Below are 218,881 nucleotides of genomic sequence, written 5' to 3'. Positions count from 1 at the left end.
CGGGCGGTCGTGCACCGTGAGCAATGGCCTGTCCGCCGGGCGGTTCCGGATAGGGGTCTACTTCGTTGGAGGGTGCGTGGCCGGGCCGCCCGGGAAACCACCCTTCGTCAGGTGCGACTGGCGTCTTTCGGGGTCGTCTGCGAAGCTGCGCCGACGAGGAGACCGACATGAAGCCGGAAGACGTGTACATCCATCGGCAGGAGCCCGGCTTCGTTGTGCGGGTCACCGAAGTGCGCGGCGACGAGGTGGCGTTCGCCCCCGAGGGCGGCGGCTTCGTAAGGTCGGCCTCCACGAGCGTCTTCGAATCCGATTTCCGGGCGGAGACGCCGGAGGACCGCTCGAAACGGCTGACCTACGCCAAGGATGCGGTCCAGCTCGAGTGGGCGGATCCCGAGGCGAAGATCCCCGCATGGCTCAACGGCCGCTACTGGAACGGCTGGGCCATGCCGTCCTTCGAGAAGGACGACCTGCTGCAGGCGGTCTCGTCGGGGCTGCTCTCCGACGTCGAATTTCACGAGCCCGCCGACATGTTCGTCAGCATCATGCCGACGGACGGGGCCAACGTCATGCCGACGATCGATCGGGAACGGCTCTTCCCGGAACTCGCGAAGCGCGCGGCCGCCGGCGAACTGCTGATCGAAATGCCCGTCGGCGGGGTCGACCTCACCATCGAACTCTATCCTGGCGAAGACCTGCCCACGGCCGACGGCTCGACCGTCCACGCCTATCCCGTCGGTGCCGGGAGCTGGTGCTGGGAGACGTACCGGGCTCCCGAGCCGTCCTCGACCCCGACCCCATGACGTCCCGCGTGCCCGCCCGCCGCCTCACCCATGCGCAAGCCATCGCCGGAGCCGCGAGATGATGAACGGTGACACCTACGTCCGTCGCGACGATCCCGAAACGCAGTACAGGGTGAGCGGCGTCGAAGACGGTCTCGTCGTCTTCTCCCCCGAGGGCGGTGGCTTCCAGAGCCGGCTCGACGAGGCGACCTTCAGGAGCAGGTTCCGCGCCGCGACGCCGGACGACCACGCCCTCCACCGGACCTACCGCAAGGATGCGGTGATCGGCGACTGGGCCGAGGAGGCGACCCCGATCCCGGCCTGGCTCAACTCGCAGGCCTGGAACGGCTTCGCGATGCCCGCCTTCGAGAGGGACGACGCCATCGCGGCGATCGCGGGCGGGAGGATCCTGGACACGCACTACCACGCGGCGTCCGACGCCTTCATCTTCCTGGATCTCTGCGGCGAACCCATTCCGAGCTTCGATCCCGAGGATCTGTTCCCCAGGATCGTCGAAGCCGCAGTTTCGGGATACTGCGAAATCGAGGTCGGCGGAGAGACGCTTCAGGCCACGATCTTCCCAGGGCGCGATCTCACGACGCAGGACGGGACCGTGGTGCGGGTCTACGACATCGGTGCGGGCTCCTGGACATGGGCGCGGGCCGAGGAACCCGAGCCGGCAGCGGCCCCCTCCCCCTGAAGACCGCTGGTGCGGAACCCGGCATAGACCAACCGCCGATGCCACAGGCCCCGACGGTTGCGAAGGAATGGAATTCGGGCGAATGTCACCGCGTCCCCGATTCCTTGCGAGAGCGAATGAAGAGCACGCGCCCAATCGGTCCCGATGCGCGGGTCCTCCTCGTCGATGCGAGCTCCTTCGTCTTCCGTGCGTACCATCAGTCGCTGAACCAGGACGCGCGTTACAACGCGCGTCCTTCCGACGGCCTGCCGACGGGCGCCGTCCGCCTGTTCTTCGGCAAGCTCCTCCAGTTCGTCCGCGAAGGAGCCGCCGGCGTCGTGCCGACCCATCTCGGGATCGTCTTCGACAAGGGCTCGCGCGATTCCCACCGCAAGCAGCTCTTCGCGGAGTACAAGGCCAACCGCGACGCGACCCCGGAGGATCTGAAGCCTCAGATGCCGCTGGTCCGAGCCGCCGTCCGGGCCTTCGGCCTGCCGGTGGTCGAGCTCGACCGCACCGAAGCCGACGATCTCATCGCCTCGTACGCGAGGGCGGCAGAGGCGGCCGGCGCGGAGGTGCTGATCTTGTCGGCCGACAAGGATCTGCAGCAGCTCGTCGGGCCCCGCATCCGCTTCTACGACGCCGAGAGCGGAACGAAGGGCAAGCCCGGCTACCGGCCCGAGCGCAACCTCGACGTCGAGGCCGTGACCGCCAAGTGGGAAGGCGTCCCGCCGTCGGGCATCGGCGACGTCCTGGCGCTGATGGGCGACACATCCGACAACGTGCCGGGCGTGCCCGGCATAGGGCTGAAGACCGCCGCCCAACTGATCCTCGAATACGGTGACCTGGAGAGGCTCCTGGCGGCGGCAGGCACGATCAAACAGCCGAAGCGGCGGGAGAACCTGCTGGCGCATGCCGATCAGGCACGACTGTCGCGTCGCCTCGTCGAACTCGACTGCCGCCTGACTCTTCCGGTCGACCCCGCCGAGCTCGCCCTCGACCGTCCGGACGGACGGCGCCTCGTGGCCTACCTCAAGGCGCTCGAACTTCATGCGCTGGTGAAGCGCGTGGCCAAGGCCTGGGATCTCGATCCTGACGCCGTGAAGCCGGATTCGGAACTCGCCGCGCCGTCTGCCGGCGGGACCCGCGAGGCGGAGGCCGGCGGCACCGGAGCCACGCCGCCCGCGCCTCCGGCGGCCCCGTTCGACCGTTCCGGGTACGTGGTCGTCGCGGACGAGGCGTGCTTGGCGGAATGGATCGAGAAGGCGCGGAAGGCGGGATCCTGCGGCTTCCACGTCCACCTGGGCGAGAAGGGCATCGCGGGCGTCGCTCTGGCTCCTTCGCCCGGCGTGGCGGCCTACGTGCCCCTTGAGCATCGCGTGGACGGTTCGGGCCTGTTCGGGGGTCTCGCCGCCGGTCAGGTGCCGGCCGGCCGGGCTTGGCCCCTGCTCGGAGCCCTCGTCGAGGACGAGGCCATTGTGAAGATCGGACACGATCTGAAGCCCGGCCTCAAGGCGCTCGCCGCCGCGGGCATGAGTCTGCGCGGCTTCGACGACGTCATGCTGATGTCCTACGTCCTCGAGTCCGGGCTCGGGCGGCACGCTCTCGCCGACGTGTCGGAGCGCCATCTCGGCCACCGCACGTCGGATCCCGCGCTCCTGTGCGGGACCGGCCGGAGCAGGGTCGTCCCCGAGACGGTCTCCCCGGGCGAGACCGGACCGGTCGCTGCGGAGCAGGCCGATGCGGCGTTGCGGCTCCGCGCCGTCCTCGAACCTCGTCTCCGGGAGCGGGATCTGCTCGGCGTCTACGAGGACCTCGAGAAGCCGATGGTGCCCGTGCTCGCGCGGATGGAGGCGGCCGGCATCAAGGTCGACCGCGCGGCTCTCGACCGGCTGTCGAAGGATTTCGGGGCCTCGCTGGTGCAACTCGAGGGCGTCGTCCACGGTCTCGCCGGCGAAGCCTTCCAGATCGGATCGCCCAAGCAGATCGGCGACATCCTCTTCGGCAGGCTCGGACTGCCGGGCGGGAAGAAGACGCCCGGCGGGCAGTGGGCGACGGGGGCCACCGCGCTTGAGGAACTCGCGGGGGCCGGCCACGACCTGCCGGCCCGCATCCTCGACTGGCGACGGACCACGAAGCTCAAGACGACCTACGCCGACGCGCTGCTGGTCGCGGCGGACCGGGGTACGGACCGGATCCACACGACCTTCTCGCTGGCCGCGACGACGACCGGCCGTCTCTCTTCCAGCGAGCCGAACCTCCAGAACATCCCGGTCCGGACGGAGGAGGGGCGCCGCATCCGTGCCGCCTTCGTCGCCGCCGACGGCCATAGGATCCTGTCGGCCGACTACTCCCAGGTCGAGCTGCGCATCCTGGCCCACGTCGCCGACATACCGGAACTCCGGCAGGCGTTCCTCGACGGCCTCGACATCCACGCCGCCACGGCCTCGGAGATGTTCGGCGTGCCGCTCGGAGAGGTCGGCGGCGAGCTCCGCCGGCGGGCGAAGACCATCAACTTCGGCATCATCTACGGCATCTCCGCCTTCGGGCTGGCGGACCGCCTCGGCATCTCCAGACAGGAGGCGTCCGAATTCATCGGCCGCTACTTCGAGCGCTTTCCCGGCATCCGCGACTACATGGAGACGACGAAGGCCTTCTGCCGCGAACACGGCTTCGTCCGCACCCTGTTCGGCCGCGTGTGCCACTATCCCGGGATCACCTCCAGGAACGTCTCCGAGCGGATGGGCGTCGAGCGGCAGGCGGTGAACGCGCCGATCCAGGGCACGGCCGCCGACATCATCCGCCGCGCCATGATCCGGATGCAGCGCGAACTCGATGCGGCCGGGCTGAAGTCCCGGATGCTGCTCCAGGTCCACGACGAACTCGTGTTCGAGGTTCCGGATGCGGAGGTCGAGACGGCCGCTCCGCTGATCTCCGGGGTGATGGCGGCCGCGGCCGCGCCCCTGGTGGACCTTGCGGTCCCGCTGGTCGTCGAGGCGAAGACCGCTGAGAATTGGGAAGGTGCACACTGATGGACGCGGAAAGCGGAATGTCCGGCCCGCAGCTCGGAGACGAGCCTTCGGCACGCCCGCCGGGGTCGCCCGCCGCGGCGGCGCCCGCCGGTGCGGTATCGCCCTCCCCCCTGTTCCACTTCGCGCTGCAGGGCATCCTAATGCTCGCCGCCGCCAAGCTGCCGGCTGCGACGGCGCTGCTCTTCCCGGGCCTCGCGCCTACCGGGTGGCTCTGCCTGAAGGCGGTCCTGTTGACCGACGTCGGCGCGTACGGCTGCTTCCTGCTGGCCGTGCTGAAGATCTGGGCGTCGTCGCCGGAGGTCGCCGGGGATGGAGCAGGCGATGGCGCGTGAACTGCCGCCTTCGCTGACGGAACCGGGCTTGGCCATCGACCTAATCCGGCTCGTCGACGCGATCGGCAACCGCTACACCGCCCTACAGCTGGACGACGAGATGGGCCCGCTCATCCGGGCCGCCTGGGACCGGTACGACGAATTGAAGGACAAGGGCATCGACTTCACGCAGTGCGACCTCGCCTCCCGTGTGGAGGCGGTCGAGGCGCTGTGCCGAGCGCGCGGGCTCGTCCTGCCGCGATGGCCTCGGCCATGAATCCCGTCGATGCCGAAGCTTGGGTCCAGGAGCGGCTCCGCCGTTCCGATCTGATCCGGCACTACTTCGACCTGCGGGAGCTGGGGCTCGATCCGGCGGAGGGAGCCGAAGCGGTCGGCGCCCTTGCGGAGGTGTACGTGCTCGGCCGCTGCCTTGCGCTGTCTACGGTGGCCGCGCGGACGGTCGGGCGCGATCGGCTGGTCAGCTTCCTCTGGCCCGACGGCCGGCTGATGCACAGCGTCGTCGCCTGCGCTCCGCAGTATGCCGGAGAGCCCCTCAAAGGGGACTGCGTCGATGTCCTGGGTCGCTGTCGTCTGTCCGATGTCGAGGCGGACCTGCGAGCCGCGATCGCTCCCGTGACCATCGAGATCGGGGTCGGCGCCCAGGACCGCGATCTGCTGGATGGCGAGGTCGAAGCTCTGGAACTCGTGATCCGGCAGCTCCCCTGGCTGCGCCGGACCCTCCTGGCGGCCGAGCCGGACGACGTGGGCCCCCGGGCCTTTCTCGACGCGGCAGTCTGGGCGCGCGACGTCCGGGCGGGTGCCGTGGAGGATGCGCCCCACGCTTCTTGTCCGGGCTGAAGACGGGACGGCCTGCCTCTCGACGACGCCCTCCACATCGGACGTCGAATCCGGACTCGACGATGCCGGATGCGTCCCCCTAGGACCGGATCATGGACGCGAAGCGGTCGAAACTGCTCGAACGGATCAGGCAGCTCTGCGGCCGGACGGTCGACAGAGGGTTCACGGAAGCCGAGGCTCTCGCTGCCGCCGAGAAGGTGTCCGCGCTCCTCGACGAAAACGACCTCACCCTCGACGAGGTCGAGATCCGGTCATCGCCCGTCGGCCGCAAGGACGCCCAGTTCGAAAGCGATCTCGGAGAACGCATCTGGAAGGTGGCCTCGGCGATCGCCCAGCTCACAGGGACGCGGTACTGGACGAGCGCGGCCGGCGTCGCACCGGTGCGCATCACCTTCTTCGGCCTGCTGCACGAGGCGCAGATCGCCGGCTACCTTCTCGACATCTGCGCCAGGGCGATGCGGTACGAAGCGGCTGCGGCCGGCGCAGCCTGGGCGCTGTACCGGTTGCCGGTCCGGAACAGGCGTCGCGCCGCCTTCCTCGACGGAATGGCGGATGCGCTCGGTCGGCGGATCTCGGAGATGAGGAAGCCGCAGCCGACAGGGCGAGGTCTGGTGGTCGTACGGGAGCGGATCGTCGACGAGGAGCTGTCCAGACTGGGCGTGAGGATCAGGGATGCGCGCTCGCGGTCGTCGGACGATTTCGACCCGGCCTACGGCGACGGCATGACTGCGGCGGGTCGCGTGGCGCTGGATCCGGGGCTGACGCCCCCTCAGGGTACGAGTGCGCTCATCGGACGTGCGGTCGGGTAGGTTTTCTCGGCGCCGCTCGGATGCGTCCGTCCCGATCCGCACCTCCACGCCCGTCGTCAGGCTGTCCGCGTGATATAAATACCGCTCGCCGATATTGGTCTCATGACGGGCGTCATCTGTTTTCGCCAGCGGATTTGACACACCATTCCGGGGTCTATTTTGTTATGAAGCCATTAGCCCATCAGGCTGTACTGCATGGTTCAAATACTATCCATAAGCTATAGAAGAGTGTATATCCAGCTCGCGAACAGGTTTCACGAGCCAACGATCTACGCGCGATCTTCGAAGCTCCCCTGCTCGCAGGAATTGCACGCAACAAGTGGCGAGACCTCAGAGGAAATATAACGTAAGTGCCTTGAGTGATTATCGCTCAGTCAAAAACATGACAATCGGCGATCACTTGCATTGTGAGCGGAATAAGTCTGAAACCGTTTCCGGGTGTAACTTTGCGGGTGTCAATGGGGTGACAGTCCCTTAGCGTATCCCTAGTAGGTTGGGCACGGTTTCGAGGGAGGGGCAGGTGGTCCGCATCCTACTCGCCGCAGCAGGTGCCGTCGTCGGCCTGGTGTTGGGCGCTATGCTCAGGCCCTCGATGTTCGGGCGGCCGGTGCCCCTCGACGTGCTCGTCTCCTCCCACCCGATGGATGCCCCCTTCCGAGCCCAGATTCTCCAGACCTTCGCCTTGACGATCCTGGGCGGCGTGACCGTCGCCCTGTTCCTGGGACACCTGCTGCGTCGTCACGCTTCCGGGGTGCGCGTACCGCGGCGCTAGCGTCCGAACGTCGGCATCGGGAGGACCACGACGTCCTCGTCCGGCACGCCCCATCCCTCTTCGAGCATGGCCGCGAGCGGCGAGAGCCGTCTGGTCTCGACGGTGGCGTCGAGCAGCCGGAATCCGTCGCGGGGGCGGTCGTCGGGATACCGCCCGGCGCTAACGGTCGCGGCCTGCACCGATCCCCGGCCGGCCGCCTCCGCCTGCAGAAGAGCTTCGATGCGACCCACATGGGCGGCGCTCAGGTATCCGCGGTCGGTTTCGGCGCAGATGCCGTCGACGAAGAGCGCGTTGCCCGGACGCGCGCGGCGATTGTACGTCAGCCACGATTCGAGGCCCGCCTCGTCACGGATGGCCTCCTTGGCGTCGCCGCTCGCGTAGACCCGCACGCAGATGTGGATGGCCATCGAGATCACTCCGTCGCTCGGATGCCGCGCTGTCAGCGGCGGACGCCCGGGCACATCTTGTTCTGGACGAAGGAGGCGAGAGAGGCGTTGCAGCCCTTGAACCGTACGGTCAGGTTGCGGGCCTGGGCCACGTACCGCTCGCCGCGATACACGATGACGGCCTCGCCCTCCCCGTCCCGATAGCTCACCACCTCCACCGGGGTCTCCGCGTCGTCCGGCGTGCTGATGCAGCGGTGGTCGCGGACGGCGCATATCTCCACGCCCCCGGAGACCGTGCCGGGCAGGTTGACCATCAAGGCCGACGCCGGTCCGGATGCGACGACCGCGATCAGGCTCGCGAGGCACACGGCGGGTTTTGGAAGCACGGAACACTCCGGAGGTGTCGGATAGGTCGTACCCTCGGCAGACTAGCCGAGGGCCGGACCCGCGGCCAGATCCGTACGGCACCCCATTGCGGACATCCCGTGCGGAACGCGGAAAGAGGCGCCATCACTCTCGCGACCTATGAAGGAACGACGCGGCTTGCTCCTTTCGGGCGCCGATCCGACACTGGGGGGATCGGGAGGAGCGACATGGGCACCTGGGCGACGCCATTCACGGACGGGGACGTTTCGCGCCTGGAGGCGCTGATGGCCGAGCCCCTCCCCGCCTCGCGAGCGGCCGATGCGCTCTACGATCTGGTCGGGGACGACACGCTCTTCGACGCGATCGCGACCGCGGTCGATCATGATCCGGACGGCGACGTCCGACCTCTCGTAGCTATGACGCTCGACGAGTGGACGAACTGGATGCACCCCGAGAGCTTCGCGCGCGCCGCCGAGGCTTCGCCGGCCATCCGCGTCGTTCCCTTCGACGACGGCTGCTGGGAGCGGCTGAAGACCATCGCCGGCGGCTACGAAGGCATCGACCTCGCATCGATCGTCGGGGCACCCATGGTCCCGGACACGATCGATGGAGCCAAGTCCACGTTCTCCGCCCTGTGGGCGGACGAGCGGGATGTTCCCGAGCTGGAAGTCGCGAAGACGAAGGTGCCGGGCGTCTACGCCGTCAGGGTAGCCGACGGCGAGATCTCGCGGGTCGAGATCCTGTACGGGGTCATCGCCGGCGCGGATCCGCGCGTGTCGGACGAGTTGGTAGCCTCGCTGTTCCCTGCCGGGCCCCCTGCTCCCGCCGTCGTCCGGTAGCGGTCAGCCGATCGCGATGACGGGAGGTTCGACGGTCTCGAAGCCCAAGCCGGCCATGATCGGCCGGGCCTTGATGGCTCCGGGCCGATAGGAGACGGGCCCCCCGAAGGCATCGACCTGAAGCACACCCTTGTTGCAGGCGAGCCAGAGCAGGCTGTCAACGGTCGCGATCCTGTCGTTCGTGGCCTGGGCCAGGGGCAGACACAGGGCCCGGCAGGCCGCGAACCGCTCCTGGACCCGCCCGCCGGGCCGATCCGGAATGCCAGCGAGGCGGCAGAGCCAGATGTCGGGCTTCGGCAGATCCCGTCCGAGGTTCTTAGCCAGTTGGAAGCACGTCACGGCTCCTACGCCTGGCATGGCGCGGCACCATGCGAGCAGCTCCTCGTCGGTGGCCGCCTTCAGAGATGCGAACTCGTCGTACAGGTCCTTGCGTCGGGCCCAGGCTGTCTCGATCGCGGCGGCCCGCATGCGATGTCCGAACGCGGAGAGCACGGGGCTGCCGCCGTGGATCGCATCCCAAACACGACGCTCTACCGTGCGCGCGGCCTGTGCCGTCCGTCCTGCACACAGAATAATCCAGACGATCTCGCCGGCGAGCTTCTCGGGGTCGGCCGGCTCGGCGAGCGCCGTCGACCAGTTCAGCATGGGGGGCGCGTCGGGATCGTTTGCCAGCAGCCAGGAGCGGAGCTCGATCCAGACTGGCGTCGGGATACGAACTGCAGACGAATAAGATGACTCGCCTATCAACGAAAAAGACATAGTCCGCTCATCGTGAGACAAGATGATTGGTTGACTTCGAAATCCAAATCAATGAATGACATATCGATAAAACAGAAAAGCACCAATCTTGCAGCCTGTGTCGATCAATCCATCAATGCGCAGGAACATAAAAGATGTGAACATCGTACCAACTATAAAGGACATAAAGGCTCGTATGTAGAAAGATTTGCATTCTTCGTATTGACGTCGCGACCTGATCCTGGATGTTGCTGCTTTGCGCGCTGCCCTAGTCAAAGCCTTGTCATTATTGAGAACTCCGCGGTCCGAGTTCAAAATATCAACCCTTGTCCGCAGATAGTCCGATACCCTTACTATAGAACTTTGCATGTACGTAACGTACTTCTGTACAGCTACCCAACACAAGCCGCAATAGTATACGCCAATGAGATATGAAGCAGCAGCGACTATCGCCAAGATCGTAAAATAAGGAAAAATGATAGGCTTTTCATCATAAAGCCTTACTATCGATCCAGCGTTCGACGCCGCAAGTATACCTCCGACATTTAGCGTCGCAAAGTACTTGATCATCTCATAAGCGATATTCAGCCTCGCCGTTTCCAGCGCCTTGCGCGACTCTGGAATTTGAGCGAGTTCGCCTTCAATACGCTTTAGCTCAACGCTTGTAGCCGACATTTGAGCCGCTCAACTGTTGCGCAAGTAGCTAGGTGCAAACGCCGCCGCCAGCCCGTCGAAGGAATGAAACCTTGTGGATGCGTCAAACGTCAAGCATCATGTTCGAAAGGTCGCACAAATCCGCCCCTGCCCATGGCCGAGCCCAAAACCATCACCACACGCCGTCACCGGCAATACGGTACGGTTGCGTACCGACTGAGCCCTGCCGGTCCCCTCGTTTTGCTGGTAACCTCGCGGGAAACCCGTCGTTGGGTCATACCGAAAGGCTGGCCGATGAAGGGACGAAAGCCACACAAGGCCGCAGCTATTGAAGCATTCGAAGAGGCCGGCGTTGTCGGACGGGTGCGGAACAAGCCGCTCGGGACGTTCTCCTATGCGAAGGTGAAGCCGCAGGGCATTATGCCTTGCTCTGTGAAGGTCTTCCCGCTGAAGGTCCGGGAGGTTCATGACGAATGGCCGGAATCCGGGGAACGAGAGCGCTGTTGGTTCTCGCCGGAAGATGCAGCGACTCTAGTCAGCGAACCCGGCTTGGCAGAGCTGCTGCGTTCCTTCAATCCGACGAGGGCGGCGAAGGCCCGATGACAGAGATGCCTGCGCACGATAGCGGCCCTGCCGGCGGGGCCGGCCCATCCCTCTGCGACCGTTGCTGGGCGCCGGGGGCATGCTGCCGCAACATGATGCTCTACCACGTAGATGGCGTGGACCTGTTTCAGCGTGCAGGCGAGGATGCCGCGACGCTCCTGCCAGTCCGCCTAAGAGAGGCCCGACTTCCCTTCGATCCTCTCAAGCCAGGGATGCTCCATCGCAGTCCCGAGGGCGACCCGGTCCTCATCTGGATGTTCGCATGTCGCGAACTGACGCCGGGCGGCAGATGCGGGATCTACGCGTCGCGGCCAGCCATCTGTCGGACCTACGCACCGGCCAGTGATGGCCTATGCGTCCACCACGGTGGATCGGAGGCCGGAGACGCGAGCGGATGCCCGACCTTCGCACTTCCTCAGCGCGCAATCTGAAGGACGAAGACCCGTATGAACGACCCCGTCGGAGCGATCCTACTTGGCCGAGTTCAGGCCTCATCCATGGCGGACGTCCTGGAGCAGCGAGCCGGCCTCTTCATGAATCCGGAGATGGTCGAGGACACCACCGTCAAGATCGCGTTCGTCGAGAACGGTGAAGGGCGCCAGTTCGGCACGATCAGCATCTTCAGCGAAGAGGTCTCGCATCGGGAATACGCCGGTGTCTTCGATGGCGAGCGCACGCTCGTGGGCGCCGCGTTCGGGCTGGCCGATGCCGCGCGGATCCTCGTCGAAGAGTTCGGCGGCTATCTGCGCAAGCCGGGTGCCAGTGGATTCGTCCTCATGGAAGGGCGTCGAGATCCCCCGCTCACGCCCGCGGACGCCCTGCTTGTCCGGCTCCAGAAGGCGGTCTCCTTCACGGCGGCGAAGGCCGTGCGCGACGCGATCGTGGCGGACTCGGAGCTTGCGGCCGATCTCGTCGCCGGCATCGAAAGGCTGCCGACGCCGGCGAACGCGCCCTCCCCCAGGTAAATCGACAGCCTCAGGGGTGTGGCGCCACTCCTGAAGCCTCGAGCGAGACGCGCCACGCGTTCACGGAGGCCCGCACCGAAGGCGATCGGAGGACCAGATCGGCTTCGATGGCCTCGGCGGCCCTCAGGAGGGTTCCAGGGTCCGAGACGGCGGCCTGGACGGCGGGCAAGGTGGCTTCGCAGAGCCTCACCAGCCGGATGTCGCAACTGGTCCCGGTTCCATGCTCGAAAGCCACCGCAGCCCGGAACGCGTCCTCCTGCTCCAGCGACGTCGCGAGAACCCGTTCGGTCCTCCGCAGCTGCGCAGCCGCCTCCTCGGGGTCGTTGTCGTGCCAAGGCCAGAGCGTCGCGCGGAGGACCTCCTCGACGTAGAAGTCGAACAGGGGAGCATCCCGGGTCGCGATCTCGGCCGCTGCGATCGAGCGGGCCTCAAGCAGGTGCCTTCGGCGGCCTGCGTCCGGGGCCTCGTCGGAACCGTTCCGCATCACGCCGACCACGGCCGATCCGGCTTCGCCGCGAAAGACCACGAGGCGATACGGCGATCCGGGCTCGACCGCGTACGGGGTGTCGGCGTCCAAGGAGGGCATCTCGAACTCAGCTGAAGCAGGGAATGGCCGCCCGGGCCGGCAGCGTCTCCAGGACGGCGCGCGAGATCTCCTCGGGATCGCCCGTCGCGTCCACCCGACAGTAAGGGACGCCGGCGTCGGAAAGGAGGGCGTGCGCCGGCCGGGTCTCGATCTCGAATGCCAGGATGCGCCTCGGGAGCGTCGAAGGGTCATCGTCGGCACGGCCCTGGGATGCGCGGTACCGCAGGCGCTCGAAGAGGACATCCGCTGGCGCCTCCAGCACGAAGAGAGCGTCGACGACATGGTGGTCCAGGAGTGCCTCGGCCTCGGGAAGCCTGCGGGGGAAGCCGTCGAGCACGAAGCCCTCGCGGCAGTCCGGCTCGGCGAGCCGTGCCAGGACGAGCCGCGCGATCGCGTCGCTCGGAGCGAGCGTTCCGTCGGAGACGAGGCCGAGCAGTCGCATCGCAGCCGGGTCGCCCGTGGCGGCGGCTTCCCGGATCAACCCTCCGGACGAGACGTGGGGCACGCCGAGCGCCTCGGCGAGATTGCCGCCCTGACGCGTCTTGCCGGCAAGCGGGGGGCCTGAGACGAGGATGCGCATGCCTGCAGGACGGTCCGGGGCCTCGATACGCGCCGACGTTACGGACCGCCCGTGAAAGCCGCAACTTCGAAGGAATGGCGCGTTGCGATGGTCTGTGCGAACTTCCCGGCATGAAGGAACCCGATGGTTCCGAGGGACCGGGATCGGCGGGAAGCGATGCAGCCTGACGTGGATATCGAGGCCGGGCGACATTCCGCCGGCCGGAAGCTGCGGCCCGTCGGCATCAAGCGCATCCCGATGAAGCGGGTGTTCGCCGGCGCCTACCTCGACCAGGATCGTCGCCCGCGGAAGAAGCTGCGCAACAACTCCGACGTTACCCGATACCTTCTGCAGCAGAGCCTGCTCGATCTGGGGGAGCCCATCCGCGAGCCCTCCCCCGAAGGAGACGAGAAGATCGCGAAGATGATGGCGGCCGAGGTCGTCGCAGCGATCGCGCGACCGGGCAGCTCGTCCGTCAACTGGTACTCCCACGCCATCGAGCGGGCGATCGCGATCGCGTCGGTGATGCATCCCGAGATCGCCTCGGACGAGGCCGCACGGGCGGTGCCGGGCGGTTGGTTCAAGTCGGCCGACGACGCCCGCATCGTCTTCCTGGCGGCGACCGCGATCACCTCGCAGAACGTCGTCGTGCGGGACAACATCCGGTACGCTCTGGAGCAGTACAGGCACTTCCTGGCGCACGGCACCTTCCAGGTGAAGGGCTATGGCGCCAAGGCGCAATCGGTGAAGAGCAATCTCGCCCGCTTCAATCAGATGCTCGACATCTTCGATCGCGACATCCACGCGCTCGGCAGGTTTCTGGACGCCGAGTTCACGATGACGGAGCTGCGCGACGTCGGCCGTAAGTACGGCGTGATCATCGGCGGCAAGGAACTCGCCGACGAAGTAGTTCATGGATCAATGTTGTTCGGCCCAAAGATCGGGAACGGGTTTTATCAAAATCTTCGTGGCAACCTCCGGCCAGTAACAATTGACCTCTGGTTTGCCAGAACTTGGGGACGCTACACTGCTACTCTTATTAAAGGAGAAGTGACCGAAAAGCAAGTGCAGAGACTTGCCAACAGCCTGCGTGATCTTCCCGAGGCCTTCATGCTGAAGATGCGGGAGGATGGCATCGAGATCGAGCCGGACGGCGTGCCGCAGCTGGACCAGATGGAGCTCCTCGACCTCGGCCGTGCGCTGACCCGCTTCTGGGAACGCATGCGCAAGGCCATGGCGCGGGAAGGCGAGACCAACGAGCAGCTTTCGCTCTACAAGGCACGCCTCGACTGGCCCGGCGCCGCCGAGGCCGTCGTTCAGGGCTTGGCCGAATCCGTCGACGCACCCACGAGCGGCGGAATGCGGCGATGGATCCGCAGCGTCGTCGACAGGTCGTTGCATATACTGGAGAGCAACGGCATAGAAATGAACGCTGCGGATCTGCAGGCGACGCTATGGTACCCCGAGAAGGACCTCTACCAAGTACTCCTTGGCCGAAACACATCCGTAAGGAATGACAGCTACGATGACGCCCTCTACGCCACCGCCAGACGCGAAGGACACGACCATGCAGCCATCGAAGCCGCACTTCGCTCCTTGGGAGCGCACGGATTCGTCGGACGATGGAATCCAGAAGCCTTTGGACCAAGCGAGCCCGGACCAGCTGAAAGGAATGGTCCAGGATCTGAGGAAGATCGCGGAGAGCCGGCGGAGCCCGAGCTCGGACAAGAAGTCGGACTGAGCGAAGGAGTCTACGAGGAGCCGTTCGCAGAGCCCGCTCCCGAAATCCCCTCTTTCGCCTCCTTTTCGCCTGCCTAGTGTTGCCGATCGGCCATTGCTTCGGCTCCTTCGAGCTGCAAGCTGGCCGGACTGGTGATCGGCCATCCGGCCGAGCCAAGAGACCGGTGATGGCGATGCAGGTGGTGGGTGGTCTTCGGCGGCGTCGGCCGAGACCGGTACTCGTGGCGAAGATCAGCGGCTGCGTGGCCGCGGTCTCGATCTCTGCCCTGGCCGTCGTCCTGTCGATGGGCTTCCGCGGGCACGAGCTGGCTTCGGCGACCCGCGAAATCGCGGCTCTCGACGTCGTGCTGGCGGAGACGACCTCCCAGGCCTTCTCGACGGTGTCGATGGTTCTCGACCGGATCGTCGAGGATGTCGGAACGGACCAGATCGCCACGCCTGCGGACTTCCGCCCCCGCCTCTCGGACTTCGACGTCCACGACTGTCTCAAGATGCGGGGAGCCGGCATCGCGCGCTTCGCGACGCTCCTGCTGTTCGATGCGAAAGGCGACCTCGTCAGCCACTCGAAGCTTTGGCCGACGCCCGTCGTCAACATCGCCGACCGCGACTACTACCGCCACGCACGCGACGTGCCCGGATCCGACCCCTACGTCAGCGAGCCGATCCGCAACAAGGTGACCGGCCGCTGGGTGGTCCAGGTCGCGAAGCGCTACGACGCCAAGGACGGCAGCTTCGCCGGCGTGCTCGTCGGCGCCATCGAGCTCGAGTACTTTCAGGATCTCTACGCCAACATGCGCCTTCCGGAGGGCTACGCGGCGGCCCTGTGGCGCCGGGACGGGACGCTGCTAGCGCGCAGCCCCGCCGACGTGGAGGTCGGCAACCGGTACGTCACGCCGGCCCTCGGCATCATCCAGTCCGGCGCGACCCAAGGCACCTACCACACCGAACACGCCAGCGACGGCAAGGCCCGCATCACGGCGGTCCATGCGGCCAGGGACTTTCCGGTCTTCGTCACGTCCTCCATGACACGCTCCGCCGCCCTGGCGGACTGGCGGAGCATGGTGGCGATCGTGGCCGTCGCCGCCGGGATGGCTTTGATCGCCACCCTGGCGATCTCCGTCGCCGCCGTCCGAAGGCTGGCCCTCGTCGAGAGGCTCCAGGCCGCTCTGCGCGCCCAGGAGGAATCCGAGGCGCAGGTTCGCCAGCTCCAGAAGATGGACGCCCTCGGCCAGCTGACCGGCGGGATCGCGCACGACTTCAACAACATGCTGGCGGTCGTGAAGGGCAACATCGACCTTCTCCGTCGGCGGCTCGACCAAGGCCGCAGGGATGTCGGCAGCTACCTGGACGCGGCCGACGACGGCGTCGTGCGGGCCGCCGACCTGACGCGCCGGCTCCTGGCGTTCTCGCGACGCGAGCCGCTTAGGGCTGAGGTCGTCGAGCCGAACGCCTTCGTCGAGAACCTCGCGGAACTCTTCCGCAGGACCTTCGGTCACGATCTGACCCTGGAGACGCGGCTCGGATCCGACCTGCCCTTCGTCAAGGTCGATCCGGGACAGTTCGAGAACGCCGTCCTCAACCTCGCCATCAATGCCCGCGACGCCACGCCCGAGGGCGGCACCGTATCCATCCGGACCAGGCCCGCACTGGGGGCCGACACCGGGATCCCCGGTGTCGCGCCCGATGCCCGCTTCGCGGTCGTGGAGGTCGCCGACACGGGATCCGGCATGTCGCCCGACGTCCTGGCCCGGATCTTCGAGCCGTTCTTCACCACCAAGCCCGTCGGAAAGGGAACGGGCCTGGGTCTGCCTCAGGTGTTCGCCTTCGCTGACGCCGCGAGCGGACGCGTGGAGGTCGAATCGGAGGTCGGACGCGGAACGAAGGTCAGGATCTACATCCCGTCCACCGAAGAGCGTCCGGCCGGGCTCGTCGAGGAGGACTCCGCTCCGGTCGCGACCCACGGTCAGACGATCCTCGTCGTCGACGACGAGGAGGCCATGCGCAGGCTTTCCCGCGAGATGCTGTCCAACCTCGGCTACGAGGTCCTGACCGCGGCCGACGGCGAGGAGGCGCTGGCCATCCTCGGTCGGACCCGGGGAGTCGAGCTCGTCATCACCGACCTGGGCATGCCCGGCATGGGCGGCGTGCGGTTCGCCCAGGAGGCGGTCAAGCTCCGTCCGGGCATGCGGATCATCTTCGCGACGGGATCCGGCCACGAAGGGCCGGCAGCGGACAACGACGTCGGGCCGACGGTCCTGGCGAAGCCGTATTCGACCGGCGAACTCGCCCGCATGGTCCAGGCGGCGCTCGCCGCCTAGCGTGGTCCGAGGGGCGCCTCGCTGCACGTCTCGGCGTGAGGCATGCCCGTTGGGAAGCGGGCCCGACTACGAGCCGAACAGGATCTTCATTGAGGTCGGCGAGATCGTCTCCAGATCGGCGGCGTCGGCTGTGAAGTTCTTGCCGCCCTTCCTGTCGGCGCTGTAGGCCGTGCACCAGACGGGCTTCTCCCCTGTCTTGATCTTGTCGATGTACTGAGGGTTGTAGCTGTAGCAGATGGCGAACCCGATGTTCTTCACCTCCGCGGCCGGCAACCAGTTCAACGACATGTTCTCGATGAACTTGGCATCCGGATTAGAGATCCGGACCCAGACTTCGCCGAGGTATTTGGTCGGTTGGCGCCACTGCTCGTTGGCCGGCTTCCGGCCTTCCAGCAAGACGTCCGGCGAGCAGTTCCAGAATTCGAAGAAGCGGATCGACCTCCCCGAGACGAAGTGCTTCGTCCCGTCCGGAAGCTCCACGCTGGCCACTCCGGGGCCACCCTCCTGCGACCGGTAGGAAACGATCTTCACCGGCTGCGCGTAGGGCAGCCGGGTCTTCGTCTGAGTGTACTTCGAAGGACCGGTCTGCTCGAAGGTGTCGATCGTCGCCCATTGGGTCGGATCGGACTCGAACATCCGGTGCCGAGGCTCGAAGAGCCATGCGTTGCGGCCGGCCCACTCCTCCGGCTTCACCGAAGCGCTGTCGATCCCTTTGCATTCGCCGGCCGAGGCCGGAACGGCGAACGCCGATGTGGCGGCCGAAAGAATGCAGACCGCCAGCGTCGATGCCTTCGATAGCATTGGTATTCTCGTCGGGTTCGTCCGTGATGTCGGAATGAGAGTAGAGGCGATAATTAAAAACCGCCTCTCCCCGATCGAGACAATTGCGGTGAACGGCCCTTCGTCCGGTCTCCCTCCGGCAAATGGCAAACGAAGCCTTCAGGCGCCTTCGGCCGAACCGATCAGATCGAACCATCCGGCCTCGTCGATCACGCGGATTCCAAGCGCGTTCGCCTTGGTCAGCTTGTCCCCGGCACCAGGTCCGGCCACCACGAGATCGGTCTTCTTCGACACGCTGCCGGAGGATTTCGCGCCCAGGCGCTCGGCCATCGCCTTCGCCTCGTCGCGGGACATCCTCTCGAGGCTGCCGGTGAACACGACGGTCATGCCGGTCACCGGGCTCTGGGTCGGAGCCGCCGGCGCGGTGGTCTCGATCTCCGCGAGTAGCCGATCGACCTCCTGGAGGTTGTGCTCCTCCCGGAAGAACTCGACGACGGCGGCGGAGACGATCGGTCCGATGCCGTTGATCGCCGCCACGATCGCATCCGTGCCGCCCGGGGCCAGCGCGGCCTCCCGGACGGCCGGCAGGCTGCGGAAGTGCTTGGCGAGAAGCTTGGCGTTCGTCTCGCCCACATGGCGGATGCCGAGCCCGTGTATCAGCTTCTCCAGCGGGACGGTCCGACGATCGTCGATCGCGGCGAACAGGTTGGCGACGCTCGTCTTGCCCATGCCCTCGCGGGCCGTCAGATCGATCTCGCGGCTCTCCTGGCGCCGGCGCAGGGTGTAGACGTCGGAAGGCGTCCGGATCAGGCCGTCCCGGTGGAAATCCTCGATGCGCTCGTCGCCGAGCCCCTCGATGTCCATGGCGGCGCGGGAGGCGAAATGCTTGATGCGCTCCACGGCCTGGGCTTGGCAGATCAGGCCGCCGGTGCACCGGCGGACGGCGTCCTCCTTGCCGCTCTTGGGATTGACCTCGCGTACGGCGTGGCTGCCGCAGACCGGGCAGGTCTTCGGGAACGCGTACGGTGACGATCCCACCTCCCGCCGCACGATGTCGACGTCGACGATCTGGGGGATGACGTCGCCGGCCCGCTGGATCGTGACGTGGTCGCCCACCCGCAGATCCTTGCCCTCGCGGATGGGGAGCCCCTCGTTGTCCAGGCCCGCGATGTAGGCCTCGTTGTGCAGGGTGGAGCTGGAAACGACGACGCCGCCGACGGTCACCGGACGCAGCTTCGCGACGGGCGTGAGGGAGCCGGTGCGGCCGACCTGGATCTCGATGTCCTCCAGGACCGTCGTCGCGCGTTCCGCCGGGAACTTGTGGGCGGTGGCCCACCGGGGCGACCGCGATACGAAGCCGAGCCGCCGCTGCAGGGACAGGTCGTCGACCTTGTAGACGACGCCGTCGATGTCGTACTCGAGATCGGCCCGCAACTCGCCCACCCGCCGGTAGGCCTCGATCATCTCGGCGACCGAGACGCAGACCTTCGTCAGCGGGTTCACGTGGAAGCCCCAGTCGTCGAAGCGTGCCAGTGCCTCGTGCTGGGTCCCCGCGATCGGCGCGGAGGTCTCGCCCCAGGAGTAGGCGAAGAACTTCAACGGCCGGCCCGCGGTGATCTTCGGATCGAGCTGCCGCAGGCTGCCGGCGGCCGCGTTGCGCGGGTTGGCGAACAGCGGCTTGCCCGCAGCGGCCTGCCGCTCGTTGATCGCGGCGAACGCCTCCTTGCTCAGGTAGACCTCGCCCCGGATCTCGACGACGTCCGGCGCATCGCGCGGCAGATCGTCGGGGATGTCCTGGATCGTGAGGGCGTTGGCCGTCACGTTCTCGCCTTCGGCCCCGTCTCCCCGCGTGGCCGCATGGACGAGCCTCCGGTTCTCGTAGCGGATCGAAAGCGACAGGCCGTCGATCTTCGGCTCGGCCGTGAAGGCGAGCTGCACGTCGGCGCGGAGATCCACGAAGCGGCGGACCCTGGCGACGAACTCCTCGACGTCGGCGTCCGTGAACGCGTTGTCGAGCGACAGCATCGGCACCGCGTGGACGATCTTCTTGAACTTGGACGAGGGCTTGGCGCCGACCTTCCTCGCGAGCGTGCTCTCGGCCGCGAGCGAGGGGTACTGCGCCTCGATCTCGACCGCGCGACGTCGGAGGGCGTCGTACTCCGCATCCGTGATCGTGGGCGCGTCCTCGTCGTGGTAGCGGACGTCGTGCTCCGCGATCTCGGACGCCAGCGAGGCGTGTTCGATGCGCGCGTCCTCGGCCGACAGTTCGGCGACCGGAACGGCGCGCAGAGTGGCGGCTTCGGACATCGATCCTCATCTCCGTTCGGGAGCGTCGCGCAGGCCTTCGGCATCGCGCTTCGAACGCTCGTGGTTCCGGCGCGGGTTCGGGCCGGACTATGCGGGCAGGCCGTTGATCCGGCCGCGGCGCGCACGACGCAACCGGTCCGGGCTCGACCTCGAGGTGCCGGCTCGTGCGGCCTCAGTGTCGCTTGGGCTCGCCGGCGCTCATGCGCTGCATGAACGTCAGCAGCCGCAGGGCCGCGACGTCGTCCTGGCTCTCGAACACGGACCGCGCATCGCGCGGCGAGCGGGCCAGCATCGGATGGATGCTTGTGATGATCCCGTCCTCGCCCTGGTCGGCCGGGCGGGCGCGGATGATGAAGTAGCGGCATCCCTTCAGCTTCGAGATGCCGGCCAGAAAGGCCCCGCTGTCGCTGTTCCGGCCGAACTGGAGGGCGTCCGCAACGCCGGAGGCGAGCGCGTTGGCGAGTACGTCGGGGTTCTCCGGGTCCATGCCCAGGCCCCGCAGGCTCCGCGAGATCACGTCGAAGACCCTGTCCGTCCGGTCGAAGTCGGACTGTCGGATGAACATGCCCTGCCAGATCGCCATCGGGGCCGCGAGCACCACGCCCGCGTAGCCGACGACATCGGGATCGTCGATGAGCTTGTCGGGGTCGGTCGAGTTCATGCGCCTGACGTTCGTTGGGACGGTCGCCCAGCAGTAGTTCCAATTGGCGCCCATGTCACGGTTCGAACCCCCTGGCCGAGGCGGCTCCTTCCATGTGGGTAAACCGTTCATGATGGGCCGAACGCAGGTTTGTACCTTTCGTGGGGGCGCTGTAGAGGTCGGCGACATTTCCGATACCTTCACGACGGAGCAGTCCGATGTTGAACGAAGCAGTGGCCGCTGCGCCGCGCCCGCGCCGGTCGACGATTTCCAGCTTGGCCTCGACGTTCCTGGCCAAGGAACTCGCGGGACGGATCCCGGAATATGCCTCCTATGTCGAAACCGACGGGCTCGAAGCGCTCGCCCACCACGTCCGGGAGGCGGTGAAGGGCTATCACCCGTCCAGCATCGACTTCGACACGGCCGCACGGCAGATCGAACTCGCCACGATGGTCGGGGCTCCGGCCCGGACCAAGGCCCTGCTCATGGGCTTCGAGAAGCACCATGCCGAGGCATCCGTTCTTCTGGAGGGGGGCTGGATCCGTGAGAGCGGCATCGCCGCGCCGTTCGAAGGCAACTTCGCCCGCGTCGCCCTGGCCAGCGACGGCAGGGCTCCGCGCGTGGGCTATGCGTTCCGTCATCCGGATCTGGACGTGCGCGGCGTCTTCATGTTCGTCGACGCCAAGATGGGGGCCGTCGCCGGAGGGAGAGGCGAACTCGTCCACTACGAGAAGGTGTGGGGCGTCGAACCGGTGAAGGAATGCGATCTGGAGCAGGTCGAGGCGCGCCATCGCTGGTTGACCCGTCTGGCCGAGCAGAACGTAGCCACCGGTACCGAGAAGCTCGGGCACCTCGAGAAGGCCTTCGCGCAGGCGGAGTTCGTCGAGATGGCGCCGTTCGACCGCGGGCAGATCCTGAAATCCATGGCCGACGAGCTGAACAGGGCTCTCCTCGTCGGAGACGAAGGGAGACTCAAGAACGTCCTGACGCGGTTTGCCGGTGTGGCCGCGGCCGTAGCCGCCATTCCCGATTCTGCTGATCTCGTCGACGGCGCGCCGGAACTTCGCCAGCTGCCGGCGCCGCGCGTCTAGGCGCGAGCGCACCATTGCCGCCGGGTGCCGACGACCTTCGTTCGTTGACGCTTTCGTCGTTGCGGACGATGGTGTCGGAAGGAACGGCTTCCGCCTTCCGGAAGGAGCCACGCCGTGACGCCCTCGATCCGCGACGTCTCCGCGGCGGATGCCGCCGAAGTCTCCATCCGCCCCACGAGCCTAGCCGACTTCAACGGCCAGAAGGCCGCGCGGGGCCAGCTCCAGCTCTGGATCGATGCCGCCAAGCGGACCGGCCAGGCGCTGGACCACGTCCTGTTCGTCGGCCCGCCGGGCCTCGGCAAGACGACACTGGCCCAGATCGTGGCGCGCGAGCTCGGGGTGAACTTCAGGTCGACGTCCGGGCCGGTGATCGGAAAGGCCGGCGATCTGGCCGCGCTCCTCGCGCAGATGGAGGACAACGACGTCCTCTTCATCGACGAGATCCACCGCCTCAACCCGGCGGTGGAGGAGATCCTCTACCCGGCCATGGAGGACTTCCAGCTCGACCTGATCGTCGGCGAGGGCGCGTCCGCCCGGTCGGTTAAGCTCGATCTGCCGAAGTTCACGCTGGTCGGCGCCACCACGCGATCCGGGCTTCTGAGCACGCCGCTGCGCGACCGCTTCGGCATACCGATCCGGCTCGAATTCTACTCCATCGACGAACTCGAGCTGGTCGTGACGCGCGCCGCCCGCGTGTTCGGCGTCGGCATCTCCCCCGAAGGCGCGAACGAGATCGCACGCCGGGCGCGCGGGACGCCCCGCATCGCCGGCCGGCTGCTGCGCAGGGTCCGGGATCTCGCGGTGGTCGAAGGCGCGACCGTGATCGACCGCGACGTCGCGGACCGGGCGCTCGTCATGCTGGACGTCGACGGGACCGGGCTCGACCGCCTGGACCGCCGCTATCTCTCGATGGTCGCCGAGGCCTTCGGCGGGGGGCCGGTCGGGATCGAGACCATCGCGGCCGCGCTCTCCGAGCCCCGGGACACCATCGAGGATACGATGGAACCCTACCTCATCCAGTCGGGCTTCCTGCAGCGCACGCCCCGCGGCCGCGTGATCACGCCACGCGCCTGGGAGCATCTCGGGTTGAACTCGCCGGCGCCGACCCCGGTCTTCCGCAACGATCTCTTCGCAGATCAGGCGGCCTGATCCGTGACGACGCTCCCGCACGACTCGCTCGCGGTGACCGGACAAGCCGTCCGTCGCGTCGCCGCCGGCATCCTGGCCCGGGGGCAGGTCGCCGAGCCGACGTCGGCGCACGTCGCCCGGCTCGCGCTCGCCTCGGTGTTCCTGCCGGTCTGGATCGGGCTGGCTGCCGCCGCGGCGAGGATGCTGGGCGGCCTCGGCTGCGACGGGCCGGCGGCCGCCGCGACGGTCCTGAGGATCTTCGTGCTCCAGTCCATCGCCCTCGCGCCGATCCTGGCTTCGATGCGGAGCCTGAGGACGCTCGGTGCGCTCGGCGGAAACGGCGCCCTGCCCGACTTCGCACTGGTGCTGCATCTCACGGCCGGCATCGCCCTCGGCCTCGAGGCCGGCAACGTCGGCGCCGGGGCGGCGGCCTTCGCCCTCCAGCAGACGGTGGTCTACGTCACCAGCGTCGCCATGGCGATCGCCGCCGCCGGGCGCGGGGTCGTCGCGGCCTCGCCCGTGCTGGTCGCCGCGGGTATCCTGAGCGCCCTGATGCCGCCCTGCATCGTCCTGATCTCACGGGCCGCCACCGCTCTCGCGATGCTGATCGCCGGGTTTCCGGTCTCGGTCCTGTCCGCGATGCGCTGGGTTAACGGACTCTTCTGAGGGCTCTGCCGATACTCCCGAACCTCGGCCGCACGACGCACGTTGTACGGCTGCTGGACGCGGGAGCTCCCGATGTTGTTCAAGGCCATGAGGGCAGCCGCGGTCGTCGGCGCCCTCTACTACATGTCGCCGGAACGGGCCCGCATGCCCGATCTCCCGCCGGCCGCGCTGGGCCTGCCGGTTCAGATGGGCCTTCCGGTCGCATCGAGCGCCCCGCTCCCGAACCTGTCCGAGATCCCGCCGTCGATCCTGCCGGCGATGCTCTCGCGCATCCAGGACGCGGCATCGAATTCCGGCGTTCCGGATCTCGGGCCGTTCACCCCCGGCCGCGCGGGGGTCGAGGCTCCGCAGCCTCCCGCCGTCGACGTCAGGAGACAGCAGACCTTCGCGGACCGCTGGGCACAGGCGCCGGATTCCGTGCGCCGGCAGATCGCCTCGCTGGTGGCGCACCGGGGCACGAGGATGCTCGCTGCCGGGCGGGACTGATCCCGTTCCGCCGCATCTCGTCGGGCTCGGTTTTGCCCTCCGGGAAGGGTCACGAACCCTCGACATGCGCGCGGATCCGATGGATCGTTCCTTCGAGCGAAGGAGCACTCATGTACGCCGGGAAGGATCCCGCGGAAGCAGGCGTGGCAGGTGGCCCGTACACGCGGCCTGCGATGCCGGCTGAGGAGCAGTACCGGCTCCTGGAACGGCCGGAGATCGTCGTCGGTCCGACGGTGAAGCGCGCCGCGCTGCGCGTGTTCGGGCCCGGCGGCATCTTCCTGCTGGTCGTCGACCGCCTGTCCGGGACCGGGGTGGCGTTCCGTGACGCGGAAGCGCTACTGGGCTCGGGCAATCTCGAGTCCCGACACCCTTTTCTCCTGTTCCGCCATGCCGGTGCGGGATGCACCTCGGTCTTTCTCTGGAACACGGTCGGCGGTCTGGTTGCCGAGACGCACGAGGACGGCAGCGAGGGCGCGGTGGCGCTTGTGGAGGTCATGTCCTGCGCGCTGCGCCGTCATGGTGCGCCGCTGGCCGGGCCCGCCGGCCAGACGGCGGTGCGCACCGACAGCCTGCACCCGAGGGCCTCCGAGGCCGCCGAGGCGGTCCAGGCGATCTTCTCCGACATCCAGATCGCCATGCTGGAGGCGGACAGGATCGTGCCCGGGCCCGAGCCGGACGGCGGCTGCTATCTTCCGGATGAGGACGACGGGCTCCACCATCTCTGCCTCGCCGCATGGCGTCGCCTGGGCGGCCGGGCGGGCGGATCCGCCGCCGTGGTGCCGGTCGTCGTCGGTCCTCGCGTGCTGACGATGCCGCGGGAGGACTTCCTCCGCATGGTGCTGGACGCGGCCGCCTTCGCGGCGGCCACCGCGGTGGGCGAGCCTGCGGCCGCCCTGATCGATTTCGCACCCGGGCCGCCCCTCGGCCGCGGACCGGCCTTCGCGGTCGTCTGCGCCCTGACCCGCGGCTTCCACGGGGACGGCGTCTGCGACGGGCTCGGCCGGCTCTACGATCTGCCGGCCGACGCCCCGGAGCTGGTGTGGTGGCAGGCCGCGTTGCCGGGCGTGCATCTTGCCGCGTTGCAGGACGAGATCGACGCCGCCTGCGCCGAGGAGGCCGACTGCCTGAGATTCCCGGTCGGCAACGCCGAGCTCGCCGTGGCCGTCGGGCGCGCCTCCGTCAGGGTTCTCGAGGAGGTGCTGCGGCCAAGGGCGCGCAGCATCGGCTCCCGACAGGGCGAGACCGGCGGCTCCACGTCCGGCCTCAAGCACTGAACCCTGCCCGAACGCGTCGCGCCGCCACGACTTCGTCGGGATCCCCGTGGATGTCGCGGCGGATGACCTACGACGAACTCATGCGGCTCCTAATCGAGCGCCGCGCGCTCATCGTCCACTGCTCGCGGCCGGGCAAGAGCGGCGACGAGCAGCGGTACGGGGAGCTGAGCGGGGACGATCTCCTCTTCCCGGGCGATCTCCGCAACGCGATCGACGCGGCGGTCGGCACCGGCGAGCTGTCGTGCTCGGTGATCTGGCCCGGCCATCTGAAGACCTACGGAGCGGTGGGCATCGTGCTGCGGCCCCGTTCGACGGATTCGGTCCGGTCGATCAGCCCGATCGACGCCGGCTCGAACTGGGACGAGACGACCGGGAAGCGGACGGGCAGCGGCGTGCCCTTTACCGCCGAGGCCGTGCACGAGACCTTCGCCAACGCCACCGACTACAACGAATGGGTGATCGGCGATGCCGAGTGCATCGGCATCTTCGTGCACCCGACCGAGCCGATGGAGGTCGCCGCACGCGTTCCGATGACGGAGGTCGAGGGCTTCGATCCGTCCACGATGATGGATCTCGGCTCGACGGTCGGCGCCGTGACCATCGACCTGGGCATGATCGGGAGCGCATTCCCGGATCTGCCGATCTTCACCTATCAAGACGGCCGCCTCTGGCGGTTGTCCGACGGGCCGGCGTCGCCCTACGCCGAGCCCGGATAGGGGCGACGCCCGACTTCCGGACGGTCATGCGGCGGCGATCGCCGACGCCTCGGAGACGTGGTCGCGCGTGGGACCGTTGGAGACCATCGACCCACCTGCCTCGACCCGGCGCGCAGCGGCCTGGACCAGCGCCTCCGGACTAGCGGAGGAGATCGCCCCGCCGTCCGTCCACCGCGCCGGCCCGTCGAGCTGATCCAGGCAGGTCACGAGGAGGCCATGGCTCACGACAACGTCTACGGCATCCTGCAGGTCGGCACCGACCGCCGCGCCCAGGACGTCGAGGTCGAGGAGCGCGAACCGTAGCGTGCCCTGCCAAGGGTTCGGGACGTTCGTCCGATCCGCGATGCCGGGCCAGGGCTTTTCCGGCAGCTCGCCGGCGAGCGGACCCGCGCCGTGCCGAGTGACGTAGGCCCGCGTCGCGTAGAGGACTTCGATCCTGTCCACATCGAGTTCCCGGGACATCTCCACCACGTTCTTCAGGCCGGTGTTCGACCGGGTCACGTGAGGGAAGACTCCGCGGTCCTGGTCCAGGAGCAGGCCCTGGGCATTCTCGAAGATCAGCGGCGCGTCGACAGGCAGGGCCCGAGGGCCGTCCACGAGATCCACGGCCGCGAGGAAGGCGGCCGCGTCGTCGAGATAGTTCCGCAGCACGGCGTCGGACCCGATCAGCTCGAGCCGCTCCGCATCGAGCGGAACGCCCAGCCGGGCGGCGCGCGCCGGCACCCATTCGCGCCTGATCCGGTCGAGCACCACGGCCAGAGCCGCCGGATCCCGGAGTGCGCCGAGGCCGAACGCGAACTCCGGTTTCAGATTCCGCTCGATGGTCTCGCCGAAGCCGATGCCGCAGCTCCCATGCCGGCCGCCGGCGCGATCCTGCTCGACGAACTGGTTGAGCATGACGTCGTAGGGCGTCGTGGCCAACCCGCGGGCGTCGGCCACGACGCGGGGCAGCACGTCCTTGAGAGCAAGTTCCGCCAGTTCGCCGCCGAGGAGCATCGGGTTCGAGACGAAACGGCGGCCGAGGAAGGTCGACGCGCCGGCGAAGCTGCCAGAGCCGACGTGGTGGAACACGTGGCGCCGACCGTCCGGCGCGACGACGGTGTGCCCGGCCTGGGCCCCGCTGTTGGCCCTCACCACGACGGCCGCCTCGCCGTAGCGCGATGCCAGGGCGTCGGTCGCGAGACCCTTGCCCTCGTCGCCGTAGCCGGCCCCGATCACGGCATGGACCGGGGCCTTCCTGCTGGCCGTCATGACGGGCATCCTTCTCAGAAGCGGGCGAGACCACCGGCGGTCGGTCTGCCCTGGATGGTCGGGAGGTTGCGGATCGCCGAGCCGATCGTCTTCGACGCGCCCCTCCCCCAGGAGGCGGCGACCGCCGCCTTGTCGGCACCGCCGATGACCTGCAGCGTCGAGACCACGACCTCGGGCATCAGAGCGTGATCCTCGAGCTCGATCACGCGCTCGGGCAGGAGCGGCTTCCAGGAGGCCAGCACCCTGTCGAGGCCACCGAAGCCCCTGATGTACGAACCGTCCTTCACGACGATGTGGAAGACGTCCCAGTTGCGGGCGGCGAGGGCGTAGATCTCGGCCGCGGTCATCTGCGGCCGCTCGATGCGGATGCCGACGACCCGCTCGATCTCGGCGCGCGTGTAGACCTGGTGCACCGGCTCGTCGCCGACGGTGAAGATCACGCCGCGGCGGCCCTGGCGCTCGATGGCGTCGCAGGACGTCCGCAAGGCCATCGCGAGGACGAACAGGGCGTAGCTCTCGCCGTCGTTGCCCTGCCCGTTGCCCTCGAGCCAGAGCTTCTTCACGCCTTCGACCAGCCGGACATCCGCCTCGAACTGCGTCATCTGCAGAGGAGCCGAGTCACCCTTGCTGTCGCCGATGGCGCCGATCAGAAGGTGCGGGTCGGTGATCGGTCGACGGGCGTAGATCTCCGTCATGGTCCGATCCATGCCGCCGCCCATCATCAGGTGGGCGAGCTCGCCCATCGACCCCGTGCAATCGAGGCCCAGGCCCACCGGGGTCGGCCGCGGATTGGCTGCGCTGATCCTGCTCTCGCGGACCTTGAACTTCGCCGGGTCGTTCGCCGGGTCGGCGCCGGCGGAGAAGCGGCGGGCCTTCGGCACCGGGTCGACGTGTGCGGTCCGGTAGTTCGTCCAGGCGCCCGAGTCCCATCTACTGTTGCCCATCGCTTGCCTCCTGTGCGCGGGTGAGGGCGTCGACGTCGACGTCCATCTCGACGAAGCGGCGTTCGCCGAAGCTCGCCTCTCGGGCGCCTTCCCAGGAGCGGTAGTCCCGGATGGCGTCGTCGGGGGAAGGGAGGACCAGCCACTCGGCCATGGGCCGCGGGATGGTCGCGTCGTTCAGAAGCCGAGTTCCGTTCGGATCGCCGAGAGCCGCGCGGCCGACGGCCCGGACCAGCTCGAGATCGAGCCGCGGGTTCGCGCGCTTGTCGGGACCGACCGCAGCCCTCCCGTGACGCACCGCGAATTCCGGCGAAGGAAGCAACGCGGCGCCGAAAGGAACGGAATGGAACCAGCCGCCGGCCGGCACTACGGAGTGGTATCTGGGCGAGACCATCACCGTGTCCGGCTGGATGGCCCCGTGCGCGCGCCCGGACCATCCGAGCCACGCCACGACGTTGAGGAGCGACGAGACCATCCAGGCCGCATGCCTGGGATCGACGGCACCTCCGAAGTGCGCGACCAGATCGTCCAGGAAGACGAGGTCGTCCGTGCTGGAGGTCACCATGACGAGCCTGTCGGAAGTCTCGAAGGTCTTCGCCACGCAGGGGACGTGGCGCGAGAACTCGGCCTCCATCTCGCGGTCCGCATATCGAAGGCCCGTCAGGGTCCGCCGCGCGTTCTCGAACAGGTCCGCGTGGTCCCGCTCGACGGAGAAAGTCAGGTTGCTCGACCCCGCGTGGACGTCGCCGATCTCGATCCGGCGGTGGCGCCGGTACCGCATCCGGTACGTCGCTCCCTCGAGCGAGGTGAACCTGACCTCCCCCGGCGTGCGCCAGATCCCGGACTTCGCCCGACGTCCGGCTTCGCGGTGCAGCGCGCCGATGTGGCTGAAGACCGCTGCGGCCTCCACTGCGCCCCGGTTCGCGTCCGGGTGCCAGCGCTTCGCCAGGAGGCGGTACTCCGCCTCGACGGCCTCCGCGCCGGTGAACAGCCGCTCGGGCCATTCGGCGGGTATCGCCAGGATCTCGTCCGCCCTGCGGGCGGTTCCGGTCGCGTCCATGTCGCGTCCTCCGATGCCGCATACCTAGGCTTGTTATTTGTTCATTGCAAGTATCAAATAACGCTTGCCGCGAGGCTCGGGACCGGTAGTGTCGGTCGGGCGTGAAGCGGAGCGGTGCGTGACGGTGCAGGAATACGAAAAGCCCGACGCAAGCATCGATTGCGTGCTGTTCACGCTGGCCGAGGAGGGTCTGCGCGTGCTCCTCCTGCCGCGTGATCGACAGCCCCATCTTGGGCGACGAACCCTGGTCGGAGGCTACGTCCGGACGGACGTCGACAGGACGTTGGAGGACACCGTCCGTCGCGTCCTGCGCGACAAGGCTGGCCTGGAGGGCGTGTATCTCGAACAGCTCGGAACGTTCGGAAGCGCCGATCGCGACGAGCGCGGCTGGTCCATCGCGGTCGCCTACTTCGCCATGGTTCCGGACGCGCTCGTGGCCGAGGCCGAGAGCCGGACCGGGACGAGATTCGAGGCCGTGCCGCTGGATGCGCTGCCGGACCTACCCTTCGATCATGCGCGGATCGTAGCCGCGGCGGCGGAACGTCTCCGGGCGAAGGTCGCCTACTCCACGCTTCCGGCCTTCCTCCTGGAACCCACCTTCACGTTCGCCGAGTACAAGTCGGTGTTCGAGAAGGTCCTCGGGAGGACGGTCGATCAATCGAGCCTGCGCAAGAAGCTGATGGACGCGGACGTCCTTGAGGAGGTCGGCAAGCGCAGCGTGCCTTCCGGCCCCGGCGTGCGCGCCAACCGGCCCGGAAGGCTGTACCGCTTGAGGAATCCGGAGCCCGTCCTGTTCGACAGGAGCCTGTGAGGCCGCCGCTCCCGAGGAGGCTCAGCCCGGCTGGGCGGTCGCGGCTGGACGGACGGGGCCGCCGGGGACGGAGGACACCAGCTTGCGGATGTCGTCCGGTCGCGCGTCTAGACCGCTCGCCTCGATGATCTCCTGGGCGATGCGGAGATCGCTCCATCCGGCCGCCCGCGCCCAGGCTATGCCCTCGAGGGCCTGGACCTTGACGATGTCGATCCTGGAGCCGGGCTTGGGAGCCCGCGCCATGCCGAGGAGGATGGTGGCGATCGGATCGGGATCGTCTCGGCCGGCCGCGGGTTCGAGCTTCGGCGGGGTGGTCGCGGGCGGAGCGCTCCGGACCGGAGACGGGGCTGCGATCGGTGCATGGGCGACGTCGCGGACTGCGAGGCCGGCTTGGCCGCCGTCCGTCAACGGCTTGTTCTTGACGCGGAACCGATCGGAGCGACCGCTCCTACCCGCCTTGCAGAGATCGCCCTTGCCAACGAGAGCGTTGATCGCGGGTCTCGCGTAGGCGGAGCCGCTGATCGGGGGGTCGGCCGCCAGCAGGTCGGGGCGGACGGCGAAGAAGATCTCGTTGGCCGTCATCGGGTCCGGCCACTTCCGCCTGACCACCGGCAGCACCTCATCCTCGGTCAGCATGGCGATGCGGCCACGTTTGCTGCCCTGCGGCTCCATGGATCTGCCCTCAGCGTTCATAGGCGTAAACCCGACGGATCAGGACGACCGCCATCTCGGCAGGTATCTGCATCCCGCCTTCGGTGGTGAAGCGCTCCGCGATCTCCTCCGGGGTCGCCCCGGCATCCATCGCGAGCCGGATCATCGGCGCGTACCGGGACAGGATCCGGTCGACGGGACTTCCGGGTTCGAAGTCCGCGAGCGCCTTGGCCTTGAGTATCTCCGAGAGGCCGGCGCGCGAGGGCAGCGGCGGCGCACTCGCCTTCTTCTGCCGCCTGTACTGGGCGATGGTGCGTATCCGGCGCGCCGGCTTTATCGCCTGAGGCTCCCCCTGAGGCGGGTCGGCAACCGGCGGGGAGCGGAGCTGGGCGAACGCATCGGCCATCCAGGCACGAGCGAAGGTCCTGGGGCCCTCGGTGTCGGGGCCGTCGGACCCGGACAGGGCCTCGAGAACGAGCCGCAACGCCAAGCCGTAGTCCGTCGGGCCGAGCGCGTATCCTTGTACGACCTCGTTGAACGCCGTCTCCGCTGCGACGGGATCGAGGCCGGCGAACCGGCTGGCGCGAAGCGTCCGTGAGGAGGCGTACGCCATGTCCGCGAGATCGGAACGCCAACCGGCGGCCAATGCGGTATCCGGCAGCGGAGCATGCGGATCGTCGAAGATGCCGGCCACCAGCGCCTCGGCGGCCTCGGTGTCGACGAGCGGGATCTTGATCGAGCCCTGGACGACGTCCTCGACGAAGATGCGGGCGGCGGTGCGCACCTGAGCGGCATCGCCAGGGGGGCACGCCGATGTCGGTTCGGGGTTCGACACCGGCTCCCCGGCATGTGCGAACAGACCGGCCGGCGGAAGATCCGCGCCGCCGGTTTCGGCCAGACGGTACACCTCCGATCGCCCATCCGAACCGGTCGACAGGATCCGCAGATCGCGCTCGAGCGCCTTGATCGCCTTGTGCGCGTAGCCGCTCGGATTGCCGCAAGCGGCCAGATGCTCCGGGCCGAAGACGTGCTCGAACATCTGGCTGCGAGTCGAGGGCCCGCACTTCCGAAGGCTGTCGAGGACGTCCGCCCGGGTCAACGTCCGGAAGGTGGGCGGATAGATGCGTTGCTTCGGATTCTCCGGCGGCGGTTCGCTCGCAGGCCTTGGCGGGGTCTGGCGCGCGACCCGTTCCGGAGCGGCATCTTCGGCTTCCGAGGCGACTGGCCCGGCCGAGACGTCGAGGTTGTCCAACATCCTGGCCTCACGGGGAAGGAATGGAGGCCCAATGTAACGACATCGGGGGTGCCGTCAAGAAACCGACCTCGTTCCTTCGCCATTCCGCCCGCCGGGCTGCAGTCTTCACCCTCAAAGCCCCTTTCGAGTCCTCGCGGCAGCCTCACATCCGCAGCCCGGCCGGCTCGGTAGCCTCGATCCGCGGAGAGATGCGGTCGAGGGTGTCCAGGGCTCTGCGGATCTCGGGCCGCCAGGAGCGGTCCTGGTCCAGTTCGTCCGTGACGATCCCGCGGAGCCTGGCGCAGGCACCGTCGAAGTCGCCCGCGTGCATCTCGGCCACTGCGTCCGCCATGGCGCCCGACCGGTCCTCGGGCCCTGACTGCATGCCGAGCGCATCCACGACCTCCCAGAAGGACCAGAGATCGCGCTGAAGTTGCTCGCGACGTACGGAGGTCTGCCCGCCGACGACCAGATCGAAGACGACGCCGGGACCGGCCACGTCCAGGCCGGCGGCGATCGACAAGGCGTCGTCGAGCCGGTGCCTGAACGAGAGGTCTTCCCGGTAGGCGACCGTCCGCTTCTTCTGGGCGATCACCCAGGTCGCGAGATTGCCGGTGCCGGCGGGCGCGCTGTCGGCCACCTTCTCGCAGAAGGATTCGCGCGAGGCCGTGCGGGGGTGCCACTGCCCCTTGTCACTGCCCATCGGGTAGTAGGAGCAGAGCGGACAGGGCTGCTGGAAGGACGGGCCCCCGCAGCCACCGCAGGCGGCCAGATGCAGCGGGCTCCGCGTCAGCATGGAGCGCTCGTAGAGCCGGGCGATGCTCTCCACGGCTTCGGAAACGGCGGTACGGGGATCCATGGGCCTGCCTCTCGCACGCAGGGAGGCTATCGGGGTCCGCCGAAAAGCAGAAGGCCCGGCATGTGCCGGGCCTTCGCCGTTCCTTCACCGATGTCGCTTACCGTTCCATCCAGACAACGTGCCTTCGCACGACTGGTTCCACTCCATCGTGAAGCGCCGGCGATTGGCGGCTTTCGTCGCCTGCGGCTACTGTGCCGGCAAGGGATCACGAAGGACCGGGCATGACATCGAAGCGGCCGTTCCGCATCTTCGTCGGAGAGTCGAGCGCCACGTCGGACGGCGCGCGCTGCCGCGCCACCGCGTACGAATACGCCTTCGCGGAGGATGGTGCCGGCCGGGTCGTTCCGGTGCAGCTCTCCGGACAGATCGCGAGCCGCTTCTTCGTGGAAGGCCATCGCGCGTGGGCCGAGATGCAGGGGCGGGTCCGGCGTCTGTGCGAGGCCAGCGGCGCGGACAGCCGGGTCTTCTGGAATCCGTCCGCCCTCGTGACCTACTTCAACGCGCTCGATGCGAGCGGTCGCGATCTGCTCCGGATCTCCGCGAGCGTCGACACGCCGGCCGCGACCGGGCGCGTCTGGACGACACCCTCCTCATGGGGGGAAGCCCATTTCTGCGGAGAGGCCGCCCTCGATGCGCTTCAGAGGCGCCGCGCCGGCGAGGACGCGGAACGCGTCTACGTGCTCAAGGACGAGCGCGGCGGCAACGTGCTGGTGGTCGGCGCCCGCGGCGCCGATATGGCCTGGGCCAGCCCCGACGGCTACGACGCTTGGTACCGGCAGGACCTCAAGGGCCTGTCGGCGGCTCTCCGAAGCATCGAACCCGACCCCGTCGTCGAGGCGTCCATCCCGCGGGCCCTATCCCCGTATTGACGGTGCAGGGGCGGCGGATCGCCGTCGACCTGCCGGCTCGGAAGCCCTATCGTCCCGGCCTCTCACGTCGAGGTTTCGATCGGGACGCATGCTCTGCGACGACATCCTGGCCAGTATGGGCCCTACGGCGGTCGAGGCGATCCTTCGGACCGGCCTGTCCGGACGCGCGGCGCGCGACCTGCAGGAGATCTCGGCATCCCTGACGGAAGGCGTCGCCAAGGCCCAGAGGTTCGTCCTGTCGCCGCTGATCAAGGCGACCGCCGACGATCTCGCGTCCCCCAAGGTCCTCGACGCCAGCCGCGACCACCTTTTCCTCCCGGCCGAGCGCGTCTGGATCGAGTGGCACCAGGACACGACGATCATGCCCGGCGCCGGCCGCATGGGCGTGCTGCTCGAGGCCGCCCACACGTTTCGGCCCGACCTCGACTACACCCTGACCATGGGGCGGGCCTCGATCTTCCTGCCGGCGGCGCGCGGCGCGGCGGTGCCCTTCCGGAATCTGATGGGGATGTTCGACTTCCCCGGCCAGGGATCCGCCCTGCGCTTCAGGGACATCGTCGGCATCGAGGGGCTGGACGAGGAGGTCGCGGGCGCCTGGGTATGCGCCGTGCTGTGCCTGATCAACACGCCCAGGATCGCGCAGGTCCGTCCGCACGACCACACGAAGCTCAACAAGGCGCGGGTGCGCGCCCGGAAGCCCCCGGTGCTCGACTGGGGCGAGGTCCATCTCACCGTCGACCTGGGGGCACCCGGCCGCGGCGACCAGACGTCGCCGACGGATCTGCGGGCCCTTCACCACGTGAGGGCCCACCTGCGGATCCGATTGGGGCAGGTCGAGCTCGTCCGGCCGCATTATCGAGGGGACCCGTCCGCAGGCATCAGGCTTCACCGGCACGTGGTCTCGAGGGCGGAGGACGAGCCCGGGGAATGGAAGGGCGGCCCGCTGCCGGCCCCGCGCATCCTGCATGAGCTCGACGACCCCGACGAGCCGCCGCCCGAGCCGCCCCCCTCCCCCAGGTTCGGCTGACGACGGGGGGCGTGACGCCCAGCGGGACTTCTGTCATCAAAGGAGTGGTCGTTCCTTCCCGTCCGCCCGACGGGACGAGGCCAAGCCCCCGGCCCTCCTCGGATCGCTCCATGCGCCTCGTCTTCGTCGTAGCAACGGCCGCGCTCTGCGCCCTGCCCTTCGCGCTGGCCGGTACGGCGAGCCGGGTCTTCGTGCGCGGCCCGAGCTGCGAGGATCTCGCCGGCACGCCTCAGGTCGATCTCGTGTTGGGCATGCCGGAGGTCGAGATAGACGACACGCGGCCCCGCGAGGCGATCGCCGCGCTCGACATGAAATCGCGGACGCTGGCCGGCTACGCCCGATCCGGCTGGGTCACGAACGGCCTGACGCTCTCGAACCTCCGCAGCGGCGTCCGCTTCACGACCCACCAGGTGTCCTTCCCGAACGGCTCCGGATGCGCCGCGGTGACGAAGGCCGAGATCCACGTCGGGTTCGACAAGCCCGTGAAGATCCTGCTGCCCGACCGGTATCCGAAGAACGGCTGCCCCTACACGGCCCTCCTGTCCCACGAGACCCAGCATGTGGACATAAACCGGAGCGCGCTGGCGTCGGGAGAGCCGCGGTTCAGACGTGCGGTCGAGGATCTGGCTGCGATCTTCCCCATCCGCTCGGACGACGTCGAGGAGGCTCGTGCCCAGGCCGAGGCGGTCGCCGCCGAGGCGGTGGAGCGCGTCCGGCAGTCCGTGCTCGACGAGATCGGCGCGCGGAACGCGGCCATCGACACCGAGGCGTCCTACAGGGCTCTGCAGGCCCTGTGCGACGACTGGTGAGGCCGTAGGGCTTCAACTCGCCCGCGAGGTGCCGGCGGGCGGACCGGCGGCCCGTCAGGGACGCGGGGACCAGTCCGGCTCCGGGACGTTCGCGATCGCGGTGTCGACGCGGGCGGCCAGGGCCTCCAGGGAGGTCCTGATCGCGGCCCGGACGACCTCGGGGGTGTCGTCGGGAAGGCGCCGCGCCTGGACCGCCTCGAGCGCGAGAGCCGAAGGTGGAAGCCATCCGGCCGCGACGTAGGCCGTGCACACGGCGACCGCCCGCGCTCCGCCTTCGTCCAGGCCGCCGAACGTCACGAAGCCGAAGCGGTCGGGTGGATTGAAGACCTCCCCGATGGCGACCGCACCCACCGGCCCGGCATGGTCGCGCAGCAGTAGCGCCAGCGCGCCGGCGATGCCGGGCAGCTGCTCCTCCGCGACGTCCGCGCCCCACGGACATGGATGGTAGATGCCGGTCTCCTCAGCCGGGCCCATGTCGAATCGGCAGTCTGCGTCCCGGAAGCGGCCCGCCGCCTCGATCAGGCCGGCGGACGACCCGTCGCCGAAACGGCGGCGCACGAGATCGGCATCCGAGGGAGGTATCCAGACCTCGACGTTCTTGCGACTGGGCACTGCCTCGGGGCCCCGTACATCGAGGCAGGCGTCGGACAGGACATCGAGCCTGGGGAGCGCGAGACCGAAGGGCACGTGAACCTCCTGCATCCGTTCAGGGCCGCGGCGCGGGTGCGACCGCGGCTTCGACGTCGTCGGCCATGTCGCCGCGGTCGGGGTCGTGCCGCGCGACGAAATCCGTCAGGCGGACCTCCTCCGAGATCCAGATCGCCGAGGCCGGAAGCTCGGTCGCGGTCCACGGGCGGGCGGGATCTATCAGATACTCGCCGTCGGTGCCCAGGACGATCCGCTCGACGCCGCGTCGGGTGGCGACGACGGGAGACCCGTCGATCCGGAGGATCGTGAACCTGCTCTGCGGCATGACGGCGAGCAGATGGTCCTCCGGGGACGACACGTCGTAGATCGCCTTCCGGAAGTCCGGTTCGACGAGGACGTAGGCATCCGGAACGTCGGAGTGGCGGTAGGCCCTGAACACGCTCATTCCCGGCTCACGGACCTTGTTGCCCGTCGCCGCCCGCCACGGATCGGGACCGTCCTCCGTGTCCGCCCCCGCCAGTCCGAAGCGCGAGTACCCGCCGGCCGGGACGTCGCCGAGCCGGATGTAGATGTGCCGCTCGCTCTCGGGATCGTAGTGGTGCGTGCGTCCGAAGCCGCCGGCGTCCTCGATGCGGGCGATCCGCTCGGCCTCGGCGTCCGCCTTCCACCGTTCGATCTCCAGCCGCTCCTCCTCCTCCGGATCCGCCGCCGCGGCCCAGGCGGCGCGCAGCGCCCTGCCCCGCCTGGCGAGTTCGTCGAAGGGCAGATCCGGCAGAGCGAACCATGTGGTCAGATCGCCGGACCGCGCCGCTGCGTTGTCGGCGAGCTCGCGGGTCGCATAGCAGCCGGCGTCCCTCAATCGATCCCGGAACGCCGGCAGGTCGCGGTCGCCCGACCGCCATGCGGCCAGCGCGACGTCCGCGAGGGCGCGTCCGACCTCGCCTCTCGGGAAGGCCTCCCGGAGTTCCAGTGCGAATCGCCGGTCGTCTCCCGCGTCGTCGGTCATGCCCGGAGGGTAGGCTGCGGCATCGCAAATCGCACGCTTCTCCGACCGTCGCTCTCCGAACCCGCCGAACGAAGCAATCGCCCGCGCAGTACGAAGGAACGAAAAGCATCCGCCGACGCACCTGCAGTTTTTAGCTTCCGCAACGGCCTGCGATGTGGATAGGAAGACGTGAAACCCCGCTACCTTGACCGCGTTGTCGAAGCTGAACCCTTTCCGGAGGACCATCGATGAGAGTTGGCATACTCGGCGCGCTCGCAGGCCTCGCTGCCCTAACGTCCGTCCCGGCATCCGCCGGCTATTTCCCGTCGATCTACGAGTCGCGCTACGACTACGGCTCGACCTACGTCGACACCTTCGTCGACGGCGTGGGTGCGGGTGTGGTCGTCCACGAGCGCTCCTACGTGGGTCTCAACAACCCCGATCCTTCGATCCGGTACAAGACCGCGCTCGACGGCTGCCTGTACGGCCTTCCCCGCGGTTGCGACCGCACGGGACTGACCATCGACGACCGCGTCAGGGTGGCGGCCGCCCGCGGACCGGCGCCGCTGAGCTGGACGCCCACGACCTACGTGCCCTACGCCGTCGTGAACGAACCGGTGCGGACGGTCACGGTGGCGCCACGCCCTCGCCCTCGCGGCTACGTCTACCGCCGGACGGTGGAGCACGCGACGCGGATCTCGCGGTCCACCAGCGTGACGGTCGAGCGGACGGGCGTCCCGTTCCGCCGGTACGTTACGCGGTCGGCATGGCGCGAGTATCGCTGATCGCGACCGCTCCGGTCGGGGATGCGGCGGCCGCAGTCGGCCGCGTTCCCGGCTCGATCCACCGGCGCATCGCGTCGCGCGCGGGCCGCTCCAGGAACCGGTAGGTCGCAGCCGAGCTCAGCAGGACGATCCCGACGAAGCCCGTCGCGACGAGGAAGGTCGCCGGCGTCGAGCCGAAGAACTCGAGCTGCCCCGGCCGTGTCTCGGAGAAACCCAGGAAGGCGTATCTCTCGTCCAGAGCGCGGACGATCCTCATGCCGACCGCCCACAGGCCGGCGTGCAGCATGTAGACCGAGTAGCTCAGGGTCCCCAGGCCGACCAGCCACCGCAGCCGCAGCAGGCTCGAGACGAGGCCGCGCCCCCAGGCCAGCACGCACAGGAAGGCGGGGAACAGGATCGGCACCGCCACCGCATAGGGGGAGTCCCCGAAGATCGTGATCGTCGCGAACAGGGCGGCCACGCAGGCGATCTCGACGCAGGTCGCCGCAGCGACGGGCATGTGCCGGTCCTGCAGGCCGAGCGCCTCGAACGCGACGTAGCCCAGCGCGCCGAGCGAGAAGGCGTAGATGCAGCGGGCCAGCGTCGCGGGTCCGGTGAAGTCGAAGATCCCGTCCGGCATGGCGAGCGCGAGGACCAGGAAGGCCGCGAGCGCCGCGGCGGCGAACACCGCGGCGAGGGTCCGGCGGCGGGATGCGGTCGCCACCAGGACCCCTCCGAACGCGACATAGGTCCAGGCCTCGACCGCGACGCTCCAGCTGGGGATGTTCCAGGGGAGGTCGGAGCCGAACACCGCATGGAGCAGGAAGACGCGCTTCAGGAAGTCGGGCGAGGCGACGAGGTCGACGGGCGACGTGTCCGTGGCGGCGAGTTCGTGGACGCCGCAGGCGAGCCAGACTCCGAGGACCGCGAGATGAAGCGGCAGGATGCGGGCGGCACGCAGCCACATGAACCGGAGCCAGTCGCCCGCGTCGGCGATGCGGTCCAGGTAGCGGTGCGCCATGACGAACGAGCTCAGCGCGAAGAAGAGCTCGACGAGCAGCGAGGCGTTCGCGACGACGCCGAGGTCGCCGATCCAATGCGACCATTTCAGATGGTGATACACGATCGTCACGGCGCACAGACCGCGGACGGATTCGAGCGGCAGAAAGACGGCGGATCGGTTGCGGGACAACGCGTTCGTTCCTTCGTTGGAAGGTGTACGCGCTCCGATTGATCGCCAATTCGTTGGCACGTCAACCCCGTCCGAGGCGGAGCGGCGTCCCGTTTCTTCGCGCTTCAGGCCGCCCGCAGGACCAGCGCCAGCCCCAGGGCCTGGGCGTGTCTGGCGATGCGCTGGACGTGGATTGGCATCAGCCCGCGTTCGACCTCCTGCACCGACCGCTCGCTGGCACCGCAGGCATCGGCGAGATCGGCGATCCCCCGCCCGCCGTCGGCGCGTCGCCGTCGGACCGCCTCGAGCACGTCCTTCTCCTGGAGGCGGGCGGCGTACCGTGCCCCGGACTGGGACAGCCCGGGCGGAGCTCCGGGGGAGCTCAGGGATGTGCCGAGGGCGATCAACGCGGGGTCGCGCTCGCTCCGGTCGACCGCCGTCAACCGGAAGCCCAGCCCGGCGGCGAGACTGGCGGTGGTCTTGAAGGGGCCGAGCAGGCGGCAGGATGTGGGATCGCGGCTCACCGCCTCCGGCATGTGGACGCGGCGCGCCAGGGCGACGGCGTCCAGCCGCGTATGGTCCATGGCCTCCTCCATCGCCCGGCGGATCCAGTCGACGTCGGCATCCGCATCGTCGCGGTCCAGGGGGCCGGCCGGAGGAGCGGGCGAAGTGGCGCTTCGGGCCGCCGCCAAAGCTTCCTCCACGTCGGATCCGGCCACGATGCGCAGCCCGAAGCCCAGGTTCGCCGCGAACGCGCAGACTCCGCCGAGCGTCGCGTTCGCCGGATCGGTCTCGACAGCCGTGTGCGCGAGCGGCAATCCGCAGGCGAGGGCGTAGGCGGGCAGCGAGAGACCCGTCTCGCTCCGCAGGCGCCGCATAGTCGCCTGGAGCGCGGCCACGTCGCCGACCGCGGGTTCGATCGGGCCGGCGGCTCCCGGGACGGCCGGCGTAGCCTCGTGTCCGGCGGGAACGGCGACCAGAGCCGCGCCCGCGCGCCGCGCGAGCCGGGCGGCGACGGTCAGCGGCGGGTCGACCGTACCCTGGAGCGTCCGGTCGACCGTCGCCGGGTCCGCCGAGACGGCGGACGCGATGTCCTCGAGCCGCGAGGTGTCCAGTGCCCGGTTCACGTATGTCCCGGTCAGACGCCTGATCTCGGCGACGGCACGACGCCACTCTCGGGCGGCCTGGTCCATGCGATCTCCTTGGCGGCCAAGACGCTCGGCCGCACGCAGGATCATTGAACATCGGCGGACCTTGCAGCCAAGTTGATGCCGCCGGCGACCTCAGACGGTGCTTGACGCTGGGTAAACGCGTTGCGACGCCTTCGAACGAAGCAATGGTGAAGGTTGCGCCTTTCGCGGTATGCGCCGAAGCTCCGTGCGATCAACAACGAGGCGCCGCCGGGCATGCATCCCTACCGCATCGATTTCGGTGTTCCCGCCGAGGAAGTGGTCGTGATGGGCAGGGACGTGCCGCTCCGTGCCGCATACGCGGTCGGCGAGCACGCCGAAGGGGCGGAATTCGGGGTCGCCGTCCGGTCGCCGCGGTTCGACGCGATCGCCGTCGAGGCACCTTCGGGGCGCACGATGGCGCTGGAGGTGATCGTCGCGACCGACGGCTCGGCGCTGCACGGCACCGTCTACCTCAGGACGGGCTTCTTCGACGCCCAGTCGACGCCGGACGGGCTCGAGCCGACCGAGTGCGCGGCCTGGGAGGTCGGCGGACGGCCCGTCGCGTTCCAGATCGCGTTCGGCCTGCCCGGGTCGCCGTTCGACCGGCCCGTGCCGTTCGGCTGCGACGTCGCCCTGGACGATGCCGAACATTTCCGACGGCATGGCGCCCTCGAACTCGGGCCCGAGGCTCTCGACCCGATACTGCAGGAGGCGCAGGCGGTCTTCGACCGCTTCCTGACGGAGACGCCCGACCTCGCTTCCGACGCGGACCGCGCGCTCGGGAGGATCCGCATCGACATCCTGCGCCGCCAGGCCGAACTCGTCGTCGAGCAGGCCTCGGTCAGGGCCGAGCAGCTTCGCAGGGAGGCGGACGAGCTCGAGGCCTGCATCCCGCAGCATCCGGCGCCGCGGGGGTGATCTCAGGGCTTGGGAGCGGCGTCGTCCTCGACGGCTTCCAGCCGTCCCACCGTCATGCCGTCGCCGGGCTCGAGCGCATCGACCACGACGTCCTGGATGGCGCCGGACAGAGCGGCCTCCTCTTCGGAATCGATCTCCCTCGACGTCTCGACGTGCAGGGCGACCTTGCGGCTGGTGACGAGTTCGGCGACGACCTCGGCGTCGTCCTCCAGGACGCCCCGCGCGGCCGTCTCGATGCCGCCCCGCAGCTTCTCGGCCTCGGACCCCGTGGGCTCGGCCGCGGCCGCGATGGAGATCGCGACGTCGTATCGATGCGTTTCGGTCATCCGACGCTCCAGAATGGGCCGTACCCGAACGGTCCCGCCGAAAAGGTGGTCGCCTCCCCCTATTCATTCCTTCGTCCGGGAATGCGGCCCTTATAGGGTGACATATAATAGACCGATGAGCGTTTAAGAATGTTGCAGGGCTTCCGCATCTTCACGCCGAGCACGGTCGGGGCATCGGTCGCCCTCGCGGTGCTCATCGCCGGGGCCGCCAGGGCCGAGGCGGGCTGCTCCGATCTCGCACGGGCGGCGTCGGTCTCCGTGACCGGCGAGCCGGCCCGGGTCGTCGTCCGCGAGGGAGCCGGGTCCGAAGGGGCCTCGACACTCGGCGGAGTCGTCCTCGGGGCGACGGACGGGGCCGCCCGGGTCGAGATGCGGTTCACGATCCGGCAGCAATCCGTCGAGGGCGGCCGGATCTGCACGGTGATCGACAGGGCCGCGCTGACCGTGGGCTTCGACGGACCCGTCCGCGTCGACGTCTCTCCCCGCTACAGGCCCGGCAGCTGCGAGCACGAGGCGACGAGATCCCACGAGATGCGCCACGTCGCTTTGATGGAGGCGGCGGTGCGCGACGCAGCCTCCGCGGCGCGTGCGCCCCTCGGAAGCGTCGTGGGCGGCTGGTGGCGCGAGGGACCGGTCTCGCGGGATGAGGCGACGGACGAAGTCGACAGGATCCTGCGAAGCGCGGCCTCGCGCATCAAGGCGGACGTCGACCGGCAGATCCGGGAACGCAACCTGCAGCTCGACACCCCTGCGGAATACCGTTCGGTCCTGGATCGCTGCCGCAACTGGTGAAGGAGGCCGCCGTTCGAAGCACGGCCTTCGATCCTTGCGGCCGCGGCAGCCCGCCTGTCATTGCCGTTTTCGAAGTCGGGGGCGAACATGCGGCGACGAAGGAGCGACCGATGACAGCCGTTGTCGACAAGAAGGAAATCGAACGCCAGGCGATGGTCGACTACCTGCAGGTCGCAGGCAAGGTCGTCCTGGCGAGTACGATCGAGTGCTACGACGAGGGGGACAACAGCGTGACCGCCGTCTGCGACCCGCCGGCCGTCGTGCGGATCTCCCCGTACGGCAGCAGGCAGATCTTCGAGGACGTGCTCCGCTGGACCGATGGCATGCATCTCGATCCCTACTACGACATCGAGGTCCTGGAGCCTCATCCGGCCCTCGCCGGGCTCAGGCCGTCCTGGACGTTCGGACCCGGCCGCGGAAGGGACGGAACCGTCGACGCGCCCTCCTTCGCGCTCGGCGACGATGCGTGCCAGGAGAGATACAGGGACGCGACGGGGCTGTCCGACGCCGAGGCGGGCGGCCCTTCGGCGAGCGCCGCGCCGCGTTCGTGAGAGATCGGATCGGATGCCGCGGCCGAGCCACTTGACGTCGATGCGCGAATGCCGGCCAATGGCCCCATGAACGCAAGACCGCCCCTCGCGAACTGGTGGACGCCCGCATCATAGCGGGTGCTTCCGTGCGTCTTCGTTCGACAACCCAACCGAACCACGATCGCGGACCTCCCGGCGGGAGATCCACGGCGCACGTCTCCCGACCGTCCGGTCCCAGGAGACTTCCATGTTCGACCTCCGCATGCCCGAGCCCGCGACCGGGCTCTCTCCCGACGACGTCGTCCTGACCGGCGACAGGCCGACCGGTCCGCTCCACCTGGGGCATCTGGCGGGTTCGCTGGCGGCGCGGGTCGCCGGCCAGGACATCTGCCCGCACACGGTCCTGGTGGCCGACCTGCAGGCGCTCACCGACCACGCCCACGACGTCGACCGCGTCCGCGAGGCCGTGGAGGAGGTGATGGTCGACTACGCCGCCGTGGGCCTCGATCCCGCGAAGGTGCGCTTCTGTCTCCAGTCGGAGGTCCCGGAACTCGCCGAGATAACGGTGCTGCTCCTCAATCTGGTCTCGCTCGAGCGGATCCTCAGGAATCCCACGGTGAAGGCCGAGGTCGGGCAGAAGGGCGACCGCGCCCGCAACGCCGGCTTCGCCGTCTATCCGGCCTCGCAGGCTGCGGACATCCTGGGCTTCGCCGCCACCGCCGTGCCGGTCGGCCGCGACCAGGCACCGATGCTCGAACTCGCATCGCATCTGGCGGACCAGCTCGCGATCCGCGGCTGCCGGCTTCCCATTCCGAGGGCGGTGTTTCCCGAGGGAGGCTCCGGTCGGCTGCCGGGTTTCGATTCGAGAAAGGCATCGAAGACGCTGAACAATGCGATCGCACTCGGCGCGTCGGATGCGGACATCGCGGCGGGCGTCCGGCGCATGGTGTCCGATCCGTCGCGCTTGTCCTCCTCCGATCCGGGCGATCCCGAGAAGCCCATCGCGTTCGCCTATCTGCGCGCGTTCGACACCGACCGCGCCGGCTTGGCCGATCTCGAAGCGGCCTACAGGCGCGGCGGCGTGCGCGACGGCGACGTGAAGGCCCGCGCCGAACGCGTCATACGCGATCTCGTGGGTCCGATCCGGGAACGGCGGGTGGCCGCCGCCGGCGACAGGGCCGCTCTGCGGGACGTGCTGCGGGAAGGGACCGCGTCGGCCCGGGTCACCGCGCGCCAAGCCCTGGACGAGATCCGCGCCTGCTTCGGACTCTCGCGACGGTCGGGCTGAGACCCTGGTGCGCGCGGAAGCCGCGCGCACCGTCCACAGATCCCGGCGGCACCCGGCGTCATCCGCCCTTCCGATCCGAAGGATTGGAACATAACAGGAACATGAGGCGTCGACGTCGTGCCGCGCCTACGACCGGAGGAACCGATGGCCTCGATCGAACAGATTTGCGACCGGCGATCTCTGATCCTCCATCGCTTCCTCGCGAGACGTCTCAAGAAGGACCCCATGCTGGCCGAGCGGGCAAGGGCCGTGCTCGGATACCTCAGCGGCGTGGGAGGCGCGGGCGAGGATCTGTGGAACGTCGTCTACGACGAATGGGACGCCCTCCTGCGTGGGGGCGTCGCGCATCTGCGCGAGATGCTGCCGTTGCGGACGCCGGAGATGGACAGGCTGCGCACCTTCAGCCCGTTCCTTCTCGTAGACGACCCGATCACCCGCGAGATCGTCGAGAGCTCGCGCCTCTGGCATCTCGCGCGGCGCGGGTTGCGTCCGGCCGGGCGACCAGGGTCTCGGCCGGAGCGGATCGCGGAACCGGCCGGGCTGGAAGCCGGGGCCGGCGTGCACAACCACTACCATTTCCACTTCCAGGGACCGCCGCCGGCCGGCTTCGATCCGGCGCGCTGTACGGTGGGGAACGGTTAAAAAACGGTTAAGCTTCGCACTCCGACGGTTGATTCACGCGGAGGCGTCGGCCAGTTTCGCCACACCTTCCTAACCGGTGGAACGAATGAACGCGCACGTGCAGGTCGACGGCGTATCGGTGCTTCCCGTTCCTTCGCCCGATCGTGACGCCGGGCTCCCACGGAATGCGGTGGGATCGGCCCGGGCGAGGCTGGAGGCCCTTCGCGAGATCAGGGTCGAGTACGAGGACGGGATCGCATGGTCCTGGATGCACCCGGTCGGGCGCCCCGCCGTCACCGCGACCATGATCGCGGAATGCGCCGTCTGGGTTCGGGAACTCGCGATCCTGGGCGAAGCGGACGAGGTGCGGTTCGCCGTGCTCGGGTCGAAATTCCCCGGGATCTACAACCTCGGCGGCGACCTCAAGCTGTTCGCCGAGCTCATACGTGCCCGCTCGCTCGATCGGCTGGCCCGCTACGGGCTGGAATGCGTCGCCTGGACGTCGGGCCTGCGTCACGCGACCGACGCCGGCGTGGTCACCGTCGCGCTGGTCCAGGGGACCGCGATGGGCGGCGGATTTGAAGCGTCGCTCTACACGGACCTGCTCGTCGCGGAACGGCAGGCCAAGTTCGCCCTGCCCGAGGCGCTGTTCAACCTGTTTCCCGGGATGGGGGCGGTCTCGCATCTCGCGCGCCGCGTGGGCCGCCGCCGAGCCCGCGAGATGCTTCTGGACGGTCTCGACTTCGATGCCGGCACGCTCCACGCCGAGGGCGTCGTCGACATCCTGGCCGACGAGGGACGTGGACAGGACGCAGTCCGAGACTACGCCCGAAAATACCGCCGGCGCCACAACGCGCTCAGATCCGTCTGCGGAGCCATGCGGGAGACCGGTCCGGCCGATGCGGAACTCGAAACCATCGTGCGTCTCTGGGCCGAAGCGGCCCTGCGGATCGGCGAGACTGATCTGCGGATGATGGAGAAGCTGGTCGCCCGCCAGGAGAGGCTGCTCGGAACGGCGGCGACCGCCTGAACTCAGGCGGTCGCCTTCGCCGAAGGCCGGCGGAGGAAAGGAACAGCGTCGGCGGGCAGCGGCCGACCGAAGGCGTAGCCCTGCATCTCGGTGCAGCCCTCGACGATGAGCCGTCGGATCTGCTCCTCGGTCTCCACCCCTTCGATCGTGACCCGCGATCCGAGGGCGCGTCCGAGCGCCACCACGGATCGGACGACGGCCGCGGCACCCTCGTCCTGGCGGAGTTCGCCGACGATCGCGCCCGCGACCTTGATCCGGTCGAACGGGAAGCCCCGCAGATCGGCGAGACGCGAACAGCCGGAGCCGAAGTCGTCGAGGACGATGCGGACGCCCCGCTCGCGCAGGCGCAGAAGAGGCTCGACCGCGCTGCGGCCGTCGTGCGGGTCGAACAGCGTCTCCGAGATCTCGATCTCCAGCCTGTCCGGACGCAGTCCGGAGAGCTTCAGGACGCCGAGGACCTCCTCGGCGAAGCCCGGCTGGCGAACCTGCCTGGGAGACGCGTTCACGGCGACGCGCATGTCGTCGTCCCAGGCGGTGGCCTCGCGGCACGCGCTCTCCAGGACCCAGCGTCCGATCTGGACGATCAGCCCGGTCTCCTCGGCGACCTGGAGGAATTCCGGCACGGGCACGCTCTCCATGTCCGGCGAGGTCCAGCGCAGGAACGCCTCCATCACCGTCGGCCGGTTCGACACGACGTCGATCACGGGCTGGTAGTGGAGTTCGAACTCATTGCGGCGCAACGCCCGGCGGAGCCCGGCTTCCAGCCGATGCCTGCGCCCGGCCTTCTCGTCCATGGCGGCATCGAAGCCGCGCCACGTCCCCCTGCCCTCCGCCTTCGCCTGGTACAGCGCGAGATCGGCCTTCCTGTGCAGTTCCCTGCGTGCCGAGCCGTCGGCAGGCGCCCGCGCGATGCCCACGCTGGCTCCGATGTCGATCCTGTGGCCCTCGACCGAAAAGGGTTTGCCGAGAGCATCGACGACGCGGGAGGCGAGATCCGCGCTCGCACGCGTGTCCTGCGCATTCCGCTGCAGCAGCACGAACTCGTCGCCGCCCAGGCGCGCCAGGACGTCGTCGGCGCGGAGGATGCCCCTCATGCGGCCCGCCACCTCGCGCAGAAGGGCGTCGCCGATCGGATGTCCGAGGTTGTCGTTGACCTTCTTGAAGCCGTCGAGATCGACGCAGAGCATGGCGAACGGCAGGCCGCGGGCGAGTTCCGCGTCGATCTCGTCCATGAATGCCGTGCGGTTCGGCAGCTCGGTCAACGGATCGGTGCGGGCGAGCCTCCGCATCGCGGTCTCGATGGCCATGCGTTCGGTCGCGTCCTCGGCGACGAGGAGGAAGCCGCCTCGTGCGGTCGAGGTCCGGGTGATCCGGACGTGGCGCCCGTTGGCCAGGGCGACGTCCCGCCCGGCCGTGTCGGATCCGGGCTGCGGCGGATCGGGGAGGAGATCGGCGATCCCTTTCGAGGACGCCGTGGCCATCGCAGATGCCGGGATGCCGGTGACTTCGTGGAACCGGGGATTGGCGACGAGCAGCCTGCCTTCCCCGTCGAAGGCTGCGGCCCCGTGGGGCAGCCGGACGAAGGCGGCGGCCGACTGGTCGGCCCGGATGGTGGCGATCTTGGCGGCGGCCTTCCAGCTGCGCGCCTTGCGTCTCGACCTCTGGGTGGCGCGCCTCAGACCCAACCCGAGCCCGACGGTGCCGGCACCCCCGAGGGCGGCCGCGCACGCCAGCGCGTAGGGCAGCGGCGAGACGGCGATCGCCAAGCCGCACGCCGCCCCGACCGCCGCGCCGCCCACGGCGAGGCTCGCGGCCGTGCCGAGCCCGACGACCCGCGGGTATCGGGAGCCCTTCGCATTCGGCACGGACACCCGCAGGGTGCGACGAGGCATGGGTGGAGCACTCCCTGTCGAAGGAACGGATTAGGATGCACCGACCCTGATGCCCCACGCGTCAACGAAGCCTTAAAGCGATTGCATGGATCCGATGCCATCGCCGCCTGGTTGCGGAAAAGGCGAAGGGGCCGCCGTGGCGACCCCTTCGGACGTGAGCGATGGAACGGGCGGGAAGGCCGGACGTCAGGCCGCCACACGTGCCGCGGCCTGGAAGCTGAACCCCACGCGCATCCGCATCTCGCGGAACGGATCGGCCTCCGCCGGCGCCCTAGGGACGTGGGGTGCCGGCTGGGGCGCGGCGGATCGTGCGGGCTCGATCAGGCGACCCAGCGCCGAGACGAGTTCGTAGGCGACCGCGGGGCGGGCTGTCCTGTTGTCCTTCACGAACTGCCGGATGCCGCCCGCGAAGCCGGCCTGGATGATGTCGGCGCCGTCCACGCCCGGCAGCATCGTCCAGTTCTGGATGGCCGAGCGCAGGCGCGTCAGGCCGTACATGATGTGGCCCTCGGCCTCCTGGGGGATGTAGCTCGGAAGGACCGGGCGCATGCCGTCGCCGGTGTGGAGGTCGACAGGCACGTCGTCCCTCAGCAGATCAAGGATCGCGATCGCGAAGATCAGACCGTTCTCGCTCTCCTGCGCACCCCCGTCGGCGGTGGTCGGGTTCCGGCCGGCGAGACCGGTCAGCAGCAGCGTCACGCATGCGGCGGTGGCGGCCGCCCCCGAGCGGTCCGTTCCATTGTTCGTGACGAGACTTTCGAGGATGTCGATCGTCTCCCGGGCTATTGTCTTGGCTACCCGGATCCGGACGTCGGTCATCGGGGCTCTTTCCTATGCGTTACGTTGCGGAACGTCGTCGAGACGCGGGGCGCCATGCTCGTTCCGGCACGGCTTCCCCCGAATCGCGGTCACGTTCGCAAGGAATGAAACCAATGTCTACGGCCTCCTTGCAACGCCGATCGCAAATTGGTTCCTTCGTTAGCGGCGTCTTCAGGGTCGCGGCCCGTAGGAATGGACCGCCTCCGCCATCGGGCGTTCGCGATCCGCTTCCCCGGCCGACGCATCCGGCTGCGCCGGCATGGCCATTCCGGTACGGACGACGGCGCCGCTGAAGCGGTCGTGTATCGAGAACGACTGCTGCGAGGCGTCGAAGTTCACCGTCTGCGTCATGGAATCGAAGCCGATCGTCTCGTCGACGAGCGGAGAGGGCCGGTAGCTGAACGGCAGCGGGATGCCGGGGCCGACCATGTACTCGGGCGGTGCGTGGATCGGGCGCATCCGACGGCCCATCAGTTTCAGCAGGTTCTTCGCCGTGGGATCACCGCGCTCCGACAGGTGCGAGAGAGCGGTGCGAAGCCGCTGGGGGTCGAACCGGGCCCCCTGCACCTTGCCGTCGCCGCCGGTCAGCTTCCTCGATAGGGCCACGAGGCGGTCGATCTCGGGGATGCTCGAGTTGGCGACGAGCCAGCCTTTGAAGTCGGTAGGCCTGAGGCCGTGCGGTTCGACGGCGTAGTGCGTCTTGGCGGCCGCGACGCCGTTCAATGCCGCGCGGAAGGTGCGGATGCTCCGGATCTCGTCAGGCATCGATGCGAACCTGTCGCCGATCGTGTCCGCGACGGAGGCGATCTCCCCCATGTCCATCGCCATGAACCTCGGGTTCGCCCGCAGCTGATCCGCCATCTCGGCCACCCGCCAGAGCGCCGCCGAGATGAAGTGGTCGTCGTTGGGATCCTGGCTGGTGAACTCCGAGAGTTCGCGGAAGGTCGCGAGCGCCGTGATCGCACTCGTCGGCATGTCCGAGTGCCGCAGCATCATCAGGGCCGCGAAGGTGTCGGCCTTCGCCTCGGAGCCGCCCAGGAGGCAGTGTCCGACCTCGTGGAAGATGCCGTGGCGCTGGAACTGGTCTTCGTTCATCCCGCCGGTGAAGGCATCCGGCAGGCCGAGCGGCGACCCCAGGACTTCGGCAGGGGTGTCGCCCGGCTTCCAGCCGACGACGATGCAGGAGACGGACTTGGCGGAGGCGCGGTAGGCGGTCGCGTTCGGACCGGTGTCCTTGGATTCGCTGAAATTGCGGGCGAAGCCGTGCAGGGTCCGGTCGACCTTCCGGGCCTCGGCCATGGGATCCGCGACCGCCCGGTCGAAGATCTCGATCCGGTAGCCGTCCTTCCGGGACACCGCATCGGACGCGAGCTGGCGCCGGATGTCTTCGACGATCCGATGATAGTGCTCGGGCGTGACGCCGCGGCTCTCGTCGAGCCGGAGGTCCAGTCCTGCGGCCGCGTTCATCTGCGCGGCCGTCGCGAGCGGAGCGTTCGCGGCCGGGCTCTCGATGACGTAGGGAACTTCGGAGAAGCGCTGAAGAGCGGAGACGTCGGCGTCCATCATCGCCTCCCCTTCAGCACCGGCACGACGGCCGATCGGATCTCGCGGCCGTCGCTCTCCAGCTCGCCGACGACGGCTGACGAGCGCCTGCCGATCGCCTCCAGAACCCGGTCCGTATATTCGGCCTCGCCCAGCACCCGTTCGCCGGCGAGCACCCGGACGAGGCGACCGTCCACGACGAGCGCCGTCGGCACCTCGGGCTGCCTGGACAGGTAGATGGCGACCTCGCCGCGGAGGTTGACGGCGCCGGTTCCGGCGGACGGGGGAGGATGCGCGTCCATGTCTGTTCCTTCTCGATCCGTCAGCATGGGGTCTGCGGTCGAAAAGGGCCAATGTTTCCCATTGCTTCCCGAGACGGATCACCGGGCGGCGAGAAGGAACGAGGCCGTCTCGCCTGCCAGCCTGCCCACGTCGTTGGTCCGGGCCCACCACGCCGCCCGGAAGGCCGGATCGAGCGTTCCGTCGAACTTCCCCTCCGGCACCGCTCCGCGGCTGGCCATCCAGTCCGCCAGACGTTCGGCCGAACGGGCGGCGACCGTGCGCAGCACCTCACGGACCGCGGCCGGGCCGCAGTTCCCGACGTGGACGGCGTACGACGAGGCAGACGCCTCCAGCCCCTCCCCCTGGAGGCCGAGGGCGAGGGCCTTCAGGCGCAGGGTGCCAGCGAACGGAAGCAGGACGACGTCGCCGCCGTCGGTCTGGATCGGGTTCCGGTCCATTCCCCTGGTCGCGTAGGCGCGCCTCGCATGGTGGACGACCCCGCGCGCGGCATGGTCGAACCAGGACGGGTAGACGCCGCTCTCGTAGACCTGGCGCATGGCCCGCGGCAGCGCATCGTGGAGCGGCGCGCCCTCCCCGCCTTCGAAGCGGATCGACGACCCCTTCGGGGCCGGCACGACGTGGGCGACCTTCTCGGCGAACTCGATCCGCTCGATCGTCCACCGGCGCCCCTGGAACACGACGCCGTCGCCGGCGGCCAGCGGCGAGCCGCCGGCTATGGGGACGGAGCCGAGCCGGGCCCCCTCGAAGACGAGGGCGAGTTCCACCGGCGTCGCAAACACAGAGAAGACGTCCGCGCTCTCGAGGATGGCGCGCCCGACGGGCCCTGGCCGCACGAGACCGCCGCCCAGACGTTCGAGGAGCCCGGATTCCCGCGCCGACAGACGGATCAGCAGATCGCGCAGCACCTGCGGTCCGAAGCGCCGGAAAGGGGCGGCCCTTCCCAGGGTCGCGGCGATGCGTTGCGCGTCCACCGGCGCCTCGCAGGCGGCGATGCACAGGATCTGGTGGCAGAGGACCGACAGGGATGCGGGGGCGTCGCCGGGCGGCTCCACGAAGCCCGCCTGGAGGAGGTGGATCGCGGCCGCGGCGCACACGACGTCCGGTTGGATCGCCTCGAGCGGTCCGCAGTCGGGTGCCGGCGCCCGGGTGACGACCGCGACGTCGAGCATCGGGACCGTCCCGGGTCTGCGTCCGGAGCGGCCGGCCCGCTGCCGGAGAGCGGCGAGGGAACGTGGAGGTCCCACGTTCACCACCCGCTCCACCGGACCGATGTCGATGCCGAGCTCGAGCGTGGTGGTCGCGACCGCCGTCGCGGGGGTCCCCGGCTTCCGGAGCGCGTCCTCCACGGCCTGCCGGTAGGCCTTGGCGAGCGAGCCGTGGTGCGGGTGGAAGCCGTTCTCGAAGCCGGAGCTCTCCGCCTGACGCCGCAGGGCGTCCGCGAGGGTCTCCACGGCCTTGCGCGAGGGGGCGAAGATCAGGTTCTTCCCTTCGGACAGCCGCGGCCCGAGCCGGTCGGCCAGCTGCGCGGTGCCGGTCCTGTAGCCCATCTCCTCGGCGGCGATCTCGTCCTCGATCCAATCCGGTCGGTTCTGCTCGACGACGCATTCCAGGCGGACCTCGATCGGCCGCCGTGCGCCGAGATCCTCCTCGACGAGCGCGACGCGGTCCGGTGCGGAGGGCCTCAGCCAAGTCGCCGCGATGCGCGGGTCTCCGAGCGTGGCCGAAAGGCCGATGCGCCTCACGCGCCGACCGACGGCCGCGTCCAGACGAACCAGGAGGGCCGCGAGATGGGCGCCCCGCTCGCCGGCGAGAAACGCGTGCAGCTCGTCGATCACGACGAAGCGGAGGTGGCCGAACATCCGTTCGACGTCGCCTCGCCGCTTGAGGAGCAGCGCCTCCAACGATTCCGGCGTGATGATCACGATGCCCCGGGGCGTCCTGCGCAGCGCCCGCTTCTCGTCGGCCGGCGTCTCGCCGTGCCACCGCGTGACCGGCAGGCCGACCGCCTCCCCCAGGGAGGAGAGGCGACCGTGCTGGTCGTTGATCAGCGAACGGAGGGGCGAGACCGACAGGATGCCGACCGTGCCGACCGGCGAGGCCGCCAGCATCGAGACCGTCGGCAGGAAGGCGGCCTCCGTCTTGCCGGAGGCCGTTCCCGAAGCGACGATGACGTCCTCGTCGCTCCGCATGATGGCGGCCGCCGCCCGCTCCTGAATGGGACGCAGCCCGGCCCATCCCTTGCCGGCCATCCAACTTCGCACGCCTTCGTGGAGCGTCGCCCCGGGAGCGGGCCGGACCGGGGCGTAAGCCGCCGTTGCGGCCGCGGTCACGGTGCGGGAGCCGATGCGGACGGGTGGAGACCCGCAGCGACGATGGAGGCGTCCGCGATCGCAAGGACCAGCATCGCGGGCTCGACCTCGGGCGGCTCCCCGATGGCGAGGACTTCCGCCTCCGTCATGTCGACGAGGAACGGCTCCCAATGCTCGTAATCGGCAAGAAGGTCGAACGGATCGCGGACCCCGGACGCATCGACCGCGTCCTCGCCGTGCACCACGAAGGCGTGGACGAGAACGGGGACGCCGAGGTCGGGGTCGTCTTGGAGCCACGCCCTGATCGGGAGGCCCGTGACGCGATGGAGCGCGGCGGCGAACAGCGCGCACCGACCGTGGAGCCACCGGTCGAGCCGGTCCTCGTCGATCGCCGTCGGTGTGCGCTCCAGGTCCATCCGGCGATGGGACACTGGGGCTCCGCAAGCCGCAAGGCGGCGCGGGCCTCGGGCGTTCAGAGGAGCGTGGGCTGCGGATCGCCGTCGAAGGCGGTGCCGATGCTCTTCGAGGCCCTGCCGACCAGCTGCGAGAAGGCCACGGCGGCGGCCGATGCCTGGACCTCGCTCGGGAAGTCCTGCTGCGACGAGGCCAGTGTCTCGCCGGCCAGCCCGAGGAGGCTCCAGCCCCATCGGTTCTCGTTGGTTCTGCTCACCAGAAACCGCATCGCTGCGACCCTCCGACGACACATCATGAGTTAAGTTCGACGGACAACAGACGAGCCACCCGTATGGTCGATCACCACCACAGGAAATCGGCCTCCGAGGTCTGCCTGTCCCCGTTATCCCCGTTATTCCAGCCCGTTGTCCCGACCCCCACGGCACCATGCTGGGCGGGATCGATGACGGACGTGCGACTGCCGGCGCGGGTTGGCTGCCCCCGCACAGCTTTCCCGGTTCCGGCGGGCCGCGGAGCCCGATGGACGGGCTCCGGGCCGCTTTGAGGCCGTCCCGACGAGCGCTTGCGGCTTTCGCCCCGCGGAGCTCAGATGTGCCCGGACAGCAGGAGGTCGGCATGATCGGACGCTATAAGGACGAGTTCCCGGATTTCGGGGAGCTGGACGTGGCGCTGCCCGACCACTTCGATGACGTGTCCTGGTCGAACGAGGCGAGCCCGTGCTTCCATTCGTCGGCGGCCCGGGTGTTCCTGTTCGTCGACTACGCGGATCCGGCCAGACGGGAGTTCCCGGAGGCGCAACGGTTCGGGCTGATGGAGGCGACCGAGGACGGCCAGCACAGGTCGGACGAGGGCGGCGAGATCCTGCACACGGACGACTTCTCCAGGATCCTGGAGACGGTCGAGGCGCGCCGAGCCGAGTTCGCCGCCGGCCCCCGTCCCTGACCGGTCGATCTCAGCGGGTGGCCTGACGGATCATGTCGGCGGCCAGGGCGAACGCGGCCCCGACCGCTCCGCCGAGTCCGAGCGCGGCGAGGAACCGCTCCAGGGACCGCGCGGCCATCCATGACGTCGGATCGAACCCGATCCACAGGCCCATCGCGAGAAGCAGCAGACCCGAGAGGGTCAGGGCGGCCAAGGCGCCGATGCCGAGGCCGGTGATGCGACGTTCGTCGACGATCTTGACGTTCGTAACCGGTTGCATCGTCTGGTCCGTTGGGAAAGGAACGCCGTCGAGAAAGCTCGACGACCGTTCCGCAGGTTCCCCGACTTGATGGGCCTGTCAACGTGCATTCCTTCGATGACGGCCTCTGCCGTTCCTCACTCTACGAAACGCGCCCGGAGCGATCGGCCGTTCGGCAACGGTGAACGCGACCTTGCCGGTATTCCGGCCAATTCGATCCCGAATGTTGATCGGCGGTTGGCCATCGTCGTTGAGTTCCCTTTAGCTCGGCGGCGCTACGAATTGCCCGAGCGACATCCGTCGCGGCGGGGACCTCGATGACCGATTGGAAGCAGGAGAAAAGGTCCCGGGCGGTGACGCAGATCGCGGGTCTCAAGATTCAGCATCCCGTCAGCAGGTGGAATGCGCGGGATGTCGGCGACGCGGGGGAGAAGGTCGCCATGTTCTTCTTCGACGCGCACCGGATACCCTGGATCAGGCTCGATCAGACACCGCTGAACTTCTGCGACGCGATCCCGCGGGCGGAGGGCAAGAGACCCGACTTCCTCGTCAGCCTGGACGGAGAGCCGTTCTTCGTGGAGGTGAAGCACGTCGGGATGTACAAGTGGTCAGACAAATCCCGCACCGCCTACATCGACAAGGACGATCTGCCCCAGGCCGACAGGAATGCCCAGCTGTTCGGCTGCGTGACGCTCTATCTTCTGGTCGACCGGAACACGGACGCGAACCGGAAGGACGTGCGGTTCGTGGGCATCGCCGACAGGAGCATGTTCACGGAACGCCACCCTCACAAGCAGAGCATGATCGGCGCCCGCTTCCACGAGGAGGCCATCGGCACCGTGAGCGTGGCGGCGAACGCGGCCTAGGGCCCGATCCCGGCGGCCTGAGGTCGCCGGGCAGGCTTCGACGCTGCCGGGCGGGGTCAGACGGCCGCCGGCGCCGGGCTGCGGGAGGGATGGACCCAATCCTCGAGGCCGAGCTTCCGGGCGGCCCTCTCGGCGACCTCGGGGTCGGCCCATTTCTCCTCCTGGCTTTCGCGCAGGAAGGCCACGTTGTCGGCGAAGATGCGCTCGGGCTGGATGTCCTTGTCGAAGCACACGACCGCGCCGTAGAGCGCCGCGAGGTCGTTCGGCTCCATGGCGAGGAGCATGTCCACGAACTCGTCGTGCGAGCCGAAGCCCATCCTCATGCCCCGCCATTCGGTCAGGACCAGGTAGCCGCTCTGCCTCCCGCGGGTCTGGAAGGTGAAGTCGCCCTGGTCGCTCCCGGGGTAGGTCGACGCTTCGCCGCCGACGTACTCGCGCAGCCCCTCGTTGCACGCGGCCCAGAAGACGTCGCTCCAGTTCTCCTCGGCATGCGCGGCCCAGAGTTCGTCGAAGGCGGGGTCGATGGCAGCCTCGCCGTTCTCCACCTTGCCGCTCGTGTCGGCCTCGTGGACCTTGATGTTCCAGGCGAGGTGGGCGTCGCGCCGGCGCTCCGCATAGGTCGCGTGGCCCGCGATGAAGGCGGCCATGTCCAGGCGGGTCCGGAGCGGGAATTCGTAGCCGTTCTCCGGCGCGTCGTGCCCCCTGCGCAACTCCTCCGGCAGGATGTCCTCGCCCGGCAGGCCCGGAACCGTCCGGTCGCGCGCGGCCTTGAGGACGATCGCGTTCAGGGACGGCCGCGTCGGCTCCGTCTGGTCGATGTCGGGCACGCCGCCCTTGAAGCCCGGAACGCTCTTCAGCCAGGCGGCGAAGTCGCGCCACTCGGTCATGTTCGAGAGGCGGTCGAACTCGGCCCTCTGGCTCCGGGTCGGACCCTGCGAGCCGCTGCCCTCGCGCATATGCTGCTCGAGCACGATGCTGTTGTTGTCGGAATCGATGACGAGGAGGCCGTTGTACTCGGGCCCGATCATGCCACCGGCATCGTAGGCCGATGCGGCGACGAGGATCATGCTGCGGCCGCCGTCGAAGACGAGGTCCTTCCGGAAGCCGTCAGGGTAGCGGTAGCCCGCGATCTTGTTCGCCAGAGGATTCATCGCTGCGTTCCCGGTTCCTTTCCGGGAAGGATCGCGGCGTCCGACGAAAGGCGCAATGCGCGCTCACGCGGCGCGGAGCGAACTGGCGTCGACGAGCAGGGCGCGGCGCGCGGCGACGAGTTCGGCCGCGAGCGCGTCGCGCATGCGCCGCCGGGACCCGTCCGAGGAACCGCGGAGGTCGGCGTCGAGCTGCACGAGGCGCCGCGACATGGTCTCGACCCGTGCGAGAGCAAGAAGGCGCGGCTGGTCGTCCACGAGAACAGCCAGCGCATCCTGGATCGCGTCGACCGCCGCGAAGGCGATGTCGATGTGGGCGAGCCGTCCGGGCGCCGTCCAGCAGATCGGCTCGCTCGTGAAGGCGATCACGAAGGAGTCCGAAGCCTCGCTGTAGACGAAGGGCGCGCGCACGCCGACCGGCACCCCGCCGACGAGGAAGGAACCGGCCGCGAGATCGACCTCGACCACGATGGACGAGGGATCGGGTTGCCGGAACGACGCGGGGCCGGGCGAAGCGGCGAGGACCGCGGAAGCGGCCGGAACGGCGGCGGACGGAGGAGCCGGGCGCGGGAAGGCGACGACGTGCCCGGTCTTTCGGTTCGGCACCCGCGCGTCGCGGGTCTGTGGGCGGGCTTTCGCCATGGGATCGGCATCCGGAACGGGATTCGGTCTTTGTCCAAGCCTACTCCGGCCGCCCGACCCTGTGAAGGAATGGATTGCGCCGATAGGGACCTGCCGCGAAGGTGGGTTAAGCCGATACTGCCGGGTTGTTCCTTTCGCGCAACAGGAGCAACCTTGTTCCTTAAGGAGGGAGGGGGACGATGACGGTGAAACGCTACATGAGGCCGGGCTTAGTCCTGTTCGCCTCCCCCGGGGCGCGGATCGCCGCGACGCTGGCCGTGGCGGTCCTGGGTACGGCGGGTGCCGCAGCCGCTCTGCGATACCCGGACGGCATCCCGGGCATGGACCGACCCGCGGTCGAACATGCCGCCTCCGCGCCCGACGTCCTTCCCACGGTCCTGGCCCGGGTGGTGCCGGTCGGCGGCGAGCTTGCGGCCATGGCCGCCTATGCCGGCCGCTTTCCCGATCTCGTCCGGAACGACGTCTACGGTCTGGGACGGGTCCGCATCGCCCAGATCCTGGCGCGTGAACCGCAGTCGGGCCTGCGCGAAACGACCTTGGACGAGACCCTTGCCGAAACATACGACCTCGCCGACCCCGCGGTCGCGCGGTACGTGGACCGCCTGCGCGGGGACCCGGTGGCCTCGTCGCGCCTCATGGCTTCGGAGGCGTCGTTCCAGAAGCGGGTGCTCGCGGAGCGCCTGGGCGTGCCGGCCGCGGAACTCGACCCGACCATCGTGCACGTCGCCGTCAGGTTCGGGACGAAGGCTGGATCGATCATGTACCTCGTGGCCACGGGTGCCGGGCAGGCCCAGCTGCCGTCCGCGTATGCGGTCGACGACGCGGTCCTGCGCGCGATCGGAGCGAGGTCGGGCATCGAGGCCCTTCAGGCGTTCTCGGGCGATCTCGCCGTCGCCTCCGCGGACGTCGTCCCGCGACCGACGTACCGCTGACCGACGGCTCGCCCGCAACCCGATTTGCATCTTGCGCCGCCTTGCACAAATCTCATCCCGATCTTGAGGCCTGACCATGCGTCGGCGGCGGGATCGTCTGTCGAGACTCCCTGACCTGCGGGTTCGCCCGCGGGTCTTTTTCTTGCCTGAAGGCCTCGTCTCAGTTCCGGGAGAGCAGTGCCGCCAGAAGTCCGCGGCCGCGCGAAGCCAGCTCGGCCAGCTGCTCCGGGTCAGACGGTTTGCCCGACCACCTGAGAACGCCATGCGCGACGAGCTTGGCGACCGTGCCCCGGCCGGCGGCCTTGTCCACCGCATGCTCCCCGCCGTGCGCGTCGTAGAAGTGCCTCGTATGCCGACATCTCGCCAGGACCCGATCGCCGTCGCCCAGCAGCCGCACGACGCGCCGCTGCGGCTCGCTCAGGGAATGCCAGAGCATCGCCATCGCGTACCGACCCGACTCGACGTGCTCCATGCCGGCATCGAATTCCGCCAGGGCTTCGGCACCGTGCTCGCCGATGATCTCGCGCACGCGCCGGCGGGTGCGCTCCCGATCCGCGGCGATGCGCTCCAGAACGTCCGTCATCGCGCTCCTCCGATCGGCCCGGACGGTGTCGGGCGGTGCTCGGGGGACGAACATACGGCAAGCCGGGCGGAGGCACCAAGGTAGGGGCTGCGCCCGGCACGGGCGGGACGACCTCCTCCCGTCATCGGACGCCGCCGGTCGCCGCGGTCCCGGCATGGTCCCGAGCCGGGAGAGACCCGTCACCCGCGTACTCCGAGGCGATCGCCGACGCAGGTAGATCGCCCTCGATCTTCCTGCCGCGGACGAACAGCGTGGGCGTGCCCCTCACGCCGAGACGCCTCGCCTGCTCCTTGATGGCGCTCAGACCCTCGTAAAGCGGTCGGTCGACCATGGTGGCGTCGTAGGCCTCCCGGTCTACGCCCACCTGGGCGGCCAGGCGACGGAAGATCGGACCTGGGTCTCCGGACGCGACCCAGGTGGCCTGTTCCGCGAACAGGAGGTCGAGGGCGTCGAAATACCTGTCGCCGGACTTCCGGACGATCATGGCGGCCGCGAAGGCGCGGACGTCGAGCGGGAATTCCCGGTAGACGATGCGCAGTCCGCCCTCCCCGACCAGGGATCGCCGGAGCTCCGGCAGCGTGGACGCGTGGAACCGCGCGCAGCTCGGGCACCCGAGGGAGAGATAGACGTAAAGGGTCCGGCCGCCGTCGCCGATGAACTTGTCCGGCAGCGTTCCCGCGACGACGTCGAGCGAAGATCGGGCAGCGGTTTCGGCCGTCTCGCCAGCACCCGCGGATGACGGTCCCAGAACGGAGGCTGCACCGAGGGCAATCAAGGAACGGCGGTCGATCGTCATCGGGCGGCCTGAAGGAATGAAGGACCCTATGATTCGAGTAGCCCTCTCGGACCGTCCCGGCAAGGCGACCGGTTCGGGACTGGGCGGTTGCGATGCGGCCCCGCCGGTATATCGTCGCCGACGGGAGGATCCGATGAAGAAGACCATCATCGTCTGTGCGTTCATCGCCGCATGGTCGGGCGCTTCGCACGCCAAACCGGCCGGAGCGGGGCCGAGACTGGTCTGCGAGGGTGTCCTCGAGACCGGATCCGGCATGGCGGGGTCGATCCTCGGGGACTGCGCGTTCCAGGCCGACAGCGAACCGGAGCGTCTCGTCCAGTCGGTCTGCGAGCAGGGATCCACCTGCCGCGCCGAGGCCATCGGGCGGCCGGGACGCCGCGGCGTGGTCTCGAAGGTTCTCGCGGTCCGCCAGCTGGCGATGCCGAAGTCGAACAAGGCTTCGTATCTGGAGGACGTCGCCGGGCGCCTTGATGGCATTCTGGCGCCGGCGACCGCGGGCTGCGACAATCCGCAGGACACGTCCGCGGACCGCGTCTCCGTCCTGCTCGACGGCCTCGGGGGCTCCGCGATCCAGATCCACGGCCGCTACTGCGCGATCACGAGCGGGAGCGGAGATCCCGTCAGGGACAGCGGGTTCCAGGCCCTCCTGCGCGGCAACTGTGCGGCCGTGGGCGCGCCCGACGCCGAGCTTCGCACCGGACGCGCCGGCGAGAAGAACGAAATCGTCGTGGCGGTCCAGCCCAACGCTCCCGTGAAGATCGACGGCGAGGCGCTGGTCCGGTGCCCGATCAGGCAGCGGTACGTCGCCAAGTGGTGGATCGACGGCAATCACACGTTCCGGGGGCGGTACCCTCAGTAGCTCGACTTTACATTGGTTGCGGTTCTATCCGCACCGGGATGTCGAAGCCGAGCAGCCCAAAATCGTTTGGGCGACTTCGCGATCTTGGCGTGTTGCGTAGGCAGTGGATCGGACGGCGGAGGCGCCTGACGTCTGACTGCCCGGGGGCCTTATTCCACGCCCAATCACGGGACCCGGATTCGTCGGTCTCGCCCGGCCGCTTTTTGGGTACCCGAACCGAAGGGACGTTTATGTAGAAAAGGGATCGGAGCTGCATCTCCGATCCCTTCGTGCAACTTCGTAGGGTTGTGTCGCGAGGCCGAAGCTTCAGATTGGCAGCCCGGGCGCTTGGCAGTTGGGCTCGCCGGCGTGCTTGCGGATCTCGGTGGTCCGCATTGCTTCGACGAGGCTCCGGCCGGTGCTCTGCGGCAGGAACACGAAGACCGCCTGCGGCTTCGGCATGCACGTCTTGAAGGTCGCGACGACGTTCCCGGTCGGATCCTCGACGACGGTCGCGTTCACGACGTCGGAGAACCGGATCGTGCGGATGTACCGGTTGCCGGCGATGTCCCGTTGCATGGCGACGAGCCGGTCCTGCTTCAGGACCACCGCGCCGTCCACCATCGAGGGGCGAAGGGCGACCACGTAGGTCAGGGCCGGGAGCGACAGACCGATGGAGAGCAAGCCCATGGCGGCCCTCGAACGCTTCCCGATCCGGGTCCACGCCGACAGCAGCGCCAGGGTCAGGCCGGCGACGAGCATGATGGCGACGAGAAAGCTGTCGAACCAGATGGAGTGCGCGCTCATCGGCCAATAGGCCGTCCAGAGCGGGTCGCCCTGCCCGCCGGCGGCGACTTCGGCGAGCGCGTTCGCGCGCAGCATGGGCAAACCGTTCATTCCCGCCTCCGTGAGGACCTCAGCCGCCAAGCATGGCGGTGGATGAACGTGCTACGGCACCATAGGTTTCGTCTCGGTTAACGAAGTCTTTCGAACCCTTCCTGGCAAGGAACGGCGGCCATCAAGTCAGCACGCGACTTTCCATTCCTTCCCACGATTGAAGGTTATGCGGTCGCGCCCGGCCCTCTTGGACGCGTACAACGCCTCGTCCGCGCGATCCACCAGCGCCGTCCAGCCCTCGCCCGGCATCCGTTCGGCACCGCCGATCGACACGGTGACCTTGCCCAGGGGCTGGCTGGTGGCTCGTTTGACGAACTGGCGGGCTGCGACCGTCACCCGTATGCGGCTGGCGATGATCTCCGCGGCGGAGGGCAGGAGGCCGGGCAGGATCACGGCGAACTCCTCGCCGCCGTAGCGGGCCACCAGATCGCATTCGCGGACGCACTGCCTGATGATGGCGCCGACCGATTTGATCACGCCGTCCCCGGAGGGATGACCGTGGAAGTCGTTGATCTTCTTGAAGTGGTCGATGTCCAGCATGAGCAGGGTGCAGGCGCCGCCGGCGAGGCCCTGCAGGCCCGCCTCGAGCCCGCGTCGATTGAGCAGGCCGGTCAGCTTGTCGTGATTGCTCTCCGTCCGCAGATCATCGATCTCCCGCCGAAGGGCGGCGACCTTGTCCTGCTCTGCACGGATAGCCCGCCCGAACTCCGCCAGTGCCGCGCGTTGCGCCGCCAGTCGGCCCCGCTGCAGGGCCGCGATGGAGCGCAGGGCTTCGGTTACGGGCGCGGAGTCACCCGCGTCGCCGATTCCTGCATGGAGTGCCGTCAGCGAGCGCTCGACCCTGTCCAGGACGGCATCGTCCTCCTCGAGCGACCTCGCGTGATCTCCGAGGCGGGCGGTGACCGCCGTCAGGGTATCGGCGACGCCGTTCTGGACGGTGCGCGTCCTGCGTCGTCCGTCCTGGTCCGAGAGTCGCCGGGCTATGTCGCGCAGCGCGTCCTCCGTGACCCCGTCGCCATCGACCAGTCGAGCGACCTCGACGCCGATCGCGCCCTGCGGATCGGCCATGTAGCCGTGAAGAGCCGCGAACACCTCGGGATCCAACGGCAGCGCGTGCCGGTGGGCGAAGGCGATGATGTCCGAGGCGATCAGCAGGCTGGCGCTGACGGCAGTGGCATCGTTGGTTGGCTTATGCAGGTCGGCACTCACGGAGCTTCTCCCTTCGTCCATGAGCCTACCGTTCCTTCGTTCACGATGGTTTTCTGAGATGCTGAAAGTTGTAAGCATCGAAGGAATGGCGTGGACGGCCGGACGGCGTCGTCGATGCCTTCGTGCGGGATGGGCACCCGGAACCGGTTGCCAGTTTCCAATGTTTGTGCGCATCTCACGCGATGTCGGCTCGTCTAGGCGAGCACGGCCGGAACGGAACGATGACCAAAGGCAGAACAAGCGGCGTGCAAGGCGGCAACTCGACCATATCGTGGTCGGGCGAAGCCTACGCGCGCTTGTCGCTCGTGCGGGAGATGGTCTCGCACGCGTCGTTTCCGCAGGTCGGATCCCCCGTCCTGCATAAGCTCCGGACCGACTGATCTCCCACGGGAGAAGCGAGACCGGAGCCCACGAGGTTCCGGTCCGATAGGCTGACAGGGCGCGACGCCCGGCCCTCGACGGAACCAGATTCCGCCGAGGAGTTGAACGATGTTCCCGACCTGGACCCCCGAGCTCGACGCGCATCTGCGCCGTCTCGTCGTGGACGAAGGCCTGTCCCCGCGCCAGGCGGCTCCGGTTCTCGGCCGGCCCTCCGGTGCCGTGGAACTGCGCGCCAAGCTCCTGCGGATCGTCGCTCCCGTCCGTCAGGACTGGGACGAGATCGCGGTCGCGCGCCTGCGCACGCTCTTCGACGACGGCGCGACGCACGAGGCCATGGCGGCGGACCTCGGGAAGCCGATCGGCAGCATCCGGTGGAAGCTTGAGGATCTCGAGCTGAAGCGCGGCCGCGGCTTCCAGGGGAGCGCACCCCGCGCACCCGCTCCGCGACTGCGGATCCCGGCCGTGACGCCGGCGGCCGCTCGGATCGAGACCGGCCGGACGGCCGTGCCCCGGGCGCCTCCCGTCCGGGCCGAGCCGAAGGTCGCTGCCGTTCTTCGCGATCGCGAGGCGGTCCGCATCGCAGCCGAAGCCTCCCGTGCCCGGGCGAGGACCGCGGCCGCGAAGGCCAAGCTGGATGCCGACGCCATCCTGGCGGAGGCGGCTCGGGCGGATCGCGCGGCCAAGGCGCAGGCGGCTGCGTGCGCCAAGGCCGAGAAGGCCGAGGCCGAGCGCGTCCGTCGGGCCGAAGCCGCCGAGGCGAAGCGCCTGGAACGCGAGCGGACCAAGCTTGCACGCGAGGCCGCTGCGGCCGAGGAGCGGCGCCGGCGTACCGCCGAACGCGCCGAGGCCAAGCGGCTCGCGGCTTCCGTGGCGACCGCCGAAAAGCGGGAGCGCGAGGAGTCGGAGGCCCGCAAGGCCCGCGCCCTCGCGGTGGCCGAGGGGCGGGGCGGGAACGTCGCCGGCGGCGTCGTCCGCCGCGTCCTCCCGGCCGCGAAGCCGAGGAAGGTTGCGACCCGCGAGGACGCGCTGTCGGTCCGCAGCTCCGCGGCGGACGCGATCGCGCGCTTCATGGCCGAGCGCGGGGTCACCCGCCTGCAGCTCGACCCGACGGAGGCCGCCGTCACCGGCCTCCGTCGCAAGGGCTACTCGGTGGTCCGCGACGGCGACGCCTTCGTGGTCGACGGACGCCACAGGCTGGCGACTTGCGACGAGCTGAAGGACTTTGCCGAGCGACGGGCGGTCGAGATCCCCTCGTTCCTTCAGGCGGCGGAATGACAGCGGCCGGGACCTTCGGGCCCCGGCCGGCATGCCGAGAGAGACCCATGACCGATCTGACAGGCTACCCCGCTCTCGTCCTCAACGCCGACGCCCGGCCGTTGAGCTCGCATCCGCTTTCCACCTGGGGGTGGAAGGACGCGATGACGGCCGTCTTCTTCGGGCGCGTCGACGTCCTCGCGCGGTACGAGCGTTCCGTGCGGACCGCGGGCGGTCGGGAGATCGCGCTGCCTTCGGTGGTGCTGCTGAAGAAGTATGTCGCGCCGGTCCGTCGGGTTTCCGTCACCCGGTTCGGCATCTTCACGCGCGACGGCCACCGGTGCTCCTACTGCCTCGAGCGGAAGCCGACCTCGGAGCTGACGTTCGATCACGTCGTCCCGCGGTCGCGGGGCGGCGAGAGCTCCTGGACGAACCTCGCCGCCGCGTGCATGCCGTGCAACTTCCGGAAGGCCAACCGGACCCCGCGGGAGGCCGGGATGCCGCTGCTCCAGCCGGCATACGAGCCGACCCAGGCCGACCTCTACGCCAAGGGCATGGAGCTCGGAGTGCTCGATCCGATCCCGATCTCGTGGCGGGATTTCGTCTATTGGAGATTGCCTCTCCAAACCTAACGGACGCCTCCGCTCGGCGGAGGCGTCCCCTGACCGATCCGGCCTCAGGCCGCCTCGGCTCTCGGCCGGATCGAGGCGTAGGCGAGACCGGTCGCCACCGAGGTGGCCGCAGCCTCCACGAGCGCCTCGTACATGTCCACGGCTTCGGCCCGGAACTCGACGAGCGGATCGCGGCCGCCGTAGGCCCGGAGCGACACCACGTTCCGAAGATGCTCGAGGGCGGCCACGTGATTGCGCCATGCGAGATCGAGCGAGCTGACGACGACGTAGCGTTCGGCCTCGGCGTAGGCATCCTCGCCGGCGCGCCCGATCTTGACGCCCCGCTTGTCCGCGAACGCCGCGAGGATGGCGTCGGCCACGACCGCGGGTGTCTCGCGCAGCATCGCGCCGTCCAGGGCGACGCCCATGTTCCGGCGGAGATCGGCCGCCATCGCCTCGACGTCACGGTCGTCCGGCAGCAGGTCGGGCGGGGCGTGCCGGGCGACGATGGCGTCTACGGCCATGCCCACCATGTCGCGGGCTATCTCGGAGGCCTCGCCGCCGATCGCGCGCCTGCGGAGCGCGTAGAAGGCCCCGCGCTGGGCGTCGAGCACGTCGTCGTACTTCTTCACCTCCCGGCGCTGCTCCCCGTTCCGGGAGTCCACCTTCAGCTGGGCCTTGGCGATCAGTTTCGCGACGAAGCGGTGCGAGATCGCGTCGTCTTCCGAGATGCCGGCGCGCGCGAGCAGGCGGTCGAGCTTCGGAGAGCCGAACTGGCGCAGCAGATCGTCCTCCAGGGAGAGCATGAAGCGGCTCCGGCCGGGGTTGCCCTGCCGCCCGGAGCGCCCCCGGAGCTGGTCGTCGACGCGACGGGATTCGTGCCGCTCCGTCCCCAGCACGTAGAGGCCGCCGGCCTCGGCCGCGGCGGCAGCCCGCGCGGGATCCTCGTCCCGGCCGCCCAGGCGGATGTCGACGCCGCGGCCCGCCATGTTGGTGGCGATGGTCACGGCACCCGGGAGGCCGGCATCGGCCAGGATGCGGGCCTCGTGCTCGTGGTGACGGGCGTTCAGGACGGCGACGAGACGGAGCGAGGGATCCCGACGCAGCGGCTCGAAGGCGGCCTCGTCCTCGAGATCGATCTGGACGAACCCCTCGGACACCAGAAGAGCGGCGATCTCCTCCGATTTCGCGATGCTCGTCGTCCCCACCAGGATCGGCTGGCCGCGCTCCTTGGCGGCTTTGATCTCCGCCACGACGGCCGAGAGCTTGCCCTTGCGCCTCCGGTAGATCTCGTCGGGCTCGTCGATCCGAATGCAGGGCCTGTTCGGCGGCACGACCGAGACCGGCATGCCATACGTGCGCCCGAACTCGCCGGCCTCCGCGGAGGCCGTCCCGGTCATGCCGGCCCGACCGCGGTACAGCAGAACGAGGTTCTGGAAGCTGATCCCGGCGTAGCTCTGGCTCTCCGGGTGGATGGTGACGCCCTCCTTGGCCTCGACGGCCTGGTGCAGGCCGTCGGACCAGCGTCTGCCGGCGACGAAGCGTCCGGTCGTCTCGTCGACCACGACGATGTCCTGCCCAGCGACCACGTAGTCGCGGTCGACCTCGAGGAGGCGGTGGGCCTTCAGGGACATGAGAGCATGGTGGACGACCCGCACGTTGGCGGCGTCGTAGAGCCCTTCCCCCTGGACGAGTCCCTGCCCGCGGAGGATCTCCTCCAGGCGCTCGTCGCCGGCGTCCGTCAGGACGGCCGTGCGTGTCAGGTGGTCCACGACGACGTCCGCGTCGCCGAGCTGCGCCACGGCCGCGTCGACCTTGGCGTAGAGATCGAGCGGGACGTCGGACGGGCCCGACAGGACGAGGGGTACGCGCGCATCGTCGACCAGGATCGAGTCCGCCTCGTCGATGATCGCGAAGCCGAAGCCTCGCAGGACCTGATCCTCGGGGCGAAGGCGCATGTTGTCGCGAAGGTGGTCGAACCCGACCGCGGGGACCGTGGCATAGGTGACGTCGCGCCCGTACATCTCCCGGCGGAGCGCGTCCTCGTCCGCGCCCAGGCCGGCGGAGCATCCGACGGACACGCCGAGCAGATCGAACACCGGAGCCATCCACTCGGCGTCGCGCTTGGCGAGATAGTCGTTCGCCGTGAGGACGTGGACCGGCATGCCGTCGAGCGAGGCCAGGACGGCGGCGAAGCATGCTGACAGCGTCTTGCCTTCGCCCGTGGCCATCTCGACCACGTTGCCGTGCGCCAGGGCGTAGGCGGCCGCGATCTGGACGTCGTACGCGCGCAGCCCCAGCGCGATCCGGGCCGCCTCCCGGCATGCCGCGAAGACGAGATCCGCCTCGTCCGCAGGCTTCGCTCCGGCCTCGATGCGGGTGCGGACCGCGTGCATCGCGGCCGATACGGCAAGCGTCCCGACCATTTCACCGCCGAGATGGGCGACCCGCGCCACGCCCTCGGCGTAGGGCAGGCTTTGACCGGATTCGAACCGGAAGATGCCGGCGAGGCGGCGAAGCATGTGACGACTCCGGAGGAGGTGGCGTTGCCGAGAAGGAACAGCGAGCGGCAAGTAAGGAACGAAACCGCCACGGGATCAAGCTTGAGATGCGGAGCGCGTTGAACCTTTCGGATCCCCGGACGATCATCCCTCGAAGGCATGGACGGATCGTCATGGACGCACCAGAGATCATCAGAAACAACGGCGAGGCCGTGGCCGACCTGCTCGCGATGCCGCGGCAGCATCGCTTTCACGAGCTCGCCAAGGCGTTCGCGCGGGAGCGGGGGCATGTCGCCGCCGCCGACGGCAGCATCGCGGCGGACGGTCGGACGGTCGCGCAGGGGTGGGTGGGCTACGCCAGGAAGCATCGCGCCGACATCCTGGACTGGATCGTCGACCAAGTGTCGCCCTCGACCAACTTCGAGGCCCTGCTGCAGGCCGAGAACGGCTACTACCCGACGATGCGGATCGATCTGGATTGGCGCATGCTCCCGCTGGCGGATGCCTACGACGCGGCCCAGGAGAACCGAGGCGACAGGAGACGCGCCTTCAGGGCGATGCCGGAAGTGGTCGCCGCCGACCAAGCGGATGCGGGGGAGGTGCCGGCATCCCCGAGGCCATGAGGAACCTGGGCGGGAGCGTCGTCGCTTGACGTCCATTCCTTCGCGGGTTAGCTCGAAACCGCTGCGGACGCGGCTTGGAGAGGTGGCAGAGCGGTTGATCGCGTTGCACTCGAAATGCAAAGTGCTTTTTACAGAGTACCGGGGGTTCGAATCCCTCCCTCTCCGCCAAGAAACGCAGCACACGACGACACGTTGAGGGATAGTAGAACGGGGCACTCTGACTGCCTTAGTCTTGGTTCGAATCCAGGTCCCTCAGCCAAATACAATCGCATACGCCGGTTCTGCCTAGGGCGGGCTGCGAACCCAAGGGTCACCGACCCACTCCTGCAGCCGGCTCGATCCCTTCGCCCCCCGGGTACGCCGAGCATCCGCACCCGGAGACGCGATCCCAAGCCTCGCAGATCTTCCGCACGGGGATCCGGCACCTCGCACGGATGCCGCCGCGCCGGTATCGGAGCAGCTTGGAACGTCTCGACCGTCTTCGGCTCGACGGAAGGAACGCGTTGTCGCGAATGCCCCACCTCGATTTCACACTCCGTTAAAGTCCGGTCGACTAGCCTGCAGCGAAGGAACGAACCGGCCGCGGATACTCGGCTAGACCGAGACGAACTCGCCGGAATGTTCCGAGGTGCAGTCGGGGTTGCAGGTTCGCGGGATGGGCGAGGTTCTACTGATCACCGACGATCCGACCGGGAGCGTCCTGTTCGGACGATCGCTCGGTCCGGACGTGTCGTTCTCGATCCACGACCTGTCCTCGAGCCTCGTCCCGACCGGCAGGGCAGATGCGGTGATCGCGGACGTCGGGGATCTCAGTCCGCGGATGGTCGAACGCATGCGCAGCCTCCTTGCGCAGGTCCGCCGCAACGCGCCGCTCGTCGTGCTTCTCCGCCATGAGAGCGCCCGGGCCCGGCTCCAGGCCGTCGCGCTCGGAGCGACGCTCACGTTGAGTGCGCCCTTCGACCCGAGGTTGATCCACGCGGCTCTCGTCCGGTCCGGCATGCCGTCCCGCGGCCCCAGCCTGAAGGCCGTGCGCAAGGCGGAGACGGCACGGGAGTTCTACCAGTCGGTGTTCACGCCGGAGCGTCCCATCACGCCCACTGTGATCGACAACGGCACCGAGTTCGTAGGTCAGGCGATCCAGGAGACCGGCATCCGCGACTGGATCGCGGCCGTGCGCCAGTTCGACGATGCGACCCACCAGCATTGTCTTCTGGTCGCGGGCTTGGCGGCGGCCTTCGCCTCGAACCTGGGCCTGGGATCCTCCGAGCGCCAGCGCCTCACCCGGGCCGCGCTCCTGCACGACGTCGGCAAGATCCACATCCCCGCGTCGATCCTCAACAAGCCGGGCAAGCTGGACGACGACGAGATGGCGCTCGTCCGCCTTCATCCCGAGCAGGGGTACAGGATCCTGGCCGACCAGGGCTTCGAGCAGGAGATGCTGGGGGTCGTGCGGTCCCACCATGAGATGCTCGACGGCTCGGGGTATCCGGACAGGATCAGGGAGCATCAGATACCGGATCTCGTCCGGGTCGTGACCATCTGCGACATCTACGCGGCCCTGATCGAGCGGCGCCCCTACAAGGCGCCTATGCCGGGCGAAAAGGCCTTCGGGATCCTGAAGGACATGACCGGGCGTCTGGATCAGGTTCTCGTGGACGCCTTCCGTCCCGTGGTCGCCTCCCTGTCGACCGACCTCCCCCAGGCAGCGTGAGGGTAGACCGTCATGCATGTCGCACTCGTCGATCCCAGCCGCGTCGTCCGTAGGTCCGTGTCCGAGATGCTCGTGGCCGGCGGCCATAGCGTCGTGGCGTTCGAGGATTCGGCCGCGGCTCTCGCACACGTCTCCGCCGATCCGACCGTGGACTGTCTTCTGACGAGCCTCGAGGTCCACCCCCTCAACGGCCTCGAACTGTGCTGGTCGCTCCGGGCGCAGGCCGACGAACGGCGGCCGCTCACGATCCTGGTGATGTCGGCCTCGCGGGACACGCGGCCCCTCGACGAGGTGCTCGACAGCGGTGCGGACGACTTCCTCGCGAAGCCGCCCAGCGCGCAGGAGCTGTACGGCCGGCTGCGGAGCGCGGAGCGGGTGCTCAAGCTTCAGACGGCCCTGATCCGGCAGGCCGATACGGACCATCTGACCCAGCTCCTGAACCGGGGAGCCCTGATGCGCGGCGCGCGGACGGCGATCGATGCCGCGTCCGCGGACAATCCTCTGGCCGTGCTGCAGATCGACATCGACCACTTCAAATCGATCAACGACCGGTTCGGCCACGACGTCGGGGATCTCGTCATCCGTTGCGTGTCCGGGGTTCTGCGGGAGAGCGCAGCCCTGGCCGGCCGATTGGGCGGGGAGGAGTTCGCGCTGCTGCTGCCCGGTCAGAACCTGGGCGGCGCGGCCGTGCTCGCCCATCGCATCCGGAGCCGTTGCGCCGAAACCGCCGTGCCGGGCCAAATGGAAGATCTCCGCTTCACGGTGAGCGTCGGCCTGAGCGAATGGTCGGAGGGCGACGACATCGACACCCTGCTCAAGCGAGCGGATCTCGCCCTGTACGCGGCCAAGAAGGCTGGCCGGAACCGTGTCGCGGCCACGACCACCGCCTTGCGGACGGAATTCGTAGCCTGAGATCCCACCGGGAACGGCCGGCGGGATCCCAGGCGTCTTCCGCTACGCCACGGCGGCCGACGTCTTCGTCCGGCGGCCCTTCGCCGGCTTTTCGGCAGGCTCCGATGCCTTCGGGGCCGGCGCCTTTTGGGTCGGTGCCTTCGTCGCCGGTGCCTCGGCGGCCTTCGCGCGGCCGCGCGCCTTGGCCGGCTTCTCGACGGGCTTCTCGGCCGGCGCCGCGGCGGGCTCGACCGGAGCCGCGGGAGCCGACACCTTGCGGTTCTGTCCCAGGCCGAGATTCTTGGCCATCGCCGAACGCTGCTCGGAGTAGCTGGCCGCCACGGAGGGATAGTCCCGCGGGAGGCCGTAGCGCTCCCGGTACTCCGCGATCGTGAGGCCGTTGCCGCTCAGGTGCCGCTTCAGCGTCTTGTAGGGCTTGCCGTCGATGAAGCTGATCAGCGCGTCGGGCTTGATCGACTTCCTGATCTGCGCGGCCGTCGGCTTCCCGACCTCCGGTTCGGCGGAAGCTGAACCGCCTCTAAGGCCGTCGATGGCGGCGTAGATTCCGGACAGTAGGGCCGGCAGTTCCGACGTGGGCACGGAGTTGTTTGATACGTACGCCGAAACGATGTCGGCTGCGTAGCCGATCATGTCGCCGCGATCCTGCGCGGCGAGGGATGTGTTGTCGTCCATGAGAACCTCTTCGGAAAGCGCTCTCGACGGACGTAAGGTTTTCTTTCGCTAGTCAAGGGCTTTAGAGCGGAATTGGTGGCGGATTACACTCTTATCTACCGCTGAAGCCGAAAATCTGGTCCGTACCGCGAGATGTTCGTTCCTGGGAGGAAACTTGCGCAGCCTTGGCGGAAGGGCAGCCGTCTCCGCCCCGGCCCGATGCACGGCTCGTTCACCATCGCCGACGCCGCACGATTGACGTGTCCGGTCCCGCACGCCATTCCTTCACCCGGGTTGGGACAGGTGGCCGAGCGGTTGAAGGCGCACGCCTGGAAAGTGTGTAAACCGGAAACGGTTTCCCGAGTTCGAATCTCGGTCTGTCCGCCATCCCCTACTTTCCAGCGACGGCAGGAACCGTGATCAGGACGCTCGCTTCGGCATTCGCTCTCGTTCTTTCCTTCCAGAACGCGATGGCCATGGGTCCCTCCACCCGGATGGAGCGGGACGGCTTCGTCATCGACATCGCATCCAACGGCGGCAACTGCACCGGCTGCGAATGGCTCGTGGTCGACGGCAGGATCCCGGCCGACGCCGGCACCCTGCTCGAGACGTGGATCAAGAAGAACGACTACGTCGGCGTCCCCCTCACGGTCGTCATGAATTCGAACGGGGGCAGCCTCCTGGGCGGCATACGCCTGGGCCAGACGATCCGCAGGCTCGGGCTGAAGACCGAGGTCGGGAAGACCGTTCCGGAACCCGACATGCCGAACTTCCAGAAGCAGGACAGGGGCGGCTGCTACTCGTCGTGCGCCTACGCCTTTCTAGGCGGCGTGCACCGCATGGCGCAGCCCGGCACCTACGGCGTGCATCAGTTCTACTCGGACGCGTTCTTCGACGCGCCCGCGCAGAAGGCCTTCTCGGCGATGGACCTCTCCTCGCAGCAGGCACTCACGGGCGTGATCCTGGCCTACGTCGTCGAGATGGGTGCCGATCCGCAGGTCGTCGTGGCGGCGAACGGGATGCGCCCGGACGAGATCTTCAAGCCTTCGGAGCAGCAGCTGAAGGACTGGAAGGTGATCTTTGATCCGGACGCCTACGGCGGCTGGAAGATCGAGTCCTTCAAGGACGGGATCGTGCTGTTCACCCGGTCCCAGAGCGGCAGGAGCCAGCTGAGCCTGACCTGCAGCCGCGGCGGTGCGGAACTCCTGGTGACGCGCAAGGGCCTGACCCCGAAGTACGTCGCCGACGTCGCCCAGTCCTACGGGTCGATGGAGAGCTTCTCGTTCTTCGACCGGGTCGTGCCGCGGCAGGCCACGAAGTTCGCGAAGACCCCGGACGGCTTCGCCCTGCGCGTTCCCCTCGCGAAGGTCGATCTCGACACGATGCAGGGCTACCGCAAACCGCAGGGCGGCCTGGAGGAGGGCCCCAACGAGCCGCACGCGAACATGGGCGTGTTCTTCGAAAGCTTCCCGATCGACGGCCTCGAGCGGCACGTCCGCCTGCTCCGTCGCAACTGCGCCTCCTGAGGGTGAGGACATCCATGGCCGCACCGGACGCCGACGAGGTCCGACGCCTCCGGGATCTCACGGGATCCAGCCTGATGGACTGCAGGCGGGCCTACGAGATGGCGGAGGAGTTCGGCGGCGACGTCGTGGTAGCGTTGGCCGTCCTGCACCGGGCCGGCATCGCCATCCACCACAAGGGCGACCGGGATGCGTGGAACCGGAAGGGAGCCCCGGCACAGGCCGAATGCTGGCGGGCTTCGATACCCGGTCTGGCCGAGTCCTTTCCTCCCCGCGCCGCCGGCGCGTCGAGCTGCAGCGAGCGCTGAAGCCGAACCGATCGGTTGCCCGACCGAGGTGGAACCCCGCCATCGATCCGGTCGTCCCGCCGGGCGGGCGGAAGGGCCTCAGCCGCGCGGGGGCGTCGATGCGCCGGTCGGAGCGGTCGTGCGGAAGCTCTCGGCCACCGCCTCCGCCTCCGGCCGTCCCATTCCGGCCGCCTCGAGCGTCGCCGCGTCCAGCGACGGTTCGCCGTGCTCCCAGGGTATGTTCAGATCGATCCGGGAGGCGCCGCCATCCCGATTGAGCAGCACCCGGCCGGTGGTCCGGACACTGCGGCTCCGCTCGACGAACGCGTCGGACACGGCCCAGTAGCGCATTCCCGCGTCGTCCAGCGCCCGCGCGAGATCCCAGATGGGCGACAACGGATCGTCCGGCTCGTCGAAATCGATCTCGACGGTCCTTCCGGCCGCCTCCGACAGGTGGGCGACGAGATCGTCGAACTCGGGATTCTCGCGACCGTCGACCTCGCAGTTCAGATCGGCGAGGATGTCGGCGATCGCCGATGCGTCCGCGGGGACGACGAACAGGATGCGTGCGCTCGGCATGACGATGGCTCGGGTGACGATGCCCGCACCAGAGCGCTTCGGTCCGCAAAAGGCAACGCGGGCTTCATGGGCGCCTCGCTGCGGGATGACGTCCGGCGTCCCCTTCCCTATCTTCCTCGCAGGCCGAAGCCCGGAGACGACACCTGAAACGAGCGCCGGAACCCGTCAGAACCGCCTCCGAAGCGGCCATCGAAGCCGCGTGCGCGGAGGTCGCGGGCGAATGCGTCGCCGGCCCGAGCCCCGCAGATCTCGACGCGGCGCCTTTCCTGCAGGACTGGTCCCTGTGCCGACATCCCGACGTCGGCGGCTGCGTTCTCACGGGCCGCGTGTTCGGTCACCCCGCGATCGTCGACGGCACGCGCATCCACACGTCCCACGTCGCCGTGCTCGACGAGGAGGGCGGCCGCTGGGCCAGGACGATATCGCGCTACTACCTTCTGGGTCGCCCGGAGGGTGAGACGATCCACTAGAGCGCAGGACGGGTCGAGGTTCGCGGGTCGCGGCCACGATGGGCAATGGACCCGTGGGCTTGCGGCGGACCAAGCCTTCGGGTGATGCTGCGGGCATGGTTCGCCGAGACGTCCGGTGAGGTCGATGTCGCAACCCGGATCCTTCGCAACGCTCATCCTCGAAGGCGCGCCGGCGATCGAAGATGGCCGCCCGGGTTCCTTCGATGGGATCCGCGTCATGGCGGAGGCCCTGAAGTCGCTGTTCCGGAACGACGGAGCAGGCGGCGGCGACCCGTCGGCGGAGCTCGGCGTGCATTCGATCGGGTTCGTTCCGTCGCTGCGGATCGAGATCCTCGTGCCCTCCACGGCGGTAGGCTTCGTCGGCTCGGCGATCGATGCGGTCGGCAGCTGCCTCGACGCCGCCTTCGACGGGAACGAGCCCGAACAGACCGAGGCCGACATCCGGATGGCCGGCGTGCTCGGGGCCATGCTCGGGGCGGGCGGATGGAACGGCGTGCGCATCGCCCTACGGGAGGACGGCTGGGAAACCCGGGTGGTCGTCGTTCCCGCCGGGATCGCACCGGCGCTCGCGCGTCTGGCCGCACGTCGGTCTCCGGGCGATTGAACGGCGACGCTTGGCGCGCGTTGTTCGGGCTGTTCGGAGGTTGGAAGATGCGGTTCGGATCGGTCTTTGCCGTCGCGGCGGTCCTTCTCGTCACGGGCGGAGCCGTGAGCGCCCGCGCGGAAGGCGATCTCGACCGGTTCGGGAAGTGGGTCGATTCCAAGCGCTACGGCGAGGTCTGGGTCCCGAAGGTCGGCCTCGGCTGGAGCCCGACCAACAACGGCACCTACCGCCAGGCGGATTCGGGCGAGTGGTTCTGGGTCTCGGCCGATCCCTTCTGGAGCATCACGTCGCGGGACGGGCGCTGGCTGAAGGACCGGGGCGAGAAGTGGGTCTGGAAGCCCGGACTGCCGCCTCAGCCGACGGGAGAGGGCCTCGGGGGCGGCATCGTGCCGATCGTCGGGTCCGCCGGCCCCGCCCTACCTCCTCACGTGGCCCGCGCCCGCGAGGCCCGATACGAGAGGACGGTGCGCGATCTGCCGCTCGTCGCGGCGCCCATGGCGTTGCCGCCCCTGCCCCCACGGAACCGCGGGGGCTACTGAGGCACCTGCTTCAGCGGTAGCTGGGGCCCGACCAGGATTCGCCGCCGTAGGCCTGGATCCTGATGACGTCGAGGGCCTGGGAGCCGTCGATCTGCGCGACGTTCGAGCGGCCGAACGCCGAGGACAGGTCCGGACCGTGCCCCGACACCACGGTGAAGCCGATGCCGGTGGCGAGCGCCAGCAGCGCGGCCGTGCGCAGGATCTTCGACTGCTCGGGGCGGACGCCCTCCGGAACGAACGTGGTGACCGGGGTGCGGGCGTATCTGGCTGCGGTCGCGGTGTCTTTCACGGATGCCTCCTGCGTTCCTTCGCAGGCTTGCAGCGGGCCCCGAAAATCGCAACGGCCGCCGCCTCGACACCTTTCATTCCTTCGGCTACCTCGGAGTGGCACCGGGGAATTCAGCTTTGCGCATCCTGTTCCTTCTGGCCGCGCTCCTGACCGCCGCTCCGGCCACGGCGCAGACGCCCGTGCGGATCTGGCATGCCCTGTCCGGTCCGCAGAAGACGGCGCTCGAGACCATGGCGGCGGCCTTCAACAACGCCAATCCCGACTACGCGGTGAAGCCGGTCGCACTGACCCAGACCTCGACGCTGCTCGCGCGCGTCGCGGACGAGCAGCGTCGGGCGCGCCCGGAGGGCCCTCCGCTCGTCATCGTGTCCGAGGCGGCCGCCGGCGACATGGTCGCGGCCGGCGGCCTCGCCTATCCGGTATCGCAGCTGCTGACCGACATGGCGGAGCCCTACGATCCGGAAGCCTTCCTGCCCGCCGTTCGGGCGAGCTTCTCGGACGCCGCAGGCGCCCTTCTGGCGCTGCCGTTCCTCCTCACCACCCCGGTCCTCTACGTCGATGCCAAGGCCGTGCGGGACGCCGGCTTCGATCCCGCCAAGGATCTGAAGACCTGGGCCGGCTTCGAGGGCGTGGCGGCCCGGATATCGGCCGCAGGCGGCGGTTCGTGCGCGGCGGCGATGCAGGCCCCGCCCTGGATCGCGGTCGAGAACCTGCTGGCCATGCACGACCGCCCGTTCGCGTCCTTCGACAACGGGCGCGGGACGGACCCGCGGATCTCCGCCGACGTCGACTTCCTCGCGCGGCACCTCACCCGCCTCGTCGACATGGCCCGGGGCGGTGCGCTCCGGCCGAGGACGTCGGGCGTCGAGCCGGTCGGCGCATTCGTCGGCCGGGCCTGTCCGATGCTGCTGGGCACCTCCGGGCTGCTCGGTCATATCCGGTCGCGGGCCGCCTTCGACCTCGCCGTTCTGCCGCTCCCGTACCTCGACGACGTGACCAACCCGCCCAAGCCGTCGCTTCCCGGCGGGTTCGCGCTTTGGGCGCTGCGCGGGCGTCCTCCCGCGGAGATGAAGGGCGCGGCGAAGTTCGCGGCGTTCGTGGCCTCTCCCGACGCCCAGGCGTGGCTGGCGCGCGAGCTCCGTTCGATCCCGTCGACGTTCGAAGGCTGGAGACGGGTGCAGACCGACGGGACGACGACGGCGGAGCCCGGCCTCGCCGTGGCCGCATCGGAACTGGCCGGCCAGATGCCGACGGCCGCCTCGAAGAGCCCGCGCCTGCCGGGCAAGGCCGACATCGAGGGCTACTTCGAGGCGGCCTTCGACAACGCGTTCCTGGGAACGAAGCAGCCCAGGCCGGCCGTGGTCGACGCCGTGCAGCGCGCCGACATCCTCCTGCGGGAGAGGCGGGACGGCGAACGCTAGACGGCCTCAGGGCATGCGCGGCGCGTAGGCGCCCTGCGGGGGCTCGAGCTCGACGAACATGGACTGGGAGCGGGCCACCTCCGGATCGCAGCCGGGCACCCACGGGAACAGACCCTCCACGTCGGGCCAGACCACCTGCAGCGCCTGGAACTGCGCCGGATCGCGGTTCGCCGCCTCCAGGGCGAACCGGCCGGCGCGCTCGACGGGAAGGGACCGGAACATGACGCTGCGGTCGGCGACCCGGTCCGAAAGCTCTCCGTCGGTCACGCCCGACCGGTCGAACACGTCCCGGGCGGCGTTCAGAAGGATCGTGCGTCCGAGATCGGGGTCGACGCCGGACACCAGCAGCTCGGGCAGGCCGCGGTCGGTCATGCCTACGGTGTGGGACCAGGGCCCCTCCCCCGAAAGGAAGGAGCGGACGGCTACGTAGTCCGTTCTTTGGGAGCGATGCTCGGCCATGGAAACCTCCCGGGGTCTGGCGGTTTGCGTCGTGCAGGTACAAGCTGCGCAGTTGGCCGCCGTTCCTTCGGATACATAGCAGATGAAGCTTGATTTTTCGAGGCTCCTTTCTCCGGAGCAGCAGGCGCGGCTCGAGCGCAAGGCCGCGACGCTCGCACGGATGCACGCGCTGCCGGATCGCTGGCTCGGGCGCGAGCTCGCGCAGCTCGCCCGCAGGCTCCGCGGTTCCGTGCCGGAACTCGCCTCTCCCGTGCTCGATACCGACGGCTACACCAAGCACCTCCTCTGGGACGTCGTGCCGGAACTCGCGAGACGCCTGGGCGAACCTCTGGAGCACAACGAGTCGAAGGACATCTGGCTGCGCACGGCGGAAGGAGAGGAGTTGCGGCGCGACGTGGCGAACTGCCTGCTCAACACCTCGGCGATCTGGCTGATGCGGATCGTGCCGGAGGAACGCCAGGACGACCTGGCCGTGCTGATGAACGAGGCGGCCAACGGTTCGCCGGTCGCTCTCGCGCTCGACAGGCTCGTGCCGCCCGGGCACGACTCGACGGACCGCCTCGCCGCATCCCTCCGCGAGGTCTCCCGCGCCCGGGGGCACGAGGCGATGCCGGCGTGGCACCCGGGTCTGCAGCTGGACCCTCCGGTGCTGGAGGCGGCCTCTCCACGCATCTGAGCGCCCCGCTCCTTCCGCGGCGGCCGATTGCGGTCTATGTCCGAAGGAGCGGTGCATACCGCCGGAGTAGCCGATGCCCTTCCTGATCGCCCTGCTCGTCGCTCTCGCGCCGGTTCCGGCACTGGCGGCCGCCGGCGCCAGTGCGGGCGAAAGCGCCTCGATGATCCTCCACACGGTCGGCGCCGCGCTGCAGCTTTCGGGCTTCCTGGTCGTCGCCACGACCCTGTGGCGGATCGCGATGCCGTCCTCCGACCCGGATCGGCGGCTCTCGAAGCTGATCGCGCTTCTACTCATCGGCGCCGTCATGGTCGGCGGTCCCGAGTCCGCAGGCATGGGCATGTTCGGCCGCACGGCCGCGGACGTGCCCGAGACGGCGCGGCCCACCGAGGCGACGGCGAGCTCGCCGATAGGAACGGCCGTCGATCCGACGGCTCCGACCATCCTCGACGACGCGGGCTTCTGGGGATCCCTCAACAAGTCGATCGGCGGCGTCCGTGCGGAGGGCGTCGCCAGGATCTCGATCCTTCAGATCATCCTCTCGCTCATGGCGATCGCCGCGCTCCTGATCCTGACGATCGCCTTGCGGGTGCGCGCGGACGATGGAGCGGACGACGGAGTTTCCGAACGCGGGAACCGTTCGTCGGTCCGGGCGGCATCCGCACGTCGGGACGCGGGCCTCCACGTCGGGACCGGTGGATCCCCGGGCGGCGACACGCTCGTCGAACTCGTCCTCAGGATCCGGGAATGGCTCCACCGGTGGTATCACCTGACCCTCGATGCGCTCCTGGAGGCGAAACGGCGCCTCGAGATCTTCGCGCGCAAGGTCGGCCAGATCACACGGACCGAAGGCGGAGCGGCGGCCGTCACGATGGTGATGACCGAGGTGCGCTCCATCGGCGACGACATCTCGGCGCGTTTCGAAGGGCTGATGGACAAGGCATCGGACAGGCGACTGTCCCAGGCGGGCGCCTCCGCGCGGGCGGTCGCGAACGCCGGCTGGATCCTCCGCAGTCACTCGCTGCCGGGCGGGCGTGCCGCCGTCGGCGATCTCGGCGTTCGGGTCGGCGCAGTCCTGGGCGAGAGGGCCGATCCGGAGAAGGTGGCCGAGAGGCTCGCCTACGTGCTCGACGGCGTCGATCTGGGGGCGCCGGAGATCTGGGTCGAACGCATCGAGGACCGGTACTACCTCGCGGAGCCGGCGGCCGTGGCGTCCGGCCTGGCCAGCTTCCGCCGGGTCGACGCCCTCCGGGTCGACTGGATCGAAAGCGCCGCCGCATGGTGCCTGAGGCCGAAGGGGCGTCGCGAGATCCGACCGCGCCGCGCCGAGGCCCCGGTCCCCGTCCAGGAAGGAACGACACCCTCGACAGGCCTGCGGATCCGATCAATGCTCGCTGATCTCAAAGGAAAGATCGCACAGTGACGCAACGGGTGTTCGAGCGCGCCTCGAGGGTGCTTTTGAGCGAGGGCGACGCGGGGACCGCGCGGACCGTGTTCCAGGTCCGCAGCTTCGCGATCCGGTTCCTCGTCATCTTCTGCCTGACGAGCTTCACGTGCGGCTTCGCGGCGTTCCTTCTGCTGCAGGCATTCTCGGCATCCGGTTCGCTTCAGACGGCCAACATCCTGCTCCTGGTCGTCTCTTCGGTCTCGACGGGAATGGTCCTCGGCATCCTGCTCTGCTTCCTGTTCATGGCCTGCTGGCTCGCGGGCCATGCCGACGAGGTCAAGAGCAACGGCGCCGTGGCCGCCGAGCTGTCCTACTGGATCCCGATGATCCTCGCCGCGGCGGCCGCCTTCCCGTCGTCCGCGCTGGGCTTCTGCTACGGTGTCGGGCTCAATCTCCTGTACGCCGTCTACCACGGTGCCGCGTGGCCATCTCTCGGGGACGCGGCCACGCCGGTGATCCTGAACCTGCTCCTGACGCTGCTCCTCTACAAGCTGTGGTCCTCGTTCAAGGAGCGCGTCTGAAGCGCGGCCGCACGACATCGGACCGAGGGTGTCGATCCGGCAGATCCGGGCGATGACGTCCCGGGAACGCGCGATGGTGGCCCGCCGCCTGCGCGTCACCCGCCGACCGCGCCTCGCCGCCCTGCGCGATGTCCTGGGAGCGACGGCCCTCGCCGGGATTGCATGCGTCTACGGCTACAGGTCCTGGCCGTCCCCGCCGGCGGTCGCATCGTGGTCCGGAGAGCAGGCTCTTCCGCCCGCCGTCTTGTTCGCGGCCTCGCTCCACTTGGTCCTCGGCCTGACGGCCGTCCTTCTCCTGCGCCAAGCCTGGGCCCGGATGTCGGCCTCGAGGGGTGAGGTGGGGCGGCTGCGTAGGGATCTGAGGCTCGGCATCGTGGAGGAGACCGAGCACCGGACCGTCCGTGCCCTGCTGATGGAGGCTCCCGACGGCTGGGTGGCGGCGCTGCTGGAGGACGAAAGCGGGACGACGCGGTTCGTCGAGGCGGTCCCGAGCGGGCACGAGGATGCCGACCTGCTCCTCGCCTTCCCTCCCGCGATGCTCCGCTTCGAGAAGGCGCTGCACTCGGGCCTGGATCTCATGGAGACGCGCGAGGGCCGGTTCGACGTGGATCCCGATGCCGTCGTCGTCGGAGACCGGCCGCCGGACCTTCCCGAGCACGGAACGGTGTTCCCGTTCACCCTGGATCAGATCGCCTCCGGATCGGTCGAGATCCGGCACGCCTGAAGCGCGCTTGCCCGTTGCGGCGGCTGCGGCGACACTGCCGCGACAACCCAGGATGCCCGGCATGTCTCCGAACCACCTCCTCGAACGCTGCGGCTTCGTCCACGATCCGGCTCGCGGCGGGATGGGGACCGCCGGGGAAGCGCCCTGGCGACGGATGACGTTCGAGCCGGCATGGGGCCGGGAAGGCGCTTCGATCGACCTCGTGATCGAGCCTCGCGATGGACGGGACTTCCTCGAAGCCATGGTGCACGGCGTGCCCGGCGGGCCGTTCGTCTACGGGACGTTCGATCCTGCCGATCTGGCCGTCCTGGCCGTCGCCCTGCAGAACACGCTCTGCGAAGGGGGCGACTGCCCTTCGGCGGCGCGGATGTCCGGACCCGCCGGCCCGGTGACGAACCCGTTCGCCAAGGACGACGGCTCTTGGAACTCCGAACTGGGAGCGGATCGCAGGCGACATCTCGACCATCCGGCCGGCCGGTGGGGGCTCGCCTATCATCGGTTCAGGGACGAGTTGGCCGCCCGGTTCATGGGGCGGCCGGCGGAGGCGCGTGCGACCGAGTATCTGGCGGCCGCCGGGTTCGCGGAGGCCGAGGGCGGGCTGAAGCTGGTCTCGCAGCCGATGCGGAGCTTCGACCACGAGGATGCGGCGGTCCGGGACGAGGCTTTGACGTTCACCGTCGTCGATGCGGATCTGGGCGGCGTGCCCACCGACGGCACCAGGCGGTTCGAGGTGCGCTCGTCCAGCGGGGCCGAGGGCATCCTGGACATCGTCTACCGGGCCGGCGACGTTCGGGACGTGCTCGCCTTCGTCGACGCCTGCAACAACGCGGTGATCGCGAACCACGGGTATCAGACCCCGGAACGGACGAGCTTCGCGCACGAGTGGTCGGGCATGGCCATCCACAACCCGTTCGGCGAAGCCAGCTACGGCGATTGGAACGTCGTCGAGCAGGGCGACGGCCGGATCGTGGTGGCGGATCCCTGGACCGTGTGGGGCTTCGAATACATCGCGTGGCGGGACGAACGCACCTCGGGCGTTCTGGCGGCGCGCGCGCAGCCCGACCACGGAACCGCCCCCCGCGCCTGAAGCCTCGCCTGTACGCGGCATCGCAGCGATCGACGCCGGATCGAAGGTGCCGGGCCCCCGCCCGTCACCCGAGGCGGCGCAGCCCCGGCCTCGTCCTCCCGGGCATGTCGAAGAGGACGGACCGGGCTTCGATTGCGATTTTCGTGCCCCTTCGACAGCTTTCGAGCGTCGAGGGACGCTCCGATGACACCGAACGATATCCTTCACCTTCTCGGATTCAGACTGACCGGACGTAGAGGCGAAAGCGCCGTCCAGTACGTCTTCAGGCCCCACGGGATGTCCCCGGAAGTCCGCCGCACGGATCTGCGCGTCGACGTCCTGCATAGGACCGGGGCCGAACCCGCCTACCGCGCCGTCGTGTCGATGAAGAACCGGGACCTGGTCTTCGAGACCTTCGACGTCCGCGACGTCGCCGCCCTGGCCGTCGACTACCGCAACTGGCTGGAGGCCCCGCACATCGTCGCGCGGGATCCGTCCCGCGCCATGCCGATCCCGGGCGGCCTCGTCTCGATGCCCTTCCACTCGGGCGACGGATCCTGGGTCGCCGGCGTCGGTGCCGACGGCGTCGAACGTCTGCGCGACCCCGCCCTGCGCTGGGGGCGTCACTACGAGGCGTTCCGAGACGCATGGTTCGCCGCCTGCATCGGCAAGCCGCTCCAGGCGCCGCCGGACGCATACCTCCGGGCCGCGGGCTTCGTCCCGGACGGGGACCGCTACCGGCTCGTCAGCTATCCCTCCCAGCACCGGCCCGGCGCCACCGTAGCGGCGCGTCTGCGGCCGCTCGTGTTCGACCTCTTCGTCGTCGCCGACGACGAGGGTGCACCCTTCCACGTGGTCGAGACGTCGGGCGGTCCGGGCATCCCGGGTCGCGTGCAGCTCGGTTCGGGAGACGTGCGCGACATCCTCGCGTTCGTCGTCGCGGCCGAGAACAGGACGTTCGACGAGGACGGCCCGCAGGTCCTGGCATTCGAGCGGACGATCGACCTGCCCGGCCATGCCTACGAGGTCCGCAATCCGTTCGGCCGACCGGAGGACGAGCGGTCGTGGCGCGGCTGGTCGGACGATGTCACCCTGCAGCTCGCCCACCCGGCCGAAGTTCTGGGGCACACCTACATCCAGTGGCGCGACCGCTGGGCGGCGGACGTTCTCGCCCACGGCGCACCGATCCCATGCTCGCGGGCTGCCGAACACCTCCATACCGACGTTCCCGTGCTGTCCCACGGGAGGGTGCGGCTGGCGGGAGCGACCACTGGCGTGTGCACCTTCGAAGGTGGCGAGCCGCAGCCGGTGGCGGTCTTCGAGACCGGCGACGCGGATTCCCCGATCCTCATGGGACGCGAGGTCCTGCGCGCGCGCATCGAGGCCCTGACCTCGTCCGAGCAGGCGCTCGCCGAAGCCGGGATGCCGCTGCCCGCGGCCCCGGCAGCCGGCCTCGACCTGGAAGGCCTGCAGGCGGTCTCCGAGATCGAGCTGCGCCTGTCGCCGACCCCGCTGTTCGGCTGAGGCCCCCGTGCCGGAAGCCGCCTTCGAGAGCGACGACGTCGACGAGCTCAGGGACAGCTATCTCGGCGGAGGCTGCCATGCGCTCGCCCTCGCGGTCGCCGAGCGGACCGGATGGGATCTGGCGGTCGTCTGGGCCGCCAAGGGCCGCAGGACCGAAATCGCCCACGCCGTGGCGGTCGTGCCGGGCGACGAGGGACTTTATCTCGACGTCGGAGGCATCCGCGGACTTCCCGAGATCCTGGACGATCTCCAGATCGACCCGGACGAGGAGGAGGCGGTCCTCGAAGGGCCGGTGGGCCCGGAACGCATCCACGCGCTGACCCGCGGACGGCACGCGCACCGGCGCTTCTGCGCAATCGGTCCGGAGCTCGCGGAACACGCGGCCGAGACGGCCGACAGGATCGTCGAGGCATTGGTGACCGCGCCAGAACCGGGTCCGCTCCTCGGCCCTGATCCTTCGCCTGGGAGGTCGGACCGGACGAGGCCGGGTCAGGCCTGCCAGGTCTTCGTTCATCATGGCCGCCGGCGCTCGGATCCGTTCCTTCATTCCGGATCGGAAGCGTGGCATGCTGACGACCTCGCGCCGAGCGCCGATGGACGGCTTTGGCGGATCGGCCGGGACCCCAGATGAAGCTCTTCCGCGTAGAGGTCATGATCGAGGCCGCCGGCGGCAGCCGTTGGCACGACGGACGGGCGTTCCTGGCCGTGGGCGAAACGGCGGAGGAGGCGGCGCTCCGGGCCATGGACGCCTACCTGCAGGACAACCCGCGCGATCTGATGCCGGTCGGCGCGATCGCCGAGGAGATCGAGGGCATGGCCCATGCCCTCCCGATGGCCGTCGAGGCCGTTCTCAAGCCCGACCTGAAGAAGCTGGCCAGGAGAGACGGTTGGGTGTCCTACGAGCCGGCCGCTCCGGCCCCTCGGCCATAGGCCACCGGCCGCCTGTCGCGATCGGCGGCTGCGATCAGCCTGAGCAGCGGGTGAAGGGCTGGCCGTAGAGATGCCGGAGGGCCGAACGTGACCGGTCCTGGTAGGTCCCTGGCGCGTTGTTCGCCAGCGAGACGACGCCCGGGCTGCCTTCGGCGTTGATGGTCAGCGCCGTGTCGTCGAACGGGTTCTTGACGGATCCGCGGGCCGCCGGACGGTCCACCAGACTCGCCGAGTACTCCTTCCGCGGATCGGTTGGGGGAGCGATGTCGCAGTTCAGGGCGCAGAAGCTCTCGACGTAGAGGGTCCTGCGGCGCGCGCCCTGCAGGACGTCGACGCGGTCGCCCGCCAGGACCAGCCTGGGGGCCGCAGGAGCGGAGCAGCGGCCGGCCAGAGCGTACGTGCCCGCGTCGCGGGCCGGGATCTCGTGGGGAGCGGCGATGGCTGTCCCGGCCGACGCGCACAGAAGCAGGGCGGCGCGCACTCGCATGGGATGCCTCCTCAATACTTGCCGAGCCTGCAGCCCGGATCGAGCCTGATGTCCTTCGCCGGGTAGGCGCCCATCCGGTAGACGACGTATCCGCGCTCGCCGTCCTGCATCTCCCAGCCCATGAAGTCCTCCCTGGTCCCCTTCTCCCTGGGGTAGCCGCAGATGCCGTCGGCGGCCCCCATCATGCACGACCGGCGGATGTACGTGCCCGAGCAGTCGCGGGCGGAAGCAGCGGAGGACAGCGCCAGCAACGCGGCACCGGAAATCATGACGAGGCGAGCCAGCATTGGGCAACCCTGGATCTGTGTCGGGAGGAGGACGGAGCCGCGGCGGGCGCTGCAGCCGTGGAAGTTGGATCTGGTAGGTGCGGGCACGGGACGCGATCCGCTGCCGAAAGCTTCAGGCGCCGACCTTCGCGGGGGACGGGTACGCGCGAGCCCGCCCCTGCCAGTATCCGAGCAGACGTTCTCCGACGTCGTACCCCGCAGCCTCGGCGAACTCCGGACGGCGCGCGACCACGGCCGCGAAGTCGCGGATGGCCTCCGTCTGCGCTGGGGTAAGATCCCGCGTCCGTGGCGAGAACCTGTCGTCTGGGTACATGCCCGCACTTGCTTCCGGATCGAGCGTGACGAACAACGATGACATGACGTCACCGGCTTCGGTCCCATGTCTCAAGACCATGGTCATCCAGGCCGGGAGATAGCGTCGCCAGAGGTCGGGACCCATCAGAGCGAAAAGCCCACCGATGTCCCTTTCGTTAGACAGTTCCAGCGTCTCCAGACTGACATCCCGCCACGAGTCCAGCGACGCGACCGCATCCGGAAGTTTCTGCGGATAGAACGCACCGGCAAAATCCCCGAACGAAATTGTGCCGGATCTCTCGTCGGGGAACGAGTTCTCAATCTGCAGGATGACGGCCTCGCTCACTGCATCAATCCCGACATTCTCATGCATGTATTGTAGCCGTCCCACATCTGCTTGATGGCCAGCAGGTGACCTTCGTTACCACCTTTGAAGCATGCGTCCTCGCGCTTTCTGCGGGCAGCGGCGCAGCGCCGGTAGACGAGTGCCTTGACCCCAAGCTGGAGCTTGCTGTCCAGCTGCGTGCATTTGCTGACCGTACCGTGCTTGCATGCGTCGTCGACGACACTGTTGAGCTTGTCGTAGAAGTCCTCGTGGCAGAAGCCGGGCGGGTTGATGTCGCCTTCCGCTTCCTCCTTGCGGGCCTTGTTCAGGTCGCGCGCCGGGGTGGCATCCTTGTTCAGGAGCATCCCCGTGCCGATCGCCGCTCCCGTGGCCAGCACCGCTCCGCACAGGAGCTTGTGCTTGAGACAGGTGGTGGCCCCGAGCATCGCACCGGCACCGACCATGGCAGCCGCAGCGGCGGACTCCGCCGCGGCCTTCGATGCCGGAAGACTTGAAGCCGATGCCAGAGCGAACACGGCAGCTATGTGGATGGCCCGCATCGATGTCTTTCAGATCAGATGCGGTACGGTACCGGGGACCTCCGACAATACCCTTGAACGGTTGCGGATAATTTTAACGATCGGTGGCGCGTCTACCTTCTTCCGTCAACGATCGGCGGCTCTCGAGATGACCGTCGGGCATCTGACCGCCGAACTCTGCATGACGTCGATGGATGCGCGATGCGACGGATCGCATCGTTCCTTCCGACCCCGTCGGACGCCTCAAGGGCGCGGCGACGGCGCGTGCGCGGCGACATCTTGCGGCGAGGACCATCCGTGCCCGGGCGCCCACGCGCGCTCCGGTGCGTCCCCGCGCGCCATGGCGGCGATCTCCATGACGAAGGGCCGGATCTCCTCGATCACCTCTCCGAACGGCGACGCGTCCTTGATCTGCTGCTTGCGAAGGAACGAGCTCCAGCCCCGCTGCCCGTCGGACGCCACGAAGGCGGGGTCGAACGCGGCCGGCTCGGCGGTCGGGATCGCCGTGCCGCGGTTGCCGAAGGTGTTGCGGAACGCCTCGGCCGCGACGGCACCTTCGAAGCCGAGCCTGCGCGAGAGCTGGCGCACGTCGTAGAAGTCCTTGAAGCGGGAGATGTGCGTGCCGAGGCTGACGATGGCCTCGAACTTCTCGGCGAGCATCGTCTCCTTGCTGTAGACGAGGATCCTGGGTGCGGACATGCCGCCGAGAACGGTCGGGTAGTCCATCATCACGGCGCCTGGCGTCATGGCCTGCCCGTGGCTGATCTCGATCTTCAGCGGTATCCGCGCGTTGCCGATGCGGGCCTCGCCCATGATGCGGGTCCCGGGTTCGTCGGACGCCTCGTTGATGACCGAAGCCTGGAAACTCGAAGGAACGAACTCGACGGCGTCGTCCGCCGCCGGCACGATCGACGCGATGTGTCGGATCAGGTCGAGAGCCTCCTGGGTCGACAGGGGCTTCACGCCGAGCATGTCCATGTCCTTGGTGGGCCGGTTAAATGTGCCGGTCGCCGCTATCAGCGCCATCGCGCCCTTCAGCACGAGATCGTCCCTGTGTCCGGACGCGGCGAGGCGGTCCAGGAAGCGCTCGAACACGTATCGGCGCATGACGAGCTCGTTGGAGATCCCGAGCTTGTTGGCTTGGTTCTGCAGGAGCGAGCGGCGGCTGGCGGAAAGCGGCGACATGGATCAGGCTCCTGGTGCGGTCGGACGCGGGATGGCTTCGCGGACTTCCTCCGCGAACCTGAGGAAGGGCTCGACCGTCCGTCGGCAGCCCAGTTCGTCGGCGAGATCCCAGAGGCGGTTGATCGGCCCGTGGGCGTCCCGCAGGTAGTCCGTCAGCGCCTTGGTGCCCGGCTCGTCGCCCAGCTTGCCGCGGTACCGGAGGAGGTCGATCACCGTCCGCGCGACGTCGGTCGCCCGGATCTCGACGCCCATGACGGTTCGCACCTCGACGCCGGGCGTCAGCGCCGCTTCCGGCCAGAACACTGTCGTGACCGGGACGGACGGCCCGACCGTGACCTGTCGGCCGACGCGGGCACGATCGACGGCGTACCAGACCGAGGACGGATCCTCGTTCGAGACGTTGTGCAGGTGGGCCGCGCTGCCGAGGCAGACGACGCCGCCCGGGTGGGCCAGGGACACCGCAGCGAGATCGATGTTCTCGACCGCGTCCTCCCAGCCCCTGAAGTAGATGCCGCGGGCGTACTGCACGAGCGCTTCGGCCCGGACCGCCCGCGAAAGCTGCGTCGAGTGGATTCCGGCCGCCGTGAAGTCGGCCGCCGTATGCAGATGCCCGTCAGCGACGACGGCCGCGATCCTGTCGAGCACGCCTTCAGCCATCGGCACCTCCCATGTGTGAAACCGATAGCAGTCTAGCGCATTTGCTATCGTTTTCACACCGAAGCCGACCTGCGTGGTCGCCTGTCGTGTGGAGGTGATAGCAAAATCTAGGATTTGCTATCGCCACGACACAACCCCATCGCCGTCAACGTGCCGCGGAATGCGTCCGGCTCCTTCGCTGCGATCACGAAGAGCGTGCGGGCGAGGCCCGAGGGCTGACCGTCGTCCCGCTCCCACCGCGCGAGGTCGGCCACGCGCACGCCGAAGGCCATCGCGAGGCCACGCCTCGAGAGGCCGAGCGATCGCCTGACCGCCCTCACGTCGAGCTTCGTCCGCTCGGCCAAGGCTCGGCCCGGTACCGGAAGCTTCAGGATGAGAGCTGACATCGGCGGCCATACCGGTTGAGCGTGCGCTCGTTCATCGGCCATCTTCGCGGAAGGAGCCGAAAACGACAATTGCGAGAATGCGGCCGAGCGTCTTCATCGAATTTCCACCGGACGGCCCCATCTTCCGCAGATGTGGAAGAATGCGCTTATCGGCATGGCCGCCGCCACGATCATCACGGCCGCGACCGCGCAGGAACGGTCGTCATCCGATCCCGGACGGTCGAGCGATGCCCGTCCCGATCCTTCGGGGACCGGGCGCACCTGCCCGCCCGCTACGACCTCTTCCGAAGTCGTTCTGCCGGACGGGACGCGCGCGAGGCTGAACACGGCGGACTGCGTCGAGACCCAACCCAGGAAGCAGTGACACGGGGTTCACCTCCTCTCGGATCCATGCGATCTCGAAGGAATGATCCTGCTTCGTCTCCTTCTCGCTGCGGCTCTGGCGGCCTACTGCTCGTCCTGCGCCGGCCGGCGCTTCGAACAGTCCGGGCTCGGCCGGGCTTCGTTCGCCTCGCTGGAGAGCCGCGACAAGCCCGCGCCGGCCGGCAAGGCGGCGCCGACCGACGGATCGGGGGCTGCGAGCCTCGTCCACCGCGTCCGGATCGACGTGCCGTTCGACGGAAACGACGCCAGCCGCATATCGATGCCGGGCTACACGCGCGTCGTAGGACAGGGCAAGATGGTGCTCAACATCGGCACGCTGCATGCCCAGGGCGAGGTCAGGCTCGTGCCCTTCACCGAATACGCGAAGGCCAGATACCGGGTGCTCTTCGCCGGCCTGCGCTGCTTCACCGATCCGGACAAGTTCGTCGAGACGGACCCGCGGTATGGGAACTACCTGCGCAGGGCTACGATCGGCCAGGACGGGAGCTTCGCCTTCGACAAGGTCTACCCCGGGCGCTACTGGGTGGAGGCGACCTTCGAGAACGCCAACGTGCTCGACAAGGAGTACCGGCCGCAGACGTGCATCTCGATCGGGTCCGTCGAGGTGCCGGACGGGGGCGACGCGGTCGTCGACTTCTCGGCCGGACCCGGCATCTGACGCCGAGATCGTTTCCGGCGCGCGCCGACACGAGGATGAAGTCGTGAAATCGCTGCTCAACGACGCGATCGCAGGCACTCTGGCTGAGACGGACTACTTCGGCCCCGAAGGGCCCGTGCCGGCGCGGGTCGAGTACGGACATCCGAAGCTCGCCCTCGTCACCGGCGAGAACGCTTCCGGGAAGAGCTTTCTCGTCCGCGGCCTCGGCCAGAAGATGCGCGGCGCGCACCCGAAGCTTGAGATCCTGGCGGTGACGATGAGCCTGCGCTCCGAGGGAGGCTTCTCCCGCGCGGTCGTATATGGAGATGAACAGCGTGAGTCGTCCGGGCGGATCTCGATCAAGGCTGTCCTGGCGGGCATGTACGCATGCCGGGAGCGGCACCACGATCACGTTCTGATCCTGGACGAGCCCGACATCGGCTTGGCAGAGAGCTACGCCGGGGCGCTCGGCGCCTATCTGGCCGCCTTCGTCGAGGACATGCCGGTCCGGACCCTCGGCGTCGTCGTGGTGACCCACAGCCGCCCGCTGGTGCGCGGCCTGCTCCCAGCCGAGCCGGCGTCAATTCGGGTCGGCGACGATCCCCGTCCCTTGGAGCAGTGGCTCCGCGAGGGGCCTATACCGCGCGGGATCGAGGAGATCGAGGCGCTGGCGGAGCGTGCCGCCGCCACGATGCGCGGGATCACCCGCGTGCGGAACGCTAGATCCGAGGCGAAGCAGGCTTCCGGTCCCAGGCCCTGAACGACGGGTCGGTCAGGCCCTGCGCCGGCGCCTGTCGTCGGAGACGGGGCGGCCGGCGATAGCCTGGACCGCCGAGCAGAAGGCGTTCTTGAGGGCCTCGCGCATCGCGGCGTCCGGCACGTGGCAGACTCTAAGGGCCACGGTCGTCGCCAGCGTCTCCTCGGCGATCGGGATGCCGGCGTCGGATCCCAGCCGGGCGAACACATCCGCACGTTCCATCAGGGCCTTGGCGGCTTCGAGCATTTCGGCGTCGCTGGCGCCGGCGCAGGCCCAGGCGATCGCCCTGAGGTCGGACACGCAGCGCCGACCGCCCCCGAAGCCGGGCACGATGTGCCGAAGCCGAAGAAGGTCGTCGATGCGTGTCGACAGGCGGTTCATGTACGAGACATGACCGAAGGAACGGATGCGCGCAATCCGGGGCAGTGCGCAGGCAGTTTGCGCCTTGCGTCGCTCGCGGCCAGACTTGGTCGAAAGGGGCTGCGCCCGGGAAGCTGGAAGCAAGGAACGGCCATGACGCCCGAGAACATGGATCTTTCTGAAACCATCAGAGTTTTAGTTGATAAAGGCGCACTATTCGTTGCCTGCCACAGTGGAGGCAAGGACAGTCAAGCCCTCCTGGTAGTATTGAAATCAATAGTTCCGGCCGACCAGCTCCTTGTTCTACATGCCGACCTCGCGGAAGTCGAGTGGAAAGGAACGCTCGAACACGCGAAGAAGGATGCGGGCAACCTTCCGTTCCGCGTCTGCAAGAGCGAGACCAAGACCTTCCTGTCGATGGTCGAGAAGCGAGGCATGTTCCCGGATCCGCAACGCCGCCAGTGCACGTCCGACCTCAAGCGCGGCCCCATGGAAAAAGCGATCCGCCATTACCTGAAGGAACCCGGCAACGAACACTTCCGTCGGCGCGGCCTCGTCGTGAACTGCATGGGCATGCGCGCCGAGGAGTCGGCCAGCCGAAAGAAGCTGGCGCCGTTCAAGCTGAACGAGAAGTGCAGCGTGGCAGGCCGCGAATGGTACGATTGGCTCCCGATCCACGACATGAAGCTCGAACAGGTCTGGCGCGTCCTGCGCGAGGCCAATCGCGACCTCCACTTCGCGTACCGCCGAGGAATGTCGCGACTTTCCTGCGCCTTCTGCATCATGTCGTCCGAGCCCGATCTTCGCACGGCCGCCGTCCACAACCCCGAACTCTTCCAGAAGTACGTCGAACTGGAGCGCAGTCAGGGCCGCAGCATGCTGATGCCCAAGAAGGGCCTGCCGCAGTTCCTTGAGGACGTCGTCGGGATGTCGGTCGAGGAGGTCAAGGCCGCCATGCAGCGCCGCGAAACCGGCGAATCCCATCACGTTCGTATCGAGTCGGAGGACGACAGCACCTACATCGACGTGCTCGATCCTTCGTGCGCCCACGAGCTCTTCCATGCGCGCCTTGGCGAACCGAGCAGGGAGAGCTTCCTTTCGGGCGAACCGGCCTACCTTCTGGAGGACGGCGAGGTCCAGGTCTACCTGACCAGGGAGGAGATCATCTCCCTCATGGCCGGCACGATGCCCGTGGACGACATCGACCGCATTGAGATGGCGAAGGGCCCCCTCTTCACAGCGAGCGAGATGCGCATGGCGATGCTGCCGTACAGAATGCCCCCTGCGCCCTCGATGGAGGAGGCGGCGGACTACGCGATGCCGTGCGCGGCATGACGGGCGAGTCGCTCGGGAAGGCTGCGGAGCAGCTCGGACGCGTTCTCATCCTGGTCGAGCGCTGGGGCGAGCACCTTCCCCAGCCCGACGTCGACCTTCTGGCGAACGCCGTCCAGGTCTACTCCAACGATCGGAGCCGGGCCGCCGCCGATGCGGCCCGGCACGGCGATCCGGACGAATGCGACGAGAGGGAGATGCTCCGCGATCGCCTCTTCGCTGCCTTGAGACGGGCGGACGTCCTGGAAGACATCAGCTATCGCCTGGACGAGTTCTTCGAACGCAAGCCCGACGTCGAGGCTTCCGACGAGCTCACGTACCTTCAGAACGAGCTGCAGCTCATGCGGGCGCTCGACCTGGGCATCCGGACCGTCGGTGGATCGGAGTTCGACCGGATCCTCGACGCCTGGGAACGGCTCGATCCGAACGAGATCTTCAACTACGGGATTGACGACAGCCTCGCACGCACACTCGCCCGCATGGTCCCGGTGGCGCAGGCATGGCTTTCGCTGACCGCCGAACTGTCCGACGCGTCCGCATACGTGGCCCCTGCCCTATCCGACGAGAGCACGTCGCCGACCCCACGCGGCTGAAGGCGTCTGGCTTGCCTCGATCGCGCGATCCGGTCATCGTTCCGCTCCCATTCCTTCCGGAAGCCCAGGCATGTCCAAGGTCTCGCTAGCCGTGCTCGCCGCGACGAAGGGCACGATCCACGTGCACGTCGCCGTCGAACCGGGGTCGGCCTTCGGCATCTCGTTTCCCGCTTCCGAGCTCACGGCCAACCTCGCCTCGTTCGAGCGTCTGTTCCAGGTGTCGCCGAGTACCCGACGGGAGCGGAACGGCCACGTCTGGACCATGCGCCGGCTGATGGATGGCTGGAAGGCGGCGCCTTCGGAGGGTCTGAGCCCCGAGGCGCTCGCGATGTTCGAGAAGGCGTTCGCCAACGGCTGCGTCTGGGATGCGGTGAACGATGCCGCCGATCCGGACGGTGCACGCGGCAGGATCCTGAACCGTCTGCGCGCCGGGCTACCGGCGCACATCCGTGCGATCTCGACGCCCCGGGGCACGCTCGTCACCCGCATCCTCGACGGCGACCCCGGCGACGCGGACGACGTCGATTGGACGGCGGCTCACGGTGCCCTTGCCCCCGTGGTCGGGATCGAAGCCGCCGATGCGGCCGGCCCGATGGCTATTCCCTGCTGAAGGCGCTCGAATCCTGCCGGCGGGCGTTTGCCGCATCGGTCGATCAGTTGATCGAGCAGATCACGCTCGACAGCTTGCGGTCGCGGTACTTCGTCGTCAGGCCGGGGGCGAAATAGTCCGCGCTGGTCACGTACAGGAAGGGCTTGCCCTCGACGTACGGCGAGACGGGGATGCCGTTGCGGCGAAGCATCTCCGTGACCTGCTTCTCGTCGCCGACCACGGTGATCCCGACATGGATCGGCGGGGCCGTGCCCGGGCCGCGGCTGAAGAGCCTCCCCCGCTGGTTCCAGCCTTCGACCGTGGTCGCGGTCAGCCCGTGGAAGACGATGGGCGTCCTGGGCTCGAAGCTTGGGATGCCGTCGCCGACCTGGGCGGGCTTGGCGCCGATCGCCCCGGATTTCTGCAGCGCTTCGAGCACGACCTCCGGTTTGAAGCGGCCGTTGCATTCGAGGGCACGCACGAAGCCGTCGACGGCGTCGTCGCCCGACGCGGCGGCCGACGGTGCCGCGGACGACGCTACGGCCCCACCGCTCCATCGGACCGGTTTGGCGTTCGGGTCGCTCCGCCGCTCCTTGCCCCACAACCCGTCGAGGTACGCGGCGTCGGCCAGCACGACCGAGTCCACCTTCGCGACCTCTCCAAGCTTGCGCTTGCCCGACCGGATCCCGTCGATCTCAGACTTGCGGACGAGCGAGATGAAGGTCACGACCGCGCCCGGCACGCCGGCGATCTCGTAGGAGTTGGCGGTGCCGATCCCTTCGGGGGTCTCGAACATCGTCCTGGAGGCGTAGGAGAAGCCGTTGCTTCCCATGATGCGTCGCAGGTCGGACAAGGTGGTCTCGCCGAAGGCAACCCCGGGGAAGTCCGTCGGGCTGCCGGGCACGCGCCCGCCCCAGCTCGACTCCAGGTAGACGATGCGGCCGTCACTCCGGCGGGCCGTCACGGCCAGGTCGTTCCCGTCCGGGAAGGTCCACCGGCGCATGCTGAACGGACCCATCTCCTGCGTGGCCGCAGGCTTGAGGCCGAGCGTCGCCGTCTTCGAGAGGTCGTCCTGCAGCGAGAGGCCCGACATCGATTGGGCCCTCGCCGGCGCCGTGCCGGCGCATAGGACGAAGCACAGCAGCAGCGAGGTTGCGGAGAGGCGCATTCAGGGATTTCCGGTGGTCGGGCGCGTAGCCCTCTCCCGGCAGCATCCCGCAACCATGGGTCGTCGTCCAGACGGACCGCGACCCATGGTATTCCGACGATTAACGAATTCGGCCCTTCGCGTACCCGCTTCAGGCCGAGGGTGCGCCACCCGGCGCAGGCTCCTCGGGAGCGGCCTTCGGAGCCGGAGATAGCCCGGCGGCCGGCACGTTGGCCTCCAGGCGCTTCCGCGATCCCCGTTTGGTCAGGCGCACCCGTGCCTCACCCTTGTCCGGGTCCACCGAGACCACTTCGGCCTTGGAGAACGCGATGGAGTTGACCTTCACCTCCTTGAAGACGGCACCGACGTGGACGCGGCCGCTCTCGATGGCCTCGCGGTTCGACCTCAATCTGTCGGCGGCGTCCACCCTCTGCCGCGCCAGATAGATCTCGTAGCCGAGGACCCGGTCGTAGACCGCCTCGAAGGTCGGAGGCTCACTGAGATTGTCGTGCTTGCTGCCGACAGCTATCTCGCCGAGGCCGTCGCTGAAGGCTACGTTGTAGAAGACGTGTTCCCGGCCGTCGCGCTCATAGCTCCTCCTGAGCGTCGCCCAGGTTCCGCGTGGGGCCGCCTTGACCTCGGCCTCGACGGCTTCCCGGGCCAACCTCTCCTGAGGGAGGCCGTACGGAATCTCGCGGATCCCGAGATGGTTGTCACAGACGGGATCCTGAGCGTCGCATTGACCCCTCACGAACGCCTGGACCTCCTTGTCATAGAAGAGACCCTCCGACTTGGCAGCGCTACAGGCGGACTCGAGGGCATTTTGAAAATTCAGAACGTCGTCCACGGTCGCTGCTCCCGCCAAATCCATTCCTTTGATTGCGGCGACCGTCGAAAACGGCAAGCGTGCGGATGACCGGACGACTTCCACGAAGGCGCACCAAGACAGGGGGGCGCCCGACCGGTCCAGAACTCCCGACCGGATCGCGGACAACCGCCGGAAGGATTCCGCGGCGCCACCGAAGATGGACCGCAGCGGAATGTAGGCCGCCGAGGTCTGCCTTCGTATTTGTACAAGGTCTTCGGCAAGGGCGACAGGATTCGAACCTGCGACATCCGGATTTGGAGTTCGGCGCTCTACCAGCTGAGCTACACCCTTGCGAAAGACCCTGTACCTACTTCGAGTTCTCCATCTGCGTGAGTGTCATCAAGGTCCTTTGCAGGGGCGGCAGGAATCGAACCCGCGACATCCGACTTTGGAGGTCGGCGCTCTACCAATTGAGCTACACCCCTGCAAAGGACCCTGTCTTTGATCGCGTCCTTTCCGACCGCGCAAAGAAAAACCCCCGTGACCGCTAGGTCGCGAGGGCATCATGCAGGCATGAAAAACCCCCGGACCAGAAGATCTCGGGGGCGAAATGAGGAGAAGCTGCTACGACGTGCGTTACAGACCCACCCGGTTGCCACCGAGAGTGAACTTGGGTCGCCAGCGATAAGCCGACACGAACGACACGATAGAAGCTCCTGATTGGGATCGGACCCGCTATAGGGCCGAAGACACGGCGAAGGCCCGCCGTACATGGGCTATGCCAGACGGCTGGAAGGCGTGTCAACGCCTGTCGACGATTTTCCGACCTTCATTTTCGGCAGATCTTGTCGCCATTCGCCAAGCCGCCACTCGTCGAAACACGATGCGACGCCCCCGACGCGCGTGCTGTGCGCTTGCGACGCTGCGCGGTAGCATGCCCTGAACGAAGGAGCCGACATGACGACCCCAACTCTCATCGAGATGCGCCGCGAAGCTGCGGATCGGAAATTCCAGGAATTCGACTTCGGATCGTCCCAGGTCGAGGACGTGGACGGCTGGGAGTACGAGGGCCATGGCGACGAGATGACCCGGACGGTCTATTTCGCGCCGCTCGACGATCCCTCCGCCGACACCCAGCGGGGTCACTTCACCGTCCGCTTCGTTGTTGAATCCGCCGCGATCGAGGAGGCCTACGGTGCGCTCGGCGGGGCTATCTTCGAGGACAAGGTCGAGACCTCGGCACCAAGACCCTGATGGCGTCGGAAGGCTTGCTTTCGAAGGTGCTTGGAAAGGAACGGAATCCGGGTCAGGGTGTGGTGGTCAACGGACAGCGGTCGCCTCATATCCGGGCGCTTCCGCCGAAGGTTCCGTTTCCGACGGAGAGACGGAACCCGCCTCACGGCAACTCCTTCGCCAGGTCCCGGTCGGTACCTTTTTGCATCACGTCGCGGCACAGCTCCTGCGAGCGGCATGGAAGCGGAGGCCGTGCCGATGGTCGTGCGACCGAGACCCGGATTGTTCGAGCTGCTGTTCGCGGTGCGCGGATCGATCCTGCCGAAGGTCTGGCGGAAGATCGCGCTGGTGGCCGCCGTCTCCGCGGCCGCGGTCCTGGTCGAACGCCAGCACCCGTCGTGGTTCCCGTCCGCCATGGGCATTGGGCCCTTCACGCTCATCGGCCTCGCGCTGTCCATCTTCCTCGGATTCCGCAACAGCGCCAGCTACGACCGCTGGTGGGAGGCGCGCAGGAACCTCGGCAGCCTGATCGTCGAAGCGCGAAACCTCTCGCGCGTCCTGCCGGTCGTCATGCCCGACCGGCACAGCAGCCGGCGCTGCACCAGGAGGGTCTGCGCCTTCGCGTACGCCCTCCGAGCGCGGCTGCGCGGCGGCCCGGCCCACATGGCGGCTGCGCCCTGGCTCGTCGTGAGAGAGGCAGTCGCGATCCGTGATGCCCCCAGCCCGGCGGATGCGGTGCTCGTCCTCCTGACCGACGAGATCTCCCACTGGCGCCGAGAGGGCTACATCGGGGACGTCGCGTTCTCGATGCTGGAGCAGAAGATCGGCAACCTCGCGGCGATACAGGCGGCCTGCGAGCGGATCCATTCCACGCCTCTGCCGTACGCCTACACGCTGCTCTTCCAGCGGACGGCCTGGCTCTACTGCCTGTCCCTGCCGTTCGCGCTGGCTCCGTCGGTCGGATGGGCGACGCCCATCGCGGACACGATCATCGCGTACACGTTCTTCGGCCTCGACGCCCTCACATGCGAGATTGAGGAGCCGTTCGGAACGGAGCCGAACGACCTTCCGCTCGACGCCCTGATGGCCGTCGTCGAAGGCGCCGTCCAGGCGGCGACCGGGGAGGCCCTGCCGAGCGCGCCGGCCGCCAGAAACTATCTCCTCACCTGACGGGTGCCGGGGCGAACGCAGGATCCCGTCAGAAGGACCGGGGAGCGGAGGCAGGTGCGACCGCCGGGGCAGCATCGGTCGACGCAGCGAGCGCAGGCGCCTCCAGCCGATCGCATTCCGACAGGTCCGGGTGGTCCCATTTTCCGACGAGCCTCTCGATGACCTCCAGTGGCACCGGATGCTCTCGCTCGCGGTTGCGGCGGAGGAGCTCGCGGAAGGGTGCCTCCAAGGCGACGATCCGGATCGCGAACCCGTAGTCGAAGGCGAGGCCGATCATCTTCTCGCGCAGATCGCGGGTCACGCCGGTCGTATCCCAGACGAAGGAGGTCTTCGCCCTGAGATGCGCCTTCGCAGCCTCCTTGCCGGCTTCGAGCACCGGGCCCTGCGGCTTCTCCGGACCGATTCGGAGCGCACGCCTGATCTCGTCCAGCGAGATCACCGGACGGTCGCCGGCGTTCCGGCCGATCCAGGTCGACTTGCCCGCACCGGGCAGCGCCGACATCAGGACGATCTCGGGGCGGTCTCCGGGGGCGCCGATAGGGAAGCGTGGATCCAAGTCTCCCCGCCGCGACAGGTAGAGGAAGCGCTCGCGCTCGCCGGCGAACGGGAACGGGGCGTCCAGGCATTCGTGCTCGGCGGCGATCGCGCGGTACTCCTCGACCGCGAGTTCCATCATGTCGCGGTCGTCGCAGATCCTGCCGCGCGCGTCAGCCCGGGCCAGGATGGCGAGCAGCCGGTTCCCCGACGAGAGGCTCTGGCCGGCGACGATGCGGCGCGCATCCTCGTAGTCGCGCTCGTGCAGCCAGAATGGCGTCTGGTGGCGCGCGATCAGCGAGCAGACGATCTCCCGGAGCCTGGGCTCGAAGTCCTGCCTCCAGAGGATGCCGCGCGCCATCACCGCGCCCGCCCGGGAGTGGCCGTGATGATGGATCCGCTCGACCCCGTCGACGATCTCGGCGGAGGCCGTCGCGGGCTTGGCGACGTCGTGGAGCAGGGCGGCGGCGAACGAGGCCAGCCGCAGATCCTCCGGCAGGCCGCGCCATTCGGGGTCGGCGACGAGCTCCTCGGTCACCATCCGGACGTGGGTCCAGACGTCGCCCTCCCGATGGTGGATCGGGTCGTGGGAGGCACCCCGGAGCGCACGGATCCAGGGATAGGCCGCGTCGATGCCGTCCCAGTCGAGGGACCAGGCGGACTCGGACGGCAGGAAGTCGGCGATCGCGGTCACGGCCTGGGCCTTTCGGATACGGCAGGGCCGTCGAGCCAGTGCAGCGTCGGCGCGTAGATGTCGGCCCCCGGCACGAGCACGTTCGGCACGATCGGCCGGCTGTGCCAATGCTGGTCCGCGTCGGCGATCTTCTGGATGAAGTCCCGGCGCACGAACTTGAACCGCTCGACGACGCGGCCGTCCTCCTCGATCTTGATGTAAAGCCCCTCGGCCGCGCGGGTCGGCTCGAAATGGTGGACGTTGCGTTCCGGATCGAGCCCCTCGCGACGGATCGATGCCTCGAGCGAGTTCCGCCAGTCCTCGCTCTTGTAGAGCGAGGCTTCCGTCCACTTGAGGTCGCGGCCGGCCTTCGGATCTTCGCGCACGGTCACGGGGGACAGGAGGTGCTCGAGCGAGATCGCCGGCCCGTCGTAGATCACGGGCACGGAGACCACGGGCAGATCCTTCAGGAGCGCGTGGCGCTCGTCGGTGCCGATGAAGGCGTCGATCGACCGATCGAAGATGTCGAATTCGAACCACCAGTGGGGTAGGCGGTCGTAGAAGCTCGAGTGCCCCGCGTAGCACCATTCCCCGAAGGGACGGAACCTGTCGCCCATGACGCCGAGCAGGGTGTCGTTGTGGATCGTCAGCCAGTCCTTGAAGCGGTTCCACTGGCGCTCGCGATGTATGTCGCGACGGGTCAGATCGATCAGGTGACCGCGGGATCCGGCGAATGCGTCCCAGGACTCGTTCCAGCCGAAGCGCGTGTTGCTGCCGTCGACCTTCTCCTCCACCACCATGCGGCGGCCCTTGAAGCGTGCGATGTCGACGACCTCCAGGTCCTCGTCGCCCTTCTGCAGGCCGCTGCCCTTGATGTGCCGCGTCCGGGGATACTTGAGATACTCGTCCATGGCTCGGCATCCTGCCCGGAGACGAACACGCGTCATCCGGCTCGTGTGTTGGGCGGACGGGCAGGAGTTGCGGGACGTCCGGGCATCGCGTCCGCTGAAGGCGCTGCCGAACCGGGATGGAACGGAGACTTCGTGCCGTCGGCCGTGTCGGCCGGGCGAGTCCGTCGGAAGCGGCGTATCTACCGCGCCGTTGCGCGGAAATCCATTCCTTGGGACTGGTGCCTTCGCGGATGGTTGAGAACGGGTTTCACGGGCGCGGCGACTGTGTGCTGGAAGGCTCGAACCCGTCGGTCCGAAGCAGGGCGACCCCCGCGACGAACGCCGGACCGGAATGACCGGCCTCCCGGACCTCCTGCAGAAGCTCCTCGAGTGCGGCGCGCAGTTCGGCGGCCGAGATGGGCCCCGGGTGGGACCGGATGATCTCGACGGCACCCATGGCGTCCAGGAAATCGTCGAAGCACGGCGCGGAGGCTTCTGCGGCGGCCAGAGCCCATCGGGCCTGGAACTCCGCCTCCGCCTGGGTCACGCAGGAGAACCTGCCGACGTAGTCGCTGCCGTCGCCGTGACGGCCGAGCACGGCGTAGCGGTCGACGTCGCCCTCAAGCGACGCGCCCACGATCGAACATTGGGCGGCGAGTTCGTCGACGAGTGTCTGGGTGCGGGTGCCCCCTGCGCCGGGCGACGTCAGTTCGCGGCGGACCGCTTCCCTGCAGGCATGGACGCACGTCTCCCTGACGATCTCGACGAGATCCTCCGCGGTCGCAACCTCGGCTCCGTCGCCGTCGACCAGGACCTCGACCGTGTCCGGCCCGCCCTGCGCAGCGAAGCGCGGGTGCTTTACCTGGAACTTCAGCTTCTGCGTCACGGCTCGCTCCGGGGCTTCGCTCCCCGGAGGCTGGCATGCGCCTCTGCAAGGCGCAAAGGAGCGCAGCCGCTCCCTCAGGCGGCCATCCGCCGATCGTACTCGGCGCGCATCCGTTCCTGCTGGATGCCGGAGACGACCGAGACCGAGGCCTTCTCGAACAGCTGGGCGTAGGCCAGGCGGCGCTCGGTGGGATCCTCGGAGTGCGCCGTCACGGCAGGGTCGACGATATCCGTCATCAGCGCAGCGGTGGAGGCGTGCCTGACCGGTGTGCGCCAGTCCGCTCCGTCGTCCATCCGGTCGAGAAGCTGGCGGGCGATGTCCGCGAAGATCGTCCGGTAGTTGTCGACGTCGTCCGTCGCACGATGGAGCCGCGAGACTATGCCCTCCACAAGTGCCTGACGGGCGAGTTCGTCGTGCTCGAAATCCATGAGGCTGCTCCCTTTGCAGGCCGTAGGTAGCGTGATCCGGATGGTCGGGAAGTCGGGGATGGGCCGCCGGGGTTGGCGTCCGACGGTGGTCGCGCCCGGGGTCGGCCGATCAGCCGTCCTCCGCCTTGATCATCCGGCAATCGGCGTAGTCCGGCCGCTCGCGGGTGTTGAGCCTCGCTTCCCGGTATCCCTTGTCCTGGGATGCGACGCGGAAGATGAAGACGGTCTGTTCGGCAAGCGGCCTGTCCTTCGCATCGAAGGCCACGCATGAAAGCTGCACGGAAACCACCTTGTCGGAGAGGTTGATGGCCCACGCGATGATGGTGGCGCCCCTGTCGTCGACATCGGACCGGATGATCCCGCCTTCGACCTGCGGGTTGTTGGGCGCCTTGAAGTCCTTCGCGGCGGCCGGCGCGACGAGGGCGACCGAGGTCGCCAGCAGTGCTGGGATGATGCGCACGATACCTCGCGGTTGGACGTGGGACGGCTTAGCCGTGATGCCGGTCCTTCGCCAGACGGGACCGGCGGGAAGGAACCTAGTGGCAGGCGAGGATCGACACGGGCCGCCGGATCTCCGGAACCGCGCCCGAGGCCGATGCCGCCTCCATGATCTGCGCGTCGCGTAGGAAGCCGGCGCCGCCTATGCGCTGCGTGCCGCCCAGCGACGAGGTCACGAGCAGGTCGCCGTCGCGAAGGCGCAGCACGTCGACGAGCCCTCCGCGTGCCCAGGATGCAACCACGGCGACGTGCTGGACGACGGAGCGCTTGGCTGCGAGTTCCAGCCCCGACCCCAGCAGCTCGGGGATGCCGACGTCGCTGCCCGGCCCCGCCCAGCTGCGTCGGGCCCGATCGGCCCATTCGATCGACGTGGCGTCGGGCACGGCGTCCAGAAGGATGTTGGTGCCGACGTTGTAGGCGTCGCGCGCGCGGTCGGCCTGGGCCGCGCAGACGACGAAGTTCGGCTCCCACGCGAGCGTCGGTCGGCGTTTCGCGCGCGGCAGGGCGGCCAGGGCCGCCTCGGGGCCGAGTTCGGCGCACCTTCGCGCCAGCGTCAGCCGATCCCTCGGGGTGCGCGGCAGGCCGCCGATCCCCCTGTAGCCGCGGTCGACCGCGAGGGACAGGAGACCGCCGCCCCACGTGGCGGCGATCTGCTCGGCCACCACGTCCGGATCGTAGGGGCCCGGACGGTTGTAGACGGTGACGACGAACACAGCCGCCATCCCGCCTCCCTGAAGGGGAGCGGTGTCGATCCGGCGGGCGAGCAGGTTCCGGAGCGCATGGTCGCCTGCACCCGGGTTGGCCGCCCTGAGACGGTCGATGTCGGAGAAGTCGCCCGCTTCGATCAGGGCGTCAATGAAGGACACGGCCCTGTCGGACTGGTCCGTCTGGAACATGGTGCCGATCTCGGTTGCGAGATCGCGGTCGGCGAAGGCGCTCATCCTTCCTCGCGGTTGTGGCGATTCGATTTCATTGCTTCGCATTGCCGCATGAAGGGATCGTTACCCGCCCGCAATTTGTGCGCAGGTGCGAGATTTTCGGCAGAGCAGTACCTTCCAGGACCTTGCCATGAAGGAATGAAGTAGGTTCTATCGCTAGGATTGATAACGGAGCGTCAACCATGTCGGGAATGCCGGGTTCCTACCGGAAGGGTCTAGGGCTTTCGGTCCTGGGCGGGATCGTGGCCAACATGCTGTTTTCCGGCGTGGCGTCGGCTCATGTGAAGTGGTTCTGCGCCTACGACATGACGGGCAGCCCTCGGGATCTGGACCAGGTCCTCTGTGCCGATTTCGAGAAGCTGGTCGGCCTGTCGCTCGCGGGCCTCCTGCTCGGATGCTTCGCGGAATGGTCCGTCCTCGGCGAGCCGATCACCCGGGCCCTCGACCGCGCGACCTCCTGGGTGCGGGCCAACATCGACGTCCTCTTCCGCGGGACGGCCGCCTTCTTCCTGATCTCGGCCTGGAACGTGGGCGGCGTGATCCTCACGCCGGAGCTGAAGACCGACCTCGGCTTCATCTCCTGGATCCAGCTCGCGATGGCCGCATGCCTGATGTGGCGTATCACGATGCCCCTGACCTCAATCGGCATCGTAGGGCTCTTCATCTACGCGTTGACGAAGTACGGTGCCTTCCATCTCGCGGACTACCCGGTGTTCCTGGGCGTCGCCGCCTACCTCGCGCTCACCGGCCTCGGCCGCAATTTCATGGGCGTCCGCCCGCTGGACATCCTGCGCTGGACGGCCGCGGTCACCCTGATGTGGGCGTCGATCGAGAAGTGGGCCTACCCGGAGTGGTCGTTCCCGCTGCTCGATCAGAAGCCCTCCATGTCGTTCGGCTTCGGCTCGGAGACCTTCATGGTCGCCACAGGCGCCGTCGAGTTCGTGCTGGCCTTCGCACTGGTTTGGACGCCTCTGGTGCGCCGCGCCGCGGCGGCGGTGCTGATCGGCATCTTCGTCTCGGCGGTGTTCGAGTTCGGCAAGATCGACGCGATCGGGCACGCCCTGATCGTGGTGGCGCTCCTCGCCATCCTAGCCGACGACGCGAAGGCGCCGGTGCGGGTCCGGCACATGGCGATGGCTCCCTTCGCCTACGCCTCCGCCCTCGCCTTCTTCCTCTTCATCTACTACGGCGCCCACGATGCCGTGTACGGGGTCGTCGCCTCCCTCGTCGGCAACACCGCCGTGAATTGAAATCCGTCGGGTCCTCCGACGCCGCTCCGGCCGCTCCTTCCGGGAGCGGCCGTTTTCGTTCGAGCCTTCAGCGACGACCCGACCAGCGCGAGCATTCCGCCAGGAAGGCCCTGACGGCCGGCGAGGCCTTCGGCAGCGCCATGGCCACGCCCTCGACGCCGTAGCGGATCGACCCGGCGCCGAGCATGTCCCTGACGGGGCCCAGGTCGGGCGAGACCACCGAAACCTGTGTGACGTCGTCCATCTCGTTGAAGGACCTGCGCCAATTCGGCATCGTGTGACCGGTGTTGTCGGTGATGAAGTTCGCGTCGATGCCGGGCTCGGGATCCTTCGCGCGGAGGTCGACGGGCCACGCGACCATCTCGACGCCGCCGGCCTTGCGGCACGTCATGAAGAACCGCTCGAAGGACATGGATCGCCGCTCCGGGTTGCGCGCCTGGAGACCGAGTTTTGGAGGCTCGCGGCCGTCGGACTGCGAGACCGTCCAGACGTGGGATCTGCGAAGGTCGTCGGCCATGGCCGGAACGGTCGGAACGAGCGAGACGAGCGTAACGGCCAGGGCGACGCGTGCGATGGGCGACATGGTGCGGGGACGATCCGGACGAAGGGTTGCCTGACCACCATGGATCGGATGCCTTGAAGACCGGTTTGCACCGGTACCGACAATTCGATCGTTCAGGCTCCGAACGCGGCATCGATGTCGACGCGCAACCCGGTCGGATCCCAGGTCTGACGGACGCTCGCGTCGAACTGGCGCGCCAGCATCTTCTCCAGCAGCTGGCTGCCGAACCCCCTGTGTATCGGCCTGCCGACCGACGGGCCGCCGCTTTCGGTCCAGTTGAACAGCAGCCGCGCCGCGCCGTCCCTTTCCTCCAGGCGCCAGCGGACGGCGATGCGGCCGTGCGCATCCGACAGTGCGCCGTGCTTGACCGCGTTCGTCGTGAGTTCGTGGACGGTCATGCCGAGGGTCATGCCGAGGCCCGACGGCAGCTGGAGCTCGGCACCGTCCAGGGCGACGCGTCCGCCCTCCTCGTATGCCGCGAGTTCGCCGGCGACGAGCTGCTTGAGGTCGATCCGCTCCCAGGACTGCTCGCGCAGGAGCGTGTGCGTCCGGGACAGCGAGACGATGCGGTCGGAGAAGGCGTCGCTGAACGCCTCGAGGTCCACGGCCGTGTGCGCCGACGTCGAGGCGATCGCCTGCACGGTCGCGAGCGTGTTCTTCACGCGGTGGTGTAGCTCGCGCACCATGATCTCGCGATACTCGGAGGCGCGGCGGCGCTCCGTCACGTCCCGCAGGAACGCCGTGAAGCCGTCGGCCGAAGGCACGACCGTCGTCTCGTACCACCTGCCCTCGTCGGGATGGGCGATTTCGCCCCGCTGCATGGTCGAGCTGGACCGGGCCTTGGCGAACATCCTCAGCAGACCGACGGCATCCCTTGCGGGGAACACCTCGACGGCCCTGCGCCCGACCACGTCGACTCCGCCCGCGAAGGTGCGCTTGGCAAGATCGTTGACGTGGACGATGCGGCCCACGCGATCGACGACGACGACCGACTCTCCGATGCTCTCGAACACGGACAGGATGCGTCGACCCGCCTCGGCCGCGGCCTCCTCCGCCGCGAGACGCCTGCGCACCTCCTGGGCCGCGGCATCGAGGGCCCGCGCGACCTCGTCCACCTCCGCGACCGCGGTCTGAACCTTCTCGACCGTCTCTCCGCGCCCGACCGCATGGGCGCGCGTGACGAGGTTGCCGAGCCATCTGGCGAGACGTCGGCTGGCGACCACGGCGAAGGCGAGCGAAAGGAGGATCGCCGCGCCGGATGCGAGCGCGAAGAACAGCAGGGAGCGGCGGAGCGGCGCCTCGTAGGCCGCCCTGCTCGTCTCGACGGACACTGTCCAGGAACTGCGTCGCGATCGGGCGAAGGCGACGACGCGCTGCGCGCCGTTCGCCTCGCGCAGCACGAGGCCCTCCGGCTCGTGGGCGACGTCCTTCGGCAAGGCCGTCGTCTGGCTGCCGGGCACGGAGGGGTCGCCGGTCCCGAAGATGAGGCGGCCTCTCCCGTCCGCCACCGTCACCGTCCACGTCTCGCCCGTCGCCTGGGGCGCGATGCCGGTGCGTATCCGCTCGACCGGCACGGCGATGCCGAGCAGGTAGGCGGGCGCGTCCTGCTTCCGGACAGCGACCTCCAGGGCGAAGACCGGCGCGCCGGTGGTGGCCTCGTTGAAGAAGCCGGTGACCTGGACCTCGCCGTTCCCGAGCGCCGCCTGGTCGACGTCGAAGATGCGGGGTTCGGGGACGGCTTCGCCGGTCGGGAAGAAGGGATTGATGATGTACCGGCCGTCGGTGCCGCGCAGAAGCGGCACGACGCCGGTGCGCTTCGAGACCCCGGCCACCATCTCGCCGAAGGTGGGCAGGTCCCCGCGCTGCAGGCTGGCGGCAGTGCCCAGGACGTCGAGCGCCGACGTCAGGCCCACGAGTTCGCGGTCCACGGCCGTCGCCACGTCGCGGGCGCGTCCTATGGCGCTGGCCTCGAGCTCGGCCCGTTCGCGGGTGGCGTAGCTCCACTGGGCCCCGCCGATGATGCCGAGCAGCGGGATGGCGATGCCGAGGCACAGGCCGCCGATGTGGAACACGAGACGGCTGCCGGATGCCGCCGGCGCCTCCGTCGCGGCGACGGGTCGGACGTCCGGTCCCGACTTCCGCATGGACGTAGATGTCATGGACAGGGCTGCGCTCACCTGAAGCTCCGCAGGGAATGCGGCTCCCGCATGGGGAAGCCGATCCGCAATCAAGTCGTCTCGGTCCGGAGCAGCGTGTGCTCGCTACGTAGCTCCGATGGCTGGTCGATCCTTCGATGGTCGTGCGCGGCGCCGCCGCTTCCGGACCGCATTGTGCGACCGGATCGTGGCGCCTCCGCGTCAGCCGCAGATCGCGCGCAGCCTGGAGACCGCCGATGCCAGCGGAACGGCGTGGTCGACCATGGTGTCGATCATCGCCGCCGCGGCTGCGGGAACGGGACCTGTTACCGAGATGGCATCCGGCATCGGTGATGTATTCCTTGGACGGTGCGGCTCCTTCGCAAGGGTGTCCCCGGGCGGCGCCCAGGTCAATCCCGTTCCTTGTTCCGGTGGCGCCCCGTGATGCCATGGAAGGAACGGCGAGATCGTTCAAATCCGAACGAATCCTGGAACGTGGATTTAGAGGAAGCCGGGGTATTCGCCTTCCCGAGGGCCGGCCATCGGCCCGTCGGAGCGAACATGCTTTCGGGAAAGACGGTCTACGGCGACGAGGACCAGGACGACCGGACCGGCATCGAGCAGGCGGATTTCGGCCGGACCGGCGTCCTCGCCGGCCCGGCGGCCCCGTTCGGCGTCGGCATCGACACGTCGTTCGCCACGCCCGCGGCTCTCTTCTCTCCGCCGACCGCCTCCTTCGCGCTTCCCGCCGCCCTCTCGACCCCTGCCGTGGGCTCGATGCTCGGCCAGCAGTGGTACCTCTCGAACACGGGGCAGAACGGCGCCAAGGCCGGCATCGACCTGAACGTCGCGCCGATCGCCAAGGAATTCACGGGCAAGGGCGTCCACGTGGGCGTCTACGACGACGGCATCGACACGAGCCACTCCGAATTCGCCGGCCGGATCGACACCGCTCCGGGGCAGACGGGCGCCCAGGGTACCGCTTCGGGTCTTCATGGAACCGCGGTGGGCGGCATCATTGGGGCCGCGGACGACGGCGTCGGAACCGTCGGCGTGGCTCCCGGAGCGCACCTGACCAGCGTCGACGTGCTCTCCGGCGGAGGCGCGCTCTTCCCGGCCATGGCGAACCAGTCGGCATACGACGTCGTCAACCACTCCTGGGGCTTCACCAGTCCGTTCGCCGACAACCCGCTCAACGCCGGGTGGCAGTCGTCCTTCTTCTCCGGAATCAAGGACGGGGCCGACGCGGGCCGCGACGGTCTCGGCACCCTGATCTTCGCCGCGGCCGGCAACGGACGCGCCAGCGGGGACTCCGCCGAGGACCACGGCTTCACCGTCGACCGCCACGTCACGACCGTGGCCGCGGTCACCGACCAGGGCTACGTCGGCTACTACTCCAATCCCGGCGCCAACGTCCTCGTCTCGGGTCTGTCGAACGGCGGAGCCAACGCCGTGGCGACCACCGACAAGACGGGTTCGGACGGCTATTCCGCCGGCGACTACACCACCGGCTTCGGCGGGACCTCGGCAGCGACGCCGGAAGCGTCCGCCGTCGGCGCCCTCATGCTGGAGGCGGCCCCTGACATCGGTTGGCGGGATGCGCAGGCGATCCTCGCATACTCGGCCCGTCAGGTCGGATCCGACGTCGGTTCGGCACCCAAGTACGCCGAGAAGGACACGTGGGCGGAGAACCATGCCGACAACGCGAACGGCGGCGGTCTCCACTTCTCGAACGACTACGGCTTCGGCCTCGTCGACGCGCACGCCGCGGTCCGGCTCGCGGAGACGTGGCTGGTGGCCGGGCCGGCCCAGACCAGCGCCAACGAGGTCTCGGTCTCGGGAAGCCTCGGAGCGGGCAACTACGACATCAAGGACGCGGCGACCACGGAGTACAGGTTCGCCCTCGGCGCCGGCGTCGACGTCGAACACATGGTCCTCGACTTCGCGGGCCTCCAGCATGGGAACGCCGGCCAGCTCTCGATCGAGCTCGTCGCGCCGTCCGGGACGGTATCCCAGCTGCTCCAGAACAACGCCTCCGGCTCCGCAATCTCCGGCGGCTGGGAGCTGATGTCGAACGAGTTCCGCGGCGAGGGCAGCGAGGGCACCTGGACCGTCCGGGTCACCGACAACGCGCCGGATACGCACGGCACATTCCACGATATGACGCTGACCGCGTACGGCGCGCAGCACACCGCCGACGACCTCTACGTCTACACGGACGAGTTCGCGAAGGTCGGCACCGGCGACCGGGCCACCCTGACGGATACGGACGGCGGCACCGACACGATCAACGCGTCTCCGGTGACCTCGGACATCCACTTCGATCTCTCGAAGGGCGGGACCATCGCGGGTCGCGAGGTGTCCATCGCGCCGGGAACGGTCGTCGAGAACTTCGTGGCCGGCGACGGGAACGACCACATCACGGGCAACGAGGCCTCCAACCATCTGCTGGGCGGTCGCGGCGACGACGTCCTGGACGGCAAGGGCGGCGGCGACTGGCTCGAGGGCGGCCAGGGCAACGACATCCTCCATTCCGGAACGGGTGGGAACCGGCTGGACGGCGGCGAAGGCGTCGACACCGTCACGTATGAGCACGCCGCAACCGGGGCCGTCGTCGACATGACGGACCAGACCCGAAACGCCGGCTCGGCGGCGGGCGACAGCCTGACCGGCATCGAGACGATCGTGGGCTCCAGCCACGACGACGAGATCCATGCGGGCGACGGGGTGACCCGCATCGAGGCCGGTGCCGGCAACGACACCCTTCACGGGTCCGGCGTCGAAGGCGCGGTGCTGATGGGCCAGGACGGCGACGACGTCCTCGTCGGCGGTGCGGGCGGGCAGGTGCTCGACGGCGGAGCCGGACACGACACCGCGAGCTACGAGACCGCCTCGAGTGGCGTCGTGGTCGATCTCGGCGATACCGCCAACAACACGGGCGATGCGGCCGGCGACAGCTACAAGGACATCGAGGCGATCCGGGGGTCGGAGCACAACGACGAGATCCGTCTCGACGACGCGACCCATGAAGCGGACGGCCTGGGCGGCCACGACGTGCTGATCGGCGTCTCCGGCGTCAACACGATCACGGGCGGCGACGGCAGCGACTGGATAGACGGCGGGACCGGTCGGGACGTGCTCGACGGCGGGGCCGGCATCGACTGGCTCTCCTACCTGAACTCGTCGGCGGGCGTGAACGTCGACCTCACCACCGGCGTTGTGAGCGGCGGCGACGCCGAGGGCGACACCATCAGGAACTTCGAGAACGTCGCCGGCTCGCGCCACGACGACGTGATCTTCGGCGACGCCGGCTCGAACACAATCGAGGGCAACCAGGGCGACGACGAGCTGCACGGCGGCGCCGGCAACGACATCCTGCGGGGCGGCGACGGGGACGACCGGCTGTTCGGGGACGACGGCAACGACCTGCTGATCGGCGGTCCGGGCACCAACACGCTCACGGGCGGGGCTGGAGCGGACCTCTTCCAGCTGTCCAAGATCGGCATGCAGCTGATCACGGACTTCGTGCGCGGCGAGGACAAGATCCTCCTGCAGGGCTCCGAGTTCGGCGACGCCTTCGCGGGCAAGAAGGTCGACTCGAGCACCTTCGCCTCGGGCGACCACGTGGACTTCTCCGGTCGGCACGCGGGCCTCTTCTTCGAGACCGCGTCCTCGACGCTGTTCTTCGATGCCGACGGAGACGGGGGTCAGGCCGCCCAGGCCATCGCGAAGATCACGAACGGCCAGCATCTGCAGGCGAGCGACATCCTGATCGCGTGACGGGAAGCAATCGACGCGGAAGGAAGGAACGAAAGCGTCGATCGCTTAAAAATCTCACGATCGGGGAAACCCGGATTAAGAGTTTGCCGGGCATTCTGGGTCCACTCAGGAGGCCCGGATGAACGCGCATGCCACGACCCCCTTGGACCGCATGGTCCGGGAAAGCCGCGTCGCCCTGACGCCGCTGGCCGGCACCGGCATCGCGATCAACGTCCTGATGCTCTCGGCGCCGCTGTACTCGATGCAGGTCTTCGACCGGGTCCAGCACTCGGGCAGCTTCGAGACCCTGGTGCTGCTGACCTCCGCCCTCGTCGTGAGCCTCGGCTTCGTGGCGACCCTGGAGCTGGCGCGCGACCGCATGACGTCGCGTGTCGGCGAGTGGGTCGAGGAGAGCCTGCTGCCGCACGCGGCCACACTCTCGACCTCCGGCCGCTTCGACCTCGAGCGCAACCCGGTCTCGGACGTGAAGACGATCCGGGCGTTCGTGTCCTCGAACGGCGTCAAGGCGATCCTGGACCTGCCGTGGTTCCCGCTCTTCCTGCTGGTCTGCTTCCTGCTGCACCCCTACGTCGGCCTGTACGCCCTGACCACGTCGGCGATCCTGTTCGGGATCGCGGTGGTCGGCGAGATCGTCACCCGTCGCGCCTCCGAGGAGGCCGCCCGTCGTCAGGCCGTGGTCGTACAGCGCCTCAACGAGATCTCGCGCAACCGCGACGCGGCCGCGGGCCTCTCGATGTGCGGTCCGATGGTGTCGCGCGAGATCGAGGCGAACGCCGGCGTCCTCGACCGCACCCGCCGCGTCACCGACGTCGCCGCCACGATGGCAACGATCTCGCGCACGGTCCGCCTCGGCTCGCAGTCCCTGATCCTCGCCGTCGGCATGGCGCTCGCCATGACCAACCAAGCCTCCGCCGGCGTGGTGATCGCGTCGTCGATCCTTCTCGGCCGGACCCTGGCCCCCATCGACGGCCTGATCTCGGGCTGGCGCTCTCTGCAGTCGGCGCGGGAATCCTGGGGCCGTCTGCGTCGCGCCTTCGGCGGATGGGACGCGTCCGCCACCACCGAACTGCCCGAGCCGAAGGGCGACCTGCGCATCGTCAACGTCTCCTACCGGGACGCGACCACCGGACGCGAGATCCTGGACGGCATCTCGCTCGACGCCGGAGCCGGCCAGATCGTCGCCGTGATCGGTTCGTCGGGCTCGGGCAAGAGCACCTTCTGCAAGGTCCTGGTCGGCGCCCTGCGCCCGACCGGCGGGGAGGTCCGCCTCGACGGGGCGAGCATCCTCGACTGGACCGAGGCGCAGCGCCGCGACCACGTCGGCTACCTCCCCCAGGATTCCGTGCTCTTCGCCGGGACCGTTAAGGAGAACATCGCCCGCTTCACCGCCGGGTCCGACGCCGACGTCGTCGCGGCCGCCACCCTCGCCGGGTGCCACGAGATGATCCTGCGCCTGCCGGGCGGCTACGACTGCCGGCTCGGCGAGAACGGGGCTCCCCTGTCGGGCGGCCAGCGGCAGCGGGTCGCCCTGGCCCGGGCGCTGTTCGGCCGGCCGCGCTTCCTGGTCCTCGACGAGCCGAACGCGAGCCTCGACACGTCCGGCGACGCGGCGCTGGCCGAGACCCTTTCGGAGCTCAAGGGCCGCGGCGTGACCGTCTTCGTGGTGACCCATCGCTACCAGCTGTTCTCCGTGGCCGACCGCGTGATCGCCCTGGAGGATGGCCGCAAGATCTACGACGACACCGCCCGCCGGGCGCTCGACAACCTCCGCGCGGCGGCCGAGGCGCAGGTGCGCCGCAACGCCTCGCAGTCCCAGGACCGGAAGGCAGCCTGACCATGAGCAGCGATCTCCAGACCAAGCTCCGCGGTCCCCGGACCCTCGCCCTCGCCGCCGCCGTCGGATCGGTCACCATGCTCGGGGCATGGTCGGCGCTGGCGCCTCTGGCGTCCGCCACCCTCGCCCCCGGGATCGTCTCGCCGGATTCGGGTCGGCAGACGGTGCAGCACCTGGAAGGCGGCATCCTGGAGCGCATGATGGTGGCCGAGGGCGACACGGTTGCAGCCGGGCAGCCGATCGCTGTGCTCGTCGACGTCCGCGCCAAGGCCGCCTACGACAACCAGGTCCACCGCCGCGCGGAACTCGCGGCCGCCCGCATCCGGCTGAAGGCGCTCGCCGACGGCGGCCCGGCCGACTTCGGCCCCCTCGCGGCGGACGTGGCCCGCGATCCGTCCCTGGCCGCCGTGACGGCCAACGAGGGCGAGATCCTCCGGACCCGGCGGGCCGGCCACAAGGCGAAGGTCGAGGGCCTGTCCGAGCAGATCCGCAAGTCCGAGGCGATCGTGGCCGCCTACCGCCGGCAGGCCGACGCGACGGAGGCGGAGCGCGGCACCGTCGTCAAGCAGGTCGACGACACCCGCTATCTCCTGGCCAAGGGTCTCACCACCCGGCCGCGGATGCTGGCGCTCGAGGCCCGGATGGCCCAGATCGACGCCCAGCGGGCCTCGCTCGACGGCCAGATCGCCTCGGCCGTCTCCGACATCGAGCATACGCGGACGGCCCTGCAGGGCGAGGAATCCGCGTTCCGCCAGCAGATCGGCGAGGATCTCGCCAAGACGGAGGCGGAGGCCGCGACCGTCGCCAACGAGATCGCCGCGAGCACGGACGCGATCGGGCGCCAGCAGGTCAAGGCGCCGGAGGCCGGCACCGTCGTGTCTCTGAAGGTCCGCACGCCGGGAGCGGTCGTTCCTCAGGGCGGAGCCATCGCCGACATCCTGCCGACCGACGGCTCGCTCGTGCTGGAGGTGCGCGTCCGGCCGGTGGACATCGCCAACGTCGCGGTCGGACAGAAGGCCCGCGTCACCGTGACGGCGTTCTCCCCCAAGGAGGTTCCGGCCCTGCCCGGCCACGTCCGCAAGGTGGGCGCGGACGCGGTCCAGGATCCGGCGACCCGGGAATTCTACTACCGGGCCGAGGTCGCCATCGACCGGGACGAGGTCGCACGCCTCGCGCCTCACGCGAAGCTCATGGCCGGCATGCCGGTCCAGGCCTTCATCGAGGACCACCCGCGCACCCTGCTGACGTGGCTCGCCGAGCCGATGATGCGTGGCTTCTCGAAGGCCGGCCTGGAGCACTGAACGGCTCTCCGTTCCTTCGGATTGACGGCCGTTCCTTCAGACAATCTCAATGGGCGCCCGCTAGCGTGGACGCCGCGTGCTTCCTCCGACGGAACCGACATGAACCGACCGACCAGCCTAACGGACATCCTGCGGCTCGTCTGCCGCCCGGCAGCGCCGGAAGGAGAGATCGCCCGCAACCGGCTCGTCGCGTATCCGATCATCGGTCTCATGCTCTGGAACTGGTACGGCAGCGAGCTCCATGGCATCGGCGCGCTGCTGGCGGCCGTCTACGTGGTGTCGGCGGTTGCCCTGGCCACGAGCGTCGCCCTCGATCCGAAGGAGCGCACGCTCCGCAAGGCCTTCGGCCTCGTCCTGGACATCGCGGGGCCCTCGGGTTGCATGTACCTCGTGGGCGTGGACGCCACGTTCCTGTATCCCGTCTACATCTGGACGCTCCTCGGGAACGGCATCCGCTACGGCGGGCGGTACATGTTCGCGGGAACGGTGCTGGCGGCGATGGGATTCGCGCTCGTGATCCTGCTCAACCGCGAGTTCGCCGAGCAGTGGCGGATGTCGGTCTCGCTGCTCTGCGGTCTGCCGGTCATCCCGATCTACGCCCGCTCGCTGCTCGCCCGCCTGCAGAAGGCGAAGGCCGAGGCGGAGGCCGCGAGCCGCGCCAAGAGCCACTTCATGGCCGGCGTGAGCCACGAACTGCGGACCCCGCCGAACGCCATCATCGGCATGTCGGACCTTCTGGGCGAGACCCGCCTCGACGGCGAGCAGAGCGAGATGAACCGGACGGTCTCCACCGCCGCGCGCTCCCTCCTGGCGCACATCGACACGATCCTGGACTTTTCGCGTCTCGAGGTCGGGCGCATGCCCGCCGAGAAGGCGCCCTTCCCGCTCCGGCATGCCGTCTCGGATGCGGTCGCAATGGTGACCGCGCAGGCCCGCGCCAAGGGTCTCGCCCTCACGGTCGACGTGGCGCCGGATCTGCCGGAGGGGGTGCTCGGCGGCCGACGCCACGTCGAGGAGGTGCTGGTCAACCTCGCCGGGAACGCGGTCAAGTTCACGGCCCTGGGGGGCGTCTCGATCGGGGTCCGGTCCGTCGGGGACGGCGTCGTCAGGTTCGAGGTGAACGACACCGGCATCGGCATCGCGCCCGAGGCGCGTCAGCGGATCTTCGAGCCGTTCTCTCAGGCCGACGACAGCATCCTGGACAGCTTCGGCGGCACCGGTCTCGGTCTGGCGATCTGCCGGCAGCTCGTCGAGCTCCACGGCGGGACGATCGGCCTCAGGAGCGCGGTCGGATCCGGCAGCACGTTCTGGTTCGAGCTGCCGCTGCCTGCGGCCGACCTGCCGGACGAGGCCGAGCCTGCGGTCGGGATCGCGATCGGGCGCAGCCTGCGCATCCTGGTGGCCGACGACAACCGGTCGAATCGGGTCGTGGCCGAGCGCATCCTCGCCAAGGCCGGGCATTCGGTGGTCCTGGCCGAGGACGGACGGCAGGCTCTCGACGCGCTCGTGGACGCGGAGTTCGACGTCGCCCTACTGGACCTGAACATGCCCGTCATGACGGGGGTGGAGGCCGCGCGCCTGTTCTCGTTCGCCTGCGGCGGCACGTCGAGCGTGCCTCTGATCGCCCTCACGGCGGACGGCACGGAGCAGGCCCGGAAGGCGGTGGCCGATGCCGGCATGGTCGGCTTCGTGACCAAGCCCATCGACCGGGCCGTGCTCTTCTCGACCATCGCGCAGGCCGTGGCGGGTCCCGGGGCCGTCGAAGCACCGGCGCGTCCGGAGCAGGACGAGGGGCCGGTGCTCGACGATGCCAAGATCGGCGAGCTCCTGGACCTCGGCGGGGTGGAATTCCTCGAGGACATGGTCTCGATCTTCGAGGAGGACGTGCCGCCGCTCCTGGCCGAGATGCGGGATGCGTACGCCGCCGGCGAGACGGGCCGGTTCCGCGACACGGTCCACGCCGTCCTGAGCAGCGCCTCGAACACGGGCGCCGAACGGATGTATCGCCTCTGCCGTACCGTGCACGATGCTCCGGACCCGATCGCCGCGGCCGGCGACGGCATCCTGGCGAGGGTCGAGACCGAGTTCGGCGAGGCCCTGGATGCGGTCCGCTCCGCGACGGGCGGCCGGAAGCTCGCCGCCTGAGGCCGTTGCCGCTTGCAAGGATGCCCTGCACCCTCGGGGAGAGGAGCGCGGGATGCACAGGCTGCAACGGATAGGACGCGGACGGGTGTCGAACGGCAGCGGCTTCGGCAAGGCCTTCGCCCGGCTGTGCCGATCCGATGCGATGCTCGCGGAGATGCCGGATTTCGGATTCATGGACGGGGGCTGTCTGTCCCTCGCGCTCGCGGTCCGGGAGTGGCTGGGGGCGGACGTCGCGAGGATCCGCTTCGCGGGGCGGCCGGGGCGGCTGGACCATGCGGTCGCCGAGATCGCGATCGACGGCAGACCCTATCTCCTCGACGGCGACGGCCTGGGCACATGGGACGATGTCCGGGAGAAGCTCCGCAGCCTGGAGTCGTGCGACGGGGCGCTCCTCGTCGAAGCGGACCTCGCGACCGCGGCCGAACACGGCATCGGGGACGACGGCCGCCATCGCGCCCTCGCCGGGATCCTGTCTGCGCATTTCGGTGCGGCCACGCCCCAGGCGGCTTGGCTCGACGCGGGGTGGTCCGAGCCCGAGGCGGCACCCGGTCCCGCGCCGTGACGGCCGACGCCGTTGAAGGGCATACGCCCGCCTCCTATCATCGTGGGGCGGCGCGGAGATCTGAAGGCATGCCATTCCAGGCGAGGATCGGGGTGGGCGACACCATCGTCGGGTCCACCGAGGTGTTGGGCGTTCCAAACGTCGTCCTCTACCTCGAGACCGCGGACGGAGATGTCGGGGACGTCGTCGCCGAGTGGCGGGGCGACGAAGTCGCCCATGCCTTCCAGACCGGGGAGCTCTCGCGGGATTCGCTCCATCGGACCGCCTATCTCCAAGCCCGCGCGCGCGGTGCCTTGGAGGGTCTGGAGCGTTCCTTCGCCGAGGCGGCGCTTCGTCTGGAGGGCCTCGTTCTGCGCGAGATGCGCGGAGACCTCGCCTCGCTCCACCGGCCGTGGATGGCCTACGAGGACGAGGAATGGGTGGTCGACGCCGCGGCGGCGGCGGCGCGTCGGCTCCTCCATCACGAAGGGGGCGCGCTGGCCGAAGCCCCGCGCGGCATGCGCCACGACGCCGTGGAGCACCTCGCCGGCGTCGGCGTCGCGGCCGAAGCCGCTTGGCGGGCGGGCCCGACGGGAGCGGAGATCCGCATCGACGGCGTGCCGGCCCATCTCCGCGCGACGTCGACCGGGGACGTCGAGATCCGCGTCGGAGGCGAACTGATTCTGGCGGGTGCCGCCGGCATCGACGACATGGCGATCGCGGACGCCGTCGGCGCCTATCTGGCGGCCCATCCCGAGGACGTCGCCGCAGCGGCCTATGCAGCGACGGTGGCCCGGACCCGGGAGATCGGCCGCATGGCGGCGGAGCTCGAGGCCCGGGCATCGCTCCTGCACGACGAGCGCGACGACGTCGTGCGGCACCTCTCCGCCGTGCTGGGAGCCTCCGTTCCCGCCGCGCGGGACGACGACGAGTTCCTACCGCCACCCGCTCCCTGATCCATGGCCGAGATCCGCGAGTCCGTCGTCGTACGCACGCCTGTCCCGGCGGACATCCCGTCCCCACTCGAGCGCTGGTACCTGGAGGTCCTCTTCAGGGCGCGCGAAGCGGACGGCGTCCTGACCCTGCACGGAGAGGATGGACTTCCGCCGTTCGCGACCGAGCAGCTGGACGTGCTCAGGCGGCTCGTATCGCTATCGTGGCAGATCTGCCCGAAGATCTGCATGCGCTTCTCGGCCATCCTCGACGGTGTCGAGTTCGACGACGGCCCGGTCGACATCGATCTCGGGGAAGGGATCGAGTGGACCGAGGTGCTGAGAGGTCTGTGCGTCAGGGATCCGGTTCGGCTCCCGTTCGTCGAGGTCGAGATCGCCCATCCATCCGTCGCCGGCCGCCCGCCGTTCGGGGGCTCGGCGGTGTTCATCCATCCCGAAGGTGTGGATTGGTTCTCCACCGGGGATTGGCTGCGGCAGCGCATCGCCGCGCGCTCGCTCCCTACCTTGCGGCTGGCGCGGAGCCGTTCCCACCCCGGCTGAGCGATTGTGTCTTGCGACACCTTCGTCGACGTTCCGTGCAGCAACGACGGCTTCTCCGCGAAGCGGTCCGCCGGAACCGATGCGATGTCCGACGAACACCACGACCTGTCCGGGTCCACCGGCCCCGCCTGGGGCGCGCGCGAGTCCGGAGCCATGCTGAAGGCCTTCGACGCCACGGGCCGATTCCTGCTGGTGTTCGAGGCGCGCGACATCGACGGCGCGGGGATCCTGGCTGCCGAGATCGGCCTCAGGGACGCCGGCGTCTTCGACATCCTCCACGACCGCGAGGGCGCGCGCCTGTTTTCGTACGAGATCTCCGACCTGGAGACGTTCATCAAGTCGGGGCCGCTGCGCGGCCTGCGCAGGTACGGCGACGACGTCGGCCCGGCCGCAGCCGACGCGCTCGACCTGTTTCAGGCCTTCCGCGACACCTTTCCTCAGGCCGAGGCGATCGCCGAACGACTTCGCGAGATTCACGTGAAGGCTCTCGCCAAGGCCCGCCGGGATCTCATGGACGGGCCGGCTCCGGGCACCCTCGATGCCGAGGAGACCGGGATGGTCGAGCGGCGCCTGCGGGATTGGGCCGATCAGATCGCACCGGAACGCCTGCCGCCGGGGCTGCGCCGGGACCACGCCGTCCTTACGCTGACGGGCAGATCGCTCGACGAGCGGGCCTCGGCCCTTCTGCGGATCCTGGACCATCTCGTTCCCGCGCACACGCCGAAGGAACGCAGCGGCCCGAGGACCTGACTTCGTTCCTTCGCTGGACAGGCCCGCGGATCTGCATCAAGGTCCCCTTAAGGATGACCTCTTGCGGATCTCTTTGATGGACGGACGACCGGATACGGGACGATCGGAGCGTGCCGCACGCCCGGCCGTGCTCGCCGACGTACCTTCCAGGAAGGTCGTCCGCGAGCCGGGGCGTCGGCAGGATCCCGTCGCCAGACACCGCGAGAGCAACAGCATCTCCCCTGCGCCGGACGATCGCGTCGAGCGTCAGGAGAGGCTGCCCGCGGACGCCCTCGCCGTCTACTCGCGTGAGATCGGGCGCCATCCCGTTCTCAAGCGGGAGGAGGAGCAGGCGCTCGCGCGGCGCATCGAGGTCGCCCGCATCTCGATGTTCGGATCCTTCATCACCCTCGGCCTGATGGAGAGGTTCGCCGGAAAGTGGCGGGACGAACTCGTTCTCGGCACGATGCGTCCCTGGGACCTGTTCGCGGGCGAGGACGAGGACGTCGACGGCCCCGAGGCCGACGGCGAGACGGCAGCCCTGCGGGACAGGGCCGTCGACAGCATCGATCAGATCCTGATCTCGTGCGCCGCCGCGGCGGCGCAGCCCGAGAGGCTGTCGGAGGCGGCCGACCGCGTCCAGGCGGCCAAGCTCTCCACGGACCGGATCGACGAGCTCGCGGCGGTCGTGAATGTCGCCGGCACGGCGCTCATGACGGCGGCCCGCGTTCTGGGACGCATCGTCGAGAATAGAGGCGGCATCGCCGCCGACCTCGTGCCGGTCCTCGACGGGGCGGACCGCGTCGAGGATGCGGTGCTCGCCCGGGTCGGTCCCTTCTCGCGCCCCGCGGGTGCCACGGAGGCGCCGGACGCCGCACAGGCCGCGGCCCGGGCCATCGACGACGTGGTGCTTCCCTTCAGGGTGCCCGTCTCCCGCTTCAGGGCCATCCAGCGGGACCTCAAGGTCGCCCACGCGGATCTCCGCCGAGCCCGGGACAGCCTCGTCACCTCGAATCTGAGGCTCGTCTACTCGGTCGCCAAGAAGTACACAAACCGCTCCCTGCCGATCCTGGACCTCATCCAGGAGGGCAACATCGGGCTGATGCGGGCGATCGAGAAGTTCGACTACCATCGCGGCTGGAAGTTCTCGACCTACGCGATCTGGTGGATCAAGCAGGCGATCTCTCGCTCGATCGCGGACCACGGACGCACGATCCGCCTGCCTGTGCACCTCCACGAGAAGGCCGCCAAGATCGAGCGGACCGCGGTCCGTCTGCGGATCGAGCTCGGGCGGCCGGCCAGCACCTACGAGATCGCGACCGCGCTCGAACTGGAGGTCCGTCAGGTCGAGCGTCTCCTGAACATGTCCCGCGAGACCGTCTCGCTCGACCTGCCCGTCGGCGAGGAGGGGGACGTCCGCTTCGGTGATCTCGTCGAGGACGAGAGGGCGCCCGATCCGATCGGCCTCGCCGATCTGACGAAGCTGAAGGAGGCGGTGCTCGACGTCTGCAGCGAGCTGCCCGAGCGGGAGCGCACCATCGTCATGATGCGCTTCGGCATCGGCTATGCGGACCAGATGACGCTGGAGGAGATCGGCCAGGTCTTCCAGGTCAGCCGCGAGCGCGTCCGTCAGATCGAGGCCCGGGCGCTGCAGAAGCTGCGGGCACCCGAGATGGGGACCTTCCTGCGCAAGTTCCTCGACGAGGAATGACAGGGCGTTTTCCGGTTTTCGACGCCACAGGCTAGGCTGTTTCCGTTCCTTCGATGGTGGGTGGGATGGCTGGCAAGGTCTTCGAGATCAAGTCGATCGACGGCGAGGTCATGCACTCTGGCCGGGCCGAGAGCCGGAGGGCCCTGATAGGCCGACTGGTCTCGGAGGGTGCGTCCTTCGCGCGCGCCGACCTGCAGGATGCCGACCTCACGCAGATCGACCTCCGCGGCGCTTCGTTCGTCGAGGCGCGCCTGGACCGCGCGGACTTCCGCGGCTCGATCCTACACGACGCGGATTTCGGGTTCGCCTCGCTCAAGGAGGCCAAGCTGCAGGGCGCGCAGGCGCGCCGGGCCCGCTTCGAGGCCGCGGACCTGACCCGCGCGCGGCTATCCGGAGCCCACCTGACCTGGTCGTCCTTCCGCCGGGCGATACTGGACGGCGCCCATCTGGACGACGTCGCTGGCGCCAACATGACGTTCGCCCAGGCCAGCATGCGGAAGACGAGCCTGACGGACGCCCGGCTGCGGAATGCGGACTTCGGAGGCGCCCACATGGTCGAGCCGGACTTCTCCCGGTGCGATCTGCGTTCCTCCATCCCGCTTCCGGTCGGGTCGCTCCCCGACCGCACCCTCGGGACCATGATCGTGGGCGGTCGCTACGCGGACGCGGAACTCTGCCCGACCGTCGGCGCCTTCCGTCGGGACCATCGCTGGACGACGGTCCTGAAGCATACGGCATGGACGGTTTCGGCTGTGTCATTGGTCGCCGCCATGACCCACGTGCCATTCATGGAGGAACTCGAGCACGGTGCCGGGCGGATGTCCGAAGGCTCGGTGATCGGGTTCGCCATCGGCGCGGCCTTCCTCATCAAGGAGAAGGTCGCCGACGAGATCAAGGAGCGGCTGGCGCACCATCTGGGCCACGTGCAGGCGCGCGCCCGCATGTTCCTGGATGCCGCACGCAGGGCCGGCGCCGCTGCGGTGGACGTCATGGCGCTCGGCCTCGTCGCCGGCGCCCGCCACATGACTGCAGCCCTCCAGGCGACCGGCGCCGACGCGGCCGGCAAGGGCTACCTCTCGGCCGTCGGGCGCATCGCGGCGGGGGCGACCGAGGTCGTCTTCTGCGATCGGCGGCACCTCGCCCTCGCTCTAGCGACGATCCACGCCAACCGGCAGCGGGACTACGCGCTCGCCACCGACGTCGTGCTGGTGCGCCCCGGCGGACCGGACGACGAAGTGCCCCAGGTCCTGCGCTTCGATCCCACCGGCGCGGTGATCGCAGTCTGGAACCGGCCCGACGGCACCAGGGCCATGGCGGGGTTCGACGGTCAGGGACACCTGTTCTGCCGACAGGGCGACATACCGCCGGGGTGTCTGCACTCCTTCGGCCGGGACTTCGCCGTGCAGGCCTTCGAGCGGGCGGTGCTTCAGGACCACATGCTCGGCCACCTGCGCCTGCCGGACGAGAACGTCGTCAGGGCCGGGGCCGACGGAACGCTCCTCGTCTTCAACGGCACGCGCCGCCTCGACAACGACAAGGGGCCGGCGGTCCTCCACGTCGACTGCCGCGAGGAGACCTGGGTCAACGGACGCCGGCGGGGGCCTGCGGCGGCCGGGCCCGAGACGCAGATCGAGGACTCACCTGCAGCTCCCGCATTCGGGATGTGATCGGCACAACGGAAGGAACGAGCGACATGGGCAAGCGTCAGGACAACATGCACGCGCTGGTCGACTTCTGCCAGGACGGCAGCGAGGTCGAGGAGTTCGCGCTCAACAGGACGACGGGCGAGGACCCCGGGTTCGTGTTCATCGACGCCGCACAGCGTCTGGTCTTCGGGGGTACGCGCCGCGATCCGCGGGAGATCGTCGTGGTCACGCCCAGGGAGGACGGCTTCCACGTCACGATGGTCCGCGCCTCGGATCATGCGGCCCCGTTCCTGGTCGCGATGGAGAGCAACGACGCCCACGAGCTCGTCGTCGGCACCTTCGCGACGCCGTTGGAGGCGTTCCAGGCCGGTCTCGCCGTCGTCGACGGACCGGAGGATGCGGTCGAGGGCCCTTCGCCGCGATGAGAGGCGGACAGCTCTCGAATGAGCGGCATGGATTTCCTTGGAGGGTTGCCAGGGACCGATCATGGGCTATGGTCGTTTCATTCCTTCGATAAGGAACGGAACTCGATGACACCCCTCCGTCGCGCCGTCATTCCGGCCGTCGCTCTCGCGGTATTCGCCCTCGGCGCGTGCCAGACCCGCGATCCTGTCACGGGCCGCGCGGTCCTTCCCGGTTCGCGCGCCCTGGCCGGCGATCCGTATGGCACGACCGTCGTGGCCGATCCGTCCAAGCCCACCACGATCAACGAGCAGATGCTCGCCCTTCGGACGGCGAACCGCCCCTATTTCGGCGGTCTTGCCGGCAGCGAACTCGGAGCGCGCCTCGACGAGCGTTCCCTGGCGGATGCCTTTCAGGCGCAGTTCAGGGCGTTGGAGGATCCCCGCAGCTACGTCCATCACTCCTGGCGCAACGGGATCGACGGCACGGAAGGATCGGTCCTGGCCGGCCCGGCCTACCTCACCGGGTACGGCCAGTGCCGCGAGTACACCCACTCGGTCTACTTCGAGGGCCGCAATCCGACGATCACCGCCACCGCCTGCCGCACGCCCGGCGGCGCATGGCGGACGGTCGCGCCCTGACCGGAGCGGCGTCCGTGTCGCTCCGCTTCGACATCGAGCGCCCCCGCTCCTCCGTCCCTGCGGGGCCGATCCGCGGGATCATGCCTCGCCCGCAGGTGGTCAGGCCTCCGCCTTCCGGCGCCGCTCCAGCGCGCCCGGGCGCCCCCGCCGCCGCCGCCCCGCACGCGATGCGGCAGGCCGGTCGCGCAGCCGTCCCCGAGCGCCGGACAGGGCGTCCGCCGTACGGCGGCCGGGGCGAGCCTCCGGCTGCGGGGTCGGGCTGGGATGCCTTTCTCGACTGGGCGGCCCGCGACGGCTTCGACACCGACGAGGATCGCGCACTGGCGTTCAGAGCCTGGGCCGGACGGCTGCGGCCGGCGGACGAGGCTTGAGCAGGCGCATCCCGCAGCTGGAAGCGCTGCGCGGCCTCGCCGCCCTCTTCGTGCTGCTCGACCATCTGCCGAAGATCCTGCCGCTTCCCGACGGGATCTTCGCGATCCCCGTGTACGTGCCGGCATGGTGGACGGGAGTGGATCTGTTCTTCGCCCTCTCCGGCTTCGTCGTGGTCAGGGGACTCGTCTCGGACGCCTGCGCCGGCGGCCGGCTCCCGGCCGTCGCCTCGTTCGCCGTGCGCCGGGCGTTCCGGCTCTGGCCGGCGGCCCTGGCGGTCGTCGCGGCGGTCTGCGCCTTCGCGTTCGCCGTGGACCGGCATGCGGACGCCTCGTCGGGTCCGCTGGTCCTGAACGAGGCGCGCTGGGCGCTCGCGGGGGCCGCGAACCTGCGCGGCTGGCTCTGCACGGTCCATGCGGCCTCGGACTGCGCCAGGGCCGAGATCCTCGGCCACATGTGGTCCCTGGCGCTCGAGCATCAGTTCTATCTGCTCGCGCCGCTGGTCCTCATCGCGTCCGCCCGCTCCGCAGCGACCGCGCTGCTGCTGCTGCTCGCATGCGTGGTGGCGCTCGACCGCTCGGGCCAGGGCGCGTGGTTCTTCCGGCCGGACGCCCTCGTTCTGGGGTCGGTGTTGGCCCTCGTCGACTTCGACCGCGTCCGGAACCGGATCGTCGGGATCGGTCGGGGCCGGGTCTTCTGGACGGGCCTGTCGGCGATGCTGCTCGCACCGGTCATGGTATCGAGCCACTCGGGTTCGGTCGGCTTCCTTGTCGTCGGTCTAGGGGCGACCGCGGTCGTGGCGGCGACGGCCTGCGCGGAGCCTACCACCCGGGCTTTACCCCGCGCGCTGACCGCGCTCGGAGCCGTGTCGTACTCGTTCTACCTCTGGCATCTGCCGGTCCTGAACGCGTGGCACGAGATCCTCGCCCGCGCGGGCGCCCTGCCGTCAACCCAGACCGGATGGATGCTGGCTGCGGCGGCGACCTTCCCCTTCTGCGTCGCGGCGGCGGTGCTTTCGCATCGTCTCGTCGAGCAGCCGTGCCGGGAACTGGGCGGCCGGTTGGCCGAACGGTTCGCGAACCGGATCCGACGCCACGCCGGCGTCGTCGCCCTCGAGAACGGAGCCTGAAGATGCCGCGCACCGATCGCCCGAAGCTCGCCTACTCGGGAGAGCCCCGTTCCGAATTCCAGGCGGCGTTGGAGCTGACCCCCGGCGCCGACGCCGCCCGCGGGCGCGGCGGCCGGACCGCGAAGACGGCACGGACCGTCCGGGTCGCCGCTTCGGCCTCGTGTCCGGCCGGGCGGATCCGGGCGGACGAACTCAGCGCGGGATGGGAGCGGAGATGGCCGGATCCGCCGCCGGCGCGTCGGCTCCCACCATCCAGGGCACCGGCCTGAGATCGGCGGGAAGACGCAGAGGGTGCTCGGGAAACCCGGAAGCCGTCATCCGCAGTACGTGCAGCGGCAGGCCGAGGGAGAGGATGTGCTCGAAGCGGTCCAGCGCGAGGCGCCGCGTCGAGGCGCGGCCCTTGGGAGCGCCCCACGCGGCCACCATGACGCCGCCGCGCCGCCGCGCGAATTCCGCGGCCGCCTCGAGGGCGTCGTCGGCGAGATGCCCGACGGGATCGTCCATCGCGGCGAGGTCGTCGGGGTCGGTCGCGATGCCGGTGAAGGCGTTCACGAACACGAGGTCGCTCGCCCCGACGGCGTTGGCGAAGCCGATGCCCCGACGCGCGGTGGCGTCGTCGCGCTCGTGGCCGGCCTTGGACGGATTGTAGAGCACGAAGACAAGCGGCACCCCGAACATCGAGAGCCGCCGCCGCAGCCAGACCCTGTGCTGCGGGTCCGGGAAGTGGGCGGCGTCCTCGGTCCAGGCGGGCAGGACCATGCGGTCAGGCGACGTTGAAGACGGCGAGCGGAACGGTGTCGCCGTGGATCGGCTCGCCCGAGGCGTTCTTCACCAGCACGTCGAAGGTCTCGTCGAACTGCGCCGCGACGAGCTCGATGCCGAGGCCCTCGATCGGAATGCTGACCGGTTGGCCGGCGAGATCCCGGCGGAGCACCTCCAGCACGTTCTCGTCGGACATCGCCTCCGGGTCGTAGCCCGAGGCGACTCCGTCGCGGACCAGGAAGGCACCGTGAAGCTTCGACGAAGCTCCGTACATGCTGACGGCCACACCGTCGGAGAAGCGGTCGACCTCGACGCGGCCCTTGCCCACGACGAGAACCGCACGGCGGATGGCCTCCACTGAGAAGGCGGTTTGCATGACGATCTGGCTCCCAGGTTGCCCGGCGCCATCCGCCGACCGGGGCGGAGCCGGAATACGACGCGGCGGGGCCCGGGTGGGTCGGCCGTCGGCGATCGTTCCTTCATCGGCACGACCCTGTCCCCAACGCCGAGTTTGCGCAAGGGGGTGGCAGTCCCGCCCGGTTCCTTCCTTTGCTCAATGTTGCCGTTTTCACGATCCCTCTGCACTCTACGCGGATACGCGGAGAGACTGTCATGAGCCAATCGAGAAAGGCCGCCGAACGCCTCTTCGGCACGCCGACGAAAGCGTTCCTTCCTGCCGCGATCGGCCGCGCCTCGTCGAAGATGCTGGCGGTCGCTCTGGTCGTCGGTGCCGCAGCTTCCGTCGACGTGCGCAACGAGGCGGCCGCGGCACCGCAGGGCTACGCGGCTCCCGGACAGCAGCAGGTGCAGTATCCCGGCGCATCGGATCGGTATCAGCGGTACGACTCCGGATACGCCGGCGGCCGCGAGGACGCACGGGGCTACGACGAGCTGCGATACGACGACAGGATCGGCCAGGCGCGACCGGGTTTCCTCGGCGGCATCAAGGGTGCTCTCGAACGCAGGCTCGACCGGGTGATCGACCACGCCGCCGAGCGGCGCGAGCGGCGCGCCTACGAGGCCTACGGCTACGGCGGTCCCGTGGCCGCCCCCGTGCCGGCCTACGGTGCCGGACGCGGCTACGGCGTTCCGACCTACGGTCCCGTCGAGCCCCCGCCCGCCGCTCCCGTGGCCGTCGTCCTGGACCGTCAGGCCGGTGACTACGTGTTCGGCACCGGGCGCGGGTCGATCCGCGTCGGCAAGGACGTCGTCGAGAACGTGAATGCGGCCGCCCGGACGGTCGGCGCCGATCCCGCCCTGATCATGGCCCTCTCCTGGCGTTCAGGCGCGGCGGCTGAGCAGGGAGCCCTTCCGAACAGCGGGGTGCGGGTGGCCGGGATGTTCGCCTACAGCGAGCAGCGGTTCCTGGAGGAGATGACGCGCTGGGGCGGTTCGCTCGGCGTGGGCGATCTCGTCTCCAGCATCAGGCGCACGCCTCAGGGCGCCCTGGTAGCCGTCGGCGGCGCCCGGGACACGTTCGAGGGAATGCGAAACGACATCCATGCGAGCGCCGTCGTCGGAGCCGCGAACGCAAAGTCGGCGCAGGCCCATCTGGAGCAGGCGGCGCCGGGCCGGCACGATGCGGCCGACCTTCTGGTCGCCGTCCAGTTCGGCAACGACGTGGCGCTGAGCCTGATCACGGCGCGCATGACGAATCCGCGCAAGCCGATGACCGGCCCGCTGGCCGACGTGGTGGCGGGCATGGGTCTGCCCTCCCTCGACGAGGCCGGACATCCGTGGACGATCGGCAGCTTCCATGAGGCGACCGAGGAGCGGCTGCGGTCCGAGATCCATGCCTTTGCCGGCATACGGACCATGCAGCTCGCGGAACAGCATCGACCGGGCATCAAGCAGGATGCGATGCACACAACATCTCTTCGTCCATAAATCGACAATAAGAAGGTAATTGGCACCCAATGAACCTAGACGAATTTGAGGATATAGACGCCACCTCGTTCGAGAAAAGGAGGGAGGCTGTTCTCGACATGACCAGTCTCCCAACTCTACTCGGAACTGGACTTGCGGTAGCAGGTGTTACATCGATCCCAATTGGTGTGTCTGTGTCGGCCCTTGCTACTGCCGTTCAGGGTTTCTTGAAGAAGAAATCAAAGAACAGGCAGTCCAAAGCGCAGGCGGCAATATTGAAAAAATCGACGTACATCTCATCGAGATTGCGTGCCGTCGAAGCTGGCATCTATAATCATTTAGTTAAAACGATCAGCGTAGACGAGTTCAGACTACTCGCCTATCTGTACGTGCGCGCATTAGAAAATCCCAGGGAGGATGCGTTCGAAGATAGGCTGCAACGCGCCAAGACCCACGCCGAACTGCAAATGTTGCAAGTTTCGCTCTACGAACTCATGCTGCTCGGACTTGTTCAGACCATAACGCTATATGAAAGTCGTCATGAAGATCTGAGAAAAAGACGCTGGACGACCTCGCCAGATCTCGATGGTATGAGATCGGATCTAATTCGTAAAATAAATAGCATGGACACAAGTGGAACGAAAACGGATAATGAAAATGCGGTAAACATGCATTCGATACAAGCCTCAGTAAACTCGCGCGTCGTCGTCACTCTCTCTGGTGCACATTGCGTGAAACTGTTCGAGGCTGCCGATGAATTATCGTTCACGAATAATGTTAGGAGATACTACTGAAGATAGTATAAACGAAATGTGGAATGTGTTCGAACTGGCTACACTCCGCCGCCTTAAGTTGCGCCCGTTCGTGCTAGCGACATCGGCATCCGATTGACGTGCGCACGGATCCTGCCATGAAGGAGCGATGATCCGTTCCTTCGCAGCCGCAGCCCTGATCGTCGCGTCCGGCCACGCCTGGGCTCAGCAGGTCGAGCAATCCGTGCCTCGGGAGGCGCCTGCCGCAGCCGTGCCATCCATGCCGTCGGAGCCGCCCTCCTTCGCGATCGCCATCGACGGCCCCGCCGTGGGCGCCCCCGGCGCCGGTGGCCGCTCGCAGGCCGAAGTGGTGCTCATCAGGCAGGAGGACGCCCGCCGGGGCAGGTTCAAGTGGAGGGTGGAGCCTGCCGGCCGTGACGCGGCGGACGCCGACGATTTCGGCGGCAGCTTCCCCGAAGGCACGCTGGACATGAAGCGGGGGCAGACGTCGGCGTCGATCGCGTTCGAGATCCGCGGGCGCGACGACAGGCCCTACCCGCGCGGCTTCCGCGTGAAGGTGCTGGGACCGGTCACGGCCAAGGGCGACGGAGAGGCCGGATCGGTCGACATGTATCTGATCGACGAGGGCGAGCCGTATCGCGGTCGGACGGGCGGCGGAATGTTCGGCGCGAAGCCCTCCTGAGTCCGAACGAAGGAATGGTCGCTTGCGCGTCCGGCGCATGCAGGCCATGGTCGACTCGATTCGTTCCTTCGAGTTCCGGATGTCCCACATGCGCCGCTACGGCTTCATGCTTCTCGCGACCGTCTCGCTGGCCGCGGTGGCCATCGCCGGCGTCTCGACCCCGGGGCGCGGGCTGCTGGCGAACCTCTCCATGGGAACCCAGGCTGTGGCGGCCGGCACCGATCTCGAGGATCTCGTGCGCCGCGAGGTGCAGCGGCAGCTCCCGTCGATCGTCCGCGAGGTGGTCGAGCGATCCACGCCGGTCGCCGTCGAGAAGTGGGTGCGCGAGAACCCTGAGAAGATGGCGGAGGCGCTCTCCGGCATGATCCAGAGGCAGCAGCGGGCCGTGGCGGACGAGGCCGAGGCGCGGGTCCACGCGGTCGAGGACACCCTGTTCCACGCCGAGGTCGTGCCCGTGGCCGGCAACCCGAACGGAAAGATCGAGATCGTCTACTTCTTCGACGTGAACTGCGGCTTCTGCAAGCAGATGGATCCCCGGCTCGCGAAGCTGATCGCCGAGAACCCGGACGTGAAGGTCATCCACCGCGAGGTCGGCATCCTCGGCCCGGGCTCGGAGTATGCGGCGGCGTTCGACGCGGGGATCTGGACCATGGCCAAGGACCGCTACTTCGACGTCCACGCTGCCCTCATGGCAAGGAAGTCTCCGCTCCGGACGAAGGAGGACGTGGACGCGTTCATGGTCGCCCAGCTCGGCAAGGAGAAGGCCGCCGAGATCGAGGCCGCCGTCCTGTCCCAGGAGGGGCCCTCGAACGCCGTCCATCTCGTCAACGCCAACCTCGCGACCGCGGCCGGCCTGACCGGCACGCCGTTCGTCTACGTGCGCAAGGGCGAGATCTTCCGGGGTCTCGTCGACGATGCGGCCCTCGGCGCCGCCGTGGCCAAGGCGCGCGCCGCCCTCTGATCGGCCATGAGCATCAACGGGCTCCTGATCGACGGCTTCAAGAGTTTCGCCGACCGCGTGAAGGTGCCGATCGAGCCCGGGACGACGGGGATCGTCGGCCCGAACGGCTGCGGCAAGTCCAACTTCGTCGAGGCCGTGAAGTGGGCGATGGGCGACCATCGCGTGGCGGAGTTCCGCGGCTCCGGCATGGAGGACGTGATCTTCGGCGGGACCCAGCGCCGGTCGGAACGCAACATCTGCGAGGTCGCCCTCGAGCACGACGCGCCCGAGCGCGAGGGCGGACGCCTGACGGTCCGCAGACGCATCGAGCGGGGCCAGGGATCGTCGTACTGGTTCAACGACCGGAAGGTCAGGCTCGCCGACGTCACGCTCCACTACAAGGACATCGGATCCGGACCGACGTCGGCCGCGCTCGTCAGCCAGAGCCAGATCACCCGGCTCGTCGACAAGGCGACGCCTGCGGACCGCAGACCGCTCCTGGAGGCGGCGGCGGGCATCGCCGGCCTGAAGCCGCGTCGCGACGCGGCGGCGAAGAACCTCCGCGAGTCCCTCGACAACCTGCGCAACAACGAGCGCGATCTCGAACGCCTCAGCGTCGACGTTGAGCGTCTGGCGGCCGAGGCCGAGCAGGCGAGGCGCCGCACCGAGATCGACGGACTGGTGAGGCGTGCGGAGGCGACGGTGCTCCACGTGCGCCACCGGACGGCCGCGGAGCGCCTCTCCACGGCGACGACGCGGCACGACGCGGCGGAGAAGGAGATCGCGGACGCCATGGCGTCCCTCGCCGGCAGCGAGAAGGCCCGGCTCGTTGCGGCGGAGGCGGTGCCGCCGGTCCGGGAGCGGCGGCTGGCGGCCGAATCCGCGCTCGCCAGAGCCAGCGTCCACGCCGAGCAGATCGCCAACGACGCCGAGCGGCGCAAGCGGGAGCGCGAGGAACTCGCCCGGCGCGTCGCCGACGTCGACGCGGACGTCGCCCGGGAGGCCGCCGTCGAGGCGGAGTGCACCGAATCCCTTGAGGGGCTGGCGGAGGAGCGGGCCGTCATCGTCGAGGCCCAGGCGGACGAGAGCGCCGAGATCGAGGAGGCCAGCGAGCGCTTCGAGGTCGCGGGCGAGACGGCGGAGGCGGCCGGCGAGGAGGTCGAGCGCTTGGTCGCGCTGCAGGCCCAGTCGGATGCCCGTCGGGCGGACGCGCGTCGGCGTGTCGAGGAGGCCGGCTCCCGGGCCCGGGCGGCCGCCCAGCGGCTCGCCTCGGTCCGCGACGCGCTGTCGACCCTGACCGCCCGCGCGGAGGAACTCGATCCGGCAGCCGCCGAGGAGAACGCGGCGCTCCGCGCCGAGGATGTCGAGACGGCGGCTGCGGCGCTGGACGCCGCGGCTTTCGAGACGGAACGCCTGCGCGAAGCCGAGGAATCGGCGAGAACCGCGCTCGCCGAAGCGGGCGACGTCCTCGCGCGGATCAGGGGCGAGGCGGAGGGCGTCGCCCTGGCGCTGGCCGCGCTCGGATCCGATCCGGATGCCGTCGCATCGCGTGTCGACGTCGACGGCGGCTACGAGAAGGCCCTCGCCGGTGCGCTCGGGTCCGACCTCGCGATCGGAACCGATCCACACGCGCCCGCGACCTGGACGGGGCATGCGGTGCGCGGCCCGGGGCATCCGGTCGGCACGCGGCCGCTCTCGGACCACGTCAGAGGCGTGCCGCAGCTCTCCGAGCGGCTGGCCGCGGTCGGCGTGGTCGACTCCAGAGAGGAGGCGGACCGCGTCGCGTCCCGGCTGCAGCCCGGTCAGCGCGTGGTCTCTCCGGACGGCTACATGCGCCGCTGGGACGGGTTCCGGGCCGATCTCGGCGACGACGCCTCGGCGCGGCGGCTCTCGCTGGAGGCGCGCCGGCGCGTTCTGGACGTCGAGCTGCAGGCGGCCACCCGGGCGTCGGCCGCGGCCGGCGCGGGTCTCGAGGACGTCCGCTCGCGGGCCGTGCACGCGAAGGCGGCCCTCGAGGCCGCCCGCCGGACCGATGCGGCCGCGCGGAGCGCCCTCGAGGCGGCGCGGCGCGCGGCCCTCGACGTCGTGCGGCTGAGAGGCGAGGTCGACGCCCGGATCGCGGCGGCGCGCGACGAGGCGGTGCGGTTCGAGAAGGAGGACGCGGCATCCCGTTCCGAGCACGAGGAGGCCCTGGCGACGCTCGCGACGTTCCCGCCCGCCGAACTGCTCCGCTCGGATCTGGAGAAGGCCCGGGGTGCCCAGCAGACCGCCCGGCGCACTGCCGACGAGGCCAAGCGGTCGCTCGACAACCTCATGGCCGCCCAGCGGACGCGGCGGGAACGGGGACTCGCGATCGTCCGCGAGGTCGATGCCTTCAACAAGCGCATCCTCGCATCCCGCGAGCGGCGCACCGATCTCTCGGCGCGCAGATCGGCCGCCGTGGAGGCTCTGGCGACCGTCGACCAGGGGCCGGCTCCCGCCGGCGCCATCGAGGAGGCCAGGGAGGCTGTGGAACTCGCCAGGGAGGAGGTGGCGCGGGTGCAGCGCGACCTCGACGAGGTGGAGCGGACGAACGCGGAGGCGGAGCGGCTCGTCCGCGAGACCGCGGCCCTGGTCGACCGGCTGAAGGAGGACCGCTCCGGGCGCATCGCCGAGATCGCCACGGCCGGCCAGCAGTTGAAGGACGCGGTCGAGCGGGTGCAGGAGCGGTTCGAAGGCCGCGTCGACGAGCTCGCCGGCATCGCCGGCCTGGATCCCGCAGCGCCCCTCCCGGCCGTCGGCGCCTCCGAGAGCCGGCTGTCGAAGCTGATCCAGGAGCGCGACGGTCTCGGCGCGGTGAACATGCTTGCAGCCCAGCAACTGGCGGAGGCGGTCGCGGCCAGGGCGACGATCGACAAGAGCCGGGCCGAGGTCTCGCTGTCGGTACAGAAGCTCGAACTCGAGGTCGCGGCCCTCGACCGGGAGGGGCGGACCCGGATGGAGGAGGCCTTCGGGGAGATCGACGGCCGCTTCCGCGATCTGTTCGTCCGGCTCTTCCGCGGCGGCCAGGCCTTCCTCAAGCTCGTCGACAATCCCGACCCCTTCGCGGTCGGCATCGAGGTGTTCGCGGCCCCGCCGGGCAAGAAGATGCAGATGCTCTCGCTGTACTCGGGCGGAGAGAAGTCGCTGATCGCGCTGTGCCTGATCTTCGCGACCTTCCTGGTGAAGCCGGGGCCGATCTGCGTCCTCGACGAGGTCGACGCGGCCATGGACGACGCCAACGTCGACCGCATGTGCGGTCTGATCGAGGAACTGGCGCGCGACCGGAAGACCCGCTTCGTGGTCGTCACGCACAAGGCGATGACGATGTCGCGGATGGACAGGCTCTACGGCGTCACGATGGCCGAGCAGGGGGTGAGCCGGCTCGCCGCCATCGACCTGAACCGGGCGATCGAGTTCGCGAAGACCGAAGAGCCGAAGCGGGCGTGATCCCTTCGGACACGGCACGTCGTGTGGCAGAAATGCCCCACGAGTGGGGTGGCCGCCAAGGAATTGCCGAACCGAACGAAGGAACGCTTGACGGTCCGCGAAGGCAGCAGAATAGTCCTAACAGATCGCCAACGCCCTTTTGTTCCAGTCCTTCGGCGGCAGCCGCAGTCCCGGACCCGGATGTCGTCCGATCGTCTGTCATCGACTTCATAGGGCCGTCTCCGCGAGGGGCGGCCCCTTTTTTTGAGAGCCGATCGTGCGCCGGCTCGGTGGGATTAACCTACGCCGTCGAGATCGGTTCCATTCCTTCCGAAATTTCTTGCGCCTGGCGAAGGAACGAATACAGCCTCGATGCAGCCGACGCCTGGACGATTCGGAGATTGAAGGAATGGGTCCCGTAAGTTTCCGTCTCACGTCGGACGGCAAGTTCGTCGCCACCCGATCCAGGGCCGACGTCGGCATCTCCTGGGAACCCCGCTCCAACCTGCGCTGGAATCTTCTCGTCACCGACGTCGCCACCGGCGCCAGGATCCTCGACAGCTGGCACGCGACGCTGGACCTCGCGTTCGCTGCAGCGGCCACCGCAGTCGGCGCGACGCGGGTCGGGTGGCGTGACCTCATCCGCGTCGATCTCGGCGACGAGGCCTTCCACCGTCCCGGCAACATCGCGGCCGAGACCGTTCTGGACCGCTTCGGCTACGTCTTCGTCGACAGCCTGCAGGTCTTCGCCGTCGATTCCTTCTGCGAAAGCGTCGACGCCCGCGTCGTACGCCGCATCTTCTCCGACCGCTTCTCCTGCGCCGGCGGCCGCATCGGCGGCGTCAAGCTGCTCGGCCGCGAGGACGGCTACGCCCGATGGTGCGTCGACGCCACCCTGCCGGTCTCGGGCTGCTTCCATCGCGACCGTCTGGTCGACACGGCGCGCGACCTGATCGAGGCGGCGGACGCCGGCACCCTCGTCTCCTGCATCCCGGTCTTCGTGTCCAGAACCCGCGTCGAACAGGAATCCGCTTCCGTCCTCCGGTTCGCGCGCGCCAGCTGATCGCGCTTTTCGACGCTCCGGCCTAGCATTGCTTCGTCCGGAGATCCTTCAGCGCGATGCGCACCACCATCGAGATCCCTTTCGCCGCGGCCGCCCGCGGCTCCAGAACGCGCACGGGTCGGCTCGATCCGGTGCTGCTCGTCGACTCGGTGACGATCGCGGTGGACGTCGTCGCGCCCGAACGGGTCTTCCCGGCCGCGACCGTCCGCATCCCGGGCGGGTCCGATCAGACCGTCTGGTCCCTCGACGGCGAACTGGTGCGGCCGGTCGAGATGGATCGGCTCGACAGGGACGCCGCCCCGCGCCGGGTCTCCGCCGGGAACCTGCTGGCGGACGTGCTGCAGGGCGACGGCTGGGAACTCGTCGATTGGCGCCGCGAGGTGCCCGAGGCCATCTTCTCCTCGGCCTGTTTCGACGCCCAGGGGGAATACGACCGCGACTACGCTCTCGCGAGGGCGAAGGCCCTGAAGGCGGTCGAGCAGACCCACGCGGAGGAGGCCTCCGATCGGTTGGAGCGCGTGTCGTCGCGGCTGCTCGTCGTCGGCGGCGAGCTCTGGACGCGCTGCCCGGCTCCGCGTCTCGTCGTCGACAACCCGGCGAGAGGTCCGTACGTCGCTGCATCCAGCGACGTGGACGACCTGTCCCGGATGGATCCGGACCGGAGCGGACGCCAGTTCTTCGCGCTGGAACGGTTGGAGGACGCCCTCGCCTATTGCGCGGCGGCCCCGACCGATTGGCTGGCGGAAGCGGGGCCTGCGCCCGACTTCGAAATTCATGATCCGGCCGCCGTCGCGTTCGACGACCTCCTGGAGACGGCCCGGATGGTCGCCGCGCCGACGCTCTCCGACCTGGGGCGCGATCTGGCGTGGTTCTCGGCCGACGCGATCGACGACTTCGCCACCGCCAGGGCGGCCTCCCTCCGTCTGCGATCGGCTCCGGCCAGGGAGGACGCGATCATCCTGTTCGAGGCGTTCTCGCGGATCGCAGCCGACCGGGGCGATCCCTGCGGCCTGTTCGAAGCACCAGGATCCGGCCTCATGCGGCGCCTCGAGCGGTTCGGCCTGCGGGCGACGGCGTTCGAGGCCGACGCCGTGCCGGACCTCGCCATCGGAGCACCAGCGCCATGATCGCCAAAGCCAGGGTCGAGCTTCCGGTCGGCACCTACGCCGTCGTGAGGCAGAAGGGTTCGCGCAAGGACGTCGACGCCCTGCTGATGCGTACCATGGCCCTCGAGGTCGAGGCCGTGGAGAGCCGGCACCTCCGGCCGGCCGCCGAGGTCTCGGGTTGGTCGCAGCCTGGCGCCGTCGTCCGCGAGGCGCTCTGGTCCATGGACGGGCGGCTGTTCCGGCAGCTCGGCTTCGACTACCGGACGGGAGACGTCGCGCCGCTGGATCCGCGCGGGCCGCTCCGCCGCTACGCGCCGGGCTCGCCGTTCCATCGCGATCTCACCGACGAGATGCCGGATGCGGTGATGTCCGCGCACGCCCGCCGGCGCGACGGCTCATGGTCCTATTTCGACTGGATCCCTGCCGCCGAGGCGGGCCTGCGGCTCCTGTCCGATCCCGACGAGGCGGAGACGAACCAGCGTCTCGTCCGGCTCCAGCGGCGCCTGCTCGTCGTCGACGGCGCCCTCTGGTCGGAATGCCCTCCGCCGCGGCTGTGCTCCGAGAACCGGTACTACGGGGTCGGCGTGATCCTGTCCGCGGGCGTCCGCCGCATGCTCGTCGACTCGAACGACGTCAGGACCATGGGCTTCCAGTTCCCGCTCGACCGGGTCGAGGACGCCATGGCCTGCCAGCTGATCGCGGACGAGGGTCTCGCGCCCGGCCGCGAGGTGCCCATGCCCCCCTTCGAGATCTTCGACCGCGACGTGGTCACGTTCGACGCCGCCGCGGCCTCGGCATTCCAGATGGGGCCGAACATCGTTGCGAAGACGGCGGAGTACCTCGCGAACCTGTCCGACGACGGCATCGAAGCCTTCATGGAGCTGCGGGCCGCCTCGGCGCGCATGACGGACGCGGCCGACGGCCCGCTACCGCTCCGCTTCGGGCCCACCGAGGACGCCGCGATTATCCACGAGGCTTGCGGACGCATCGCGGCCGATCCTGGGTGCGGCGTGGACCTCGCGGGCCCGATGCCCGAATGGCTGCGGACGACCCTGGGCCAGTTCGCGCGCCGGCACGAGGAGCTCGAAGGCGGCGCCGTGCCCGATCTCGTGCCGGGGAGGCCGCAGCCGTGAGCATCGAGCGCATCAGGGTTCCGATCCCTCACGTCGCCCACGTCGTGCCTCGCGGGGCGCGCAACCCTCGGCCGATCTGTTTCAGGACCGAGACGGTCGTCGGGATACGGACCGCCGCCGCATCCGACCTCGTGATCGCGGTCGTCACCGGTGGCGAGACGGGCGGCAACCGGCGCCGCGAGTACCTCGGCTACGACGGCGCTCTCTGGCTGCCGTGCGTTGCCGGCAGCGGCATGCCTGTCGACGGCGCAACGATCCTCGGCGCGATCGGCGAAGGCGTTACGTTCTTCGCCGGGATGCAGAACCCGTTCCTGCTGGTCGGTCCGGACCTGCGGATCCGGGATCTCGCCCAGGCGCGGTCGATCGATTCCATGGCGCTGCGGCAGATCGTGGAGGACGACCGCGAGGACCGGATCGCCCGCGCCGCGCGGGTCGCGGACGATTTCCTGCTGGTCGACGACGGCCGCATACTGCGCCGGTCGGTGGGGCCGTTCTGGAGGTGCGGAGAGGGGATCAACCCCTTCATCGCATCGCCCGAATGGGAGCTGCCGACGATGAACGCCACCTACTTCGCGATCACCAGGGATCTGGAGGTGGCCGAATTCGCCGCGTCCGAGTGGGGTATGAACATCTCGGGCGATTTTCTCGAGCTCCGCGAACCCGGTTTCGTCCCAGACCACGACGGTCAGGTTGCGGCCCGCGCCATCGTGAGCTTTCAGGTCATCCAGTGGCTGACCCAGTTGTCCGGTGGACCGTCGGCGGACGACGAGGACGTGCTGGCGACGCTCAGGGCCGCCGGGAAGCTCTACGGACGCGATCACTCGGTCCTCTCCAAGGGGCTGCGCGACTACCAGACGTGTCCGGGCAAGCCCCCCGTCGCCGCGGAGGATCTGGTGACGGCCGTGGAAGGCGTCCGGGCATTCTTTGGGGGCGGGTTCAAGCATCGGAACTCGGCCCACAGGGACGCCTTCGAGATCGTGCGCAATCTGTTCGAGAAGTCGTACGGTCCGGCCCTGGGACGCTGGGACGTGTACGAGCGCGAACGCCTGGACGTGGCGGAGGCAGCCCCCGATCTCCCCCCGGCCGATCTCGGACTCCGCTCATGAGCAGCTCGGTCAGGATCCGGGTCGCCGTTCCACACCGCGCGACCGTCACGCCGCGGGGCGCCCGCCGCCCGCGCGAGGTCCTCTACGCCACCGAGTTGGCGGTCGACATCCGGGTGGTGGCGGCGCAGGACATCCAGCCGGCGGTCCGGGTGCAGAATGCGAGGGAGCCGCGCGGGGGCCACCGCCGGCTCGACTACTACGGCCACGACGCCGACCTGTGGCTGCCGCTCTGCGCGCCGGGATACACCGACCTGTGCCTCTCGCCGGAACGCGCCGTGGCGTCGCTCGCGCGCGGCTCGGCCCATCTGGGCGGACACCCGAACCCGTTTCTCACGGTGGGGCGCCGTCCGGTCGAGGCCGCCGAATTCGCGGGTGCCGTCGGGATCGAGGATGCTCTTCTCCGCTCGATCGAAGCCGACGACCGGGAGACCTGTCTCGCGCGGGCGTCCCGGCTCGCGGCCGACCTGCTCTTCACCGAGGACGGCATGGTCTTCCGCCGATCAGCCGGCCCGTTCCACTGCATGAGAGCGGACGGGCCGGTCGCGGTGGCTCGCCACTTCGATCCGCCCGAGAGTCACGAGGCGCACGTGCTCTTCGCTCCGGAACGGCTCGCGGAGGCCATCGAGTTCGGCATCCGCCGCAACCCGGACTGGGCCCAAACCGCACGGCACGCCGCTTCCGGCATGGAGATCCTGCACCACGGCTTCGCGAAGGATCGCGACGCGCTCAACGTGGCACGGGCCGTGGCGTCGCAGAAGCTCGCGGGCGTCTTCGGCCTCGCCATCATCGGCCTGGGGGAGGACGGGCGGGACGCCGGCCGCCGCGCCGTCGACGCCATCGCCCGGCTGCACGGCATCGGGGCCGACGACCTGCCGAAGAAGTACTACGATCGGGAGATCCGTCCGCCCGGCGTTCCGGTTCCTTCGGAGTCCGAGATCGTCGAAGCCGTCGAGACCATCCGCTCCTTCGACCACTCGTTCGCGCGGTCGCGGGTCGTCGGGGACGACGTCGAGCATGCCCCGGCGACGCGGCGCTGGGCGGAGTTCGAACTGCCCCGGATCGAGCCCGGTCCCCCGGACCTGGATCCGCCCTGGCCCGCCCTCGTCGCGCAAGGCGCATCCGCATGAAGACCGAACGCATCTCGATCGCCGTCCCGTTTCGCGCGCAGGCGACGCCGAAGGGGGCCCGCGCGCCTCGGGAGATCGTCTGCCGCACCGTGCTACCGACCGACGTCCGCGTCGCGCCTGCCGGCGCCATGGTGCCGGTTGTCGTGAGCCGGGGGTGGAACTACAGGCCCGAGGCCGCCCGCACCTACTATGGATTCGACGGAGATCTCTGGCTCCGGGTCCCCGACACCTCCTCGAACGACGAGGTGCTCAGTGTCGAGAAGGCCGTCGCCGATCTGGCGCGCGGCAAGGGCTACGTCGGCACCATGGCAAACCCGTTCCTTCGGGTCGGCGAGCTGAACATCCCCCTGTACAAGTTCGCGGACGCGAAGCCGCTTGAGGATCTCCGTCTGCGGACTCTGGAGAGCGAGGACAGCGCGCGGGCGCTCGCTAGCGCGGTGAGGCTCGCGGACGACTTCCTGCTTTGCGGCGACGGCTACTGCTACCGGCGGTCGGTCGGACCTCATGTGGAGGTTCTTGGTGCCGAAGGAATGAGGGTCGTCTCGGGCGAGTTCGAACCGCCGCGCGGGGCGGTCTACCAGCCGTTCTGCATCGCCCGTCTTGAGGAGGCGGCGGAGTACGCCGCCGCCGTCACGGACCGGTTCGACGGCACGCTGGACGGAGATGTCTCGATCCTCGACCGGTCGTTCCTTCCGGACCACGACGCGATGTCGGTCGCGCTGTGCGTCGGCGATCCGAGCTACGGCGACTGGATCGCGGGCACCGCCGAAGGGCGCGACGCCGAGGTGCTCCTGTCGTCCGACGCCGCCCTTCGGGGCATGGCGCGACTGCGCGGCGTCGAGGTCGCCACCCTCCTGGCGGGGCACAAGGACCGGACGGAATGGCCGCTGGGCGTCGCGCCTCCGTCCGCGGAGGAGATCGTCGCGACCGTCGACGCCACCTGCCACTACTTCGAGCATCACATGGATGGCTTCGCAGGCGTCCGTGGCGGCCAGACCGGCTCCGGCTACAGGGAACTCTTCCAGCGGCGCATGGAGGCGACCCTGGCCCGCTTCGACATGTGCGAGCGCGGCAGGCTGCTACCGGACGCACCCCATCCCGACCTTGCCATCCCCGAAGGACCGAGACCGTGATGTCCGTCGCGAACGTCGAGCGCACCGTCGTGCGCGTCCCCTATCGGGCCGAGGTGCTCCGCCGCGGGGCCAAGAACCCGAAGGCTCTGGTCTTCCTCGCCGACCTCGCCGTCGGACTGCGAACCGTATCGCCCGAGGAATTCGTCCCGGCGGTCGTGGCCACCGTAGGGACGGAGGCCGGCCCCAGGGTCACGCGCTATGCCGGCTTCGAGGGCGATCTCTGGCTTCCGATCGGCCGGGAAGGGAGCCCGGTCCCGGTGGAGACCGTCCTCCGTCAACTCGCGACGGGCTCCGCCCTGCTCGACAACGGCATCGGCAATCCGTTCCACGACACCGGGACGTCGGCCTACCCCCGGAGCGAGACGAGCCGAGCCGTTCCAATCGAGGAGGCGCTCGTCCGCGAGATTCTCGCCACCGAGCGCGACGAGGTGATGGCGCGGGCCGCGCGCCTTGCCGGCGACTTCCTTCTCGCGACGGACGGGACGGTCTGGCGCAGGTCCGTCGGGCCGTTCCACCTCGCACGGCCCGGACAGGCCGTGACAATGGTGGCCGCGACCCACGATCTGCCGCTCGGCAGGGGAGCGGACTGGTCCATGGGTCCGTCGGCCGCCGCAGCGCGCCCCTCGCTGCAGGGGGCGTTCTTCGGCGCGGCGCGCGCGGAGGAGGCGGTCGAGCACGCGGCGACCGAGTACGGTGCCGGCGACGGGATCGTACTCGGAACGATCGAGATCCTGGAGCCCGGCTTCCTGCCGGACCACGACGCGCTGATCGCGGCCCGGGCCGTGACGGATGCGGAATGCGCCGGCATGATCCGCCGCTCGACGCTCCTGGCTCCGGACCACCTCGTGGCCGCCGGCCGCACGGCCCTGGCGACCGCCGCGCGGATCCACGATCTCCCCGTGCAGGCCTACGGCCAGCGGATCGGAGGCGCCCGCGCCCCCGCCGGATCGCTGAGGCCGGACGCCGAGGCCCTCGTCGCCGCCGTCGATGCCGTGAGGAGCTTCTTCGCAGACGACCTGTCCGCCACCGGCATCCCGTCCCGCCAAGCCATGAACCAGGACTGGCGCGCCTTCTTCGAGGAGAAGCGCGGCGACGAGTGCCGACGCTTCGACGTCTACGAGCGGGATCGTCTCGCCGTCGACGAGGCCGCGCCGGATTTCTGCCTTCACTTGGAAGGCCCGCGGCCGTGAACACGCATCGCCTCTCGATCCGGGTCCCGTACACGGCGATGGTGGTCCCGCACGGGGCCCGCGTCGTGCGGCCCATGGTCTTCCGGACCGACGTCCCCGTCGATCTGCGGGTCGTGCCCGCCGGCGACCTACCGGTCGCCGTGTCCTGCCGGGACATGGTGCCGCTCTATCAGAACGATTCCGACCGGCTGGACTACGTCGGCAACGACGGCCGCCTGTGGCTGCCGATCTTCGACGACGAGGAATGGGACGGAATCCTGCGCGTCGAGACCGCGCTCGATCAGCTCGCCCGCGGCCACGGGACACTGGGCTGGAACGCGAACCCGTTCGCGGCGGTCGGCGCGAAGCCGGTCCGGCCGCAGAAGTTCGCCGCGGCGGTCCCGATCGAGGACGTCGTGCTCCGCGCCCACGAAGGCGACGACCGGAACGAGGTCGCGGCGGCCGTAGGCCGGCTCGCGAACGACCTGATCCTGTGCGAGGACGGACGCGTGCTGCGCGCGAGCCCGGGGCCGTTCTGGGTGGAGCGCAACGGCAGCTGCATCGATCTCATGGCGACGGGCGCGCGGCTGCCGGACGAACATTCCCACCCGTTCGGGGTCGGCCGGCTCGAGACCGCCGCCGAGTTCCTGAAGGTCGAGTTCCCGAAGCGCCCCTGGGAGGTCCGCGGCCGCGCGGTGATCGAGGATCCGGGCTGCCTGCCCGATCTGGACGGGCTTCTGACCGCCCGCTCGATCGTGAGGCAGACCTGGGGACGCTCGATGCAGGGGGTGCTTGACCTGGTCCCGCCGGAGGCGAGGGCCTGCGGCGAGAAGGCGATCGCCGCCGCGGCCGTCCTCCACGCCATGACGCCCGGGACGTTCGTCGGAGAGGCCCGAGGGCCGGCCCGCGAAGGGGCGCCGCCTGCGACGCCCGAGCAGATCGTCGCCGCCGTCGACGAGGTCCGGAGCTTCCTTGAGGATCACGTCTTCCCTGATCCGTCGCCACGGCTGAAGCCGGCCGTGGACGTGTGGCGCCGGCTGTACGAGCAGCAGTCGGAGCCGGCCATCCGCCGGTGGGACGTCTACGAGCGGGACCGGCTGCCCGTAGCCGAGCGCGCGCCCGATCTCGGCGCCCCCGCGCCCGGTGCCGCGCGATGAGCGGCCACGTGCCCTTCTCGGTCCGGGTATACTACCGGGCCGGCGTCGTACCCCGGAACGGCAGGCTCGTGCGCGAGCTCCCGTTCCGGGCCGAGATCCCGCTCGCCATCCGGTCGGTCGCCTCCGCCGAACTCGAGGTCGCGGCGGTCGCCGTCCTGGCCAAGAACCGGGGGCGGTACGAGTACCTCAGGCATGGATCGCGCCTCTACGTGCCGGTGCGGACCAACTGGATGCCCGACGCGCCCCCCATGGACGCCGCGACCGCGATCGCGAACATCGAGGCCGGTCGCGAGCTTCATCGCCAGAACGCCGTCGCCAACCCCTTCTCGCATCTCGGCCCCCGCTGGATGATGTCTGCCGACCGGGAGCGGGCGGTCGAGATCGAGCGGATGGCCCTGCGGTCGGTCGCATGGGACGAACTCGATGCCGTCAGCTCCGAAGCCGCCCGACTGGCGTCGGAATTCCTGGTCGACGATCTCGGCCGCCTGCTCAGGGCGTCGCCCGGGCCTCACTGGACGAGCTTCAACGTCTGGTCGGTCGAGCCCAACGAGTGCCTCTACGAAGCCCCCCGCGGGGTGCCGGCGGCCTTCCATTGGAGCCGGGGCGACGAGGCCTTCGCCTATCTCCGCACCCTCCGGTCGCGCGGACGGCAGGAGGTGCTCGGCGCCATCGAGGTCGCGGACCCGTCCGTTCTGCCGGATCGGGATGCCGCCAACGTCGCCTACGGCCTGCTCAACGGCGATATCCACCGATCGCTCGCGACCGCCGCCCTGAAGTCGGGCTCCTCCGAGCTCGCCGATCTAGGGGAACGCGTCGTCCATTCCCTCTCGGTCCTGTACGGCGCCGATCCGGAGGTGCTCGCGGATCCCAGGTTCAGATGGGCGGTTCCGCACGGCATGGACGCACCGTGCGCCCGCGAGCTGGCCGGCTTCGTCGAGGACGTCAGGCTCCTCGTCGAGGCCATGCGCGGCCGGGCCGCCGGTCTCGACGTCGAGGGATGGAGCGAGGCGTCGAGCGCGCTCCACGACCACTCGATAAGGCGCTGGGACGAATACGAGGCACCACGCCTCCCGACGGATCCGGGTCCCCCGGACCTCTCCTTCGAAGGACCGACCCCGTGACCGCCCATCACCGCATCGCCGTCGCCGTCCCCTACCGCGCCACCGTGGTTCCGAAAGGTGCGCGTCATCCCCGGGTCGAGACCTTCCGCGCCTTCGTCCCGGTCGACATCGAGGTCGTCGCGGATCCCGACGTCGCGGTGGTGTGCAGGAACAGGTTCGACAGGACCTCGACCTATCACGGCCATGCGGGCACGCTCTGGCACGTCGTTCCGACCGGGTGGCAGAACGGCTCCGTGCCGATGCAGGCCGAAGAGGCGTTGCGGCGCATGTCGGCCGGGCTCGATTTCGACATCACCGGAACGGTGGCCAACCCGTTTCTCGATCTCAGCCCGAAACGAACGCATCCCGCGGAATTCCGCATGGTCCGGACCATCGAGGAGACGGCGATCCGTTCCTTCCACGGCGACGATCTCGCTGGGATCTCGGCCGCGGCCCGGCGCCTCGCCGCCGAGATGATCCTGACGCGAGACGGACGCATCATGAGGAGGTCCCCCGGTCCGTTCTGGGGATGTCATGTCGCCGGCCGCCTGGAACCGATGCCGGTCACCTTCGGCCTGCCGTTGGCGAAGCCGGACCATTTCGCCTGCAACCGGCTCGCGGAGGCGAAGGAGTTCCAGAAGGGCGAGCAGCCGGGCTTCGTGTCCGTCCAGGGGGAGATCGAGATCCTCGCTCCGGAGTGCGTGCCCGACCGGGACGCGGAAGTCGCGGCGCGGGCCGTCTGCCAACGAGGCTTCGCACCTTGGTTCGCGCATGTCGGCCCGCTCGCATCCCCTGCGGTTGCGGAGCTCGCCGAGCGGGCCGCCGCGGGCTTCGAGCGGATTCATGGAATGCCCCGGGAGATCCTGGCGGCGGAAGCGAGCCGCCAGTGGCCGACGCCGGCCGGTGCGATGCCACCGACCCCCGTCGAGATCGCGGATGCGGTGGAGTCGCTCCGGCTGTTCGCCTCGGAGATGCCCGGTCCGATCGACGATCCGGAGGTCGAAGCCGTCTGCGCCAACTGGCGCTCGGTGTTCCAGGACCTGGCCGGGCGGGCGCTGCGCAGGTACGACGACTTCGAACGCGACCGGCTTCCGGATCCCGAGGGTGTCCCGGAACTCGGTCCCGCTCCTTCGCCCGCGCTTTGATCTTGCGACGCCTTCGGCAAGACTCGCCGGAAGCAACGAACCGACACCTGGAGCCGATGGCATGAGCGACACCGTCCGCATGATGGTGACCACCCACATGGGCGCGCAGGTTCGCAAGACCGGCGCCCGCAAGGCCATCGACATCTCCCTCCGCATCGACGTGCCGGCCGACATCGCGGCCGCATCCCCCTCCGAGGCGCCGACGGTGCTCCGGACGAAGCACGTCGAGAAGGGCGGTCACGTCGTCCGGGAATATCGCGCGTTCGACGGACGGCTGTTCGAGCCCGTCAGGGACGACGGCGACCGCCCGGTCGGAGTGGAGGCATTCCAGCAGTTCCTCTCCCTCCGGCAGGATGCCTCCAGCTGGCGCAGCCCGTTCGCCACCAGCGACGAGGTCCTGATCTCGCCCAACGCCAAGAAGCCCGTCTCCACGAGGGCGCTCCCGCACGAGCGGGAGGCCGGCTTCAAGGAGGTCCTGAAGGACGACCGGGTGAAGCGGATGGCCGAGGTCGCCCGCGCGGCCGCCGCCTTCGTCGTCGTGGACGGCATCGTCCATCGCGAATGCATGGCCCCGCGGTGGGTGATCCGCGAGACGGACAAGCGCAAGCTCTCCATGGTCGCGGAGACGTCGCCGACGTGGCCGTCGATGGATTCCTTCGCGATCGGCCGGACGGCCGAGGCGTACGCCTATCTCGCCATGAAGGCGAAGCACCTGCGCACCACGTCGGAGGTCAAGCTCGGAGCGAAGGAGGTCGACGGGGCGGGCCTGCCGATCGGCGACGCGCTCGCCCTGTCGGGATGCTCGGTCGAGGGCGACGTCGCGCCGTCCTGCGCCGACGCGGTCGCGGTCGCGGCGGCGTACGGCCGGGCTCTGGCGGTCGAGACGGCTCCGTTCCTCGGCGCCCTCCCCCGTCCCGCCGTCGATCCCTGGATCGAGGCCCGCGACGTGGCCAAGGCGCTCGAACCGTTCGACGAGACGGCCGCCGGCGTGGTCTTCGCCGCGGCCGAGGAGTTCGTCGATCTCATGAGGGAGACGGACCTCAACGCGGCCGACCAGAAGAAGCGGCAGGAGTTCGTCCGGAAGGTCGTCGAGCCCGTGCGTCTCCGGCTTTCGTTCGAGGACGTGCCGCAGCCGTCGGCGGTCCCGGATCTCGGCGACTTCACGCCGTGAGCGGTTCCGTCCCGGTCCCCGGGGACGAAACGACCGCCCGCGTCGTGGTGAAGACGGACGTCGAACTGATCGACCCGTCGGGCCGCCGCCTCCGCTGCGACGCCTACGTCGACGCGCCGATCCCCGCCGATCCGGGTCTGCGCCTCCCGGTCGTCGGAAGCTATGCGCTCTCGGGACAGCCGCGTTCGGACTACCTCAGCGGATCCTCCGGCCTGCTCATGAGGCGCCGCTTCGCCGAGGACGTGGCCGACGCGGAACGGTTCGAGCTGCGTGGCGACCTACCTGCGGACAACAGGATCCTCGAGCACGAGATCGGCTCGCCCGAGGACGAGGTGCCCTCCCTCGGATTCCAGTGGCATCCGGACGGTCTGAAGATCCTGGTGTCCGGCAACGATCCTCCGCGGATCGCCGGCCGCCGGTCGACGAAGGGGTACGACGTTTCCGGGGTCGTGGAGGCGGCCCGGGCCATACGGCTGCGGGCCTGGACCAACCTGATCCAGCGGCCGGACGGCGTCTACCGCGCCGCCCCGGTCCCCAGCATCCGCGTCACGCAGACCGGATACGGCGGCTGGGACGTATCGCACCAGATCGTCGACGCCCCGGTCGACCGCGAGATGGCCTTTTCCATCACCCGGGTGGAGGAGGCGGACGCCTGGATCAGGATCCTGAGGCATTCGGACCTCGGCCGCAGCGTCGGGGGCGTCGAGACCTATGAACCGGACCTGCTCCCGTCCGGCCCTTCCGATCTCGAACTGATCGTCGCGGCCAGGGCCCCTACGGTGGCCGGGGTCAGAGCCCTGGATCCGATCGGCCTGACTTCGGACCTGATCCATTCCTGGCACGACGTGGCCAATGCCGCCGAGATCGTCGCCGGCGAAGGCGTTTCGGGGGCGGTGCGCGTCGGCAGCAGCATGGCTCGTCTGGTCACCTACCTGGGGACGGCGGCGCCGGACTACTCCGGGTTGGTGGACCTGCAGCGGCTGTGCCGTCGCGTGGGCATGGAGATCGGGCTGCTTCACCATCCGGAGCCCGAGGGGCCGGCTCCGTAGAGCCGAACCCCGATCGGCCGGAAGTTCAGCGTCCCGCGCGGATCCGGTTCGACATGGCCTCGCCCTGCGTTCCCTTCACGAACTGCACCTTGCCGTTGCCGACGAGGAGGGCGAAGGCCTTGCGCCCGGTGGGGTTCGAACGCGCGTCGTTCGGTCCGACGACGGTGCCGACGTAGGTGATCCTGCCGGGAAGGAAGCGCACGTCGCGCGGCGAGGTGCCCTGGGTGTTGTCGGCCCGGCCGATGGGCACCCATCGGGTGTCGTCGCGCTTCATGACGAGGGCCATCTGATCCATTCCGTTGCCGGTCGAATCGTATTGATAATCGATGAAGGCAACCGCCATGTCGGGTTCGCCGGCGACTTGGCCGTAGAAGACCTTGATGCTCGACGTGTCGGCGATGGAAGCGATGGTGCAGGTACCCTCCCCCGCGTTGCTGTAGCAGGGGATCCTCGTGCCTGCGACGTAGCGCGAGATGTCCTTCGATGCGGGTCCCGTAGGCGCAGCCATCGACGGAGCTGCCGTCGTTGCAGAGATCGCGGCCGCGAGAAGGATCGGGAGGTAGGCCTTCGGCTTGAACGACATGGACGGTCCTATCACTGGTTAGGGTTCGAAGGGGCGTTGCGGTCGGGCGACCTCGTCACCGCGGGGATCCGCTTCCGGTGCGGGACCACGCGGGACGCTCGGTCCAATCGGTTTCGGAAGGCTCGGCGCGGGTGACGGCGGGTGCGGTCGCGACCAGGGTCTGCGTCTGGGTCGGCGGCTTGGTGTTCCCGCCGATGAGGGCGAGGATGATGAAGACGAACGTGGCGATCGTCATCAGCAGCACGCGCAGGTAGACGAGTAACCAGAAGAGGACGAAGCGCAGGAAGGCGGCGACGAAGACCGCCAGCAGGATCATCTGGGCGCAGGCGTCGGCCAACGAGCCGGCGAAATGAACCACACCCGTGGCGAACTGATACAGCTCCGCCCGGAAATTGAGTACGAAGGCCAGTGCGGCGACGCAGGACCAGCGGACGAAGGATCTTCTCGAGCGGGCCTCGTCCAGTCGCGCCTGCGCCGCGTGATCGGCGGAAGGCCCGACGGAAGAAGGAATCGACGGAGATTGCGTCGGCGCGACCTGCGCCGGCAGAGGTCTGGGTCTGCTCAGCCCGTATCTGCTCATGCCCGCTCCCGGATTGAACGACGGGACCATACGGCCAAGGTGTGAGACCGAAGTTAGATATTGCGCCAGCATTCTATCTATTCCGCGGCCTGCGCATTCAGGAACGTCCACATCGGCAGTCCAGCGGGACGTGGTACCGGCGACCGTCGGCGATCAACGCCCGGCCGATTCCTTTCATGCCTGCGCATGCGCGCTCATCGACGCCGGCCACCGAGGCGCGAAGGAATGAACTGGTGCGGGCCTCTTGCAGGGTTTTATGGTCATCTGGGTTCGGGTGGTCCGTCCGGTGCCGAGGAGCGCAGCCTGCCGCCGCCCCGGGGCAGCTCCGCCGCGCGGGAACGGCAGGTCCGACACGAAACGAAGGCGCCAGATCGATGACCACGCCCCGCCTGCCGATTGCGACCGAGAAGGTCTGCGTGGAGTTCTACGCCGACGTCACGTCGCGCGCGGGCGGAAGAGGATGGCGCGTGCCGATGGCCGTCGAGGCGTCGGCGCCGCGCGATCCAGCCGCCGCCATCCCGACGCTCGCCGTCTGCACGCTCCGCGGTGCGTACGACGAGGCCGAGGAGGATCGGACCACCTACCTGGATTCCGGCGGACGCGTCCTGGTGCAGCTGCGCGACCCGAACGGACACCTCGCGGCCGCACGTTCGAAGCTTCTTCCCGCCGTCCACGCCCTTCCGTACTTCCGAAGGTCCCACCTGGAGCAGGGGCACATTCCGCCCCGCCATCATGCGATCGACGGGGAGGCCGTACGGACCTACCCGCACGTCGCCTACGTGCCGCTGGACGGGCCCCTGCAGATCGAGGGCGGGGCGGAACTCGACGTCGCCCCGATACTTCAGGCCGCCGCCCACGCCCGCGACCTGGCCGTCTCCAGCCTTCTGCTTCGGCCGGAAGGGTGGTTCACGGTCGGCGCCCTGCCGCACTGGAGCGTCTACGTCCACGGGGACCGGAAGGCCCTGATGCTGACCGACAGGGCGCACGCCTCGATCGGAAACACGTTCGCCGTCGACCGGTATCGGGAGGCTGCGGACCACGCCGAGCGCGTCTACGGCGCGGGCTTCGAGACGATCGGCGAGCTCCACGAGATCGCGCCCGGTCGGATCCCGCTCTTCGAGACCGATCTCGTGAAGCTCGCCTGCCGATTGGGTGACAACGCGGCCCGGTTCCTGGCCGACCAGGTGGTCGGCATGGAGGGAGACCTCGTGCAGTCCTGGCACGAGGCGGCCAACGCGCGGGAGCTCGTGGCCGCCGAAGGAATGTCCGCGGCCTACCGCGTGCTGACCGCCTGCGAACGGCTTCTCGGCGATGCCCTCTGGACGAAGACGCAGAGGCACGAGCGCGGCTGGCGGCCCGAGATCGTGCGGGTCCGGACCGAACTCGAAGCCGCCGAGGCACCCCGGCAGATCGCAGGCGCAGCCCCATGAACGTCGACATCCGTGACCTGCCGACGACCTCGGTCAGCCTTCCCCTGTTCGTCGACTGCTTCGACAGGAGAACCGGCGATCCCAGGCGCCAGAAGTTCGCGATCGAGGCCCGCATCGCGGTCGACGGCCATGGCCTGCTGCCCGAGATCTGCCGGGCCGGCGGCCTGTCCTGGGCAGGCGTCCAGGAGGAATGGGACTACGCCGGGGCTGCCGGGCGCACCTACGTGGCCTTCCGAACCCGCTACCGCCGCATCGACGGCGTGCCCGTGCCGCCGTCCCGCTCGCTGTCGGAGGAGACGCAGCGTGCCGCCGGCCTGCTAGCCGGCTCGGGATGGAGCACGACGACCAAGGCCGCGCGGCGGATCTTCGACGACTGGCATGGTCCGCATCGCTCCACCGGTGAGGCGGTCTCCATGGACCGGGGCTCCTCCATGGTCGTCGCTCCCGATCCCGAGCGATGGCGCTTCGACGAACGGGCGCAGGAGTGCATCGACGCGCTCAGGCAATTCGCGTTCGAGAACGCCTTCATCGGTCCGCGAGGGCTCATGATCCAGCAGCCGCTTCCCGTATGGAGGGTCGACCCCGGCCTCTCGGCCGTTTCGGTGACGCTCGGGCATGTCGACGACTGGTTCGAGAGCACGACCCCATGGGCCTTCTCCGCGGGCAGGCTCGACGACGCCCTGAAGTTCCAGGCCGTCCTGGCCCGTCTGACCGGGAGACCGGCCCTCGAACCCGTCGGGACCGTCGAGGGCCTCGCCGACGGTTGGGACCGGCGCAACGACAAGATCGAGATCGCCCTGGCCCTTGTCGGGACGCGCGTCGCCGATCTCGACCGGCACGTGGCGAACCTCCCGCGGGCGGCCGTGGGCCTATGGCACGATCTGAGATCGTCGAGGCCGTCCGTCGAGGCCGAAGGCGAGCCGGCTGCCCGCCGGGTGCTGGCGGACTTCCTGTCCCTCCGGACCGCGGTCAAGTCGGGCTGCCGACCGGGCGGAGCGCTCGCGGAATGGGTCGGCATCACGGCGAGGCACGCAGCGCGGCTCGTCGAGGTGGAGGGCATCGCGCCGCATCCCGTCCTTCAGACCGAGGGTCCCAGACCGTGAAGGCACCCGAATTCGGCCAGCTCCGGTCGCGGCAGGCGCTGCTCCCGATCCCGTTCGACGTCTACGATCCCGCGACCGGCGAAGGCAGCCGGATGAGGATCCTCGTCGACGTGCGCATCGCCGAGGACCGTAACGGCGCGTCGGTCCCCGACGGCCGCTACACCGGCGTCAACCGCGGCCGCGACCGCGAGGTGGTCTACCGCAGGGTCGGAGACGTACGGTTCGCACCGTTCTTCGACGTGTGCAACCGGACCCCGGACATGTACCGGAACGCGGGCATCGCCGAGCAGCTGGCGAGCCTCAGGTCGTATGAGGACTACGCGATGCCCGAGCGCTTCTCGCATGTCTTCGCCCTCGACCTCGCGAGCCTCCATCCGGTCACGGGACGTCGGCCGACGCCCCTGCTCCACGAGGCGCCCAGACGTCTCGGCGATGTCGTGAGATCGGGGCAGGTCGTGATCGGATGGGACGAGCGCGTCGAGGCGATCCGCGAAGCGGCGTCGCGGTGCTTCCTGGTGCACAGGGATGTCGGGCTTTGCGTCGCGGCCGCGCCGCCGGTGTGGGGCGTCCTTGAGATCGGCGGCCACAAGTTGGTCCAGCTGCACATGGTCTCGCCCGGGAGAAACCGCGTGGACCTGTTCGACGTGCGCCGGCGCGAAGCCGCGGTGGCGTTCGCCGCCCAGAGTGGATCGGCGCCACTCGTCCGAGGTGGCGTGGTCGACCTCTCGAGCGATCTACCGCCCGAGACCGATGCGCGCGACGCGTTCGTTGGCCTGCGGGACGGCTTCCGGCGATCCCTCCGCGGATCGCTGTGCGATCTGGATGCGGAAGGCGTGAGGCTGTGGCACGAATGCGCGAGCGGCTCGGACGAGTTGGCGGGGTATGGATCGGCCCGCGAGATGCTCGAACTGCTCGAACGGATCGGGGGCGGTCTCGCCGGTACCGAAGCGTTCGAGCGCTGGGAGGCGACCACACGCCCCCTGAGCCGCCGGCTCTCCTTCGAGGCCGGCTACTCCCCGGCGCCGGAGGCCCTGCCGGGCGCCCGCCCATGAGACCCGAGGACACGCCGAGACGGACCGACCTGCCGACGACCCGCCTGCACGTCAGGGCCTACTTCGACCTCGTGAGGGGCGGCAAGGACGTTCGCATCCGCAGTCTCGTGGCGCTCGACGTGCCCGTGGACGAGGGCGGGGACCTGCAGCCGATAGCGCAGTGCAGCCTTCCTCATGGGGATGCGCTCGTGGACGTGGCGTATGTCGGCTTCGACGGCGGCGGCTACCTCCCTGCCGCAGCGAAGCCGGTGCGCTTCGGGAACGGATCGCGCCTGTTCCAGGGATCGAGGACGAGGCCCAACGAGCAGTTCCTGACCATCTCCGAACTCGCATCGATGCATCCCGAGGAGGAGGCGATCGCCGAGCGGCTGCACCACAGGATCTCGGGGCGGTTGCGAAACCGCTGGCACACCGAGTTCCGCGACGAGCAGGTGATCGGAGATCTGGGGCGCGAGATCGATCTCGAGACTCTGCATCCGACGCTCGCGGAGATCCAGGCGGCGGCCTCGCGGCTGCTGCTCGTCCGGAACGGCGAGATCCATGTCCGCGCCCCGTTGCCGTTCTGGATGGTGCTTCATCGGGACTGCGCTCCGCATGCTCGTCTCGCTCTGCCGCGGACCGGCGACGTTCCGGGCGGGATGGCCGCCTTCGCCCACGACCGTCTGGCAGCCGCCCTCGCCTTCGCAGAGCTCCCATCGGTCAAGGGGTCCCGACGGCCGGGGGCGCCCTTGGGATCGCTGGAGGTCGAGCCCGGATGGGGGCCGGGAGACGATCTCGCCTGGGTGGCCCAGGAGATGGGCCGGTACTGGATCCGGAACCTCGATCCGGCCGTCCAGGATCTGACGGCTGACGGCGTCCGGGCATGGCATCTCGTCTCGAACGCGCCGAGCGCGCTCCGGGACGGAGGCCCTCGGGAGGCCCGGGCCATCCTCGCCGGCGTCCTCGCGCTGCGCGACGAGCTCGTCCGCACGCCGTCGCTCGACGCCTACGGCTTCTGGCTCGACAAGACCCGGACGCTCGCCGACCGACTTATCCACATCGAAGGAATGACGGCCGCGCCGGAACCAGCCTCTCCCGCGTCGTTCGGATGAACTTCTTCATTCCTTCCGGACATGGCAGAACTGTAGGCGGATCGGTCCCATGGCCCGACAGATTCGTTGACATGACGGGCGTTCGGTATCAGCTTCGCCCCGTCGTTCCTTCGGAGAATGGAATGTCGGTCGCCATAACCACGGACGAGATGTTCGACGCGTGCTTCCGGATTGCGACCGGCGGCCCGCGGGACACCCACTGGACCCACATCTCGTCCCTTCAGAAGGCGGTGGCTTCCGTCGGCATCAACGCGCCGCGCAAGCTCCAGATCGCCACGAAGAAGCGCTCCAAGTCGCGCAAGGAGGGCGATCCGGTGGTGATCGCGCTCGAGAACGGCGATCGTCTCGAGGCCAGCGATTCCTTCGAAGGACTGAACCTGACGCTGCAGCGCGGGGACAACCATGTCCGCCTCCGGATCGTGTTCTACCATCACCGGTTCGTCGCGACGATCCGGGAGGTGCAGGGGGACATCGAGACCCTGATGGACGTGGTCCTGCACTTCGGCAGCTCGCGCAAGGAGATCCTCCGCGCCCTCGGCGAGGAGCCTCCGAAGCGCGCCAAGCCGCGTCTCACCGTCGTCTCCAATTCGGCAGCCGCCTGACCATGCGCCCGACCCAGCTCCTGGCCGCCGCCGCGGCCACCGTGCTCCTCGCCGCCGGCCCGGCCGATCTGCCGTCGGTTCCGGATCTCGTCTCGCAGGGCATGCGCTTCCTCAGCGACGAGGACGTGCTGCGCGAATTCCCCGGATCCACCTTCGAGGTCTCGCTCCCGGGTGTCGGGAGCGCCTACGTCGAGACGTTCGGCCGGAACGGGCTTCGCCGCCTCCGTTCCTCGGACGCCAAGCGCATGCCCGACGTGACGCGGCAATGGTGGGTCGAGGAAGGCAAGCTCTGTCTGGCGGTGCCGAACGGAACCGCCGAGTGCGGACGTGCCGTCGGACGGCTCGGCGAGGACTTCTACCGGCTCGGCGACAACCGGGTGATCGCGCGGCTGCGACGCATCGAGACGCCGTCCGCGCTTTCGACGACCGGCGGCCGGATCTGATCCGCATGCCGGGCATCGTCCGCCTCGTCCAGCTGGATGGCACCCTCCCCTCGCTGCCGCTGATGCTGCTGTCGTCCTTCCACAAGGCGCGAGGCGACGAGGTCGTGTTCACCCGGTCCCCGTACCGGCAGATGGACGAGCCCGCGTACGACGCCGTCTACGGCTCCGCGATCTTCGACTACAGCGCCGATCGCGTCGCCCGGCTGGCCGCCGAGTTCCCCGGCGCGATCATCGGTGGGACCGGCAGCGGCAAGGAGAACGGCAAGCGGCAGGTCGAGCACATCGTCGGAGGGCACCGGGATCTCGACTACTCGCTGTATCCCGATTTCGAGGCCAGCATCGGATTCTCCCAGAGGGGGTGTCGCTTCAAATGCGCGTTCTGCGTGGTGCCCGGGAAAGAAGGGGCGCCCGTCGCGACGGGATCGATCGCCGACATTTGGCGAGGCCCCGGCCACAAGAAGTGGATCCATCTTCTCGACAACGACGTGTTCGGCCAGCCGAAGCCTGCGTGGAAGGCGCGCCTCCGGGAACTGCGGGAGGGCGACTTCCGCGTGTGCTTCAACCAGGGCATCAACATCCGGGTGGTCACCGACGAGATCGCCGAGGAGCTCGCCACGGTCCAGTACCGCGACGACGGCTTCAAGGTGCGCCGCCTCTACACGGCCTGGGACAACATCGGCGACGAGGCCCTGTTCTTTCGAGGCGTCGATCGGCTGGAACGGGCCGGGATCCCTGCCCGGCACCTGATGGCATACATGCTCGTCGGCTTCGACCCGGACGAGACCTGGGAGCGCATCCACCACCGGTTCGACCGCATGGTCGAGCGCGGCATCCGTCCCTACCCCATGGTCTACGACCGCAGGCGGCTCGACCTGAAGCAGTTCCAGCGCTGGGCGGCGCGCGGCCTCTACCGCGCCGTGCCCTGGAGCGAATACGACCCGGGCGCGAAGGCCAGGAACAAGCCCGGCCCCGGGCAGCAGGCGTTCGATTTCAGCGGGTCGATGCCGGACGCTGCATGAGAGCAGCGGGCCTCGATCTCCTGGTTGTGCCCAATGGTGAAGTGATGCCGCCATCCAGGGCCGCCGGTGATCCATCGCCAGGGCTAGGCAATCGGCTCCAGATTCGTGCTCCGATTGCGTGAGACGCGCTGGAGAAGGCGCTGGATGAAGTTCGGATTCCGCGGTGTACCAACGGCCGCTTTGCGGTCGGCGGCGTAGAACGGATCGGAGTAGCAGGTCGCTCCGCCAGCCGCGGCAAGAAACTGGACGGCGGCCACCATGTCGGAGGATCCGGCGGTCACAACCGTATCTTCCGCCGTGAGCATCGGTAGATGCAGTGTCGGTCTTCCGGTTCTCGCGTCCGCCGGGACAGGCCCCCCGCTGCAGGTCAGGATCGTGATCGCCCCACGCTCGCGCAGCCAATCCAGCGCCGGGCGCATGTAGAGGTTGTGCGGGTGGCGCGCGCCGGCGACGACCAGCAGTTCGCGTTGCGGCTCGCGCAGGCGGCTCGCCCGCGCCACCGCCCAGGCCGGGGCCCAGCCGACCCCCGACGAGACGATGACGAGCCGCCCGCGCCCGAGCCGGTGAAAGGCATGGCCGAAGGGTCCTTCGACCTTCACCTTGGTTCCGGCCGCGATCCGGTTCCCCAGATGAGGGGAGACGGCACCTCCCGGCTGACGGCGGATCTGGAAGATCAGCTCGTGCAGCTCGCCCGACCCGTCCGAGCGTAGCGTGGGGCTGTAGTCCCGCGGGGGCAGATCGGCGAAGGAGACCCGAACATACTGCCCCGGCAGGTAGGCGAGCCGCTTCCGAAGCGCCACCGTCACTTCGACGATCTCCGGCGTGAGATCGACCACGCTTTCCACGTTGCCGAGGCGCCGGACGACGTCGGGCACCTCGTCGAACTCAATGGCGGCCTCGGCGGTGAGCCTCGCCCGGCAGGCCAGCACGGTGTCGCCGATGCGCGTGCCGGCGTCGTCCACGCTTCCGGAATGAATCCGGACCCGGCAGGTGTCGCACTGCCCGGTCGCGCAATCGTGCGGGATCACGCGACCGCCGGCCAGACCGGCGTCGAGCAGGGTTTGACCGGCCTTGGCGGAAACACGCCGGCCGTTGATCACGAGGGAGACCAGTTCGGCCATGGTCGGCGGCTCCGGTCAGCGCAGCAGAACTTCGACCGGCCGCATATGCCGGGTGTGGCGCGTCTGCGTGTGGTCGAAGGCCGAGACGTACAGGTAGAAGACGTTGCCGGGCAGGAAGTCGACGTCGTACTTGCTGCCGGTCGCTATCTTGCGCGAGGCGACCAGCGTCCAGTGGTCGTCCGCCCAGGTCGCGGCGGCCGAGATGCCGGCGCGCCCCCCGGTGTAGCCGTCGGTGAGCAGAACACCCGGGATCACGGTGCCCACCGGGATCGCCGCGTCGATCTCGGGCGAATAGGCGACCGTCTCGGTCTTCTCGACCATCCACCACGCCGAGCCCTCGTCGACGCTGACGTCCGGGTCGAGGTCGATCGTACCCATCTTGGCCGTGGTCGCCCGCCAGTCCTTCGGCAATCGCTGCGGCTCGATCGGGCCGCGGTAGCCCGGCGTCTGGAAGGCGTAGTTGTAGCGATAGGCGCTGGTGCCGGGATCGCCCCAGTAGCCGGCCTGATAGCGGGCCTTGCCTGCGCGGTCGGCCTCGGTCGGTTCGGTCGGCGGTCCGATGTGCATGTTCTCCATCAGGCCCAGCATGCCGCCGCGCCCGGACTTCCACTGCCACATGTCGATGTAGCTGCCGTCCGTGGTGTAGTGGAAGCCTCGCCGGTTGAGCGGCCCGGGCGTGTCGCCGAGCGGTTGCGGCCCCATATGGGTCGCGCCGCCGGAACCGAACGCGTCCGAGCGCGAGAAGATGACCGCGAGTTTGTCCTCGTAGTATTCGGTCACGTCCATCGTCGTGGCGTTCCGGTCGAGGATGTGCCAGCCGTCGGCCTGCTTGATCAGCGGAACGCGCTTGAGCGAGCGAGAGGGATCCCACCAGCGGAAGGCGAAATAGATGTTGTCCGCGTCGCGCACGGCGCGGATCTCGACGGTGGTCTCGCCTGTGCCGCCGAAATTCGCTCCCTGCATCGTTCGGACCGAAACCGGTCTGGCGGTCTTCCAGACGGGATCGTCGAGGAGCTTCGTGACGTCGGGCCCGGCGGCAACCTTGTCCACGACCAGGGTCGAGCGTCCGCCGATGTCGAGCCAAGCGAGACCGGCGACGACCGGCAGGCCGATCACGCTGGCGACCAGCAGTGGGCGGCGCTGCCGCACCGTCGGGTCTGCCAGCGGGGCTGGGCGGAACAACCGCAGGAGCTGCCACAGGCCGCCGTACATGAAGTGCGCGAGCGTGTGCACGGCGATGTAGGCCAGCGCCACCAGCGCGCAGGTGGCGTGCACCCACACCACCCATCCGCCATAGCCGAGGTAGAGCGCCACACCCGTGCCCGTGAGAACCAGACACACGACGTAGATGAGCCAGTGCAACGCGACGTTGATGCCGCCCCAGCGGGCCTTCCGCGCCGCCCTCGTCCGTCCGCCTATCAGAATGGCGCGCATCCGCGACAGGCCGTTGCGCTCCATGAGCCGCCCGCGCACGAGGTAGATGAGGTAGGCGGTGATGCCGAAGAACAGAGCGAGGCCCGCCACGAAATGGACCGTCCAGATTTCCCCCTGCGGCAGTATCGGCGCCAGCAGCTTCGCGGTCCGGGCGACGGGCGCATCGGCCGAGATGCGTAGGCCCGTGATCAGGCTCGCAATCATGGCGATCGCGACGACCCAATGAATGACGATCGTCCCCAGGTCGGAGCGTGGATGCCGGTCGGCACGCGACGTGGTCGCGGCCTTCCGTTCGGACACGGTTTCGCCGTTGCCGGGCGGGTGGGGCGAGAGTGTCAATAGATCCGACATCAGATCCTCCGGAACGCCATCGTCAATTCAGCGAGAAGGGTCAGTAATAACGCTAGCACGACGCCGGCGGATGGCTACTGCCAAGCTAGTTTGTCCAGACCTTACTTCGGGTGTGTTGCATAGGAGCGACCATCCTGAAGTGGCCGACTTGGCCGGAACGGTGCGCGGGTTGCGGAGAGGGACGCCGCGACGAGCCGGAGTTCGACCCGGCGAGATATGCCGCGCGGCACGCGGCGCCTCGTTCGGAAGGCATTGTGGCCTTCGGGATGACCAAGCCGAGCAGCCGGTTCGGGAAAGGAGCCGCGTTGGGCGTTCCTTCGAGCCCTGACCATGACGAAGCTCGAGCTCCCGCCGTCAGTTGCTGCAGAACCCGAGGGTCAGGCCCTGGCCGCCGAACGTAGTCGTCACGAAGCAGGCGGTCATCTTCATGTTCGCCAGGAAGACGCCGGCGCTCATGAACACCAGGGCGTTGCCGGCCGACGCGTTCGAACCGCGCCGGTCGGTCACCGCCTTGAGGACGAACACGCCGCGGAAGAAGGCCAGAGCGCCGAACAGGGCCAGAATGGTGAAGAGGTAGCCGACCATCTCCTGGTGGGCCTGGAGCCAGGCCGTGTTCGATCCGGTCACCGATCCGCTGAACCTGTAGCTCAGGAAGCTCCGGTCGAGGCCGCCCCTGGTGGTCAACGCGCCCGTCTGGCCGAGGATCGTCGTGCTGATCGCGCCGAGCAGGAAGGGGGAGTTGCACATCAGGAAGCCGACCGCGGCCTTGGCGACCGCCGACTTGCCGTCGCCGCCGCGCCCGCCCACGTCCTCGTGCGCGAACTCGAAGATCGCCTTCGCGACCATGAGCGCGCCGGCGAGGAAGACGACGGCGTAGGTGACGATCAGGCCGATCGGGACGACGTTCTGCGCGATGTTCTTCGAGAAGCAGACGGACGGAGCCGGCGACGCGTAGCAGTTCTCGGGCGGAGTGACGGAGCCGATGGACAGGAGCGACTGCAGGCTGCCGTCGCGGACCCCGAAGTTGGGGGTGTTGCCCATGTCGAGCTGCGCGGCGACGTTCTTGAACTCGGATGCGGACCCGAAGATGTTGAAGGCGTCCCCGAACATCGTCGTCACGCCGATCCCGACGGCATCCGGGAAGGCGATGAGCGTCGCGCCCGATGCGAGGTGCGCCATGCCGCGGCCGGCGCCGTTCTCCTTCGTGGAGCGGGTGGATCCCCAGGCGGCGGAATCCTTCAGCAGATCGAGGCCCTTGGCCAGCATGATGAAGCCGACGAGGTAGCTCACGCCCGTGATCGTCAGGAACAGCGGCCCGTACAGGTCCTTCAGCACGCCCGCGAGGCGGGTGCCCAGGTCGTTGCCGTTGGTCATGCCTGTGGCGTAGGCCGGGGCCGTGGCCACGAAGAAGGCGTAGATCGCCAGAAACCTGAACCAGTTGCGCATCGAGGGGCTCCAGACGTGAAGAGGGCCGGGCGACCTGCGCCGCCCGGCCCTGCGGCCTCCGTCTCCGAGGAGGCGGATCAGAAGTTGGTGGTCTTCTGGCTGATGCTCGGCGCGCCGTAGCCGAAGGTCGAGGTCAGGGTGCCGGTGAAGGCGGGGACCGCGACGAGGCACGCGCCGGCGCCCAGGCGCCAGAGGCCGTCGGTGTACTTCACCTGGCCGTTGCCGCCCTGGTCGGCCGCCTGCTTCAGCTTGTAGAGACCCGCCGCCACCATGCCGGCGCCGCCGAGACCGCAGCCGACCATCAGCAGCTTGCCGACGTCCGCGAGGTCGTCCTTCACCTTGCTTGCGACGCCGCCCACCGACTGGCTGCTGCCGGTCGTGGCCTGCGCCGCGCCGATGTCCAGCACGGTCAGCGTCGCGGCCGCCAGCAGGCTGTAGTAGGCGTTCGAGATCTTGTCCTTGTACCGCATCTGTCAAACCCTCTCTGCGCCAAAGGGAGGGCCCGTGGGAGCCCGTGGCACCGACGGCACCTTCCGTCGGAAGGAACGGCCGCAACCGCTCCTTGAGCGATCCGAAGAAACATGCTCACAATCCACGGGAACGTCAACGGCACGTTCACCATGCCTTTGGGATCGGAAGCAATGACCCGCACCGAGGACGTCGTCCGGGCGATCTGGCTGAAGGATTCGTACGCGATCGACCGGTACTACTGGACGATGCGGGCGGCCTGGGCGGCCAGCCTAACGGCGGCCCTCTCCCTGATCTGCGCCCTGGCGCTGCTCCAGAAGCCGCCCGTCTACAAATACGTGCTGACCCAGTCCGACGGGTCGATCCGGGAGATCGTGCCCCTGGAGCAGCCCAAGCACGACGACGACGCTCTGGTGCGGTGGGCGACCAACGCGGTCATCAAGGCCTACACCTGGGACTTCGCGAACTACAAATCCCAGTTCACCTCGCTGCAGGCGGACATGACCGTGTTCGGGTGGGAGCAGTTCAAGGCGTCGCTAGAAGGGGCCGACAACTTCAAGGCCGTGCTCGAGAACAAGTACGTGCTCACGGCCGTGCCGAACGGGCCCGTCACCATCTCCAAGCAGGGCTACTGGTCCGCGATCGGCCGCTATACGTGGCGCGTGCGGATCCCGGTGCTCGTCAGCTACGCCTCGTCGGTCCAGCGCACCAACCAGGCCCTGATGGTCGAGGCCCTCGTCGTCAGGCAGCCCGAATGGGTGAACGACGCGGGCCTCGGGCTCCGTTCGATCATCGCCGAGTTCTACTGATCTCCCGGGCGGCTGGGAGGCGCCATCCGTTCCTTCGACAGCTTGACCGGCCGCAAGGTCGGGGTCAGCCTCAGCCGAACCGAGGCCCGGCACAACCCGATGGATCCGTCGCACCAGACCACCGATTTCGCCCTGCTCCACGGGGCCGAGATCGAGGCGTTCATCCTGGCCTCTCCGACGCCGGTGACGGAGGCGCAGGTCTCCGCCCGCATTCCGGAGGGCTCGTCCGCGCGCGCGCTTCTCAAGGACCTCGCGGAGCGTTCGAAGGACAGGGCGGTCCGGCTCGTGCACGACGCCGAAGGCTGGCGCTACGCCGTGGATCCGGACGCGCTGCCCGAGGCGATGAAGGCGCCCGCGCGAAAGGCCCGGGAACTGACCGAAGCGGCCCTGGCCACGCTGGCCTTCGTGGCGCTCTACGAACCGGTGACGCTCGCGGAGATCGAGAAGGCGCGCGGCGTGAAGGTGTCGCGCGCGCTGCTCGACAAGCTGATGGAGGCCGGGATGTTGAGGCCGGGCATACGCAGGACGGGGACGGGCCGCGCGGCCACGTTCTCCACCACCGACGCCTTCCTCGACCACTTCCGACTGGACGCGCTGGCCGACATGCCGACGCCCGAGGAGCTTCTGAGCCGGGACATGCCGGTGGACGGCGTCGATTGATGCGGGATGCGCGCAATCCGAGTCTGCGCGTTAACGCGATGTCGAGAGCCGGCCGCTACGTTCCTGCGGATCATCGAAGGAATGGAAGGCATGACTGTCCTCTCGATCCAGCTGCCTCAGGAGCGGATCACGAACCTGCTCGTGGTGTGTCTCCCCACCGAAGGTCTCATCTCCGGCTTCAATGCGGGAGAGTGGACGGTCGTCGAGCGCTTCGCGGAGATGGGCGAGGCCAAGCTCCGCCTTCGTCGTCTCCTGGGTCTGCTGGATCATCTCAAGGCGCGCGCGTTCATCGTCCAGGAGACGGATCCGCGTCAGCCGAACAAGCTCGTCTCGTGGCGCACGGTCGTCCGATACCGGGAGCCCGACCTCTACCTCGATCCGTCCGACGCGGTGGAGCTGTCGGAGGAGGCCGACGCCAGTTGGACCGCGGCCGAGGATATGTTTCAGAACCCGCCCGCTCCGCCGACGAAGATCCCCTTCCCCGCCCGCTCCACGGTCGTGGCGATCGCCTCCTGCGCAGCCGCCGTGGTCGCGTTCATCGGCATGATGGTCGCGATCCAGTCGAGGGTCGAGGTCAAGGACGATACGCTACTCGAGTTCGCGCGCCGGGGCGGAATCTCGATGACCGTACCGGACGAGGGGCGTCCCGGCTGGTACGTCCGCCTGAAGATCCATCCGAACCGGACGATCGAGAAGGTCGGCAGCTTTCCCGCATACGATCTGGAGGCGGCCAAGAGGGTCGGAGACATGAACCCGGAGGACCTGGTCGAGGCCGCCAGTCGGAAGGTGGTGAGCGACCAAGCGTTCACGGGACTGCCGGACCGCGCGGCTGCATTGAAGGGCATCCCTTCCGCCCTGAGGCTGCGATGACGGGAACGAAGGTAGCCGATCGATGACGGCGACGGCGGCGATGCTGGCACGGCTTGCCGCCGTCGGTCTCGCGGCCGGTGTCTTCGTCGCGTCCGCAGCGCGGCGGCCTCCCGGCGTGGATTTCACCGGCGTCAACGACGCCAAGATGGCATGGAGGTCGCCCGAGGCCCGGGCGGCCGTCGTCGAGGCCCTCGGCGAGGCGGGAGCGTCGCACGTCCGCCTGATGGCCGTACGTCCGCTCGAGGCGGTGGCGGACGCCGCGGCCGCCCTGGGCGCCAAGGGCATCGGGGTCCTCGTGATGGTGCCCCTCGGCCAGCCCGACTTCTTCGGTCCGGCCACGGCCGCGAGGCCGGCCGACGGCGTGCACTACGAGCTGAGGCCGACCGCCGAGATGGACCTCCGGCGTTTCGAGACCTTCATGAGCGAGGTCCTGACGATCCTGGACGCCCGCGGGATCCGTCCCGAAGCCGTGGAGCTCGGCAACGAGATCAACATCAGCCCCTTCGAGCCGACGCTGCCGGTCGTCCCCGGCGGCATCATGGCCGATGCCGCCAACTTCGGTCGGCAGTCGTTCGCCGGGCCGTTCGGTCAGGCGCTCGACCGGTACGTCGACGCGCTCCGCCGGACCAGACGCCTTCTGCAGGGCCGCGGCGTTCCGCTGCTGCTGGCAAGCGTCGTCGGACCGGAAGGTGGCTGGGCCGCGGAGCATGGAGTAACCGTCGTCGCGCCCGAGCTCTGCCTGAGGATGCTGCTGGATCGCGGAGCGGCCGACATCGTGGACGGCTTCGCTCTGCACCTCTATCCGCAGGTGACGGCGCGCGAGAAGGATCCCGAGGAGGCCGTGCGCGCCGCGGTGGACGCGGCCTTCGATCCCCTCGCGAGGCTGGTCGGCCCCGGTCGACGGTGGTGGATCACGGAATGGGGGTTTGCCCGGTCCGTCGGTCGGGACTCCGGTATGGAGCTGCCGCGCGGGCCTCGGATGAAGGCGTTCGCGGCCGCGATCAACGGCAGGCCCGAAGCCCGTCTTTCCGGTCCCGCCTTCCTCTACGACTTCGCCGACGACGAGCTCTTCCGCATCCACGGACAGGATGCGCCGTCGGACCCCGATGCCCTGTTGACGATTTCGCGCCGCTGACCCCTTCTTCCGAAGGAACGGTCACGGACCGGGACGAGGACACCTTCGACCATGCTCGCCGTCATCGGAACCGCCGGGCGCGGCACGGACGCCGCCAGGATGTGCCTACCGCTCTACGAGGCCATGTACGCCCGGACGATCGCCGCCATGCGCGACTGGAACGTCCGGGCCCTCGTCTCCGGAGGCGCGGCCTGGGCCGATCATCTGGCCGTGCGGGCGTTCCTCGATGGCGAGGCGGACACGCTACGCCTATTCCTTCCGGCTCGCTTCGATGGCGCCCGGTTCGCCGGACCGCCCGCCGACGCGGCGCGGACCGCCAACCATTACCACGCCGAATTCTCCAGGCTGACCGGCATCGACACGCTCGCCCAGATCCGGGAGGCGGAACGCAAGGGCGCGACGGTCTCGTCGCACGCAGGCTTCAAGACCCGCAACCTGGAGGTCGCCGCGGTCGCATCGCACGTTCTCGCCTTCACCTTCGGCGCCGGTCGCGAGCCGTCGGCCGTCGCGCCCGACGACGAGGCTTTCGGTTCCGCCTTCGAAGCCGGACTGAAGGACGGGGGGACCGCGCACACGTGGTCTCAGACCTGGAAGGCGGACGCGAAGCTGCACGTCGATCTCGGCTGGCTCGCGCTCCAGCCGGAGCTGGTCAGCGGCACCTCCCTCGCGCCCCGGTGAGACGGGCTGGACGAGGCGCAGGGCAGCCGCGGATCCGATGCTAGGCACATGCCGCGGTCCATGCGGACGCGCCCTTGCGTCCGCATGGACCGGGCCCGTTCGCGACCGCGCCGCGGGTACCGGTGCAACGTGCATCGGACATCCGTCTCGCGCAGGCTCCGGAATTATGCATTCAGACTGCGCCAAGGCGACTAATGGACGCCGAATCCGCGTGGACGACCTACTGCGCCGTTGATCGTTAGATCAGGAGGTCGGTCTCGACCTGCGAACACCATGCACGACTTCGAACGCGCAAACCTTTAGTACGTGCCCACCGCGATCGCCGCACCCTAAGGTTGGCAAATAGCCGCGATCACCGCTATTTAACATGGATCTATCTTCAGGCGATTTGCAGTATCCGCCTCCATTGAACTGTATAGAGCATATCTGTTATCGTTGGATCAGGACCAGATTTCAGCCTGCCTAAGGTTATACCATGTTAATTGTGGAGGTCTCTACGTTCGAAAAATGGAATAGCGGGACCTTTCAATGATAAGGGCCATCGCCGCAGCCGCAGGCGGACTCGCAAAGGTCAAATTCGATGCGTCCCACTTCTTCGAGAATGCAATCGATAGGCAGATCGTCGCTCTTGCCGTCGAACAGTGGAGCGGCGAGGACGTAGGCGTCGTCGCCCGGTTCTGCTCCCAGACCGAAGACTTCCCGCAATTGACTGCTGTCGTCGAGGCATCCGAGACGGATGAACCGACTACGCTTGAGGTGGAGATCTATGGTCCGGACGCCTTGGCGTGGCTGAGGCAACATCGTCCCGACATCGTAGCTTTGATCGAGGATATGCTCGGGCGGGGCAGCTGTGATTACGAAGGCCCGTATCCCGCACCGCATTGGGACGACGATCGGGATTGGCCGGGCGCATACGAGCGCAGGCAGGGAAACGCCCCTCGATCGCCGCCCTTCCGCTGACCGCCCCTTGCCTGCGAGGCGGCTTGCGGCAATCCTTCGGCATACCGCTGAAGGAATGGTCCCCGTCATGCACTCCTTCGATGCCGCCGCGCTGTCGAGCGCCCATCCCTGGACCTCCGAGCTCGTCGCCCACTTGTCCGCGGACGCGGCGATGCTCGCGCGATGCGGACGCAAGGGATTCTCGTTCCGACCCCTTCTCGTTCATGGCTGCCGCTCGGACGTTCGTCACCGCGCCTTCTTCGGAGCGCTTGCCGATGCCGTAGGCCTCGGGATTTCCGTCTTCGCTCCGGGCGACGCCCTCAAGCAGGCGTGGCGCGCTCGGCCGGAAGGTCGCGAGATCGGGATCTTCGAGGACGTCGAGCGGTGGCCCCGGGAGGCGCTGGAGGCGATCGAAGCCGATCTCCGGAGCGGGTGGCCGGACGACAGGCTGCCGGTCTTCGTGGCCGGCCGCGAGAACGACGTCCCGGCCCGCATCGCTTCCCTCCTGGCCTCTGCACCGATGGGCGACGCCTACGAGCACCCGTCCGCCTTCCGCCGCCTCGTGGGTGCCGAGGCGGCGGCCGCTCTCGTCCGCGAACTGAGCGTCTCGGACACCCGCCGCCCCCTGGTCGAAGCCGCCCTGCTCGCGCTCTTCGCATCGCCGGGATGTCCCATGGATCCGGTCGAGATGCGCGCCCTCGGTCTTCGCGCGCTGACGGACATCGAGGACTGGACCGACGTCGACGCGTTCCGCGGATACGTCGAGAGGCGCGCGGCTCTCGGCGGCGGGGCCGTCAGGGCCAGCACGATCGTAGTCCGCGAGATCGGCGGCGCCAACGACTCGCGCGGCATCGTCGACATCTACGCGCCGCTGACGAGACCCCTGCCACTCGGGGGCGGTCACCTCGACCCCGGTGCGATCGCCGCCGAACTCATGGACGAGATGCCCTGGTTCCGGCACGCGATCGCGCGCCTGGAGAACGATCTGCGCATCGCGCACTTCGCCGAGCGTCCCTATCTCAAGTTCCGGCCGCTGCTGCTCGTCGGTCCGGCCGGCGTGGGCAAGAGCCGCTTCGCGCGGCGCCTCGCCCAGATCGCGGGCGTCGGCTACCGCTACCTGAACGCCGGCGGCAAGTCGTCGGGCGCGGACTTCGTGGGAAACGGCCGCTCGCACGAGGCGCCGACGCCGTGCGCACCGGCGGAGGCGATCTTCCGGTCGCGCTTCGCCAATCCGATCATGTTCATCGACGAGATCGACAAGGCCGCAAAGAACCTCGCGGCTGGCAAGCTCGAGGACGCTCTTCTGGCCGTGCTCGAGCCGGAGACCGCACGGCGCTACTACGACGAGTGCCTGCAGTCGGACATCGACCTGTTCTACGTGAACTACATGTTGGCCGCCAACGACCGCATGAACATCAACGACATCATGCGCTCCCGCGTGAGCGTCGAGACCGTCGAGAAGCCGCCCTCCGACGCGTTCCCCCAGATCGCCAGGAGCGTCATGAAGGAGGTTGCCATCGACTATGGTCTGGACGCCTCCGCGATGCCCGGCCCGACCGAGTTCAAGACGGCCGAGTACGAGTTCAAGGCCGGCAGAAGCATCAGAGAGATCAAACGCATCATGATCGACCAGCTGCCCAGGATCCTTGGATCCAGGGACGGGGCGGCGTTCGCTGCGCCGGCGCTCGAGGCTGCGGAATAGTCGGGGCAGGCGTCAGGCGGAGAAGAGCTGCCTGTCCCTACTGTGGAGATCGTGCGGGTCGAAGAACTTGGCGACCCAGCCGGCGTCGGTTCCCAGAAACCATCCCGCCTGCACCGCGCCCTGGCGCTCCGAAGCGGTGGCCCTGCCGTCCCTGGGTGCCTTCGGCCCTTTCGCGACCCCGTCGAGGAAGTTGAAGTGGTCCACGAGCGCGAGCGCCTCGATCGCGAAGACCGTCGCGACGTCCCCGTCCCGGATCGCAAGGAGGTTGTCTCCGTTCTGTACCTCCCCGCCTAGGGCAAGGTTCGAGGAGCCGCAGTAGACAACCGGGTCCGTGCCGTTGAAGCCGCAGACGACGAACTTGTGGTGGATCTGGTGCTTCAGGCCCCCGACGTTGGGCACCTGGTTGAACGGAGGCGGCAGCTGCGTGTTCACCGGCTTGCCGGTCACGAGCACCCCCTTGGGGCTACCGACCTTGTACAGCGCGATGCCGTTCGGCTTGTCCGAAATCCCGAAGCTGAAGACGTTCTCGTCCGAGTGGATCTCGTCGAGCGCGTCGTAGACGGGGTTCTCCGTGTCGCCGCCGAGCTCCATCACCGCGAAGAGGACGCTGCCGCGCCCGCCCGGCACCTGGGATTCCTCCGATATCCGCTGGACCAGCCCGTTCAGGATGTCGTGCGCGATGTCCTTGGCGTGGGGGGAGAACGTGATGGTGCCGGCGGGGTCTTCGCCGCCGCCGAACTGGAAAGTCCGGTTGGCCTGTTCCGATTCCCGGAAGGCCGGAGCCAGCACCTTCTGATCCCAGACCTGCCGGAACACCGATCCGTAGAGGCCTGCGACCTGGGCGTTGGCGTCGTCGAAGACCAGGACGTGGTTCGAATTCACGTACAGGCCGGTCACCGAGAAGTTGGTCGACCCCGTGAGGACCTTCACCGGATCGTCGCCGCGGCGGACGACGAAAACCTTGTCGTGGGCGTACCGACCGAAGTGCCCGCGCATGATCCGGTCCGCCCCGGCCTTCCGCGCGAAGAGGTCCGCGAACTCGTCCTCGGGCGCCGGCTTGCTCTCGTCGTGGTGGATCCTGGAGTCGTCGAGGACGATTCGGGCCCGGCCCGCCTCCCCGATCCGCAGGAGCCGATCGACGATGTCGGGTTCGTTGAGATCGTAGGCGAACACCTCGAGAGAGAGTGTCGAGTCCGCGAGAACCTCGTCCAGCAGGGCGAAGATCGTCTCGCGCGCAGTGAACCCCAGCCATTCGTACTGCTGGGCGTAGGTGAACCTTTCGCCCCGGGCGTTCGTCCCAGACAGCTGAGACGTGTCCCATTGAAGCTCGGCGTCGTTGGGACGGATCTTGGCGTCCCGACCGAAGTGGTTCACGAATGCCTGCGACTGCGTGAAGCCACGCGTGAAACCGACGGACAGGCCACCTTTCCTGAAGGGTGCGACCTCGATCTGTACGGCGACGCTTCCGGCAGGGTCGAGCGGCAGCATGGAGCCGCGGTCGTCGAAGTAGCGCGGCGTCACGACGTATTCGTAGATGCCGAACGCGGGCTTCAGACCCTGGTGGATGATGCCGGGGACATGCACCCAGCGGAACTTATGGAACGGCGCATTGATCGAGGAGAACGCCGTCTCCGTCGGATCCTGCGCATGGGCCGCCGGATCTTCGAAGCGCAGGTTGTTCTGGAGAAAGTACGGCTGCAGGCCGGGAGGTTTTGCCGAGATGGTGAACCCCGCGAGTTTCTCCCGTGCAAGCTCGGTCATCAGATCGAAGGCGAGAAGTGTCTTGGCGTCGCCGCGATGCGCGGTCACCTTCAGCTGCCCTCCGGACGCGGATACCTTGGCCATCGCCACCTCCCGTCACGCCCGTATTCGATCGCTCCGCCGCTACTTCGGGCGCATGTCGATTCGTTACGCTACGCTACGTGACGAATTCTGGCAATCGACCTGAATGGAGGCGCTTGAGCGTCTGGAATTGGCGCGGATACTTAATTTGCTCGGCTTTGGATGCTTTGCTGCCTAACCAATGCGTCGCGGAAGTCGCGGAAGTATTTGTCCACGTGGACCCGGTAGCTGCCCTCGTCGGTCTCCTCCTTGTAGACGACGCTCACGCGGGATGGGCCGATCTTTCCGCGCGCCGGCGGGTACGATTCGCCGACGATCGACGTCGAGCCGTCGCGGATCTCGACGCGCCCGCGGCCCCGGACCGGATCGAAGTTCCGCATGTTCGTCGACTGGACGAAGCCGGCGTAGCGCCGCTCCAGCGTCGTCAGCGTCTGCTCGGCCGGGACCGCGAGGTTCTCGCCTTCCAGTTCCAGGCGGACCTCGTCGACCTCGTAGGACATGCGCACGGGAACGACCTCGGGCAGGCCCTCGCAGATCGGGATCTGCTCGGAGCAGGCGTGGTTGATCGCGCTCCCGATCGGCAGCCGGCCCTTCCAGGCCCTGAAGTACAGGCTCGGCCTCTTGCCGGAGGCCTCCATGACGAAGCGCCCGGCGCTGGGACGGAAGTTGACGATGAGGGAGAAGCCGTCCAGCGGAGCCGGCAGCGGCCTGAGGCGGATGGCGAAACGCTCCCAGAGCATGAACTGGCGCGCCCCGGACCAGACGTCGGGGATCTGCAGCTCGGAACCGTCGGGCGTCTGGGGCGCCCGGCCCTGGACGACGTTCTTCAGGACCTTCGGGAACGGCTTGCCGTCGACGGGATCGAACTCCGGCCCCTTCTCGGTCGGAAAGAGCGACTGCAGGAAGGCCGAGAGATGATCGGCGCCGAGGCCGCGCGCGCCATCGAAATCGAACTCCTTCGTCCTGTCCACGTTCGTATCGAGGAACTGGAGATTGACTCGGTAGTGCCCCTTCAGGCTCTGCAGCTTGCAGAACACCTCGGCCGGACCGTCCATCGGCTCGATGCCGAGGAAGAACGGCGTCCGCAGCGGGCGCTCGCCCGTCGACACGTCGCAGGCCGCCTTGGCGGGGATGGTCGCAAGGGCGAGCAGGAGGGCCGCGGCCGCCATTCGCATCGGTACTGTTCCTTCGTTCGCTTCTCGACACCATCGGTCGGAAGGTATGGAAGGGCAAGCCGGCACGACATCCACACCTTCAATTTCGTTGACGGACACCCTCCCGCGGAGGCATGTTGCCCGACATCGAAGGAGTGGATCGTGCCCGAGGAACCGAAGAACCCACGCCGGCCGGGGCGCCCCGCCAAGCCGGCGCCCATCCCCGTCTACGTGGCGGGCGGAGAGGTCTCGACGCTCGCAAGCGCGGATCCCTTCTGGTTCCGGATCCCATCCGTGTTCATGGGCTGCCTGAATCTCTTCATGTTCCCGTTCCGCGCCATCCTGGTCGCCGCGGAGATCGCCCTCGCCTCCGCGCTGCTCGCCTTCGGCACCGCGGGCTGGATGTGGTGGACGAAGCGCATCACCGATCAGGACGTCGCCAACGTGCTGATGGAGGCCGGCGACCGGGTGCTCGGCATCCTCAAGGGAGCGGGCATTTTCTGATGCGCCTCCCGCTGCTCGTCGCACGATCCTGCGCCGCGACCGTCGCCGCCGCCCTCGTGGGCGCCCATGCCTCCGCGGCCGTTCCGACCCTCCTGTTCGGGGCTTCGCTGCGCGACTTCGCGGTGATGTCCGCCTCCACCTACCTGCCCGCCCTTGGCGTCGCCATCTGCGCTGCGCCGTTGGTCGCGAACGGCCTGCGCGAGGACGGCTTCGGGCGTCTCGCGTGGCAATGCGCTCTCGTCGCCACCATGATGATCGCGGGGTCCGAACTGCGGTGGATGTGGATGCTCGACCTCCCGCTCTCGCCGCCGCTCGTATGGAACGTCGTCTTCAAGGCGCTGCTGCGCGGATTCCCCGGCGGTCTCGCGGCGGCGGGCGCCATCGTCCTGGTCCTTCGTCTCCTTCCGTCCGTCCGTCCCGGGGTGCCGGCATGAAGTGCGCGGTCGCAGCCGACAAGGTCGTCCCGACTTCGACGGAGGCGGAGAACCTGCGCTTCCTGGCGCAGGCGGCCATCGCGCGCCTCGAGCCCTCCGCCCTGGGCTACGTCTCCAGGCGCGGGACGGTCGAGGCCGGGGAGGACTGGTTCGCGGCCGGGCGGATAATCGGCAGATGCCGGCGGACCTACGACCTCATCCCGCAGCTGGCCCGGGTGGTCGGTACGAGGAACGCCGCCGCGCTCGTGGTCTATCATCGACAGTACCGCGATGCTCCCTGCGCGGCGGAGGTGCTCGACGGTCGGACCGACGTTCCGCTCGGCACGTCGTCGCACGCGGCCCAGGCGGCGGCCCTCGCCTACGAGGTCGTGGACCGGGCCGCGGGCGATCTACGGGACCTTCGGACCACCCTCGAGCGGTTCGCCTGGAACGTCGAGCACCGCCTGCCGTTCAAGTCCGCCGCGCTCGCCGTCCACGTGGCGCTCTACCTGACGGACCTTGAACCCCTCGTCGTCGACGTTCCGGCCTGGGCCTCCATGGAGGTCAGGATCCGCCGGGATCTCGACTCGTTCCTCGAGCGCCGGGCCGCCTCGATCCGCACCTGACGCCGGTTCGCGATTTTCGACGCGCTGGGTCATCCTCCGGCGAGGAGTGAAGCCATGCCGCGCCGTCCCGACAATCTGCCCGCCCGCCACCGCGGCGGCCCCGTCGCCGCCGCCGGCGCGCGCCCTGGGCTGCCCGCAGACGTGGCCGGGGCGATGCAGGAGAAGCTCCGGCTGCTGATGGCGGGAACCGCCCATCTGAGGGACGAGTACGCGACCGCCGATCTGAACCTTGATCTCGCACGCAACCGCCTGGAGGATGCCGGCCGCCCCGCTCTCGCACTCCCTCCGGGGCGCGCGGGCGGACCCGTCGCCGCACGCCTCGCGGGGCCGGGGCCCGCTGCCGGGCCGGAGCGGGCTGCGGGCCTGCCGGCGGTCCTGGGCGCGGCACGCGTGGCGGCGATCGCCGGCGACGTGCCGCGGGCGCGAGGATGGACCCGCGTCCGCGACATGCCCGGCGCCTATCTGCAGAACGAGGGCATCCGGGCCCTGATGCGACGCCAGCAGCGGCAGTGGCCCTGCTTCGCGCGGCACGAGGCCATCTGGGAGGCCCAGGGCCGCGACCCCCTCGGGATGGTCGTAGGCCTCAACCTCGTCCAGGGCATGCCCGGCGCGGACGCCGACGAGATTCAGCGCGTCGCCGGTTGGATCCGGGAGAACGGCGTCGTCATCGACGCCCAGCGCGTCGACTTCGGTCAGGCGTTCGGCAACTACACCGCCGAGGCCGTTCTCGCGACGACCGAGGACAAGACGTTTCTGCTCGTGCGCGAACCCGCCGAGAACGGCTTCTCGGGCATGCACATCTACGCCTGGGACGGAGGCACCGCCGTTTACCGGGACGGTCCGGGCCGTGCCTTCCTCGCGGAGCGGGCGGAGGCACGGCCCGTCGCGCGGCCGGCCGAACGCATCGCCGCGCCCGCCGGCCTTCTCCCCGGCCCCGCGGAGCCGCGGCCGGTCGCGGTCCAGGAACGCGGCGACGGCGACCGCCGGGCCCTGGTGCGTGCCCTGCCGGCCGCGGCATCACCCTCGGTCGCCGCCGCCACCGACAGGCTGGCGCCACTGCGCGCAGCCGGGTTCCAACCGTGGGGATCCAAGGAGGGGCCCTGCCTCCGTAGGCCGGAGGAGGACGGCACAACCACCGTGCTCCTCGGCGAGCAGGGCCGGCCTCTCGCCAGGAGCGAGACGTTCCGCGTCCGCTCCCTGGACCAGGCCGGCACCGTTCTGGACGAGCGCGCGATCGACGATCCCGAGGATCTGCTGCGCGGGCCGGCCTCCGGCCCGCGGCCGTGACGTAGCCGGGCCGGACCGACATGACCGACGCCCGCAACGGCTTCATCGCCGACGTCGATCCGGCCTTCGCTCCGGACGTGGATGCGGTCTTCCAGGGATGGGAGGCCATCCGAAGGACTTGGGAGCCCTTCGATACCTACGTGCGGAGCATGGCGCAGGACAACCGGAGGCTCGGCGGCCCTGAGATCCGCGCCTTCGTGTCCGAGTTCGAGGAGACGCTCCGGCGCAGCGGCATGAACGTGGTCTCCGCCCGGATCGACGGAACCGTGCCGGGCAACATGGCCGACGGCGCGGCGTACGAGGTCGTGGCGGCGAGACCGGACCACTTCGTGCACACGCATCGGACGTTCTCGCTCTCGAGCATCCACCTGTTCGCATCGCGCGGCCGGGTCTGGCTCAGAACCTACGAGAACCCGCTGCTCTGGCGGGTCGACCACGTCCCCGAGCGCGTCCTGTTGCGCGCCGGCGAAGAACTGGAAGACCCCACGCTGCTGGTCGCGCGTCGGCTCTTCCAGGCGGCTCCCATGATCGCTGCGGCAAGAGAGGTGTGCCGCGGTCTCGGGAACCCGACCTTCTACATTCCTTTCGGGACAGGCATGCTGGCCGGCAACTTCCGGTCCGTGCGAGGCATCGATCCGCGTCAGACCGGTACCGTGATCCTGGACTACGGCCGCAACGGCTCCTTCTTCAACGCCTATTCCAGGGCGTTCCGCGCCGACGAGGCCATGGTCGACGCCGGCGACCCGTACGCCTTCGCCATGGCGCGCACGTTCCTCGGTCAGGAGGAGAAGGACTACTGGTGGGAGCAGATGCGCCGGCGCCTGGACGGCGTCGAGCGCAGCTTCGAAGCCTCGACCAAGGCGGCTCTCGCCAGCATGTTCCGGCCGTTCTCGATGATCGACCCGGTCCCGCGCTTCCGGCCGGATCCCGCGCTGGTCGCGGCGGTCAGAGACGTCTACGCCGATCCGAACTTCCGCCACCACTTCCGGCGGACGTGGCACCGGGACATGCCGGGCGGCTCGGCCGCGGACGACGCGCGGTCTCCGGCCCCCATGCAGCGCACAGGCTGACCTAAGGGACTCCAGGCCCTCGTCGGGGAGCGGTTGCGGATTGCGGCGGATAGCTCGCGAGATAACGCGCGCGCTCCCACAGATCGATGCCGTGCCCGTTCGGCAGTCCGCTGGCCAAGGCCTTCGCCTCGTCGTCCGTGCCGGCGTCGAGGATCCGGGTGCTCTCCACCGACCCGTCGTGGTTCAGGCTGAAGATGCGGTAGACCCGCGGGCCGGGATCGGCCTCGTCTATGCTGGTGGGAGAACCCGACATGTGCTCGTCCGGTCGACGCCGGCTTCGCGTCCCAGGATCCGCCTTTGCACAATCGAACCGCGCCCGCACCACGGAAGAACACGGATACTTTCCCGATGGCGCGATTTTGAACAAGACTCCGTCGATCGTATAAGGATCTCATAAATAGATGCGGCGGAAACGTTGCCGATCATTTCCGGACGCCCGGCGGCGCGCCTGAGATCTCGTTGCGTGTTGCTCTCCGATGCACGGCCGATGACTGCATGAGGACATCGGCCGACTATCCCGGGATGCGGGAGCTGTTCTACGCTAACGGCGTCCTGCGAGACCGGCCGCTTCGAGAGCCGCCTTCAGATCGGCGTCGCCGACGGGAGCCCCGGGGGTGCCTGCGACGGGCGGAATGGACCGATCGCGCGCAGCGGCCGGTTCCGCGATGCTCGGAGATGCGGCGACGCTCGGGGATTCGGGCGGGAGCGGAGCCGGTTCGGGTGGCGGCTTCGGCCGTTCGGCCTCGATGATCTTGCCGAGCCGCGTTTCGGCGTCCAGACGCCGCACGTCCTGCGAGGGGGACGACTTCTTGCCGGCGACGGCGTCCGCGGCGAACTTCGCGAGCCTCGGGGCGGCGTCGACGACCCAGGGCCCCTGGAACAGGAACTCGCCCCGGCCGCCTTCGGCCGCGAAGATGCGGAAGGGATCGCCGCCGGCGGTTACGAAGATGGAGAGCCTCGGATAGTCCTCGACCACCCTGTACGGGCCGAAATCGAAGCAGCGATAGTAGCCGGAGGTCTCCGCCGGCTGCATGTCGAGCCCGCAGCGGACGTAGCGGCCCGAGTCCATCAGGGCCTTGGCGGTCCTCACGATGGCCGAGGCGTCGTCGGCTCGCGCAGGCGTGGCGTGGATCGCGAGTAGCGCGAGCAGCACGAAGGCCGCAGACGGAGAATGGCGACGAAGGCCGGCCCCTTTCCGCCGCATCGCAGGAGCAGCGGCCGCCTGGGCCGGACGGGCGGCGCCCGGAAGATCCGTGGTCGTCACGCGGGTGGCATCCTGTGGCAGGTGGCGCCGGCGAAATCGACGTGGTCGACGACGTCGCCGGTCAGGGCGGAGCCGTTCCAGCAGACGAGATGACGGCAGGCCCGCCATTCGACCCGTCCGCCGCCGAGGAAGATCAGGGTCACCTCCGCATCGGCCGTCCGCCAGATCAGCGTGACGCGGCCGAACTCGTCGCCGCCGACCTCGGTCGGCCTGCGCACCACGCGGCCCGCCGCCGCCGCGAAGCGGAGGGCGTCGGACCTGCTGCTCTCGACGGTGTCGCGGGCGCTCGCGACCGCTCTGGCGAGGCCGCAGGAAACGAAGGGTATGACCGTGGCGGTCATTGAGGGCGACGGCCCTCCAGCAGATCGATCTCGCGCAGGCGCAGAAGCATCTCCATCGCGTGGAGATAGAGGTCCGCCCCGGGGTCGGATGCCTCCTCGGTCCCGGCGTCGCCGGCACCCGCGTTCAGAAGCTGAAGGATTGAGACTTCCTCCACCGACAGCATGCGGCCGAGCACGCGACGAAGCGATTCCCCGAGCTCCTGACCGCCGGCGACGTCCTCCCGGATCTGCCCGACGGCGATGCCGAGAGGCTTGTCCTCCTGATTCTTCCGGAGGCACGCCTGCTCGAAGATCTCGAGCGCGGTGCCGAGCTTGGTCCGGCTGCGGAAGGCGAAGGCGAGGACGGCGTAGATGCGGGTCCGCTTCTCGGGTCCGAGCATGGGGACGAGCGCGCCCCGGTTCGGGACGGACGGAGCGTCGTGGGGCTCCACGACGGGTTCGGGTCCCAGCGACATGTCCCGCCACTCCTTTCAGATGATGCGCGTCGAGCATGCGGCGAGAGCGTTGCCTCGTCAACGTCGTTCCTTCGGACCCATCTCATAGAGTGAAGGAACGGCGAATGGCCGCGCTTCCGTCGCCGGAAAACGGCAGAACATAAGCTCGGCCGTCGAGTTGACATCGTTGCCCTCCGTCGCGACGGTGCGGGCAATACTGGCGTGCCGGCACCGCGGGCCTACATGCCGAAACGCGTATCTCGGAGTGTCTGGATGTTCGGGGATCGGCGTTCGCCGCGGGTCGACGAAATGTGGCTCGAACCCCAGGCCTCGGCACAGAAGGTGCGCGAGGTGGCCGCGAACCTGGCGGCGGTGACCGTGGATCCGCTCTGCGACCGGATGGCCGCCGCGGCCGCCGCCGGCGGCCCGGACGCCGCCCACGCGGTCGGTACGGCACTGGTCCTCAGCGCGCTGGACGCATCCGCCCTCGACGGCGACATGCGCCGCACCCTTGGTCTCTCCTGGCTCTGGGTCGCCGCGTGCCGCGGTCACGCCGGCTCCAGGATGGAGCTCGGCCGTGCGATTTCGGCGGAGACCGCATCCGAGGAACCGCGCCGTCCCCAAGCCGAGCTTTCGGTGCTGGCGCAGCATTGGTTCGGCGCCGGCACATCCTCGGGTGCGACCGAACCTCGAATTCCGGGCGATGCCACCCGGGCGTCCCGCGGCTCCGGCGGCCGCGTCGTCGGCGACAGGCCGCCTCGGGTGACGCCTCCGCAGCCGCTGACCGAATTCACGCGCGATCCTGTCGAGGCGGAGCGGGTACCCGTCCCGTCGTCGCCGCGACGCGGCAGGCTCGTCCTGCCGCACGGCATCGGCGACGCGAAGTCGGCCGAGGGGGTGGCGCTCGCCAAACGGTATGGCGTCCTCGTCGACGGACCGGTTCCGTGCGTCGGGCGTGTCCCGGCCCCCGGAGAGATCCTGGAATTCTTCGACAGGAAGTGGCCCTGGGCGATGAACGTCGCCCGCCATCTGCAGAACCAAGCCGACCAGATGACCCTCGCCGGCATCGGGCAGCAGGGCGACCCCGTCTACGGCTTCAACACGGGCTCGGTCACCCTCGATCCCATCCTCTTCGTGGGCGACCCCGGGTCCGGCAAGACGCGCCTCGCCAAGGCCGTGGCCGATCTGTTCGGCGTTCCGCGGCTCCTCGTGCCGTGCGGCGGATCCGCGGACCACGGCGGTCTCTCCGCCTTCTCCCGGGGCTGGTCGACCGCGCGGGCATGCGCGCCGGTCCAGGCGATGGCAGAACACCGATGCGCCAACCCGGCCATGATCCTCGACGAGATCGACAAGGCGAGCCGTCCCGGCGGCCAGAACGGCAGCATCATGGCGACGGCCCTGTCGATGCTGGAGGAGGCCCAGGAGTACTACGACTCCTGCCTGATGGCCCCGGTGGACCTCTCAGGCATCAGCTACTTCGGCACGGCGAACGACGACAAGCTGCTCGACGCGGCGTTGCTGGACCGCTTCGACGTCATCCGCATTCCCAGGCCCGAGACCAAGCACGTACCGGCGATCCTGGAGACGATCCGGGAGGACGTCATCGAACGGCTGGGCATCCATCCGTCGGCGTTTCCGGAGACGACCAAGGAGGACATCCGCCGGTTCCGGGAACTCTTCGAGCGGTCCAGCGGGTCGCTCCGCGTGCTCAGGAAGGCGTTCCGATCGATGCTCGGGGTCAAGGCCGGCCTGCAGGTCCGCGCCGACATGGACCAGGACCGCGTGCTCAACTGACGGAAGGCCAGGGGGCCGGGAGAGCGCCGTCGCGGACAACGCTGCGGCGGGTTTTCCCTTGCAATGCAATTCGGCGCCCCGGTCCGCCGGCATGCTCCTCCCACGCCAATCGGGCGTCGAGGAGCATGGACATGACGAAATCCAAGGACGCCTACGAACTCGCGGGACGGCTTCTCGACGGCCTGGACGGACTTCCTTCCGGTCCGGTCCTGAAGAGCGAACTGGCGCGCCGCCTGGCGGCAGATGGCCTTGCCTGTCTGCCAGCCGTCGCCCCGTCGGATCCGGAACGGGTGGTGCGGTCCCTCGACCATCATTTCAGGCTGGCGATCCGGGTCGCGGCCCGAGGCGCGGTCGACGTCCCCATCCGCTTCCTCAGGACCAACTGGAACGACGACCGGTGGATGACCTCCTACAGCGGGACGGGGGAGAAGGACTGGGTCGAGACGATCGGCCGGATCGGGCGCGAGGCCTTCGCCGAACACGTCCGGCAGCTTCTCGATGGCGCTATCGGCACGGGATTCGAAGTCGGGTTCGGTCTCGGACGGACGAGTTCGGCGACGATCAGCATGAGGCGGCTCGCCTACGTTTAGGCGTTTTGGCCGAGACCCCGTGCCACCGATCCCGTGCCGTGCGAAGCGGTGCGGTTCCGACTAGGCCGTGCCGCTGAGGATTGCGTCCGAGCGGAGTCGCGTGAGCAGCATCTCAAGCGCAGCCCCCTGCTCCATGCGCGCGATGTCGAGCGCCTCGATGGCTCTCCGGGTGCCGACCCCGTCCACGCGGATGATGGTCGCGAGCTCGCGGCTGGCCCTCGATAGCGACGTAAAGCCGAGCAGGCCGCCCGCGGAGACGATGTCGTGGGCCTGCCGGCGGACCTGTTCCCAATCGCCGACCCCGGTCGGGTTGCCGTTCCAGGCCTCTTCGAGCTGCGTCCGGAAGGACAAGAGCAGCCCCTCGGCGACCGAATGCCCCATGGCGAGTGCGAGCTTGTCGTAGATCGCGGGGTCCTGGATCTCCGTATTCGGCAGCGGCCACGATGCCTGCCGCGGCAGCGGCGCCGGTCGCCGCATTGCGTAGCGGTCGACCGCGGCGCGCAGCTCCTCCGGCGAGAACGGCTTGCCGACATGGCCATTCATGCCCGCGACCGTCACCGCGGCGACGTCCCCGCGCATCACGTTCGCCGTCATGGCGACGATCGGCACCCGGGATCGGCCGCCGCCCATGGCCCGGATCCGCCGGGTGGCCTCCAGGCCATCCATGAGGGGCATCTGCACGTCCATGAGGACGAGGTCGTAGTCGTGGCTGCCCACGGCCGTCACCACGGCGGCTCCGTCGCCGACGACGTCGACCGAGTGCCCCCAGGACCGAAGGAGGGCGACGGCGAGATCCCGATTGGTCCGGACGTCCTCCGCGAGAAGGATCGAGAGGTTCTCGGCGTGCGGCATCGTCGGCAGCCCGCCGGCGGCGTCCTTCGAGACCTCGGTCGCCGGAGGCAGATCCACCTCGAACGCGAAGACCGATCCCATTCCCGGGCGGGTCGAGACGGTGATCGCTCCGCCCATGAGTTCGACCAGATCCTTGCAGATCGACAGGCCGAGGCCGGTGCCCCCGAAGCGGCGCGCAGTGGAGCCGTCGACTTGGCTGAAGCGCACGAACAGGCGATCGAGCTTGTCCTCCGGGATGCCGACGCCCGTGTCCCGGACCTCGAACCGGATGCGGTCCGACTCCGGTCCGAGGCGCAACGCGGCCATGGTCACGGCCCCTTCCGCCGTGAACTTCACCGCGTTCGAGAGCAGGTTCAGGAGAATCTGACGGAGGCGGACGTCGTCGCCGGCGACTGTCTGCGGCAGGTCGGCGCCGAGTTCGACCCTGAAGTCGAGGCCCTTCGCGGCGGCCTCCTGGCGCAGGAAGTCGGCAGTCCGTTCGATCATCTGCCGGAGGTCGAATGGGCGCGGATCCAGCTCGAGGCCGCCGGCTTCGAGCTTCGATACGTCCAGCACGTCGTTGACGATCGACAGCAACGTCCGCCCCGCGTCCTGGACGATGCGGGCGTGCCGCGTCGTCTCCCGGGTCCGCAGGTTGCCGCTGTCGATCATCAGGCCCGTGAACCCGATGACCGCATTCAACGGGGTCCGGAGCTCGTGGCTCATGGAAGCGAGGAAGTCGGACTTCGCCCGGCTGGCATCCTCGGCCTGCCGGAGGGCCGCTTCGGTCTGCTCCCGGGACATCCGCAGATCGGCCTCGATGGAGCGGCGTTCGGTGACGTCCATGATCGCGCCGAGCACGGCCGTTGGAGTACCGGCGGCGTCGCGCTCGAACAGGTTGCGGACATGGATCGTCCTCGTCGAACCGTCGGGGCAGACGATGCGGTACTCGTGATCGGTGTCGCGGACGTCGGCGAGGGCAGCCTTCCACCAGTCGACGAAGCCTCTGCGGTCGTCGGGATGCACCTGCGCCGTCAGCGACTCCATCGTGAGGACGAAGGCGCCCTCGTCCAGGCCGTAGATCCGATAGGCCTCGTCGGACACGCGCAGGCTCGACCTCCTCAGATCGAGGTGCCAATGGCCCACCTTTGCGAGACGCTCCGCGGTTGCCTGCAACCGGCTGCCTTCCCGCAACGCGCCTTCGTTCCTCTCGAGCGCGACATGGGCCTCGCGGAGCATCGCGGCCCTCTTTCGCCGCAGCTCGAGCTCGCGCATCAGCACCATGAGGAAGATGAAGCCGGCGACCGTCGTCGCCACGCCGACCAGGAGGACCGGCTTCCGCTCGGCACCGTAGCCGCCCATCACGTCGTCGTACCGACGCGACACTATGACGACGAGCGGGTACCCGCGCACCGCCTGGAAACCCAGGAAGCGGCGCTGGCCGTCGAGAGGCCCGACGCTCTCGTCCGTTCCCGCGACGCTCCCGGGTGCCAGCGCCACGGACCGGCCGGACGGACCGTAGGCCAGGAAGTTCATGTCGTAGATCGCCTCGTCGGCCGGGTAGCGGGCCCGCACGATCCCGTCACGTCCGGTGACGGCGACGACCCCGTGGGGTCCGACGTCGTATTCCTTGAACCGCGCCGCGACGCTGGAGGGGAGCATCGAGACGAGGAGGATGCCCGCGAATTTGCCGCCCGGGCGCTCCAGGCGCTTTGCCACCTGGATAACCCGCTGGTGCGACAGACGGCCGATCATGGTAGGTCCGATGTAGATCTCCCGCGCGCTGCCGACCGCGAGGGCCCGGAAGTAGGCGCGGTCGGCCACGTTGACCTTGACCGTCGCGGGGTCGGCCACGAGCGAACCTGAGACCAGATCGCCCTTCTCGTTCCAGATCGAGACCTGATTTGCGACCTCCTTCAGGGAGGTTGCGCGACGCATCCAGGCGGCGAGATCGAAATCGGCGGGCGAGCGCTCGAACTCGTCCTGCATGATGCTCATGATCTGATCGACGCCGACGAACAGACGCTCCATCTCGGCGCCGACCGCGTTCGCCAGATTGAGCACGTCCCGGTGGGCCTGATGCTTCGCCGTCTGCGTGCTGATCCGCAGGTGGTGGAAGATGCCGCCCCACATCAGCGCGAAGGTGCAGATCGCGCCGACCAGCACGGCGATCTGGAGCCTGTGGCTCCGATCGGACTCGGACAGGAGCCACTTGCGCGAACGAGCCTGTCCTTCCTTGAACCCGACGGACATCCCGCTCCGTTCCAACCTCGTTCCCGCCGCGCGGTCCCGGGCCTGCAACTCGGGACCGGCCCTCCGGCGGACCATGCCGTCGTTTGGACTCCGATTATGGCCGGATGTTTGCCGAGGAAGCCTGTTCCCAACGAACAACGTCCGGATGGTTACTGAAGGGAGGTGGCTCTCCAGCAGTCGAAGCCGCCCGCGACTGCCGGGGCGCGAATGCATCCGCAAGTCTCGCCGCCAGTAGCGGAGGGACTGCGTTCCCGATCTGCCGGGCCATCGCATCCAGCGATCCCTTGAAGACGAAGTCGTCCGGAAAGGACTGCAGGGCCGCGGCCTCCCGCACGCTGATGGCCCGGTCCTGGCACGGATGCGCGAACCGCCCGTTCGAGATCGAGATGCAGCGGGTCGTGAGCGCCGGCGCGGGGCGGTCCCAGGCCATGCGGCCGTAGGTGTCGGTGTAGCCGGCCGCGGTGCGGTGGCAGGCGAGGCGGAGCTCGTCCGGCCAGGATCTGCGGTCAGCTTCGTGCGGCGTCGCCCTGATCCGCGCGAGGTTGATCTCCGACAGCCCTGCCGCCCGGTGGTTGGGAACCGACGGATCCTCCATCCCGGCGGCGATCGCGGGCAGATGTCCGATCGCGTCGCGGACGGTGGCGTGAGGCGTCAGGCCGGGCCCGTGACTGGCGGCCGGCAGCGAGACCGGACCGAGCCTGCTTGCGAGCACGACGAGGCGAGGCCGGTTCTGGGGAACGCCGTAGTCCGCGACCTGGATCGTATGCACGTCGAAGGCGTAGCCGAGATCGGCGATCTGCCTCAGGAACGCGTCCAGCGGCCCCGTCGACGGGCGGTGCTGCTCCCGGATGGCGGGCACGTTCTCGACGAGAATGAACTCGGGCTTCAGTCCCTCGACGAAGCGCACCACCTCGCCCAGCAGATCCGCCCGCTCGTCCAACTCCCTTTTCTGCCTGTTCTGGCGGCTGAAGGGCTGGCACGGCGCGCACGCGGCGAGAAGCAGCCCGTCTCCACGTCCGATGCGGTCGACGACGCCGAGAAGATCTCGAACCTCGACCCGTCGGATGTCGGCCGCGATCGTCTTCGCCTCCGGGAAATTCGCGGCGTAGGTCTCGAGCGCGCCCGCGTCGATGTCGACGGCCGCGATCGGAAGCATGCCCGCGAGCCGCAGGCCGCAGCTCGTTCCCCCGGCTCCGGAGAACAGGTCGACGACGCGGATCGCCATCTCAGGCCGCGATCCGGCGGTCTTCGAGGGCGGCGAGCTCGGCCTCCGTCTTCAGGATCGCGCGGCCGATCGCTTCGCTGATCTGCGGGACGACCGCGTCTCCGAAGGCGCTGCACCATTGGCGAGCCAGCCGGGAGGGAATCCCATCAAGACCTCGTAGAGCGCGGCCAAGGCGCGTTCCGGCGTCGATCCACGGAGGATCCTCCGGAAAGAGGTGATCGGATCCGAGCCGTCCTGCTCCTCCCTTGTGCGGGGCGAGGCGAACAGGCTCCGGAGGTTGCCGCCCCGCTTCTTCTCCGCGTTCGGCTCGATGGCGCCGCCGTCGATCTCCGACTTGGTCGGCGTCGGCAGGACCCCCAGGGCGCGCATCCGCCGGCGCGAGTTGGATCCGCCCTCCAGGCGCACGGAACCCTGCTGCTCCTGCGCGAGCGGCGTCGGCATTAGGGCTCGTGGTGTAGGCGAGGATCCAGCATCTCTGCCGGCGGTGAAGATGGCCGGCGTGCCAAGCACCCACCACGAGCGGCGTTGGGGCGTAGCCAAGCGCTTCCAGGTCGGCGAGCACCCGGTCAGCGCCCCGAGTTCGGAGGTTAGGTGAGTTCTCAATAGCGACCCAACGCGGTCGGCACTCGGAGACGAGGCGGACGAGCTGCTGGAAGCCGTTGCCGGAACGGGCGCCGTCGAGGCCTCGGCCTCTGACGTTGGCTGCGGACACGTCCTGGCAGGGAGGGCTTCCGACGATGGCGAAGGGAAGGTGCCCGACGTCTGCCAGAAGGCGAGCTGCCGAGAGTCCGGCGACGTCCGGGTAGAGCCTCGCGTGCGGGAAGTTGGCGCCGTAGACGCCGCGTCGCCAGGGGTCGATCTCACAGGCGGCGACCGTGCGGAAGCCCGCCCGCTCCATGCCCAGGCTCCAACCGCCGCAGGCGCCGCAGAACAGATCCAGGGTGGTTGGTGCAGACATTCATCCGGGTCAGGGCGCGTGCCCTTCGGCGGCGATGCGGCGGCGCAGGGCCGTACCGACCGCGCCGGGGCGGCAATAGGGGGCATGCGCGTCGGCCAGCAGCTGGGCGACCGCGCGCGTGCGGCGGTGATGGGCCATGCGCGTCTCGATCGCATCGACGATCGCCGACATCCGTCCGGCGTCCGGCATTGGGATCATGATCCGACGATCAGGCATGGCCTGCTCCCTCACGCGTTCCGTCCTGCAGGCATCGACGCTCACGAAGGAATGAGACCGAGAATGCCCGCGTTTCGATGGAATGGCAACGACCCATTCCTTCATGGGTTCCTTGCCTCTCCGCCGGAACGAGCTATTGCCGCAGCGTCGTTTCCGGCGGGTAAAGCATGGGGCGCCATCGAGTCCCGACATGGACATCCATGGCTGCCGGGTGCGCCGTCATCATGTCGGCCGCATCCGGTGCCTCGCCACGCACCGCGCCGGCATCCGGTCCGGCCGTCCGGCGAAGCGGTGCCGGCGCAGGACCCGAAGGCAGCGGATGTCGGCCCACTCCTTCTACGGTTTCTTCCCCGTTGCTTCAGATGGGGCATTTGCGCGATCGAAATTTCCGACCTAATAATCCTCGCAGGCCTCCGCCGGACCCGATTTCGAAGGAACGAGCGGCCCCCTGGGCCTTCACCAGCACGTCGCTCCGGCGACAAGGAGTGGTACTATGAAAGCCATGATGCTCCGCGTCGCTGGACGCGGCCATGAAGCCCGCCGCGAGTTCGCGCTCGTCCGTGCGGCAGCCCGCCGTCGGGGTCTGACCCTGATCGAGACCGCGATGGTGCTCGCCATCGCGGCGGTGTTCATCGCCGGCGTGATGCTGTTCTTCCAGAACGCCTCGATCTCGGCGAAGACCAACGAGGCGACCAGCCAGCTGGCGGCGATCCAGCAGGCCGTCCGCACCGTCTACGCCGGCCAGGCGAGCTACGACAGCGGCACCGGTTCGATCGTGCAGGGCCTGATCGCGACCCGCTCGGTCCCCGCCAAGATGGTGAACACCTCGACCCAGACGCTCCGCAACGCCTTCAACGGCGACGTCGACGTCCAGCCGGTCGCCAACGGCGCCAACTTCGACGTCGTGTTCAACGGCCTGCCGTCCGACGCGTGCGCCAAGATGCTGACCATGGACTTCGGTCGTGGCCTGCTGCAGGTGAGCGGCTCCCCCAGCGCGCAGACCGCCGGCGGCTCGGGCGGCTCCTCCGGCGCGACCGGCCCGATGACGCCCACCGACGCCGGCGAGGCGTGCGGGAACAACAACACCTCTTCGATCAAGTGGACCTTCTTCTAGGATCTCCGCTCGATCCGATCGTCGAGAGGGCGCCGCGAGGCGCCCTTTCTCTTTGTGCGGCCCCTTTCCTCAAAATGGACGTTGTCGCTGGACGGTCCCTCGTGTTCGCGACTTGCCCCAAGGGGGTGACGCCAACGAAATAGACGGCACCCACCAACGAAGTTTGCGCCTTTGCGCCGCGAACTATTCAGGCACCATCTGGATTATTCCGACGTTCGCGAGCCTGGACCGCGTTCGACTCCGAATTCCCGTGCAACTCCTGGCGAACGACTCCGGTTCTGGCCGTCGCAGAACGGAGGCTTCACATGAACCGGAGAACCGCAGCGCTCGCTCTCGCTCTCGCTATCGCTATCGGCCTACCGGCCGGCGGAGCGGATGCCGCGAGCCTCTATCAGAACTGGTACCCGAACACCCCCTACGTCGGGCCCAGCCAGGATTACGCCGTCTACCAGCGCTCCCCGGGCGGCTTCGGCTACGCCGCCGTGCCGCGCGGTGCCGACCCCTACGCTGGCGGCTACGGCTACGGCGGATACGGCGGCTACGGCTACGGAGCGCCCGGTTACGGCTACGGCGGCGGCTACCAGGGCATCAGCTTCGGCGGGTACTACGACACCGACTATTCGAACTACCGGCCGCCGAGCTACTACACGGCGCCAAGCGCCTACCTGCGCTCGTTCTCGTACTACAACGATCAGAACAACGGCCGCGACTACCCCGCGAGCTTCTACAGCGGCGACGGCTACGACTTCAACGGACACGGGCCGTACTCGGGCTACGGGACTCTGGGCTTCCGCGGGATCTCGTACGACCCGGGCTACGCTCCGAACGCCGGCCTCGTGGATTCGGCCTCCTATCAGGGTGGGATCTATCCGTCCCCGAACCGCTACTCGCAGTCGATTGGAAGCGCGCAGGCGGCCCGGTACGGCAGCCCGGCCTACCAGGGCGGCTTCGCCCTGGTTCCGACCGACGGCTACTACGCGGTCGCCGGCGGACCACTGAAGCGGTCCCAGTACTACACCTCGGCCGTATACACGACGCTGGGCGGCTTCCGGCCGGCCGGCCGCGCCTACGACGATCGGAGCGCCGGCTACCAGCCGGAGTTCGCCGATCCGCGCGCTTGGCGCGAGGTTCCGCGCGCTCGGCCCGACGACGTGCGGGACGCCTACCCGCCCGCGCAGCGTTCGGCCCTGGGCCCGTATCCCCGCGGCCGGATGGACGAGTACCTGCCCCGGGCCAAGCGCTGGGACGACGAGCGCCTCCGTCGGCGGGTCACGCGTTGCTCCGAGCGGACCGTCTACAAGGGGACGGAGGCCCGGACCATCCAATACTGCAGGCCGTGCGCGACCTACCGTGCCGACGGGTACGAGCGCACCTCCTGCGGGCGAGAGCGGGTCGTGGCGAAGGACTGAAGCCTCCTCTGCAACCGCCGCGACCGGCGAGGGGCCCACTCCGTAGGGAGGGGCCCCTTTCGCGCGTCCGGACGGGTGTCCGACGCCCTCCCATGCTCCCGGCAGCCGGAAGCGGGCGGGGGCCGGGCGACATCCTCCGGACGCCTTCCTTTTTGCGCGGCGCTCGAACATCCTGATCGGACCTGAGACGTGGAAGCCCGATCATGCAGAACGAGCGCGACAACCTCATCGAGGAGTTCATCACCACGACGTGGGATGCGCTCTTCCGGGTCCCGCAGACCAAGTTGGGCGTCACGGACGGGGGCTACTGCTCGATCTTCGCCTCGGGCCACGACCTGCTGGAACGGACGCGTGAGGCCATCAAGACCGCACGCCCGGACTTCCAGGTCACGACGCAGCAGGCTTACGGCGCCAGCCTCCCGGAACTGACGGACCGCCCCGACCTGGGGCCGGAGAACATGAAGCGGCTCGGTCGGGAATATCTCGAGCAGCTCGGCGAGATCGTCGATGTCGATCTGGCGGGCGACGACGCTCTCGTGACGGCCTACGGCAGGATGCTTGAGGACTACGTCCGCGGCGAGATGGAATTCAACGCGTCCGCCAACGCGCCCTCCGCGCCGGGAGCTTGAGCGGCGACATGTCGGGCATTCCGATCGTCGAGCTGGAACGGGTCTACCACGTCGGCTCGCTCGACCCCGCGCTGCGGGGTTCGCTCCATCGGTCGAGCCAGGAGGGGCCGTGCCTCTCCGTCTCGCTGTGCCCGGACGCCTGGACCGCGATCGCCCGCCTCGGCGGAAGCGACCTCTACGCGCTCGAACGCGGCTACGGCGCGTTCCTGGACGTTCATGCGGCGATGTCGGATCCCGCTCTGCGCGAGACCATCGTGCGCTGGGCCGAGGCGGAAGGACTGATCGTCTACCGCGAGCGGTGGAAGGCTTGGGCGTTCGACGAAGAGACCGAAGAATGGATGCACTTCGACGTCGACACGCGTGAGGACGCGGAGGCCGAGGTCGACGAGTTCGCCACCGGTCCGGACGGCGGTCCGGCGATCGAGCTGTCCATGGGATACGTCGCGACGGAAGAGTTGGGCCGCCGCCTGGGCTGTGGGCGCTTCGACGACGCGTTCACTCTCGACTTCGCCGCCATGGCGTGGGCACGCGATGCGGCGCCGATGCTGACCGGGCGAACCTTCGACGGCGTCTGGTTTCGGGAGGAGTACGCGCCAGAGCGCCATTCCGCGCCGCGAGGCGGCATCTTCCCGGACGCGCTTCCGCAATGGACGTCCATCTTCCTGCCGAGGGGGGCGGTCGACGACGACGATGCCCTGGCCACGATGCCGGACACGACGATCCTCCCGTCGACGGCGATTCCCAGGGTCATATCCCCCGGAACCTGACAGCTGTCAGGTCGCCGGCAGCCTTTCACCCGAAGGAATGCGCACGGACGCGGAGCGGCTTGCGGCGCCAGCGTCGCGATCGCCGCGGGGCCGGTGGGCCGTTTACCACGCCGGGCCGCGCGGGGTGGTCGACAACGAAATTGGCGATTGACAACCCGGCCTCACCGTTTACTCCTTTCCCGGCGCTTCATTCCTTCGATCGCCCTGGCGGTCGGCTTCGGCCGGCACTGCATCGGGCGCGGATGAAGGAATGGATCGTTCAAGATATGGGTTCGCCGGTGGATGCCTCCACAAGATCTGGGCCGTCCGTTGTGATTTTCATGCCCCGATCCTAGCGTCCATTCCTTCGTTGCGCCCGCGCGCGGCCGCAGCGACTTCCCGAAGAACGCGCCCTCCGAGCGCGTCGCATGCTGCCGTAGAAAGAGGCCGATCATGGATATCGAGCGCCGCATCTCGACCCTCGAAGGTGGTCCCTACACCGGGATCGCGTTCAAGGGCGTGACCAGCGAAATCAGGAACACCGACGGCTCGACCGTCTTCCGTCTCGAGGGCATGCAGGTGCCGGAGACCTGGTCCCAGGTGGCGAGCGACATCCTCGCGCAGAAGTACTTCCGCAAGGCCGGCGTCCCGGCCCGGCTCCGGAAGGTCGAGGAGAACGGCGTTCCCTCCTTCCTCTGGCGCTCGGTCGCCGACGAGGAGGCGCTCGCGCAGCTGCCGGAGGATGAGCGGATCGTCGGCGAGACCGATTCCAGGCAGGTGTTCCATCGGCTCGCCGGCTGCTGGAGCTACTGGGGCTGGAAGGGCGGCTACTTCGGATCCGGCGACGCGGGTGAAGCCAACGCCCGGGCCTTCTACGACGAGCTCGTGGCCATGCTGGCCCGGCAGATGGTGGCGCCGAACTCGCCGCAGTGGTTCAACACCGGCCTGCACTGGGCCTACGGGATCGACGGCCCGGCGCAGGGCCACTACCGGATCGATCCGTCGACGGGCAAGGCCGTCCGTTCGACCAGCTCCTACGAGCACCCGCAGCCGCACGCCTGCTTCATCTCCAGCGTGAAGGACGACCTCGTCAGCGAGGGCGGCATCATGGACCTCTGGGTGCGCGAGGCGCGCCTGTTCAAGTACGGCTCCGGCACCGGCTCCAACTTCTCGATGCTGCGCGGCGAGAACGAGAAGCTCTCCGGCGGCGGCAAGTCGTCCGGCCTCATGTCCTTCCTGCAGATCGGCGACAAGGCCGCGGCCTCGATCAAGTCGGGCGGCACCACGCGCCGCGCGGCCAAGATGGTGATCGTCGACATCGACCACCCGGACATCGAGGCCTTCATCGACTGGAAGGTGAAGGAGGAGTACAAGGTCGCCGCCCTGGTGACCGGCTCGAAGGTCGTCTCCCGGCACCTGAACCTCGTCCTCAAGGCCTGCGTGAACTGCGAGGCCGACGGCGACGCCTGCTTCGACGCCGAGCGCAACCCGGCCCTCAAGCGCGAGATCAAGGCTGCCCGCCGCGCTTCGGTGCCGGACGCCTACATCAAGCGCGTGGTGCAGTTCGCCCGCCAGGGCTTCACCGACATCGAGTTCCCCGTCTACGACACCGACTGGCAATCCGAGGCCTACCTCACCGTCTCGGGGCAGAACTCCAACAACTCGGTCTCGCTGACCGACGACTTCCTGCGCGCCGTCGAGGCGGACGGGGACTGGAGCCTGACGGCCCGCACGACCGGCAAGGTCACCAAGACCCTGAAGGCCCGCGACCTGTGGGACAAGATCGGCGAGGCCGCCTGGGCTTCGGCGGATCCGGGCCTGCACTTCAACACCACGATGAACGACTGGCACACCTGCCCGGCGGGCGGTCGGATCCGGGGCTCGAACCCGTGCTCCGAGTACATGTTCCTCGACGACACCGCCTGCAATCTGGCGTCCGCCAACCTGCTGACGCTCCTGAAGGGCGGACGCTTCGACATCGGCATGCTGGAGCACGTCAGCCGCCTCTGGACGCTCGTCCTCGAGATCTCGGTGGCGATGGCGCAGTTCCCGTCGAAGGAGATCGCCGAGCTCTCCTACCGCTACCGCACCCTGGGCTTCGGCTACGCCAACCTCGGCGGCCTGCTGATGTCGAGCGGCATCGCCTACGACAGCCGGGAAGGGCGCGCGATCTGCGGTGCGATCACCGCGATCATGACCGGCGTCGCCTACGCCACCTCCGCCGAGATCGCCGCCGAACTCGGCGCGTTCGACGGGTACGCCGACAACGCCGAGAGCATGAAGCGGGTCATCCGCAACCACGGCCGGGCCGCCCGCGGCGAAGCCGACGGCTACGAGGCGCTGTCGATCCTGCCCGTTCCGCTCGACCATGCGGGCCTGGACTGCGACGTCGCGCGGACCCTGGGCTACGACGCCCTGGGCGCGGCCGCCGTCTCCGCCTGGGACCGGGCGATCGCTCTCGGCGAGGAGCACGGCTACCGCAACGCGCAGGCCACCGTGATCGCGCCCACCGGCACGATCGGCCTCGTGATGGATTGCGACACGACCGGCATCGAGCCAGACTTCGCTCTGGTGAAGTTCAAGAAGCTTGCTGGCGGCGGCTACTTCAAGATCATCAATCAGGCGGTGCCGTCCGCCCTGCGGGCGCTGGGCTACGCCGAGCACCAGATCGCCGAGATCGAGGCCTACGCGGTCGGCCACGGCTCGATGGGTCAGGCGCCGGGCATCAACCCGACGACGCTGCGCGCCAAGGGCTTCGACGACGAGCGGATCGCCGCGGTCGAGAAGGGCTTGAAGTCGGCCTTCGACATCAAGTTCGTGTTCAACCGCTGGACGCTCGGCGACGAGTTCCTGACCCAGACCCTCAAGGTCCCGGCGGACAGGCTCGACGATCAGACGTTCGAGCTGCTGCCGTTCCTGGGCTTCACGGCCAAGGAGATCGACGCCGCCAACGAGCACATCTGCGGGGCGATGACGCTGGAGGGCGCACCCTTCCTCAAGGTCGAGCACTACCCGGTCTTCGACTGCGCCAATCCCTGCGGCAAGAAGGGTCGCCGGTATCTCTCGGCCGAGAGCCACATCCGCATGATGGCGGCGGCGCAGCCCTTCATCTCGGGGGCGATCTCCAAGACCATCAACATGCCGAACGACGCCACGGTGGAGGACTGCAAGGCGGCCTACCACCTCTCCTGGCGCCTCGCCCTCAAGGCGAACGCCCTCTACCGCGACGGCTCGAAGCTGTCGCAGCCGCTGAACTCGGCTCTGATCGGCGACGACGACGAGGAGGCGGCCGATGCCCTGGCGGCGCTGCCGCCGGCGGCCCGAACCGGCCAGGTCGCGGAGAAGATCGTCGAGCGCGTGATCGAGCGCATTGAGCGGATCCGCTCCCGCGAGAAGCTGCCTGCCCGCCGGAAGGGCTATACCCAGAAGGCGACCGTAGGCGGCCACAAGGTCTACCTGCGCACCGGCGAGTACGACGACGGCCGCGTCGGCGAGATCTTCATCGACATGCACAAGGAGGGCGCGACCTTCCGGAGCCTGATGAACAACTTCGCCATCGCGATCTCGCTCGGCCTCCAGTACGGCGTGCCGCTGGAGGAATACGTGGAGGCCTTCACCTTCACGCGGTTCGAGCCGGCGGGCTTCGTCCAGGGCAACGACGCGATCAAGAGCGCGACCTCGCTCCTCGACTACGTGTTCCGGGAGCTCGCGGTCTCGTACCTGTCCCGCTCGGACCTCGCCCACGTCGACGGCGACATCTCGGGCACGTCGATCGGCGTACCCGGAGAAGGCAAGGCGCCCGTGCCGGCCTCGCCGGTCTCGCGCGGCCTCCTGCGCGGTGCCGAGCCCGCTCTCGTCGGTGCCGCCTCCAACGTCGTCCAGGCGTTCGGGCCCGTGTCCGAGACGGTGCCGGCATCCGCCCCCGCCGCGTCGGCAGGTCCCGCGGTGTCGGGCGCTCTGGCTCTGGCGTTCGACGCCGCGGCCGAGAGGGTGCCGGCGGTGCTGCCGAAGAGCGACAAAGGTCTGACGATGGCCCAGAAGCTCGAGATCGCGAGGAAGCAGGGTTTCACGGGCAACGTCTGCCCGGACAAGGCCTGCCTCTCGACCCGCATGATCCGGGCCGGCGCCTGCGAGACCTGCCTCGAGTGCAAATCGTCCAGCTCCTGCGGCTGAACCAGAGTACCAGAAATAGGCTTTAGGTCCTATCTAATTCGGGGGCGGCGCCATTCGTTTGGCGCCGCCCCTCTCGTTTGTGTCCCCCGATCGAGGGGCATCGATGCAACACCCTGTCGCGCAGGGGCGGAGACATCGATGCATCCAGCCCATTGCCCGCCTTCGGCCATTTTCATTCCTTCAGTTCGGGAAGGAACGAAGCCGCCCTGCGAAGGATCGGCAACCGGTGCACGGAATGATGACGACCCCACGGATGCTGGCGAAGAACCTCGTTAGGTCGACCGCGGCGCTCGTCGTACTGGCGACGTTCCAGATGCCGGCGAGCGGCGACTTCGGACGGCCTGGTTCTCCGGGGGCCGGCGGCGCAGCCACGATTGCCGTCGATAGGCCGGCAGCGCTGCCCTTCCTCGTCGAGTTGACCCTGGTCGGCCTCGCACCGTCCATGCCGGCGGTGCCGCGGGGTCCGTCGACGGAGGAGTCCGCTGTCGAATTCGGCCGGATGAAGGTCCCCAGGGAGATGCTCGACGCCGTCCTGGCCGCTGCCGAGACCACGGGAGTCGATCCCGCCTACCTCTGCGCCTTGGCCGAAAAGGAGTCGACGTGGTCGACGGAGGCCCGGGCCCGAACCTCGAGCGCCGCGGGGCTCTTTCAGTTCATCGAGAGCACGTGGCTGCGGATGGTGAAGAGCCACGGAGCTGCGGTCGGGCTGCAGGCCTACGCCGACCAGATCGTGATGGGGCCGGCGGGGCCACGCGTCGCGGACGACGCCGCGAGGTCGAGGATTCTCGCACTCCGGAGCGACGCCTGGATCTCGGCCGTGCTGGCGGCCGAGATGGTCAAGCGCGACAAGGCCGCGATCGGCTTGAGGCTCGGACGCGAGATCCGGAACGCCGAAATCTATCTTGCCCATCTCCTGGGCCCGGCCGCGGCGGAACGCATCCTGGGTGCGGTCGGAGGTTCGCCGCGCCGCTCCGCGGCCGCCATGGTGCCGGCTTCCGCCAGGGCGAACAGGGCACTGTTCTACGAGCGTCGCGGCCGGCGGCTCAAGCCGCTGGGCGTCGCCGAGTTCGTCGGCAGGTTCGATCGGATGATCGGGGCGCGCGTCGAGCGCTACGCCCAGCTGGGCGGGGCCGCCCGATGACGGGCGGACCGCCGCTCAGGCGTAGGCGCTGCGCCACGTCTTCGTGAACGGCATCGCCGGCGGCCGCTCGACGGGGGCGACCACCTCTCCGGCCGGCCCGCCACGCCGGTGCGTCTCCGCCCGGCGAAGCAGGGGCTCGATCTTCTCGCGCAGCATACCCGGGGTGTACGGCTTCAGGATGTAGACGTCGGCCCCGCTCTCCCGGGCGTCTCCGACGTTGCTGAAGTCGGTATCCATGGTCGTCAGCACGAACGGAGTGCGGCGGAGCTGCTCGTTCGCCCGGACCCGCCGGAGCAGGTCCAGCCCGGTCCAGGGCACCATGTGCAGGTCCGAGATCACGAGGCCGTAGCTGCCCGCGCGCATCATCTTGAAGGCCACGGACCCGTCGGTCGCCGTGTCGATCTCGGTCTGCCCGAGCAGCTGCAGGATGCGGGTCATGAGGGCCATGCAGCCGCGGTTGTCGTCCACGATCAGGCAACGCGTCGACTTGATCGGTTCGTTGACGGGACGCAGCATGCGGATCCTTCAATTTCGAGACGGCATCTGGCACTTCGACCGGGGTCGCGGCAACGCCAACCGTCCGGGACGGTCAAGAGGTCGTTACGAAGGAACGTCCTCGCGCGGACGGCGCCCTCCCCGCTCGTTGTCGACCCGCGAGATGGCGTTCGCCAGATCGACGATGTCCACGAACTCGTCCGCCTGCCGGCGGAGCTCGTCCGCGCACATCGCCGGCTGCGTCTTGATCGTGGAGACGACGGTGACCCTTAGGCCCTTCCGCTGGAGAGCCGCGACCAGGTGCCTGAAGTCGCCGTCGCCGGAGAACAGGACCAGCCTGTCGAGATGCGGCGCGAGCTCCAGGGCATCGACGCAGATCTCGACGTCCATGTTGCCCTTCAGCTTCCGCCGGCCCTGGGTGTCGTGGTACTCCTTCGCGGCCTTGGTCACCACGTTGAAGCCGTTGTAGTCCAGCCAGTCCACGAGCGGCCGGATCGAGGAGAATTCTCCGTCCTCGTGCACGGCCGTGTAGTAGCCGATCCGCACGAGTCCGTCGTCCTTGTAGAGCTTCAGGACCTTCTTGAAGTCGATGTCGAAACCCAGCGCCTTGGCGGTCGCGTGGAGATTGGCACCGTCGATGAAGACCGCGAGACGGTCGTTGCGCGTCATTCCGATCGTCCTCGGCCACCCGGTGCCGGTCCCGGGAGCCCATTCCGTGGCCCATGCCGCGGAAGCCGCGGAAACGGGATCTCCGTTCCGCCGGTCCGGCGTCCGGCGAGCTCGATCGCCGTAAGAGGGGTTCACGGGACCAACCTGACAGTATGGATTTCGTTCCTTCGGCAGGGGGCTCCGCGACCCATGCCGGACGGCCGGTCCGGAAAACGGGAAGGCCCGGCACGAACCGCGCCGGGCCTTCCCGTTCCTGTATCCATGCCTTCGGCGATCGTCAGCCGCCTGCGGCGAGCGTCCGGCCCAGGTCGGTGGCGAGGTAGGAGACGACCCCGCGCCGGCGCTTGCGCACGACGTAGCCGCCCTGCTTGAGCTCGAACGTCGCGAGCCGAAGGGCCGCCTTGGGCAGACCGATCTCGCGTGCGATCACCGCGACCTCGACCGGACGGGTCGAGCCGGCCAGAATGGCGAGCACCCGCCCGGCCACGGGCGATACCGTGCCTCCGGCACCCGCCCCTTTGGCCGCCGCGAGCGCCGACGAAGCCCGGTACACGCCACAGCCCGGGCGCAGCTCGATCCATTCGGCCTCGCCAGCCGCGACGAGCTGGGAGAGCAACGCCCGGATCGTGCCGGTTCCGGCCGCACGTTCCAGGCCCATCTTCTCCGCCACCTCGGCGGGTCCGAGGAGTTCAGGGTGGCTCTCGGCGAGCTTCTCCGCGATCCGGGCCTTGAGCGCGTCCGCGTCGAGACCCAGGACGTCGGTGATCCTTTTACGCCTTCCCTGACGGGCCGGCTGTGAGGCGACCGTTCCCTTCCTGTGGGAGGCGATGTGCCCGAGCCCCTTGTCCGTCAGGCTGTAGCGTCGCCCGGCGGCCTCGCGGACGACGGCGACCAAGCCCTCGTCGATCAGGCGCTGGGCGAGGGCCGCCACCACGGCCTCCCCGTGCGGGTGGTCCCGGGACGAGGTGTGCTCGGTCAGGTCCCGTCCGAGCAGCCCGGCCTTGCCCGCCTTGAGGGCGCGCAGGATCTCGTGGTGCCGGGTGGTCAGTGACAGCCGGTCCGGGCGGGTCTCCGCGGACGGCGCGAGGAAGTCCTCGACGAGCCGACGAGCGAGATCCGCACGGGCCGGAACGGTCGGGGCTTCCGACATGATTGCGTGCGCTTCCTGCATCCGGCCCTCCAGGGCGCCGAAAATCCGTTCCTTCAGAAAAGATTCACGTTCGCCTTCGCGTCAAGGCGCGCGGGCAAAAAACGGGAAGGAACGGGAGGAAGGCTACTGCCGGGTGGCCGGCCCTTCGGCGTATCCCTTCGGGCGCTGGATCATCCCGACGAGGCTCTCGACGAGCCAGTGCAGCTGCAGCAGGGTGCGCATCGACATGTGGTAGGTCGCGAAGATCACCGCGAGGTTCGGCGTTCCGGCGGACTGGCGCCCGACGCTCAGGATCAGCCCGTCGGGCGTGCCGTTGCAGTTGAAGAAGTTCGCGAGCGCGGGAACGTCGGACCTCGGCAGGTCGTGTCGGAGGGTCACGACCTCCCCCTTCATCTCCGGATCGCCGCCGCCCATGTGCCGGCGCACCTCCGAAGTCAGCGTGTGCAGCGCCTCGATCGCGCTGACCGGCAGGAACAGCGTGGCCTGCACGCTCGCCTCGCGTCCCTCGACCTTCGCGGGCAGCAGAGTCGCCATCGAGAGGTAGATCCCGCTCTCGATGGTCGTCGCGTACAGATGGTCGACGAGGATCGGAAGGTCGCCCCCCGTTTCGTAGCGGACGTCGAATTTGGGGGCGTCGGCGGGATTGGCCATGGATCCGTCCGGTAGGGCGGCGCGGTTTCGAGCGCCATTGATACGCAAGGTCTGTTCGGTATCCTTTTCCTCGTCAAGTCCGCAAGTCCTTCGTTCCTTCGTTCGTCACGGTTGAACCCGATCCGGCCCATCACCGGACCCGGTCCGGCGGAGCCACGTCCCAAGCCGTCGTGCAGGCCTCCATGGACGGGGGGCGTCGCCATATCTGCCGGAGCGTCGCAGGCGCGGTCGGTTCCATCGGTCTGGACCTGCGCGCCGCCGCCCGGCGCCGCCCGGCATCCCGAGCCGGCGGTCGGCGTGGTTCGGGCCGCGTCCGACGAACGCCCGGGACGAAGGCCCGAAATTCGAAAGAGGTCCCGGTCGCGCTGGTCCGTCGTTCGCCGCCCGGCCCTCGAGTCCCGGACCGAGGCTACCGGGGTCCGGCCGACAAATGGGAGCGGAGCGCCCGACCGGTTTCGTGCGGAGGTCCCGCGGGCGCTTCGTTCGAAACCCGAACCTTGGTCCGCCGAACGTCGCTCCCGGCAGCCGGGCGAGGCCTGGAATGCCCGGGGATCGCTTCGAAATCCGAACGAACGGCCGTCGATCCTGACCTCGTTCAACTCGCCACGACGTCGTCGTGGGGTCATGGCGAGTTGCCGAATTAACGGGGGTCGGACGATGTCCTAACGCTAGTGTGCAGCCCGGCCGGGCCCGGCAGGCGGCTCGCTTGCCACGTTTCGAAATTCGGACAATGGTCGATGAAGGAATGGAATGCGGATGAAGGAACCGCGCCGTCCTGATCGGAGATTCCACGACCATGAAGCGTTCCGCAGCCCTGGCCCTGACGGCCCTGGCCTTCTCGGCGGCCGGCGCTGCCGCCCAGACGAGCCCGTACTACGACGCCTATCGCGATGCCGAACTGGAACTCGGCATCCGCTACGTCTACGGCCAGCCCTCCTACAAGGCGAAGGTGAAGGACCTCGACGGGGTCACTCCGGTCTCTCGCCTCGGCTTCACCGGCATCGACTCGCACGGCGGCGAGGTCTTCGGCCGCATCAACCACAAGACGCTCGACCTCTTCGTGAAGGGCACGGTCGGGTTCGGCTACAACGTCGGCGGGCGCCTCCGGGACGACGACTTTCTGTCGGGCGGCACGATCTCGAGCACCACCTCGAAGCTCTCGAGCCAGCAGTTCACGGACGCGACCATCGACATCGGCTGGGCCCCGCTGGTCCTCCCGCAGTACGGCCTGCGCCTCGGCCCATTCGTGGGCTTCCTCTACCGGGACGACACCTTCACCGCGCGCGGTCTGACCTGCAATCCCGACGACGTCGGCGGCGCATTCTGCGGCGCGCCCGGCACCCAGCCCGTCGCCGCGGGCACCAAGGTGATCAAGAACGAGGTGCGCTGGACCCTGCCGCGCGTCGGCCTGGAGGCCTCGATGCCGGTGACCGACTACGTCGGCATCCGCCTCGAAGGCGCCTACCTGCCGCCGGGGCTCGAAGGCTACCGCCTGGAGGACAGCCACTACCTGCGCCAGTCCGAGCTCGGGCCGATCCCGAACTTCGTCGACGCCTCCTCGCACGCGAGCGGCTTCACGGTGCAGGGGACGGTCGACTTCCGCGTCTCGGAGCACACCTCCATCGGCATCGGCGCGCGCCGGATCGTGCTCGACAGCGGGCAGGCGAAGGCCGTCTCCGGAGCCAACCTGCCGGTCGACCAGCAGACGGTCTCGAAGAGCTCGGGCGTCTACCAGACCACGCAGGGCTTCCTGCAGCTCAAGGTCACCTACTGAGCCGGTCGGCCGCGAAGGAGCGAAGCCATGAGCCATCCCGCACCCGAGGTGGAGAGCGGCCTCAACGAGAGGGGAGAGCCCTCGATCTACATCGAGCCGCTCCAGGCGCGGGCGACGGCGTTCGAGATCCTCGGCGATCTCGACATCCGGCTGCACTCGGCCGCCGGCACCGTCGACCTCCGCCTCTCGGACGGGGCGGAGGTGGTCCGGCAGGCGATGGCCGACGGCGGCCAGCTGCACGTCTTCGAGGTCCTGATGCCCGCCCCCGACGAGGGCGAGCCGGCGGAGATCCTGTCCTCGGAGTTCGAGCAGCGGGTGTCCGCCTACGTCATCGGCCCCGCCCCGCGCCGCTGACCCGTCCGTTGCGATTTTCGACGAAGGAGCCGCACCCTCTCCGGTTGCTCCCTCGAAAGGAACGGCGATGACGAGGACGAGTTCGAAGGAAGCCGCGGCGGAGTACTTCGGCGGCATGGTTGTCTCATTCAGATCCGCGATGGGCGGCCTGGGGCGTGCGGCGCTCCTGGCCTCCGCGCTCGGAGCGGCCGCGCCGGTGGCCGCCCCCTCCCCCGCCGAGGCCGCCCAGGCGCGCGGGGTCTCGCGTCCGACGCCACGCGCCTGGGCGCCCGGCAAGGCGCACGTCGCCGAGGAGACCCGGTTCCTGGACGAGGTGCTGCACGATGCCGACGCCGGCCTCGCGGTCCCGCAGCCCACGCAGGAGGTCGAACCTCTCGCCGGCGGGGTCAACCCGATCTTCCAGCAGGCCAAGAGCGATCTGCTGACGCTCGCGCGCAGCGCCGAAGAGGCGGGTCTGCAGCCGGAGCTGCTGATCGTGATCAACGCGGCCGCGGAGGAGATCGCGGGAGCCATGCCTCCCGGACGGCGGGACAAGCTGGCGGGGCCGCTCAAGCTCTCCGAGGGCGAGTGGGCCCGGACCCTGTCCCAGTACGCTCCCGCGGCGGGCCTCTCGCGCTACGGCTCGACGGACGCGTCCGGACGCTTCCTGCCGGCGCCGCAGTACGCCGCCGCCCTTCGGGAGGCACGGTTCGATACGGCGATCTCGTCGGCGCTCGTGGCCGCCAGGGCGGCTGACGACGGCCGGCGGTTCGCCGACATGACCGGACGCGCTCCGCGGGACGGCGAGGCTCTGCTCGCCCATTTCCTGGGCGTGGAGGCGACCGTGAAGCTCGTCAGAGCCGCGGCCGGCCATTCCAGGGTGTCGGCCGAGCGTCTGGTTCCGGAAGCGGCCAAGGCGCAGCCCGCCTTCTTCGCCAACGGGCTCGCCAGGGTGACGGCGGCCGACGTCCTCGGCGTCGCTGCGACCATCATGCGGGAGGGCACGGACGTTGCCCGGCGCAGCCTGCACCGCTTCTCGGCGGATGCCAGCGAGAGCATGGACTCGCACATCCCTGCACCGCGGTTCGGCTGACCGATCACGTCGGCCGCCGGGATCCGGCGGCCGTCCTCGAAGTGGATCGCCCGGATCCGCATCCGGCACCGTGACTTCGGACGGCAGACGTCGTCCAAGGAAGGGTCGTCGATCCGCCAAATTCGGCTCCTGGCGGCCGCCGACGGTTTTCGGCGAGCTTGGTGCCGCTCCCGGACTCCGGGCGTCCTGAGCCCCTTATTCCGAAGGCCGATCGCGACGGCGATCATCCGATCGAACGAAGCAGCCGTTCCTTCGTTGTGGCTCGGTCTGCTATAAGGGCGCAGACCCCAGGAGGTGGCTATGAAACGGACGAAGCCGACGGCGACGAAGGTCGCGGTCGAGAAGGCGCCCACGCGCTACGTGCCCGATCCGCACAGGCGGCATCGGATCGTCGAAAGCAGGAAGATCTACTCCCGGAAGGCCCGACCGAAAGTCGGGCCTTCCGACTTTCCAGGGGTGCGGAGGATCCTCGGGGAGCACGTGAACGGGGATCGGCATCCGATCCGCGTGGAAGTCGCGACCGCCCGTAGAGGGTGCGCCCCCGGGTCTCGGGCGATCAGCGCACGGAAGAGTGGTCCGGAGCCGCGGATGCGGCCCCGGACGCGCGTCCGGGCCGTCTACCAGCCGTAGCCGTAGTAGCCGCCGTACGTCACGGGGGCGTAGCCGTAGGACACCGGCGCGTAGCCGTAGCCGTAGGCCGGCGCGTAGCCGTAGCCGCCGTACGCGGCCGGGTAGCCGTAGCCGTAGCCGCCGTAGCCATAGCTGCTCGAAGCCAGGGCCGAGCCCACTGCGAGCCCGGTCAGACCGGCCGCCAGGCCGAGACCCAGGCCGCCGCCGCGGCCATAGCCGTACCCCCGACCGTAGCCATAGCCGTAGCCCCGGCCGTAGTACCCCCGATTGAAGCCGTATCCGCGGTTGAAGCCGTAGCCCCGGTTGAAGCCGACGCCGCGGTAGCCGCCAAAGCCGCCGTGATAGCCGCCGTAGCCGCCACGGAAGCCGCCGAACGGGCGGGCGTCGGCAGCCGTCGTGAGGAGCATCGCTCCCGCTGCGGCAAGCAAGGTCGAAGCAAGAGCTGTTCTGCGCATGGATGGTGATCCGCTACTGGAAGTGCGTCGAAGAACAATCGAACCAGCGGTCAGTTCCGAGGCTGCATCGGCGGCCCGTCTGGCAAGCAACTGCCAAGCTGGAGCTGTCGCCGACCTTCGACCTGGTCCTTGATGACCATGCCGATGCTGGAAGGCCGATTGCCCTTTCGATCCGATCGCGCTACATCCGGGCAGCGGGCCTCTGCCTGATTCGGAATGGGCCGGGACGCTCTCCCGGACGGGGAGAGGGGCGTCCCGGTCACCCCTCGTCCGTCGCTGTCGGGCGCGGTGCTTCGAGGTCCGGACGGTCGGGCGATGCGACCGCGCCATCCTCCGGCGCCGTATCCACGCCCGGGCAGGCGGGGCAGGCGGAACGAGGCGCGGGATCCGGATCCTCGCCGATCGCCACGGGGCGCCGGTAGATCTTGACCGTGCGCCGACCGCGCGTGCCCGCAGGACGGTCGACAACCCGACGGGAGGTCTCGACCCATCCGTTCTCGGCCATGCTCGAAAGGCGAGGCGCGAGCGAGTTAGCCGTCATCGCCGGCAGGGCGGCTCCGATCTCCCGGGCGGACATCCACTCTCCCGGGCGCATCGCCTCGAGCATCTCCCGCTCCTGGGGCTGCATCCGTCTGTCCGTCTGCTTCGGCTCCTTCCGGATCCGGGCCACGCCCATCTCGAAGCCGATCAGCCCGTCCGAGGCCAGCCGTTCCAACGTCGCCAGAGCCTCGGCAGCCGCGGACAACTCCGTGAGGGGCAGACTGCCGATGTCGACCCTGCCCCTGAAGTACCGGTACGCCACGCATCCGCTCCCGTTCGAGAATGCGGAAGTGTTTCGCGGCCGGGATCGCCCGTCAACAAGCTAAGTACATGGAATCTATCATGTATTTTACGGTTCCCATGCCCCGGATGCACGGCTCGGACGTCGACGCCGCGAGATTTTCCAACGGCCAAGCTGCGCGATCGGGCGCGTTTTCACTATATGTGTATGCCAGCGGCGTTGCTGGCTCCGAACCCGGAGCGACCGACATGCGCACCCCCGAATTCCTCCCCCCGTTCGAGTACAACCTCGCCGCCTTCTTCGCGCGCTGGCCCGCCCACCCCGCCGGGGCGGCGGCGATCGCGATCATGACGCGCCTCGATAACGTCGCCCTCGCGCGTCAGGCCACCGATCAGGGCCGCCCCGCCCTCGACCCGCTGCAGGAACAGTTCCGCGACGCCCTGTCCCAGACCGCGATGAACGACCCTCAGTTCCTGCGCTTCCTCGGGCACTTCATGCTGCGGGTGATGGAGCAGGTCGGCTACGAGCTCGTCCAGGATCAGGTCCCGCTCCCGCCCCACCGTCACATCGTCCTCAAGTCGGCGGCGGTTTACCGGCGGGTCGTCGCCCAAGCCGCCTGAGCCGCAGGCCTAAGCATGTGCGATCCCGAAAGGCGCCCCCGGGCGAGCGGGGATCCGGACGGTCCGGATTGGCGGCCGCTGCGCGCGGCCGACATGGCACGCGTCCAGGCCATCTCGGAGCTGGTTCATCCGACGCTGCCGGAGCGCCTGGAGGTGCTTGAGGAGAAGCGGAGGCTCTCGCCGGGAACCTGCCTCGGCTACGGCGGAGAGGAGATCCAGGGCTACGGCATCGCGCACCCCTGGCTCTTCGGGCGGATACCAGTTCTGGACGGCTTCCTGGATGGGCTGCCGCCGGCACCCGACTGCCTGTTCGTCCACGACGTGGCGCTCCTGCCGCCCGCCCGCGGCCGGGGAGCGCCCGCCCGGTACATCCGGCTTCTGGGCGGCTTCGCGCACGCTGCAGGGCTCCGCGGGCTCGCCTGCGTGGCCGTGTACGGTGCGGAACGCGTGTGGTCGCAGCTCGGCTTCGAGGTCGTGGCGGATGGGCATCTCGACGCGAAGCTCCGACCCTACGGAGGAGCGCTGTACATGATCCGCCGGTTCTGACGGCGGCCATCGATGAGGGGCGGGGTTCCGGGCCATGGGAGATCGACGTGACCTTCCCTGGGCGAAGTCCGCCCGTCAGACGTCGCGCCGGTAGGCCCCGATCCAGATCGGATGTCTGCCGTCGATGTCCGCGATGTCGCGGACGAGGCCGTCGTCGTCGAGCCTGAGCTTCACGAAGGCGCCGGTACCCTCCTCCACGCCGGCGACGTCGGCGGTTTCGGCGATCGCCTGAACGGTGGGCCCGTCGAGGCAGTAGCGGGTGCGGTCGATCGTCAGAATCTCGCCGTCGTCGAGCCTCAACCGGACGAAGGGACCCGGATCCTGCCGCGCATCGAGAGCGACGAGTTCCGCGGGTATCCAGGGCCTGGATCCGGGCATTCCGGTCTCCTCAGGCCGCTGCCGCCGCCGAGGGCAGGCTCAGTGCTCCGCGCACGGCCGCGGCAACCGCACGACCCATGGCGAGCGGAACGCCGTTGCCGATCGCCTGGATCTTGGCGGAAGCGGTGAATGGCGGGAGATCGAAGTCCTCGGGAAGGCCCTGCAGACGGGCATGGTCGGCGAGCGCCAGGCGGCGGGGCGCGGAGCCGTTGAGGCTGCGCTTCGGGCGCCGGCTGCCTCCGAGCGCGACGGGCGTGGTGCGCCCGCCGCCGCGGGCCATGGCGGCGCGCTCCGGATCCGTTCGATGAAGCGCGAGGGTCTCGACCTGCAGGCGCAGGCCGGCCTCCGTTCCGAAGCTGAAGCGGCGCAGGCGGCTGGTCTCGCCGCCGACCCAGTGATCGCTGAGGACGACGTCCTGGACGCGGTATCCCGGGACGACCGGCAGCGGCGCCTCGGGCACGTTCTCCATCAGGAACCACGCCGGTGCGGCCTCGGCCACCACCCGCTCGAATTCCGGGATCAGGTTCGGCGACGTCTCGAAGCCGTTGGCCTCGACGATGTGGCGCATGCGGCTGAAGGCTTGGCAGGGCGGTTCGGCGACGTCTCGAAGCCGTTGGCCTCGACGATGTGGCGCATGCGGCTGAAGGCTTGGCAGGGCGGTCCGCCCACGATTCCGTCGAACCGCCCTCTGGGCGGATGGAAGCGCCGAACGTCGCCGCCCCACAGCTGGTCGGGTCCGCGGACCATGCAGAAGCCGGCCTCCTCGAAGGCGAGATCGAGGAGGCCGATGCCCGGGAACAGGCTAAGGACGAGATCGGCACCGGCGGTCATCGACGGAAGGGCCTCCGCTTCTTCTCGTCCGACTCGAGCCGTCTCTGCTTGGCGGCCATATGGCGGGCCTGGGCCCTCTGGGATTCCGGAACGACGATGCGCCATACCGAACTCAGCCCGGCATCCGTGAGGACCGCTGCGGGTATCTCGGCAGGGAGGGTGACGTACCACTCCATCTGGAAGGTCGCCGAGTATTTCCGCGTGAGGACGAACCGCGCCATGTCTGCGTTCGGCCAGATCAGGAAGAGGTTGAATTCGGCCTCGCAGGCCGGACGCAGGTGGAACGTGCGATCCGGATTGGCTGCGAAGAAGGCCTGCGTAACGTCCTTGGCTTCCCTGCAGGCCGGGTCGTCGGACACCTTCTTGAAGGTCTTCTCGACGATCCGATCCAGGAACGGCACCATGCCTTCGTCAGAACGCGCAGTCCGAAGCGATGTGGCGGTGGTCACAGGCATCCTCCGTCAGGGCTTGAGGCCGAACTCGAGCATGGCGTCCGCCGTCCGGATGTCGCCGCCGCCGGGCAGCGGCAGCATGACGATGCCGTTGGTGAGGACCCAGGAGTTGGAATCCGTGATGCTGGCGATGCCGTCACGGCCGCGGAAACGCTCGATGGCGGAGGACGGCAGGCGGACGACGGCGGCCGACTTGCGGCCCGCCTCGCGGCGCTCGCCGGGCGACAGGTCCACGCCGGCGTCCCGGAGCGCCTTGGCGATCTCGTGAGGGATCTCCCGGAGCAGCTCGGGCGAGATCTCGCCGTTGTCGGCGAGGCTCATCTTGATGTCGTCGAGCGTCTTGACCGCCTTCTGGGCCTCGACCGGGTTCATCCGGGCGATCGCCGCCGTGATGGCCTTCGGGCCCGACAGGGAGCTCTCGGCCGCCTTCGGCTTGGAGCCGGCGGCGTCGGTCGCCGGAGCCTCGGCCTTGGCAGCCGTCTCGCCCCCGGCAGTGGCTGCGGCTGGCACTTCGGTCGGCGTGTCGGCGGCCTTGGGGATCGGGGATCCGTCGGCCGCCGACGGCGGCTCGGCTGCGGCCTCGATCCTTCCGGGTGCCGGAACCGGCACCGGAGCCGTCCTGGTGGCGGAGGCGGTCGCCTCCGGCGCCTTGGCCGCGGGCGGTGCGGTGTCGTCCAGGGACGGCAGATGTTCCGGCAGCGGCACCGAACGGGCTGCCGATCGCGACGCGGGCTGCAGCGCGGGCTGCGACGCCGTCAGGGCGGCGACGGCCTCGGGCGTGCGGACGCCCCGCGACATCTCCAGGACTCGCTGCAGGGCGGCGCTGTCGAGCGCGGGGACGGACGGCGCACGGAGCTGCATGATGCCCACGGGCGCCAGCACCAGGGCCGCCGTAGCGACCCCGAGCGCGATCGGGCGCAGGCGTCCGCCGCGCCGGCGCGGAGCGGCTTCGGCCCTCAGCTGGGCGAACATGTCGACGATCTGACCGGTGGGCCCTTCGGCCACGACGACGTCGCCGCCCTGGCCGGTCGAGATAAGACGGCCGGAGGAGCCGTCCGCCTCGAACCGGATGCGGGCCGCGCCTTCGGTTCCGACCACGGCGACCGAGGATCCGTCGCAGAAGACGGCGAGATGCCGTCCGACGCTAGGCAGCGTCACGCTCGGCTCAACGCGCATGGTTCTGCTCCCGCGGGAGGGCGCACGCGTGATCCGCAACGTCAGTCGTCCTTGTTCTGATTGTCATACCACTCCTCCAGATCGGAAATCGCCTGTTCGGTCAGGTACTTGTCGAGTGCGTCGACGGCGGGCGCCACGTACGGCTCGGTGATCGGGGTCTTGCAGGCGCGCTCCGCCATCCAGTGCGCGATGCTGCCGGAGGCCTCCGTGAAGTGCGCCTTCCGCCCCAGGCTATCGACGGCGTACCAAGCGTGGCGGTCGACCTTGCGCAGCCAGAGGATCTCGGCGGGCGCGAAGATGCCGCCCTTCCGCCGTGCGCGGTCCAGGTTCGAGATCAGGACGGTGTTGACGAAGCCGTTCTTCTTCGAGCGCTTGTCGACCTCGGCCGCGAGCTTGTCGTCGGCGAGGTGGGGCGCCATCACGTTGCGCACCGCCGGGCCGTCCGGCGCGAAGCCGTCCTCCACGAAGGCGCAGGCGAGGGCCTGCTTGAGCTCGAGCACCTTGGCGTTCAGCGACGACGTCCGGGCCTGCATGATGCAGACCGTGAGGATCGCCTGGGCGTAGAGCGGTGCCTTGGCGAACCCGTGCCAGTTGTCGCCGCACTGGGCCGCGAAGGCCTTCTCGGCCGCGGCGCGCGAGTTCTCGTCGAACCCCGTCTCCTTCCGCAGCGGCACGTCGTGGTACTTCATCCAGACGAGCGGATTGCGCGAGGGTGCCGGAGCGTCGGAGGCGTCCGGGTCCCAGTCCACGCTCGGCTGCACGACCTTCCAGTGCTCGGCCTGGTACTTGATGAAGCTCGGGCCCGCCGTCGGGACCTTCACGCCTCCGAGGAACCCGGGAAGCATCTGGCGGACGATGCCGGCGTCGACCTGCTTCGAGACCGGGACGCCCACGAAGGAGAAGATGCGGGCGAATCCGCCGCCCTGCATGTTCCGTGCGACGTAGGCCGCGATGCCGACGATAGCCAGGAAGAAGCCGATCCGGGTCTGGAAGCCGATCTCGTTCGAGAGCCTCACCAGGTCGGTGAAGGCCACGTCGTTGGGATCCCAGACGCCGGTGAAGATGCCGGAGACGTAGTCCCGCAGCTCGCGCCCGCGCGGACCGAGGCCGCCGCCGAAGGGCATGCGGAGCAGCGACACCGCCTGGATCTGCAGCCAGTCGAGCCCGTACTTGAAGTACACGATGGGCTTACGGAACAGGTACCACGTCATGATCAGCGTGACCGCGGTCACGATGATCGCGGCGATGAACATGCCGTCGTCGGCACCTTTTCCCTTCGGGCCCTGGTCGGCCATCTCTACGTCCTCACATCAGGTCGCCGATCGCGTCGGTCCTGCCGAGGCTCTCGGGTTCGGGTTCCGGCGCCGGCCGCGGCGCAGGTGGCGGGGCGGGCCGGGGCCGTGGAGCCTCCAGCACCGGGGCGTAGCCGTCCTGAGGCATGGCCTGGAGGCGCGGATCCATGCCCGCGGGCAGCACGAAGACGGGGGCGGAGGAGGCGCCCCGCCGCCGGCGCGGCCGGCCGAGGATGCGATCCTCCCCGACCGCGTCGACGATCCCGTCCTCAAGCTCGCCGGACTCGCACATCTGCCGGAAGCCCAGGATGAGGGCGCGCCGGAAGACCTCCTGCGCCCTGCCCCGCGACTTGCCCGTCGCCTCCCAGAGGTCGAGCAGGAGACGCTCCGTGGGGATGGCCGGATGGGCGTAGATCTGCAGACGCACGACGGTCTCCGTCGCCGCGCTGGCCTTCCCCTTGCCCTTCGGTTCCTTCTCGGCCGCGTCGCCCACGCTCACCCCCGGCGACGCTGGGCGAAGTACTTGTAGAGGCCGCGCGCGTTCGCGAACTCCGGATCGTCCGACATGGCGCCGTTCTGGTAGGCGTTGGCGATGTCCTTGAAGAGGGCGGACCCGCCGCCGACGAAGACGATGGCATGGAGGGTCGCCGCACGGCCGAGCCGGCGCTGGATCTCGCGCAGGGCCCGCTCCTGGACCTGCCCGACCACGTCGGCCACGATGTCGGTCACGTCGTTGGGGCGGCCGAAGAGCTGCATGGTGCCGGTGCGGACCGCCTCGTTCATGAGCGAGAGCGGCAGCGCGTCGTCGTCGAGCTCGAAGCGCGAGCGCACGCGGTCGAGGACGCCCTTGTAGACGTCCAGGACGCCGACGTCGGCCGTGCCGGACCGCTCGTGGTCGATCGACTTGCCGCCCACCACGACGGCCACGTCCGTGGTCCGCCCGCCGATGTCGACGATGGCGATCGTCTTGCCGGTGTCGTTGCGCGTCTTCAGCTCGTCGTCGAGGGCCCAGTCGACGTATGCGGCGATGGCTTGGCACCCGACCTGGATGTCGCAGAGCACCGGGGCCTCGACGCCGTTCGACTTCGGAAAGGCGCCGCGGGAGAGGTTGTCGCGCTTGCGCTGGATGCGCTCCTCGTCCTTGCGCTGCTCCTTGAAGAACTCCTTCACCGGCAGGCCGGTCACGATGTCGACGCGGGTGCCGCCGAAGCCGGCCAGCGAGAGTGCGTGGTTCACCAGCACCCGGTTGATCGGGGACAGGTGAAAGTCGGTGAAGCGCGGATCCTCGGCCTCGATCTCGTCGCTGACCGTGTACTTGTTGCCCTCCTCGGTCTGCCAGAGGCCGACGGCGCCGTCGCCCGCGAAGGAGCCGAGCCCGTGGCTGCCGATGCGTACCGAGGAGCGCAGGACGCGCCGGACGATCTGGCCTTCGGGTCCCTGGCCGTAGAGCTTGGTCTGCGCGTAGCCGTCGTCGATCGCGACGAGCGGAGGAATGCCGTCCTTGGAGCTGCGCTCCTTCTTCGTCGCCGTATCGGTCATCGTCGAACTCCTGGGGATGGATCCGGCCGCGGCGGCGCGCCGGAAGGTGTCGCGGGTGTCGGAGCCTTCAGGGCATCGGGCGCCGGTCGTAGTCGATGCGGCCGCGGAGCATGCGCGGCGGCCGCGCCGGACGCAGATCGCCGACGAGCCACGTGCGGAGCGCGCGCATGGAGGCCATGGCGCTCAGGCCCAGGCGCTCCAGCCACCAGAACAGGAGCATCACCGCGAAGGCGCTGCAGATGGTCCAGATCCTGATGTGCAGGGCGCACGAGAGGAGGACCACGCCCGCGTAGGCGTCGACGAAGAAGAAGCGGGGCGGCTTGTAGGTGTCGCGCCAGTGGGCCATCGATCCCTCCTCAGACGTAGGCTTCGCGGGCGGTGACGAACTCGTAGGTCTCCTGGGAGATCTCGCCGCTCTCCAGCCGCTCGAGGCCGTGGCGACCCATGGTTCGGGAGACCGCGAGGCGGTCGCGCATGAAGGTGCGGGCGATGCCGGGCCACTCGTCGGGATCCCGACGCAGGAACGCCGCGCGCGTCTCCGCGTCGAAGATCATGTACTCGCGGAGCGACACCTTCCCGCCCTCGACGCGGGGGACGAGGATCTGCGTCACGACCATGCGCAGCACGTTCATGATGTCGATGGCGCGCGCCTTCCGCTCCCCATGCGGGAATTCCGAGAGCATGCGGGCGATGGTCTCGGGCACGCCGATGGTGTGGATCGTCGTGTAGACGAGGTGGCCCGTCAGGGCGGCGGTGACCGTCGCCTCGATCGTCGCCTTGTCGCGCGCCTCGCCCACCATGATGATGGTCGGATGCCGGCGCAGCGCGCCGCGGACGGCGTGCGCGAAGATCGAATGCTCGTCGGCGTCGCCCTGACGCGGCCGCAGATGGGTCCGCATCTCCGTCTGGAACACGAACGACGAAGGCATGTCGACGTCGTCGTAGACGTACTCGATCGGGGCCGCGAATTCGTACACCCGCTCGTTTGCGTCCGGCTTCTCGACGATGTCGCGGATGATGGACGACTGCAGGGTGGACTTGCCCGAGCCGGTCGGGCCGGTGACCAGGATCAGGCCGTTGCCGGGCCGGTAGTTGTCGATGATGTCCTTCTCGATGTGCAGGTCCGCCAGCGGCAGCGGTGTGCCCGGCAGCGTGCGCATCGTGATGTGGACGCCGGAGTCGCCGGGGATGCGTCCGGACGTCATGTTCACGCGGAAACGCACGAGCCCGCGCATCGGGACCCGGATCTCGTAGGACGGGTCGAGGTCGTAGCCGCGCTTGAGCTCGGCCGTGCCGGAGTCGTTGTAGACGATCCGCACGAGGTCGAGCGCCTCGGGATTGGTGAGGGTGCGGTTGGTCAGCTTGACGTTCCGGCCGGCGACCTCCGCCCAGACCGGCTCGCCGGAGATGAACATCAGGTCCGAGGCCTTCAGCTCGACGCCCTGGATCAGGACCTGGTGGAACTGATGCTCGTTGAAGCGGCCGTCGATCCTGTGGACTTCGCCGTTGAAGCCGGTCGCGAACAGCGAGGCGGAGGGCGGGGCCGGAACGTTGACGTTCATGGCCGGCCTCAGAACCGCGGCTCCGCGACCGCCCGGCGCTCGCGGCGGGACGGTGCGGAGACCCGATGGGGATGGGCCGCGGGGACGGCCTGGCGCTGGATGGGAGCCACCGCGGCCTCCGGTCCGCCCGGAAGGGGCGAGGCCTCGAACCGGCGTTCGGCGGCGCCGCCGACCTGAAGCGTGGGATCGCGCGTGATCCGGAGCGCCCGATCGTTGACGCGCATGTCCTGGCCGGTGCCGGTGTTGCCGAGGTTGCCCTCGGCCACCACGGGCGCGGAGACCTTCTTCTCCTCCAGCAGCCCCTTGTACTTGAGCATGCCGGTGAAATCGCGCTCGAGCCGGCGCAGGTCGGCCTCGAAGATCTCCTGGGCCTGGGTCACACCCATGTGCCAGCCCTCGGCGACCCAGCGCTTCCAGGCGTCGCGCTCGGAGCCGTCCCGGGGGAGCAGCTGGTCCGGCGGCGGCTCGGGGGTGACGTAGGAGCGGATGAGATAGGTGTGCCAGAGCGGCGCCGTCGGCGTGAACCGGGCCTGCTCGACGATCAGGTAGGACACGTCGGCCACCCGCAGCGTGCGGCCGGCATCGGAGGTCTCGTAGGTGTCCTTCGCCTCCGAGATCACCGGCGGCATGATCGTGACGCCGCTCGGGGTCCGGATCAGGATCCGGTTGAAGTCGTAGATCCGCGTCAGGTCCTCCGCCTTCCGCTTCAGGGAGGCGTTGATGCCGCGCGAGGTGTAGGCGAGGCCCGCCCGGGCGCCGTAGGCCAGCGCGCTGTCGCGCATGGCGGGCGCGCGAAGCCGATCCTCCGGCTTCTCGTCGCCGCCCCTTCTGGACGGCACCCGGTTCATGACGTCCTCGAGGGTCGGAACCGGCTCGTCCTGGAGCTCGATGTCGCCGATCCGGTAGCCCGCGTTGATGGACGGGATCGGAGGCTCGGCGCGCGGCACGTACGAATTGCAGCCCGCCAGGACGAGCGCGATCACGGAGACCGACGCGAGGAGCTTGGGGATTCTGAGGCGCACCGGCGTCGTCCTCACTTGGTGACGCGCCGCAGGGGCGGGGCCGCTCCGCGGATGCGCGGGCCGAGCAGCGGGTTCTGGGCGATGTAGCGGTACTCGACGCGGCGTACGTTCGGATCGACCACGACCTGGGCCGAACCCTGGACCTGCAGACCGATGTCCTCGAGGACCTTCGCCGCCGGGACCGCCTCGGCGCCGACCTGGACGGGCGGGCTGACCGCCGGAGAGTTGCCCACCACCCGGAACTCGTAGCCGAGCAGGTTGGCGACGCGCCGCGCGGCCTCCTCGCCCGGGCCCGACCAGTTCAACGTGATCGGGCGGCGCAGATCGCCCGGGAGGGCGCGCTCGTCGACCGAGGGAGGTGAAGGCTCCGTCCGGGCACGCTGGATCAGGGCGAGCGTCTCGGTGGCGCGGGCGACCCGGCCGGCGCTGTCGGCGATCTTCTCGGTGACAAGCAGCTGCGCGGAAGCGTCGATCTGGGCGGAGCGGTCGACGCGCTCGGCGCAGGCGCCGAGCGCGAGAACCACCGGTAAGGCGGCAAGGAGCGACCGAGGGGCCATTCTGAACTCCGTTCGTTCGTCGGGACCGATGCTGCCGGGCAAAGTCCGCAACGACCGTCCATTCCTTCATTGCCCGGATTTGGACCCTTGCCAAGGGCCATTCCTTCGCGGCAACTCGGGGCGACCCCACGCCGACCCCATCGCGACGTCGAGGCGAGTTGCCTTGGTGTCGTCCCGAGTTGCGACGCCGTCCTGGCAACTCGCCGGCATCCGTTAGGGCTCGTCCCACGGATGTTAGGGTTTTCGAAACATCCGTTAGGGGTTCGATGCCGAGCGTTAGGCCTTCGACCCCGGGTGTTAGGAGTCCGCCCACAAGCGTTAGGACTTTCAAACCTTCCGTTAGGCAAAATCCAAAAAGACAATGCAGACAATGCCTTGCTCGAAGCGCTCGAATCCCGGCCTACGATCGTTTTTCGAGCTGCGCATCGCGGTCGGATCCCCAGTCGGGCACCCTGGCGGGAAGAGCTGCGGGAGGTCCGAAACATGCCCTTTTCGAACGGATGATTCGAAAGTCGAATAAACGGGTCGTCGACACCGGGTCCGATGGGTTCGCCGGGCGGACCTCTTCCGTCCTCCTCGGCTCCGAACCCGTCCGCATCCGTCGACCCGGGCGGGGTTGGCGGGAGCGGATTGGGCGGTGGACGACGACTTCCAGGCGTCGTCGAATTCCGGCCGTCGTTCGAGGATCGAAGGAACCGGCGCGCTTCGGCGATGCGCTGCCCAGGGCAGATCGGACCGTCATCCGCCCGGATGTCTGCTGGCGGTTCCGATCGTTCGATTTCCGCCGGTGCGGACCTCGATCTCCTTCCGCGATCGAAGGTTCGGAAGGTGCCGGGGACGGCGGCGGGCAGCTGCGGTCGCTTCCGGCGTCTTCCGTAGGGCAGAGCGCTGGACAGGGCCTGTTTCCCGAGGGAAGATCGATTCCGCCTAACGGAAGGAGGCCGACGACTAACGGAAGTATGCAATCGGTCGGCCTTTTCGGATCCCAAAGGGAAGGAACCGACAGCTTGCTCACTAGCGTTAGTTTCGATGCACCCTTATGTTAGGTGTTGGTAGTACTAACGGGGGGCCGAAAAATTTCGTCTCGAACCCGGTGGTCCGGACAGCCTTCGATCCGAAGCCGTCGCGATCGCTCCTTCGAAGTTCGAAATCGACCCCCAGGTCCACGACTTCGTCCGTAGGTTTTCGATCCCGATCGAAGGATCGACGATCCCGTCTCCGATCCGCGATCCCTCGAAAGGTGGGTCATGACCCAGGACCTCCAGGCGAACCGGCCCTCGCGTCCGGACCTGCCTAGACAGGTTGCGGCCCTCCCGTCCTCGTCCCCGCAGGTCAGGAGACCGCCCGCGTCCGGCCCTGGCCCGATCGCGGACCAAGCCTCGAACCCCGCCACCGCCCGGCCCGCAGCCCGGCCGATCGCAGGTTCCGCGATCCCTCGCTTCGCTCCCCCCGGCTGGCGCCCGGGAGACGCGCCCACCCCCGGCTGGGCGGTGCGCCCGCCCCCGACCTCCGGCCGCGGCCCCGCCAATGTTGACACGGGTCCGTCCGACCGTTTCGGCCACGGCCGTCCCGCAGCCGATCCCGATGTTGACACGGGTCCGGACCATGCCGGCTTCGACCGGAGGCCCGGTCTCCGGACCAATGTTGATACGGGTCCGACGGGCTGGGGCCGCGACCACGGGCAGGCCGGTTCCGGCAATGTTGACACGGGTCCGGCGCACTCGGGACGCGTGCCCGCATACGCGTCGGAAGGCAATGTTGACACCGATCCCGACATCGGATCGGAGGTCGAGGATCGAGCATCGGGCCCGTTCGGGGGGACGCACCGGACCGGGCCCGCCCTCGGCGCTCCGATCGCCATTCAGATTCCGGAGCCGGACGAGGAGATGTCCGGACTCGTCGCGGCCCGTCGTCGACGGATCGCCCAGCGGCGCGAGGCCGAAGGCATCGGGTCGGGTCCGAGCCGGACGCTCGCGACGACGGAGATGTACGCCGGCCTCGGGCGTCAGCTGAAGGATCGCTACCGGCGCATCCACGGGATGCCGCTCCGGGAGGAGCCCGATCCGGTCAAGTTCGCGAACTTCATGCTCGGCATCAAGGCGACCCTGAAGGCATCGTCCTGGCGGGTCTACCGTCAGGCGGCCCTGATCGTGATCCAGGCGATGGACTCGCACGAGGCGGAGCACGCCCTCGCCCTGATCGACGGCGCGGTCGACCCCGACGTCGGGGAGGCCCGGATGACCCACGTCCGCAGGGGTGCGGACGGCGAGGTCGAGCGCACCTCGGCGCACAAGGCGAAGTCGATCACGCACGAGCAGTTCGCCGCGCTGCTGCGCGACCTGCCGCGCCTGACCCATTCGTCCTACGTCCGTCAGCTCGGCGCGTGGCTCGTCGCGGGCATGGCGACCGGACTGCGTCCGTCGGAGTGGGAGGCGGCGACGCTGAGCTACCTCCCGGATCCGAAGGTCCGGCGCGGCAGGCGGGTCTATCTCCACGTGGCCAACGCCAAGGCCACGAACGGTCGCGCCAACGGCGAACGGCGGACGCTCGAACTCACCAATCTCTCGGACGACGGCCTCGACGCGGTCGAGCGGTTCGTCGAGGTCGCCACCGACTGGGCCCACGACGGCGCGTTCATGAAGAACAAGGCCGCGTGCAGCCGCATCCTGCGCCACATCTCGAAGACGGCCTTCAAGTCGCAGAACGGGAAGCTGCTGACCCTCTACACCTTCCGGCACCAGTTCGTCGCGAACATGAAGACGATCTACCCGGTCGAGGAGCTCGCGGCCCTCCTCGGGCATTCGACCGTCGACACCCAGGGCGCATGGTACGGGAAGAAGCGGAGCGGCTGGGCGCCCGAGCACATCACCGACGTTCCGGCCCCGATCGAGGCCGAGGTCCTCATGGTCCGGCAGCGGTTCGCCGTCGCGCAGGACCGGAAGCGGATCCAGGGGATCGTCGAGAGAAGCCACGCACCGCGCCGCGGCGGAGAACAGCCGGGCACCGGTGGGATGCCGGCGGCTCCGGTCGATGCGGGCGTTCCCGCGTCCGATCCGGCGCCGGTATCTGCCGGAACGAACGGCTGAAGCTACGGTCCGTCCGGCGCCCGCCGGACGATCGCAGCCGACCGGTTCGCGGCGTCGCGGGCGACGACGCCGGCGGCCGCAAGGCGTTCCGCATGCCAGAAGAGCGCGGTGCTCCCGTCGACGCGCTCGTGGTTGAAGATCTGGATCTCGCGCGACGGGTGCGGGGGCATCCGCGCGGCCACCCCCTCGACGAAGGCCAGGACCTCGCGCGACGCGTCGATCCCGTCGAGGTGCAGGGAGGCCGGCCCGAAGGCGGCGCCGAGGGCGAGCCCGTCGGCCGCGGCCAGAGCGGCACGGGCCGCATGGAGACGTCTCTCCTCCGGAGCCCCGACCCCCTTCTCGAGGGCGGCGATCGCGGCGGCGGCCGCGAACTCGCGCGGGATGAAGGCTGCCCGCCGCATAGGGATCCCGGGCACCTTCGCGGGATCGTCCCCGACCGGTCCCGGGCTCACGCGGCGGCCGGCGACATCGATTGCGCGGCCCGACGCGCGGCCTTCCGGGCGGCGTGCTCCTCGGCCTCCGCGACGGCCACCTCCAGCGGCCTCAGGACGAGGCGCTCGTTCCGGATGACGCCTGCCATGGGGCGGAACTCGACGCTGCCCGCGTCGGAGCATCCGGTCCGGGTGACGCGGACGGCCCGACCGTTGGCCGGCACGTGGCACTCGGGCACGCCGGCGGCCCGGGCGATCTCGACGTGCGCCGCGAGGTGGTGGTCGGCGCCGTGCACCGGGATCAGCAGCCGGGGCCGTGCCGCGTCGAGCATCGTCTCGATCTCGGGACGCGAGGCGTGGCCGGAAGCATGCAGCTGGAGATCGCCGTCCTGTCCGATGAACACGTCCACGTGCCGATCGCGGAAGGCGTCGACCATCACGGCGACCTCCTCCTCGTTGCCCGGGATGACCCTGGAGGAGAGGAGGACCGTATCGCGTCCGGCGACCTCGGGAAGCCTGCGGTCGTCGTCGGCCAGCCGCCGGAGGATCGCGTTCTCCTCGCCCTGCGAGCCGGTGCAGATCAGGAGGCATCGGGAGGGCGAATAGCTCTCCAGGAGACGGAGGTCCGTCTCGTAGACGTGGCGCTCGTCGAGGATGCCGGCCCCCTTCGCGACGTCGAGCGTGCGCAGGAGCGACATCCCGGCGACGAAGACGACGCGACCGACAGCGGACGCCGCCTGCATCATGCCGGCTGCACGGTCGACGTGGCTGGAGAAGCACGCGGCGACGACGAGGCCGCTCTGACGACCGAGGAATTCCGCGAAGTTCGCGGCGATGCGGGTTTCGGAGGGGGACGGGCCCGAGCGGTCGGCGCAGGTCGAATCCGCCACCATGGCGGCGAGGCCCGGCCGGGCGAACCGTGCGACGCCGTCGAAGTCGGTCTTCCAGGTCGTGTTCGGCGCCTCGTCGATGCGCCAGTCGCCGGTGTGGAGGACGCGCACCGCCTCGGTCTGGATGCCGAAGGCCAATGCCTCGGGGGACGAGTGGGCGACCTTGATCGGATGCAGGGTGAACGGCTTCAGCGTCAGGCAGCGGTTCGGGGAGAACGTGCGGACCTCCACACGATCCTGGACGTCGTAGCGCTTGAGGTGGTGTCGGACGCACTCGGCGGCGAACTTGGTCGCATAGATGCGCGTGCCCCTGCGGAGGTACGGCACCAGCGCTGGCAGACCGCCGATGTGGTCGTAGTGGGCGTGGGTGACGACGATCGCGACCAGGCGGTCGAGGATCGGTTCGAGCTGCGCCGGGTCGGGGACCACGACCTGCAGGCCGGCGACGCCCTTCGGGGGCATGCCGGCGCCGGCATCCACCAGGATCCATCGGTCCGCGGCGCCGTACAGCGTCCAGTTGGATCCGATGGCGCCGATGCCGCCGACGGGCATGACGACGATGCTGTCCCTGTCAGTCCGGGGGAAGGGATCTGCGGACCGTGGCGCGGCCGCCGGGTTCTGGCGGTCGGGCACCACGATCGGGGCCGGCCGCCGCGGACGACGTCGGCTGTCGCGTTCGTTCATAGGCGTGAGTTCTCCATCTGTCGCCGATGGACGTTGAGACGACGGCGAACGCCTGGGCGGGATGCGACCCGCAGACGGCCGGCGCCCCAGAGTCCCTTGTGGCTGAGGGTTCGGGGGTGGAAGGGGTGGACGCGCTCGCGCAGCCGGAACGGCCAGGGCTGCAGGCGGAGGACGACGTCGAAATCCATCCTGGAGCGGCGGCACCATTCCGGATCGATGAGGTCGAGAAGGAGCTTCTGGCGGAAGTCGCCGTACCAGCCCGTGCGGTTCGCCAGGGACGCGAGGTCCGTGGCGCTCAACGCACCGATGCGCAGCCGATCGTAGGAGAGCGGCGGCCTACCGACCGAACGTCGCGCGGCCTTGGATCCGGTAGAGCTTCCCGATGCGGGCTTCACGGGAACAGGAAGTGCCCGACGACGAACGCGAGGAGGCCGAAGCCGGCGGCCGCGTTGAACAGACCGTCCAGGGCATGCAGGGCGTCGACGTGGTCGAAGTCCCCGCGAAGGTACGAGATGAGCCTCATGCCTTCAGTAGGCGGAAGGAATGGATCAGACGCAAGTCCCTTGGCGGGTGCGGGTCGCCATCTGATGCGGAAAGGACACAGAATTTCGACGTACGTCCTGGGCCGGCGCTCGACAGATGCCCGACACGGTTCGAATTCGAAGGAACGATCGAGCCGGCGTTGCGACGGTTCGCCTTTCCGCTACGCTGCCTGATCGATGCCCGAGCTGGTCATGGCCGAACCGCACCGCATTCTCATCCTGGAGGACGACGGCTTCATCGGCTGGCACTTGGCCGACGAGCTCGAAGCTGCCGGTTTCGCCGTGGCAGGCCCGTTCATCAGTACGAGCGAAGCCATGGCGTATCTCGCGCAGGAGATCCCCGCCGCGGCGATCGTCGACGTGATGCTGAGGGATGGCGCCTGCGACGCGGTCGGCGACCTTCTCGAGAGCCGGGGCATACCGTTCCTGGTCCACTCGGCCACCAATCCCCGCGACCCCGGCGGTTCGCTCGAGGCGGCTCCGTGGTTCGGGAAGCCCCGCAAGACCGCGCATCTGATCGAGGCGCTGGAGGCCATGCTGCCTGATGCAGATGCCCCTACGAGTCCCCGACCATAATGTCGGCATTACGCTGCAAAGTGCCGACAAAACGATCCTTGCACAATGCTCGATTCATGGGATCACGATTCATTCGGGGACCGGGAAGCTTCGGACGAGCGTCTTTCGTCGGTATGATGTAGCAATCTACCGACAATTCGTCGGCGAGAGGTTCGATACCGTGGCGAGGCCCCAGACCGAGATCCGCGGCGCGATCCTGGAGCGCGTCGCCGGCGGCAGACCTTCAGGCAAGGTCTGGACGTGGTCCGACTTCGCCGACCTCGGCAGTCACGAGAACGTGGAGCGCGTGCTCCAGCGCATGGCCGCCTCGCATGAGGCGATCTACGAGAGCTGCCGGTCGACGGGCGACTGGGCGCCGTTCTTCGTCGAGGCCCGGGTGATCCGGGTCGCGCGCGGCCTCTACTTCGGTCCGGACCGCAACCGCATGACACGGCGACCCACCGTGCCGTCGACCGACGCCGTGATCGCAGCCGTCGTCGGCCGGTCCGGAGGCCGATGGCTTCAGCCGCCCGAGGCCGCAGCGCACGCCCTCGGCATCACGAACCTCGTTCCGGCGAGGCTCGTGGTCGAGACCGACGCCCGGATCCAGCCGGTCCGGTTCGGCAACCGGACGATCGAGTTCCAGACCAGGAGCGCCAAGCGGCTGCACTGGGCCGGACGGCCGGGCTCGCTTCTGCTCCAGGGTCTCTCCTGGTCCCGGGATCTCCTTCACGGTGCGGGCGACGAGGCCGAGAGGATCCGGATCCGGCGATGCGTGTCACGGTACCTCGCGGGCGAGAACGGTCCGGCGGCGGTGCAGGAGCTCAGGTCCGCGATCGAGCTCGTCGACGACTGGATGCGGGACGAGATCGATCTGGCCATGGAGGAAGCAGGCCTGGATCCGATTTTCGCTCCTTCGTGGCAGAGTGATGCCGCGGGCGACGGCGACCGGCCGGATCCCGATGACGTTCCTTCGGGGCCACGACCGTGACGATCAATCCAGCCTTCGCCGAATTCCTCTCCTACGACGCGGCCGACCGGCGATCCGTGTTCGTCGAGGCCGAGGAGCAGCTGGGCATGCCGGCCCGGTACGTCGAGAAGGACTTCTACGTCGGCCTGGTGCTCGACGCCCTGTTCAATGCCCGCAGCCCGGACGATCCCAGGCTCCTGTTCAAGGGCGGCACGAGCCTGTCGAAGGGTCACGGGCTCATCAGGAGATTCAGTGAGGACGTAGACATCGCCGTCTTTCGCGAGGATCTGGGCTTTGCCGAGACGGTCGACGAACTCGCCGCAATGGGGCGCCGGCCGCGCGAACGGATCCTGGACGGCCTTCGGGCAGCCTGCCAGCAGTACCTTCACGGCCCGCTCGCACGCCAGCTCGTCGACATCGCATCGGCCGTCGAGGCGGAGGCCGGTCTGGCGGTCGGCACGATCCGGATCGAGGGGGCCTCGCCCGACGAGGATCCCGACGGTCAGACCCTCTTCCTCAGCTACGCCTCGCTCTTCGACGGCGACGGCTACGTGGCGCCCCGCGTGAAGATCGAGAGCGGCGCCCGTTCGGATCACGATCCCTGCGAGAGCCTGCTCGTCACGCCCTACGTCGCGACGCTCGTCCCCGACTTCGATCTGGCCGTGCCCGGTGTCACGACGATCCGACCGGAACGCACCCTCTGGGACAAGCTGCGGATCCTTCACGAGACCCGGCAGTGGGCGGAGAGCCGCGGAGAGATGCGCGGCAACGCCCATCGTCTGAGCCGGCACTACTACGACGTCGGCCGACTGCTGGACTCTCCGTACGGCCCGGCCGCCCTCGAGGATCTCGCCATGGGGCGCCGCTGCGTCGAGCACGGGAAGGTGTTCTTCGCCAGGAAGGATCACCGCCTCGATCTATGCCAGCCCGGTTCCTTCACGCTGATGCCGACGCCCGAGATGTCCCGGGCCCTCGCGGCCGACTACGACTCGATGCGCGGCATGATCCACGGCGTCGTCCCGAGCTGGTCCTCGATCGTGGACGCCATCGCCTCGGCCGAGCAGATCCTGAACACCTCGCCCTCATGGGATCCGATGCCTCCCGAGGGGCCGTCCTTCCGGCCGTGAACGCGGCCGCCCGGGCATATCGCTGCCGCACGGATACCAACGTGCGAAGGAGCGAACAGTCAGCGCGGACCGAATCCGACCGGGGCGATCGTCCGCTCCAGCAGTTCCATCGCCTCCCTGACCGCCAGATCCGCCGTCTCCAGGACGCACGTCCGACCGACGACCAGGCCCGCCGCGACGTGGCGGTCGCCCGGGTTCGCCTCGAGATGTCTCCTGCTCGCCTCGGTCCTGGCCTCCCGCTCGCGCCAGCCGCCCTCTTTGTGGATCTGCCGGAACAGCGCGCGCGCCTCCTGCTCGTTCGAGACCGAGTAGGGCGTGGCGGCCGCGACCTCCCGTTCGAAGGCTTCGGCCTTCTCCTCGGCGCTCGGCATCCTCTTGAAGGCCATCGGGCGTCTCCATGATCGGTCGTCAGGGTGTTCCGGTAGGACGTAAGAAGCAACGACCTGTCGCGACTTCGCCGGAATCGTTCGGCAGGCGTGGCCGATGCTCGCGTTTCCCTTCCACCACGGCGGCTCCTCGCACTACCGGCATCTGCTCGAGATCGGGGTGCCGATCCGACCGTGGCCGCACAAGGACGCGGCGCTCGAGCTGATGGGTGCCGTCGGCCGCGAGCTCCGGGCCAGGGATCACCAGCTTGAGTTCTATCAGGAGAACATGCTCCGACAGGAGACCGGGCATTCGAACTGGCAGCACGGCGAGACGTACGTCGTGGCCGGTCGACAGAAGGCACTCGCCTATGCGCTTTCCAACGCAGAGCACGGCGGCGAGCTGTTGAACGAATGCGCGATCCTGCTGCGCAAGCTGGCCCAGTTCGATCCCGCGGCTGCCTCGTCGCTTCCAGAGCGGTTCCCGGAGCTGGTGCCGATGCTCGAAGGCGGCGGCCGTCCGCTCATCGTCACGATCGAAGGCGTGAGGGTCGAGGACCTTCAGCTCGAAGCCGAGCGCGAGTATGGAGCCGCAGGGCTGATCGAGAAGATCGTGAACGACTTGGACAATCCGATCGCCATGACCGTCTGGGGGCAGATCGGGTTCAGGCTGCGACCGGGTGCGGGCGTCGTGGTCGCAGTCGACGAGGTTCAGGTCGAACCCGCATCGTGAGCCCGAAACGACGAAGGGCGCCCGAAGGCGCCCTCACCCGCCGATCCGAGGGTCAGAAGTCAGTAGCCGTAGGCCGGAGCATAGCCGTAGGCCGGCGCATATCCGTAGGGAGCGTAGCCGTAGGCGGGACCGTATCCGTAGCCGTAGGGATAGCGCGGCGCCTGGCTCGCGGCGATCGCGCCGCCGATGATGCCGAGGGCCGCACCCGCGGCGATCGCGCCGCCGATGCCCGGGCCGCGCCGGTAGCCGCCGTAGTACCCGCCGCGATAGCCGCCATAGTACCCGCCGCGATGGCCACGCCATCCGGCCTGCGCATCGGCGACCGAAGCGGTCAGAAGACCGCCCGCGAAGGCGGCGGTCAGGGCTGCGACTGCGAACTTCTTCATGATCGTTTCCGGCTGCTCTTGCTGCATCGAATTCACGCCGCCGGCCGTGAACG

Annotated in this window: 231 protein-coding genes, 5 tRNA genes and 1 pseudogene; 134 read left to right on the top strand and 103 right to left on the bottom strand. The window is 68.9% G+C overall.

Annotated elements, in window-relative coordinates; all coding sequences use genetic code 11:
• Nucleotides 1-167 precede the first annotated feature (167 nt).
• From PQI07_RS26385 to PQI07_RS26350, 8 genes are all read left to right on the top strand, one after another.
• A complete protein-coding gene (locus tag PQI07_RS26385) occupies nt 168-800 on the top strand; it encodes a hypothetical protein (protein ID WP_274928003.1) in 633 nt (210 codons plus the stop codon).
• Nucleotides 801-858: 58 nt separating this feature from the next.
• Complete coding sequence (locus tag PQI07_RS26380; RefSeq protein ID WP_274928002.1) at nt 859-1,479, top strand: hypothetical protein; 621 nt, start codon at nt 859-861, stop codon at nt 1,477-1,479.
• A 116-nt stretch (nt 1,480-1,595) separates the two neighbouring features.
• Nucleotides 1,596-4,490 (top strand): DNA polymerase I, encoded by a 2,895-nt coding sequence (gene polA / locus PQI07_RS26375; protein ID WP_274928001.1) that lies wholly within the window; start codon nt 1,596-1,598, stop codon nt 4,488-4,490.
• A gap of 17 nt (nt 4,491-4,507) precedes the next feature.
• Nucleotides 4,508-4,822 carry a hypothetical protein gene (locus PQI07_RS26370; RefSeq protein ID WP_274928000.1) on the top strand — a complete coding sequence of 105 codons (315 nt, stop codon included), beginning with the start codon at nt 4,508-4,510 and terminating at the stop codon, nt 4,820-4,822.
• A complete protein-coding gene (locus tag PQI07_RS26365; protein ID WP_274927999.1) occupies nt 4,812-5,078 on the top strand; it encodes a hypothetical protein in 267 nt (88 codons plus the stop codon). Before PQI07_RS26370 ends, PQI07_RS26365 begins: the two co-directional genes overlap by 11 nt.
• On the top strand, nt 5,075-5,659 hold the full coding sequence (locus PQI07_RS26360) for a hypothetical protein (RefSeq protein ID WP_274927998.1): 585 nt from the start codon (nt 5,075-5,077) through the stop codon (nt 5,657-5,659). The genes PQI07_RS26365 and PQI07_RS26360 overlap by 4 nt, the downstream gene beginning before the upstream one ends.
• A 92-nt stretch (nt 5,660-5,751) precedes the next feature.
• On the top strand, nt 5,752-6,468 hold the full coding sequence (locus tag PQI07_RS26355) for a DUF7168 domain-containing protein (RefSeq protein WP_274927997.1): 717 nt from the start codon (nt 5,752-5,754) through the stop codon (nt 6,466-6,468).
• Nucleotides 6,469-6,988: 520 nt separating this feature from the next.
• A complete protein-coding gene (locus PQI07_RS26350) occupies nt 6,989-7,240 on the top strand; it encodes a hypothetical protein (protein ID WP_274927996.1) in 252 nt (83 codons plus the stop codon).
• Here PQI07_RS26350 and PQI07_RS26345 read toward each other — a convergent pair.
• Together PQI07_RS26345 and PQI07_RS26340 are read right to left on the bottom strand one after the other, a co-directional pair.
• Nucleotides 7,237-7,647, bottom strand: a complete 411-nt coding sequence (locus PQI07_RS26345) for a hypothetical protein (RefSeq protein ID WP_274927995.1) — start codon at nt 7,645-7,647, stop codon at nt 7,237-7,239. The genes PQI07_RS26350 and PQI07_RS26345 overlap by 4 nt on opposite strands.
• A gap of 32 nt (nt 7,648-7,679) precedes the next feature.
• Complete coding sequence (locus tag PQI07_RS26340) at nt 7,680-8,012, bottom strand: hypothetical protein (RefSeq protein WP_274927994.1); 333 nt, start codon at nt 8,010-8,012, stop codon at nt 7,680-7,682.
• 207 nt (nt 8,013-8,219) lie between these two features.
• Here PQI07_RS26340 and PQI07_RS26335 point away from each other — a divergent pair, with 207 nt between their 5' ends.
• Nucleotides 8,220-8,831 carry a hypothetical protein gene (locus tag PQI07_RS26335; RefSeq protein WP_274927993.1) on the top strand — a complete coding sequence of 204 codons (612 nt, stop codon included), beginning with the start codon at nt 8,220-8,222 and terminating at the stop codon, nt 8,829-8,831.
• A gap of 3 nt (nt 8,832-8,834) precedes the next feature.
• Here PQI07_RS26335 and PQI07_RS26330 read toward each other — a convergent pair whose 3' ends face one another.
• Nucleotides 8,835-9,476 carry a hypothetical protein gene (locus PQI07_RS26330; protein ID WP_274927992.1) on the bottom strand — a complete coding sequence of 214 codons (642 nt, stop codon included), beginning with the start codon at nt 9,474-9,476 and terminating at the stop codon, nt 8,835-8,837.
• Between the two features lie 162 nt (nt 9,477-9,638).
• Entirely contained in the window at nt 9,639-10,244 is a 606-nt protein-coding gene (locus PQI07_RS26325) for a hypothetical protein (RefSeq protein WP_274927991.1), read from the bottom strand.
• 132 nt (nt 10,245-10,376) lie between these two features.
• Between PQI07_RS26325 and PQI07_RS26320 the strand changes: the two genes are divergently transcribed.
• The 3 genes from PQI07_RS26320 (at nt 10,377) to PQI07_RS26310 (ending at nt 11,791) form a co-directional block, all read left to right on the top strand.
• A complete protein-coding gene (locus PQI07_RS26320; protein ID WP_274927990.1) occupies nt 10,377-10,826 on the top strand; it encodes an NUDIX hydrolase in 450 nt (149 codons plus the stop codon).
• Nucleotides 10,823-11,257: a YkgJ family cysteine cluster protein gene (locus PQI07_RS26315; RefSeq protein WP_342462655.1), complete on the top strand. Its 435-nt coding sequence runs from the start codon at nt 10,823-10,825 to the stop codon at nt 11,255-11,257. The genes PQI07_RS26320 and PQI07_RS26315 overlap by 4 nt, the downstream gene beginning before the upstream one ends.
• Before the next feature lie 66 nt (nt 11,258-11,323).
• Nucleotides 11,324-11,791 carry a hypothetical protein gene (locus PQI07_RS26310; RefSeq protein WP_274927988.1) on the top strand — a complete coding sequence of 156 codons (468 nt, stop codon included), beginning with the start codon at nt 11,324-11,326 and terminating at the stop codon, nt 11,789-11,791.
• A gap of 10 nt (nt 11,792-11,801) precedes the next feature.
• Here the strand turns inward: PQI07_RS26310 and PQI07_RS26305 are convergent, their stop codons facing one another.
• Entirely contained in the window at nt 11,802-12,377 is a 576-nt protein-coding gene (locus tag PQI07_RS26305; RefSeq protein ID WP_274927987.1) for a hypothetical protein, read from the bottom strand.
• Nucleotides 12,378-12,384: 7 nt separating this feature from the next.
• On the bottom strand, nt 12,385-12,957 hold the full coding sequence (locus PQI07_RS26300; RefSeq protein WP_274927986.1) for an adenylate kinase family protein: 573 nt from the start codon (nt 12,955-12,957) through the stop codon (nt 12,385-12,387).
• Between the two features lie 156 nt (nt 12,958-13,113).
• Between PQI07_RS26300 and PQI07_RS26295 the strand changes: the two genes are divergently transcribed.
• Nucleotides 13,114-14,754: a hypothetical protein gene (locus tag PQI07_RS26295; RefSeq protein ID WP_274927985.1), complete on the top strand. Its 1,641-nt coding sequence runs from the start codon at nt 13,114-13,116 to the stop codon at nt 14,752-14,754.
• Nucleotides 14,755-14,897: 143 nt separating this feature from the next.
• A complete protein-coding gene (locus PQI07_RS26290; RefSeq protein WP_274927984.1) occupies nt 14,898-16,994 on the top strand; it encodes a hybrid sensor histidine kinase/response regulator in 2,097 nt (698 codons plus the stop codon).
• Between the two features lie 66 nt (nt 16,995-17,060).
• Here PQI07_RS26290 and PQI07_RS26285 read toward each other — a convergent pair whose 3' ends face one another.
• The 3 genes from PQI07_RS26285 to PQI07_RS26275 form a co-directional block, all read right to left on the bottom strand.
• A complete protein-coding gene (locus tag PQI07_RS26285) occupies nt 17,061-17,795 on the bottom strand; it encodes a hypothetical protein (RefSeq protein ID WP_274927983.1) in 735 nt (244 codons plus the stop codon).
• 138 nt (nt 17,796-17,933) lie between these two features.
• Entirely contained in the window at nt 17,934-20,081 is a 2,148-nt protein-coding gene (ligA, locus tag PQI07_RS26280; protein WP_274927982.1) for an NAD-dependent DNA ligase LigA, read from the bottom strand.
• Nucleotides 20,082-20,253: 172 nt separating this feature from the next.
• The gene (locus tag PQI07_RS26275; protein WP_274927981.1) at nt 20,254-20,742 is read right to left on the bottom strand and encodes a hypothetical protein; all 489 of its coding nucleotides are present in this window, start codon (nt 20,740-20,742) and stop codon (nt 20,254-20,256) included.
• A gap of 197 nt (nt 20,743-20,939) precedes the next feature.
• On the opposite strand from PQI07_RS26275, the gene PQI07_RS26270 reads away from it, so the two are divergent.
• From PQI07_RS26270 to PQI07_RS26245, 6 genes are all read left to right on the top strand, one after another.
• Complete coding sequence (locus PQI07_RS26270) at nt 20,940-21,812, top strand: hypothetical protein (RefSeq protein WP_274927980.1); 873 nt, start codon at nt 20,940-20,942, stop codon at nt 21,810-21,812.
• A gap of 114 nt (nt 21,813-21,926) precedes the next feature.
• Nucleotides 21,927-22,961 (top strand): Holliday junction branch migration DNA helicase RuvB, encoded by a 1,035-nt coding sequence (gene ruvB / locus PQI07_RS26265; protein WP_274927979.1) that lies wholly within the window; start codon nt 21,927-21,929, stop codon nt 22,959-22,961.
• A gap of 3 nt (nt 22,962-22,964) precedes the next feature.
• Nucleotides 22,965-23,606: a hypothetical protein gene (locus tag PQI07_RS26260; protein WP_274927978.1), complete on the top strand. Its 642-nt coding sequence runs from the start codon at nt 22,965-22,967 to the stop codon at nt 23,604-23,606.
• A gap of 72 nt (nt 23,607-23,678) precedes the next feature.
• Nucleotides 23,679-24,092, top strand: a complete 414-nt coding sequence (locus PQI07_RS26255) for a hypothetical protein (RefSeq protein ID WP_274927977.1) — start codon at nt 23,679-23,681, stop codon at nt 24,090-24,092.
• Nucleotides 24,093-24,202: 110 nt separating this feature from the next.
• Nucleotides 24,203-25,366, top strand: a complete 1,164-nt coding sequence (locus tag PQI07_RS26250) for a hypothetical protein (RefSeq protein WP_274927976.1) — start codon at nt 24,203-24,205, stop codon at nt 25,364-25,366.
• Between the two features lie 62 nt (nt 25,367-25,428).
• On the top strand, nt 25,429-26,082 hold the full coding sequence (locus tag PQI07_RS26245) for a hypothetical protein (protein ID WP_274927975.1): 654 nt from the start codon (nt 25,429-25,431) through the stop codon (nt 26,080-26,082).
• Between the two features lie 24 nt (nt 26,083-26,106).
• On the opposite strand, the gene PQI07_RS26240 is transcribed toward PQI07_RS26245, so the two are convergent.
• From PQI07_RS26240 to PQI07_RS26230, 3 genes are read right to left on the bottom strand one after another with little or no spacing between them, the layout of a single operon-like run.
• On the bottom strand, nt 26,107-27,333 hold the full coding sequence (locus PQI07_RS26240) for an adenylosuccinate synthetase (RefSeq protein ID WP_274927974.1): 1,227 nt from the start codon (nt 27,331-27,333) through the stop codon (nt 26,107-26,109).
• 14 nt (nt 27,334-27,347) lie between these two features.
• The gene (locus PQI07_RS26235; RefSeq protein ID WP_274927973.1) at nt 27,348-28,277 is read right to left on the bottom strand and encodes a hypothetical protein; all 930 of its coding nucleotides are present in this window, start codon (nt 28,275-28,277) and stop codon (nt 27,348-27,350) included.
• Nucleotides 28,264-29,334 carry a J domain-containing protein gene (locus PQI07_RS26230; RefSeq protein ID WP_274927972.1) on the bottom strand — a complete coding sequence of 357 codons (1,071 nt, stop codon included), beginning with the start codon at nt 29,332-29,334 and terminating at the stop codon, nt 28,264-28,266. Before PQI07_RS26230 ends, PQI07_RS26235 begins: the two co-directional genes overlap by 14 nt.
• 118 nt (nt 29,335-29,452) lie before the next feature.
• On the opposite strand from PQI07_RS26230, the gene PQI07_RS26225 reads away from it, so the two are divergent.
• Complete coding sequence (locus tag PQI07_RS26225) at nt 29,453-30,145, top strand: NUDIX hydrolase (RefSeq protein ID WP_274927971.1); 693 nt, start codon at nt 29,453-29,455, stop codon at nt 30,143-30,145.
• A gap of 21 nt (nt 30,146-30,166) precedes the next feature.
• Here the strand turns inward: PQI07_RS26225 and PQI07_RS26220 are convergent, their stop codons facing one another.
• The 3 genes from PQI07_RS26220 to PQI07_RS26210 form a co-directional block, all read right to left on the bottom strand.
• The gene (locus tag PQI07_RS26220; RefSeq protein WP_274927970.1) at nt 30,167-30,817 is read right to left on the bottom strand and encodes a hypothetical protein; all 651 of its coding nucleotides are present in this window, start codon (nt 30,815-30,817) and stop codon (nt 30,167-30,169) included.
• 10 nt (nt 30,818-30,827) lie between these two features.
• Nucleotides 30,828-32,051, bottom strand: coding sequence for a hypothetical protein (locus PQI07_RS26215; RefSeq protein WP_274927969.1), 1,224 nt, complete (start codon nt 32,049-32,051; stop codon nt 30,828-30,830).
• Nucleotides 32,052-32,193: 142 nt separating this feature from the next.
• Entirely contained in the window at nt 32,194-32,889 is a 696-nt protein-coding gene (locus tag PQI07_RS26210) for a hypothetical protein (RefSeq protein ID WP_274927968.1), read from the bottom strand.
• Between the two features lie 221 nt (nt 32,890-33,110).
• Between PQI07_RS26210 and PQI07_RS26205 the strand changes: the two genes are divergently transcribed.
• The 3 genes from PQI07_RS26205 to PQI07_RS26195 all read left to right on the top strand — a co-directional run bounded on the left by PQI07_RS26205 (nt 33,111) and on the right by PQI07_RS26195 (nt 35,594).
• On the top strand, nt 33,111-33,758 hold the full coding sequence (locus tag PQI07_RS26205; protein ID WP_274927967.1) for a hypothetical protein: 648 nt from the start codon (nt 33,111-33,113) through the stop codon (nt 33,756-33,758).
• 88 nt (nt 33,759-33,846) lie between these two features.
• Nucleotides 33,847-34,785 carry a hypothetical protein gene (locus tag PQI07_RS26200; protein WP_274927966.1) on the top strand — a complete coding sequence of 313 codons (939 nt, stop codon included), beginning with the start codon at nt 33,847-33,849 and terminating at the stop codon, nt 34,783-34,785.
• A 110-nt stretch (nt 34,786-34,895) separates the two neighbouring features.
• On the top strand, nt 34,896-35,594 hold the full coding sequence (locus PQI07_RS26195) for a hypothetical protein (RefSeq protein WP_274927965.1): 699 nt from the start codon (nt 34,896-34,898) through the stop codon (nt 35,592-35,594).
• 54 nt (nt 35,595-35,648) lie between these two features.
• Here the strand turns inward: PQI07_RS26195 and PQI07_RS26190 are convergent, their stop codons facing one another.
• Entirely contained in the window at nt 35,649-36,281 is a 633-nt protein-coding gene (locus PQI07_RS26190; RefSeq protein WP_274927964.1) for a hypothetical protein, read from the bottom strand.
• 19 nt (nt 36,282-36,300) lie between these two features.
• Nucleotides 36,301-37,248 (bottom strand): hypothetical protein, encoded by a 948-nt coding sequence (locus PQI07_RS26185; RefSeq protein ID WP_274927963.1) that lies wholly within the window; start codon nt 37,246-37,248, stop codon nt 36,301-36,303.
• Between the two features lie 227 nt (nt 37,249-37,475).
• Here PQI07_RS26185 and PQI07_RS26180 point away from each other — a divergent pair, with 227 nt between their 5' ends.
• Nucleotides 37,476-38,012, top strand: a complete 537-nt coding sequence (locus PQI07_RS26180) for a hypothetical protein (RefSeq protein ID WP_274927962.1) — start codon at nt 37,476-37,478, stop codon at nt 38,010-38,012.
• Here the strand turns inward: PQI07_RS26180 and PQI07_RS26175 are convergent.
• Nucleotides 37,981-39,183, bottom strand: coding sequence for an acyltransferase family protein (locus PQI07_RS26175; protein WP_274927961.1), 1,203 nt, complete (start codon nt 39,181-39,183; stop codon nt 37,981-37,983). The genes PQI07_RS26180 and PQI07_RS26175 overlap by 32 nt on opposite strands.
• 104 nt (nt 39,184-39,287) lie before the next feature.
• The gene (locus PQI07_RS26170; RefSeq protein WP_274927960.1) at nt 39,288-40,355 is read right to left on the bottom strand and encodes a hypothetical protein; all 1,068 of its coding nucleotides are present in this window, start codon (nt 40,353-40,355) and stop codon (nt 39,288-39,290) included.
• 213 nt (nt 40,356-40,568) lie between these two features.
• On the opposite strand from PQI07_RS26170, the gene PQI07_RS26165 reads away from it, so the two are divergent.
• The gene (locus tag PQI07_RS26165; RefSeq protein ID WP_274927959.1) at nt 40,569-41,252 is read left to right on the top strand and encodes a hypothetical protein; all 684 of its coding nucleotides are present in this window, start codon (nt 40,569-40,571) and stop codon (nt 41,250-41,252) included.
• 2 nt (nt 41,253-41,254) lie between these two features.
• Here PQI07_RS26165 and PQI07_RS26160 read toward each other — a convergent pair whose 3' ends face one another.
• Nucleotides 41,255-41,578, bottom strand: a complete 324-nt coding sequence (locus tag PQI07_RS26160; protein ID WP_274927958.1) for a hypothetical protein — start codon at nt 41,576-41,578, stop codon at nt 41,255-41,257.
• 129 nt (nt 41,579-41,707) lie between these two features.
• Between PQI07_RS26160 and PQI07_RS26155 the strand changes: the two genes are divergently transcribed.
• The 5 genes from PQI07_RS26155 (at nt 41,708) to PQI07_RS26135 (ending at nt 45,839) form a co-directional block, all read left to right on the top strand.
• Nucleotides 41,708-42,370, top strand: a complete 663-nt coding sequence (locus PQI07_RS26155) for a hypothetical protein (RefSeq protein ID WP_274927957.1) — start codon at nt 41,708-41,710, stop codon at nt 42,368-42,370.
• A gap of 110 nt (nt 42,371-42,480) precedes the next feature.
• Nucleotides 42,481-42,921 (top strand): Rossmann-fold NAD(P)-binding domain-containing protein, encoded by a 441-nt coding sequence (locus PQI07_RS26150; RefSeq protein ID WP_274927956.1) that lies wholly within the window; start codon nt 42,481-42,483, stop codon nt 42,919-42,921.
• A 226-nt stretch (nt 42,922-43,147) separates the two neighbouring features.
• Nucleotides 43,148-44,188, top strand: a complete 1,041-nt coding sequence (locus PQI07_RS26145; RefSeq protein ID WP_274927955.1) for a tryptophan--tRNA ligase — start codon at nt 43,148-43,150, stop codon at nt 44,186-44,188.
• Between the two features lie 144 nt (nt 44,189-44,332).
• Nucleotides 44,333-44,830 carry a hypothetical protein gene (locus PQI07_RS26140; RefSeq protein ID WP_274927954.1) on the top strand — a complete coding sequence of 166 codons (498 nt, stop codon included), beginning with the start codon at nt 44,333-44,335 and terminating at the stop codon, nt 44,828-44,830.
• Nucleotides 44,831-44,915: 85 nt separating this feature from the next.
• Nucleotides 44,916-45,839 carry a crotonase/enoyl-CoA hydratase family protein gene (locus PQI07_RS26135; RefSeq protein ID WP_274927953.1) on the top strand — a complete coding sequence of 308 codons (924 nt, stop codon included), beginning with the start codon at nt 44,916-44,918 and terminating at the stop codon, nt 45,837-45,839.
• A 2-nt stretch (nt 45,840-45,841) separates the two neighbouring features.
• Here the strand turns inward: PQI07_RS26135 and PQI07_RS26130 are convergent, their stop codons facing one another.
• From PQI07_RS26130 to PQI07_RS26100, 7 genes are all read right to left on the bottom strand, one after another.
• Complete coding sequence (locus tag PQI07_RS26130; RefSeq protein ID WP_274927952.1) at nt 45,842-47,731, bottom strand: putative bifunctional diguanylate cyclase/phosphodiesterase; 1,890 nt, start codon at nt 47,729-47,731, stop codon at nt 45,842-45,844.
• A 186-nt stretch (nt 47,732-47,917) separates the two neighbouring features.
• Nucleotides 47,918-48,550: a hypothetical protein gene (locus PQI07_RS26125; protein WP_274927951.1), complete on the bottom strand. Its 633-nt coding sequence runs from the start codon at nt 48,548-48,550 to the stop codon at nt 47,918-47,920.
• A 171-nt stretch (nt 48,551-48,721) separates the two neighbouring features.
• A complete protein-coding gene (locus PQI07_RS26120) occupies nt 48,722-50,113 on the bottom strand; it encodes a hypothetical protein (RefSeq protein WP_274927950.1) in 1,392 nt (463 codons plus the stop codon).
• Nucleotides 50,113-50,394 (bottom strand): hypothetical protein, encoded by a 282-nt coding sequence (locus tag PQI07_RS26115; RefSeq protein WP_274927949.1) that lies wholly within the window; start codon nt 50,392-50,394, stop codon nt 50,113-50,115. The genes PQI07_RS26120 and PQI07_RS26115 overlap by 1 nt, the downstream gene beginning before the upstream one ends.
• Before the next feature lie 78 nt (nt 50,395-50,472).
• Nucleotides 50,473-52,644 carry a DEAD/DEAH box helicase gene (locus PQI07_RS26110; protein ID WP_274927948.1) on the bottom strand — a complete coding sequence of 724 codons (2,172 nt, stop codon included), beginning with the start codon at nt 52,642-52,644 and terminating at the stop codon, nt 50,473-50,475.
• A 77-nt stretch (nt 52,645-52,721) separates the two neighbouring features.
• Nucleotides 52,722-53,135: a hypothetical protein gene (locus PQI07_RS26105; protein WP_274927947.1), complete on the bottom strand. Its 414-nt coding sequence runs from the start codon at nt 53,133-53,135 to the stop codon at nt 52,722-52,724.
• A gap of 41 nt (nt 53,136-53,176) precedes the next feature.
• A complete protein-coding gene (locus tag PQI07_RS26100) occupies nt 53,177-53,374 on the bottom strand; it encodes a hypothetical protein (RefSeq protein ID WP_342462654.1) in 198 nt (65 codons plus the stop codon).
• A gap of 359 nt (nt 53,375-53,733) precedes the next feature.
• Between PQI07_RS26100 and PQI07_RS26095 the strand changes: the two genes are divergently transcribed.
• On the top strand, nt 53,734-54,060 hold the full coding sequence (locus PQI07_RS26095; RefSeq protein WP_274927945.1) for a hypothetical protein: 327 nt from the start codon (nt 53,734-53,736) through the stop codon (nt 54,058-54,060).
• Nucleotides 54,061-54,070: 10 nt separating this feature from the next.
• Here the strand turns inward: PQI07_RS26095 and PQI07_RS26090 are convergent, their stop codons facing one another.
• A complete protein-coding gene (locus PQI07_RS26090) occupies nt 54,071-54,319 on the bottom strand; it encodes a hypothetical protein (RefSeq protein WP_274927944.1) in 249 nt (82 codons plus the stop codon).
• Nucleotides 54,320-54,615: 296 nt separating this feature from the next.
• Between PQI07_RS26090 and PQI07_RS26085 the strand changes: the two genes are divergently transcribed.
• Entirely contained in the window at nt 54,616-55,164 is a 549-nt protein-coding gene (locus PQI07_RS26085) for a hypothetical protein (protein ID WP_274927943.1), read from the top strand.
• A 56-nt stretch (nt 55,165-55,220) separates the two neighbouring features.
• Here the strand turns inward: PQI07_RS26085 and PQI07_RS26080 are convergent, their stop codons facing one another.
• Entirely contained in the window at nt 55,221-56,315 is a 1,095-nt protein-coding gene (locus PQI07_RS26080) for a hypothetical protein (protein WP_274927942.1), read from the bottom strand.
• Between the two features lie 63 nt (nt 56,316-56,378).
• On the bottom strand, nt 56,379-56,954 hold the full coding sequence (locus PQI07_RS26075) for a hypothetical protein (RefSeq protein WP_274927941.1): 576 nt from the start codon (nt 56,952-56,954) through the stop codon (nt 56,379-56,381).
• A 179-nt stretch (nt 56,955-57,133) separates the two neighbouring features.
• Here PQI07_RS26075 and PQI07_RS26070 point away from each other — a divergent pair, with 179 nt between their 5' ends.
• Nucleotides 57,134-57,886, top strand: a complete 753-nt coding sequence (locus tag PQI07_RS26070) for a hypothetical protein (protein ID WP_274927940.1) — start codon at nt 57,134-57,136, stop codon at nt 57,884-57,886.
• A 160-nt stretch (nt 57,887-58,046) separates the two neighbouring features.
• Here the strand turns inward: PQI07_RS26070 and PQI07_RS26065 are convergent, their stop codons facing one another.
• Together PQI07_RS26065 and PQI07_RS26060 are read right to left on the bottom strand one after the other, a co-directional pair.
• Entirely contained in the window at nt 58,047-58,469 is a 423-nt protein-coding gene (locus PQI07_RS26065; protein WP_274927939.1) for a hypothetical protein, read from the bottom strand.
• Nucleotides 58,470-58,590: 121 nt separating this feature from the next.
• Nucleotides 58,591-59,265 (bottom strand): DsbA family protein, encoded by a 675-nt coding sequence (locus PQI07_RS26060; RefSeq protein WP_274927938.1) that lies wholly within the window; start codon nt 59,263-59,265, stop codon nt 58,591-58,593.
• Between the two features lie 133 nt (nt 59,266-59,398).
• Here PQI07_RS26060 and PQI07_RS26055 point away from each other — a divergent pair, with 133 nt between their 5' ends.
• On the top strand, nt 59,399-60,124 hold the full coding sequence (locus PQI07_RS26055) for a hypothetical protein (protein ID WP_274927937.1): 726 nt from the start codon (nt 59,399-59,401) through the stop codon (nt 60,122-60,124).
• Between the two features lie 306 nt (nt 60,125-60,430).
• Here the strand turns inward: PQI07_RS26055 and PQI07_RS26050 are convergent, their stop codons facing one another.
• A complete protein-coding gene (locus PQI07_RS26050; RefSeq protein WP_274927936.1) occupies nt 60,431-61,000 on the bottom strand; it encodes a hypothetical protein in 570 nt (189 codons plus the stop codon).
• A gap of 126 nt (nt 61,001-61,126) precedes the next feature.
• Nucleotides 61,127-62,209 (bottom strand): GGDEF domain-containing protein, encoded by a 1,083-nt coding sequence (locus PQI07_RS26045; protein ID WP_274927935.1) that lies wholly within the window; start codon nt 62,207-62,209, stop codon nt 61,127-61,129.
• Between the two features lie 221 nt (nt 62,210-62,430).
• On the opposite strand from PQI07_RS26045, the gene PQI07_RS26040 reads away from it, so the two are divergent.
• The 3 genes from PQI07_RS26040 (at nt 62,431) to PQI07_RS26030 (ending at nt 64,476) form a co-directional block, all read left to right on the top strand.
• On the top strand, nt 62,431-62,589 hold the full coding sequence (locus PQI07_RS26040) for a hypothetical protein (protein WP_274927934.1): 159 nt from the start codon (nt 62,431-62,433) through the stop codon (nt 62,587-62,589).
• Between the two features lie 109 nt (nt 62,590-62,698).
• On the top strand, nt 62,699-63,865 hold the full coding sequence (locus PQI07_RS26035; protein ID WP_274927933.1) for a hypothetical protein: 1,167 nt from the start codon (nt 62,699-62,701) through the stop codon (nt 63,863-63,865).
• A gap of 47 nt (nt 63,866-63,912) precedes the next feature.
• Entirely contained in the window at nt 63,913-64,476 is a 564-nt protein-coding gene (locus PQI07_RS26030) for an HNH endonuclease (protein WP_274927932.1), read from the top strand.
• A gap of 44 nt (nt 64,477-64,520) precedes the next feature.
• Here PQI07_RS26030 and PQI07_RS26025 read toward each other — a convergent pair whose 3' ends face one another.
• Nucleotides 64,521-66,977 (bottom strand): preprotein translocase subunit SecA, encoded by a 2,457-nt coding sequence (locus tag PQI07_RS26025; RefSeq protein WP_274927931.1) that lies wholly within the window; start codon nt 66,975-66,977, stop codon nt 64,521-64,523.
• Nucleotides 66,978-67,129: 152 nt separating this feature from the next.
• On the opposite strand from PQI07_RS26025, the gene PQI07_RS26020 reads away from it, so the two are divergent.
• The 5 genes from PQI07_RS26020 to PQI07_RS26000 all read left to right on the top strand — a co-directional run bounded on the left by PQI07_RS26020 (nt 67,130) and on the right by PQI07_RS26000 (nt 70,202).
• Nucleotides 67,130-67,579: a hypothetical protein gene (locus PQI07_RS26020; protein WP_274927930.1), complete on the top strand. Its 450-nt coding sequence runs from the start codon at nt 67,130-67,132 to the stop codon at nt 67,577-67,579.
• A gap of 76 nt (nt 67,580-67,655) precedes the next feature.
• A tRNA-Ser gene (locus PQI07_RS26015) sits at nt 67,656-67,747 on the top strand.
• A 25-nt stretch (nt 67,748-67,772) separates the two neighbouring features.
• Nucleotides 67,773-67,838 (top strand) — tRNA-Gln (locus tag PQI07_RS26010).
• Nucleotides 67,839-68,234: 396 nt separating this feature from the next.
• Entirely contained in the window at nt 68,235-69,290 is a 1,056-nt protein-coding gene (locus tag PQI07_RS26005) for an HD-GYP domain-containing protein (RefSeq protein WP_274927929.1), read from the top strand.
• A 12-nt stretch (nt 69,291-69,302) separates the two neighbouring features.
• Nucleotides 69,303-70,202 carry a GGDEF domain-containing response regulator gene (locus PQI07_RS26000; protein ID WP_274927928.1) on the top strand — a complete coding sequence of 300 codons (900 nt, stop codon included), beginning with the start codon at nt 69,303-69,305 and terminating at the stop codon, nt 70,200-70,202.
• 42 nt (nt 70,203-70,244) lie between these two features.
• On the opposite strand, the gene PQI07_RS25995 is transcribed toward PQI07_RS26000, so the two are convergent.
• Nucleotides 70,245-70,874: a Ros/MucR family transcriptional regulator gene (locus PQI07_RS25995; protein WP_274927927.1), complete on the bottom strand. Its 630-nt coding sequence runs from the start codon at nt 70,872-70,874 to the stop codon at nt 70,245-70,247.
• Nucleotides 70,875-71,150: 276 nt separating this feature from the next.
• Between PQI07_RS25995 and PQI07_RS25990 the strand changes: the two genes are divergently transcribed.
• From PQI07_RS25990 to PQI07_RS25980, 3 genes are all read left to right on the top strand, one after another.
• Nucleotides 71,151-71,240: transfer RNA gene (locus PQI07_RS25990), tRNA-Ser, on the top strand.
• Nucleotides 71,241-71,329: 89 nt separating this feature from the next.
• Nucleotides 71,330-72,379, top strand: a complete 1,050-nt coding sequence (locus tag PQI07_RS25985) for a COG3904 family protein (protein ID WP_274927926.1) — start codon at nt 71,330-71,332, stop codon at nt 72,377-72,379.
• Between the two features lie 14 nt (nt 72,380-72,393).
• Nucleotides 72,394-72,684, top strand: a complete 291-nt coding sequence (locus tag PQI07_RS25980) for a hypothetical protein (RefSeq protein ID WP_274927925.1) — start codon at nt 72,394-72,396, stop codon at nt 72,682-72,684.
• A gap of 78 nt (nt 72,685-72,762) precedes the next feature.
• Here PQI07_RS25980 and PQI07_RS25975 read toward each other — a convergent pair whose 3' ends face one another.
• Complete coding sequence (locus PQI07_RS25975; RefSeq protein WP_274927924.1) at nt 72,763-73,242, bottom strand: hypothetical protein; 480 nt, start codon at nt 73,240-73,242, stop codon at nt 72,763-72,765.
• A gap of 143 nt (nt 73,243-73,385) precedes the next feature.
• Here PQI07_RS25975 and PQI07_RS37750 point away from each other — a divergent pair, with 143 nt between their 5' ends.
• The 3 genes from PQI07_RS37750 (at nt 73,386) to PQI07_RS25960 (ending at nt 74,855) form a co-directional block, all read left to right on the top strand.
• Nucleotides 73,386-73,712, top strand: coding sequence for a DUF6634 family protein (locus tag PQI07_RS37750; RefSeq protein ID WP_342462672.1), 327 nt, complete (start codon nt 73,386-73,388; stop codon nt 73,710-73,712).
• 217 nt (nt 73,713-73,929) lie between these two features.
• Nucleotides 73,930-74,316, top strand: a complete 387-nt coding sequence (locus PQI07_RS25965; RefSeq protein ID WP_274927922.1) for a hypothetical protein — start codon at nt 73,930-73,932, stop codon at nt 74,314-74,316.
• Nucleotides 74,317-74,363: 47 nt separating this feature from the next.
• A complete protein-coding gene (locus PQI07_RS25960) occupies nt 74,364-74,855 on the top strand; it encodes a DUF6600 domain-containing protein (protein ID WP_274927921.1) in 492 nt (163 codons plus the stop codon).
• 10 nt (nt 74,856-74,865) lie between these two features.
• Here the strand turns inward: PQI07_RS25960 and PQI07_RS25955 are convergent, their stop codons facing one another.
• A complete protein-coding gene (locus tag PQI07_RS25955; RefSeq protein ID WP_274927920.1) occupies nt 74,866-75,144 on the bottom strand; it encodes a hypothetical protein in 279 nt (92 codons plus the stop codon).
• A gap of 116 nt (nt 75,145-75,260) precedes the next feature.
• Between PQI07_RS25955 and PQI07_RS25950 the strand changes: the two genes are divergently transcribed.
• Nucleotides 75,261-76,565, top strand: a complete 1,305-nt coding sequence (locus tag PQI07_RS25950) for an extracellular solute-binding protein (RefSeq protein WP_274927919.1) — start codon at nt 75,261-75,263, stop codon at nt 76,563-76,565.
• A 6-nt stretch (nt 76,566-76,571) separates the two neighbouring features.
• Here the strand turns inward: PQI07_RS25950 and PQI07_RS25945 are convergent, their stop codons facing one another.
• Complete coding sequence (locus PQI07_RS25945) at nt 76,572-77,024, bottom strand: DUF4262 domain-containing protein (RefSeq protein ID WP_274927918.1); 453 nt, start codon at nt 77,022-77,024, stop codon at nt 76,572-76,574.
• 82 nt (nt 77,025-77,106) lie between these two features.
• Between PQI07_RS25945 and PQI07_RS25940 the strand changes: the two genes are divergently transcribed.
• The 8 genes from PQI07_RS25940 (at nt 77,107) to PQI07_RS25905 (ending at nt 83,909) form a co-directional block, all read left to right on the top strand.
• Nucleotides 77,107-77,700, top strand: a complete 594-nt coding sequence (locus tag PQI07_RS25940) for a hypothetical protein (RefSeq protein ID WP_274927917.1) — start codon at nt 77,107-77,109, stop codon at nt 77,698-77,700.
• 73 nt (nt 77,701-77,773) lie between these two features.
• Nucleotides 77,774-79,120, top strand: a complete 1,347-nt coding sequence (locus PQI07_RS25935) for a hypothetical protein (RefSeq protein ID WP_274927916.1) — start codon at nt 77,774-77,776, stop codon at nt 79,118-79,120.
• Nucleotides 79,121-79,149: 29 nt separating this feature from the next.
• Entirely contained in the window at nt 79,150-79,665 is a 516-nt protein-coding gene (locus PQI07_RS25930) for a hypothetical protein (protein ID WP_274928907.1), read from the top strand.
• A 52-nt stretch (nt 79,666-79,717) separates the two neighbouring features.
• On the top strand, nt 79,718-80,389 hold the full coding sequence (locus tag PQI07_RS25925; RefSeq protein ID WP_274927915.1) for a hypothetical protein: 672 nt from the start codon (nt 79,718-79,720) through the stop codon (nt 80,387-80,389).
• A gap of 61 nt (nt 80,390-80,450) precedes the next feature.
• Nucleotides 80,451-81,476, top strand: coding sequence for a hypothetical protein (locus tag PQI07_RS25920; RefSeq protein ID WP_274927914.1), 1,026 nt, complete (start codon nt 80,451-80,453; stop codon nt 81,474-81,476).
• 276 nt (nt 81,477-81,752) lie between these two features.
• Nucleotides 81,753-82,979: a hypothetical protein gene (locus PQI07_RS25915; protein WP_274927913.1), complete on the top strand. Its 1,227-nt coding sequence runs from the start codon at nt 81,753-81,755 to the stop codon at nt 82,977-82,979.
• Between the two features lie 7 nt (nt 82,980-82,986).
• Entirely contained in the window at nt 82,987-83,610 is a 624-nt protein-coding gene (locus PQI07_RS25910) for a hypothetical protein (protein WP_274927912.1), read from the top strand.
• On the top strand, nt 83,607-83,909 hold the full coding sequence (locus PQI07_RS25905; protein ID WP_274927911.1) for a hypothetical protein: 303 nt from the start codon (nt 83,607-83,609) through the stop codon (nt 83,907-83,909). The genes PQI07_RS25910 and PQI07_RS25905 overlap by 4 nt, the downstream gene beginning before the upstream one ends.
• A 34-nt stretch (nt 83,910-83,943) precedes the next feature.
• Here the strand turns inward: PQI07_RS25905 and PQI07_RS25900 are convergent, their stop codons facing one another.
• The 7 genes from PQI07_RS25900 to PQI07_RS25870 form a co-directional block, all read right to left on the bottom strand.
• Nucleotides 83,944-84,396 carry a hypothetical protein gene (locus PQI07_RS25900; protein ID WP_274927910.1) on the bottom strand — a complete coding sequence of 151 codons (453 nt, stop codon included), beginning with the start codon at nt 84,394-84,396 and terminating at the stop codon, nt 83,944-83,946.
• 11 nt (nt 84,397-84,407) lie between these two features.
• Complete coding sequence (locus PQI07_RS25895; protein WP_274927909.1) at nt 84,408-84,770, bottom strand: hypothetical protein; 363 nt, start codon at nt 84,768-84,770, stop codon at nt 84,408-84,410.
• Nucleotides 84,771-84,795: 25 nt separating this feature from the next.
• Complete coding sequence (locus PQI07_RS25890; protein WP_274927908.1) at nt 84,796-85,323, bottom strand: DUF6714 family protein; 528 nt, start codon at nt 85,321-85,323, stop codon at nt 84,796-84,798.
• The gene (locus tag PQI07_RS25885; protein WP_274927907.1) at nt 85,320-85,862 is read right to left on the bottom strand and encodes a hypothetical protein; all 543 of its coding nucleotides are present in this window, start codon (nt 85,860-85,862) and stop codon (nt 85,320-85,322) included. Before PQI07_RS25885 ends, PQI07_RS25890 begins: the two co-directional genes overlap by 4 nt.
• Nucleotides 85,863-86,084: 222 nt before the next feature.
• Nucleotides 86,085-87,026, bottom strand: a complete 942-nt coding sequence (locus tag PQI07_RS25880; protein ID WP_274927906.1) for a nucleotidyl transferase AbiEii/AbiGii toxin family protein — start codon at nt 87,024-87,026, stop codon at nt 86,085-86,087.
• 3 nt (nt 87,027-87,029) lie between these two features.
• Complete coding sequence (locus tag PQI07_RS25875) at nt 87,030-87,683, bottom strand: type IV toxin-antitoxin system AbiEi family antitoxin domain-containing protein (protein WP_274927905.1); 654 nt, start codon at nt 87,681-87,683, stop codon at nt 87,030-87,032.
• A 107-nt stretch (nt 87,684-87,790) separates the two neighbouring features.
• Nucleotides 87,791-88,069, bottom strand: a complete 279-nt coding sequence (locus tag PQI07_RS25870; protein WP_274927904.1) for a helix-turn-helix domain-containing protein — start codon at nt 88,067-88,069, stop codon at nt 87,791-87,793.
• Nucleotides 88,070-88,475: 406 nt separating this feature from the next.
• On the opposite strand from PQI07_RS25870, the gene PQI07_RS25865 reads away from it, so the two are divergent.
• Nucleotides 88,476-89,111 (top strand): carboxypeptidase-like regulatory domain-containing protein, encoded by a 636-nt coding sequence (locus PQI07_RS25865; protein WP_274927903.1) that lies wholly within the window; start codon nt 88,476-88,478, stop codon nt 89,109-89,111.
• A gap of 43 nt (nt 89,112-89,154) precedes the next feature.
• On the top strand, nt 89,155-89,850 hold the full coding sequence (locus tag PQI07_RS25860) for an ATP-binding protein (protein WP_274927902.1): 696 nt from the start codon (nt 89,155-89,157) through the stop codon (nt 89,848-89,850).
• 12 nt (nt 89,851-89,862) lie between these two features.
• Here PQI07_RS25860 and PQI07_RS25855 read toward each other — a convergent pair whose 3' ends face one another.
• Nucleotides 89,863-90,228 (bottom strand): hypothetical protein, encoded by a 366-nt coding sequence (locus tag PQI07_RS25855; RefSeq protein WP_274927901.1) that lies wholly within the window; start codon nt 90,226-90,228, stop codon nt 89,863-89,865.
• Nucleotides 90,229-90,237: 9 nt separating this feature from the next.
• Between PQI07_RS25855 and PQI07_RS25850 the strand changes: the two genes are divergently transcribed.
• From PQI07_RS25850 to PQI07_RS25840, 3 genes are all read left to right on the top strand, one after another.
• A complete protein-coding gene (locus PQI07_RS25850) occupies nt 90,238-91,542 on the top strand; it encodes a phosphoadenosine phosphosulfate reductase family protein (protein ID WP_274927900.1) in 1,305 nt (434 codons plus the stop codon).
• Nucleotides 91,539-92,132 carry a hypothetical protein gene (locus tag PQI07_RS25845; RefSeq protein WP_274927899.1) on the top strand — a complete coding sequence of 198 codons (594 nt, stop codon included), beginning with the start codon at nt 91,539-91,541 and terminating at the stop codon, nt 92,130-92,132. The genes PQI07_RS25850 and PQI07_RS25845 overlap by 4 nt, the downstream gene beginning before the upstream one ends.
• A gap of 70 nt (nt 92,133-92,202) precedes the next feature.
• Nucleotides 92,203-92,742, top strand: a complete 540-nt coding sequence (locus PQI07_RS25840; RefSeq protein WP_274927898.1) for a hypothetical protein — start codon at nt 92,203-92,205, stop codon at nt 92,740-92,742.
• Nucleotides 92,743-92,785: 43 nt separating this feature from the next.
• Here PQI07_RS25840 and PQI07_RS25835 read toward each other — a convergent pair whose 3' ends face one another.
• From PQI07_RS25835 to PQI07_RS25820, 4 genes are all read right to left on the bottom strand, one after another.
• The gene (locus PQI07_RS25835) at nt 92,786-93,889 is read right to left on the bottom strand and encodes a hypothetical protein (protein ID WP_274927897.1); all 1,104 of its coding nucleotides are present in this window, start codon (nt 93,887-93,889) and stop codon (nt 92,786-92,788) included.
• 130 nt (nt 93,890-94,019) lie between these two features.
• Entirely contained in the window at nt 94,020-94,715 is a 696-nt protein-coding gene (locus PQI07_RS25830; protein WP_274927896.1) for a hypothetical protein, read from the bottom strand.
• 239 nt (nt 94,716-94,954) lie between these two features.
• Nucleotides 94,955-95,027: transfer RNA gene (locus tag PQI07_RS25825), tRNA-Trp, on the bottom strand.
• 61 nt (nt 95,028-95,088) lie between these two features.
• A tRNA-Trp gene (locus tag PQI07_RS25820) sits at nt 95,089-95,161 on the bottom strand.
• A gap of 472 nt (nt 95,162-95,633) precedes the next feature.
• Between PQI07_RS25820 and PQI07_RS25815 the strand changes: the two genes are divergently transcribed.
• Entirely contained in the window at nt 95,634-95,930 is a 297-nt protein-coding gene (locus PQI07_RS25815) for a hypothetical protein (RefSeq protein ID WP_274927895.1), read from the top strand.
• Between the two features lie 237 nt (nt 95,931-96,167).
• Nucleotides 96,168-97,079 (top strand): bestrophin family protein, encoded by a 912-nt coding sequence (locus tag PQI07_RS25810; RefSeq protein ID WP_274927894.1) that lies wholly within the window; start codon nt 96,168-96,170, stop codon nt 97,077-97,079.
• A 28-nt stretch (nt 97,080-97,107) separates the two neighbouring features.
• Here the strand turns inward: PQI07_RS25810 and PQI07_RS25805 are convergent, their stop codons facing one another.
• From PQI07_RS25805 to PQI07_RS25780, 6 genes are all read right to left on the bottom strand, one after another.
• Entirely contained in the window at nt 97,108-98,307 is a 1,200-nt protein-coding gene (locus PQI07_RS25805; protein ID WP_274927893.1) for an AAA family ATPase, read from the bottom strand.
• Nucleotides 98,304-99,197 (bottom strand): RNA ligase family protein, encoded by an 894-nt coding sequence (locus PQI07_RS25800; RefSeq protein ID WP_274927892.1) that lies wholly within the window; start codon nt 99,195-99,197, stop codon nt 98,304-98,306. The genes PQI07_RS25805 and PQI07_RS25800 overlap by 4 nt, the downstream gene beginning before the upstream one ends.
• A gap of 247 nt (nt 99,198-99,444) precedes the next feature.
• Nucleotides 99,445-100,062: a hypothetical protein gene (locus PQI07_RS25795; protein WP_274927891.1), complete on the bottom strand. Its 618-nt coding sequence runs from the start codon at nt 100,060-100,062 to the stop codon at nt 99,445-99,447.
• 74 nt (nt 100,063-100,136) lie between these two features.
• A complete protein-coding gene (locus PQI07_RS25790; protein WP_274927890.1) occupies nt 100,137-100,490 on the bottom strand; it encodes a hypothetical protein in 354 nt (117 codons plus the stop codon).
• 109 nt (nt 100,491-100,599) lie between these two features.
• Complete coding sequence (locus PQI07_RS25785) at nt 100,600-100,950, bottom strand: hypothetical protein (protein ID WP_274927889.1); 351 nt, start codon at nt 100,948-100,950, stop codon at nt 100,600-100,602.
• Nucleotides 100,951-101,026: 76 nt separating this feature from the next.
• On the bottom strand, nt 101,027-101,929 hold the full coding sequence (locus PQI07_RS25780) for a hypothetical protein (RefSeq protein ID WP_274927888.1): 903 nt from the start codon (nt 101,927-101,929) through the stop codon (nt 101,027-101,029).
• Nucleotides 101,930-102,108: 179 nt separating this feature from the next.
• On the opposite strand from PQI07_RS25780, the gene PQI07_RS25775 reads away from it, so the two are divergent.
• On the top strand, nt 102,109-103,176 hold the full coding sequence (locus PQI07_RS25775; protein ID WP_446720985.1) for a hypothetical protein: 1,068 nt from the start codon (nt 102,109-102,111) through the stop codon (nt 103,174-103,176).
• A 67-nt stretch (nt 103,177-103,243) separates the two neighbouring features.
• Here the strand turns inward: PQI07_RS25775 and PQI07_RS25770 are convergent, their stop codons facing one another.
• The 3 genes from PQI07_RS25770 to PQI07_RS25760 all read right to left on the bottom strand — a co-directional run bounded on the left by PQI07_RS25770 (nt 103,244) and on the right by PQI07_RS25760 (nt 106,221).
• On the bottom strand, nt 103,244-103,759 hold the full coding sequence (locus PQI07_RS25770) for a hypothetical protein (protein ID WP_274927887.1): 516 nt from the start codon (nt 103,757-103,759) through the stop codon (nt 103,244-103,246).
• 92 nt (nt 103,760-103,851) lie between these two features.
• Nucleotides 103,852-105,915: a sensor histidine kinase gene (locus PQI07_RS25765; RefSeq protein ID WP_274927886.1), complete on the bottom strand. Its 2,064-nt coding sequence runs from the start codon at nt 105,913-105,915 to the stop codon at nt 103,852-103,854.
• 180 nt (nt 105,916-106,095) lie between these two features.
• Nucleotides 106,096-106,221, bottom strand: a complete 126-nt coding sequence (locus tag PQI07_RS25760) for a hypothetical protein (protein ID WP_274927885.1) — start codon at nt 106,219-106,221, stop codon at nt 106,096-106,098.
• A gap of 213 nt (nt 106,222-106,434) precedes the next feature.
• On the opposite strand from PQI07_RS25760, the gene PQI07_RS25755 reads away from it, so the two are divergent.
• From PQI07_RS25755 to PQI07_RS25690, 14 genes are all read left to right on the top strand, one after another.
• Nucleotides 106,435-109,653 carry a S8 family serine peptidase gene (locus tag PQI07_RS25755; protein ID WP_274927884.1) on the top strand — a complete coding sequence of 1,073 codons (3,219 nt, stop codon included), beginning with the start codon at nt 106,435-106,437 and terminating at the stop codon, nt 109,651-109,653.
• A gap of 118 nt (nt 109,654-109,771) precedes the next feature.
• The gene (locus tag PQI07_RS25750) at nt 109,772-111,487 is read left to right on the top strand and encodes a type I secretion system permease/ATPase (RefSeq protein ID WP_274927883.1); all 1,716 of its coding nucleotides are present in this window, start codon (nt 109,772-109,774) and stop codon (nt 111,485-111,487) included.
• Between the two features lie 2 nt (nt 111,488-111,489).
• The gene (locus PQI07_RS25745; RefSeq protein ID WP_274927882.1) at nt 111,490-112,788 is read left to right on the top strand and encodes an HlyD family type I secretion periplasmic adaptor subunit; all 1,299 of its coding nucleotides are present in this window, start codon (nt 111,490-111,492) and stop codon (nt 112,786-112,788) included.
• Nucleotides 112,789-112,887: 99 nt separating this feature from the next.
• Nucleotides 112,888-114,933 carry an ATP-binding protein gene (locus tag PQI07_RS25740; protein ID WP_274927881.1) on the top strand — a complete coding sequence of 682 codons (2,046 nt, stop codon included), beginning with the start codon at nt 112,888-112,890 and terminating at the stop codon, nt 114,931-114,933.
• 85 nt (nt 114,934-115,018) lie between these two features.
• Nucleotides 115,019-115,495 carry a hypothetical protein gene (locus PQI07_RS25735; RefSeq protein WP_274927880.1) on the top strand — a complete coding sequence of 159 codons (477 nt, stop codon included), beginning with the start codon at nt 115,019-115,021 and terminating at the stop codon, nt 115,493-115,495.
• A gap of 68 nt (nt 115,496-115,563) precedes the next feature.
• Nucleotides 115,564-116,430, top strand: a complete 867-nt coding sequence (locus PQI07_RS25730) for a hypothetical protein (protein WP_274927879.1) — start codon at nt 115,564-115,566, stop codon at nt 116,428-116,430.
• Between the two features lie 3 nt (nt 116,431-116,433).
• A complete protein-coding gene (locus PQI07_RS25725) occupies nt 116,434-116,967 on the top strand; it encodes a hypothetical protein (protein ID WP_274927878.1) in 534 nt (177 codons plus the stop codon).
• 84 nt (nt 116,968-117,051) lie between these two features.
• Complete coding sequence (locus PQI07_RS25720) at nt 117,052-117,717, top strand: hypothetical protein (protein WP_274927877.1); 666 nt, start codon at nt 117,052-117,054, stop codon at nt 117,715-117,717.
• A 76-nt stretch (nt 117,718-117,793) separates the two neighbouring features.
• A complete protein-coding gene (locus tag PQI07_RS25715; RefSeq protein ID WP_274927876.1) occupies nt 117,794-119,407 on the top strand; it encodes an RNA polymerase sigma factor RpoD/SigA in 1,614 nt (537 codons plus the stop codon).
• Between the two features lie 65 nt (nt 119,408-119,472).
• The gene (locus tag PQI07_RS25710; protein ID WP_274927875.1) at nt 119,473-121,074 is read left to right on the top strand and encodes a pentapeptide repeat-containing protein; all 1,602 of its coding nucleotides are present in this window, start codon (nt 119,473-119,475) and stop codon (nt 121,072-121,074) included.
• A gap of 26 nt (nt 121,075-121,100) precedes the next feature.
• Nucleotides 121,101-121,478 carry a hypothetical protein gene (locus tag PQI07_RS25705; RefSeq protein ID WP_274927874.1) on the top strand — a complete coding sequence of 126 codons (378 nt, stop codon included), beginning with the start codon at nt 121,101-121,103 and terminating at the stop codon, nt 121,476-121,478.
• A 105-nt stretch (nt 121,479-121,583) separates the two neighbouring features.
• Entirely contained in the window at nt 121,584-122,096 is a 513-nt protein-coding gene (locus tag PQI07_RS25700; protein ID WP_274927873.1) for a hypothetical protein, read from the top strand.
• A gap of 14 nt (nt 122,097-122,110) precedes the next feature.
• Entirely contained in the window at nt 122,111-122,467 is a 357-nt protein-coding gene (locus PQI07_RS25695; RefSeq protein ID WP_274927872.1) for a hypothetical protein, read from the top strand.
• Nucleotides 122,464-123,594 (top strand): acyltransferase family protein, encoded by a 1,131-nt coding sequence (locus PQI07_RS25690; RefSeq protein ID WP_274927871.1) that lies wholly within the window; start codon nt 122,464-122,466, stop codon nt 123,592-123,594. Before PQI07_RS25695 ends, PQI07_RS25690 begins: the two co-directional genes overlap by 4 nt.
• A 192-nt stretch (nt 123,595-123,786) precedes the next feature.
• Here the strand turns inward: PQI07_RS25690 and PQI07_RS25685 are convergent, their stop codons facing one another.
• Nucleotides 123,787-124,353, bottom strand: coding sequence for a DUF1643 domain-containing protein (locus tag PQI07_RS25685; protein WP_274927870.1), 567 nt, complete (start codon nt 124,351-124,353; stop codon nt 123,787-123,789).
• Nucleotides 124,354-124,357: 4 nt separating this feature from the next.
• A complete protein-coding gene (locus tag PQI07_RS25680; RefSeq protein ID WP_274927869.1) occupies nt 124,358-124,732 on the bottom strand; it encodes a hypothetical protein in 375 nt (124 codons plus the stop codon).
• Nucleotides 124,733-124,968: 236 nt separating this feature from the next.
• Here PQI07_RS25680 and PQI07_RS25675 point away from each other — a divergent pair, with 236 nt between their 5' ends.
• The 17 genes from PQI07_RS25675 to PQI07_RS25595 all read left to right on the top strand — a co-directional run bounded on the left by PQI07_RS25675 (nt 124,969) and on the right by PQI07_RS25595 (nt 145,523).
• Entirely contained in the window at nt 124,969-126,243 is a 1,275-nt protein-coding gene (locus PQI07_RS25675) for a hypothetical protein (protein ID WP_274927868.1), read from the top strand.
• A gap of 98 nt (nt 126,244-126,341) precedes the next feature.
• A complete protein-coding gene (locus PQI07_RS25670; RefSeq protein ID WP_274927867.1) occupies nt 126,342-127,016 on the top strand; it encodes a hypothetical protein in 675 nt (224 codons plus the stop codon).
• A 127-nt stretch (nt 127,017-127,143) separates the two neighbouring features.
• A complete protein-coding gene (locus PQI07_RS25665) occupies nt 127,144-127,677 on the top strand; it encodes a hypothetical protein (protein WP_274927866.1) in 534 nt (177 codons plus the stop codon).
• 22 nt (nt 127,678-127,699) lie between these two features.
• The gene (locus PQI07_RS25660) at nt 127,700-128,638 is read left to right on the top strand and encodes a DsbA family protein (protein ID WP_274927865.1); all 939 of its coding nucleotides are present in this window, start codon (nt 127,700-127,702) and stop codon (nt 128,636-128,638) included.
• A gap of 6 nt (nt 128,639-128,644) precedes the next feature.
• Entirely contained in the window at nt 128,645-132,085 is a 3,441-nt protein-coding gene (locus PQI07_RS25655; RefSeq protein ID WP_274927864.1) for a chromosome segregation SMC family protein, read from the top strand.
• 388 nt (nt 132,086-132,473) lie between these two features.
• The gene (locus PQI07_RS25650; RefSeq protein WP_274927863.1) at nt 132,474-133,127 is read left to right on the top strand and encodes a hypothetical protein; all 654 of its coding nucleotides are present in this window, start codon (nt 132,474-132,476) and stop codon (nt 133,125-133,127) included.
• 56 nt (nt 133,128-133,183) lie between these two features.
• Entirely contained in the window at nt 133,184-134,254 is a 1,071-nt protein-coding gene (locus PQI07_RS25645) for a hypothetical protein (RefSeq protein WP_274927862.1), read from the top strand.
• Nucleotides 134,251-135,366 carry a hypothetical protein gene (locus tag PQI07_RS25640; protein WP_274927861.1) on the top strand — a complete coding sequence of 372 codons (1,116 nt, stop codon included), beginning with the start codon at nt 134,251-134,253 and terminating at the stop codon, nt 135,364-135,366. Before PQI07_RS25645 ends, PQI07_RS25640 begins: the two co-directional genes overlap by 4 nt.
• Nucleotides 135,363-136,472 carry a hypothetical protein gene (locus tag PQI07_RS25635; protein WP_274927860.1) on the top strand — a complete coding sequence of 370 codons (1,110 nt, stop codon included), beginning with the start codon at nt 135,363-135,365 and terminating at the stop codon, nt 136,470-136,472. Before PQI07_RS25640 ends, PQI07_RS25635 begins: the two co-directional genes overlap by 4 nt.
• Nucleotides 136,469-137,599, top strand: a complete 1,131-nt coding sequence (locus PQI07_RS25630) for a hypothetical protein (RefSeq protein ID WP_274927859.1) — start codon at nt 136,469-136,471, stop codon at nt 137,597-137,599. The genes PQI07_RS25635 and PQI07_RS25630 overlap by 4 nt, the downstream gene beginning before the upstream one ends.
• Nucleotides 137,596-138,732, top strand: coding sequence for a hypothetical protein (locus tag PQI07_RS25625; RefSeq protein ID WP_274927858.1), 1,137 nt, complete (start codon nt 137,596-137,598; stop codon nt 138,730-138,732). Before PQI07_RS25630 ends, PQI07_RS25625 begins: the two co-directional genes overlap by 4 nt.
• Entirely contained in the window at nt 138,732-139,922 is a 1,191-nt protein-coding gene (locus tag PQI07_RS25620) for a hypothetical protein (RefSeq protein ID WP_274927857.1), read from the top strand. Before PQI07_RS25625 ends, PQI07_RS25620 begins: the two co-directional genes overlap by 1 nt.
• Nucleotides 139,919-141,058 carry a hypothetical protein gene (locus tag PQI07_RS25615; protein ID WP_274927856.1) on the top strand — a complete coding sequence of 380 codons (1,140 nt, stop codon included), beginning with the start codon at nt 139,919-139,921 and terminating at the stop codon, nt 141,056-141,058. Before PQI07_RS25620 ends, PQI07_RS25615 begins: the two co-directional genes overlap by 4 nt.
• Nucleotides 141,055-142,179, top strand: a complete 1,125-nt coding sequence (locus PQI07_RS25610; protein WP_274927855.1) for a hypothetical protein — start codon at nt 141,055-141,057, stop codon at nt 142,177-142,179. Before PQI07_RS25615 ends, PQI07_RS25610 begins: the two co-directional genes overlap by 4 nt.
• Nucleotides 142,176-143,303 carry a hypothetical protein gene (locus tag PQI07_RS25605; protein WP_274927854.1) on the top strand — a complete coding sequence of 376 codons (1,128 nt, stop codon included), beginning with the start codon at nt 142,176-142,178 and terminating at the stop codon, nt 143,301-143,303. The genes PQI07_RS25610 and PQI07_RS25605 overlap by 4 nt, the downstream gene beginning before the upstream one ends.
• 61 nt (nt 143,304-143,364) lie before the next feature.
• The gene (locus PQI07_RS25600) at nt 143,365-144,474 is read left to right on the top strand and encodes a hypothetical protein (RefSeq protein WP_274927853.1); all 1,110 of its coding nucleotides are present in this window, start codon (nt 143,365-143,367) and stop codon (nt 144,472-144,474) included.
• The gene (locus PQI07_RS25595; RefSeq protein WP_274927852.1) at nt 144,471-145,523 is read left to right on the top strand and encodes a hypothetical protein; all 1,053 of its coding nucleotides are present in this window, start codon (nt 144,471-144,473) and stop codon (nt 145,521-145,523) included. Before PQI07_RS25600 ends, PQI07_RS25595 begins: the two co-directional genes overlap by 4 nt.
• A gap of 25 nt (nt 145,524-145,548) precedes the next feature.
• On the opposite strand, the gene PQI07_RS25590 is transcribed toward PQI07_RS25595, so the two are convergent.
• Both PQI07_RS25590 and PQI07_RS25585 read right to left on the bottom strand, forming a co-directional pair.
• Entirely contained in the window at nt 145,549-146,106 is a 558-nt protein-coding gene (locus tag PQI07_RS25590; protein WP_274927851.1) for a hypothetical protein, read from the bottom strand.
• Between the two features lie 55 nt (nt 146,107-146,161).
• Nucleotides 146,162-146,758, bottom strand: coding sequence for a hypothetical protein (locus PQI07_RS25585; RefSeq protein WP_274927850.1), 597 nt, complete (start codon nt 146,756-146,758; stop codon nt 146,162-146,164).
• A gap of 302 nt (nt 146,759-147,060) precedes the next feature.
• Here PQI07_RS25585 and PQI07_RS25580 point away from each other — a divergent pair, with 302 nt between their 5' ends.
• The 7 genes from PQI07_RS25580 to PQI07_RS25550 all read left to right on the top strand — a co-directional run bounded on the left by PQI07_RS25580 (nt 147,061) and on the right by PQI07_RS25550 (nt 153,426).
• The gene (locus PQI07_RS25580) at nt 147,061-148,116 is read left to right on the top strand and encodes a hypothetical protein (protein WP_274927849.1); all 1,056 of its coding nucleotides are present in this window, start codon (nt 147,061-147,063) and stop codon (nt 148,114-148,116) included.
• The gene (locus PQI07_RS25575; RefSeq protein ID WP_274927848.1) at nt 148,113-149,219 is read left to right on the top strand and encodes a hypothetical protein; all 1,107 of its coding nucleotides are present in this window, start codon (nt 148,113-148,115) and stop codon (nt 149,217-149,219) included. Before PQI07_RS25580 ends, PQI07_RS25575 begins: the two co-directional genes overlap by 4 nt.
• Nucleotides 149,216-150,271 (top strand): hypothetical protein, encoded by a 1,056-nt coding sequence (locus tag PQI07_RS25570; protein ID WP_274927847.1) that lies wholly within the window; start codon nt 149,216-149,218, stop codon nt 150,269-150,271. Before PQI07_RS25575 ends, PQI07_RS25570 begins: the two co-directional genes overlap by 4 nt.
• Nucleotides 150,268-151,362, top strand: coding sequence for a hypothetical protein (locus PQI07_RS25565; protein ID WP_274927846.1), 1,095 nt, complete (start codon nt 150,268-150,270; stop codon nt 151,360-151,362). The genes PQI07_RS25570 and PQI07_RS25565 overlap by 4 nt, the downstream gene beginning before the upstream one ends.
• 122 nt (nt 151,363-151,484) lie before the next feature.
• Nucleotides 151,485-151,964, top strand: a complete 480-nt coding sequence (locus PQI07_RS25560) for a hypothetical protein (protein ID WP_274927845.1) — start codon at nt 151,485-151,487, stop codon at nt 151,962-151,964.
• Between the two features lie 2 nt (nt 151,965-151,966).
• A complete protein-coding gene (locus tag PQI07_RS25555) occupies nt 151,967-152,407 on the top strand; it encodes a hypothetical protein (protein WP_274927844.1) in 441 nt (146 codons plus the stop codon).
• 5 nt (nt 152,408-152,412) lie between these two features.
• A complete protein-coding gene (locus tag PQI07_RS25550; protein WP_274927843.1) occupies nt 152,413-153,426 on the top strand; it encodes a radical SAM protein in 1,014 nt (337 codons plus the stop codon).
• Nucleotides 153,427-153,509: 83 nt separating this feature from the next.
• Here the strand turns inward: PQI07_RS25550 and PQI07_RS25545 are convergent, their stop codons facing one another.
• From PQI07_RS25545 to PQI07_RS25530, 4 genes are all read right to left on the bottom strand, one after another.
• Nucleotides 153,510-154,547, bottom strand: a complete 1,038-nt coding sequence (locus PQI07_RS25545) for a 2Fe-2S iron-sulfur cluster-binding protein (protein WP_274927842.1) — start codon at nt 154,545-154,547, stop codon at nt 153,510-153,512.
• A 15-nt stretch (nt 154,548-154,562) separates the two neighbouring features.
• Nucleotides 154,563-156,332 (bottom strand): ethylbenzene dehydrogenase-related protein, encoded by a 1,770-nt coding sequence (locus tag PQI07_RS25540; RefSeq protein ID WP_274927841.1) that lies wholly within the window; start codon nt 156,330-156,332, stop codon nt 154,563-154,565.
• 354 nt (nt 156,333-156,686) lie between these two features.
• A complete protein-coding gene (locus PQI07_RS25535; RefSeq protein WP_274927840.1) occupies nt 156,687-157,778 on the bottom strand; it encodes a hypothetical protein in 1,092 nt (363 codons plus the stop codon).
• A 77-nt stretch (nt 157,779-157,855) separates the two neighbouring features.
• A complete protein-coding gene (locus tag PQI07_RS25530) occupies nt 157,856-158,248 on the bottom strand; it encodes a hypothetical protein (RefSeq protein ID WP_274927839.1) in 393 nt (130 codons plus the stop codon).
• A gap of 171 nt (nt 158,249-158,419) precedes the next feature.
• Between PQI07_RS25530 and PQI07_RS25525 the strand changes: the two genes are divergently transcribed.
• The 7 genes from PQI07_RS25525 to PQI07_RS25495 all read left to right on the top strand — a co-directional run bounded on the left by PQI07_RS25525 (nt 158,420) and on the right by PQI07_RS25495 (nt 165,039).
• On the top strand, nt 158,420-159,055 hold the full coding sequence (locus PQI07_RS25525) for a DotI/IcmL family type IV secretion protein (protein ID WP_274927838.1): 636 nt from the start codon (nt 158,420-158,422) through the stop codon (nt 159,053-159,055).
• Nucleotides 159,056-159,097: 42 nt separating this feature from the next.
• Nucleotides 159,098-159,715, top strand: coding sequence for an SMC-Scp complex subunit ScpB (scpB, locus tag PQI07_RS25520; RefSeq protein ID WP_274927837.1), 618 nt, complete (start codon nt 159,098-159,100; stop codon nt 159,713-159,715).
• 90 nt (nt 159,716-159,805) lie between these two features.
• Nucleotides 159,806-160,585 carry a hypothetical protein gene (locus PQI07_RS25515; protein ID WP_274927836.1) on the top strand — a complete coding sequence of 260 codons (780 nt, stop codon included), beginning with the start codon at nt 159,806-159,808 and terminating at the stop codon, nt 160,583-160,585.
• A gap of 22 nt (nt 160,586-160,607) precedes the next feature.
• Nucleotides 160,608-161,720 (top strand): hypothetical protein, encoded by a 1,113-nt coding sequence (locus PQI07_RS25510; protein WP_274927835.1) that lies wholly within the window; start codon nt 160,608-160,610, stop codon nt 161,718-161,720.
• A gap of 51 nt (nt 161,721-161,771) precedes the next feature.
• A complete protein-coding gene (locus PQI07_RS25505) occupies nt 161,772-162,398 on the top strand; it encodes a hypothetical protein (RefSeq protein ID WP_274927834.1) in 627 nt (208 codons plus the stop codon).
• A 528-nt stretch (nt 162,399-162,926) separates the two neighbouring features.
• Nucleotides 162,927-163,358, top strand: coding sequence for a hypothetical protein (locus PQI07_RS25500; RefSeq protein ID WP_274927833.1), 432 nt, complete (start codon nt 162,927-162,929; stop codon nt 163,356-163,358).
• 67 nt (nt 163,359-163,425) lie between these two features.
• Complete coding sequence (locus tag PQI07_RS25495) at nt 163,426-165,039, top strand: AAA family ATPase (RefSeq protein ID WP_274927832.1); 1,614 nt, start codon at nt 163,426-163,428, stop codon at nt 165,037-165,039.
• A gap of 12 nt (nt 165,040-165,051) precedes the next feature.
• On the opposite strand, the gene PQI07_RS25490 is transcribed toward PQI07_RS25495, so the two are convergent.
• Together PQI07_RS25490 and PQI07_RS25485 are read right to left on the bottom strand one after the other, a co-directional pair.
• A complete protein-coding gene (locus tag PQI07_RS25490) occupies nt 165,052-166,884 on the bottom strand; it encodes a phospholipase D-like domain-containing protein (protein ID WP_274927831.1) in 1,833 nt (610 codons plus the stop codon).
• 140 nt (nt 166,885-167,024) lie between these two features.
• Entirely contained in the window at nt 167,025-168,056 is a 1,032-nt protein-coding gene (locus tag PQI07_RS25485; RefSeq protein ID WP_274927830.1) for a hypothetical protein, read from the bottom strand.
• Between the two features lie 141 nt (nt 168,057-168,197).
• Here PQI07_RS25485 and PQI07_RS25480 point away from each other — a divergent pair, with 141 nt between their 5' ends.
• From PQI07_RS25480 to PQI07_RS25460, 5 genes are read left to right on the top strand one after another with little or no spacing between them, the layout of a single operon-like run.
• Nucleotides 168,198-168,539, top strand: a complete 342-nt coding sequence (locus tag PQI07_RS25480; RefSeq protein ID WP_274927829.1) for a hypothetical protein — start codon at nt 168,198-168,200, stop codon at nt 168,537-168,539.
• Nucleotides 168,539-168,973 carry a hypothetical protein gene (locus PQI07_RS25475; protein WP_274927828.1) on the top strand — a complete coding sequence of 145 codons (435 nt, stop codon included), beginning with the start codon at nt 168,539-168,541 and terminating at the stop codon, nt 168,971-168,973. Before PQI07_RS25480 ends, PQI07_RS25475 begins: the two co-directional genes overlap by 1 nt.
• The gene (locus PQI07_RS25470) at nt 168,970-169,578 is read left to right on the top strand and encodes a hypothetical protein (protein WP_274927827.1); all 609 of its coding nucleotides are present in this window, start codon (nt 168,970-168,972) and stop codon (nt 169,576-169,578) included. Before PQI07_RS25475 ends, PQI07_RS25470 begins: the two co-directional genes overlap by 4 nt.
• Nucleotides 169,579-169,632: 54 nt before the next feature.
• On the top strand, nt 169,633-170,865 hold the full coding sequence (locus tag PQI07_RS25465; protein ID WP_274927826.1) for a hypothetical protein: 1,233 nt from the start codon (nt 169,633-169,635) through the stop codon (nt 170,863-170,865).
• 20 nt (nt 170,866-170,885) lie between these two features.
• Nucleotides 170,886-171,935, top strand: a complete 1,050-nt coding sequence (locus PQI07_RS25460; protein WP_274927825.1) for a hypothetical protein — start codon at nt 170,886-170,888, stop codon at nt 171,933-171,935.
• 1 nt (nt 171,936) lies between these two features.
• On the opposite strand, the gene PQI07_RS25455 is transcribed toward PQI07_RS25460, so the two are convergent.
• The 4 genes from PQI07_RS25455 to PQI07_RS25440 all read right to left on the bottom strand — a co-directional run bounded on the left by PQI07_RS25455 (nt 171,937) and on the right by PQI07_RS25440 (nt 173,995).
• Nucleotides 171,937-172,188 (bottom strand): hypothetical protein, encoded by a 252-nt coding sequence (locus PQI07_RS25455; RefSeq protein WP_274927824.1) that lies wholly within the window; start codon nt 172,186-172,188, stop codon nt 171,937-171,939.
• 288 nt (nt 172,189-172,476) lie between these two features.
• Nucleotides 172,477-173,199 (bottom strand): hypothetical protein, encoded by a 723-nt coding sequence (locus PQI07_RS25450; RefSeq protein WP_274927823.1) that lies wholly within the window; start codon nt 173,197-173,199, stop codon nt 172,477-172,479.
• Nucleotides 173,196-173,540 (bottom strand): hypothetical protein, encoded by a 345-nt coding sequence (locus tag PQI07_RS25445; RefSeq protein ID WP_274927822.1) that lies wholly within the window; start codon nt 173,538-173,540, stop codon nt 173,196-173,198. Before PQI07_RS25445 ends, PQI07_RS25450 begins: the two co-directional genes overlap by 4 nt.
• The gene (locus PQI07_RS25440) at nt 173,537-173,995 is read right to left on the bottom strand and encodes a hypothetical protein (protein ID WP_274927821.1); all 459 of its coding nucleotides are present in this window, start codon (nt 173,993-173,995) and stop codon (nt 173,537-173,539) included. Before PQI07_RS25440 ends, PQI07_RS25445 begins: the two co-directional genes overlap by 4 nt.
• A 252-nt stretch (nt 173,996-174,247) precedes the next feature.
• Between PQI07_RS25440 and PQI07_RS25435 the strand changes: the two genes are divergently transcribed.
• Both PQI07_RS25435 and PQI07_RS25430 read left to right on the top strand, forming a co-directional pair.
• The gene (locus tag PQI07_RS25435) at nt 174,248-175,768 is read left to right on the top strand and encodes an AAA family ATPase (RefSeq protein ID WP_274927820.1); all 1,521 of its coding nucleotides are present in this window, start codon (nt 174,248-174,250) and stop codon (nt 175,766-175,768) included.
• Nucleotides 175,769-175,899: 131 nt separating this feature from the next.
• Nucleotides 175,900-176,358, top strand: coding sequence for a hypothetical protein (locus tag PQI07_RS25430; RefSeq protein ID WP_274927819.1), 459 nt, complete (start codon nt 175,900-175,902; stop codon nt 176,356-176,358).
• A gap of 60 nt (nt 176,359-176,418) precedes the next feature.
• On the opposite strand, the gene PQI07_RS25425 is transcribed toward PQI07_RS25430, so the two are convergent.
• From PQI07_RS25425 to PQI07_RS25410, 5 genes and pseudogenes are all read right to left on the bottom strand, one after another.
• A complete protein-coding gene (locus tag PQI07_RS25425; RefSeq protein WP_274927818.1) occupies nt 176,419-179,442 on the bottom strand; it encodes an ATP-binding protein in 3,024 nt (1,007 codons plus the stop codon).
• A 94-nt stretch (nt 179,443-179,536) separates the two neighbouring features.
• Nucleotides 179,537-180,667: a DNA cytosine methyltransferase gene (locus PQI07_RS25420; protein WP_274927817.1), complete on the bottom strand. Its 1,131-nt coding sequence runs from the start codon at nt 180,665-180,667 to the stop codon at nt 179,537-179,539.
• Between the two features lie 51 nt (nt 180,668-180,718).
• Nucleotides 180,719-181,108, bottom strand: a complete 390-nt coding sequence (locus tag PQI07_RS25415) for a hypothetical protein (protein ID WP_274927816.1) — start codon at nt 181,106-181,108, stop codon at nt 180,719-180,721.
• Nucleotides 181,109-181,166: 58 nt separating this feature from the next.
• A pseudogene (locus PQI07_RS37905) lies at nt 181,167-181,565 on the bottom strand (DNA cytosine methyltransferase); the annotation flags it as partial.
• Between the two features lie 69 nt (nt 181,566-181,634).
• Nucleotides 181,635-181,841 carry a hypothetical protein gene (locus tag PQI07_RS25410; protein ID WP_274927815.1) on the bottom strand — a complete coding sequence of 69 codons (207 nt, stop codon included), beginning with the start codon at nt 181,839-181,841 and terminating at the stop codon, nt 181,635-181,637.
• 493 nt (nt 181,842-182,334) lie between these two features.
• Between PQI07_RS25410 and PQI07_RS25405 the strand changes: the two genes are divergently transcribed.
• The 6 genes from PQI07_RS25405 to PQI07_RS25380 all read left to right on the top strand — a co-directional run bounded on the left by PQI07_RS25405 (nt 182,335) and on the right by PQI07_RS25380 (nt 191,053).
• Nucleotides 182,335-182,955 carry a type 4 pilus major pilin gene (locus PQI07_RS25405; protein ID WP_274927814.1) on the top strand — a complete coding sequence of 207 codons (621 nt, stop codon included), beginning with the start codon at nt 182,335-182,337 and terminating at the stop codon, nt 182,953-182,955.
• A gap of 305 nt (nt 182,956-183,260) precedes the next feature.
• The gene (locus tag PQI07_RS25400; protein WP_274927813.1) at nt 183,261-184,364 is read left to right on the top strand and encodes a hypothetical protein; all 1,104 of its coding nucleotides are present in this window, start codon (nt 183,261-183,263) and stop codon (nt 184,362-184,364) included.
• Nucleotides 184,365-184,567: 203 nt separating this feature from the next.
• Nucleotides 184,568-184,993, top strand: coding sequence for a hypothetical protein (locus PQI07_RS25395; RefSeq protein ID WP_274927812.1), 426 nt, complete (start codon nt 184,568-184,570; stop codon nt 184,991-184,993).
• 8 nt (nt 184,994-185,001) lie between these two features.
• Nucleotides 185,002-185,760, top strand: coding sequence for a hypothetical protein (locus PQI07_RS25390; RefSeq protein ID WP_274927811.1), 759 nt, complete (start codon nt 185,002-185,004; stop codon nt 185,758-185,760).
• Between the two features lie 432 nt (nt 185,761-186,192).
• On the top strand, nt 186,193-189,912 hold the full coding sequence (locus PQI07_RS25385; protein WP_274927810.1) for a vitamin B12-dependent ribonucleotide reductase: 3,720 nt from the start codon (nt 186,193-186,195) through the stop codon (nt 189,910-189,912).
• A 235-nt stretch (nt 189,913-190,147) separates the two neighbouring features.
• Complete coding sequence (locus tag PQI07_RS25380; protein ID WP_274927809.1) at nt 190,148-191,053, top strand: transglycosylase SLT domain-containing protein; 906 nt, start codon at nt 190,148-190,150, stop codon at nt 191,051-191,053.
• Nucleotides 191,054-191,068: 15 nt separating this feature from the next.
• Here the strand turns inward: PQI07_RS25380 and PQI07_RS25375 are convergent, their stop codons facing one another.
• The 4 genes from PQI07_RS25375 to PQI07_RS25360 all read right to left on the bottom strand — a co-directional run bounded on the left by PQI07_RS25375 (nt 191,069) and on the right by PQI07_RS25360 (nt 194,018).
• Nucleotides 191,069-191,569 (bottom strand): response regulator, encoded by a 501-nt coding sequence (locus PQI07_RS25375; protein WP_274927808.1) that lies wholly within the window; start codon nt 191,567-191,569, stop codon nt 191,069-191,071.
• 84 nt (nt 191,570-191,653) lie between these two features.
• Entirely contained in the window at nt 191,654-192,217 is a 564-nt protein-coding gene (locus tag PQI07_RS25370) for a LabA-like NYN domain-containing protein (RefSeq protein ID WP_274927807.1), read from the bottom strand.
• Between the two features lie 277 nt (nt 192,218-192,494).
• Nucleotides 192,495-193,367 carry a helix-turn-helix domain-containing protein gene (locus PQI07_RS25365; RefSeq protein ID WP_274927806.1) on the bottom strand — a complete coding sequence of 291 codons (873 nt, stop codon included), beginning with the start codon at nt 193,365-193,367 and terminating at the stop codon, nt 192,495-192,497.
• Between the two features lie 123 nt (nt 193,368-193,490).
• On the bottom strand, nt 193,491-194,018 hold the full coding sequence (locus PQI07_RS25360; protein WP_274927805.1) for a hypothetical protein: 528 nt from the start codon (nt 194,016-194,018) through the stop codon (nt 193,491-193,493).
• 796 nt (nt 194,019-194,814) lie between these two features.
• On the opposite strand from PQI07_RS25360, the gene PQI07_RS25355 reads away from it, so the two are divergent.
• The 3 genes from PQI07_RS25355 (at nt 194,815) to PQI07_RS25345 (ending at nt 197,218) form a co-directional block, all read left to right on the top strand.
• Nucleotides 194,815-195,792 (top strand): hypothetical protein, encoded by a 978-nt coding sequence (locus PQI07_RS25355; RefSeq protein WP_274927804.1) that lies wholly within the window; start codon nt 194,815-194,817, stop codon nt 195,790-195,792.
• A 27-nt stretch (nt 195,793-195,819) separates the two neighbouring features.
• The gene (locus PQI07_RS25350; RefSeq protein ID WP_274927803.1) at nt 195,820-196,146 is read left to right on the top strand and encodes a hypothetical protein; all 327 of its coding nucleotides are present in this window, start codon (nt 195,820-195,822) and stop codon (nt 196,144-196,146) included.
• A gap of 67 nt (nt 196,147-196,213) precedes the next feature.
• Complete coding sequence (locus PQI07_RS25345; protein WP_274927802.1) at nt 196,214-197,218, top strand: hypothetical protein; 1,005 nt, start codon at nt 196,214-196,216, stop codon at nt 197,216-197,218.
• Nucleotides 197,219-197,835: 617 nt separating this feature from the next.
• Here PQI07_RS25345 and PQI07_RS25340 read toward each other — a convergent pair.
• On the bottom strand, nt 197,836-198,255 hold the full coding sequence (locus PQI07_RS25340; RefSeq protein ID WP_274927801.1) for a hypothetical protein: 420 nt from the start codon (nt 198,253-198,255) through the stop codon (nt 197,836-197,838).
• Between the two features lie 307 nt (nt 198,256-198,562).
• Nucleotides 198,563-199,105 carry a hypothetical protein gene (locus PQI07_RS25335; protein WP_274927800.1) on the bottom strand — a complete coding sequence of 181 codons (543 nt, stop codon included), beginning with the start codon at nt 199,103-199,105 and terminating at the stop codon, nt 198,563-198,565.
• A gap of 227 nt (nt 199,106-199,332) precedes the next feature.
• On the opposite strand from PQI07_RS25335, the gene PQI07_RS25330 reads away from it, so the two are divergent.
• A complete protein-coding gene (locus PQI07_RS25330; RefSeq protein WP_274927799.1) occupies nt 199,333-199,704 on the top strand; it encodes a hypothetical protein in 372 nt (123 codons plus the stop codon).
• A 15-nt stretch (nt 199,705-199,719) separates the two neighbouring features.
• Nucleotides 199,720-200,250: a GNAT family N-acetyltransferase gene (locus PQI07_RS25325; protein WP_274927798.1), complete on the top strand. Its 531-nt coding sequence runs from the start codon at nt 199,720-199,722 to the stop codon at nt 200,248-200,250.
• A 75-nt stretch (nt 200,251-200,325) separates the two neighbouring features.
• Here PQI07_RS25325 and PQI07_RS25320 read toward each other — a convergent pair whose 3' ends face one another.
• From PQI07_RS25320 to PQI07_RS25265, 12 genes are all read right to left on the bottom strand, one after another.
• On the bottom strand, nt 200,326-200,628 hold the full coding sequence (locus PQI07_RS25320; RefSeq protein WP_274927797.1) for a hypothetical protein: 303 nt from the start codon (nt 200,626-200,628) through the stop codon (nt 200,326-200,328).
• A gap of 10 nt (nt 200,629-200,638) precedes the next feature.
• Entirely contained in the window at nt 200,639-201,196 is a 558-nt protein-coding gene (locus PQI07_RS25315) for a DNA cytosine methyltransferase (RefSeq protein WP_274927796.1), read from the bottom strand.
• A complete protein-coding gene (locus tag PQI07_RS25310) occupies nt 201,148-201,459 on the bottom strand; it encodes a DNA cytosine methyltransferase (RefSeq protein ID WP_274927795.1) in 312 nt (103 codons plus the stop codon). Before PQI07_RS25310 ends, PQI07_RS25315 begins: the two co-directional genes overlap by 49 nt.
• Nucleotides 201,456-201,863, bottom strand: a complete 408-nt coding sequence (locus PQI07_RS25305; RefSeq protein WP_274927794.1) for a hypothetical protein — start codon at nt 201,861-201,863, stop codon at nt 201,456-201,458. Before PQI07_RS25305 ends, PQI07_RS25310 begins: the two co-directional genes overlap by 4 nt.
• Before the next feature lie 57 nt (nt 201,864-201,920).
• On the bottom strand, nt 201,921-203,087 hold the full coding sequence (locus PQI07_RS25300; protein ID WP_274927793.1) for a hypothetical protein: 1,167 nt from the start codon (nt 203,085-203,087) through the stop codon (nt 201,921-201,923).
• A 41-nt stretch (nt 203,088-203,128) separates the two neighbouring features.
• Nucleotides 203,129-204,382 carry a secretion/conjugation apparatus DotM-related subunit gene (locus tag PQI07_RS25295; RefSeq protein WP_274927792.1) on the bottom strand — a complete coding sequence of 418 codons (1,254 nt, stop codon included), beginning with the start codon at nt 204,380-204,382 and terminating at the stop codon, nt 203,129-203,131.
• A 10-nt stretch (nt 204,383-204,392) separates the two neighbouring features.
• Nucleotides 204,393-204,872 carry a hypothetical protein gene (locus PQI07_RS25290; RefSeq protein ID WP_274927791.1) on the bottom strand — a complete coding sequence of 160 codons (480 nt, stop codon included), beginning with the start codon at nt 204,870-204,872 and terminating at the stop codon, nt 204,393-204,395.
• Between the two features lie 2 nt (nt 204,873-204,874).
• Nucleotides 204,875-205,918 (bottom strand): ParM/StbA family protein, encoded by a 1,044-nt coding sequence (parM, locus tag PQI07_RS25285; RefSeq protein WP_274927790.1) that lies wholly within the window; start codon nt 205,916-205,918, stop codon nt 204,875-204,877.
• A gap of 67 nt (nt 205,919-205,985) precedes the next feature.
• Nucleotides 205,986-206,264, bottom strand: coding sequence for an IcmT/TraK family protein (gene icmT / locus PQI07_RS25280; RefSeq protein WP_274927789.1), 279 nt, complete (start codon nt 206,262-206,264; stop codon nt 205,986-205,988).
• Between the two features lie 10 nt (nt 206,265-206,274).
• Complete coding sequence (locus tag PQI07_RS25275) at nt 206,275-207,480, bottom strand: type IV pilus twitching motility protein PilT (protein ID WP_274927788.1); 1,206 nt, start codon at nt 207,478-207,480, stop codon at nt 206,275-206,277.
• A gap of 8 nt (nt 207,481-207,488) precedes the next feature.
• Nucleotides 207,489-208,502 (bottom strand): type IV secretory system conjugative DNA transfer family protein, encoded by a 1,014-nt coding sequence (locus tag PQI07_RS25270; protein ID WP_274927787.1) that lies wholly within the window; start codon nt 208,500-208,502, stop codon nt 207,489-207,491.
• An 11-nt stretch (nt 208,503-208,513) separates the two neighbouring features.
• Entirely contained in the window at nt 208,514-209,059 is a 546-nt protein-coding gene (locus PQI07_RS25265) for a DotD/TraH family lipoprotein (RefSeq protein ID WP_274927786.1), read from the bottom strand.
• 1,886 nt (nt 209,060-210,945) lie between these two features.
• On the opposite strand from PQI07_RS25265, the gene PQI07_RS25260 reads away from it, so the two are divergent.
• The gene (locus PQI07_RS25260) at nt 210,946-212,145 is read left to right on the top strand and encodes a site-specific integrase (RefSeq protein ID WP_274927785.1); all 1,200 of its coding nucleotides are present in this window, start codon (nt 210,946-210,948) and stop codon (nt 212,143-212,145) included.
• A gap of 2 nt (nt 212,146-212,147) precedes the next feature.
• Here PQI07_RS25260 and PQI07_RS25255 read toward each other — a convergent pair whose 3' ends face one another.
• The 4 genes from PQI07_RS25255 to PQI07_RS25240 all read right to left on the bottom strand — a co-directional run bounded on the left by PQI07_RS25255 (nt 212,148) and on the right by PQI07_RS25240 (nt 214,673).
• On the bottom strand, nt 212,148-212,561 hold the full coding sequence (locus PQI07_RS25255) for a hypothetical protein (protein ID WP_274927784.1): 414 nt from the start codon (nt 212,559-212,561) through the stop codon (nt 212,148-212,150).
• A gap of 32 nt (nt 212,562-212,593) precedes the next feature.
• The gene (locus tag PQI07_RS25250; RefSeq protein ID WP_274927783.1) at nt 212,594-214,150 is read right to left on the bottom strand and encodes a ribonuclease J; all 1,557 of its coding nucleotides are present in this window, start codon (nt 214,148-214,150) and stop codon (nt 212,594-212,596) included.
• Entirely contained in the window at nt 214,147-214,449 is a 303-nt protein-coding gene (locus PQI07_RS25245) for a hypothetical protein (protein ID WP_274927782.1), read from the bottom strand. The genes PQI07_RS25250 and PQI07_RS25245 overlap by 4 nt, the downstream gene beginning before the upstream one ends.
• Nucleotides 214,450-214,541: 92 nt before the next feature.
• Complete coding sequence (locus tag PQI07_RS25240) at nt 214,542-214,673, bottom strand: hypothetical protein (RefSeq protein WP_274927781.1); 132 nt, start codon at nt 214,671-214,673, stop codon at nt 214,542-214,544.
• Between the two features lie 211 nt (nt 214,674-214,884).
• Between PQI07_RS25240 and PQI07_RS25235 the strand changes: the two genes are divergently transcribed.
• From PQI07_RS25235 to PQI07_RS25225, 3 genes are all read left to right on the top strand, one after another.
• Nucleotides 214,885-215,268 carry a response regulator gene (locus PQI07_RS25235; RefSeq protein WP_274927780.1) on the top strand — a complete coding sequence of 128 codons (384 nt, stop codon included), beginning with the start codon at nt 214,885-214,887 and terminating at the stop codon, nt 215,266-215,268.
• A gap of 160 nt (nt 215,269-215,428) precedes the next feature.
• The gene (locus PQI07_RS25230) at nt 215,429-216,238 is read left to right on the top strand and encodes a DUF6088 family protein (RefSeq protein WP_274927779.1); all 810 of its coding nucleotides are present in this window, start codon (nt 215,429-215,431) and stop codon (nt 216,236-216,238) included.
• The gene (locus PQI07_RS25225; protein ID WP_274927778.1) at nt 216,235-217,344 is read left to right on the top strand and encodes a nucleotidyl transferase AbiEii/AbiGii toxin family protein; all 1,110 of its coding nucleotides are present in this window, start codon (nt 216,235-216,237) and stop codon (nt 217,342-217,344) included. Before PQI07_RS25230 ends, PQI07_RS25225 begins: the two co-directional genes overlap by 4 nt.
• A 59-nt stretch (nt 217,345-217,403) precedes the next feature.
• On the opposite strand, the gene PQI07_RS25220 is transcribed toward PQI07_RS25225, so the two are convergent.
• The gene (locus PQI07_RS25220; protein WP_274927777.1) at nt 217,404-217,730 is read right to left on the bottom strand and encodes a hypothetical protein; all 327 of its coding nucleotides are present in this window, start codon (nt 217,728-217,730) and stop codon (nt 217,404-217,406) included.
• Between the two features lie 97 nt (nt 217,731-217,827).
• On the opposite strand from PQI07_RS25220, the gene PQI07_RS25215 reads away from it, so the two are divergent.
• Nucleotides 217,828-218,442 (top strand): hypothetical protein, encoded by a 615-nt coding sequence (locus PQI07_RS25215; protein ID WP_274927776.1) that lies wholly within the window; start codon nt 217,828-217,830, stop codon nt 218,440-218,442.
• A gap of 59 nt (nt 218,443-218,501) precedes the next feature.
• On the opposite strand, the gene PQI07_RS25210 is transcribed toward PQI07_RS25215, so the two are convergent.
• A partial coding sequence (locus PQI07_RS25210) for a hypothetical protein (RefSeq protein ID WP_274927775.1) occupies nt 218,502-218,881 on the bottom strand: 380 nt, incomplete at its 5' end.

Origin of the sequence: Methylobacterium sp. 092160098-2 (assembly GCF_028920805.1) — a bacterium.
GTDB lineage: Bacteria > Pseudomonadota > Alphaproteobacteria > Rhizobiales > Beijerinckiaceae > Methylobacterium > Methylobacterium fujisawaense.
This window is presented reverse-complemented; position numbering and strand designations above follow the sequence as displayed.

Excerpts from the sequence above, each read along its gene's own strand:
- PQI07_RS26385 (WP_274928003.1), top strand. The coding sequence starts at position 168 with ATGAAGCCGGAAGACGTGTACATCCATCGGCAGGAGCCCGGCTTCGTT.
- PQI07_RS26380 (WP_274928002.1), top strand. The coding sequence starts at position 859 with ATGATGAACGGTGACACCTACGTCCGTCGCGACGATCCCGAAACGCAG.
- polA (WP_274928001.1), top strand. The coding sequence starts at position 1,596 with ATGAAGAGCACGCGCCCAATCGGTCCCGATGCGCGGGTCCTCCTCGTC.
- PQI07_RS26370 (WP_274928000.1), top strand. The coding sequence starts at position 4,508 with ATGTCCGGCCCGCAGCTCGGAGACGAGCCTTCGGCACGCCCGCCGGGG.
- PQI07_RS26365 (WP_274927999.1), top strand. The coding sequence starts at position 4,812 with ATGGCGCGTGAACTGCCGCCTTCGCTGACGGAACCGGGCTTGGCCATC.
- PQI07_RS26360 (WP_274927998.1), top strand. The coding sequence starts at position 5,075 with ATGAATCCCGTCGATGCCGAAGCTTGGGTCCAGGAGCGGCTCCGCCGT.
- PQI07_RS26355 (WP_274927997.1), top strand. The coding sequence starts at position 5,752 with ATGGACGCGAAGCGGTCGAAACTGCTCGAACGGATCAGGCAGCTCTGC.
- PQI07_RS26345 (WP_274927995.1), bottom strand. The coding sequence starts at position 7,647 with ATGGCCATCCACATCTGCGTGCGGGTCTACGCGAGCGGCGACGCCAAG.
- PQI07_RS26335 (WP_274927993.1), top strand. The coding sequence starts at position 8,220 with ATGGGCACCTGGGCGACGCCATTCACGGACGGGGACGTTTCGCGCCTG.
- PQI07_RS26330 (WP_274927992.1), bottom strand. The coding sequence starts at position 9,476 with ATGCTGAACTGGTCGACGGCGCTCGCCGAGCCGGCCGACCCCGAGAAG.
- PQI07_RS26325 (WP_274927991.1), bottom strand. The coding sequence starts at position 10,244 with ATGTCGGCTACAAGCGTTGAGCTAAAGCGTATTGAAGGCGAACTCGCT.
- PQI07_RS26320 (WP_274927990.1), top strand. The coding sequence starts at position 10,377 with ATGGCCGAGCCCAAAACCATCACCACACGCCGTCACCGGCAATACGGT.
- PQI07_RS26315 (WP_342462655.1), top strand. The coding sequence starts at position 10,823 with ATGACAGAGATGCCTGCGCACGATAGCGGCCCTGCCGGCGGGGCCGGC.
- PQI07_RS26310 (WP_274927988.1), top strand. The coding sequence starts at position 11,324 with ATGGCGGACGTCCTGGAGCAGCGAGCCGGCCTCTTCATGAATCCGGAG.
- PQI07_RS26305 (WP_274927987.1), bottom strand. The coding sequence starts at position 12,377 with ATGCCCTCCTTGGACGCCGACACCCCGTACGCGGTCGAGCCCGGATCG.
- PQI07_RS26300 (WP_274927986.1), bottom strand. The coding sequence starts at position 12,957 with ATGCGCATCCTCGTCTCAGGCCCCCCGCTTGCCGGCAAGACGCGTCAG.
- PQI07_RS26295 (WP_274927985.1), top strand. The coding sequence starts at position 13,114 with ATGCAGCCTGACGTGGATATCGAGGCCGGGCGACATTCCGCCGGCCGG.
- PQI07_RS26285 (WP_274927983.1), bottom strand. The coding sequence starts at position 17,795 with ATGCTATCGAAGGCATCGACGCTGGCGGTCTGCATTCTTTCGGCCGCC.
- ligA (WP_274927982.1), bottom strand. The coding sequence starts at position 20,081 with ATGTCCGAAGCCGCCACTCTGCGCGCCGTTCCGGTCGCCGAACTGTCG.
- PQI07_RS26275 (WP_274927981.1), bottom strand. The coding sequence starts at position 20,742 with ATGAACTCGACCGACCCCGACAAGCTCATCGACGATCCCGATGTCGTC.
- PQI07_RS26270 (WP_274927980.1), top strand. The coding sequence starts at position 20,940 with ATGTTGAACGAAGCAGTGGCCGCTGCGCCGCGCCCGCGCCGGTCGACG.
- PQI07_RS26255 (WP_274927977.1), top strand. The coding sequence starts at position 23,679 with ATGTTGTTCAAGGCCATGAGGGCAGCCGCGGTCGTCGGCGCCCTCTAC.
- PQI07_RS26250 (WP_274927976.1), top strand. The coding sequence starts at position 24,203 with ATGTACGCCGGGAAGGATCCCGCGGAAGCAGGCGTGGCAGGTGGCCCG.
- PQI07_RS26245 (WP_274927975.1), top strand. The coding sequence starts at position 25,429 with ATGACCTACGACGAACTCATGCGGCTCCTAATCGAGCGCCGCGCGCTC.
- PQI07_RS26240 (WP_274927974.1), bottom strand. The coding sequence starts at position 27,333 with ATGACGGCCAGCAGGAAGGCCCCGGTCCATGCCGTGATCGGGGCCGGC.
- PQI07_RS26235 (WP_274927973.1), bottom strand. The coding sequence starts at position 28,277 with ATGGGCAACAGTAGATGGGACTCGGGCGCCTGGACGAACTACCGGACC.
- PQI07_RS26230 (WP_274927972.1), bottom strand. The coding sequence starts at position 29,334 with ATGGACGCGACCGGAACCGCCCGCAGGGCGGACGAGATCCTGGCGATA.
- PQI07_RS26220 (WP_274927970.1), bottom strand. The coding sequence starts at position 30,817 with ATGGAGCCGCAGGGCAGCAAACGTGGCCGCATCGCCATGCTGACCGAG.
- PQI07_RS26215 (WP_274927969.1), bottom strand. The coding sequence starts at position 32,051 with ATGTTGGACAACCTCGACGTCTCGGCCGGGCCAGTCGCCTCGGAAGCC.
- PQI07_RS26210 (WP_274927968.1), bottom strand. The coding sequence starts at position 32,889 with ATGGATCCCCGTACCGCCGTTTCCGAAGCCGTGGAGAGCATCGCCCGG.
- PQI07_RS26205 (WP_274927967.1), top strand. The coding sequence starts at position 33,111 with ATGACATCGAAGCGGCCGTTCCGCATCTTCGTCGGAGAGTCGAGCGCC.
- PQI07_RS26200 (WP_274927966.1), top strand. The coding sequence starts at position 33,847 with ATGCTCTGCGACGACATCCTGGCCAGTATGGGCCCTACGGCGGTCGAG.
- PQI07_RS26195 (WP_274927965.1), top strand. The coding sequence starts at position 34,896 with ATGCGCCTCGTCTTCGTCGTAGCAACGGCCGCGCTCTGCGCCCTGCCC.
- PQI07_RS26185 (WP_274927963.1), bottom strand. The coding sequence starts at position 37,248 with ATGACCGACGACGCGGGAGACGACCGGCGATTCGCACTGGAACTCCGG.
- PQI07_RS26180 (WP_274927962.1), top strand. The coding sequence starts at position 37,476 with ATGAGAGTTGGCATACTCGGCGCGCTCGCAGGCCTCGCTGCCCTAACG.
- PQI07_RS26170 (WP_274927960.1), bottom strand. The coding sequence starts at position 40,355 with ATGGACCAGGCCGCCCGAGAGTGGCGTCGTGCCGTCGCCGAGATCAGG.
- PQI07_RS26165 (WP_274927959.1), top strand. The coding sequence starts at position 40,569 with ATGCATCCCTACCGCATCGATTTCGGTGTTCCCGCCGAGGAAGTGGTC.
- PQI07_RS26160 (WP_274927958.1), bottom strand. The coding sequence starts at position 41,578 with ATGACCGAAACGCATCGATACGACGTCGCGATCTCCATCGCGGCCGCG.
- PQI07_RS26155 (WP_274927957.1), top strand. The coding sequence starts at position 41,708 with ATGTTGCAGGGCTTCCGCATCTTCACGCCGAGCACGGTCGGGGCATCG.
- PQI07_RS26150 (WP_274927956.1), top strand. The coding sequence starts at position 42,481 with ATGACAGCCGTTGTCGACAAGAAGGAAATCGAACGCCAGGCGATGGTC.
- PQI07_RS26145 (WP_274927955.1), top strand. The coding sequence starts at position 43,148 with ATGTTCGACCTCCGCATGCCCGAGCCCGCGACCGGGCTCTCTCCCGAC.
- PQI07_RS26140 (WP_274927954.1), top strand. The coding sequence starts at position 44,333 with ATGGCCTCGATCGAACAGATTTGCGACCGGCGATCTCTGATCCTCCAT.
- PQI07_RS26135 (WP_274927953.1), top strand. The coding sequence starts at position 44,916 with ATGAACGCGCACGTGCAGGTCGACGGCGTATCGGTGCTTCCCGTTCCT.
- PQI07_RS26130 (WP_274927952.1), bottom strand. The coding sequence starts at position 47,731 with ATGCCTCGTCGCACCCTGCGGGTGTCCGTGCCGAATGCGAAGGGCTCC.
- PQI07_RS26125 (WP_274927951.1), bottom strand. The coding sequence starts at position 48,550 with ATGACCGACGTCCGGATCCGGGTAGCCAAGACAATAGCCCGGGAGACG.
- PQI07_RS26120 (WP_274927950.1), bottom strand. The coding sequence starts at position 50,113 with ATGGACGCCGACGTCTCCGCTCTTCAGCGCTTCTCCGAAGTTCCCTAC.
- PQI07_RS26115 (WP_274927949.1), bottom strand. The coding sequence starts at position 50,394 with ATGGACGCGCATCCTCCCCCGTCCGCCGGAACCGGCGCCGTCAACCTC.
- PQI07_RS26110 (WP_274927948.1), bottom strand. The coding sequence starts at position 52,644 with ATGGCCGGCAAGGGATGGGCCGGGCTGCGTCCCATTCAGGAGCGGGCG.
- PQI07_RS26095 (WP_274927945.1), top strand. The coding sequence starts at position 53,734 with ATGATCGGACGCTATAAGGACGAGTTCCCGGATTTCGGGGAGCTGGAC.
- PQI07_RS26090 (WP_274927944.1), bottom strand. The coding sequence starts at position 54,319 with ATGCAACCGGTTACGAACGTCAAGATCGTCGACGAACGTCGCATCACC.
- PQI07_RS26085 (WP_274927943.1), top strand. The coding sequence starts at position 54,616 with ATGACCGATTGGAAGCAGGAGAAAAGGTCCCGGGCGGTGACGCAGATC.
- PQI07_RS26080 (WP_274927942.1), bottom strand. The coding sequence starts at position 56,315 with ATGAATCCTCTGGCGAACAAGATCGCGGGCTACCGCTACCCTGACGGC.
- PQI07_RS26075 (WP_274927941.1), bottom strand. The coding sequence starts at position 56,954 with ATGGCGAAAGCCCGCCCACAGACCCGCGACGCGCGGGTGCCGAACCGA.
- PQI07_RS26070 (WP_274927940.1), top strand. The coding sequence starts at position 57,134 with ATGACGGTGAAACGCTACATGAGGCCGGGCTTAGTCCTGTTCGCCTCC.
- PQI07_RS26065 (WP_274927939.1), bottom strand. The coding sequence starts at position 58,469 with ATGACGGACGTTCTGGAGCGCATCGCCGCGGATCGGGAGCGCACCCGC.
- PQI07_RS26060 (WP_274927938.1), bottom strand. The coding sequence starts at position 59,265 with ATGACGATCGACCGCCGTTCCTTGATTGCCCTCGGTGCAGCCTCCGTT.
- PQI07_RS26055 (WP_274927937.1), top strand. The coding sequence starts at position 59,399 with ATGAAGAAGACCATCATCGTCTGTGCGTTCATCGCCGCATGGTCGGGC.
- PQI07_RS26050 (WP_274927936.1), bottom strand. The coding sequence starts at position 61,000 with ATGAACGGTTTGCCCATGCTGCGCGCGAACGCGCTCGCCGAAGTCGCC.
- PQI07_RS26040 (WP_274927934.1), top strand. The coding sequence starts at position 62,431 with ATGACCAAAGGCAGAACAAGCGGCGTGCAAGGCGGCAACTCGACCATA.
- PQI07_RS26035 (WP_274927933.1), top strand. The coding sequence starts at position 62,699 with ATGTTCCCGACCTGGACCCCCGAGCTCGACGCGCATCTGCGCCGTCTC.
- PQI07_RS26030 (WP_274927932.1), top strand. The coding sequence starts at position 63,913 with ATGACCGATCTGACAGGCTACCCCGCTCTCGTCCTCAACGCCGACGCC.
- PQI07_RS26025 (WP_274927931.1), bottom strand. The coding sequence starts at position 66,977 with ATGCTTCGCCGCCTCGCCGGCATCTTCCGGTTCGAATCCGGTCAAAGC.
- PQI07_RS26020 (WP_274927930.1), top strand. The coding sequence starts at position 67,130 with ATGGACGCACCAGAGATCATCAGAAACAACGGCGAGGCCGTGGCCGAC.
- PQI07_RS26005 (WP_274927929.1), top strand. The coding sequence starts at position 68,235 with ATGGGCGAGGTTCTACTGATCACCGACGATCCGACCGGGAGCGTCCTG.
- PQI07_RS26000 (WP_274927928.1), top strand. The coding sequence starts at position 69,303 with ATGCATGTCGCACTCGTCGATCCCAGCCGCGTCGTCCGTAGGTCCGTG.
- PQI07_RS25995 (WP_274927927.1), bottom strand. The coding sequence starts at position 70,874 with ATGGACGACAACACATCCCTCGCCGCGCAGGATCGCGGCGACATGATC.
- PQI07_RS25985 (WP_274927926.1), top strand. The coding sequence starts at position 71,330 with ATGGGTCCCTCCACCCGGATGGAGCGGGACGGCTTCGTCATCGACATC.
- PQI07_RS25980 (WP_274927925.1), top strand. The coding sequence starts at position 72,394 with ATGGCCGCACCGGACGCCGACGAGGTCCGACGCCTCCGGGATCTCACG.
- PQI07_RS25975 (WP_274927924.1), bottom strand. The coding sequence starts at position 73,242 with ATGCCGAGCGCACGCATCCTGTTCGTCGTCCCCGCGGACGCATCGGCG.
- PQI07_RS25965 (WP_274927922.1), top strand. The coding sequence starts at position 73,930 with ATGGCGGAGGCCCTGAAGTCGCTGTTCCGGAACGACGGAGCAGGCGGC.
- PQI07_RS25960 (WP_274927921.1), top strand. The coding sequence starts at position 74,364 with ATGCGGTTCGGATCGGTCTTTGCCGTCGCGGCGGTCCTTCTCGTCACG.
- PQI07_RS25945 (WP_274927918.1), bottom strand. The coding sequence starts at position 77,024 with ATGGCCGAGCATCGCTCCCAAAGAACGGACTACGTAGCCGTCCGCTCC.
- PQI07_RS25940 (WP_274927917.1), top strand. The coding sequence starts at position 77,107 with ATGAAGCTTGATTTTTCGAGGCTCCTTTCTCCGGAGCAGCAGGCGCGG.
- PQI07_RS25935 (WP_274927916.1), top strand. The coding sequence starts at position 77,774 with ATGCCCTTCCTGATCGCCCTGCTCGTCGCTCTCGCGCCGGTTCCGGCA.
- PQI07_RS25925 (WP_274927915.1), top strand. The coding sequence starts at position 79,718 with ATGACGTCCCGGGAACGCGCGATGGTGGCCCGCCGCCTGCGCGTCACC.
- PQI07_RS25920 (WP_274927914.1), top strand. The coding sequence starts at position 80,451 with ATGTCTCCGAACCACCTCCTCGAACGCTGCGGCTTCGTCCACGATCCG.
- PQI07_RS25915 (WP_274927913.1), top strand. The coding sequence starts at position 81,753 with ATGTCCCCGGAAGTCCGCCGCACGGATCTGCGCGTCGACGTCCTGCAT.
- PQI07_RS25905 (WP_274927911.1), top strand. The coding sequence starts at position 83,607 with ATGAAGCTCTTCCGCGTAGAGGTCATGATCGAGGCCGCCGGCGGCAGC.
- PQI07_RS25900 (WP_274927910.1), bottom strand. The coding sequence starts at position 84,396 with ATGCGAGTGCGCGCCGCCCTGCTTCTGTGCGCGTCGGCCGGGACAGCC.
- PQI07_RS25885 (WP_274927907.1), bottom strand. The coding sequence starts at position 85,862 with ATGCGGGCCATCCACATAGCTGCCGTGTTCGCTCTGGCATCGGCTTCA.
- PQI07_RS25880 (WP_274927906.1), bottom strand. The coding sequence starts at position 87,026 with ATGTCGCCGCTTTCCGCCAGCCGCCGCTCGCTCCTGCAGAACCAAGCC.
- PQI07_RS25875 (WP_274927905.1), bottom strand. The coding sequence starts at position 87,683 with ATGGCTGAAGGCGTGCTCGACAGGATCGCGGCCGTCGTCGCTGACGGG.
- PQI07_RS25870 (WP_274927904.1), bottom strand. The coding sequence starts at position 88,069 with ATGTCAGCTCTCATCCTGAAGCTTCCGGTACCGGGCCGAGCCTTGGCC.
- PQI07_RS25865 (WP_274927903.1), top strand. The coding sequence starts at position 88,476 with ATGATCCTGCTTCGTCTCCTTCTCGCTGCGGCTCTGGCGGCCTACTGC.
- PQI07_RS25855 (WP_274927901.1), bottom strand. The coding sequence starts at position 90,228 with ATGAACCGCCTGTCGACACGCATCGACGACCTTCTTCGGCTTCGGCAC.
- PQI07_RS25850 (WP_274927900.1), top strand. The coding sequence starts at position 90,238 with ATGACCGAAGGAACGGATGCGCGCAATCCGGGGCAGTGCGCAGGCAGT.
- PQI07_RS25845 (WP_274927899.1), top strand. The coding sequence starts at position 91,539 with ATGACGGGCGAGTCGCTCGGGAAGGCTGCGGAGCAGCTCGGACGCGTT.
- PQI07_RS25840 (WP_274927898.1), top strand. The coding sequence starts at position 92,203 with ATGTCCAAGGTCTCGCTAGCCGTGCTCGCCGCGACGAAGGGCACGATC.
- PQI07_RS25835 (WP_274927897.1), bottom strand. The coding sequence starts at position 93,889 with ATGCGCCTCTCCGCAACCTCGCTGCTGCTGTGCTTCGTCCTATGCGCC.
- PQI07_RS25815 (WP_274927895.1), top strand. The coding sequence starts at position 95,634 with ATGACGACCCCAACTCTCATCGAGATGCGCCGCGAAGCTGCGGATCGG.
- PQI07_RS25810 (WP_274927894.1), top strand. The coding sequence starts at position 96,168 with ATGGTCGTGCGACCGAGACCCGGATTGTTCGAGCTGCTGTTCGCGGTG.
- PQI07_RS25800 (WP_274927892.1), bottom strand. The coding sequence starts at position 99,197 with ATGGACGAGTATCTCAAGTATCCCCGGACGCGGCACATCAAGGGCAGC.
- PQI07_RS25790 (WP_274927890.1), bottom strand. The coding sequence starts at position 100,490 with ATGGATTTCGAGCACGACGAACTCGCCCGTCAGGCACTTGTGGAGGGC.
- PQI07_RS25780 (WP_274927888.1), bottom strand. The coding sequence starts at position 101,929 with ATGAGCGCCTTCGCCGACCGCGATCTCGCAACCGAGATCGGCACCATG.
- PQI07_RS25775 (WP_446720985.1), top strand. The coding sequence starts at position 102,109 with ATGTCGGGAATGCCGGGTTCCTACCGGAAGGGTCTAGGGCTTTCGGTC.
- PQI07_RS25770 (WP_274927887.1), bottom strand. The coding sequence starts at position 103,759 with ATGTCGCCCATCGCACGCGTCGCCCTGGCCGTTACGCTCGTCTCGCTC.
- PQI07_RS25760 (WP_274927885.1), bottom strand. The coding sequence starts at position 106,221 with ATGCCGGATGCCATCTCGGTAACAGGTCCCGTTCCCGCAGCCGCGGCG.
- PQI07_RS25755 (WP_274927884.1), top strand. The coding sequence starts at position 106,435 with ATGCTTTCGGGAAAGACGGTCTACGGCGACGAGGACCAGGACGACCGG.
- PQI07_RS25750 (WP_274927883.1), top strand. The coding sequence starts at position 109,772 with ATGAACGCGCATGCCACGACCCCCTTGGACCGCATGGTCCGGGAAAGC.
- PQI07_RS25745 (WP_274927882.1), top strand. The coding sequence starts at position 111,490 with ATGAGCAGCGATCTCCAGACCAAGCTCCGCGGTCCCCGGACCCTCGCC.
- PQI07_RS25740 (WP_274927881.1), top strand. The coding sequence starts at position 112,888 with ATGAACCGACCGACCAGCCTAACGGACATCCTGCGGCTCGTCTGCCGC.
- PQI07_RS25730 (WP_274927879.1), top strand. The coding sequence starts at position 115,564 with ATGCCATTCCAGGCGAGGATCGGGGTGGGCGACACCATCGTCGGGTCC.
- PQI07_RS25725 (WP_274927878.1), top strand. The coding sequence starts at position 116,434 with ATGGCCGAGATCCGCGAGTCCGTCGTCGTACGCACGCCTGTCCCGGCG.
- PQI07_RS25720 (WP_274927877.1), top strand. The coding sequence starts at position 117,052 with ATGTCCGACGAACACCACGACCTGTCCGGGTCCACCGGCCCCGCCTGG.
- PQI07_RS25715 (WP_274927876.1), top strand. The coding sequence starts at position 117,794 with ATGGACGGACGACCGGATACGGGACGATCGGAGCGTGCCGCACGCCCG.
- PQI07_RS25710 (WP_274927875.1), top strand. The coding sequence starts at position 119,473 with ATGGCTGGCAAGGTCTTCGAGATCAAGTCGATCGACGGCGAGGTCATG.
- PQI07_RS25705 (WP_274927874.1), top strand. The coding sequence starts at position 121,101 with ATGGGCAAGCGTCAGGACAACATGCACGCGCTGGTCGACTTCTGCCAG.
- PQI07_RS25700 (WP_274927873.1), top strand. The coding sequence starts at position 121,584 with ATGACACCCCTCCGTCGCGCCGTCATTCCGGCCGTCGCTCTCGCGGTA.
- PQI07_RS25685 (WP_274927870.1), bottom strand. The coding sequence starts at position 124,353 with ATGGTCCTGCCCGCCTGGACCGAGGACGCCGCCCACTTCCCGGACCCG.
- PQI07_RS25680 (WP_274927869.1), bottom strand. The coding sequence starts at position 124,732 with ATGCAAACCGCCTTCTCAGTGGAGGCCATCCGCCGTGCGGTTCTCGTC.
- PQI07_RS25675 (WP_274927868.1), top strand. The coding sequence starts at position 124,969 with ATGAGCCAATCGAGAAAGGCCGCCGAACGCCTCTTCGGCACGCCGACG.
- PQI07_RS25670 (WP_274927867.1), top strand. The coding sequence starts at position 126,342 with ATGACCAGTCTCCCAACTCTACTCGGAACTGGACTTGCGGTAGCAGGT.
- PQI07_RS25665 (WP_274927866.1), top strand. The coding sequence starts at position 127,144 with ATGATCCGTTCCTTCGCAGCCGCAGCCCTGATCGTCGCGTCCGGCCAC.
- PQI07_RS25655 (WP_274927864.1), top strand. The coding sequence starts at position 128,645 with ATGAGCATCAACGGGCTCCTGATCGACGGCTTCAAGAGTTTCGCCGAC.
- PQI07_RS25650 (WP_274927863.1), top strand. The coding sequence starts at position 132,474 with ATGGGTCCCGTAAGTTTCCGTCTCACGTCGGACGGCAAGTTCGTCGCC.
- PQI07_RS25645 (WP_274927862.1), top strand. The coding sequence starts at position 133,184 with ATGCGCACCACCATCGAGATCCCTTTCGCCGCGGCCGCCCGCGGCTCC.
- PQI07_RS25640 (WP_274927861.1), top strand. The coding sequence starts at position 134,251 with ATGATCGCCAAAGCCAGGGTCGAGCTTCCGGTCGGCACCTACGCCGTC.
- PQI07_RS25630 (WP_274927859.1), top strand. The coding sequence starts at position 136,469 with ATGAGCAGCTCGGTCAGGATCCGGGTCGCCGTTCCACACCGCGCGACC.
- PQI07_RS25625 (WP_274927858.1), top strand. The coding sequence starts at position 137,596 with ATGAAGACCGAACGCATCTCGATCGCCGTCCCGTTTCGCGCGCAGGCG.
- PQI07_RS25620 (WP_274927857.1), top strand. The coding sequence starts at position 138,732 with ATGTCCGTCGCGAACGTCGAGCGCACCGTCGTGCGCGTCCCCTATCGG.
- PQI07_RS25610 (WP_274927855.1), top strand. The coding sequence starts at position 141,055 with ATGAGCGGCCACGTGCCCTTCTCGGTCCGGGTATACTACCGGGCCGGC.
- PQI07_RS25600 (WP_274927853.1), top strand. The coding sequence starts at position 143,365 with ATGAGCGACACCGTCCGCATGATGGTGACCACCCACATGGGCGCGCAG.
- PQI07_RS25590 (WP_274927851.1), bottom strand. The coding sequence starts at position 146,106 with ATGTCGTTCAAGCCGAAGGCCTACCTCCCGATCCTTCTCGCGGCCGCG.
- PQI07_RS25585 (WP_274927850.1), bottom strand. The coding sequence starts at position 146,758 with ATGCTGGCGCAATATCTAACTTCGGTCTCACACCTTGGCCGTATGGTC.
- PQI07_RS25580 (WP_274927849.1), top strand. The coding sequence starts at position 147,061 with ATGACCACGCCCCGCCTGCCGATTGCGACCGAGAAGGTCTGCGTGGAG.
- PQI07_RS25575 (WP_274927848.1), top strand. The coding sequence starts at position 148,113 with ATGAACGTCGACATCCGTGACCTGCCGACGACCTCGGTCAGCCTTCCC.
- PQI07_RS25565 (WP_274927846.1), top strand. The coding sequence starts at position 150,268 with ATGAGACCCGAGGACACGCCGAGACGGACCGACCTGCCGACGACCCGC.
- PQI07_RS25560 (WP_274927845.1), top strand. The coding sequence starts at position 151,485 with ATGTCGGTCGCCATAACCACGGACGAGATGTTCGACGCGTGCTTCCGG.
- PQI07_RS25555 (WP_274927844.1), top strand. The coding sequence starts at position 151,967 with ATGCGCCCGACCCAGCTCCTGGCCGCCGCCGCGGCCACCGTGCTCCTC.
- PQI07_RS25550 (WP_274927843.1), top strand. The coding sequence starts at position 152,413 with ATGCCGGGCATCGTCCGCCTCGTCCAGCTGGATGGCACCCTCCCCTCG.
- PQI07_RS25545 (WP_274927842.1), bottom strand. The coding sequence starts at position 154,547 with ATGGCCGAACTGGTCTCCCTCGTGATCAACGGCCGGCGTGTTTCCGCC.
- PQI07_RS25540 (WP_274927841.1), bottom strand. The coding sequence starts at position 156,332 with ATGTCGGATCTATTGACACTCTCGCCCCACCCGCCCGGCAACGGCGAA.
- PQI07_RS25535 (WP_274927840.1), bottom strand. The coding sequence starts at position 157,778 with ATGCGCAACTGGTTCAGGTTTCTGGCGATCTACGCCTTCTTCGTGGCC.
- PQI07_RS25530 (WP_274927839.1), bottom strand. The coding sequence starts at position 158,248 with ATGCGGTACAAGGACAAGATCTCGAACGCCTACTACAGCCTGCTGGCG.
- PQI07_RS25525 (WP_274927838.1), top strand. The coding sequence starts at position 158,420 with ATGACCCGCACCGAGGACGTCGTCCGGGCGATCTGGCTGAAGGATTCG.
- PQI07_RS25515 (WP_274927836.1), top strand. The coding sequence starts at position 159,806 with ATGACTGTCCTCTCGATCCAGCTGCCTCAGGAGCGGATCACGAACCTG.
- PQI07_RS25510 (WP_274927835.1), top strand. The coding sequence starts at position 160,608 with ATGACGGCGACGGCGGCGATGCTGGCACGGCTTGCCGCCGTCGGTCTC.
- PQI07_RS25505 (WP_274927834.1), top strand. The coding sequence starts at position 161,772 with ATGCTCGCCGTCATCGGAACCGCCGGGCGCGGCACGGACGCCGCCAGG.
- PQI07_RS25500 (WP_274927833.1), top strand. The coding sequence starts at position 162,927 with ATGATAAGGGCCATCGCCGCAGCCGCAGGCGGACTCGCAAAGGTCAAA.
- PQI07_RS25495 (WP_274927832.1), top strand. The coding sequence starts at position 163,426 with ATGCACTCCTTCGATGCCGCCGCGCTGTCGAGCGCCCATCCCTGGACC.
- PQI07_RS25490 (WP_274927831.1), bottom strand. The coding sequence starts at position 166,884 with ATGGCCAAGGTATCCGCGTCCGGAGGGCAGCTGAAGGTGACCGCGCAT.
- PQI07_RS25485 (WP_274927830.1), bottom strand. The coding sequence starts at position 168,056 with ATGCGAATGGCGGCCGCGGCCCTCCTGCTCGCCCTTGCGACCATCCCC.
- PQI07_RS25475 (WP_274927828.1), top strand. The coding sequence starts at position 168,539 with ATGCGCCTCCCGCTGCTCGTCGCACGATCCTGCGCCGCGACCGTCGCC.
- PQI07_RS25470 (WP_274927827.1), top strand. The coding sequence starts at position 168,970 with ATGAAGTGCGCGGTCGCAGCCGACAAGGTCGTCCCGACTTCGACGGAG.
- PQI07_RS25465 (WP_274927826.1), top strand. The coding sequence starts at position 169,633 with ATGCCGCGCCGTCCCGACAATCTGCCCGCCCGCCACCGCGGCGGCCCC.
- PQI07_RS25460 (WP_274927825.1), top strand. The coding sequence starts at position 170,886 with ATGACCGACGCCCGCAACGGCTTCATCGCCGACGTCGATCCGGCCTTC.
- PQI07_RS25455 (WP_274927824.1), bottom strand. The coding sequence starts at position 172,188 with ATGTCGGGTTCTCCCACCAGCATAGACGAGGCCGATCCCGGCCCGCGG.
- PQI07_RS25445 (WP_274927822.1), bottom strand. The coding sequence starts at position 173,540 with ATGACCGCCACGGTCATACCCTTCGTTTCCTGCGGCCTCGCCAGAGCG.
- PQI07_RS25440 (WP_274927821.1), bottom strand. The coding sequence starts at position 173,995 with ATGTCGCTGGGACCCGAACCCGTCGTGGAGCCCCACGACGCTCCGTCC.
- PQI07_RS25435 (WP_274927820.1), top strand. The coding sequence starts at position 174,248 with ATGTTCGGGGATCGGCGTTCGCCGCGGGTCGACGAAATGTGGCTCGAA.
- PQI07_RS25430 (WP_274927819.1), top strand. The coding sequence starts at position 175,900 with ATGACGAAATCCAAGGACGCCTACGAACTCGCGGGACGGCTTCTCGAC.
- PQI07_RS25425 (WP_274927818.1), bottom strand. The coding sequence starts at position 179,442 with ATGTCCGTCGGGTTCAAGGAAGGACAGGCTCGTTCGCGCAAGTGGCTC.
- PQI07_RS25420 (WP_274927817.1), bottom strand. The coding sequence starts at position 180,667 with ATGGCGATCCGCGTCGTCGACCTGTTCTCCGGAGCCGGGGGAACGAGC.
- PQI07_RS25415 (WP_274927816.1), bottom strand. The coding sequence starts at position 181,108 with ATGCCGACGCCGCTCGCGCAGGAGCAGCAGGGTTCCGTGCGCCTGGAG.
- PQI07_RS25410 (WP_274927815.1), bottom strand. The coding sequence starts at position 181,841 with ATGCCTGATCGTCGGATCATGATCCCAATGCCGGACGCCGGACGGATG.
- PQI07_RS25405 (WP_274927814.1), top strand. The coding sequence starts at position 182,335 with ATGAAAGCCATGATGCTCCGCGTCGCTGGACGCGGCCATGAAGCCCGC.
- PQI07_RS25400 (WP_274927813.1), top strand. The coding sequence starts at position 183,261 with ATGAACCGGAGAACCGCAGCGCTCGCTCTCGCTCTCGCTATCGCTATC.
- PQI07_RS25395 (WP_274927812.1), top strand. The coding sequence starts at position 184,568 with ATGCAGAACGAGCGCGACAACCTCATCGAGGAGTTCATCACCACGACG.
- PQI07_RS25390 (WP_274927811.1), top strand. The coding sequence starts at position 185,002 with ATGTCGGGCATTCCGATCGTCGAGCTGGAACGGGTCTACCACGTCGGC.
- PQI07_RS25385 (WP_274927810.1), top strand. The coding sequence starts at position 186,193 with ATGGATATCGAGCGCCGCATCTCGACCCTCGAAGGTGGTCCCTACACC.
- PQI07_RS25380 (WP_274927809.1), top strand. The coding sequence starts at position 190,148 with ATGATGACGACCCCACGGATGCTGGCGAAGAACCTCGTTAGGTCGACC.
- PQI07_RS25375 (WP_274927808.1), bottom strand. The coding sequence starts at position 191,569 with ATGCTGCGTCCCGTCAACGAACCGATCAAGTCGACGCGTTGCCTGATC.
- PQI07_RS25370 (WP_274927807.1), bottom strand. The coding sequence starts at position 192,217 with ATGACGCGCAACGACCGTCTCGCGGTCTTCATCGACGGTGCCAATCTC.
- PQI07_RS25365 (WP_274927806.1), bottom strand. The coding sequence starts at position 193,367 with ATGTCGGAAGCCCCGACCGTTCCGGCCCGTGCGGATCTCGCTCGTCGG.
- PQI07_RS25360 (WP_274927805.1), bottom strand. The coding sequence starts at position 194,018 with ATGGCCAATCCCGCCGACGCCCCCAAATTCGACGTCCGCTACGAAACG.
- PQI07_RS25355 (WP_274927804.1), top strand. The coding sequence starts at position 194,815 with ATGAAGCGTTCCGCAGCCCTGGCCCTGACGGCCCTGGCCTTCTCGGCG.
- PQI07_RS25350 (WP_274927803.1), top strand. The coding sequence starts at position 195,820 with ATGAGCCATCCCGCACCCGAGGTGGAGAGCGGCCTCAACGAGAGGGGA.
- PQI07_RS25345 (WP_274927802.1), top strand. The coding sequence starts at position 196,214 with ATGACGAGGACGAGTTCGAAGGAAGCCGCGGCGGAGTACTTCGGCGGC.
- PQI07_RS25340 (WP_274927801.1), bottom strand. The coding sequence starts at position 198,255 with ATGCTCCTCACGACGGCTGCCGACGCCCGCCCGTTCGGCGGCTTCCGT.
- PQI07_RS25330 (WP_274927799.1), top strand. The coding sequence starts at position 199,333 with ATGCGCACCCCCGAATTCCTCCCCCCGTTCGAGTACAACCTCGCCGCC.
- PQI07_RS25325 (WP_274927798.1), top strand. The coding sequence starts at position 199,720 with ATGTGCGATCCCGAAAGGCGCCCCCGGGCGAGCGGGGATCCGGACGGT.
- PQI07_RS25320 (WP_274927797.1), bottom strand. The coding sequence starts at position 200,628 with ATGCCCGGATCCAGGCCCTGGATACCCGCGGAACTCGTCGCTCTCGAT.
- PQI07_RS25315 (WP_274927796.1), bottom strand. The coding sequence starts at position 201,196 with ATGCGCCACATCGTCGAGGCCAACGGCTTCGAGACGTCGCCGAACCTG.
- PQI07_RS25310 (WP_274927795.1), bottom strand. The coding sequence starts at position 201,459 with ATGACCGCCGGTGCCGATCTCGTCCTTAGCCTGTTCCCGGGCATCGGC.
- PQI07_RS25305 (WP_274927794.1), bottom strand. The coding sequence starts at position 201,863 with ATGGTGCCGTTCCTGGATCGGATCGTCGAGAAGACCTTCAAGAAGGTG.
- PQI07_RS25300 (WP_274927793.1), bottom strand. The coding sequence starts at position 203,087 with ATGCGCGTTGAGCCGAGCGTGACGCTGCCTAGCGTCGGACGGCATCTC.
- PQI07_RS25295 (WP_274927792.1), bottom strand. The coding sequence starts at position 204,382 with ATGGCCGACCAGGGCCCGAAGGGAAAAGGTGCCGACGACGGCATGTTC.
- parM (WP_274927790.1), bottom strand. The coding sequence starts at position 205,918 with ATGACCGATACGGCGACGAAGAAGGAGCGCAGCTCCAAGGACGGCATT.
- icmT (WP_274927789.1), bottom strand. The coding sequence starts at position 206,264 with ATGGCCCACTGGCGCGACACCTACAAGCCGCCCCGCTTCTTCTTCGTC.
- PQI07_RS25275 (WP_274927788.1), bottom strand. The coding sequence starts at position 207,480 with ATGAACGTCAACGTTCCGGCCCCGCCCTCCGCCTCGCTGTTCGCGACC.
- PQI07_RS25265 (WP_274927786.1), bottom strand. The coding sequence starts at position 209,059 with ATGGCCCCTCGGTCGCTCCTTGCCGCCTTACCGGTGGTTCTCGCGCTC.
- PQI07_RS25260 (WP_274927785.1), top strand. The coding sequence starts at position 210,946 with ATGTCCGGACTCGTCGCGGCCCGTCGTCGACGGATCGCCCAGCGGCGC.
- PQI07_RS25250 (WP_274927783.1), bottom strand. The coding sequence starts at position 214,150 with ATGAACGAACGCGACAGCCGACGTCGTCCGCGGCGGCCGGCCCCGATC.
- PQI07_RS25240 (WP_274927781.1), bottom strand. The coding sequence starts at position 214,673 with ATGAGGCTCATCTCGTACCTTCGCGGGGACTTCGACCACGTCGACGCC.
- PQI07_RS25235 (WP_274927780.1), top strand. The coding sequence starts at position 214,885 with ATGGCCGAACCGCACCGCATTCTCATCCTGGAGGACGACGGCTTCATC.
- PQI07_RS25220 (WP_274927777.1), bottom strand. The coding sequence starts at position 217,730 with ATGGCCTTCAAGAGGATGCCGAGCGCCGAGGAGAAGGCCGAAGCCTTC.
- PQI07_RS25215 (WP_274927776.1), top strand. The coding sequence starts at position 217,828 with ATGCTCGCGTTTCCCTTCCACCACGGCGGCTCCTCGCACTACCGGCAT.